General features: G+C 60.3%; 250 protein-coding genes, 3 tRNA genes and 2 pseudogenes (1 of these 255 running past the window's edge). 128 read left to right on the plus strand and 127 right to left on the minus strand.

Annotation, left to right across the window (positions count from 1 at the left end):
• Positions 1-16 precede the first annotated feature (16 nt).
• Positions 17-262 (plus strand): hypothetical protein, encoded by a 246-nt coding sequence (locus tag OF122_RS12230; RefSeq protein WP_264224517.1) that lies wholly within the window; start codon positions 17-19, stop codon positions 260-262.
• On the plus strand, positions 259-687 hold the full coding sequence (locus tag OF122_RS12235; RefSeq protein ID WP_264224518.1) for a hypothetical protein: 429 nt from the start codon (positions 259-261) through the stop codon (positions 685-687). Before OF122_RS12230 ends, OF122_RS12235 begins: the two co-directional genes overlap by 4 nt.
• An 82-nt stretch (positions 688-769) precedes the next feature.
• Here the strand turns inward: OF122_RS12235 and OF122_RS12240 are convergent, their stop codons facing one another.
• Positions 770-1,486, minus strand: a complete 717-nt coding sequence (locus OF122_RS12240; protein ID WP_264224519.1) for a hypothetical protein — start codon at positions 1,484-1,486, stop codon at positions 770-772.
• Between the two features lie 170 nt (positions 1,487-1,656).
• Between OF122_RS12240 and OF122_RS12245 the strand changes: the two genes are divergently transcribed.
• Together OF122_RS12245 and OF122_RS12250 are read left to right on the plus strand one after the other, a co-directional pair.
• Positions 1,657-1,851, plus strand: a complete 195-nt coding sequence (locus OF122_RS12245; protein ID WP_264224520.1) for a helix-turn-helix domain-containing protein — start codon at positions 1,657-1,659, stop codon at positions 1,849-1,851.
• Entirely contained in the window at positions 1,848-2,228 is a 381-nt protein-coding gene (locus OF122_RS12250; RefSeq protein ID WP_264224521.1) for a hypothetical protein, read from the plus strand. The genes OF122_RS12245 and OF122_RS12250 overlap by 4 nt, the downstream gene beginning before the upstream one ends.
• A 280-nt stretch (positions 2,229-2,508) precedes the next feature.
• On the opposite strand, the gene OF122_RS12255 is transcribed toward OF122_RS12250, so the two are convergent.
• From OF122_RS12255 to OF122_RS12270, 4 genes are all read right to left on the minus strand, one after another.
• Positions 2,509-3,000: a hypothetical protein gene (locus tag OF122_RS12255; RefSeq protein ID WP_264224522.1), complete on the minus strand. Its 492-nt coding sequence runs from the start codon at positions 2,998-3,000 to the stop codon at positions 2,509-2,511.
• An 86-nt stretch (positions 3,001-3,086) separates the two neighbouring features.
• On the minus strand, positions 3,087-3,212 hold the full coding sequence (locus OF122_RS12260; protein WP_264224523.1) for a hypothetical protein: 126 nt from the start codon (positions 3,210-3,212) through the stop codon (positions 3,087-3,089).
• A 100-nt stretch (positions 3,213-3,312) separates the two neighbouring features.
• Positions 3,313-3,987: a hypothetical protein gene (locus tag OF122_RS12265; RefSeq protein ID WP_264224524.1), complete on the minus strand. Its 675-nt coding sequence runs from the start codon at positions 3,985-3,987 to the stop codon at positions 3,313-3,315.
• A 468-nt stretch (positions 3,988-4,455) separates the two neighbouring features.
• A complete protein-coding gene (locus OF122_RS12270) occupies positions 4,456-4,758 on the minus strand; it encodes a hypothetical protein (protein WP_264224525.1) in 303 nt (100 codons plus the stop codon).
• A gap of 109 nt (positions 4,759-4,867) precedes the next feature.
• Between OF122_RS12270 and OF122_RS12275 the strand changes: the two genes are divergently transcribed.
• Entirely contained in the window at positions 4,868-5,704 is an 837-nt protein-coding gene (locus tag OF122_RS12275) for an IS5 family transposase (protein ID WP_264224526.1), read from the plus strand.
• Here OF122_RS12275 and OF122_RS12280 read toward each other — a convergent pair.
• The 3 genes from OF122_RS12280 to OF122_RS12290 form a co-directional block, all read right to left on the minus strand.
• On the minus strand, positions 5,699-7,339 hold the full coding sequence (locus OF122_RS12280) for an AAA family ATPase (RefSeq protein ID WP_264224527.1): 1,641 nt from the start codon (positions 7,337-7,339) through the stop codon (positions 5,699-5,701). The two genes, OF122_RS12275 and OF122_RS12280, sit on opposite strands and share 6 nt — an antisense overlap.
• 69 nt (positions 7,340-7,408) lie before the next feature.
• Positions 7,409-8,677 carry a hypothetical protein gene (locus OF122_RS12285; RefSeq protein WP_264224528.1) on the minus strand — a complete coding sequence of 423 codons (1,269 nt, stop codon included), beginning with the start codon at positions 8,675-8,677 and terminating at the stop codon, positions 7,409-7,411.
• 515 nt (positions 8,678-9,192) lie between these two features.
• A complete protein-coding gene (locus OF122_RS12290) occupies positions 9,193-9,951 on the minus strand; it encodes an NYN domain-containing protein (RefSeq protein WP_264224529.1) in 759 nt (252 codons plus the stop codon).
• 370 nt (positions 9,952-10,321) lie between these two features.
• On the opposite strand from OF122_RS12290, the gene OF122_RS12295 reads away from it, so the two are divergent.
• The 5 genes from OF122_RS12295 to OF122_RS12315 all read left to right on the plus strand — a co-directional run bounded on the left by OF122_RS12295 (position 10,322) and on the right by OF122_RS12315 (position 20,151).
• Positions 10,322-11,128, plus strand: coding sequence for a hypothetical protein (locus tag OF122_RS12295; protein ID WP_264224530.1), 807 nt, complete (start codon positions 10,322-10,324; stop codon positions 11,126-11,128).
• A gap of 14 nt (positions 11,129-11,142) precedes the next feature.
• The gene (locus OF122_RS12300) at positions 11,143-16,245 is read left to right on the plus strand and encodes a RecQ family ATP-dependent DNA helicase (protein WP_264224531.1); all 5,103 of its coding nucleotides are present in this window, start codon (positions 11,143-11,145) and stop codon (positions 16,243-16,245) included.
• 492 nt (positions 16,246-16,737) lie between these two features.
• A protein-coding gene (locus tag OF122_RS12305) for an IS3 family transposase (RefSeq protein ID WP_264224532.1) occupies positions 16,738-18,101 on the plus strand; the annotation gives its coding sequence in 2 pieces (ribosomal slippage) (positions 16,738-17,086 and positions 17,086-18,101; 1,365 coding nt in all).
• Between the two features lie 98 nt (positions 18,102-18,199).
• Positions 18,200-19,372 carry an HNH endonuclease family protein gene (locus OF122_RS12310; RefSeq protein WP_264224533.1) on the plus strand — a complete coding sequence of 391 codons (1,173 nt, stop codon included), beginning with the start codon at positions 18,200-18,202 and terminating at the stop codon, positions 19,370-19,372.
• Between the two features lie 344 nt (positions 19,373-19,716).
• A complete protein-coding gene (locus tag OF122_RS12315; protein WP_264224534.1) occupies positions 19,717-20,151 on the plus strand; it encodes a universal stress protein in 435 nt (144 codons plus the stop codon).
• A gap of 165 nt (positions 20,152-20,316) precedes the next feature.
• Here the strand turns inward: OF122_RS12315 and OF122_RS12320 are convergent, their stop codons facing one another.
• Positions 20,317-21,375, minus strand: coding sequence for a cytochrome c3 family protein (locus OF122_RS12320; RefSeq protein WP_264224535.1), 1,059 nt, complete (start codon positions 21,373-21,375; stop codon positions 20,317-20,319).
• Positions 21,376-21,492: 117 nt separating this feature from the next.
• Between OF122_RS12320 and OF122_RS12325 the strand changes: the two genes are divergently transcribed.
• From OF122_RS12325 to OF122_RS12370, 10 genes are all read left to right on the plus strand, one after another.
• Positions 21,493-22,740 (plus strand): hypothetical protein, encoded by a 1,248-nt coding sequence (locus OF122_RS12325; protein WP_264224536.1) that lies wholly within the window; start codon positions 21,493-21,495, stop codon positions 22,738-22,740.
• Entirely contained in the window at positions 22,737-23,522 is a 786-nt protein-coding gene (locus OF122_RS12330) for an RnfABCDGE type electron transport complex subunit D (RefSeq protein WP_264224537.1), read from the plus strand. Before OF122_RS12325 ends, OF122_RS12330 begins: the two co-directional genes overlap by 4 nt.
• Complete coding sequence (gene nqrC / locus OF122_RS12335) at positions 23,515-24,321, plus strand: NADH:ubiquinone reductase (Na(+)-transporting) subunit C (protein WP_264224538.1); 807 nt, start codon at positions 23,515-23,517, stop codon at positions 24,319-24,321. The genes OF122_RS12330 and nqrC overlap by 8 nt, the downstream gene beginning before the upstream one ends.
• 3 nt (positions 24,322-24,324) lie before the next feature.
• Positions 24,325-24,981, plus strand: a complete 657-nt coding sequence (locus tag OF122_RS12340; RefSeq protein ID WP_264224539.1) for an NADH:ubiquinone reductase (Na(+)-transporting) subunit D — start codon at positions 24,325-24,327, stop codon at positions 24,979-24,981.
• The gene (gene nqrE, locus OF122_RS12345) at positions 24,978-25,574 is read left to right on the plus strand and encodes an NADH:ubiquinone reductase (Na(+)-transporting) subunit E (protein WP_264224540.1); all 597 of its coding nucleotides are present in this window, start codon (positions 24,978-24,980) and stop codon (positions 25,572-25,574) included. Before OF122_RS12340 ends, nqrE begins: the two co-directional genes overlap by 4 nt.
• The gene (gene nqrF / locus OF122_RS12350) at positions 25,574-26,791 is read left to right on the plus strand and encodes an NADH:ubiquinone reductase (Na(+)-transporting) subunit F (protein ID WP_264224541.1); all 1,218 of its coding nucleotides are present in this window, start codon (positions 25,574-25,576) and stop codon (positions 26,789-26,791) included. Before nqrE ends, nqrF begins: the two co-directional genes overlap by 1 nt.
• Before the next feature lie 2 nt (positions 26,792-26,793).
• On the plus strand, positions 26,794-27,747 hold the full coding sequence (locus OF122_RS12355) for an FAD:protein FMN transferase (RefSeq protein ID WP_264224542.1): 954 nt from the start codon (positions 26,794-26,796) through the stop codon (positions 27,745-27,747).
• 9 nt (positions 27,748-27,756) lie between these two features.
• Positions 27,757-27,924: a hypothetical protein gene (locus OF122_RS12360; protein WP_264224543.1), complete on the plus strand. Its 168-nt coding sequence runs from the start codon at positions 27,757-27,759 to the stop codon at positions 27,922-27,924.
• Positions 27,921-28,310 (plus strand): CBS domain-containing protein, encoded by a 390-nt coding sequence (locus OF122_RS12365; protein WP_264224544.1) that lies wholly within the window; start codon positions 27,921-27,923, stop codon positions 28,308-28,310. Before OF122_RS12360 ends, OF122_RS12365 begins: the two co-directional genes overlap by 4 nt.
• A 365-nt stretch (positions 28,311-28,675) precedes the next feature.
• Positions 28,676-29,428: an SDR family NAD(P)-dependent oxidoreductase gene (locus OF122_RS12370; protein WP_264224545.1), complete on the plus strand. Its 753-nt coding sequence runs from the start codon at positions 28,676-28,678 to the stop codon at positions 29,426-29,428.
• A gap of 413 nt (positions 29,429-29,841) precedes the next feature.
• On the opposite strand, the gene OF122_RS12375 is transcribed toward OF122_RS12370, so the two are convergent.
• A complete protein-coding gene (locus OF122_RS12375; RefSeq protein WP_264224546.1) occupies positions 29,842-30,753 on the minus strand; it encodes an oxygenase MpaB family protein in 912 nt (303 codons plus the stop codon).
• Positions 30,754-31,222: 469 nt separating this feature from the next.
• Here OF122_RS12375 and OF122_RS12380 point away from each other — a divergent pair, with 469 nt between their 5' ends.
• From OF122_RS12380 to OF122_RS12405, 6 genes are all read left to right on the plus strand, one after another.
• Positions 31,223-31,483 (plus strand): helix-turn-helix domain-containing protein, encoded by a 261-nt coding sequence (locus tag OF122_RS12380; RefSeq protein ID WP_116653553.1) that lies wholly within the window; start codon positions 31,223-31,225, stop codon positions 31,481-31,483.
• Positions 31,484-31,558: 75 nt separating this feature from the next.
• Positions 31,559-33,310 (plus strand): SulP family inorganic anion transporter, encoded by a 1,752-nt coding sequence (locus OF122_RS12385; RefSeq protein ID WP_264224547.1) that lies wholly within the window; start codon positions 31,559-31,561, stop codon positions 33,308-33,310.
• A 283-nt stretch (positions 33,311-33,593) separates the two neighbouring features.
• A complete protein-coding gene (gene istA, locus OF122_RS12390; protein ID WP_264224548.1) occupies positions 33,594-35,120 on the plus strand; it encodes an IS21 family transposase in 1,527 nt (508 codons plus the stop codon).
• Complete coding sequence (istB, locus tag OF122_RS12395; protein WP_264224549.1) at positions 35,110-35,901, plus strand: IS21-like element helper ATPase IstB; 792 nt, start codon at positions 35,110-35,112, stop codon at positions 35,899-35,901. The genes istA (OF122_RS12390) and istB (OF122_RS12395) overlap by 11 nt, the downstream gene beginning before the upstream one ends.
• 145 nt (positions 35,902-36,046) lie before the next feature.
• Positions 36,047-36,265, plus strand: a complete 219-nt coding sequence (locus tag OF122_RS12400) for an AbrB/MazE/SpoVT family DNA-binding domain-containing protein (RefSeq protein ID WP_197644510.1) — start codon at positions 36,047-36,049, stop codon at positions 36,263-36,265.
• The gene (locus OF122_RS12405) at positions 36,265-36,645 is read left to right on the plus strand and encodes a type II toxin-antitoxin system VapC family toxin (RefSeq protein WP_197644513.1); all 381 of its coding nucleotides are present in this window, start codon (positions 36,265-36,267) and stop codon (positions 36,643-36,645) included. Before OF122_RS12400 ends, OF122_RS12405 begins: the two co-directional genes overlap by 1 nt.
• Here OF122_RS12405 and OF122_RS12410 read toward each other — a convergent pair.
• From OF122_RS12410 to OF122_RS12430, 5 genes are all read right to left on the minus strand, one after another.
• Positions 36,635-36,808 (minus strand): DUF7697 family protein, encoded by a 174-nt coding sequence (locus OF122_RS12410; RefSeq protein WP_264224550.1) that lies wholly within the window; start codon positions 36,806-36,808, stop codon positions 36,635-36,637. The genes OF122_RS12405 and OF122_RS12410 overlap by 11 nt on opposite strands.
• Positions 36,809-36,876: 68 nt before the next feature.
• Positions 36,877-37,314 carry a hypothetical protein gene (locus OF122_RS12415; RefSeq protein WP_197644516.1) on the minus strand — a complete coding sequence of 146 codons (438 nt, stop codon included), beginning with the start codon at positions 37,312-37,314 and terminating at the stop codon, positions 36,877-36,879.
• Positions 37,314-38,255 (minus strand): phage tail tube protein, encoded by a 942-nt coding sequence (locus OF122_RS12420; protein WP_197644520.1) that lies wholly within the window; start codon positions 38,253-38,255, stop codon positions 37,314-37,316. Before OF122_RS12420 ends, OF122_RS12415 begins: the two co-directional genes overlap by 1 nt.
• Positions 38,256-38,279: 24 nt before the next feature.
• A complete protein-coding gene (locus OF122_RS12425) occupies positions 38,280-38,696 on the minus strand; it encodes an acyl-CoA transferase (RefSeq protein WP_197644523.1) in 417 nt (138 codons plus the stop codon).
• Entirely contained in the window at positions 38,693-39,118 is a 426-nt protein-coding gene (locus OF122_RS12430; RefSeq protein ID WP_165054027.1) for a MerR family transcriptional regulator, read from the minus strand. Before OF122_RS12430 ends, OF122_RS12425 begins: the two co-directional genes overlap by 4 nt.
• A gap of 231 nt (positions 39,119-39,349) precedes the next feature.
• Between OF122_RS12430 and merA the strand changes: the two genes are divergently transcribed.
• Positions 39,350-40,771, plus strand: coding sequence for a mercury(II) reductase (gene merA, locus OF122_RS12435; RefSeq protein ID WP_165054030.1), 1,422 nt, complete (start codon positions 39,350-39,352; stop codon positions 40,769-40,771).
• A gap of 50 nt (positions 40,772-40,821) precedes the next feature.
• Here the strand turns inward: merA and OF122_RS12440 are convergent, their stop codons facing one another.
• Positions 40,822-41,460, minus strand: a complete 639-nt coding sequence (locus OF122_RS12440; RefSeq protein ID WP_264224551.1) for a DUF6441 family protein — start codon at positions 41,458-41,460, stop codon at positions 40,822-40,824.
• Between the two features lie 74 nt (positions 41,461-41,534).
• Here OF122_RS12440 and OF122_RS12445 point away from each other — a divergent pair, with 74 nt between their 5' ends.
• The 10 genes and pseudogenes from OF122_RS12445 to OF122_RS12495 form a co-directional block, all read left to right on the plus strand.
• Positions 41,535-41,855, plus strand: coding sequence for a DUF3489 domain-containing protein (locus OF122_RS12445; RefSeq protein ID WP_264227660.1), 321 nt, complete (start codon positions 41,535-41,537; stop codon positions 41,853-41,855).
• A gap of 206 nt (positions 41,856-42,061) precedes the next feature.
• A complete protein-coding gene (locus OF122_RS12450; protein ID WP_264224552.1) occupies positions 42,062-42,730 on the plus strand; it encodes a hypothetical protein in 669 nt (222 codons plus the stop codon).
• Positions 42,731-42,999: 269 nt separating this feature from the next.
• Entirely contained in the window at positions 43,000-43,221 is a 222-nt protein-coding gene (locus OF122_RS12460) for a hypothetical protein (protein WP_264224553.1), read from the plus strand.
• A gap of 91 nt (positions 43,222-43,312) precedes the next feature.
• On the plus strand, positions 43,313-43,510 hold the full coding sequence (locus tag OF122_RS12465; RefSeq protein ID WP_264224554.1) for a type II toxin-antitoxin system Phd/YefM family antitoxin: 198 nt from the start codon (positions 43,313-43,315) through the stop codon (positions 43,508-43,510).
• A 130-nt stretch (positions 43,511-43,640) separates the two neighbouring features.
• The gene (locus OF122_RS12470) at positions 43,641-46,670 is read left to right on the plus strand and encodes a type I restriction endonuclease subunit R (RefSeq protein WP_264224555.1); all 3,030 of its coding nucleotides are present in this window, start codon (positions 43,641-43,643) and stop codon (positions 46,668-46,670) included.
• Positions 46,671-46,816: 146 nt separating this feature from the next.
• Entirely contained in the window at positions 46,817-47,653 is an 837-nt protein-coding gene (locus OF122_RS12475) for an IS5 family transposase (protein WP_264224526.1), read from the plus strand.
• Positions 47,654-47,788: 135 nt separating this feature from the next.
• Entirely contained in the window at positions 47,789-48,883 is a 1,095-nt protein-coding gene (locus tag OF122_RS12480; RefSeq protein WP_264224556.1) for a restriction endonuclease subunit S, read from the plus strand.
• Positions 48,880-50,001, plus strand: coding sequence for an AAA family ATPase (locus OF122_RS12485; protein ID WP_264224557.1), 1,122 nt, complete (start codon positions 48,880-48,882; stop codon positions 49,999-50,001). Before OF122_RS12480 ends, OF122_RS12485 begins: the two co-directional genes overlap by 4 nt.
• A gap of 14 nt (positions 50,002-50,015) precedes the next feature.
• Positions 50,016-51,638, plus strand: coding sequence for a type I restriction-modification system subunit M (locus OF122_RS12490; protein WP_264224558.1), 1,623 nt, complete (start codon positions 50,016-50,018; stop codon positions 51,636-51,638).
• Between the two features lie 474 nt (positions 51,639-52,112).
• Positions 52,113-53,045 (plus strand): annotated as a pseudogene (locus OF122_RS12495) (VOC family protein); the annotation flags it as partial.
• Positions 53,046-53,396: 351 nt separating this feature from the next.
• On the opposite strand, the gene OF122_RS12500 reads toward OF122_RS12495, so the two are convergent.
• The 12 genes from OF122_RS12500 to OF122_RS12555 all read right to left on the minus strand — a co-directional run bounded on the left by OF122_RS12500 (position 53,397) and on the right by OF122_RS12555 (position 65,464).
• Positions 53,397-54,479 (minus strand): ABC transporter ATP-binding protein, encoded by a 1,083-nt coding sequence (locus OF122_RS12500; RefSeq protein WP_264224559.1) that lies wholly within the window; start codon positions 54,477-54,479, stop codon positions 53,397-53,399.
• Positions 54,480-54,486: 7 nt separating this feature from the next.
• Positions 54,487-55,332 (minus strand): carbohydrate ABC transporter permease, encoded by an 846-nt coding sequence (locus OF122_RS12505; RefSeq protein WP_264224560.1) that lies wholly within the window; start codon positions 55,330-55,332, stop codon positions 54,487-54,489.
• Positions 55,329-56,258 (minus strand): carbohydrate ABC transporter permease, encoded by a 930-nt coding sequence (locus OF122_RS12510; protein WP_264224561.1) that lies wholly within the window; start codon positions 56,256-56,258, stop codon positions 55,329-55,331. The genes OF122_RS12505 and OF122_RS12510 overlap by 4 nt, the downstream gene beginning before the upstream one ends.
• A 69-nt stretch (positions 56,259-56,327) precedes the next feature.
• The gene (locus OF122_RS12515) at positions 56,328-57,578 is read right to left on the minus strand and encodes an ABC transporter substrate-binding protein (protein WP_264224562.1); all 1,251 of its coding nucleotides are present in this window, start codon (positions 57,576-57,578) and stop codon (positions 56,328-56,330) included.
• A 213-nt stretch (positions 57,579-57,791) separates the two neighbouring features.
• Entirely contained in the window at positions 57,792-58,697 is a 906-nt protein-coding gene (locus OF122_RS12520) for a LysR substrate-binding domain-containing protein (protein ID WP_264224563.1), read from the minus strand.
• Between the two features lie 30 nt (positions 58,698-58,727).
• Positions 58,728-59,702, minus strand: a complete 975-nt coding sequence (locus OF122_RS12525; protein WP_264224564.1) for an ornithine cyclodeaminase — start codon at positions 59,700-59,702, stop codon at positions 58,728-58,730.
• 14 nt (positions 59,703-59,716) lie between these two features.
• Positions 59,717-60,190 (minus strand): RidA family protein, encoded by a 474-nt coding sequence (locus OF122_RS12530; RefSeq protein WP_264224565.1) that lies wholly within the window; start codon positions 60,188-60,190, stop codon positions 59,717-59,719.
• Positions 60,187-61,293 carry an ABC transporter ATP-binding protein gene (locus OF122_RS12535; RefSeq protein ID WP_264224566.1) on the minus strand — a complete coding sequence of 369 codons (1,107 nt, stop codon included), beginning with the start codon at positions 61,291-61,293 and terminating at the stop codon, positions 60,187-60,189. The genes OF122_RS12530 and OF122_RS12535 overlap by 4 nt, the downstream gene beginning before the upstream one ends.
• Positions 61,286-62,116, minus strand: coding sequence for an ABC transporter permease (locus OF122_RS12540; RefSeq protein ID WP_264224567.1), 831 nt, complete (start codon positions 62,114-62,116; stop codon positions 61,286-61,288). Before OF122_RS12540 ends, OF122_RS12535 begins: the two co-directional genes overlap by 8 nt.
• Positions 62,113-63,039, minus strand: a complete 927-nt coding sequence (locus OF122_RS12545) for an ABC transporter permease (RefSeq protein ID WP_264224568.1) — start codon at positions 63,037-63,039, stop codon at positions 62,113-62,115. Before OF122_RS12545 ends, OF122_RS12540 begins: the two co-directional genes overlap by 4 nt.
• A 65-nt stretch (positions 63,040-63,104) precedes the next feature.
• Entirely contained in the window at positions 63,105-64,205 is a 1,101-nt protein-coding gene (locus tag OF122_RS12550; protein WP_264224569.1) for an ABC transporter substrate-binding protein, read from the minus strand.
• Positions 64,202-65,464, minus strand: a complete 1,263-nt coding sequence (locus tag OF122_RS12555; protein WP_264224570.1) for an aminotransferase class V-fold PLP-dependent enzyme — start codon at positions 65,462-65,464, stop codon at positions 64,202-64,204. Before OF122_RS12555 ends, OF122_RS12550 begins: the two co-directional genes overlap by 4 nt.
• A gap of 165 nt (positions 65,465-65,629) precedes the next feature.
• Here OF122_RS12555 and OF122_RS12560 point away from each other — a divergent pair, with 165 nt between their 5' ends.
• Positions 65,630-66,550 carry a LysR family transcriptional regulator gene (locus OF122_RS12560; protein ID WP_264224571.1) on the plus strand — a complete coding sequence of 307 codons (921 nt, stop codon included), beginning with the start codon at positions 65,630-65,632 and terminating at the stop codon, positions 66,548-66,550.
• Positions 66,551-66,660: 110 nt separating this feature from the next.
• Positions 66,661-67,815 (plus strand): mandelate racemase/muconate lactonizing enzyme family protein, encoded by a 1,155-nt coding sequence (locus OF122_RS12565; protein ID WP_264224572.1) that lies wholly within the window; start codon positions 66,661-66,663, stop codon positions 67,813-67,815.
• Between the two features lie 114 nt (positions 67,816-67,929).
• On the opposite strand, the gene OF122_RS12570 is transcribed toward OF122_RS12565, so the two are convergent.
• Positions 67,930-68,805: an N-acetylneuraminate lyase gene (locus tag OF122_RS12570; protein ID WP_264227661.1), complete on the minus strand. Its 876-nt coding sequence runs from the start codon at positions 68,803-68,805 to the stop codon at positions 67,930-67,932.
• Between the two features lie 123 nt (positions 68,806-68,928).
• Here OF122_RS12570 and istA (OF122_RS12575) point away from each other — a divergent pair, with 123 nt between their 5' ends.
• The 3 genes from istA (OF122_RS12575) to OF122_RS12585 all read left to right on the plus strand — a co-directional run bounded on the left by istA (OF122_RS12575) (position 68,929) and on the right by OF122_RS12585 (position 72,333).
• Positions 68,929-70,422, plus strand: a complete 1,494-nt coding sequence (istA, locus tag OF122_RS12575; RefSeq protein WP_264224573.1) for an IS21 family transposase — start codon at positions 68,929-68,931, stop codon at positions 70,420-70,422.
• Positions 70,419-71,186, plus strand: a complete 768-nt coding sequence (istB, locus tag OF122_RS12580; protein ID WP_264224574.1) for an IS21-like element helper ATPase IstB — start codon at positions 70,419-70,421, stop codon at positions 71,184-71,186. Before istA (OF122_RS12575) ends, istB (OF122_RS12580) begins: the two co-directional genes overlap by 4 nt.
• Before the next feature lie 208 nt (positions 71,187-71,394).
• A complete protein-coding gene (locus OF122_RS12585) occupies positions 71,395-72,333 on the plus strand; it encodes an alpha-glutamyl/putrescinyl thymine pyrophosphorylase clade 3 protein (RefSeq protein WP_264224575.1) in 939 nt (312 codons plus the stop codon).
• On the opposite strand, the gene OF122_RS12590 is transcribed toward OF122_RS12585, so the two are convergent.
• Genes OF122_RS12590 through OF122_RS12600 form a run of 3 tightly spaced genes read right to left on the minus strand, consistent with a single transcriptional unit; the run spans position 72,330 to position 73,760 of the window.
• Positions 72,330-72,968 (minus strand): ImmA/IrrE family metallo-endopeptidase, encoded by a 639-nt coding sequence (locus tag OF122_RS12590; protein ID WP_264224576.1) that lies wholly within the window; start codon positions 72,966-72,968, stop codon positions 72,330-72,332. The genes OF122_RS12585 and OF122_RS12590 overlap by 4 nt on opposite strands.
• Positions 72,925-73,443 carry a helix-turn-helix transcriptional regulator gene (locus OF122_RS12595; RefSeq protein ID WP_264224577.1) on the minus strand — a complete coding sequence of 173 codons (519 nt, stop codon included), beginning with the start codon at positions 73,441-73,443 and terminating at the stop codon, positions 72,925-72,927. The genes OF122_RS12590 and OF122_RS12595 overlap by 44 nt, the downstream gene beginning before the upstream one ends.
• The gene (locus tag OF122_RS12600; RefSeq protein ID WP_264224578.1) at positions 73,440-73,760 is read right to left on the minus strand and encodes a hypothetical protein; all 321 of its coding nucleotides are present in this window, start codon (positions 73,758-73,760) and stop codon (positions 73,440-73,442) included. The genes OF122_RS12595 and OF122_RS12600 overlap by 4 nt, the downstream gene beginning before the upstream one ends.
• Before the next feature lie 564 nt (positions 73,761-74,324).
• Here OF122_RS12600 and OF122_RS12605 point away from each other — a divergent pair.
• The 5 genes from OF122_RS12605 (at position 74,325) to OF122_RS12625 (ending at position 79,355) form a co-directional block, all read left to right on the plus strand.
• Positions 74,325-75,560, plus strand: a complete 1,236-nt coding sequence (locus tag OF122_RS12605; protein WP_264224579.1) for a Zn-dependent hydrolase — start codon at positions 74,325-74,327, stop codon at positions 75,558-75,560.
• A 10-nt stretch (positions 75,561-75,570) separates the two neighbouring features.
• Entirely contained in the window at positions 75,571-76,482 is a 912-nt protein-coding gene (gene puuE / locus OF122_RS12610) for an allantoinase PuuE (RefSeq protein ID WP_264224580.1), read from the plus strand.
• A gap of 78 nt (positions 76,483-76,560) precedes the next feature.
• Entirely contained in the window at positions 76,561-77,544 is a 984-nt protein-coding gene (gene dctP / locus OF122_RS12615) for a TRAP transporter substrate-binding protein DctP (RefSeq protein WP_264224581.1), read from the plus strand.
• 66 nt (positions 77,545-77,610) lie between these two features.
• Positions 77,611-78,075: a TRAP transporter small permease gene (locus tag OF122_RS12620; RefSeq protein ID WP_264224582.1), complete on the plus strand. Its 465-nt coding sequence runs from the start codon at positions 77,611-77,613 to the stop codon at positions 78,073-78,075.
• Positions 78,076-78,083: 8 nt separating this feature from the next.
• Positions 78,084-79,355: a TRAP transporter large permease gene (locus OF122_RS12625; RefSeq protein WP_264224583.1), complete on the plus strand. Its 1,272-nt coding sequence runs from the start codon at positions 78,084-78,086 to the stop codon at positions 79,353-79,355.
• Positions 79,356-79,360: 5 nt separating this feature from the next.
• On the opposite strand, the gene OF122_RS12630 is transcribed toward OF122_RS12625, so the two are convergent.
• Positions 79,361-80,209, minus strand: coding sequence for an IclR family transcriptional regulator (locus OF122_RS12630; protein WP_264224584.1), 849 nt, complete (start codon positions 80,207-80,209; stop codon positions 79,361-79,363).
• Between the two features lie 264 nt (positions 80,210-80,473).
• Here OF122_RS12630 and OF122_RS12635 point away from each other — a divergent pair, with 264 nt between their 5' ends.
• Together OF122_RS12635 and OF122_RS12640 are read left to right on the plus strand one after the other, a co-directional pair.
• Positions 80,474-80,815, plus strand: coding sequence for a RidA family protein (locus tag OF122_RS12635; RefSeq protein WP_264224585.1), 342 nt, complete (start codon positions 80,474-80,476; stop codon positions 80,813-80,815).
• Positions 80,816-81,020: 205 nt separating this feature from the next.
• On the plus strand, positions 81,021-81,362 hold the full coding sequence (locus OF122_RS12640; protein ID WP_264224586.1) for a site-specific integrase: 342 nt from the start codon (positions 81,021-81,023) through the stop codon (positions 81,360-81,362).
• A gap of 216 nt (positions 81,363-81,578) precedes the next feature.
• On the opposite strand, the gene OF122_RS12645 is transcribed toward OF122_RS12640, so the two are convergent.
• From OF122_RS12645 to OF122_RS12665, 4 genes and pseudogenes are all read right to left on the minus strand, one after another.
• Positions 81,579-83,999 (minus strand): DUF4238 domain-containing protein, encoded by a 2,421-nt coding sequence (locus OF122_RS12645; protein ID WP_264224587.1) that lies wholly within the window; start codon positions 83,997-83,999, stop codon positions 81,579-81,581.
• Positions 84,000-84,199: 200 nt separating this feature from the next.
• Positions 84,200-84,981 (minus strand): annotated as a pseudogene (locus OF122_RS12650) (IS5 family transposase).
• 662 nt (positions 84,982-85,643) lie between these two features.
• Positions 85,644-85,985, minus strand: a complete 342-nt coding sequence (locus tag OF122_RS12660) for a YnfA family protein (protein WP_244304760.1) — start codon at positions 85,983-85,985, stop codon at positions 85,644-85,646.
• Positions 85,982-86,422, minus strand: coding sequence for a MerR family transcriptional regulator (locus OF122_RS12665; protein ID WP_045681275.1), 441 nt, complete (start codon positions 86,420-86,422; stop codon positions 85,982-85,984). Before OF122_RS12665 ends, OF122_RS12660 begins: the two co-directional genes overlap by 4 nt.
• 92 nt (positions 86,423-86,514) lie before the next feature.
• Between OF122_RS12665 and OF122_RS12670 the strand changes: the two genes are divergently transcribed.
• Both OF122_RS12670 and OF122_RS12675 read left to right on the plus strand, forming a co-directional pair.
• Positions 86,515-88,746 (plus strand): heavy metal translocating P-type ATPase, encoded by a 2,232-nt coding sequence (locus OF122_RS12670; RefSeq protein WP_062563568.1) that lies wholly within the window; start codon positions 86,515-86,517, stop codon positions 88,744-88,746.
• A gap of 140 nt (positions 88,747-88,886) precedes the next feature.
• On the plus strand, positions 88,887-89,243 hold the full coding sequence (locus OF122_RS12675; protein WP_208990406.1) for an ion channel: 357 nt from the start codon (positions 88,887-88,889) through the stop codon (positions 89,241-89,243).
• A 53-nt stretch (positions 89,244-89,296) separates the two neighbouring features.
• On the opposite strand, the gene OF122_RS12680 is transcribed toward OF122_RS12675, so the two are convergent.
• Positions 89,297-89,758 (minus strand): c-type cytochrome, encoded by a 462-nt coding sequence (locus OF122_RS12680; protein ID WP_082724933.1) that lies wholly within the window; start codon positions 89,756-89,758, stop codon positions 89,297-89,299.
• Positions 89,759-89,839: 81 nt separating this feature from the next.
• Here OF122_RS12680 and OF122_RS12685 point away from each other — a divergent pair, with 81 nt between their 5' ends.
• The 8 genes from OF122_RS12685 to OF122_RS12720 all read left to right on the plus strand — a co-directional run bounded on the left by OF122_RS12685 (position 89,840) and on the right by OF122_RS12720 (position 97,419).
• Positions 89,840-90,238 (plus strand): hypothetical protein, encoded by a 399-nt coding sequence (locus tag OF122_RS12685; RefSeq protein ID WP_045681279.1) that lies wholly within the window; start codon positions 89,840-89,842, stop codon positions 90,236-90,238.
• A 72-nt stretch (positions 90,239-90,310) separates the two neighbouring features.
• Positions 90,311-91,864 (plus strand): multicopper oxidase family protein, encoded by a 1,554-nt coding sequence (locus OF122_RS12690; protein ID WP_062563567.1) that lies wholly within the window; start codon positions 90,311-90,313, stop codon positions 91,862-91,864.
• 120 nt (positions 91,865-91,984) lie between these two features.
• Positions 91,985-92,113, plus strand: coding sequence for a hypothetical protein (locus OF122_RS12695; protein ID WP_264224588.1), 129 nt, complete (start codon positions 91,985-91,987; stop codon positions 92,111-92,113).
• 16 nt (positions 92,114-92,129) lie between these two features.
• Complete coding sequence (locus OF122_RS12700) at positions 92,130-92,516, plus strand: DUF302 domain-containing protein (RefSeq protein WP_045681285.1); 387 nt, start codon at positions 92,130-92,132, stop codon at positions 92,514-92,516.
• A 1-nt stretch (position 92,517) separates the two neighbouring features.
• Positions 92,518-93,192: a TVP38/TMEM64 family protein gene (locus tag OF122_RS12705; protein WP_062563566.1), complete on the plus strand. Its 675-nt coding sequence runs from the start codon at positions 92,518-92,520 to the stop codon at positions 93,190-93,192.
• The gene (locus OF122_RS12710) at positions 93,189-94,499 is read left to right on the plus strand and encodes an APC family permease (RefSeq protein ID WP_264224589.1); all 1,311 of its coding nucleotides are present in this window, start codon (positions 93,189-93,191) and stop codon (positions 94,497-94,499) included. The genes OF122_RS12705 and OF122_RS12710 overlap by 4 nt, the downstream gene beginning before the upstream one ends.
• A gap of 67 nt (positions 94,500-94,566) precedes the next feature.
• Complete coding sequence (locus OF122_RS12715; protein ID WP_264224590.1) at positions 94,567-96,900, plus strand: heavy metal translocating P-type ATPase; 2,334 nt, start codon at positions 94,567-94,569, stop codon at positions 96,898-96,900.
• A gap of 39 nt (positions 96,901-96,939) precedes the next feature.
• Positions 96,940-97,419: a DUF411 domain-containing protein gene (locus OF122_RS12720; RefSeq protein WP_045685040.1), complete on the plus strand. Its 480-nt coding sequence runs from the start codon at positions 96,940-96,942 to the stop codon at positions 97,417-97,419.
• Between the two features lie 192 nt (positions 97,420-97,611).
• Here the strand turns inward: OF122_RS12720 and OF122_RS12725 are convergent, their stop codons facing one another.
• Entirely contained in the window at positions 97,612-97,866 is a 255-nt protein-coding gene (locus OF122_RS12725; RefSeq protein ID WP_203561091.1) for a hypothetical protein, read from the minus strand.
• 582 nt (positions 97,867-98,448) lie between these two features.
• On the opposite strand from OF122_RS12725, the gene OF122_RS12730 reads away from it, so the two are divergent.
• From OF122_RS12730 to istB (OF122_RS12750), 5 genes are all read left to right on the plus strand, one after another.
• On the plus strand, positions 98,449-99,663 hold the full coding sequence (locus OF122_RS12730) for a hypothetical protein (protein ID WP_264224591.1): 1,215 nt from the start codon (positions 98,449-98,451) through the stop codon (positions 99,661-99,663).
• 171 nt (positions 99,664-99,834) lie between these two features.
• Entirely contained in the window at positions 99,835-100,671 is an 837-nt protein-coding gene (locus OF122_RS12735; protein ID WP_264224592.1) for a WYL domain-containing protein, read from the plus strand.
• An 89-nt stretch (positions 100,672-100,760) separates the two neighbouring features.
• On the plus strand, positions 100,761-101,609 hold the full coding sequence (locus tag OF122_RS12740; protein ID WP_264224593.1) for a UvrD-helicase domain-containing protein: 849 nt from the start codon (positions 100,761-100,763) through the stop codon (positions 101,607-101,609).
• A 97-nt stretch (positions 101,610-101,706) separates the two neighbouring features.
• Entirely contained in the window at positions 101,707-103,233 is a 1,527-nt protein-coding gene (gene istA, locus OF122_RS12745) for an IS21 family transposase (RefSeq protein WP_264224548.1), read from the plus strand.
• Complete coding sequence (gene istB, locus OF122_RS12750) at positions 103,223-104,014, plus strand: IS21-like element helper ATPase IstB (protein ID WP_264224549.1); 792 nt, start codon at positions 103,223-103,225, stop codon at positions 104,012-104,014. Before istA (OF122_RS12745) ends, istB (OF122_RS12750) begins: the two co-directional genes overlap by 11 nt.
• Positions 104,015-104,084: 70 nt before the next feature.
• Here istB (OF122_RS12750) and OF122_RS12755 read toward each other — a convergent pair whose 3' ends face one another.
• From OF122_RS12755 to OF122_RS12805, 11 genes are all read right to left on the minus strand, one after another.
• A complete protein-coding gene (locus OF122_RS12755; RefSeq protein WP_264224594.1) occupies positions 104,085-104,297 on the minus strand; it encodes a hypothetical protein in 213 nt (70 codons plus the stop codon).
• A complete protein-coding gene (locus OF122_RS12760) occupies positions 104,294-104,500 on the minus strand; it encodes a DUF6511 domain-containing protein (RefSeq protein ID WP_264224595.1) in 207 nt (68 codons plus the stop codon). The genes OF122_RS12755 and OF122_RS12760 overlap by 4 nt, the downstream gene beginning before the upstream one ends.
• Entirely contained in the window at positions 104,493-104,708 is a 216-nt protein-coding gene (locus OF122_RS12765; RefSeq protein WP_264224596.1) for a hypothetical protein, read from the minus strand. The genes OF122_RS12760 and OF122_RS12765 overlap by 8 nt, the downstream gene beginning before the upstream one ends.
• Positions 104,705-106,393: a DEAD/DEAH box helicase gene (locus OF122_RS12770; protein ID WP_264224597.1), complete on the minus strand. Its 1,689-nt coding sequence runs from the start codon at positions 106,391-106,393 to the stop codon at positions 104,705-104,707. The genes OF122_RS12765 and OF122_RS12770 overlap by 4 nt, the downstream gene beginning before the upstream one ends.
• A gap of 13 nt (positions 106,394-106,406) precedes the next feature.
• Complete coding sequence (locus tag OF122_RS12775) at positions 106,407-107,030, minus strand: hypothetical protein (protein ID WP_264224598.1); 624 nt, start codon at positions 107,028-107,030, stop codon at positions 106,407-106,409.
• 101 nt (positions 107,031-107,131) lie between these two features.
• Positions 107,132-108,010, minus strand: coding sequence for an ATP-binding protein (locus OF122_RS12780; protein WP_264224599.1), 879 nt, complete (start codon positions 108,008-108,010; stop codon positions 107,132-107,134).
• Complete coding sequence (locus tag OF122_RS12785) at positions 108,007-108,303, minus strand: hypothetical protein (RefSeq protein WP_264224600.1); 297 nt, start codon at positions 108,301-108,303, stop codon at positions 108,007-108,009. The genes OF122_RS12780 and OF122_RS12785 overlap by 4 nt, the downstream gene beginning before the upstream one ends.
• A gap of 38 nt (positions 108,304-108,341) precedes the next feature.
• Positions 108,342-108,536, minus strand: a complete 195-nt coding sequence (locus OF122_RS12790; RefSeq protein ID WP_018303655.1) for a hypothetical protein — start codon at positions 108,534-108,536, stop codon at positions 108,342-108,344.
• 84 nt (positions 108,537-108,620) lie between these two features.
• Entirely contained in the window at positions 108,621-109,343 is a 723-nt protein-coding gene (locus tag OF122_RS12795) for an RNA polymerase sigma factor (protein WP_264224602.1), read from the minus strand.
• Positions 109,344-109,442: 99 nt separating this feature from the next.
• Complete coding sequence (locus OF122_RS12800) at positions 109,443-109,688, minus strand: hypothetical protein (protein ID WP_264224603.1); 246 nt, start codon at positions 109,686-109,688, stop codon at positions 109,443-109,445.
• A gap of 78 nt (positions 109,689-109,766) precedes the next feature.
• Complete coding sequence (locus OF122_RS12805) at positions 109,767-112,010, minus strand: hypothetical protein (protein ID WP_264224604.1); 2,244 nt, start codon at positions 112,008-112,010, stop codon at positions 109,767-109,769.
• A 192-nt stretch (positions 112,011-112,202) separates the two neighbouring features.
• On the opposite strand from OF122_RS12805, the gene OF122_RS12810 reads away from it, so the two are divergent.
• From OF122_RS12810 to OF122_RS12840, 7 genes are all read left to right on the plus strand, one after another.
• The gene (locus OF122_RS12810; RefSeq protein WP_264224605.1) at positions 112,203-112,406 is read left to right on the plus strand and encodes a hypothetical protein; all 204 of its coding nucleotides are present in this window, start codon (positions 112,203-112,205) and stop codon (positions 112,404-112,406) included.
• A complete protein-coding gene (locus tag OF122_RS12815; RefSeq protein ID WP_264224606.1) occupies positions 112,403-112,858 on the plus strand; it encodes a DUF2924 domain-containing protein in 456 nt (151 codons plus the stop codon). Before OF122_RS12810 ends, OF122_RS12815 begins: the two co-directional genes overlap by 4 nt.
• Positions 112,855-114,162: a recombinase family protein gene (locus tag OF122_RS12820; RefSeq protein WP_264224607.1), complete on the plus strand. Its 1,308-nt coding sequence runs from the start codon at positions 112,855-112,857 to the stop codon at positions 114,160-114,162. The genes OF122_RS12815 and OF122_RS12820 overlap by 4 nt, the downstream gene beginning before the upstream one ends.
• Positions 114,159-114,542 (plus strand): hypothetical protein, encoded by a 384-nt coding sequence (locus OF122_RS12825; protein WP_264224608.1) that lies wholly within the window; start codon positions 114,159-114,161, stop codon positions 114,540-114,542. The genes OF122_RS12820 and OF122_RS12825 overlap by 4 nt, the downstream gene beginning before the upstream one ends.
• Before the next feature lie 216 nt (positions 114,543-114,758).
• Positions 114,759-116,732 carry a DnaJ domain-containing protein gene (locus tag OF122_RS12830; RefSeq protein ID WP_264224609.1) on the plus strand — a complete coding sequence of 658 codons (1,974 nt, stop codon included), beginning with the start codon at positions 114,759-114,761 and terminating at the stop codon, positions 116,730-116,732.
• Positions 116,732-117,139 carry a very short patch repair endonuclease gene (locus tag OF122_RS12835; protein ID WP_107890678.1) on the plus strand — a complete coding sequence of 136 codons (408 nt, stop codon included), beginning with the start codon at positions 116,732-116,734 and terminating at the stop codon, positions 117,137-117,139. Before OF122_RS12830 ends, OF122_RS12835 begins: the two co-directional genes overlap by 1 nt.
• 34 nt (positions 117,140-117,173) lie before the next feature.
• A complete protein-coding gene (locus OF122_RS12840; RefSeq protein ID WP_264224610.1) occupies positions 117,174-118,514 on the plus strand; it encodes a DNA cytosine methyltransferase in 1,341 nt (446 codons plus the stop codon).
• Here OF122_RS12840 and OF122_RS12845 read toward each other — a convergent pair.
• The 4 genes from OF122_RS12845 to OF122_RS12860 all read right to left on the minus strand — a co-directional run bounded on the left by OF122_RS12845 (position 118,464) and on the right by OF122_RS12860 (position 122,273).
• Positions 118,464-119,306 (minus strand): hypothetical protein, encoded by an 843-nt coding sequence (locus OF122_RS12845; RefSeq protein WP_264224611.1) that lies wholly within the window; start codon positions 119,304-119,306, stop codon positions 118,464-118,466. The two genes, OF122_RS12840 and OF122_RS12845, sit on opposite strands and share 51 nt — an antisense overlap.
• A 148-nt stretch (positions 119,307-119,454) precedes the next feature.
• Positions 119,455-120,423, minus strand: coding sequence for an O-methyltransferase (locus OF122_RS12850; RefSeq protein WP_264224612.1), 969 nt, complete (start codon positions 120,421-120,423; stop codon positions 119,455-119,457).
• The gene (locus OF122_RS12855) at positions 120,420-121,760 is read right to left on the minus strand and encodes an ATP-binding protein (RefSeq protein WP_264224613.1); all 1,341 of its coding nucleotides are present in this window, start codon (positions 121,758-121,760) and stop codon (positions 120,420-120,422) included. The genes OF122_RS12850 and OF122_RS12855 overlap by 4 nt, the downstream gene beginning before the upstream one ends.
• Positions 121,761-122,183: 423 nt before the next feature.
• A tRNA-Ser gene (locus tag OF122_RS12860) sits at positions 122,184-122,273 on the minus strand.
• 263 nt (positions 122,274-122,536) lie between these two features.
• Here OF122_RS12860 and OF122_RS12865 point away from each other — a divergent pair.
• Both OF122_RS12865 and OF122_RS12870 read left to right on the plus strand, forming a co-directional pair.
• A tRNA-Thr gene (locus OF122_RS12865) sits at positions 122,537-122,606 on the plus strand.
• Positions 122,607-122,634: 28 nt separating this feature from the next.
• Positions 122,635-122,862 (plus strand): hypothetical protein, encoded by a 228-nt coding sequence (locus OF122_RS12870; RefSeq protein ID WP_264224614.1) that lies wholly within the window; start codon positions 122,635-122,637, stop codon positions 122,860-122,862.
• 419 nt (positions 122,863-123,281) lie between these two features.
• Here the strand turns inward: OF122_RS12870 and OF122_RS12875 are convergent, their stop codons facing one another.
• The 6 genes from OF122_RS12875 to OF122_RS12900 form a co-directional block, all read right to left on the minus strand.
• A complete protein-coding gene (locus tag OF122_RS12875) occupies positions 123,282-123,572 on the minus strand; it encodes a hypothetical protein (protein ID WP_264224615.1) in 291 nt (96 codons plus the stop codon).
• Positions 123,569-124,066 carry a hypothetical protein gene (locus OF122_RS12880; RefSeq protein WP_264224616.1) on the minus strand — a complete coding sequence of 166 codons (498 nt, stop codon included), beginning with the start codon at positions 124,064-124,066 and terminating at the stop codon, positions 123,569-123,571. The genes OF122_RS12875 and OF122_RS12880 overlap by 4 nt, the downstream gene beginning before the upstream one ends.
• Positions 124,063-124,356 carry a hypothetical protein gene (locus tag OF122_RS12885; protein WP_264224617.1) on the minus strand — a complete coding sequence of 98 codons (294 nt, stop codon included), beginning with the start codon at positions 124,354-124,356 and terminating at the stop codon, positions 124,063-124,065. Before OF122_RS12885 ends, OF122_RS12880 begins: the two co-directional genes overlap by 4 nt.
• Before the next feature lie 142 nt (positions 124,357-124,498).
• A complete protein-coding gene (locus tag OF122_RS12890; protein WP_264224618.1) occupies positions 124,499-124,744 on the minus strand; it encodes a hypothetical protein in 246 nt (81 codons plus the stop codon).
• Positions 124,744-124,959: a hypothetical protein gene (locus OF122_RS12895; RefSeq protein ID WP_264224619.1), complete on the minus strand. Its 216-nt coding sequence runs from the start codon at positions 124,957-124,959 to the stop codon at positions 124,744-124,746. The genes OF122_RS12890 and OF122_RS12895 overlap by 1 nt, the downstream gene beginning before the upstream one ends.
• Before the next feature lies 1 nt (position 124,960).
• Complete coding sequence (locus tag OF122_RS12900) at positions 124,961-125,620, minus strand: glycoside hydrolase family 108 protein (RefSeq protein ID WP_264224620.1); 660 nt, start codon at positions 125,618-125,620, stop codon at positions 124,961-124,963.
• 110 nt (positions 125,621-125,730) lie between these two features.
• Here OF122_RS12900 and OF122_RS12905 point away from each other — a divergent pair, with 110 nt between their 5' ends.
• Positions 125,731-126,957 (plus strand): O-antigen polymerase, encoded by a 1,227-nt coding sequence (locus OF122_RS12905; protein ID WP_264224621.1) that lies wholly within the window; start codon positions 125,731-125,733, stop codon positions 126,955-126,957.
• 48 nt (positions 126,958-127,005) lie between these two features.
• Here OF122_RS12905 and OF122_RS12910 read toward each other — a convergent pair whose 3' ends face one another.
• Genes OF122_RS12910 through OF122_RS12920 form a run of 3 tightly spaced genes read right to left on the minus strand, consistent with a single transcriptional unit; the run spans position 127,006 to position 130,454 of the window.
• Entirely contained in the window at positions 127,006-127,356 is a 351-nt protein-coding gene (locus OF122_RS12910; RefSeq protein ID WP_264224622.1) for a tail fiber assembly protein, read from the minus strand.
• Between the two features lie 2 nt (positions 127,357-127,358).
• The gene (locus OF122_RS12915) at positions 127,359-128,714 is read right to left on the minus strand and encodes a hypothetical protein (protein WP_264224623.1); all 1,356 of its coding nucleotides are present in this window, start codon (positions 128,712-128,714) and stop codon (positions 127,359-127,361) included.
• Positions 128,715-128,720: 6 nt separating this feature from the next.
• Positions 128,721-130,454, minus strand: a complete 1,734-nt coding sequence (locus OF122_RS12920) for a cell wall hydrolase (protein WP_264224624.1) — start codon at positions 130,452-130,454, stop codon at positions 128,721-128,723.
• 85 nt (positions 130,455-130,539) lie between these two features.
• On the opposite strand from OF122_RS12920, the gene OF122_RS12925 reads away from it, so the two are divergent.
• On the plus strand, positions 130,540-130,866 hold the full coding sequence (locus OF122_RS12925) for a hypothetical protein (RefSeq protein WP_264224625.1): 327 nt from the start codon (positions 130,540-130,542) through the stop codon (positions 130,864-130,866).
• Complete coding sequence (locus OF122_RS12930) at positions 130,863-131,087, plus strand: hypothetical protein (protein WP_264224626.1); 225 nt, start codon at positions 130,863-130,865, stop codon at positions 131,085-131,087. The genes OF122_RS12925 and OF122_RS12930 overlap by 4 nt, the downstream gene beginning before the upstream one ends.
• Here OF122_RS12930 and OF122_RS12935 read toward each other — a convergent pair.
• The 36 genes from OF122_RS12935 to OF122_RS19760 all read right to left on the minus strand — a co-directional run bounded on the left by OF122_RS12935 (position 131,068) and on the right by OF122_RS19760 (position 153,127).
• Positions 131,068-132,696 carry a hypothetical protein gene (locus OF122_RS12935; RefSeq protein WP_264224627.1) on the minus strand — a complete coding sequence of 543 codons (1,629 nt, stop codon included), beginning with the start codon at positions 132,694-132,696 and terminating at the stop codon, positions 131,068-131,070. The two genes, OF122_RS12930 and OF122_RS12935, sit on opposite strands and share 20 nt — an antisense overlap.
• Entirely contained in the window at positions 132,696-133,751 is a 1,056-nt protein-coding gene (locus tag OF122_RS12940) for a hypothetical protein (RefSeq protein ID WP_264224628.1), read from the minus strand. Before OF122_RS12940 ends, OF122_RS12935 begins: the two co-directional genes overlap by 1 nt.
• Positions 133,752-133,915: 164 nt before the next feature.
• Positions 133,916-134,773 carry an FUSC family protein gene (locus tag OF122_RS12945; protein WP_264224629.1) on the minus strand — a complete coding sequence of 286 codons (858 nt, stop codon included), beginning with the start codon at positions 134,771-134,773 and terminating at the stop codon, positions 133,916-133,918.
• The gene (locus OF122_RS12950) at positions 134,773-135,195 is read right to left on the minus strand and encodes a hypothetical protein (RefSeq protein ID WP_264224630.1); all 423 of its coding nucleotides are present in this window, start codon (positions 135,193-135,195) and stop codon (positions 134,773-134,775) included. Before OF122_RS12950 ends, OF122_RS12945 begins: the two co-directional genes overlap by 1 nt.
• Positions 135,196-135,561: a hypothetical protein gene (locus OF122_RS12955; protein WP_264224631.1), complete on the minus strand. Its 366-nt coding sequence runs from the start codon at positions 135,559-135,561 to the stop codon at positions 135,196-135,198.
• On the minus strand, positions 135,558-137,021 hold the full coding sequence (locus OF122_RS12960; RefSeq protein WP_264224632.1) for a hypothetical protein: 1,464 nt from the start codon (positions 137,019-137,021) through the stop codon (positions 135,558-135,560). The genes OF122_RS12955 and OF122_RS12960 overlap by 4 nt, the downstream gene beginning before the upstream one ends.
• A gap of 8 nt (positions 137,022-137,029) precedes the next feature.
• Positions 137,030-137,644, minus strand: coding sequence for a phage adaptor protein (locus OF122_RS12965; RefSeq protein ID WP_264224633.1), 615 nt, complete (start codon positions 137,642-137,644; stop codon positions 137,030-137,032).
• Complete coding sequence (locus OF122_RS12970; protein WP_264224634.1) at positions 137,644-138,033, minus strand: hypothetical protein; 390 nt, start codon at positions 138,031-138,033, stop codon at positions 137,644-137,646. The genes OF122_RS12965 and OF122_RS12970 overlap by 1 nt, the downstream gene beginning before the upstream one ends.
• Positions 138,023-138,457, minus strand: coding sequence for a hypothetical protein (locus OF122_RS12975; RefSeq protein WP_264224635.1), 435 nt, complete (start codon positions 138,455-138,457; stop codon positions 138,023-138,025). Before OF122_RS12975 ends, OF122_RS12970 begins: the two co-directional genes overlap by 11 nt.
• A gap of 85 nt (positions 138,458-138,542) precedes the next feature.
• Positions 138,543-138,974, minus strand: coding sequence for a hypothetical protein (locus OF122_RS12980; RefSeq protein WP_264224636.1), 432 nt, complete (start codon positions 138,972-138,974; stop codon positions 138,543-138,545).
• Positions 138,975-138,987: 13 nt separating this feature from the next.
• Positions 138,988-139,998, minus strand: coding sequence for a DUF5309 domain-containing protein (locus OF122_RS12985; RefSeq protein WP_264224637.1), 1,011 nt, complete (start codon positions 139,996-139,998; stop codon positions 138,988-138,990).
• Positions 139,999-140,009: 11 nt separating this feature from the next.
• Positions 140,010-141,059, minus strand: a complete 1,050-nt coding sequence (locus OF122_RS12990) for a hypothetical protein (protein WP_264224638.1) — start codon at positions 141,057-141,059, stop codon at positions 140,010-140,012.
• Between the two features lie 60 nt (positions 141,060-141,119).
• Entirely contained in the window at positions 141,120-141,377 is a 258-nt protein-coding gene (locus tag OF122_RS12995) for a hypothetical protein (RefSeq protein WP_264224639.1), read from the minus strand.
• Positions 141,374-143,521 (minus strand): portal protein, encoded by a 2,148-nt coding sequence (locus OF122_RS13000; protein ID WP_264224640.1) that lies wholly within the window; start codon positions 143,519-143,521, stop codon positions 141,374-141,376. Before OF122_RS13000 ends, OF122_RS12995 begins: the two co-directional genes overlap by 4 nt.
• Positions 143,521-144,822, minus strand: coding sequence for a PBSX family phage terminase large subunit (locus OF122_RS13005; protein ID WP_264224641.1), 1,302 nt, complete (start codon positions 144,820-144,822; stop codon positions 143,521-143,523). Before OF122_RS13005 ends, OF122_RS13000 begins: the two co-directional genes overlap by 1 nt.
• Complete coding sequence (locus OF122_RS13010; protein WP_264224642.1) at positions 144,806-145,105, minus strand: hypothetical protein; 300 nt, start codon at positions 145,103-145,105, stop codon at positions 144,806-144,808. Before OF122_RS13010 ends, OF122_RS13005 begins: the two co-directional genes overlap by 17 nt.
• Positions 145,106-145,166: 61 nt before the next feature.
• Positions 145,167-145,361: a hypothetical protein gene (locus OF122_RS13015; RefSeq protein ID WP_264224643.1), complete on the minus strand. Its 195-nt coding sequence runs from the start codon at positions 145,359-145,361 to the stop codon at positions 145,167-145,169.
• 185 nt (positions 145,362-145,546) lie between these two features.
• Positions 145,547-146,119 (minus strand): transcription termination/antitermination NusG family protein, encoded by a 573-nt coding sequence (locus tag OF122_RS13020; RefSeq protein ID WP_264224644.1) that lies wholly within the window; start codon positions 146,117-146,119, stop codon positions 145,547-145,549.
• Positions 146,120-146,148: 29 nt separating this feature from the next.
• Positions 146,149-146,448, minus strand: a complete 300-nt coding sequence (locus tag OF122_RS13025; protein WP_264224645.1) for a hypothetical protein — start codon at positions 146,446-146,448, stop codon at positions 146,149-146,151.
• An 11-nt stretch (positions 146,449-146,459) separates the two neighbouring features.
• Entirely contained in the window at positions 146,460-146,693 is a 234-nt protein-coding gene (locus tag OF122_RS13030) for a hypothetical protein (RefSeq protein ID WP_264224646.1), read from the minus strand.
• Positions 146,694-146,891: 198 nt separating this feature from the next.
• Positions 146,892-147,116: a hypothetical protein gene (locus OF122_RS13035; protein WP_264224647.1), complete on the minus strand. Its 225-nt coding sequence runs from the start codon at positions 147,114-147,116 to the stop codon at positions 146,892-146,894.
• The gene (locus tag OF122_RS13040; protein WP_264224648.1) at positions 147,113-147,322 is read right to left on the minus strand and encodes a hypothetical protein; all 210 of its coding nucleotides are present in this window, start codon (positions 147,320-147,322) and stop codon (positions 147,113-147,115) included. Before OF122_RS13040 ends, OF122_RS13035 begins: the two co-directional genes overlap by 4 nt.
• Positions 147,319-147,789: a hypothetical protein gene (locus OF122_RS13045; RefSeq protein ID WP_264224649.1), complete on the minus strand. Its 471-nt coding sequence runs from the start codon at positions 147,787-147,789 to the stop codon at positions 147,319-147,321. Before OF122_RS13045 ends, OF122_RS13040 begins: the two co-directional genes overlap by 4 nt.
• A complete protein-coding gene (locus OF122_RS13050) occupies positions 147,746-148,429 on the minus strand; it encodes a hypothetical protein (RefSeq protein WP_264224650.1) in 684 nt (227 codons plus the stop codon). The genes OF122_RS13045 and OF122_RS13050 overlap by 44 nt, the downstream gene beginning before the upstream one ends.
• Entirely contained in the window at positions 148,426-149,130 is a 705-nt protein-coding gene (locus tag OF122_RS13055) for a Rha family transcriptional regulator (protein ID WP_264224651.1), read from the minus strand. The genes OF122_RS13050 and OF122_RS13055 overlap by 4 nt, the downstream gene beginning before the upstream one ends.
• Positions 149,131-149,150: 20 nt before the next feature.
• Positions 149,151-149,516, minus strand: coding sequence for a hypothetical protein (locus OF122_RS13060; protein ID WP_264224652.1), 366 nt, complete (start codon positions 149,514-149,516; stop codon positions 149,151-149,153).
• Positions 149,513-149,980 carry a hypothetical protein gene (locus OF122_RS13065; RefSeq protein WP_264224653.1) on the minus strand — a complete coding sequence of 156 codons (468 nt, stop codon included), beginning with the start codon at positions 149,978-149,980 and terminating at the stop codon, positions 149,513-149,515. Before OF122_RS13065 ends, OF122_RS13060 begins: the two co-directional genes overlap by 4 nt.
• A 100-nt stretch (positions 149,981-150,080) precedes the next feature.
• Complete coding sequence (locus OF122_RS13070; RefSeq protein ID WP_264224654.1) at positions 150,081-150,245, minus strand: hypothetical protein; 165 nt, start codon at positions 150,243-150,245, stop codon at positions 150,081-150,083.
• Positions 150,242-150,553, minus strand: a complete 312-nt coding sequence (locus OF122_RS13075; RefSeq protein WP_264224655.1) for a hypothetical protein — start codon at positions 150,551-150,553, stop codon at positions 150,242-150,244. Before OF122_RS13075 ends, OF122_RS13070 begins: the two co-directional genes overlap by 4 nt.
• 51 nt (positions 150,554-150,604) lie before the next feature.
• Positions 150,605-150,955 carry a hypothetical protein gene (locus tag OF122_RS13080; protein ID WP_264224656.1) on the minus strand — a complete coding sequence of 117 codons (351 nt, stop codon included), beginning with the start codon at positions 150,953-150,955 and terminating at the stop codon, positions 150,605-150,607.
• Positions 150,948-151,349, minus strand: coding sequence for a hypothetical protein (locus OF122_RS13085; RefSeq protein ID WP_264224657.1), 402 nt, complete (start codon positions 151,347-151,349; stop codon positions 150,948-150,950). Before OF122_RS13085 ends, OF122_RS13080 begins: the two co-directional genes overlap by 8 nt.
• Before the next feature lie 88 nt (positions 151,350-151,437).
• Entirely contained in the window at positions 151,438-151,659 is a 222-nt protein-coding gene (locus tag OF122_RS13090; RefSeq protein WP_264224658.1) for a hypothetical protein, read from the minus strand.
• A gap of 108 nt (positions 151,660-151,767) precedes the next feature.
• On the minus strand, positions 151,768-151,941 hold the full coding sequence (locus tag OF122_RS13095) for a hypothetical protein (RefSeq protein WP_264224659.1): 174 nt from the start codon (positions 151,939-151,941) through the stop codon (positions 151,768-151,770).
• The gene (locus OF122_RS13100) at positions 151,938-152,588 is read right to left on the minus strand and encodes a hypothetical protein (protein WP_264224660.1); all 651 of its coding nucleotides are present in this window, start codon (positions 152,586-152,588) and stop codon (positions 151,938-151,940) included. Before OF122_RS13100 ends, OF122_RS13095 begins: the two co-directional genes overlap by 4 nt.
• Complete coding sequence (locus OF122_RS13105) at positions 152,589-152,894, minus strand: hypothetical protein (protein WP_264224661.1); 306 nt, start codon at positions 152,892-152,894, stop codon at positions 152,589-152,591.
• Entirely contained in the window at positions 152,891-153,127 is a 237-nt protein-coding gene (locus OF122_RS19760) for a carph-isopro domain-containing protein (protein ID WP_408636239.1), read from the minus strand. The genes OF122_RS13105 and OF122_RS19760 overlap by 4 nt, the downstream gene beginning before the upstream one ends.
• 159 nt (positions 153,128-153,286) lie before the next feature.
• On the opposite strand from OF122_RS19760, the gene OF122_RS13110 reads away from it, so the two are divergent.
• From OF122_RS13110 to OF122_RS13220, 23 genes are all read left to right on the plus strand, one after another.
• Positions 153,287-153,847 carry a S24 family peptidase gene (locus OF122_RS13110; RefSeq protein ID WP_264224662.1) on the plus strand — a complete coding sequence of 187 codons (561 nt, stop codon included), beginning with the start codon at positions 153,287-153,289 and terminating at the stop codon, positions 153,845-153,847.
• Positions 153,848-153,867: 20 nt separating this feature from the next.
• Positions 153,868-154,257, plus strand: a complete 390-nt coding sequence (locus OF122_RS13115; protein ID WP_264224663.1) for a hypothetical protein — start codon at positions 153,868-153,870, stop codon at positions 154,255-154,257.
• Between the two features lie 355 nt (positions 154,258-154,612).
• Positions 154,613-155,056, plus strand: a complete 444-nt coding sequence (locus tag OF122_RS13120; RefSeq protein ID WP_264224664.1) for a hypothetical protein — start codon at positions 154,613-154,615, stop codon at positions 155,054-155,056.
• Positions 155,057-155,116: 60 nt separating this feature from the next.
• Entirely contained in the window at positions 155,117-155,266 is a 150-nt protein-coding gene (locus tag OF122_RS13125) for a hypothetical protein (protein ID WP_264224665.1), read from the plus strand.
• On the plus strand, positions 155,263-156,114 hold the full coding sequence (locus tag OF122_RS13130; protein WP_264224666.1) for a DNA cytosine methyltransferase: 852 nt from the start codon (positions 155,263-155,265) through the stop codon (positions 156,112-156,114). The genes OF122_RS13125 and OF122_RS13130 overlap by 4 nt, the downstream gene beginning before the upstream one ends.
• 33 nt (positions 156,115-156,147) lie before the next feature.
• On the plus strand, positions 156,148-156,420 hold the full coding sequence (locus OF122_RS13135; protein ID WP_264224667.1) for a hypothetical protein: 273 nt from the start codon (positions 156,148-156,150) through the stop codon (positions 156,418-156,420).
• The gene (locus OF122_RS13140) at positions 156,417-156,716 is read left to right on the plus strand and encodes a hypothetical protein (RefSeq protein WP_264224668.1); all 300 of its coding nucleotides are present in this window, start codon (positions 156,417-156,419) and stop codon (positions 156,714-156,716) included. The genes OF122_RS13135 and OF122_RS13140 overlap by 4 nt, the downstream gene beginning before the upstream one ends.
• The gene (locus OF122_RS13145) at positions 156,713-156,985 is read left to right on the plus strand and encodes a hypothetical protein (RefSeq protein ID WP_264224669.1); all 273 of its coding nucleotides are present in this window, start codon (positions 156,713-156,715) and stop codon (positions 156,983-156,985) included. Before OF122_RS13140 ends, OF122_RS13145 begins: the two co-directional genes overlap by 4 nt.
• A complete protein-coding gene (locus OF122_RS13150) occupies positions 156,982-157,287 on the plus strand; it encodes a hypothetical protein (protein WP_264224670.1) in 306 nt (101 codons plus the stop codon). Before OF122_RS13145 ends, OF122_RS13150 begins: the two co-directional genes overlap by 4 nt.
• A gap of 118 nt (positions 157,288-157,405) precedes the next feature.
• Complete coding sequence (locus OF122_RS13155; RefSeq protein ID WP_264224671.1) at positions 157,406-157,585, plus strand: hypothetical protein; 180 nt, start codon at positions 157,406-157,408, stop codon at positions 157,583-157,585.
• On the plus strand, positions 157,582-157,776 hold the full coding sequence (locus tag OF122_RS13160; RefSeq protein ID WP_264224672.1) for a hypothetical protein: 195 nt from the start codon (positions 157,582-157,584) through the stop codon (positions 157,774-157,776). Before OF122_RS13155 ends, OF122_RS13160 begins: the two co-directional genes overlap by 4 nt.
• A complete protein-coding gene (locus OF122_RS13165; RefSeq protein ID WP_264224673.1) occupies positions 157,773-158,288 on the plus strand; it encodes a siphovirus Gp157 family protein in 516 nt (171 codons plus the stop codon). Before OF122_RS13160 ends, OF122_RS13165 begins: the two co-directional genes overlap by 4 nt.
• A gap of 1 nt (position 158,289) precedes the next feature.
• Positions 158,290-159,198: a phage recombination protein Bet gene (gene bet / locus OF122_RS13170; RefSeq protein WP_264224674.1), complete on the plus strand. Its 909-nt coding sequence runs from the start codon at positions 158,290-158,292 to the stop codon at positions 159,196-159,198.
• Positions 159,199-159,267: 69 nt separating this feature from the next.
• Complete coding sequence (locus OF122_RS13175) at positions 159,268-159,465, plus strand: hypothetical protein (RefSeq protein ID WP_264224675.1); 198 nt, start codon at positions 159,268-159,270, stop codon at positions 159,463-159,465.
• Positions 159,462-159,677, plus strand: a complete 216-nt coding sequence (locus OF122_RS13180) for a hypothetical protein (RefSeq protein ID WP_264224676.1) — start codon at positions 159,462-159,464, stop codon at positions 159,675-159,677. Before OF122_RS13175 ends, OF122_RS13180 begins: the two co-directional genes overlap by 4 nt.
• Positions 159,677-160,135, plus strand: a complete 459-nt coding sequence (locus tag OF122_RS13185; RefSeq protein ID WP_264224677.1) for a hypothetical protein — start codon at positions 159,677-159,679, stop codon at positions 160,133-160,135. Before OF122_RS13180 ends, OF122_RS13185 begins: the two co-directional genes overlap by 1 nt.
• Complete coding sequence (locus tag OF122_RS13190; RefSeq protein WP_264224678.1) at positions 160,132-160,311, plus strand: hypothetical protein; 180 nt, start codon at positions 160,132-160,134, stop codon at positions 160,309-160,311. Before OF122_RS13185 ends, OF122_RS13190 begins: the two co-directional genes overlap by 4 nt.
• Positions 160,308-160,520: a hypothetical protein gene (locus tag OF122_RS13195; RefSeq protein WP_264224679.1), complete on the plus strand. Its 213-nt coding sequence runs from the start codon at positions 160,308-160,310 to the stop codon at positions 160,518-160,520. Before OF122_RS13190 ends, OF122_RS13195 begins: the two co-directional genes overlap by 4 nt.
• Positions 160,510-160,905 (plus strand): HNH endonuclease, encoded by a 396-nt coding sequence (locus tag OF122_RS13200; protein ID WP_264224680.1) that lies wholly within the window; start codon positions 160,510-160,512, stop codon positions 160,903-160,905. The genes OF122_RS13195 and OF122_RS13200 overlap by 11 nt, the downstream gene beginning before the upstream one ends.
• 1 nt (position 160,906) lies before the next feature.
• On the plus strand, positions 160,907-162,034 hold the full coding sequence (locus tag OF122_RS13205; protein WP_264224681.1) for a hypothetical protein: 1,128 nt from the start codon (positions 160,907-160,909) through the stop codon (positions 162,032-162,034).
• On the plus strand, positions 162,031-162,387 hold the full coding sequence (locus OF122_RS13210) for a hypothetical protein (protein WP_264224682.1): 357 nt from the start codon (positions 162,031-162,033) through the stop codon (positions 162,385-162,387). Before OF122_RS13205 ends, OF122_RS13210 begins: the two co-directional genes overlap by 4 nt.
• Positions 162,387-162,857 carry a GIY-YIG nuclease family protein gene (locus OF122_RS13215; protein WP_264224683.1) on the plus strand — a complete coding sequence of 157 codons (471 nt, stop codon included), beginning with the start codon at positions 162,387-162,389 and terminating at the stop codon, positions 162,855-162,857. Before OF122_RS13210 ends, OF122_RS13215 begins: the two co-directional genes overlap by 1 nt.
• Positions 162,858-163,044: 187 nt before the next feature.
• Positions 163,045-164,154, plus strand: a complete 1,110-nt coding sequence (locus tag OF122_RS13220; RefSeq protein ID WP_264224684.1) for a tyrosine-type recombinase/integrase — start codon at positions 163,045-163,047, stop codon at positions 164,152-164,154.
• On the opposite strand, the gene OF122_RS13225 is transcribed toward OF122_RS13220, so the two are convergent.
• Positions 164,135-164,210 (minus strand) — tRNA-OTHER (locus OF122_RS13225). The genes OF122_RS13220 and OF122_RS13225 overlap by 20 nt on opposite strands.
• Before the next feature lie 153 nt (positions 164,211-164,363).
• Here OF122_RS13225 and OF122_RS13230 point away from each other — a divergent pair.
• Positions 164,364-164,567, plus strand: a complete 204-nt coding sequence (locus OF122_RS13230; RefSeq protein ID WP_264227663.1) for a CsbD family protein — start codon at positions 164,364-164,366, stop codon at positions 164,565-164,567.
• Positions 164,568-164,726: 159 nt separating this feature from the next.
• Here the strand turns inward: OF122_RS13230 and OF122_RS13235 are convergent, their stop codons facing one another.
• Both OF122_RS13235 and OF122_RS13240 read right to left on the minus strand, forming a co-directional pair.
• Entirely contained in the window at positions 164,727-165,434 is a 708-nt protein-coding gene (locus OF122_RS13235) for a glutathione S-transferase N-terminal domain-containing protein (protein ID WP_264224685.1), read from the minus strand.
• A gap of 112 nt (positions 165,435-165,546) precedes the next feature.
• A complete protein-coding gene (locus OF122_RS13240; RefSeq protein ID WP_264224686.1) occupies positions 165,547-165,987 on the minus strand; it encodes a glyoxalase superfamily protein in 441 nt (146 codons plus the stop codon).
• A 300-nt stretch (positions 165,988-166,287) separates the two neighbouring features.
• On the opposite strand from OF122_RS13240, the gene OF122_RS13245 reads away from it, so the two are divergent.
• From OF122_RS13245 to OF122_RS13260, 4 genes are all read left to right on the plus strand, one after another.
• Entirely contained in the window at positions 166,288-167,043 is a 756-nt protein-coding gene (locus tag OF122_RS13245) for a sulfite exporter TauE/SafE family protein (protein WP_264227664.1), read from the plus strand.
• A 224-nt stretch (positions 167,044-167,267) separates the two neighbouring features.
• The gene (locus OF122_RS13250) at positions 167,268-167,915 is read left to right on the plus strand and encodes a hypothetical protein (protein WP_264224687.1); all 648 of its coding nucleotides are present in this window, start codon (positions 167,268-167,270) and stop codon (positions 167,913-167,915) included.
• 47 nt (positions 167,916-167,962) lie between these two features.
• Positions 167,963-168,717, plus strand: a protein-coding gene (locus OF122_RS13255; RefSeq protein ID WP_408636240.1) for an IS5 family transposase whose coding sequence is annotated in 2 segments (ribosomal slippage) — positions 167,963-168,304 and positions 168,307-168,717 — 753 coding nt in all. Because the reading frame shifts where the segments join, the coding sequence is not laid out codon by codon here.
• Positions 168,718-168,826: 109 nt separating this feature from the next.
• Positions 168,827-169,243: a hypothetical protein gene (locus tag OF122_RS13260; protein ID WP_264224689.1), complete on the plus strand. Its 417-nt coding sequence runs from the start codon at positions 168,827-168,829 to the stop codon at positions 169,241-169,243.
• Between the two features lie 372 nt (positions 169,244-169,615).
• Here OF122_RS13260 and OF122_RS13265 read toward each other — a convergent pair whose 3' ends face one another.
• Both OF122_RS13265 and OF122_RS13270 read right to left on the minus strand, forming a co-directional pair.
• Complete coding sequence (locus OF122_RS13265; RefSeq protein WP_264224690.1) at positions 169,616-170,608, minus strand: DUF1624 domain-containing protein; 993 nt, start codon at positions 170,606-170,608, stop codon at positions 169,616-169,618.
• Positions 170,605-172,704 (minus strand): molybdopterin-containing oxidoreductase family protein, encoded by a 2,100-nt coding sequence (locus OF122_RS13270; protein ID WP_264224691.1) that lies wholly within the window; start codon positions 172,702-172,704, stop codon positions 170,605-170,607. The genes OF122_RS13265 and OF122_RS13270 overlap by 4 nt, the downstream gene beginning before the upstream one ends.
• Positions 172,705-172,892: 188 nt before the next feature.
• Between OF122_RS13270 and OF122_RS13275 the strand changes: the two genes are divergently transcribed.
• Both OF122_RS13275 and OF122_RS13280 read left to right on the plus strand, forming a co-directional pair.
• A complete protein-coding gene (locus OF122_RS13275; RefSeq protein WP_264224692.1) occupies positions 172,893-173,645 on the plus strand; it encodes a transferrin-binding protein-like solute binding protein in 753 nt (250 codons plus the stop codon).
• 80 nt (positions 173,646-173,725) lie between these two features.
• Positions 173,726-175,033 carry a hypothetical protein gene (locus OF122_RS13280; protein WP_264224693.1) on the plus strand — a complete coding sequence of 436 codons (1,308 nt, stop codon included), beginning with the start codon at positions 173,726-173,728 and terminating at the stop codon, positions 175,031-175,033.
• Positions 175,034-175,211: 178 nt separating this feature from the next.
• Here OF122_RS13280 and OF122_RS13285 read toward each other — a convergent pair whose 3' ends face one another.
• Positions 175,212-176,750 carry an MDR family MFS transporter gene (locus OF122_RS13285; protein WP_264224694.1) on the minus strand — a complete coding sequence of 513 codons (1,539 nt, stop codon included), beginning with the start codon at positions 176,748-176,750 and terminating at the stop codon, positions 175,212-175,214.
• Positions 176,751-176,851: 101 nt separating this feature from the next.
• Here OF122_RS13285 and OF122_RS13290 point away from each other — a divergent pair, with 101 nt between their 5' ends.
• Complete coding sequence (locus OF122_RS13290) at positions 176,852-177,475, plus strand: MarR family winged helix-turn-helix transcriptional regulator (RefSeq protein ID WP_264224695.1); 624 nt, start codon at positions 176,852-176,854, stop codon at positions 177,473-177,475.
• On the opposite strand, the gene OF122_RS13295 is transcribed toward OF122_RS13290, so the two are convergent.
• Positions 177,455-178,321 carry a LysR substrate-binding domain-containing protein gene (locus OF122_RS13295; RefSeq protein ID WP_264224696.1) on the minus strand — a complete coding sequence of 289 codons (867 nt, stop codon included), beginning with the start codon at positions 178,319-178,321 and terminating at the stop codon, positions 177,455-177,457. The genes OF122_RS13290 and OF122_RS13295 overlap by 21 nt on opposite strands.
• A gap of 106 nt (positions 178,322-178,427) precedes the next feature.
• On the opposite strand from OF122_RS13295, the gene OF122_RS13300 reads away from it, so the two are divergent.
• Positions 178,428-178,721, plus strand: coding sequence for a DUF1127 domain-containing protein (locus OF122_RS13300; RefSeq protein WP_264224697.1), 294 nt, complete (start codon positions 178,428-178,430; stop codon positions 178,719-178,721).
• On the opposite strand, the gene OF122_RS13305 is transcribed toward OF122_RS13300, so the two are convergent.
• Together OF122_RS13305 and ndk are read right to left on the minus strand one after the other, a co-directional pair.
• Positions 178,715-179,617, minus strand: coding sequence for a hypothetical protein (locus tag OF122_RS13305; RefSeq protein WP_264224698.1), 903 nt, complete (start codon positions 179,615-179,617; stop codon positions 178,715-178,717). The two genes, OF122_RS13300 and OF122_RS13305, sit on opposite strands and share 7 nt — an antisense overlap.
• 281 nt (positions 179,618-179,898) lie before the next feature.
• Positions 179,899-180,321 (minus strand): nucleoside-diphosphate kinase, encoded by a 423-nt coding sequence (ndk, locus tag OF122_RS13310; protein ID WP_264224699.1) that lies wholly within the window; start codon positions 180,319-180,321, stop codon positions 179,899-179,901.
• 158 nt (positions 180,322-180,479) lie between these two features.
• On the opposite strand from ndk, the gene OF122_RS13315 reads away from it, so the two are divergent.
• Together OF122_RS13315 and OF122_RS13320 are read left to right on the plus strand one after the other, a co-directional pair.
• On the plus strand, positions 180,480-182,354 hold the full coding sequence (locus OF122_RS13315; RefSeq protein ID WP_264224700.1) for an ABC-F family ATP-binding cassette domain-containing protein: 1,875 nt from the start codon (positions 180,480-180,482) through the stop codon (positions 182,352-182,354).
• A 92-nt stretch (positions 182,355-182,446) separates the two neighbouring features.
• Positions 182,447-183,304 (plus strand): DUF4344 domain-containing metallopeptidase, encoded by an 858-nt coding sequence (locus OF122_RS13320; protein ID WP_264224701.1) that lies wholly within the window; start codon positions 182,447-182,449, stop codon positions 183,302-183,304.
• A gap of 137 nt (positions 183,305-183,441) precedes the next feature.
• Here the strand turns inward: OF122_RS13320 and OF122_RS13325 are convergent, their stop codons facing one another.
• Genes OF122_RS13325 through OF122_RS13335 form a run of 3 tightly spaced genes read right to left on the minus strand, consistent with a single transcriptional unit; the run spans position 183,442 to position 184,952 of the window.
• On the minus strand, positions 183,442-184,059 hold the full coding sequence (locus OF122_RS13325; protein WP_264224702.1) for a YitT family protein: 618 nt from the start codon (positions 184,057-184,059) through the stop codon (positions 183,442-183,444).
• Positions 184,059-184,508, minus strand: a complete 450-nt coding sequence (locus tag OF122_RS13330; protein ID WP_264224703.1) for a DNA polymerase III subunit chi — start codon at positions 184,506-184,508, stop codon at positions 184,059-184,061. The genes OF122_RS13325 and OF122_RS13330 overlap by 1 nt, the downstream gene beginning before the upstream one ends.
• Before the next feature lie 57 nt (positions 184,509-184,565).
• Positions 184,566-184,952 carry a winged helix-turn-helix transcriptional regulator gene (locus OF122_RS13335; protein WP_264224704.1) on the minus strand — a complete coding sequence of 129 codons (387 nt, stop codon included), beginning with the start codon at positions 184,950-184,952 and terminating at the stop codon, positions 184,566-184,568.
• A 38-nt stretch (positions 184,953-184,990) separates the two neighbouring features.
• On the opposite strand from OF122_RS13335, the gene OF122_RS13340 reads away from it, so the two are divergent.
• Positions 184,991-186,094, plus strand: coding sequence for an NAD(P)H-binding protein (locus OF122_RS13340; protein ID WP_264224705.1), 1,104 nt, complete (start codon positions 184,991-184,993; stop codon positions 186,092-186,094).
• Here the strand turns inward: OF122_RS13340 and OF122_RS13345 are convergent.
• Positions 186,066-187,562 (minus strand): leucyl aminopeptidase, encoded by a 1,497-nt coding sequence (locus OF122_RS13345; protein WP_264224706.1) that lies wholly within the window; start codon positions 187,560-187,562, stop codon positions 186,066-186,068. The genes OF122_RS13340 and OF122_RS13345 overlap by 29 nt on opposite strands.
• Before the next feature lie 202 nt (positions 187,563-187,764).
• Here OF122_RS13345 and OF122_RS13350 point away from each other — a divergent pair, with 202 nt between their 5' ends.
• The 6 genes from OF122_RS13350 (at position 187,765) to rsmA (ending at position 195,095) form a co-directional block, all read left to right on the plus strand.
• On the plus strand, positions 187,765-188,844 hold the full coding sequence (locus OF122_RS13350; protein ID WP_264224707.1) for an LptF/LptG family permease: 1,080 nt from the start codon (positions 187,765-187,767) through the stop codon (positions 188,842-188,844).
• Positions 188,841-189,920, plus strand: a complete 1,080-nt coding sequence (locus OF122_RS13355; RefSeq protein ID WP_264224708.1) for an LptF/LptG family permease — start codon at positions 188,841-188,843, stop codon at positions 189,918-189,920. The genes OF122_RS13350 and OF122_RS13355 overlap by 4 nt, the downstream gene beginning before the upstream one ends.
• Positions 189,920-192,199, plus strand: coding sequence for an LPS-assembly protein LptD (locus tag OF122_RS13360; RefSeq protein ID WP_264224709.1), 2,280 nt, complete (start codon positions 189,920-189,922; stop codon positions 192,197-192,199). The genes OF122_RS13355 and OF122_RS13360 overlap by 1 nt, the downstream gene beginning before the upstream one ends.
• 133 nt (positions 192,200-192,332) lie before the next feature.
• Positions 192,333-193,253: a peptidylprolyl isomerase gene (locus tag OF122_RS13365; protein WP_264224710.1), complete on the plus strand. Its 921-nt coding sequence runs from the start codon at positions 192,333-192,335 to the stop codon at positions 193,251-193,253.
• A 13-nt stretch (positions 193,254-193,266) separates the two neighbouring features.
• A complete protein-coding gene (gene pdxA, locus OF122_RS13370) occupies positions 193,267-194,253 on the plus strand; it encodes a 4-hydroxythreonine-4-phosphate dehydrogenase PdxA (protein WP_264224711.1) in 987 nt (328 codons plus the stop codon).
• Complete coding sequence (gene rsmA / locus OF122_RS13375) at positions 194,250-195,095, plus strand: 16S rRNA (adenine(1518)-N(6)/adenine(1519)-N(6))-dimethyltransferase RsmA (RefSeq protein WP_264224712.1); 846 nt, start codon at positions 194,250-194,252, stop codon at positions 195,093-195,095. The genes pdxA and rsmA overlap by 4 nt, the downstream gene beginning before the upstream one ends.
• A 100-nt stretch (positions 195,096-195,195) precedes the next feature.
• Here rsmA and gmk read toward each other — a convergent pair whose 3' ends face one another.
• The 8 genes from gmk to OF122_RS13415 all read right to left on the minus strand — a co-directional run bounded on the left by gmk (position 195,196) and on the right by OF122_RS13415 (position 201,948).
• Positions 195,196-195,840 (minus strand): guanylate kinase, encoded by a 645-nt coding sequence (gene gmk, locus OF122_RS13380; protein ID WP_264224713.1) that lies wholly within the window; start codon positions 195,838-195,840, stop codon positions 195,196-195,198.
• A 40-nt stretch (positions 195,841-195,880) separates the two neighbouring features.
• Entirely contained in the window at positions 195,881-196,774 is an 894-nt protein-coding gene (locus OF122_RS13385) for a YicC/YloC family endoribonuclease (protein WP_264224714.1), read from the minus strand.
• Between the two features lie 2 nt (positions 196,775-196,776).
• Positions 196,777-197,922 (minus strand): endolytic transglycosylase MltG, encoded by a 1,146-nt coding sequence (mltG, locus tag OF122_RS13390; RefSeq protein ID WP_264224715.1) that lies wholly within the window; start codon positions 197,920-197,922, stop codon positions 196,777-196,779.
• 242 nt (positions 197,923-198,164) lie between these two features.
• Positions 198,165-199,427: a beta-ketoacyl-ACP synthase II gene (gene fabF, locus OF122_RS13395; RefSeq protein ID WP_264227665.1), complete on the minus strand. Its 1,263-nt coding sequence runs from the start codon at positions 199,425-199,427 to the stop codon at positions 198,165-198,167.
• 33 nt (positions 199,428-199,460) lie between these two features.
• Complete coding sequence (locus tag OF122_RS13400) at positions 199,461-199,697, minus strand: acyl carrier protein (protein WP_090595791.1); 237 nt, start codon at positions 199,695-199,697, stop codon at positions 199,461-199,463.
• 206 nt (positions 199,698-199,903) lie between these two features.
• Positions 199,904-200,641: a 3-oxoacyl-[acyl-carrier-protein] reductase gene (gene fabG / locus OF122_RS13405; protein WP_264224716.1), complete on the minus strand. Its 738-nt coding sequence runs from the start codon at positions 200,639-200,641 to the stop codon at positions 199,904-199,906.
• A gap of 21 nt (positions 200,642-200,662) precedes the next feature.
• Entirely contained in the window at positions 200,663-201,613 is a 951-nt protein-coding gene (fabD, locus tag OF122_RS13410; protein ID WP_264224717.1) for an ACP S-malonyltransferase, read from the minus strand.
• A gap of 140 nt (positions 201,614-201,753) precedes the next feature.
• Entirely contained in the window at positions 201,754-201,948 is a 195-nt protein-coding gene (locus OF122_RS13415; RefSeq protein ID WP_264224718.1) for a helix-hairpin-helix domain-containing protein, read from the minus strand.
• A 289-nt stretch (positions 201,949-202,237) separates the two neighbouring features.
• Here OF122_RS13415 and rpsF point away from each other — a divergent pair, with 289 nt between their 5' ends.
• The 9 genes from rpsF (at position 202,238) to OF122_RS13460 (ending at position 211,038) form a co-directional block, all read left to right on the plus strand.
• A complete protein-coding gene (gene rpsF, locus OF122_RS13420) occupies positions 202,238-202,612 on the plus strand; it encodes a 30S ribosomal protein S6 (RefSeq protein ID WP_014130193.1) in 375 nt (124 codons plus the stop codon).
• 14 nt (positions 202,613-202,626) lie between these two features.
• Positions 202,627-202,881, plus strand: a complete 255-nt coding sequence (gene rpsR, locus OF122_RS13425; RefSeq protein WP_408636241.1) for a 30S ribosomal protein S18 — start codon at positions 202,627-202,629, stop codon at positions 202,879-202,881.
• Positions 202,882-202,968: 87 nt separating this feature from the next.
• Positions 202,969-203,580, plus strand: coding sequence for a 50S ribosomal protein L9 (rplI, locus tag OF122_RS13430; protein WP_264224719.1), 612 nt, complete (start codon positions 202,969-202,971; stop codon positions 203,578-203,580).
• Positions 203,581-203,766: 186 nt separating this feature from the next.
• Positions 203,767-205,257, plus strand: a complete 1,491-nt coding sequence (locus OF122_RS13435; protein WP_264224720.1) for a replicative DNA helicase — start codon at positions 203,767-203,769, stop codon at positions 205,255-205,257.
• Positions 205,258-205,326: 69 nt separating this feature from the next.
• Positions 205,327-206,460, plus strand: coding sequence for an alanine racemase (gene alr, locus OF122_RS13440; protein WP_264224721.1), 1,134 nt, complete (start codon positions 205,327-205,329; stop codon positions 206,458-206,460).
• 76 nt (positions 206,461-206,536) lie between these two features.
• Positions 206,537-207,931: a DNA repair protein RadA gene (radA, locus tag OF122_RS13445; RefSeq protein ID WP_264224722.1), complete on the plus strand. Its 1,395-nt coding sequence runs from the start codon at positions 206,537-206,539 to the stop codon at positions 207,929-207,931.
• Positions 207,932-208,042: 111 nt separating this feature from the next.
• Positions 208,043-208,651, plus strand: coding sequence for a CvpA family protein (locus OF122_RS13450; RefSeq protein ID WP_264224723.1), 609 nt, complete (start codon positions 208,043-208,045; stop codon positions 208,649-208,651).
• Positions 208,652-208,844: 193 nt separating this feature from the next.
• Positions 208,845-210,305: an amidophosphoribosyltransferase gene (purF, locus tag OF122_RS13455; protein WP_264227666.1), complete on the plus strand. Its 1,461-nt coding sequence runs from the start codon at positions 208,845-208,847 to the stop codon at positions 210,303-210,305.
• Position 210,306: 1 nt separating this feature from the next.
• On the plus strand, positions 210,307-211,038 hold the full coding sequence (locus tag OF122_RS13460) for an SDR family NAD(P)-dependent oxidoreductase (protein WP_264224724.1): 732 nt from the start codon (positions 210,307-210,309) through the stop codon (positions 211,036-211,038).
• A 53-nt stretch (positions 211,039-211,091) separates the two neighbouring features.
• On the opposite strand, the gene der is transcribed toward OF122_RS13460, so the two are convergent.
• Both der and OF122_RS13470 read right to left on the minus strand, forming a co-directional pair.
• The gene (gene der / locus OF122_RS13465) at positions 211,092-212,552 is read right to left on the minus strand and encodes a ribosome biogenesis GTPase Der (RefSeq protein WP_264224725.1); all 1,461 of its coding nucleotides are present in this window, start codon (positions 212,550-212,552) and stop codon (positions 211,092-211,094) included.
• Positions 212,549-213,331, minus strand: coding sequence for a tetratricopeptide repeat protein (locus OF122_RS13470; RefSeq protein ID WP_264224726.1), 783 nt, complete (start codon positions 213,329-213,331; stop codon positions 212,549-212,551). The genes der and OF122_RS13470 overlap by 4 nt, the downstream gene beginning before the upstream one ends.
• A 99-nt stretch (positions 213,332-213,430) precedes the next feature.
• On the opposite strand from OF122_RS13470, the gene OF122_RS13475 reads away from it, so the two are divergent.
• Positions 213,431-214,129 (plus strand): helix-turn-helix transcriptional regulator, encoded by a 699-nt coding sequence (locus tag OF122_RS13475; RefSeq protein WP_264224727.1) that lies wholly within the window; start codon positions 213,431-213,433, stop codon positions 214,127-214,129.
• Between the two features lie 8 nt (positions 214,130-214,137).
• Here the strand turns inward: OF122_RS13475 and OF122_RS13480 are convergent, their stop codons facing one another.
• The gene (locus tag OF122_RS13480; protein ID WP_264224728.1) at positions 214,138-214,704 is read right to left on the minus strand and encodes a 2'-5' RNA ligase family protein; all 567 of its coding nucleotides are present in this window, start codon (positions 214,702-214,704) and stop codon (positions 214,138-214,140) included.
• A 54-nt stretch (positions 214,705-214,758) separates the two neighbouring features.
• Entirely contained in the window at positions 214,759-215,661 is a 903-nt protein-coding gene (locus OF122_RS13485; RefSeq protein ID WP_264224729.1) for a LysR substrate-binding domain-containing protein, read from the minus strand.
• Positions 215,662-215,755: 94 nt separating this feature from the next.
• On the opposite strand from OF122_RS13485, the gene OF122_RS13490 reads away from it, so the two are divergent.
• The gene (locus tag OF122_RS13490; protein WP_264224730.1) at positions 215,756-215,983 is read left to right on the plus strand and encodes a hypothetical protein; all 228 of its coding nucleotides are present in this window, start codon (positions 215,756-215,758) and stop codon (positions 215,981-215,983) included.
• Here the strand turns inward: OF122_RS13490 and glpD are convergent.
• The 3 genes from glpD to OF122_RS13505 all read right to left on the minus strand — a co-directional run.
• Positions 215,980-217,500 carry a glycerol-3-phosphate dehydrogenase gene (gene glpD / locus OF122_RS13495; RefSeq protein ID WP_264224731.1) on the minus strand — a complete coding sequence of 507 codons (1,521 nt, stop codon included), beginning with the start codon at positions 217,498-217,500 and terminating at the stop codon, positions 215,980-215,982. The two genes, OF122_RS13490 and glpD, sit on opposite strands and share 4 nt — an antisense overlap.
• A gap of 184 nt (positions 217,501-217,684) precedes the next feature.
• A complete protein-coding gene (locus tag OF122_RS13500) occupies positions 217,685-219,700 on the minus strand; it encodes an aldo/keto reductase (protein ID WP_264224732.1) in 2,016 nt (671 codons plus the stop codon).
• Between the two features lie 37 nt (positions 219,701-219,737).
• A protein-coding gene (locus OF122_RS13505) for an ABC transporter ATP-binding protein (protein WP_264224733.1) crosses the window boundary here: on the minus strand, positions 219,738-219,758 show its 3' portion. It continues 1,065 nt past the right edge of the window; only the last 21 of its 1,086 coding nucleotides appear in the window; its start codon lies off the right edge, out of view; the stop codon is at positions 219,738-219,740.

Below are 219,758 nucleotides of genomic sequence, written 5' to 3' on the forward strand. Positions count from 1 at the left end.
GGAGTTGATTGGGAAGATGGAGGAAACAGATACCCATCTAGGGCCTGGGAAAAACGCACCCGATCATATCTGGGCAGAGCAGTTTGTCGTCGGCGATAGGTTGGATGCTGCAGCGCTCAGCATTTGCTCTTACCACCCAGCGAATGCAGCGGAACATGTCGCGAAAGCCGAGTGGCTGCTCAATAACTGGTGGCGCGACACACAGCCTGAATGGCATGAAGTGCAAGCGCTGTTGCACTCCATGATGGAGATGGCCGCATGAATCGCCGCGACCTTATCAAGGGCTTGCCCGCCGCTGCGCTCCTCCCCACTGCGCTTGTCGCCACCCCATCTGCTGCGCACGAGCTGTCAGCCAAGGAACGATACGATTATCACCTGGCCGAGTTCCAGCGGGCGGCCGAGGAGTTGGACCCGATGATCGGTCGCTGGAACCTCATGCAGCCCGACGGTCCCGGTGAGCCGGTCCGCCTTTATGCCCACCGTGTGACCGGCCGCTACGAGGGCGACGGCATCTATGAGAGTGGTCAGGAAACCGCCATGGGTGGCCGCATTCACTATCGCGTCGAGCTGACCAACGACATCATCGATGGCAAGCGCACATTCATGGTTTCATGCTCCGGCGAACACTCCCGGGTGCTCGAACATGTTCTTGAAACGCGAATAGGAAGGCGGCTCTCCGCACTGTGATGACCCATCGGCGAGGGCGGATACCCGCCCTCGCCTACCTGCATTCTGTGGTCAGATCGAAGTCGCCAAGCCGCTAACCGATTCAGAGGGTCGGGCCGGCAATCAAATTCCGCCTGACCGGTTCGGGGCAGTATCGGAGCGGCCTCCACATCCAACCGTACTTGCGTCCGACTCCCCATTGCACATGACGCAAGCCAAGAACGGATTGGTATCTGCGAAGCATTGCCCTTCTGCGCCGCGCGAATAGGAAGTTTGCGCGCTCGGGCTCGTCAGGCCCTTCATTCTCGAATTCCAACGGAAATGCACACAGCAACAAGACGGAGGCCCGCCGCATGAATTCGCGTTCTATCCCACGTGCGATGAGCTTGAGCGCCATCCGATCAGGATCAGCCTCTGAACGAACCACCAAGCGGTCGAAATGCACAGCATTGCCATAATCAAATGGCGGGTCATAGTCGGGCCAATTTTCTATAATGATGGTGGCGAACGTCTCGCTTTGGCTGCTGACGCCATCGGCCGCATGCCAGAAATCCTCAAGGTCGAGGCTCGATTCCACACGCCATTCATTGAATTGGGCGACTGCGCAAAGCCCATTGGCACTATAGCAGCGGATCCATACATCCCTGCTCGATATGTATTCGAGCTCCTCGAAATAGGCATATCTGACGCATTGCAACTCGTAACTTCCGTGCTGCTGCCTCCAAGTCGGACGCCTGCTCAATGTGTGTTCAGAGTTTGTGACGATTTGTTCCCACGCCTTGTGGCGCGCGACCCTGATGTTCCAAGCTTTCTGATTCATCCCGCTTCACCTTCCGCCCCGAGTTGTCGAAAAGTGCCCCAAGGAAACATGCATGAGATTCGCGATTTGGTCGAGAACTCGTGTGCCTTGCTACGATGTGTGAATAATGGGGAGCGCAGTCATTGATAGTGGGTGCGCGCACCGGCCGTTAAGCCGGCGGAGCACCGACCATGCGCCCCATGGCTTACTCCGTGTCCGATGTGATCGAGATGATCGGCATTGGTCGCACCAAGTTCTACCAACTCGTCAGCGCTGGCGAAATCAAGACTCGGAAGATTGGCAACCGCACTGTCGTCCTGGCGGCTGATTTAGATACGTGGCTCGCCTCCCTGCCCTCCTCGACCAATCAGGAGGTGAACCAGTGACCGAACACCATTCCTCCCGCCGCGCGAAGCGTCTCAAGCAGGACGCGAACCGGTCTCAGAAGCTTCGCGACAAGCTCAAGGGACAAGGCATCCCCACAACCCATCAGAATAACCGCGCGCTGGCTGAAGGCTTTTTCTACCAGGTGGCCGCCAAGCGCAACGCGGCAATCCCAATGAAGGAGATCCATATCCCCGCTCAATTGGTGCTGGCTTACGCCCTTCGCATTCTCACATCGAAGTCGAACGGTACGAGCCAGTTCGATCAGGACGCCACTTTCGAGGCCATCAAACAGCGCCTGTCACGGGAATGCAGCACCCCTTTCAGGATCGACTCTCTGAGGATGCTCCCACGTGATGACATCACTGATGAAAACTGAGTACACACCCGTTACCTCATCAGATGACATCACGGTCGACCAGCGTGTGAATATCGAGGACATCGGCGAGATCGACCTTTCATCCATCCGCCATCGATAATTGCGTATCTGTCCAGTTGAGCCATGGCCGGCTGAGTTGCGGCGGCTGTCATGAACGCGGGCAGTACACTGGCCCACAGCGTTGATTTGAACATCGCCTCCCCCCGTACGTGTAGGTAATAATATTCCCAGTTCCTACCCATGCCGAACTTTCATCCAGCCCACCTAAATTTGCAGGCGGCTAGAACCATCCTGAAATTCGCGCCAGCCCCCGCGCAAAAAACACATAGCTCCCAATAGCTGTGGCGATTGTCACTAACGAAAGGGTAAAATAGGCGCCGCCCCATATCTTTGATGCCCGTGTGGAGCGGATAAATGGCTCGACGAAATGCTTGCTCATCGAGGCGGCAGACTCGCCGGCGCAAAGGTTGGTCAAATATCCGAGTCCGGCAGTGACGGCAGCAGCCAGAGCGCCTTTGGAGAACTCCATCAGCGCGTTCATGAAAAGCGCAATCAGCTGCGCGGTTGCAGGTTCGCCGTCGATGGACGAGATAGTAGAAGCCAGAAAGCCAAGGAGCGCTATGCAAGCGGCTCCGTTTAGTAGAAGTGCTGCTTTGACGGCGTGGTGGCCGGATTCGATTGCCGCATTGATCTGGCTTTCGAAGCGAATGTCCTGCCGATCGAAGGCTCGCTTTTGCCAAAAATGAGGATCCTCGCGGAATTCATCGCCCATGCCCATCCTCCAAACCAACGTCACGAGAGCTACACCCGAGCGCTGCCCCAAGGCAAGACAGCGGACATGGCCTATTCACAGGCTCCTTATAACCACTCGAAGAATGACATAACGTCATCGAACTGCAACCGGGTGTGCCCTGTCGCGGCCCAATAGATGACCATCAGCACCACCACGCCGATTGCGAAGATTGAGGCTATGCGATGCTTCATCCGCGTCCCCTATGGTGCTGGTGCACCCGAACAGAAACCATGAACGCCCCTCGCGCCGAAGCAACAGTGGTCTATCAACAAATAGGGGCACAAGCTGAGTTCAGCCGTCCGCTGCAGGGAGTCCCCATTGGTGGATGTTCCCGTAGGGTGCGGGGAGCGCCTTATAGTCGCTGGTCTTTATCTGCTGACCGGTCAGTACAAATACTGACTGCGCTCGGTTAAGCTTTCCAAAAACGTCGATGGATGACGTTATGGCACTCACGTAAATGGCTGAATGCCCCGCCATAACGGCATTGTATTCGGCCAGTGAAATGGGTTTGAGCGCGGAAATAATATGCGTGGCGGCGGCCCCTGGCGATAAGCCTGTCGTTCTCTTCGCCTCCTGCGTGCGAACAAAAGGCTGGTTCGGCTGGGATGGGTAGTCGGCAACTATGATAGTTCCAAGAATATCGACGTCAGCGGCAGGCGTAATACCCTCGTTTCTGAAATGAACCCGAGCCTGGGGAATCTGCTCTGCTCCCGGGCGCTGGAGATCACACGACGTGACGATGACATACGCACGAGTTTGAGCCTCGCCGATCGTCCTGGTTTCATTGAGCGCAGCCTCGGCAACCTTAGTTGCCGCTTCGGCTTGAACAACAGCCTCTCTCGTGGCGCGAAGCGTTCTGAGCAAGATGAAGAGGGCAATCGCACTCAATAGTAGTGCCAGCGCGCTCGTCGCAGCCATCGCGGCGTCAGACCACCCCACTGCTTCGGTCCAATTAATTTTGAACATTTTTGCCCCCATTTCGCAGGCAACATGCCCCGCAAGCCTCCGTCGCGCAAGCACGCTGCCCAACGGAGCAGGCGAGAGCAGCGCCGTACCTACGACCGCAAGCGCGATCAACAGGAATGGCGCCGCTGGTACAAGACAGCGGTGGCGGCGAAAACGGCAAGCCCAGCATCAGGACGAGCCACTATGCGCCCTTTGCGTCAAGGCAGGCCGGACGACGGCCGTTACGGTCGCCGACCAAGTCGGAAGCATAATGCCGGCTATGACAGGTTCTGCACGGCAGGCTTTAGGGTGAACTTTAGGGTATCCGCACTCCCGGTAATTGAAATCAACGCAATTTCAAATACTTCGGGAGGGAAAGTGGCGGAGAGGAAGGGACTCTCTGCCGAAATACATTTTTCCTAGCGATTCCAAATTGTTCAGGCGATACTTCGACTTACAAGTGCAATCGTGGATACAATGCAGGATACATTAGCCGGGGCCGGTGCGTGCATCAAGACCTAACTTGTCCTCCCCCCTCGTCTGGACCGGCTCTGTGCGATGCTGGCCGATCGCCATAACCTCGTGACCGGTGACGACCTTTTTCGCGATCAGGAGATCAGCGAGCTCCAATATATCATCCCGGTGGTTCTCGACCAATGTTCGTGCCGTGCTCATGGCGCGGTCGAGCTCATTGGCAAGATGATCGGAGAAGCGCAGGCCGTTGAGTACGGGGTCGAGTGACTGCAGGCCATCCGTAGTCGTGAGCCAACCGAAAAGCCCATCCTGCATCATTGAAGCGCGAAGCAACTCATTGGCGTGGCTAAGAGCCCAACCCGAAAAGAGTTGAGCAGTTTCAGCAGGTTGTGATTCAGTTCGGTTGCGAGACTGAACGGAGAACACAATGGCCTGGACCGAAACTGCCCGACACGAGTATGCGCGACGTGGGCGTCGTTATTCAAGCGATCTGACCGACCAGGAATGGGCGATCATCGCGCCCCTCATGCCGCCTGCGCGATCTATCGGTCGACCGAGGACCACGAATTTGCGGTCCGTGATGGATGCTGTGCTCTACATGGCCTCGAGCGGTTGCCAATGGAGCCTGCTGCCAGGAGAGTTTCCGCCACCATCGACGGTGCAGCGCTATTTCTATGACTGGCGTGACAGCGGTTTGCTCGCCATCATCAACCATCACCTGGTGATGATAGCCCGCGAGTGCGAAGGGCGTGAGGCTTCACCCTCGGCGGGCGTGATCGACAGCCAAAGTGTCAAGACCACCGAAAGCGGCGGGGTCCGGGGCTATGATGCAGGAAAGAAGATCAAGGGTCGCAAGCGCCATATCGTCACCGACACGCTGGGCTTAATGGTAGGGCTGGTCGTCCACAGTGCCGATGTCCAGGATCGGGACGGTGCTGCCACCGTGCTCCAATCGATCCGTTCGAGCTTTCCCTGGCTGCGTCATGTCTTCGCCGATGGTGGCTATGCTGGCCCCAAATTACGCGGTTCATTGGCCAAGATAGGCCGCTGGGATCTGCAAATCGTCAAACGCTCCGACACTGCCAAGGGGTTCGAGCTCTTACCGCGCCGCTGGGTCGTCGAGCGCACCTTTGCCTGGTTGGGACGCTGTCGGCGCTTGGCCAAAGACTGGGAAAGATCGGTCGCCAGCGCCCAGGCGTGGATCTTCATCGCACACATCCGAATCCTAACACGGCGGATCGCAAGGCACTGCAATTGCTCATAGAGTTTCGAGTCGGGCACTAAGATCGGCCGACGCGCCCGAGTTGGGCCCCTTCCCCAAATGTTCGTCCGCCGCCCGTCCGGCCAGCAAGGCAATAACGAAGTTCCGGACCTCATTGAGGGTTCTGGTCTTTCCGGTCCGCTGGATGCTTGTCCAGCCGCCAGAGGTGCCTTCGGGCAGGATACTCACCTCTCCGACCTCGAGACCACAGGTCCACGCGACTATTGCATGACCGGCCTCGTGGATGGCCACAGTTCTTTCATGGTCTGGATCGGTAGCATGCTCAAGCAACGGCCCGAACAAGTCATCGACCTGAAGGGGACGGTTCTGGCGGGTGGCAGACGATATCGCCGATAGCGCAAGGGAACGCAGATCAGCGGCGGTCTTGCCTATCGTCAGCCGTCCCAGAGCGGAATAGGTATCTGATGCCAGTCGCTCACCAAGGTAGTGCCGGAGAATCCTTCCCCGGTCAGCTTCAGACGGCAGTCCAACATGAACATGCCGTTCAAGACGACCGGCCCGCACCAGGGCTTTTTCGACGTTGTTGAGATAGTTCGTTCCGGCAAGAAGAAGGATCGGTCGATCAAGACGCTTGAGCTGATCAATCTTGGTCATCACGCCCGTCACGACCGGTGTCCACCACTGCCTGTTCTCACCCGTCATTGTTCCACGGTCGCCAAGGGACTCGATCTCATCGATCATTCCCACGACTGGACGATCCGACTGTTCGAGCTTTTGAAAGAACTCGCCGATCTGCTGCATGACGCTGCCAAGATGGCCACCGCCGGCTTCGAACCACCACCCGACCGACGTGTAGTGATACGCCCAGCCGGCCGTTTTGGCGATGCTTTCGCAAACGGTCGTCTTTCCAGTTCCGGGTGGTCCATAGACGATTGAGTATGGCAGGTGGGCGGCAGACGTTTGACCGCTCGCGACCGAGTTCATGAGCTCTACCGCTTCTGTCGCCCACTCCTCCACGCCTCTGGGAAGTGGCAAATCCTTGAGGAGCGGCGCATCATTGAGTGAGTTACCAGATGGCATATGCCGGGCATTTGCCGCGCGGAGATTGGCGACGCACTGTTTCGGCGAATGATCGGGGCGGATGGCTGCAGCGATCTCATCAAGGTCGAGGTTTTCGTAGTCGGCAGCGTTGAGGCTCCGCACCGTGTGGCCGGTGACAACGCGAATTGCATCGCGCAGCGTTTTGAGTGTCGGCTTGCCAATAGAGTAGCGGTTATTGGCGGCGTAAAGCAGTTTTGGATGGACCATCCCTTCCGGATCCTGCGAATAAACAACCAGGCTCGCACCTGGAAAAATCGCTGCGAGCCGGTCGGCACCAGTCGGCTCGTATTTGCCGCTGCGGCGCAAAAGCTCGGTTATCGCGTCGCTGTCAGTTCCAACGTTGCGATATTCGACGTTGCGCTCAAACTGGATCGCCCATTCGGCGCTGGGGGTCTTCACGACTGAGATGTTTCCCGGCTGCTCGAGCGCCTTGCGTTGACGTGCGCTGAAGCTATTTTGAAAATGCAGACGAACCAAAATCTCGACCGTCGTTTGAGGACGACGACGCTGCGGCGGGAGATTGGACCCAGTCAGGTCATTCAAGTTGTCGGATTTGGAAACCTTGGAAAACGACATGGTATTCCTCGCACCGGGCAGCGTATTGACGCTGCTCCGGTCATTGAGTTGAGAATGAACGATGGACGATTAATGCAGGCGGACGGGCTGCAACTGCTCGGACAAAGGCGTCCAATTCACACGAGAGCGCCCCTTGGCACCGCACAAAAACTGCGACGCCCCACTGCACGTCGGGAAGACAACATCGCGGGTTAAAACCAGAACGCCATCAACGTCGTCGGCCGGCTCCAGGATACCCGAATGCAGCCATTGGGCCCGCAGGAATCCAACAGTGCTGTTGGCCGACGCCACAAAATCGGCACGAACTTCCGATCCTCGCATAACGAGCCATCTGCCATCGGCGCATTCAGCCGCCGCCGCGGTGAGCCCGCCGAACTCAAGTCCATAGATTTGGCCGTCTGGCCGTTCACGCGCCGGGCGATCAGGTCCAAGGCGCTCATGCTCGGTAGCAGGACCGGCAAAGACATAGCGCATGTCCTGCCAAAGAAAGGCGACGCCGTTGGCGCGCAAGGTGGCGCAGGCTTCGGATAAGAACAAGGCAAGCTGGTCATAGCGTCCCGGCTCAACCGCCCCGCCGTGCGGCACGGAATTGATCATGCTTTCAACGTCATAATCGCCATTGAGCCGGTCGAACAGCATACGCTCGAGAACCTTCGCATCGTCACGCGACAAGCCGTCGCCTTCATCAACGATTGCAACCATCTTTTCGGGGCGGCCCTCGGGGAGCTGACGGCCGGCACCAATGCGGCGCGCGACATTGTCGGCGCGGCCGACATAGCACTGGCCACGGTGGTAGAGAACGTAGACCCCGGGGCGCCTGAGTGCCGGTTGACTGGCGAAATCGGCGCGCCGCGCGCCTTCGCCGAAGAAGAGGGCCGGCTTGAGCGCGGTAAAGCTCAGGTGCCGGATGGCCGGATTCGCCGGGTCTGGCTCGTTGTCACCAGAGCCTTGCTTCTCCGCCTTGAGCCGACTCTGCTGAGGCCCAGAGGTGATATCGGCAAAGCCCTCGGTTTTCAGACCCTGCCCTCCCGAAGTCCGCTGAACAAGTGAATGAGCGTCCAAGAAGCCAGGCGCAGTAATCTCGATAGCGCCCGCCTGCTCCATTGCCAAAAGGGCCGAGACCGGATCGGGCTCGGCAGCCAGTAGATCAATAAGGTCCCCGACAGTCGATGAGCCCGTCTCGTCGAGTGCACGAAAGACAGAAACTTGAACCCGGGGCGGAACCTCCGGGCGGCCGATGAGACCACGATGATTGGGGAAAGGGTCTGCCTCCAAGTTCTGGATGGCAGAAAGGGGGTTGCGCGCGGACGCAGTGCCCGCGAAAAGAGTATCAGCCATGTCAATCTCGCTGTTCACGCAGTGAGGTCATGGTCAGGTCGGCGGGAGGTTTGCAGACCCCTCGTCGACCGCCTTTGCAGCGGCGGCTTCTGACCAGCAGGCGCGGAATTGCGCCGGTTCCCACAAGATGGGGCGAAGTTTCCAATTTGCAAACGAAAACCCGGCGCAATGCGCATTAAGCACCAACACGGTTAATTTTTGACCGCTTCCGGGAAGAAATTTAATTCAAATTCGTATTAAACGATCTAAAAACTTCTTGAGGAAGCCCTTTTATCTAGCGGAATTTCAGCGCGATTGGTCATTCTTGACATGCCGTGCCAGGCTGGGCCGATGTGCGGTTTAGACCGGCTCGTTTGCGACTGTGCCATCATCGCTCCAGGTTGGGTAAAGGTGCATCTTGTGCTGAACCGCAATCAAGGAGGGAATTTGCATATCTCGGATTTGAAACGGCGGTAAGGTTGGTGACCTTAACATCGAAACTGGCAATAGGCGCTCTTCCTCACCGAGGCAATTTGCTATCTTGTCGTTGACTTAATCTCGCTGGCCCGCACCTGCGCTTTCCGTCGGATGCGGACAGCGCCGCCGGTTGGATGATCGACTTCGAATTCGGGAATCTTACGAACCAGATCGCTGAGCTTTCGAAATCCGAAATTGCGGGGATCAAAATCCGATTCTAGGTTGGCCAACTGCTTACCCACAGTCGCCAGTGCCACCCAGCCGTCGTCGTTATCGATTTCGGCGATAACCTTTCGAATAACAGGACCCGCCTTACTGGTTGGCTGCAACGGCCTGCCGACCAGCACGTCGTCTTCACTGCTTGAGGATGCGGAGGCGATAAGATTTTCTGTATAGACGAACCGCCGGCACGCTTGGCGAAAGCTTTCTGGGGTCTTGTGTTCCCCAAAACCGTATACGTCTACACCCTGCTCCCGGATTCTCGCGGCAAGCCGAGTGAAATCACTGTCCGAAGAAACGAGACAGAAGCCGTCGAAACGCCCACTGTGCAAAAGATCCATGGCGTCGATGACCAGCGCGATGTCAGACGCGTTCTTGCCTGTCGTGTAAGCGAACTGCTGGTGCGGGATGATCGCGTGCTTTGATAACACTTCGGTCCAGGATCGAGATCTTGCGTGCGAGAAATCTCCGTAAATGCGTCGGACGCTGGCCTCACCCAACTTCGCGATCTCGGCAAACAGACCATCCGAAATTTTGGCCGATGCGTTATCCGCATCAATCAGCACTGCAAGACGCCTTGAACGCTCATCACTCGCCATCAGGAGCCCTCTAATGTTTCGTGCCAGCGCACCGATGCTCTACCAAATATCGCACCACAACAATAAAATTTGCAACGCGGTAATATTTGGCAGCAGATATCCACAAGAGTGAATCAAATATCCACAGTTTAGCAACGCATTTCCAGAATCAAATTCCTTCGAATTTCGAAGCATTCTAAATTTCGGATAAGTGTTGCGCTTTTGCGTATATTTGATTCAGAATGAGGAGGTAACGGGGGCGTTACGAGGGGAGTTTTTAGCAAACATTGTAGCGTTGTTTTTGCAACGGCGGTGACGCGTAGCAATAAGTTGTCGACACCGTCGCAACGCGGCTGGGGATAGGTCGCGACGGGTTTAAAGAGGACAATAAATGGGCAAGGCTGAAACGGTTCGCGTCAGCAAACTGGGCAAGAAAGAACTAAGACTTGTTAACATGAATGGCCGCTTTTTCGGATTGGCGGATGGGGTTCAATGTGCCGAGGGCGACAACGCGGACGATGTCTGGCGGCTGTTGCACGATGATGCGGGAAAGAGCGATCCGAAGTACTTCGGCTTCGGCGGCGCGCGCAGCCGTTTTCTGACGTTTTTTCCGAACGGCTTTCACTCCGGTGGATATACCTCACAGGAGCGCGACTACAAGCTCGCGGCGAAAGCGAAGCTCGACCAGACAGCACCTCTTGATCGGGCGATAGAGGGAGACGGTTTCGGCGAAGCGGTGCTCGCGGCATTCCGGGGCACCAATATGCTTTCACCGTTCGAAAAGACGCGCCTTCAGGACCTGTTGCGCGGCCATCGAGCCGACGACTTCATTCGGGCTGCGGCCCGTTTCACGATGGACGGACGTGATTCCGACCTTTTCGCCATGGAGCAGGCTTTACGACCGCACGACAGCGCAAAATGGACGGTCGCGACGTACCTGCCATTTCTCTGGCGGCCGGACAAGCATATGTTTTTAAAGCCGGAAGTCACGAAGGACTTCGCCAGTCGCGTGGGCCATCGCTTGGCCGCGGACTACGAAGCGCGGCTCCATCTTCCCGTCTATAAGAGTCTGCTTGATCTCGTTGACAAGACCGAGCGAGAACTGGCGGACATGCGACCACGCGACCGGATCGACATCCAGAGCTTCATCTGGGTAGTGGGCGACTACCGCGAAGGACGGGAGGCTGTCTATCAATAGGAGCGGAAAGCCGCATGATTGAACCGTTTCAAGCTTTTCTGCAGCGGTGCATTTCGGTTGATCTTGAGGTGAACCCGACCAGTGCCAAGGTTTTTGCTTTGGCAGCAGTGCATGCCGACGGCGAACCGGCAGTTGTTGCGCGTCAGCCACCAATTGAACCGACGCTCGACCGCCTGGAGCAGGAGCTGGCCGGTCTGGAGCATATTGTCGGCCACAACATCCTGCGCCATGACCTGCCGCATCTTACGGCGCTGCGACCGCGGCTCGTGAAAATGTGCAAAGCGCCGATCGACACGTTGTGGCTTAATCCGTTGGCGTTTCCACGCAATCCTTACCACCATTTGGTAAAGCACTATCATGACGGACGCCTACTGGCGGGCCACGTCAGCGATCCCGAGCGAGACGCTCTGCTGGTGTTCGACGTGCTGCACAACCAATTGAAAGCGCTGCGTCAGCAAAACATAGAACAACCCGACGCTGTGGCAACATTCCACTACCTGACCACGCGGATGGAGAACCCTGCTGGATTTGACGCAGTGTTTCGCGAGGTCCGCCAGTTGCCGCAGCCGTCCCATGCGGTGGCGCGCGAAGCGATTTCCCGTCTGCTTAAAGGCCGAGCTTGTATCATCGGTATCGACCGTGTCCACGAACACTTCGCAAGTCCGTCAATGGGCTGGCCTACGGCATACGCCCTGTCCTGGATACTCGTGGCGGGCGGAGACTCGGTGATGCCACCTTGGGTCAGGATGCAGTTTCCTGAGTCGGCGCGGATTGTGAAGCTGTTGCGGGACACTGCCTGTGACCAGCCCGATTGCACATGGTGTCGCGAACAGAATGACCCGATCAAAGCCCTGATGCGCTGGTTCGGGTTCGAAAATTTCCGGCCGCAACCCGTGGATGATATGGGTCGACCGCTGCAGGAACGGATCGTTGACGAGGCCATGCGCGGTAAAAGCATTCTTGGCATCCTTCCAACCGGCACCGGCAAATCGGTCTGCTATCAGATTCCGGCGCTATCGAAATTCGATCGCACGGGCGCGCTGACGGTGGTGATCTCACCACTCGTCGCGCTCATGGCAGATCAAGTTCAGGGTATGGCGCGGGCCGGCATCTCTTCGGCGGTCACCATCAATGGCATGCTTTCCATGCCTGAACGGCAGGACGCCCTCGACAAGGTGCGCTTGGGCGATGCGGCGATGTTGCTGATTTCGCCAGAGCAGTTGCGCAGCAATACCGTTCGCTCTGTGCTAAAGCAGCGCGAAGTCGGTCTATGGGTGCTGGACGAGGCCCACTGTGTTTCCAAATGGGGTCACGACTTCCGGCCGGACTATCGCTATATCGGTCGCTTCATGAAGGAAAGCGCGGGCGACGAGGCGCCCGCGCCGGTGCTGTGCCTCACGGCAACCGCCAAACCCGAGGTCGTGCGCGATATCTGTGAGCATTTTCAGGCGCGGCTTGGCGTAGAACTGCTCTTGCTCGATGGTGGGGCGGTGCGCACCAATCTCAGCTTCGAAGTGCGCCAAACCAATCGCGGCACCAAACTTACCGATATTCTCGACGTGATCGAAACGAGATTGCCGCCAGAGGGCGCGTCTGGCGCAATCGTCTATTGCGCCACCCGCAGCGCGACTGAGCGGGTCGCAACTTTTCTCAAGCAACAGGGCCTGTCCGCCGAACGTTTCCATGCCGGTCTGCCGCCCGATGAAAAGCGTAGCGTCCAAGAGCGGTTTCGCACTGGCGAACTGCGTATCATCGCGGCGACCAACGCCTTCGGCATGGGCATCGACAAGCCTGACATCCGCCTCGTAGTCCACGGGGACATACCAGGTTCGCTGGAAAACTATCTACAAGAAGCTGGTCGCGCCGGCCGCGACCGTAATCATGCCAACTGTGTTCTGTTGTTCTCATCCGAGGACGTGGAAAGGCAGTTCTCGCTATCTGCCCGGTCACGGCTGGCCCGACACGAGATCGGCGCTATCCTCAAAGCGCTGCGCCGGGTGGACGAACGCACAAAAAAGACTGGCACCGTGGTGGCAACATCGGGCGAAATCGTGAGGGCGGAACTCGATCGCGAGTTCGAGCGAGAAAGCGCCACCGACGACACCCGGGTGAAGACGGCTGTTTCCTGGCTCGAGGAAGCCGTGCTGCTGTCACGCGAGGAAAACCGGGTGGAGGTGTTCCCGTCATCCTTGCTGGTTCGCACTCTGGATGAAGCCGAGGCGATCATCGTCAATGCCCCTGGCATATCCGAGGAGCGGCGCAAACAGCTGCGTAGTATCGTGCGGCACCTCATGAATGCCCCACTCGATCAGGGCATCAGCACCGACGAGTTGACGGGGGCAAGCGGGCTCAATGCCTGGGCCGTAAACAAGGCGCTCGCCGACCTCGAGACGCTAAGGATCGCCCGCAATGACGTGGCGGCTACAGTGTTCGTGCACGTGGGCGTGGAAGACAGTTCGCGGCACCGGTTTGCGCTGGCCTCACGGCTTGAGGTCGACCTGATCGCGCTGATGCGTGAGGGGGCGCCCGAAGCGGAAATTGACACGGGGTTGCCGCTCAACCTGCAGGTCGCCTGCCAGACGCTGCGTGACCGGGGCCATGCGAGCGTTCGACCCGATATCGTCGAGCGGTTGGTGCGCGGTATGGCTCGCGACGGGCGCGACCAAGAGGGCGGCCGCGGCAATGTGCGGTTGCGGAAGGTCTCGAACAACACGCTTGCCGTGGTCTTGCAGCGAACGTGGCAGGTACTTGAGCAGACGGCAAACGTCCGCCGCCAGGCCGTGGAGCTGTTGCTGGCACATCTGGTGGGCAAAGTCAGCAAAGGAACGCGCGGCAAGGACATCCAGATAGAAACCACGCTTGGTGACCTACTTGCCATTTTGAATGGCGACTCCTTGCTGCGCGCCAACGGCATCCGCGATATGACCAAGCTGATGGAGCGGGCCTTGCTCTGGATGCACGAGCAGGAAGTAGCGAGCTTGGGCAAGGGGCTGACAATTTTTCGCCAAGCCATGACCGTTCACCTCAATCCGGCCGGCGGCCAATTTACCCAGAAAGATTTCATGCCCCTCGAAGAGCATTACGCTGAACAGACGGCACAGACCCACGTGATGGCCGCCTATGCTGAGCGCGGTCTGGGGGCGATGAACGAAGCGCAACGGCTCTCCGAGGACTATTTCGTCCTCGACCGTGATGCCTTCCTGCGCCGCTGGTTGCCCGGCAAGGGACGGGAATTGCGTCGCCAGACTACAGGAGCATCCTGGAAAGCGATCGTTGAGGCTCTAGACAACCCGGTCCAGCAGGAGATCGTCGCCGACGACCGCGAGCAGACCAATGTTCTGGTGCTGGCCGGCCCTGGCTCAGGCAAGACCCGCGTGCTGGTGCACCGAATTGCCTACCTGATCCGCGTCCGGCGCGAAGACCCGCGCGACATTCTCGTCCTCACCTATAACCGCCACGCCGCCGCAGAAATCCGTGCCCGTCTTCGACACCTCGTTGGCGACGATGCCGGTGCCGTCACGGTGTCGACATGCCATGCGCTGGCGATGAGGCTGGTTGGAGCGAGCTTTACCGGTTTGCACAACAACGAGCATGATTTTGACGGCGTGTTGATGGAGGCGGTGCGTCAACTTAATGGCGAGGGGCTGAGTAGGTCCGAAGCTGAGGCGCAACGCGAAACGCTGATCCAGGGTCATCGCTGGATCCTGGTCGATGAGTATCAGGACATTGGGCCGGAGGAATACGCATTGATCTCAGCGGTGGCCGGTCGCTCGCTGGAGGACCCTGATCTGCGCCTCAGTCTGTTTGCCGTTGGCGATGACGACCAGAACATCTACGGCTTTGCCGGTGCCTCGATCGACTTCATCCGCCGGTTCGAAGCCGACTACCGCGCCAAGCCCAAATATCTTTTGGAGAACTATCGCTCAAGTGGTCACATCATCGCCGCTGCCAATGCTGTGATTGGGCCGGCCGCATCGCGAATGAAGGCAGGCCACGACGTCACCATTGATCGCAAGCGGGCCAAGGAGAGGCAGGGCGGCGAAATGGCAACACTCGATCCTGTGGCACAGGGTCGGGTCCAGGTGCTCGATTGTGTCCGAGACGACAGCATCCAGGCAAAAGTGGCGCTGGACGAGCTGGTGCGGCTCTCGCGCCTTGACCCCGACTGGAGCTGGGCGCGGACGGCGATCATCGCCCGCGACTGGCGGCGGCTTTCCCTGGTGCGGGCGCAGGCCGAGGCGATGGGTATTGAGGTCGAGATGGCCAACGAAACCTTGCCCAGCATATGGCGCCTGCGCGAAATGGCGCAGTTCATTGCATTAGTGCGCAGCGAACCGACGCATCTCTTGAACATTCATGATCTGGTGGAGATGAAGAACACCATCGCCACCAATCGCTGGACCGATCTCATTGCCGAAGGCATTGCGGCACTGGCCCGTGAGCTCAATGCCAAGACCATGCCGGTGCCTGACCTGGTGGAATGGTTCGCAGAATGGGCCCGCGACGCCCGAACTGAGCAGCGATCACTGCTCTTGCTGACCGCCCATCGTGCCAAGGGTCTCGAGTTCGATGACGTCGTGATACTTGATGGCGGCTGGGACAGGCCATCAGAGGGAGAGGACGCAGATGCGCCCCGCCGCCTGTTCTACGTCGCCATGACCCGCGCCCGGCGCAGCCTCGCTATCTTGTCAAACGGCCAGCATCGCTTCTTGCCGCGGGGGAATCTGCACGTGCTGGGTCGACCGGCCCCGCCCATGGCAGAGGGGACGCGTCCCCCGATCGCCCGCTACCAGATGCCCGACCTCAAGGTCGTCGATCTTTCCTGGGCCGGCAGGCTGGGCGCCGGCAATCACGCACTTACCGCCATCGCCCGGGCGAAAGCTGGCGACTGCCTTAACCTTGTCCAGAAGGATGCGGACTGGATGCTGGAAACGCCGGACGGGCACCCCATCGGCCGCATGGCAAAAAGCTGGTCGCCACCACCCGGCCTCGCCTTTAAGCGGGGTGAAATCGGCGCGATCATCCGCTGGAGGCGATCAGATGGCAGCGAAGATTACTGGACTTATATGCGCAGGGACGAATGGGAGGTGGTCGTGCCAGAGCTGGTGTTCGGCTGACTTGGCACAACGCCATACGAAAACAAGCGACTGTTGCGTTCTTTGTGCTTTATCGAATCGGAATGAAGAAGCACCGGTAGGTAAAGAGGAGATGTAATCGATACTAAGTGACTACCTCTTGCGGTGTCTAGTTCCCTCTAATTCTGATCGACTGAAATTTCGCGAGCCAACCGGGAATCCATGTTGGATGATGGTCGGCAGGATACTCTCTTTATCAATTTTTTAGCTAGTAAGGCCAATGATGGTCGCCGAACCCCTGGAGATCTGAGGTGGGCCACACACAGCCTCCCTGCTTCAAGATGTTGGCACCAACTTGGCCTGAGCGGGATCGTATCTCCAGTCGGTGATCGTCCCGTCTGTGATGCGTTCGACGGCTTCTTCGATCACGAACAGAGGGACCAAGAACCTGTTCCCCGTCAGCGCCTATGGCACAGATTTGAGGTTGTGATTTAAGGAGGATTTGGGTCTCATCGTAGTGACGAAGGAACGAAGATGAGACCCAAATCCTCCAATGCAAAATCGCGGACCAAGGCCCCTGCGGAAGCCGTGGTAAAGGACATCCGCCGGGCCACCCGGCGGCATTTTTCGGCGGAAGACAAGATCAGGATCGTCCTGGAAGGCTTGCGCGGCGATGACAGCATCGCCGAGTTGTGCCGCAAGGAAGGCATCGCCCAGAGCCTGTATTACACCTGGTCGAAGGAATTCATGGAAGCGGGAAAGCGTCGGCTTTCTGGCGATACAGCCCGGGCCGCCACCAGCGACGAGGTCAAGGATCTGCGCCGTGAGGCCGGAGCGCTCAAGGAATGTGTTGCCGATCTGACGCTGGAAAACCGTCTGCTTAAAAAAAGCATGATCGCGGATGGGGACGACGACGCATGAGGTATCCATCATCCGAGAAGCTCGAGATCATCAGGCTGGTCGAGCAATCCCATCTGCCAGCAACACGAACGCTCGATAAACTGGGAATCCCACGCCGGACCTTCTACCGCTGGTATGACCGCTACCTCGAAGGCGGCCCAGAGGCGCTGAAAGATCGGCCATCGGCACCAAGCCGGGTGTGGAACCGTATCCCGCCTGACATCCGCGACCAGATCATCGAGCTGGCGCTGGAACAGTCCGAGCTGAGCCCGAGAGAACTGGCCGTGCGCTTCACCGATGAGAAGCGCTACTTCGTGTCGGAGGCCACGGTTTACCGCCTGCTGAAGGCCCAGGACCTGATCACCAGCCCGGCCTATGTGGTGATCAAGGCCGCCGATCGCTTCCATACCCAGACCACGCGGCCCAACGAGATGTGGCAGACCGATTTTACCTACTTCAAGATCATCGGCTGGGGTTGGATGTATCTGTCGACTGTGCTCGACGATTACTCGCGCTACATCATCAGCTGGAAGCTGTGCAGCACGATGCGCGCCGAGGACGTCACCGACACGCTGGATCTGGCGCTCGCGGCCTCGGACTGCGATCAGGCCCATGTGTGCCACAAACCCCGGCTGCTCAGCGACAACGGCCCCAGCTACATCGCCGGCGACCTGGCCGAATATATTGAGGCCCAAGCCATGAGCCATGTGCGCGGCGCTCCAATGCATCCCCAGACCCAGGGCAAGATCGAGCGTTGGCATCAGACGCTGAAGAACCGCATCCTGCTGGAAAACTACTTCCTGCCGGGCGATCTCGAGGCCCAGATCGAGGCGTTCGTCGAGCACTATAACCACCGGCGCTATCACGAGAGCCTGCGCAATGTGACCCCCGCCGACGCCTACTTCGGCAGAGCCGCCGCCATCATCGAACAGCGAGAAAGGATCAAACGCAAGACAATCGAACATCGGCGCTTGCAGCACCGCAAGCTCGCCGCTTAATATTAACCCCCAGATGAGGCCAATGCTCCGCTAATCTACACCGCGAGTTGCGCCAAATGTTCTGACGACGGACAATGCATGTGGGTGCTTTAGTCTCAGTGGAGTCGCTGTTCGAGAGTTATCGGCGCTGGATCCTCAACACCCGCCCCTATGGAGGCGACGTGACGAAAGAGCTCGAATCGATCTCAGCGACTGCAGCGATCGAGCGGCGTCTCTTCGACCAGACGGCCGGCGACGTAATCGGCAATTTCGGCCGATTCGCGGATGCCTTCGACGTGTCCACCGCCATGCCGCTCGTGCTCTATCTCGCGACCGAGCCGGAGGTCGGCTCCGACCTCGATCGCGCGCTTTCCGTGCTGGAAAGCTATATTCTTCGACGCGACATCTGTGGCCTGACCACTAAGAACTACAACCGCCTCTTTGTGGGCATCATCGATCGCCTGCGCTCTGCGGAGGGCAACAAGGTCGACGCCCTCTTGCAGTACCTCTCGAGCCGCCAATCCGACATAGATCGCTGGCCGGACGACATCGAATGGCAGCGAGCCTGGATCGGTCGAGACCAGTACAAGGGATCCCGACAAGCGAGGCTGAGATATATTTTCGAGGCCATCGAACTTGCCAAGAGAACCGCTCTCAACGAGGACATCGAGATCAAGTCCGCTTTGACCGTCGAGCACATCATGCCGCAAAAGTGGCGGACGAATTGGCCGATTCCCGGGTTCGACCATCTCGACGATGATGATGTCGACCCGGACCATGTTGCGGCGAAGATGGAGCGTGACAGCGTGATCGACAATATGGGCAACCTGACCCTGTTGACGCATTCGTTGAATGCAAGCGTGTCCAATGGCCCCTATTCGGTCAAAATGCCCGCAGTCCGATCTCATTCAAGCCTCGCGCTCAATCGAGAGCTCAATGCTTATAATGAATGGAACGAGACCAGCATCGCTTCCCGCGGACTGGCACTGTTCGGGACGGCCAAGGGCATTTGGACGGCCCCATGCCGGCCTCCTGCCCCAGAGGCTCCGGAAAATCAGAGCAACCGTCTGCCGGAAGAAGGCACAATGTGCAGATTCAGCTACGCGGGCGCCGAATATACCGGCACGGTGATCAACGAACGCCTTGTTGTGAACGGCATCGACACGCCATTCGCGACCTTCTCAGCCGCCTCAAAGGCGATCACACAGACAAGCCGGAATGGTTGGAACGACTGGTATGTTCGGGATGCCGTTGGGGGATGGACGTTGGCCGACGACTGGCGAAAGGGTTAGCTGGGGCGATATAGCGTCGGCCTTGCGCCCTCATTTCAGCCATTCAGACCGCTTTTCCGATTTCCTGAAAGTTGACGTTCCGCGAACAAGCCATACGACGAGGATCAGCGCCCGACTTTTCGGTCGCTACGCTACCTTCTGAAGCCAGCCATTCGCTGAGAGCTACCTCGTCGGACACAACATTCGCGTACTTCGCAGACGTCTTGCTTGGTCCATTGTCAAGGGGCAGGATAGCCGAACGCGCCAGCTGAAAAGTGACCAGGTTCCTGTCCCAAGCCCGGGCCGACAGGAGAAGTTGCGCAAGCTCAGATGGCCGTGATCCAATTTCAAAGAAGGAGAGAATATTGTACAAACACATTTTCATTGCGACGGACGGTTCAGAGATGGCAAGTCGCGGCCTCAACCATGGCCTGAAACTTGCGGCATCCATTGGTGCTAAAGTCACGATTGTCTCGGTCACCGACATCTGGGCTTCCGGGGCCCTTGCCGAGGCGGATGCGAACGCGATCGCGAGCTATGAGGAGGCTATGGGTCAAGCCATCAAGGAAATCCTGAGCGAGGCGGGCCGGAGAGCGGAGGCGGAAGGCGTGCAGTACGAAACCCTGCATATCCCAAACCGATATGCCGCGGATGCGATCGTTGAAACCGCCCAGAATCTGGGAGCCGATCTCATCGTTATGGCGTCCCACGGGCGCCGCGGCTTTCGCAAGATGCTTTTGGGCAGCCAAACCAATGAGGTCCTGACCACAAGCACAATCCCGGTTCTCGTCGTGCGGTGATCGCGCTAGATCCGGTCGGAGCCGGCTTGTAACCGGACGCGAAATCGCCAATCACGCCTTGGTGATGGCAAGGCCCAGAGCGGCGCTACTGCACCCGCTCTGGGTTGACTGCAAAAATGCCTGCCGGCAGTGGGCGCATGCGCCAGCAATTCCACGAGCCCGTCCCTAGCGGGGCCTTTCTCCTATTTCCACCTGCTTTCCTGATGCTGCAGACAGATCCACGATGCTGTCATAGAGCAGTTGCAGGGCGTAGTGGGGATTGTGCGCATAGGCGCCTGGGTCGCCGGTGACGAATGCAAAATTGTAGCTGGCGCGCAAAAGGCGCGGCGTCCAGGCCGTATAAGGTGATCCGGCGCCTTCCTCTCCTTCGGCCAACATGAAATAGGGATAGCGCTCCACATAGGCGATTTGCTCTCCCGAGACCTCGATCGAATAGTGCTCAATGGCGTCGAGAAGCATGGTTTTCAATCCGTCGATTTCCGTGTGGATGCCGGTGGCGGTGTCGCCGTCGCCATCGAAATCGGGTTCGGATGTGCGAATAGCCCTCGGAGACTCGGTGCCGTGACAGCGCGCACAGGTTTCGGTCTGGACTTCGAGCGTGTGCGGATCATGGCAGTCGGTACAGGTGGAAAACCGGGCGACATGCTGGAACCGGGTCATATAGCTCTTGCCCGGATACTGATAGCCGCCGCCAACCTGACTGCCGAAGAGAGTGGCGGCGGCGACCGCGTAGTGGGGATTGATAAAGCCCAAGCCGGGATCAACAGTATCGTCCTCGATGCCGCCTGTGGCCGCTGCGACCGCGCCACCAGATTGCCGCCCCTGATGACAGCTCAGGCATGTAGCCGAGGAGCCGGGATGATCGATATTCATCCCTGATGGAAATTCCACCCTCTCGATTGCTGCTGCGCCGTCGTTGTGACAGGTGGCGCAATCAACCACACCTCCTGGGGCAATCAAACCTTCAATGCTTCCAGCGACACTCCCGTCGAACCCGTGGTAGTCCCGGAACCCTTCGCCGGAGTGACACATGGCGCAAGTTCCCGGAATCGCCTGCTCCCCCTCCCAGTGACGGAACGAGGGGGACTGTGCATCGGCGTGTCCTGAGCTGAGCCATTGCTGGACAATACTCACAGTCGGTTCGCTTTGCTGAGCCCACGCCGCGTTGGGAAATGCTCCGAGAATGGCAAGCACCGTTCCCGTCCTGAGAATAAGAGCAAACATTGCTATCCCTTTCGGTTTGCGCCAAACATGCCCAAATGCTAGGCCTTTGGGATTGATCGAGGTCAAGGTCGCCTGTCCCTGAACGTGCATGGTGGCGTTTGCAACCGGTGAGGTCAAATGAGAATTGCTTTGCGGCGGGGCCTGACCGTGCCCCTCAAGGGTACGCCCGAACCTAAGGTCGACCGGGCCGTGGAGGTTACGCGCGTTGGGCTCCTCGGCCATGATCTCGGCGGGATCAGGGCCGAAATGCTCGTCGAGCCCTCAGAGCGGGTCAGTATCGGTACGCCGCTCTTCAGGGCCCGCAACAACCCCCGTCTCGTTTTCTGTTCTCCGGTTTCAGGCGAGATCGAGCGCGTCGAGTTCGGTGCGCGTCGCAGGCTCAGTGAGGTCAGCATCCTCAATGACGGCGAAGACCGGCGCATGGAGTTCGATGCGGCAATTGCATCCACCCAAAAAGGTTTGCGCGAGTTGTTGTTAGCGTGCGGCCAATGGCCGGCGCTGCGAGCACGGCCCTTTGATCGGATCGCCGATCCTGACGGCGAGGCCCAGGCCATCTTCGTGACCGCAATCGATACGGCACCCCATGCGCCCGATCCCCGCGCCATCATCGATGAACGGCGCGAAGACTTCTCGCGGGGTCTTGCAGCTCTCGCGCTTTTGACGGCGGGGCCGATCTTTCTCTGCCAGGCTGATGGCCTTGCGCTGGGTGAAGACAGCAAGCAATTGCAGATTGCCCGGTTTTCCGGTCCCCATCCGGCTGGTCTGGTGGGGACCCACATTGCTCAACTTTTCCGGCCGCGAGAGGGGCAGAAGGTTTGGCATATCGGATATCAAGACGTCATTGCCATTGGTCACCTTCTTGCGACCGGCAGAATTGATCCCTTTCGGGTCATTGCCCTGTCCGGCCCGGGACTGCGCAATCCGCGGCTCGCACAGGTCCCGCTGGGCGCTGACCTGCATGCCCTGACGCGGGCAGATCTGACCCCGGGGTCGAAAACGATCCTTTCCGGCTCGCTGATTGCGGGTCGCGAGAGCGCCTTTCTTGGACGTTACGATCGACAGGTAACCATCATCGAGCGCCGTCAGCCGGCGCGATCTCACTGGCTGGTCGAAGCGCTGCGCAAGGCGCAAAAGCCGGCGCCCTTCATCCCCACACAAGCACTTGAGCAAAGCCTTGGATCCAATGTTCCGGTGGTGCCTTTGCTGCGGGCCCTTTCAATCACCGATGTGGAAGCGGCGGAAAGGCTTGGCTGCGCCTGGCTTGCCGAAGAGGATATGGCACTGGCGACCTATCTGACGGGCGGGCAGACCGACTTTGGCCAAAGGCTGAGGATGGTGCTGGACAGTCTGGAGGCGGGGGCATGAGAGCCGGCGTATGGCACCGGGACACGATTTCCTGGATGATCGCGGCGGCGGCGCTTCCTGCTGCTGCGGCAGCGATCGGTGCATTCGGCCCGGTTGCTCTCTGGCACATGGTCCTGACACTGATCGTCGTGATTGCCTGGCAACTGGTCTTTCTGTGGGCTCGCGCACAACCGGTCTCTCCGATCGCACTTGTCACTGCAATTGCCGTGGGCATCCTGGCTCCGGGCGATTTCGCCCCCTGGCAGATTGTGCTCGCGGCGAGTTTCGGCACGGTCATCGGCGAACAGGTGTTTGGTGGATGGGGGCGAAACATCGTCAATTCCGCCGTGGCAACGCTTGCCTTTCTTTTTTTCGCTTTCCCGCAAACAGATATCGACGCCGGAGGGCTGCTCCTCGCTTTTGCCGTCCTTCCGGGGGCACTCTTGCTGATGGCGACTGGCATCCTCTCCTGGCAAATCGTCATATCGTCGATCATCGGGTCGGTTCTTGTTTCGGTCGTCCTCGGACACGATCCGTTGCTCATCTTCACCCAGGGCAGCCTGATGTTCGGCCTGGTGTTTCTGGTCGGAGATCCTGTGGCGTCTTCGGCAACCCGGATCGGTCGCTGGGCCTATGGATTTGGCGCCGGTGCTCTTCTGGCGCTTTTTGGCTGGCGGGACACGGGCTTTGATGGTCCGCAAGCCATAATCTTTGCGACGCTTGTCGTTTCCCTGTTTGCTCCCCTTATCGATGCTGCAGTCATCGCGGCAATAAAACGGTCATGGAGGCCCCGCAATGGCTGACCTCAACCCGGTGGCGCGCTGGCGCAATCTGCTTGCCCTGCCCAATGAGAGCCGCACCAAAACCCTTGCTGTCGCTTTTGCCGTTTCTACGGTTTGCGCGGTTGTCGTCTCGGGCGCGGCGGTGATCCTTGGACCAATCCAGCAGGCCAACCTTGCCGCCGAACAGGCTGCGCGGATGGAGGAAATGCTGGCCTCGATGCCCGAAATGGCGGCGCTGATCGAAGAGGCGGGCGGTGACAGTCTCGAGAAGATCGTGGTCGACCTGCGCACCGGCCAAATTGCAGAAGATGTTGACCCCGAGACTTCTGATGCCGCGGCAGCGCGCGACGATCCGGAAACCTCAACGGTTCTTTCCGCTGAGGAGGACATCGCCGGAATCGGTCGCCGCCCCGATCTGGTGCCCATTCACGTCCTGCGTGAGGCAGGGCAATTGCGTCTGGTTATCTTGCCCATCTCCGGCGCCGGCTATCAGTCGGTCATAAGGGCCAATCTTGCTCTTGAGGGCGATCTCAACACCGTCGCCGCTTTCTCGGTGACCGAGCAGGGGGAGACGCCCGGGCTCGGGGCACGGATCGAGGAGCCCGCCTGGCAGTCGCTCTGGCCAGGCAAGCATCTTGTCGGGCCGGAGGGTGACATTCGGCTCGATGTCGTGCGCGGTCGGGCGACGACCGAATTCGAGATCGACGGGATAACCGGGGCGACGCGAACCGGAAACGGTATCACCAATGCCGTGCACTTCTGGCTGGGGCCGAACGGGTTCGGTCCGGTGCTCGACAACCTTGCGCGCGGAGAGCTTTGAGCGATGAACGCGCTGCGTACCCTTTACGGTCCCATCATCGACAACAATCCTGTCACGCTGCAGATCCTTGGAATCTGTTCGGCCCTCGCAGTGACAACGTCGATGTCGACAGCGGCGATCATGTGCCTTGCGCTGACCGCCGTTCTGATCACAGGTAGCGCGATTATTTCGCTGATCAGGCGGCACATTCCCACCTCGATCCGGCTGATCGTCCAGATTACCATCATCGCCTCACTGGTGATCGTAGCCGATCAGATCATTGAAGCCTTCGCCTTCGAAATGAGCCAGCGCCTTTCGATCTTTGTGGGACTGATCGTCACCAACTGCCTGGTGCTTGGCCGGGCCGAGGCGTTTGCCATGCACAATCCGCCCGCGCCCTCGATGCTCGACGCACTGGGAAATGGGCTGGGCTATTCGCTGGTGCTGCTGATCGTGGGATTTTTTCGCGAACTGTTTGGCGCCGGCACGCTATTCGGCCAGACGGTTTTTCTTACCATCTATGACGGGGGTTGGTTTGTTCCGCTCAATCTGATGCTGCTTGCGCCCAGCGCATTTTTCGTCCTCGGCCTGCTGATTTGGGCCATTCGCTCGGTCCGCACTGCCCAAGTGGAGCCGGTTGACTTCGATCTTGAACCGGGAACCAAGGAGAGAGCGAAGTGATCGACCTCTTCCTGCGATCGGTCTTTGCGGAAAACCTCGCGCTGAGCTTCTTTCTGGGCATCTGCACGTTTCTTGCCGTCTCCAAACGCCTCGAAACGGCTGTCGGTTTGGGAATTGCCCTGACTGTGGTCCAGACGATCACCGTGCCCCTCAACTTCCTTATCTTTTCCTATCTGCTTCAACCCGACACCTGGGTGGCTCTGGGCCTGGGCAGCTTTGATCTCACATTCCTCAACCTGATTGCCTTCATTGGCGTCATTGCCGCGATGGTGCAAATCCTCGAGCTGGTTCTCGACCGGTTCGTCCCAGCGCTCTATCGCGCCCTCGGGATTTACCTGCCGCTGATTACAGTCAACTGCGCCATCCTCGGGGGATCGCTGTTCATGGTGGAACGGGGATATGATTTCGGCGAAAGTGTCGTGTTCGGCTTTGGCAGTGGGGTCGGTTGGGCGCTGGCCATCATGGCTCTTGCCGCGCTGCGAGAGCGGCTCAATTATGCCGACATCCCCGATGGTCTGCGCGGTCTCGGTATGGCTTTCATTGTTACGGGCCTGCTCTCGATGGGGTTTACGGCGTTCGCGGGGATAGGCTGATGACCCAAATCCTGCTGGCAACCGGCCTGATCGTTTCGCTGATTCTCGCGCTTTCCATTGTCGTAATGACAGCTCGCTCCATTCTCTCCCCGGCCAGACCGGTGGCGATCACCGTCAACCGAAACCGGGAGATCGTCGGCACAACCGGCACCAAACTGTTGACCGCCCTCAACGACGCGGGAATTGCTGTTCCGTCCGCATGTGCGGGAGGAGGTACGTGCGGTCAGTGCCGGGTCGGTTTGCGCGAGGGAGGCGGTGAGCCCTTGCCCACCGAGACGGCGCTGCTGGGCCGCTCGGGGATCCGTGAGGGCCAACGGCTCTCCTGTCAGGTGGTCGTGCGTGGCCCTCTGGACGTTGAAGTTGCTGAAGATATCCTTTCGGCAGAACGGTGGACCTCGCAGGTGCTTTCGACCCGGCACCTCGCCCCCCTTATACGTGAACTTGTTCTGTCTATTCCTGGAGACACCGCGTTCGACTTCGCAGCCGGCGCCTATGTCCAGGTCGACGCGCCCGCCTATGACCTCGGCCTGTCTGCGCTAAAGGCAGAGGCGCGGTTTGAACCCACGTGGAGCGAGCTGGGCGTGCGCGACCTGCGCGTGCACAATGCCGAGCCCACCCATCGGGCCTATTCGGTCGCAAGCCGCCCCGAAGACAAGAGCAAGATTGTGCTCAATATTCGCCTCGCCTTGCCGCCCGCCGGTGCGCGCGATATTCTTCCGGGTATTGTCTCGTCCTATCTGTTCAGTCTCGAACCTGGCGACAGTGTCGAAGTTTCCGGCCCGTTTGGCGATTTCCGGGTCCAGGACACAGACAAGGAAATGATCTTTATCGGCGGCGGCGTCGGCATGGCGCCCCTTCGCGCCATGATCCACGAACAACTCGCCAAGGGGACCAGGCGCAAAATCAGCTTCTGGTATGGCGCACGGAGCGGTGCGGACATCTTCTATCGCGATGAGTTCGATGCGCTCGCAAGAGAACACGAAAATTTCTCCTGGACCCTGGCGTTGTCCGAGCCGCAACCGGAGGATGGCTGGGAGGGGCCAGTCGGCTTCATTCATGAGGTGGTGCATGATCGCTACCTCAAGGACCATCCGGCGCCCCATGATTGCGAGTTTTATTTGTGTGGGCCGCCCCTGATGATCTCAGCGGTATTTGCCATGCTCGACGAAAACGGGGTCGAGCCAGCTTCCATCTTCAACGACGATTTCGGGATATGACCATGCTGACGCGCCGTAGTTTTCTCGCCCTTACCGGTGCCGCCTCGCTGGCCCCAACCGCAGGCTGGGCCGCTGCTGGTGTCGATGTGATCGGAGGGGCTGCATTTGGCAGCTATTGGCGGCTGACGGTTCCAAGCGGCATTGAACCGGCGCGCGCGGCACTTGAGACAATCGTCGACGATGTCGATCTTGAATTTTCTCCCTATCGGCCAAATAGCGCCCTGTCCGTGTTCAATGGCGCCATGACAACGGACTGGCTGCCCGCTTCCGATCAGTTCCGGACGGTTCTGAGCAAGGGGCTCGATATCGCTCACCAGAGCCGGGGGGCCTTCGATCCAACCGTCGGCCCTGTTGTCGCGCGCTACGGTTTTGGCCCCATCCATGCTGAGGCCTGGGGACAGTATGAGGGGCTTGGGATCAACGAGGTGGCGGTTCGCAAGTCAGATGCGGGGTTGAGCGCGGACCTTTGCGGCATCGCCAAGGGGCATGCGCTCGACCGGATGGCCGCGGCGCTGGAGGCGCAAGGTGTTGGAGACTTTTTGCTCGATCTGGGGGGCGAGCTGTGCGCGCGGGGAAGACATCCCGATGGCCGGGATTGGCAAGTGGCTATTGAAGGAGCATCTGGCACTCTGGGGATGGGGCTGAAGCTGCGCGACAGCGCCATCGCTACGTCGGGGATTTCGGCTCAGGTCTATGGCGTCGATGGCCATCAGGTCAGTCATATCATCGATCCTCGGACCGGGAGCCCGGTTTCGGGCCGGACGGTATCGGTTTCCGTAGTGGCCAAGAGCGCTGCAACCGCAGATGGCTGGGCGACGGCCCTGATGGCAATGGAGCACGATCAGGCCGAGGCCCTGGCCACCGAGCTGGGCCTGGATGCGGTTTTGCTGGTGCGCGACGGTGGGGCAATTCGGACCATTATGGTCGGGGCCATTGGCGATCATGTGCTGGGTTGAGGAGGCTTCATGCTGATCCTGTTTACTCTTGTGGTCTTTTTGTTGGCGTTTGGCGGCCTGGCATTGGGCGTCGTGGCAGGGCGCCCGCCGATCAAGGGATCGTGCGGCGGCCTCGACTGCATCGAGGGCATCGAATGCGGTGTGTGCCGACGAAAAAGCGGAAGGAAGGCGCCTTGAAGGGACAGATTTCGATCGCGCAGTTCATGGTTACCGATGTCAGGACGCTCTCGCCGGAAAACGAGATCGGGTTTGCTGCAGGATTTCTTATGGATGAAGCCATTGCGGGAGCACCGGTGGTCGATGGCTCGGGTGAGCTTGTGGGGATACTCACCAAGAAGGACTGCTTTAAAGCCGCGCTGACCGCCGCCTATTACGGGCAGTGGGGCGGGACCGTCGAGCGCTACATGACGCGCAATCCCGAGACCCTGGACGCGGCCACAGATATCGTTTCGGCTGCAGAGCGGTTCATCGCCCGGCCTTACCGCATGTTCCCGGTCCTCGATGAGGAGATGATGGTGGGAATACTGACCCGGTCTGATTTGTTGCGCAGTTTTCTTGTTTGATCTCGTCCGCAACGCAACTAGGGATGCTGTGAACGACTACTGGACAGCAATGGGGACGATGTCGCCAAACGACATCAATACCACTTTGAGTCGTCTGGACCCTGGCCACCATCCTGATGGATGCGACCTGACGTGCGGTCGCCATTGCAGCAAAGGCGACGCCACCACCGGCTTGGGCCAGCTTTTTATCCAATGAGATCGCCCCTGACCATTTTGAGATGTATCGTGAGCGGCACGTGGAGGCCATGCTGATAGCCCTGCATTCGACTGAAGTCGTGTGGTAGGCTTAACATCAGCAGATCACCCGCACAGCGATGCCGGGGTTGCTAGCTCGGGCGAGCACACCCGACAAGAAAGGACAGACTATGACTTTCCAAAACAAGGTTGCCTTGGTTACCGGCGCAGGCTCCGGGATAGGCGAAGCGATTGCCAAGGAACTGGCGAGCCTCGGCGCCAGTATTGTCGTGGCTGATATCAGCGAAGCAGGAGCCCAAAGAGTAGCTGACGAAATTGCAGCTGCTGGCGGAACGGCGAGCCCGTTCGTCGCGGACAGTGCCTCGCCGGACGGCAACGAACGGGCTGTTGCGTTCGCACTCAGCACTTATGGCAAACTGAACTACGCGGTGAACAATGCCGGAATTGGTGGAAACGCTGCTCCTACCGGTGAAGTCGATCTTACAGATTGGAATCGCGTGATCGACATCAACCTCAATGGTGTTCTCTACGCCATGCGCTACCAGATCCCTGCCATGCTCGAAGCAGGCGCCGCAGAAAGTGCCATTGTCAACATGGCCTCTATCCATGGCATGGTCGCGGCAATCGGCAACAGCGCCTATACGGCGGCAAAGCATGGTGTCGTCGGGCTGACGAAAAACGCTGCGGCAGAGTATGGGCCGCAGGGCCTGCGCATCAATTGTGTCGGCCCGGCCTATATTGACACCCCACTTCTAGCAAACCTGCCTCAGGATGTCCGAGAGCAACTGGTGGCACGCCATCCGCTCGGCCGCCTTGGAAGGGCAGATGAGGTGGCGAAGGTTGTGCGGTTCTTGTTGTCCGACGATGCATCGTTTGTCAGTGGCAGCTATTACCTCGTCGACGGAGGATACACGGCAATCTGACGCGATTGTAAGCGAACTCGGAGACAAGGACCAGTTCGCCCTCTGCCACGCTCAGCCCGGGGCGATCCCTTTTTCCTGACCCTTATGGTGTGCAAGGAGGCACTTGCTGTATTCTTGGCTGGCGGATGGGACACGGCGAAGGATTTGAAGTCTGCGTGGATTTTACGTAGAAGGTCAGCGAGTTCCATGCCTCGACAAAGGCGCGTGCGACGCTTTCGGTTCGTTGAGTGGACTGTAGTTCATCGGATTTCCTGTTCGGAGGGTGGAGATACAGCGTACCCCACCAGAAACCTGACGCAAATCAACCTGTGCTATCACCAGCCGCCCAGAGCCATCATTGAGAACCTTTAAATGATCGCTTTTGGATTCTGCAGAACCATCCTTGCAACGGCTGACCTGCGTTCGTCATACCGTCACGAATGCCCGGCCGCCCCGGCGTTGAACTCTCCGGTGGCTTGCATCCGTTTTGTGGCTTGGAGGGGCGGAAGCGCCGACATAGGAAAAAGCGATGCCATCCTACCAGATGCACGCACCAGCATCGTCTCTCCTCGCCGCAGTCCGCGATCGCGCAGTCGCCCAAGCGAGCGCACTGGCTCGGGGGTCATGCTCACTGCGGCACGTACGAGCAGGCGCTGCGCACCGCGCAATGGTTTTGGCAACAAGGGCGTGGTTTCCATGAGGTCAAGAAACTCGCTCATGATCGGATGGTCCTCCAGAGTCGGAGCCGTTTTCGCGAGGAGCGCTTCCCAACCCAGCCAGTCGTTCGGTGCACCGCTTGCTCCGTATAGGCCCGCAGCCGTTTCACCCTCTTTGAATGCTGAGGACCTTTGCGCGGCAGTGAGCTGGTGAACGTACAGGTGATAGGCCTCGGTGAACCCCCATGTCGCGGTAGCATGAACCCAGTCGAGCAGTCGCGGGTCGTTGGCATAATAATCTTGTCCATCCGGCGTCTTGCCACGGACGCGGTCATGCGCCCGCACCACGCGCCCAATCATGCGCTCGGCTTCGTGACGAGGCGCGTAGACGGTGACCATCGCAGCGTAACCCGTCCGATGCAGCCGTGAGAGAGGGTCTTGACGGAAGCTGCTATGCTCCCAGACACCGGTCCGCACTGACGGCTCTGCCAATTCGAGAAGTACGGCCGCGACCCCGCCGATAAACAGCGACACCGGGTTGGCAAAGATTTGCCAGGACACGCCATCCGCTGGCACCAGTGCCGGGGCACCCTGAGGCTTGCGGAAGTCGATCTCCATGCCTTTCGGCGTAGCCATCATCTTCTTGATAGCGTCCAAATAAACCACCCATTGTTCTGCAATGACAACCACTTCCCACAACATCGGTATGGGGGAGAGGAGTTCAAGAGCGAAGCGCGATGCGCAATGCCAAAATTCGCCGTTGGGCTCTGACTCCGCCGCAGTGGGGCATGGCAACCTGGCCCTCTACCCGTCGCTGCAGTTGAGCCGGTGAACAATAGAATTGGTTCGTAAGCCAAATGTCGGCTTTCTCCGATTCCTCGCCAAAACCTGCCAGTCTGGTAGCGGCCCCGATTGCACCGTTTCGTTGGCAATGGAAATTTCCCACGGGATGACCGGCATGGGGTGGAAAACGGACTGTCGGGTTTTGGCGTGGCGCCGCCGAAAGCGGCCTCGGCTTGTTTGCCCCGTGCTTGCAGGGTGCCACATAGGCTTCTTTGTCGACAAAGTTTTGGCGGCATATCCAGAACCCTCATATCGATATTTGACATATCAACGTCGACGATCTAGGCATCAATCATTGTGTGTTTAGAGGACTCCTATGATCACTGGGCCACAGATGCGCGCCGCGCGCGCCATGCTCGGTATCGACCAGAAGACACTGGCGGAACTAGCCGGGCTTTCCGTTCCGACAATACAGCGCATGGAAGCCAGCAATGGAAATGTGCGTGGTGTCGTAGATAGCCTGACCAAGGTGGTCGCGGCACTCGAACTTGCTGGCGTCGAACTCATCGGAGAAGGATCCGCCAGCACGGCAAGCGGACGAGGCGTGCGCCTGAAGGCGCCCCCACCCAGACACTGATCCCTCAACCCCGCGACGGCGACCGCCGACGACATGCCGACGATCCCGCCGCAATCCTCAAAGGTGCGGCCGAAGATGGAAGACCAGACCACCAGACAGAGCGACGCTCCGAGCTTCGCCGAGCTCTTCACCCCGAAACTCGTCACTGTCCTGCGCGAAGGCTACGGGCTGCCACAATTGCGCGCCGACGCCATCGCCGGACTGACCGTCGCCATCGTGGCGCTGCCGCTGTCCATGGCCATCGCTATTGCATCGGGCGCAACTCCGGCGCAGGGCCTCTACACCGCCATCGTGGGCGGGTTCCTCGTCTCGCTCCTCGGCGGCTCGCGCTTCCAGGTCGGTGGCCCAGCCGGCGCCTTCATCGTTCTGGTGGCCAGCACCGTCGCGCTCCACGGAATGGATGGGCTGATCCTCGCGACGTTCCTGTCGGGACTGATGCTGGCCGCTGTCGGGTTCCTGCGGCTCGGCACCTTCATCAAGTTCATTCCCTTCCCGGTGACCGTCGGGTTCACGGCGGGCATTGCGGTGATCATCTTCGCCAGTCAGATCAGGGAGCTGTTCGGGCTGGCGCTGGAGCATGAGCCTGGCGAGCTTCTGGAGAAGCTTCCCGCCTTGTGGGCGGTCCGGGACAGCGTAACGCCTGCTGCGGTCCTCCTGTCCGTCGCGACAGTTGCGGTCATCCTCGGCTTGCGCCGCTGGCGTCCACACTGGCCGGGCATGCTCATCGCGGTCGGGCTGGCTGCGGCGGGGGCCGCCCTCCTGGGGCTGCCCGTAGAGACCATCGGCACGAAGTTCGGCGGCATCCCGTCGTCACTGCCGGCCCCGAGCCTGCCGGATCTGTCGATGGAGAAGATCATGGCGGTTCTTCCGGCTGCGATCTCCTTCACCCTTCTTGGCGCCATCGAGTCGCTTCTGTCGGCAGTCGTCGCCGACGGCATGACCGGCCGCAGGCACCGCTCGAACTGCGAGCTAGTCGCTCAGGGGGCGGCAAACATCGGCTCGGCGCTCTTTAGCGGCTTCTGCGTGACGGGAACCATCGCACGCACAGCGACCAACGTGCGTGCCGGCGCGCATGGGCCGGTCGCGGGGATGCTGCACGCGGTGTTCATTCTTCTCTTCATGCTCGTGGCGGCGCCACTCGCCGCCTACATCCCGCTTGCGGCACTGGCGGGATTGCTGGCCGTGGTGGCGTGGAACATGATCGAGAAGCCCGCCATCGCGATCCTGCTGCGCTCGGGCTGGGGTGAGGCGACAGTGCTTGGCGCCACCTTCTTCCTGACCATCTTCCGCGACCTGACCGAGGCCATCGTCGTCGGCTTCGCGCTCGGGTCGGTCCTGTTCATCCACCGCATGAGCCGGACGACCGAGGTTGCCACCAATACCGCCTTCGTCGGCCGCGATGAGGCGGACACCGTGCGCCCGCGCGAGGCCTATGACGAGGAACAGGCGGCGGACCCAGATGTCGTCATCTACCGCATCAGCGGGGCGCTGTTCTTCGGCGCGACGGCTTCGATCGGTTCGGTTCTCGACCGTATCCAGGACACCCACAAGGCGCTGATCGTTGACTTCTCCGAGGTGCCGTTCCTCGACTCGACCGGCGCCAACATGATCGAAGGTCTGGCGCACAAGGCGCATCGACGCGACGTCACGCTCTGGCTGACAGGTGCAAGCCGGGACATCCGGCGCGCGTTCATCACCCATGGTCTCAGGAAACCGCTGGTGCGCTATGCGGCGAACGTCGAGGATGCAATCACCAACATTGAAGCTGCGCAAGCTACTAAGGAAAGTGAAAGACAGGACAGTGCCGCCGTCCTTGCCTCTCAGTAGTTTGTAGGCGCTGAACAATGGCTGCTTTCGATCAGAGACAAAAGCTGCGGGAAGGGTAAAGGTGGCGTCGGCGGCTGCCATCACGACGGCAAGGGCAAGAGCGGGGTGGCAATCTGCCCGACCGCTTCTGGGCGCCCAAGCCGGGAAAGCGGCCGTTCAGCAGGCTACTGTGTTGATTTCCGCTGAGAAGTGACCCGGTTCAGGGAGATTTTTCCACTGAGAAGTGACCCATGTTTGAACGCTATCCTGCTCGTTTTGGGCGGGAGATTTAGGAGTGTTGGACATGGCGTTTTTGAGCGTTATCCGGCGCTGGCATTTCCGGGACGGTTTATCGATCCGGGAGATTGCGCGGCGCACGGGCCTGTCCCGGAATACCATTCGCAAATACCTTCGGACCGATACGGTTGAGCCGAAGTTCCAGGTTCCAGATCGGCCAAGCAAGATCGATGCTTTTGCCGAGAAGCTGTCAGGCTGGCTGAAGGCCGAGAGCCGCAAGCCGCGCAAGCAGCGGCGCACCATCAAGCAGATCCATGCTGATCTGGTGAGCCTCGGTTTCGAAGGCTCTTATGGTCGTGTGGCGGCCTTTGCCCGTCGATGGAAAGAGGAACGCCAGCGCGAGCAGAATGTGAGCGGCAGGGGCGTTTTCGTTCCTCTTGTTTTTGAGCCTGGCGAAGCTTTCCAGTTTGACTGGAGCGAGGATTGGGCACTGATCGGGGGCGAGCGGATCAAGCTCCAGGTCGCCCATACCAAGCTCTGCTACAGCCGGGCCTTTATTGTGCGGGCCTATCTGCTCCAGACCCACGAGATGCTGTTTGATGCCCACAACCATGCCTTCCGAGTTCTGGGCGGCGTCCCGCGCCGGGGCATTTATGACAACATGAGGACGGCCGTGGACAAGGTTGGCCGTGGCAAGGCACGTCAGGTCAATGCCCGGTTCTCGGCCATGGCCAGCCACTTCCTGTTCGAGCCCGAGTTCTGCAATCCCGCTGCCGGTTGGGAAAAGGGTATGGTGGAAAAGAACGTGCTCGATATGCGGCACCGGCTTTTCCAGCCCTTGCCACGTGCAAACTCGCTCGATGAGTTGAACGTCTGGCTCGAGCAGCGCTGTGTGGCTCTATGGGAAGAGATTGCTCATGGCGCGGAACCGGGTTCGGTTGCCAATTCCTGGTGCATCGAGACGCCGTATCTGATGACCGTGCCGCGGGCCTTTGACGGGTTCATCGAACATACCAAACGGGTCTCGCCCACCTGCCTGGTTCACCTCGAGCGCGTTCGCTATAGCGTTCCGGCCTCGTTCGCCAACAGACCGGTCAGCGTCAGGGTCTATCCGGACCGCATTGTCGTTGTCGCTGAAGGCCAGGCGATCTGCGAGCACAAGAGGATTATCGAGCGGCATCATGGGCAGGGTCACACCGTTTATGACTGGCGCCATTATCTGGCGGTGATCCAGCGCAAGCCCGGTGCCCTGCGCAATGGTGCACCCTTTGCCGACATGCCCGATGGATTCCGGCAACTTCAGCGCCACCTTCTGGGCAAACCCGGTGGCGATCGTGAGATGGTCGAGATCCTGGCTCTGGTTCTCCATCACGACGAACAGGCGGTGCTGGCCGCGGTCGAGATGGCGCTGGAGGCCGGGGTGCCCACCAAGACCCATATCCTCAACCTGTTGCACAGGCTGATCGATGGCAAGCCGGGAACGGTGCCGCCAGTCAGGGCACCGCAGGCCCTTGTGCTGGGCAAGGAACCGCAGGCCAATGTCGAGCGCTACGATACCCTGCGCGCGGACAAGGAGGTGCGCCATGCGTCATGATCCGGCAAGCGCGGCCCTGATCATCATGCTCAAGAGCCTCAAGATGGCAGGCATGGCCCAGGCAATCAGCGAACTCACCGAACAGGGATCTCCGGCCTTTGAATCGGCCGTTCCGATCCTCTCACAATTGCTCAAGGCCGAGATGGCTGAAAGAGAGACGCGATCCATTGCCTATCAGCTCAAGGTGGCGCGCTTTCCAACCTACAAGGACTTGGCTGGCTTTGATTTTGCCAGTAGCGAGATCAATGAGGCCCTGGTGCGCCAGCTTCATGCCGGCGCCTTTATCGACAAGGCCGACAACGTGGTGTTGGTGGGCGGGCCGGGAACCGGCAAGACCCACATCGCCACGGCACTGGGCATTCAGGCCATCGAGCATCACCGCAAGCGGGTTCGCTTCTTTTCGACCGTCGAACTGGTCAATGCGCTGGAGCAGGAAAAGGCCCAGGGCAAGGCCGGGCAGATCGCCAACCGGCTCATCCATTCCGATCTGGTGATCCTTGATGAGCTCGGATATTTGCCCTTCAGCGCTTCAGGAGGAGCATTGCTCTTCCATCTGCTGAGCAAGCTCTATGAGCGCACCAGCGTCATCATCACCACCAATCTCAGCTTTGCCGAATGGGCCAGCGTATTCGGCGACGCCAAGATGACGACCGCGCTGCTCGACCGGCTGACCCATCACTGCCATATCCTCGAGACCGGAAACGACAGCTTCCGGTTCAAAAACAGCTCGGCCCAAACCGTCAAAACCAAAAAGGAGAAAACACCCGGCTTGACCACCTGACCAATCCCAAATCATATCCATGAGGCGGGTCAATTCTCGGTGAAAATACCGGGTCACTTCTCAGCAGAAATCAACAGCCATTGGTCAGAGTCCTTGCTTTCGCCGCACCGGCGTCTTACGTTTTAGGCATCGATTACATGAGGGTATGACCATGGCCGAGACCGCGACCCTGTCCTCGAAGTTCCAGATCTCGATCCCCAAGGCGATCCGCGCGGCGCAGCACTGGGAGGCCGGGCTGACCTTTGCCTTCATCCCGAAAGGCACGGGCGTCCTGCTGGTGCCTGTGCCCAAGCGGGAGGCGCTGAAGGGGCTCGCGCGCGGCGCGTCCGCCACCGATTATCGCGACCGGACGGATCGGCTCTGATGATCCTCGTCGACACGTCGGCGTGGATCGAATGGCTGATCGGCTCACCAACGGGTGAGAAGATGTCCGGGCAATTGCCCGAACAGGCCGAGTGGCTTGTCCCGACCATGGTCCAGCTCGAGCTGGCGAAATGGCTGACCCGCGAGGTCGGCGAGGACAAGGCGGATCAGGTCATCGCGTTCACGCAGGTCTGCACTGTCGTTCCGCTCGATACCGAGATCGCGCTCGCGGCGGCGGAGGCGTGCCGGGAGCATAAGCTGGCAACCGCCGACGCCATCATCTTCGCAACTGCACGGGCCCAAGGCGCGACGCTTCTGACCTGCGACGCGCATTTCGAGGGGCTGCCCGGCGTCTCGCTGATCGAGAAGATCAAGACCTGACACCGCTGCCGCCATTCGCGGCCAGTTCCTCGTTCAGCTTGGCGACCATCACCGCTTCGAGGACGGGCAGCAGTTCGGCCATGGCGAGCGGCGGCACGCCGAGCGCGTCACCGAGCGCCAGCGCCGCCGACATGTCCCAGCCGATCACAGCGCCGGGCAGCACACGCAGCTGGCCGCCGAGACGGCCGACCAGGTCCCAGACCTGCCAACCCTCCGGCGTTTCCGGACGGTTCAGCCGCGTCGGGCAGTCCGGGCAGGTTTGCGCGCAGGCTTCGCAGTAGCGCTCGCCCCCGCCGAAGGACCATTCGGCGAGGGCGCGGAGGCGTTTTTTTCCTGCTCCAGAAGCAGGCCCTTCGAGACGTAGGTCAGCTGGAACGCCTCGAAGATCGGCCAGATGTCGAGCAGCGCGTCGATGGCCTCCGGGCTCGGGTCGATAGGCTTGCTGTCGGCGTTGCCGATGCCCTCCCAGGCGAGCACCGCCCGCCGCGCCAGCGCCTTGGCGAAGGCGACGGCGCGTTCCTCGTCGGAGGCATTGTCCGGCATGGCCTCGACGGCCGGATCGCTCCGGGTCGCGACCATCAGGGCGGTGGTCAGCGGGCGCAGCTGCACCCGCACGCCCGGGGCAAGGTCGTGCCAGCGGGGCGCGTTGGTCAGGTCGAGCGTGAGCATCAGTACACCTCAATGTCATTGATCAGGGTTGCGGTGCACATCCGGCCAACGACGCTGTCGCGCGCCGCCTGCCAGTCGAAGGTGGCCTGAACGCCCTGCGGCCCCGAGATCTCGATGCGCGGGCGCGGCAGGTAGACGGCGTGCACGGTGAAGGTGAAACTCTCTCCGGAGGGTAGCGAATAACCGAACTCGAGTTCGCAGGCCTCGCCGTTGATGGCCTGCGTCACCAGCGTGCTGTCGGCGAAGCGCACCTCAATGGAGCCGGTCAGTGCCGCGATGGACGGGTCCGCGCCGTCGATGCGACCGTCGTTCCGGATGGTCTCGATCCGGTCGAGGTTGTTCGCGTAGGTGATGTCGGCCGAGACCACATTGCCAAGCGGGGAGCCATTCCGGGTCATCGCGCCGTTGAAATGCCCAAAGCGTTTCAGTTCGAGCGCGGCAGGAGTTCCCGCGCTGGTGGTCGTGCCCACCGTCTCGCCCTGCGCGACCAGCCGCGCCGTCGCGGTCAGCAACCCCGAGCGCTGCATCTGCCAGGTGATCTGGTCGAGGACGCAGCCCGAATACATCGCGTAGCGCGGCACCTCGGGCATGCCCGTCTCGATCGACATCGAGGGCAGCGTCCAGGACCCCGACTGGAACTCGTGGCTGTATGGGGCTTCCGCGCCGGTGGTCGTCGGCGTGCCGAAGGCCGCCTTCAGCCAGAAGCCGAAGGCCTCTGCGTCGAGCGGCAACACGACATCGCCGTCGGCCGTCACCGCGTCCTTGATCGGCGCCAGCGGATCGCGTCCGTAGCCGAGCAGTTCCGAGTTCAGCAGCGGCTGCTCCGCGCCGAGCGAGGTGCTGGCGAAGGGCATGCGGGTGAAGCCGCTGGCGGGCGGCGTTCCATAGGTGGTCTCGAACGCAAGCGCCATCAGCGCCCGCGCCCCCTGGGCTCGTGCCATGTTCGTCTCCTATGATCGGTTGGGTCAGGCCAGCTGGTCGGCCGTGGAATAATGCAGCACCACCGGGATGACGGCAGCCTTCAGGCTGGCCGCGCCCTCGACCGGCAGATCGACCGGGCGCGGCGCTTCCGCCTCGACCCAGTCGCAGAGGCCGCCGAGTGTGCGGTCGATCGAGAGCGCAGCCCCGATGCTGGCGATCAGCGTGTCGAAGTCAGCGTCACGGTCGGTGCCCTGCACGACCGCCTCGATCTCGGCGCGGTGCTGATAGTGGTAGGCGAGCGGCGACAGCGTCACTTCGGGCTCTCCCGGCTCGCCATCGCGCAGGATCAGCAAGCCATTGGTCGGTACGCGCTCGGGCAGGACGTCGCCGCGCAGGGCGGTGGCAGGCAGCGCCGAGAGCCGCGTGTGCAGCGCGGCGAGGATGGTTTCGCGAGGGGTCATGGATTGGCGGACCTGGAAATTGCGTCGAGCACCGGACAGTCCGGAACCTCGGCGCCCGAACACTTGGATGCGGTCTCGGTGAGGACGATTTCGATGCGCCTGAGATCCGCGATCCTCGCGCGGACATCGGCAAGGTGGCGCTCGGTCCGCTCCTTGACCTCTGCGCAAGTTGGCGCGGCACCGTCTTCGAGCCCCATGAATCCGCGGATGTCCTCCATCGAGAACCCGAGTTCGCGCGCGCGCAGGATGAAGCGCAGGCGCGTGGCATGCACAGAGGAGTAGATGCGGTAGCCTGCGCCCGTCCTGGGCGGGTCGGGCAGCAGGCCAGTCTTCTCGTAATAGCGAATCGTCTCGATGTTGCAGTCGGTCGTCCGAGCTAGGTCTCCGCGTGTAAGGCCGCTCTCGCTCTCGTGATCGGTCATCGGCCAGTTTCCCCTTGAGCCTGTAGTTGCTACAGACCTTACACCTCTCATCAATAGCAGACGAGAGGTACGCGACGGGGAGCTTGCAGACGACCGAACGGACAGCCCGACCGCGGATCGCCCGGCCCGAAAGGGATGGCTCGCAGCGGGTGCCTGTTGGGCGCCTTTTACAGGTCTAGGCTGTCTGACGGCGGCAGCGGCGACTGAACACTCGAACGGACGGATGACCCCATGAAAGACGACTGCGCCCCGAAAGACGATTTCGACCTTGCCGTGATCGGTGCCGGCTCGGCCGGGTTCTCGGCCGCGATCACCGCCGCCGAAGGAGGCAAGCGGATTGCCCTGATCGGTCATGGCACCATCGGCGGGACCTGCGTGAACGTGGGCTGCGTGCCGTCCAAGACGATGATCCGTGCCGCCGAGGCTGTCCACGGCGCGCAGTCGGCGCATCGGTTCCCGGGCCTCAGGGGCGAGGCGCAGGTCGCCGACTGGGCGGCGCTGGTCGCGGCCAAGGACGATCTCGTCTCGACGCTGCGCCAGAAGAAATATGCCGACCTGCTGCCGGGCTACGATGGCGTGACTTATCTCGACGAGGGTCCGGCACGTCTGGTCGAAGGCGGCGTCGAAATCGGCGGGCGCAAGATCACAGCCCCCAAGGTCATCGTCGCCACCGGCGGGCGGCCCGCCGTGCCCGACATCCCCGGTATCCTGGACGTCCCGACGCTCGACAGCACGTCGCTCCTGGAGCTGGAGCGGCTGCCCGAGAGCCTGATTCTCCTCGGCGGCGGCTATATCGGCGTGGAACTCGCGCAAATGATGGCGCGGATGAGCACACGCGTCACCATCGTCTGCCGCTCGCGCCTGCTGCCGCGGGCAGAGCCGGAGGTCTCTAGGGCACTCGCCGAGGTCTTGCGTGCCGAAGGTCTCACGATCCTCGACGGCGTGACCTATGACGCCGCGCGGCGCGACGGCGACCGCGCCGTTCTGACGGTAACGGTTGACGGCAACGTACGCGATCTGACCGCGGATCACCTTGTCCTGACCACCGGGCGCGCGCCCAACACCGAAGGGCTGGGTCTGGCCGAAATGGGCATCGAGACCGATCGACGCGGCGCGATCAAGGTTGGCGACGACATGGCCACGACACGCCCCGGCATCTATGCGGCGGGCGATGTGACGGACCGGGACCAGTTCGTCTACATGGCCGCCTATGGCGCCAAGCTCGCGTCCCGCAACGCCGTGCTGGGCGGGGCCGAGCGCTACGACAACGCCGCGATGCCCTGGGTGGTGTTCACCGATCCGCAGGTCGCCGGCGTCGGCCTGACCGAGGCGCAGGCGCGCGCGGCGGGTCATGACGTCAAGACCAGCGTGCTGACCCTCGACAACGTACCCCGCGCGCTCGCCGCCCGCGACACGCGCGGCCTGATCAAGCTGGTCGCGGACCGGGCGACCGACCGCCTGCTGGGCGGCGTGATCATGGCGCCGGAGGGCGCCGACAGTGTCCAGACGCTTGTCCTGGCGTTGAAGTTCGGCATGACGACAAAGGCGCTCGGCGAGACGATCTTCCCCTATCTCACCACGGTCGAGGGCCTGAAGCTCGCCGCGCAGACCTTCGACAAGGATGTCGCGAAGCTGTCGTGCTGCGCGGGGTGACCCGAGCCGTCGGTTTCGTGGCTGCCGAGCAAGATTGCGCATCGATGCGATCACAACCTACCCTCCACCCAGTTCGCCACGATCAGCCCCGGCACGCCGTCCAATGCCCGGTCCGCATCCCGCGCCAGGTCCAGCCGCTTCGGCAGCTTCACCTGCGGCACCAGCAGGAAGATCGGCGCGGTGACCTTGCCGCGTCCGGTCTTCGAGCGCGACACTACCGCTTGGCCCTTCGTGTTCAGCCGGCTCTCAGCCACCAGCAGACTCGGGCCCGTCCGGCGATAGACGAACCGTAGCCGCAATCCCCGGCGTCGTTCCCATTCGCCGGGGGTGATCCGGCCGCCGCGCAGGGATTTGCCCGCGGCGGGCAGCGGGATCGCCAGCCAGAACCCGTTCTTCGAGCGGATCAGCGGGCCGGTGTCATGCGCACCGACGATGACCGGCGCCTTCGACCAGACCAGCGCCGCGGCGTCGAGGCTTTCGCCCGACCTCGGGAAGTTCTGGCTGCGGATCGAGTTGGCGAGCCGTGTGCCGAGCCCCGCGCCGGTGATCTGCAGCCGCCACGCCGACTTCAGCCCGGTCCCGGCCTCGCGCATGGCAGCCGTCACCGCGCGTTCGCCCGCCGCGACCTCGGCCGCCATCATCGCGACGATGTCGGGATCGATGTCGAGCTTCAGCTTCATGGCCGTCATGCGGGCCTCAGATCGACGGTCCAGACCAGCCGCTCGCGGTCGCGGACACCGACGCAGGGTTCGCCGCCATCGGCATCGAGACCGAGGACGCGAACACCGCGCCTGCGGGCGCGACGGATGCGCCGACCGAGGAGCCCGCGCCGGACACCCCCACTGAACCGAAGGCTGCGCCCAAGACGCGCACACCGCGCGAGGGAACGAAGCAGGCCACCCTGATCGCCATGCTGCGCGCGCCAGAGGGCGCGACAATCGAGGAGATCATGGGCGCGACGGGCTGGCAGTCGCACACGGTGCGCGGCGCGATGGCCGGGGCGCTGAAGAAGAAGCTCGGGCTCGAAGTGACCTCGGAGAAGGTCGAGGGGCGCGGGCGGGTCTACAGCTTGCCGGGCAACTGACGCAGCGCCGAACGCCGGTCTCTATGCCGCCGTCCCGCGTGGGGCGGCGGCTTCTTTGTGTAGCGTCGCCTCCGGCCAACGTGAAACGACGGGCTTCACGCACGATAGTCATATCTCTCGCGTGATAATTATACTTCACGCACGATATTGCATTTTCATGCGCAGCCCCTATCTTTCGTGTGAAGCGGGATGAAAGGCAGACACCTATGGCATTTCGAGCAGACGAGGCGGCACAGGACGGCTACGAGCGGGCGCGACGGATCTTGGTCCTGACGCCCGGGGTCGAAGCCGACCAGCGAGAGAAGGCGGACGGCGCGCTGCAGGACCTGATCGACGCGCATGGTCCGGTTGTGCGCGGGTATCCAACGTGGCATCCCTTGGTGCCGCAGGAAAATCCCCAGATGCCGGTGACGGACCCCAGCGACCGTTGCGGTTATCAAGGTCTGGACCACACGATCTATTTCGCACACGCGTTCGTTTCGTGCCCCTACGGAGATGGCTCAAAGATCATCGAGTCTGTCGAAGCGATGGAGCCCCATCCCTGCGCCACGATTACCGCCGAGCGGCTGGACGTTCCCTTTTACAATTCGGGTACTACGCCGATCCTCGTTCGCTGCGACTGGCACGAAGCTTTTCCCGAGCGCCACATGGTGCCCAAGAAGCTCGCCGTGCCGCTGATGATTCAGCAAGAGATGCGCATGTGGCACCGCGCTGAAGTCGGCGAGCGGTGGGATACGATGCGTCCCTACCTGCTCGGTGATCCCCATGGGTCGCGCTCATCGCTGTTCGTCAATCAGGAGACGGCGATGGCGATGAAGCGCGTCTACATGGCTATGGTGGAGTCCGGCATGTTCGGGCCGCTGCGAATGGACTGACGCGTCGTTCATCATCGCAGTCCGCGCGGTCGATGTTCGGGGCTATCCAGGCGAACACGACGCGGTCATCGACCGCGAGACGTGGGATCGCGTCCACGCTATTCTGGAAGAAAGTCGTCGCAAGCGCGCCGCTTACACCCGTGCCGAGACGCCCGCGCTGCTGAAAGGACTGCTGTTCGGGCCGGATGGCGCGGCCTTCTCGCCTACAACCGCGCAGGTCCGACAGCACTCTGGTCAAGGCACTCGCCCGCGCGTTCCGGTGGAAGCGGATGCTGGAGTCGGGCGAGTACGCCACCATCGCGGAACTGGCCGAGCGCGAGGTGATTGCGCCCTCCTACATGACCCGCGTCCTGCGGCTCACGCTGCTCGCACCGGAAATCGTCGAGGCGATCCTGGACGGAAAGCAGGGGCCGGAGGTGACGCTGGTGCGGGTGCTCGAGCCGTTCCCACTGAGCTGGAGCGATCAAAAAGACACCTTCTCCGGTCGTTGAACATCGCGCTTCTGACATCCTGCGCAAACGCTACTATTGCTTCGTTGGGCCAAATTGGCCAAAAGTGGCGAAGGAATAGGCGGGGAGTCGCATGCAGACCCTGAGCGCGAAAGACGCGAAGTATGGCTTCGGACGGTTGATCGACCTCGCCCGCGCCGAGCCGGTGGCGGTGGCGAAACATGGGCGAACTGTCGTGGTGGTGATGGCAGTCGAAGAGTACGAGCGGTTGAAGGACATTGAACTGGGTCGCGAAGATAGCCGCCCAAGCACCAAAGGGACGGCAGAATGATGGATCAAGCTACTTCCAGCCAGATCGCCTCCGACGCCCGCCTTACCAAGTACTCCCTCGGCTCGCGATTGCATTTCACGCCGGGGACTTGGACCCACCCAGCAAAGAAAAAGAACCGATGAGCCCCGCGATGGCGACTACTAAACCCGAGCGCGATCTTGAAGATGCCCTCGTCACCAAGCTTCGGGACCTCAAGTACGAATACCGCCCCGATATCCGCGATCGCGCCACACTGGAGCGAAACTTCCGTGAGAAGTTCGAGACCCTGAATCGGGTAACGCTGACCGATGGGGAATTTCAGCGGCTACTCGACGAGATCATCACGCCCGATGTCTTTACCGCCGCCCGCACCTTGCGCGAGCGCAATAGCTTCACCCGTGATGATGGGACGCCGCTCAACTACACGCTCGTCAACATCAAGGACTGGTGCAAGAACTCTTTCGAGGTGGTGAACCAGCTTCGCATCAACACGGACAACAGCCATCATCGATACGATGTCATTCTGCTGATCAACGGCATCCCGGTCGTTCAGATCGAACTGAAGACCCTCGGCATAAGCCCGCGACGCGCCATGGAGCAGATCGTCGAGTACAAAAACGACCCTGGAAACGGTTATACAAAGACGATCTTGTGCTTTCTTCAGTTGTTTATCGTTAGCAACCGGGACAGGACATTCTACTTCGCGAACAACAATGCTCGCCACTTCGCCTTCAATGCCGAAGAGCGCTTTTTGCCGGTCTATGAGTTCGCCGATATCGACAACAAGAAGATTGTCCATCTCGATAGCTTCGCCGAGTCCTTCCTCGTCAAGTGCACACTCGGCCAGACGATCAGCCGCTACATGGTTCTGATCGCAAGCGAGCAGAAGCTCCTGATAATGCGGCCGTATCAGGTCTACGCGGTGAAGGCGATTGTTGACTCGATCGCGCAAGACTGCGGCAATGGTTACATCTGGCACACCACCGGCAGCGGCAAGACGCTGACTTCCTTCAACGCGTCAACGCTGCTGAAGGACAATCCGGACATCGAGAAGTGTCTCTTCGTCGTGGACCGGAAGGATCTCGATCGACAGACGCGCGAGGAGTTCAACAAGTTCCAGGAAGGCTGCGTCGAGGAGAACACTAACACCTCCTCCCTTGTCCACCGTCTGCTTTCCGACGACTACGCCGACAAGGTCATCGTATGCACGATCCAGAAGCTCGGCCTCGCGCTGGACGAAAATAGCAAGCGTAACAAGCAGCAGAAGAAGGATGGCAAGAAGAGCTTCAAGGAACAGCTGGAGCCCCTCCGTGAAAAGCGCATCGCCTTTATCTTCGACGAATGCCACCGGTCGCAGTTCGGCGAGAACCACAAGGCTATTAAGGAGTTCTTCCCGCGCGCCCAGCTCTTTGGTTTCACCGGAACTCCGATCTTCGATCAGAACGCCGCGCAGCAGAAGATCGAGGACACGCAGGCCAGCATGAAGACGACGGAAGACCTCTTCCAGCAGCGTCTTCACACCTACACAATCACGCATGCGATCGAGGACGGCAACGTCCTTCGCTTCCACGTTGACTATTACAAGCCGCAGGGCAAGACAGTGCCCAAGCCGGGCGAACCGCTGGCCAAGCGGGCGGTAATCGAGGCAATTCTCGCCAAGCACGACGCTGCTACCGGGCAGCGCCGGTTCAACGCCCTGCTTGCCACGTCGTCGATTAATGATGCCATCGAGTATCACACCCTCTTCAAGACCATGCAGGCCGAGAAGTTGGCCGCTGATCCCGGCTTCCAACCGCTGAACATCGCCTGCGTCTTCTCACCGCCCGCCGAGGGCAACGCGGACGTGAAGCAGATCCAGGAGGACCTGCCGCAGGAGAAAGAAGACAACGCTGTCGAGCCCGAAAAGAAAAAGGAAGCCCTGAAGGCAATCCTCGCCGACTATAACGCCAACTACGGCACCAACCATAAGATCGGTGAGTTCGACCTGTATTATCAGGACGTGCAGAAGCGCATCAAAGACCAGCAATGGCCGGATGCCGACTTACGCAAGGCTTACCCCAACCGGCCGCACCACAAAATCGACATCACGATCGTCGTTGACATGCTGCTCACTGGCTTTGATTCGAAGTTCCTGAACACCCTCTACGTCGACAAAAACCTGAAGCATCACGGGCTGATCCAGGCTTTCTCGCGCACGAACCGGGTACTGAACGCGACCAAGCCGTATGGAAATATCCTCGACTTCCGCCAGCAGCAGGCGGCCGTCGATACCGCCATCGCCCTCTTCTCGGGCGAGGCTGCCGCCGAAAAGGCCCGTGAACTCTGGCTGGTGGATAAGGCGCCTGTGGTCATCCAGAAACTGGAAACCGCGGTGCAAAAGCTCGACACCTTCATGAAGTCGCAGGGCCTCGAATGCGCCCCCGACGCGGTGCCCAACCTCAAGGGCGACGCGGCCCGCGCGGCGTTCGTCGAGCATTTCAAGGAGGTCCAGCGGCTCAAGACCCAGCTTGACCAGTACACAGACTTGACCCCGGAAAACGCCGCAGCGATCGAGCAGGTTCTTCCGCGCGACAACCTGGTTGGCTTCCGCGGCGCGTATCTGGAGACCGCCCAGCGGCTTCGGGCACAGCAGGGTAAGGTTGCCGACAAGCCGACGCAGGAAGCGGACCAACTCGATTTCGAGTTCGTCCTCTTTGCCTCGGCCGTGATCGACTATGACTACATCATGGGCCTGATCGCCCGCTATTCCGAGGCAACCCCCGGCAAGCAAAAGATGAGCCGCGAGGAGCTGATCGGCCTGATCCAGTCCGACGCCAAGTTCATGGACGAGCGTGAGGACATCGCCGCGTACATCGCCACACTGAAGGCGGGTGAGGGTCTGAGCGAGAAGGCCATCCGCGACGGCTACAGCCGTTTCAAGGCCGAAAAGAACGCGGCGGAGCTGGCGGGCATCGCGGGCAAGCACGGGCTTGCGACCGAGGCGCTGCAAGGCTTTGTCGATACCATCCTGCAACGCATGATCTTCGACGGCGAGGCGCTGACCGATTTGATGGAACCCCTTGGCCTGAACTGGAAGGCGCGACGGGTGAAAGAGCTGGACCTCATGGCCGACCTGCTGCCGCTTCTGCTGAAGCGCGCTGGCGGCCGTGAAATCTCGGGGTTGAGCGCCTATGAGCAGTAAGGGGAAATCATCTGCCGACACGGCCGATGGGGCTATGCTGGTGCCGAGGCTGCGGTTTCCGGAGTTTCAGAGCCCAACCCGAAAAGAGTTGAGCAGTTTCAGCAGGTTGTGATTCAGTTCGGTTGCGAGACTGAACGGAGAACACAATGGCCTGGACCGAAACTGCCCGACACGAGTATGCGCGACGTGGGCGTCGTTATTCAAGCGATCTGACCGACCAGGAATGGGCGATCATCGCGCCCCTCATGCCGCCTGCGCGATCTATCGGTCGACCGAGGACCACGAATTTGCGGTCCGTGATGGATGCTGTGCTCTACATGGCCTCGAGCGGTTGCCAATGGAGCCTGCTGCCAGGAGAGTTTCCGCCACCATCGACGGTGCAGCGCTATTTCTATGACTGGCGTGACAGCGGTTTGCTCGCCATCATCAACCATCACCTGGTGATGATAGCCCGCGAGTGCGAAGGGCGTGAGGCTTCACCCTCGGCGGGCGTGATCGACAGCCAAAGTGTCAAGACCACCGAAAGCGGCGGGGTCCGGGGCTATGATGCAGGAAAGAAGATCAAGGGTCGCAAGCGCCATATCGTCACCGACACGCTGGGCTTAATGGTAGGGCTGGTCGTCCACAGTGCCGATGTCCAGGATCGGGACGGTGCTGCCACCGTGCTCCAATCGATCCGTTCGAGCTTTCCCTGGCTGCGTCATGTCTTCGCCGATGGTGGCTATGCTGGCCCCAAATTACGCGGTTCATTGGCCAAGATAGGCCGCTGGGATCTGCAAATCGTCAAACGCTCCGACACTGCCAAGGGGTTCGAGCTCTTACCGCGCCGCTGGGTCGTCGAGCGCACCTTTGCCTGGTTGGGACGCTGTCGGCGCTTGGCCAAAGACTGGGAAAGATCGGTCGCCAGCGCCCAGGCGTGGATCTTCATCGCACACATCCGAATCCTAACACGGCGGATCGCAAGGCACTGCAATTGCTCATAGAGTTTCGAGTCGGGCACTCAGACTGCAAATGGTTGGAAGGAGGTTTCGCTCCAGAAACTTGCTCGACCTGTTACTGATCGGGCCACAACCGGAGATGCCGACAACGTTCTAAGTCTTTCGGGGGAGCACGGCCTTGTGCTGCAAAGCGATTATTTCGGAAAGAAGATCGCTGGTGACAGCACTGATCGCTATCTAAAGATTCGCAAAGACGACTTTGTCTACAATGACCGGACGACCAAAGCGTCAAGCTTCGGAACGATCAAGCGGCTTTCCAACTATCCGAACGGAATCGTCTCACCCATTTATAAGTGCTTCCGGTTCGAACCTAACGAGAACCCGGATTTCTGGGAATGGTACTTCGAGTCGGGGAGCCATAATCCAGCCTTGGGTGGGCTGGTCAACGAGGGTGCCCGAGCAGGCCGGTTCAACATCTCCGTCACTCAGTTCTTGTCGACAAACGCTTGGCGGCCAGACGAGGCCGAACAAAAAAAAATCGCCGACTGTCTGGACTCGGCAGACGCGCTGATCGAGGCGCAGGGGCGAAAGGTGGAGGCGCTGAAGGCCCACAAGAAGGGCCTGATGCAGCAACTTTTCCCCCAGGAAGGCGAAACCCAACCCCGCCTCCGCTTCCCAGAGTTCGAGGGGTCGGGGGAGTGGGATGAGAAGTCGATCGGCGACTTTGGTCAGGTGGTTACCGGAAGCACACCCAGCACAGCCGATCCCACCCTATACGGAGGCGGCATTCCGTTCGTGTCGCCAGCCGATATCTCCGAGCTACGATATGTCGATGAAACCAAAACCACTCTGACCGCAGCCGGATTCGAGAAAACTCGCCCAATCAAGGCACGCAGCGTTCTTTTCGTAAGCATCGGTTCCACGATTGGGAAGATCGCGCAGAACGTTCGGCATTGCGCGACGAACCAGCAAATCAATGCGGTCATTCCTAACGCAAAGCACTCGGATGGCTTTGTCTATTTCGCCTTGTCAAATGCTTCTGAGCGCATCGCGTTGCTTGCCGGACGGCAGGCCGTTCCAATCATCAATAAATCACTCTTCTCTTCGGTTCGGTTACTAGTCCCAAGTCTTCCTGAACAAAAACGCATCGCCGACTGCCTCACCTCCCTCGATGATCTCATCGCCGCAGAGAGCCAAAAGCTCGGCACCCTCAAGACCCACAAGAAGGGGCTGATGCAACAGCTTTTCCCCTCGGTCGTAGAGGATGACGCATGAATCATTCTGAAATCGCCACCACCCTCCGCGATGCCAAAGAAAAGATCGTCCTGCTCTATGCATTCAACGCTACTGGCAAGACCCGACTGTCGGTTTCATACAAAGACGCGACCAAAAACAAAAAGGGTGCTCACACAGGTGTTTACTATAACGCCTATAGCGAGGACCTGTTCGTCTGGCAGAACGACCCCGAGAACGACGGAACGCCTATTCAGCTAGATATCCGCAAGTGCAGTCTGAACAAGTTCCACAGCGCACTGACCGAAGACAACGTCCGCGACAAACTGAACCGCTTCAAGCCAGGCTATCGTTTTGAGTTCATTTACTACGATGACCCACAGGATGGCATCCAAGCAGTGTCGTTCTTCCAGGAAGTGCCAGATCCCAATGACGCCAACAATGTCGCAAAAGTCACCTACAAGATTTCGCGTGGCGAAGAGCGAATTTTTATCTGGTGCTTCTTTCTCGCACTGTTCGAAGTTGATGGATGGGCAGACCAGCAAGCAGCCCACTTCTTCATCGATGATCCTGTCTCAAGTCTGGATGATCATAACATTTTCATTACTGCGTCGACGCTATTCGATCTAATCGAGGATCACTTCGAGAAGCGCAAGATCATCATCACCACGCATCACCTCGGATTTTTCGCGATCCTTGCCGACTGGCTCAAGAAGGGTGAGAAGGCCGACAAGTTCAAGAAGCATTCGAAGGTCGGCATTCTCAGTGCCAAGAATGGTGAGCTGGCGTTGGAGAGTCCGAACAACGACGTTCTCCTTTATCACTTGCGCCTCTTGCAACTACTTGAACAGGCGTGGGCAGCGAACGAGGTGCGGGCGTTCCACTTTGCGCTGCTGCGTCAAGTTCTGGAGAATGTGGCGTCCTTCCTTGGGGTGGGCCAGTTTGGATATGTACTGATGCAAATCGGGATCGATGATCCCGACGATACCGCACGCGTGATCAATACGCTCTCCCACAAAAAGGTATATTACTTCGAAAGTGAAATATTAGAGAAGGACTCTCGGGATCTTTTTGACAAGATTTTTCTTGGCCTAAAGAGCAAGTACAATTTTGTTCTTCATGCTTCAGAACCGGCCCCAGCTCCCGCGCCCGCCCCTTAGAAAGCACCCGTACAATGAACGACCACAACCAAAAGCAGCTGGGCAAAACGCTCTGGAATATCGCCGACCAGCTGCGCGGCGCGATGAATGCGGACGACTTCCGCGATTACATGCTCTCTTTCCTCTTCCTGCGCTACCTTTCTGACAATTACGAGATGGCTGCGAAGAAGGAGCTCGGGCGCGACTACCCCGATCCCAACGCGATCGGCAATGGCGGGCGCTCGCCCCTCTCTGTTTGGTATGCGGAGAACCCCGATGATGTGGTTGCTTTTGAAAAGCAGATGCGTCTCAAGGCGCACTACGTCATCAAGCCGGAACACCTCTGGACCAGCATCGCCCATATGGCGCGCACCCAGGACGACGAACTGTTGAACACCCTGCAGACGGGCTTCAAATATATCGAAAACGAGTCGTTCCAGAGCACTTTCGGTGGGCTGTTCTCGGAGATCAATCTCGGCTCTGACAAGCTGGGCCGGACATACGCTGATCGCAACGCCAAACTCTGCGCCATCATCACCGAAATCGCCAAAGGGCTTGCCGACTTCTCCTCGGATGTGGATGCGCTTGGCGACGCCTACGAATATCTGATCGGCCAATTCGCCGCCGGTTCGGGCAAGAAGGCGGGAGAGTTCTATACCCCGCAGCAGGTGTCAGACATCCTATCCGCGATCGTTACGCTAGACAGCCAGGAGCCCGCAACCGGGAAGAAGGAGCGGCTCGCCAGTGTGCTCGACTTCGCATGCGGTTCAGGCTCGCTGCTTCTGAACGTGCGCAAGCGCATGGGTCCGCACGGTATCGGCAGAATCTACGGGCAAGAAAAGAACATCACCACTTACAACCTCGCCCGCATGAACATGCTGTTGCACGGCGTGAAGGACACGGAGTTCGAAATCTACCACGGCGACACGCTGAACAATGACTGGGACATTCTGCGCGAGTTGAATCCGGCCAAGAAGCCCTCCTTCGATGCCATCGTGGCCAACCCGCCCTTCAGCTTGCGCTGGGAGCCGACCGAGGCGATGGGCGATGATGTGCGGTTCAAGAACTATGGGCTAGCGCCCAAGTCTGCCGCCGACTTCGCATTCCTGCTGCACGGGTTCCATTACCTGAAGGATGAAGGCGTGATGGCCATCATCCTGCCCCACGGGGTGCTGTTCAGAGGTGGGGCGGAAGAGCGCATCCGAACCAAGCTGCTGAAGGATGGTCATATCGATACAGTGATCGGCCTGCCTGCGAACCTTTTCTATTCGACGGGCATTCCGGTCTGCATCCTTGTTTTGAAGAAGTGCAAGAAGCCCGACGACGTGCTCTTCATCAACGCCGCCGAGCACTTCGCGAAGGGCAAGCGCCAGAACCAGCTCACCGATGATCACATCGGCAAGATCATCGAAACCTACCAGTTCCGCAAGGAGGAGGACCGCTATTCCAAGCGCGTGAGCATGGAGCGCATTGCTGAGGAGGGCTATAATCTCAACATCTCGCGTTACATCAGCACGGCGTTGGCTGAGGAGCAGCTAGACCTAGTCGCTACGCAAAAGTTGTTGAGTGAAATCGAAGGACAGATCCGGGGATCAACTGAGAGGCACAACGCGTACTTAAGGGAACTCGGGCTTTCCCCTCTACCGGGGCAGGAGTAACCCGAGCTCGGCAAAAGTTCGATTTCTGTTCCATGCGGTAAAATGCCCCTCACGTCGAAGTGCCGGGACATGCCACCATAATTTTTTAAAAATATCAGATGACTACGAGAAATTCACCAAATCGACGCAGGCAACAGGTCCGGAGAATATTTGCCCCGAGAGACCGCTTCCGGGCCACCTGGCACCGGGGCCAGTGTTCAGCCCCTTCCGCATAACCCTCGAATACAACGAGAAAATCCGGCCGCAGCCGGATCGGGAGAACGCTTTCGCAGGGCAAGTGGCGGAGGGAATGGACCTGTCGTCGAACCTTCTCTTCCTTTTCTCAACCGCAGACTGCTTGGAGTGATGCACGTGACAAGGGAGTTATCCAACTCCCGAGGAATGTGGAGGGACAACGGAGCCTTAAACGCATCCGAGCGATCCAAAACCCGTGGGGCACCGCTCCGTCGTAGATGCGCCGAATGCGACTGGGGTACCCCTGGCGTGCGCGCTCTGATCGACCAACACGAGGCCGAAGGAGGGTTGAGCGAACCGGATGCCGAAGCGTTCATCGCCGAAGCGCTCGAAACTTTCCGCTGGCATTCGGACGCTACCGTATCGGAGGCGACTTATCAGAAGCTGCACGATGCACATCGCCTTATCGCAGATGTGGTATGTTTTAAGGGCCCCCACATCAACCATCTGACCCCTCGCACGCTCGATATAGACGCGGTGCAGAACATGATGCCCGAACGCGGGATTACACCCAAGGCAGTAATAGAGGGTCCTCCCCCGCGCACCTGCCCCGTACTTTTACGTCAGACGAGCTTTAAAGCGCTCGAAGAACAGATAGCTTTTCGCGGGAAAGACGGCGATAGGGTGACCGGCCGGCACACGGCGCGGTTTGGCGAGATTGAACAACGCGGCGTGGCGCTGACCCCCAAGGGACGCAAGCTTTACGACGAATTGCTGGATAGAGCACGTGGACTTGCCCAGCCCAAGGCGGACGGTTCTAACACGGCAGCTTATATGGCAGCCCTGTCGGAAGTTTTCATCCCCCTGCCTGACGACTACGCTGCATTGCGCATGGAGGGGTTTGCCTACTTCCATTACTTCCTTACCGAAAAGGGCAATGTGGCAGCGGACGAACTTCCAGGTGATATCGAAACGCTCGTGGCGAGCGGACATGTGGGCTTCGACCCACTGGTCTATGAGGACTTTCTGCCGGTTTCGGCGGCAGGCATCTTCCAGTCCAATCTTGGAGACAACCTCACAAGCAACTCGATAGCCAGTTCGAACAGGGCCGCCTTTGAGGATGCGCTGGGCATGGCCGTGCCCGACGAGTTCTCGATCTACCAGTCCCTGCAGGACGCTTCGATCGACGCGGTTTTGGCGCGGGTCAGGTCGGCACATGCGCGAGCGAGCTAGGACTGACTTGGCACCTCATTTGTCGCCAACGCAGACCAGCCTCACCCGCTTTATCCGAACGCTAGAAGATTCGGGGTTCACAGGCGCCATCGAGACAGGGTTTGCGGCCCGCGAAGTGCTCGCTACCGATAATTCGGTCTATCGGGTCCGACCAATGGCTGTGCTAACCCGCGCCAATGATCGCGACGTCAGCATCGCAAGATTCGCTCAGCGGAGTTGTTGTTGGCGGCGTTGGCGCACTGGCCTGCCAGAGATTGCTGTGATCGGTATCCTGCAGCATTTTAGCACCCTATCAAGACACCCAAATTGAATGATCGTCGCGTCTCGCTCAAACGCCGAAAGAGTATGACGTTATGCAGGTTGGTGCGACGCTGAGGGTGCCGACGGCTCACTTGGGAAAATATGCAACTTTTCGGGTGGCATGGTGAGGTGCACGGTCGCTCCGGGCAGTAAAGCTATCTGGTGCTGAGTTTCGATTTGGACTGAGGTTCCACCTACCTGTATTGTCAGTAGCCGAGCATTGCCCATTTCCTCAACTAGCTGAAGTTCGCCCGCAAGCGTTCCCCTGCCCGGGTCACCAAGCGCTACATCGTGGGGACGAATTCCGACGAGCAATGGTGCGCCCGAAGACATTCCCGAGGGTTGAGTGCCCAACGCAATGCGAGTCTCAGCGATCCTGACAAAACACTCGTCGTCCATTGTCCCCTCGAAGATGTTCATGGCCGGTGAGCCGATGAACTGGGCAACAAAGGGACTGGCCGGAGAGTTGTAGAGCTCGAGCGGCGTGCCAATTTGCTCGACCTTGCCGCCGCGCAAAACCACGATCCGGTCTGCCAACGTCATCGCCTCAATTTGATCGTGTGTGACGTAGATCATCGTCGTTCCGAGCCGTTGGTGCAGTCGCTTAATCTCACCTCGCATGCGGACGCGCAGTGAAGCATCAAGGTTCGACAGCGGCTCATCAAAAAGAAAAACTGAGGGCTCGCGCACCACGGCGCGCCCCATGGCTACACGTTGGCGCTGGCCGCCCGAAAGCTCGCGCGGCAGCCGGGCGAGGTACGGGGTAAGCCCCAGCATCTCTGCAGCCTCCGACACGCGGCGCTCAATTTCCGGTTTCGGGGTCCCAACCATGCGAAGCGGGAAACCGATATTGTGGCCGACGCTCATATGAGGATAGAGCGCGTAGTTCTGGAAGACCATGGCGATGTCGCGGTCGCGTGGAGGAAGAGCGTTGACCACTTCTGAGCCGATTGAGATTGAGCCAGCGGTGATGGGTTCAAGACCCGCTAGCATGCGCAGAAGCGTTGACTTGCCGCACCCCGAAGGCCCGACAAAGACCACGAACTCTCCGTCAGAAATAGAGATATCCACGTCGTTGAGAACGTCGATTGCATCATAACGCTTCGTGATGGATTTGAACTCTACACTTGCCATAATCAGCCTATCGGATTGAGCCAGACAAAGCACCGGACACGATCCAGCGTTGCATGACGAAAAAGACAACCACAACCGGTATCGCAAAGACGAGCGAGGCCGCCATTTGCAATTCCTGCAGCGTAAAATACTCACCCCGGAAAGAAGCGATGCCGTTGGCGGCAGTCCAGAGCTCCTGAGATGTCACTAGGGTTCGAGAGAACAGGAAATCGTGCCAACTGGTCACGAAGCCGTAGATGAAAATCGCTGCCAAGCCAGGAACTGCGAGCGGCAATGCAACATGGAAAAAGGCGCCCGCATGGGTACAGCCATCTATGCGCGCCGCACTCTCAAGATCGGTGGGAATGGAATCAAAGAAGCCCTTACTCATCCAGATTGCGAGCGGAACGACGAGAGAAATATGGCCAACGACCATCCCTTGCATGGTATCGAGCAGCCCCCATGCGCGAAACAGCATGTAAAGGGGTACAATAATGCTGGTCGCTGGCATCATTTGGGTGGTCAGGACGGCAATCAGCAATAGGTTTGCTCCACGGAACCGCAGACGGCTGAGCGCATAGCCGCACGTGGTGCCGAAGGCGAGAGAGATCGCCGAAGCGAGCGTCGCCACAAGAATCGAGTTCCAAATCCAACGGGCCATCGGACGATCGGCAAAGAGGGTAACGAAGTTCTCAAGCGTGGGCGTGGTTGGAAAAAAGGTCATCACTTGTCGACCGAGCCCTGTGGGTGTCAGTGCTATCACCAACATCCAATAGAGTGGGAACAGCGCAACCATGGCGAGTGCAACGATAGCGATCGTGCGCAAAGTGACAATCAGCAGGGGAGTAAACGGTGCAGCGCGACCCAGGATCACATCACGTCTCCATGGCCGGTGCGCGGCAAAAGCCGCAGGTAACCCAGCACAAGCATTGCCGAGGCGAGGACGGCTAAAATGCCCAACGTCGCGGCATAGCTAAAATCAAGGCTACGGAAAGCGGTATTGTAGGTCAGGACTGTGAGGGTTTCGGTCGCCCCTGCTGGCCCACCACCGGTCAGGATGAATATGATGGGAAAAGACTTAAACCCCATGATCATGAGGAGAATGACAATGACCGCGATAATGAAGCGGAGATGGGGCAAAGTGATATGCCGAAACTGCTGGAATGCGTTGGCCCGATCGATCCGTGCGGCTTCATATAGTTCATCAGGTATGGCTTTGAGGCCGGCGAGAAAAAAGATATAGGCGACCGGAAACTCGTTCCATACTTGGGCTACGATGAGCGCGGGGAGCGCGGTCTGGCGTTCGATTAGCCAATTCTGACCGTCAATGAACGGCACGAAGTCGAGGAGCCTGTTGATTACCCCAAAATTGCCATCGTACATGACGCCCCAGATCAGAGCAGTGACCACGGCAGGCACCGTCCAGGGCAAAAGGAACGCGACCCGTGCCAGGCCAGAGAACCATACGACACGTCGGGTAAGCAGCGCTGCGGTCAGCGCCATTCCCACAGAGCCGATCACGGTTCCGACCATATAGAGAGCCGAGAACCCCAGCGCCGCGTAAGCTTTGGGGTCTGCAACGAGGCGCAGATAGTTGTGAACGCCGTACGTTCCAGCGGCGGCGGGTCGGCGCAAAGCGATGCTATCAAAGCTCAGTCTAACGGCCTCCAGCATGGGCAGCCCTATGACAAAACCCAGCATCAAAAGCGCAGGTAGGATCATAATAAACGGGAACGCCGGACCGTCGAACAGTACGCTTATCGCAGACGATCGCCTAAAAGCATGTTTGACTGATGTCATGGGGGAGCTCGCTTAAGAAAGGCAGGGCGGAGGGCAGTTGCCCGACGCCCTGCCAGGGGAAGATGCCGCCTACGAACAGCAGTCCTCGAGCTGTTGCTGAGCTATAGCGAGCGCTTCTTCGGGCGGGACATTGTCGCGCAGAGTAAGCAGGACCGCATCGACGACAATGGGCCAGATCTCGTTGAACTGGTCGGCATGGCCAGGAATGGCAATGGGATGGGCCGACCCGCTGCTTTCAACGTAGGGAATAAGGTAGGGCCGCGCTGCGAGTTGTTCATCGCTGAGCGCATTGACCCCGTAGGGAATGTAAGGGCTGTAGTCACTGAACTGAGACTGAAGGTCGTCGCTTGCCGCCATGGAAATGAACTCCCATGCTGCCTCTGGATTGTCGCTGTCGGCGCTTATTGCCAGTGCCATGTTGACCCCGCCGGTAGCCGGGCCGTCCCAAGGATGGCCAGCGGTCTGGTAGCAGTCAAAATTTTCCGGGTTATTTTGTTCGATGAAAGGGAACTGCCACTGGCCATCGATCGTCATGGACGAACCGCCTGTGGCAAAGAGAGCCCGCAGGTCCGTCTCGCTCATACCTTGAGGCACGACGCCGGAATCGTAGATCGCCTTAAAATACGTCAGTGCGTCAATCGCAGGCTGACTGTCGAGAGTAAAATTTCCGTCTTCATCGGAAAAGGACCCACCATGAGCCAGTGTCAGCATAAGCAGGGTTTCGTAGGTAGGGTCTTCGTTGGCGTTGACCAGGTTCATCCCGTAACGGGTAACGCGGCCGGATTCGTCAGTTTGGGTCAGTGCCTCGGCATATTCCATTATCTCATCAAGACTCGTCGGAGGGCCGTCGAGCCCGGCCTCTTCAAAGTGGCATGAATTGTAGATTAGCTGGAGGGTGCGGCCGGTGATCGGCAGAGCATAGGTTGTGCCATCAACCGTAAGGCTATCCCAGCCGCCAGGAACGATCGCATCACGCAAGTCAGACTGCTCTATGAACGAGTCCAGCGGCAACACGTATCCTGCGGCGAGAAGTTCGCCCAGATTATTGGGATTGACGGTGAGCACGTCAGGACCTGCTCCGCTTGCGGCCTGGATTAGAAGCTGCTCATAATAATGACCCGCTGACACGCTGCGCGGAACCACCGTGCCTTCTGCCTCGGTATTATATTTTTCGACTAACAGTTTCCACCAATCCCCCATGCCTGGCGCGTCGTAATCGACAACCATAAAGTCGATTTCCTGAGCGTTGGATACGAGCGAAAGCGGCGCGATTGCCAGCGCCGCCAGAATGGCTAGTGGAGCTTTGATGCGAAATTTCATTGACGTTCCCCTTCGTTTCCGGGCGGGATGGGCCGCGGCTTGCGTCCTGTTTCCCGAACCTTGAGACCGAGTATCCGATCTAGGCTTGACCTTGCTCAAACTCCTTTTTGGAATGACTAGCCCACCCTTGGAGCGGTTAAAAATGCGCGCAACGCAAAGTTACCTGACGAGAGCTCGTCCGGCCAAAACGACAAAGCTGCCAATCCGCTGTGTTCACGCCGCCCGGATCTGCCGGACGGGGGTCCTCGTTTCGGATGTCAACCACTGAGCAAAACCGGTAATTGCCGGGTCGCCCACCAGTCGCGCCGGCACAGCGAGTTGATATCCGCGTTCGTTTAGGTCAGTGCCCTGGAACAGGGCGACCAAATCATGAGCCTTTAGTTCGCGCGCAATAAGAGCTCGCGGCAGGATCGCCACTCCATGTCCGGCAATGGCCGCTGCGATGGCCAACTCAAATCCCTCAAACGTGATGGTTGCGGTTTGCACGGGCTCAGAGCCTGTCATGGCAAACCATGCTGCCCACAGGCCCGTCATGTCCGACTGTGAAAGACGTCGGGCACGCGAAAGGTCAGATGGTGCTTGAATTGCGAGGTGGTCTCGCAGGGCCGGCGAGGCAACCGGGGTCCAGTCGAGATCGAAAAGCGGGTAAACAACAACGTCCTGTTCGTGGGGACGTCCTAGATGGATGTGGCAGTCGGCGATCCCCTCGGCCTCCGAACCGGTTGCTATTTCGAGCGTGATGTCGGGATGGGCGTCGCGATATCGTTGTAGGCGTGGGACGAGCCAACGCGAGGCAAATGAAAGCGGAGAGGCCAGGACAATGCGATCACGACCGCGGGCGCGGGTCCGCAGCGCCTCGGTGTTAACCTCAAGGTCTTCTAGCAATTGGCGAATCTGGGCGAGATAGGCCCGGCCCATATCGGTGAGGCAGACCTGATGGCGGGTGCGGGCGAGCAAGGGAACGCCCACAACCTGCTCGAGCTGGCGCACTCTTTTGCTGACCGCGCCCTGGGAAAGGCAAAGGTCTTCGGCTGCGCGCGAGAAGCTAAGATGGCGGGCCGTTGCCTCAAAGGCCACGAGTCCAGCGACTGAAGGTATCGAACGACGGGGAAAATCCATGTGTCACCTCCGGGCCGACGGCCGGCCTCCTCAGGTACTCGATGTGGTTGAAAAGGGGCGGCCGTAATGCCTATCCATGAGATATTTGGCCACGTAATAGTCGATGTGGCTCCCGCCCCCGTTTTTCATCATGGTGATATCGCTTTCTGACGTTCTGCCTTCCGCCTTGTTCTGGCAAAGCTCAAAAAGATCGCCGCGCACATCGTCAATGGTGATCACACCGCGCTCAAAAGGCCCTAAAAACTCGCCTGATCGTGTCGTCGTCTGCCGGTGATCTACGAAAACCTTGGCCCGCGTCAGCACGTCGTCATCAGCTTCGCGCATCTGAGGGGTAAATGAGCCGACAAGATCAAGGTGAGCGCCAGGCTTTAAGAGTTTGCCCTTGATGTGAGGCTCCGAAGCCATTGTCGCCGACGAGATTATGTCCGCCTCCAATATAGCATCATCAAGATCGTCAACGATTTCGGCCTGGATGCCTTTGGCCGCCAACTTGTCGACGAGCGCCTCCGCATTCGCCGTGGTTCGATTCCATATTCGGACAGTCTCGATTCCTGGCCGAGCACTTAGGTGAGCTTCTATAAGATAAGGCGCCAACCCACCTGCCCCGACCATCAGGAAGGACTTGGCATCGGGTCGCGACAGCATCTTAGATCCTAGAGCCGAGTCCGAGGACGTCTTGCGAAAGATCACCGCTTCTCCGTCTATGAGCGACTCGATGACCCCCGTCTCGCCATTGATAAAGGCATAGATGGAATTGACCGTGGGCAAACCATGGCGTTCCTTATTGTTTGGAAAGGAAGTGACCATCTTGGCAAGGATGCCCTCGCCAGGCTCCCATGCGGGTAGAATGATGAAGATGTCGGGTTGGCCAGTTGGGTTCGGCTCTTGGTAAATGAGCCGATCGGACTGTTTAGGCATTCCGCCCATATGTGCCTTCTCAAGAGCATCAATCAGCCCAGGGAAATCGAGGAGTTCATGGACGCGTTCAGCATCGACCATCAGCATAAAATAAGGTCCTTTCAGTTTTTTAGTTCGACGACCGCGTCAATTTCGACGCAGACGCCCAAGGGAAGGCTCGAAACGCCGACAGCGGCGCGAGTATGGCGCCCGGCTTCGCCGAAGAGCTCGATCAGGAGGTCGGACGCACCGTTGACTACCTGTGGGTGAGCGGTGAAATCTGGCGTCGCACAAACGAAGCCGCCGAGCCGGACAATCTGGGCCACACGGCCGAAATCGCCATCGATTGCCGCGCCGAGCTGGGCGAGGATCATGAGCGCACAATGGCGTGCAGCGTCCCGAGCGGTTTCCACCGAGACGTTTGCTCCAACAATGCCGCAATAGGGGCCGGGAGACTCATAAGCCCCTATGGTCGGCGGCAATTGCCCAGAGATAAAGCAATGACCGCGCGAGACCAAGAATGGTACGTAGCTGCCTTTGGGGGCGACGATTGCGGGAAGTTGCAGGCCGAGGGCCTCCAGGCGATCGTGAATCATTTTACTGTCTCTTTTTGATCGACAAGAATGGCAACGGCTTCCTGCGCGACGTAGACATCAAGTATGCCGTCGCCCTCCAGTGCGCTACCGGGCCTAACTTCCAAGGTGAGCGATGTCCCGTTCGCGGTCTGGCAACGCAGGTGAATTCGACCTCCGAGAAAGGTTTGCTCGCGGGCTCGGGCAGACAACGCGAGTTCCCCCAAGCCTGGACCAGAGCCCACAATTACGTCCTCTGGGCGGATGACCAACGTCACGAGGTCACCCGTTGCAGCGGACTTCCCACCGGTAATGCAGTCGGTCGGGACCACCCAATTTTGGCCTTCGACCTCAAGATTAAGCCGCGCGCCGTCAATGCCACAGACTCGGGCCGGCAGCATGTTGGCCGCGCCTACGAAGCCGGCCACGAACGCAGTTGCTGGGCGCGCATAGATGGCACGGGGCGTGCCGAGCTGCTCAATTCTTCCATCCTTCATCACCGCCACGAGATCGGACATCGACATGGCCTCATCCTGATCGTGCGTGACAAAGACGAATGTCTTGCCGGTGGTTCTCTGGATGGACTTGAGTTCATGTTGAAGCTCAAGCCGAAGCTTGAGGTCGAGCGCGCCCAGTGGCTCATCCAGCAGAAGTGAAACCGGATCAGGCGCCAACGCACGAGCCAGCGCAACACGTTGACGCTGTCCGCCTGAAAGCTCGCCAGGTTCGCGATTGCCGACATCGGGAAGCCGGATGAGTTCAAGCATGGCATCAACGCGCGCCTCAATCTCGGAACGAGTCATACCTTTCATCTCGCAGCCGAATCCGACATTGCGTCGGACGCTCATGTGGGGAAAAAGGGCATAGTCCTGGAACACCATATTAACGGGTCGGATATGGGGGGGAAGCGCCGTGACGTCGCGGCCTCCAACCAAAATAGAACCGGAGTCGGGGGCAAGAAACCCGGCGATGGACCGCAGCAGAGTGGACTTTCCGCAGCCTGACGGCCCGAGAAGTGTAATGAAAATGCCGCTCTCGACGGTGAGCGAGACGTTGTCGATCGCGCGGAATTCCGCGAACGATTTAACGACGTTGCGCACTTCGATGGCTGGTACAGATTTAGACATTCTTGTCGTCTCCTGGCGCCGCAAGACGGCCTTGTTTTGCAGGGGCGGCACGCTTGCGGCTGAATCGTTCGGCATAGAGTCCCAGCGCGATGGTCGCGACGAGGACCAGCGTCGAGATCGCCGCAAGGCCAGGATCGAAACCGAAGCGCAGCCGGGCAAAGAGCAAAACCGGAAAGGTCGGATCGAAACTGCCCAGGAAAAAGGACCGAGTAAAATCCTCGAACGAAAGCAGCATGCAAAACATGAAGGCGCCAAATAATGCCGGGGCTAGATAAGGAAGCACCACCCGGAAAAACACAATGAACTCATCTGCTCCCAGATCTCGAGCAGCGTCGGCAAGATTGGGGCTCATGGAATTAAGGCGCGTGAGCAGCATGACAACAACGAAAGGCACCGATGACACCGCATGGCCAAAGGCGATCGCGACCAAACCAGTCTGGATACCGAAATTGCCGATAAACATGCGTAGCGCGATGGCGCTAACTACGATGGGAATAAAGGCGGGCATGACGATGATGGTGATCAGCATCGCGCGCCAGACACCGTGGAAACGCGCGACCATAAAGGCCATCGGTGTTCCGATCCCCAGACCGAGGACGGTCGATAAGACGGCGACCTGGAGAGAGACCCAGAGGGAAGCGAGTATTTCCCGGTCATCGATAACCGATCGATACCAATCCGCGGTCCATGACTGAATGGGAAAGGCGACGAAGTTAGAATCCCTAAAGCCCATTGCAGCCATCACGAACAGGGGCACAAAAAGCCAAGTGACGAAGAGCCAAAAGTAAACTGGCAGGGCTATCTTGCCCAAGTGGTGCATCATGACCGCCTCCCTGGCCTTTTCTGCAGCACGGCCATGAACACACCGACATACGCAAGCGCGGCAAAGATCAGGATCATCGAGAACGCGCTCCCCAATGGCCAAGAATCTCCCGCTCGTCCAAAGATCTGACCGATAGTGGAGGCAAAGAGTGTGTTGGATGGGCCGCCAAGCAACACCGGCATCGCATAGAGTCCAACGACCAGCAGGAAAACGAGCGTGCAACCGGTGACAATTCCATCTCGTGCCAGCGGTAAAATGATACGCGAAAACCGTCGAACGCCAGTCGCTCCAAGGTCGGCGGCCGCTTCAAGTAGCCGATCGTCGATCTTTTCCAGTGCGGAATATAAAGGGAGGAGCATGTAAAGTGAGGTCAGGTAGAGCACGCCGATTGTCAGCGAAATGTTGTTGTAGAGCAGCTCAAATGGCGGGCCCGAATAGCCTATAAGTGACAGGAAGGAATTGACCGCTCCGCGATTGGAAAGCATCAGCATCCAAGCGAACGAACGAATGATTTCGCTTATCCAGAACGGGGCGATCACCAGTAGCAATAGCCTCACCCGCCGCATGCGGGGCGCTACCTTGGCGATGTAATAGGCGACTGGAAACATCACCAAAAGGGTGAGTGCGGTCACGAGAGTGGCGAAGACAAAGGATCGGGCAAAAGCCGACAGATAGAGGGGGCGCTCAAAGAAAGCCAAATAGTGCCGGACTGTGAATTCCGGGGCTGTCCCGGCGTCCACCGGATATGATTGGTAAAAGCTGATTACAAACATCTGTACCAGCGGTGCGATGTTAGCAAGCACGATCCAGGCTAGAGGTATCGCTGAGATCATCGCTAGCCGCGCAAGCGGGGAGCGCGCTAGCAATTCGGTCAGCGACCGATAAGCGGCAAAGCGTCGAGCCCAGATAAAAAATGCGGTCATGGACGACCCGGTCTTTCAAGAAATGCATGTCCCGGACGCTTACCGCCCGGGACGCGACGATACGATTAGGAGGCGCGGATTTCTTCGGCCGCGGTGTCGATCAGATCGAAGATGAATGGAGCGGTCTCGACGTCGACCCAAGAAAGCCGTGAACGCTCCTCGGCTCCGAGGGCCAGCACGGCCCGCTCCTCGGGGGTGAGGTGCTCGCCGGTGCCCGCGATCACCGATTCATATCCGGTGGACCGAACGATCTCGGCCCCGTTCTCGGGCGAGGAGAGAAGCGCATTAAGGAAGGTGTAGGCGTTGTCCATGTTGGTCGCATTGCGGGTGATGTTGAACCCGTAGGCGTAGGCAAGGCCCCCTTCCTCGGGAATGGTGTAGCCAGCGGGGAAACCTTCGATAATCAACTGGGCGGACGGGCCCGAACCGGCCTGAGCCAGCGAAACGTCGCCATTCACAAACATCTGCTGGATCTCGGTCGCCGCGTCATAATAGCGGCGCACCTGCCCCTTGTGCTCAATGAGGAAATCCCGGGTCGCGTTGACCGCTTGCTGAGCCTGCTCGGGATCATCCATGTACGATGCTGCCGAACCATCATAGCCAAGATAGTTCATCGCGATCTGGAAGAAATCCTGGATCTGGTAAGTGGTGCGCCCAGCATTGGCGGGATCAAACATCACATCCCAGCTCGTTGGTTTATCGAACTGCTGGGAATCATAAAGAAGGCCGGTTGTGACAACAACGAGGGGAACGCCCCAGCGTTCACCGTTCCGAGACACCCAGGTTGCCTCGGCATACTCTGGCTCAATTCTGTCCCAAGCGGTCATTTTGTCCATGTCGATGGGTTCGAGAAATCCGGCATCGACGAACTGATAAAACCGGTGGCCGGCGCAGCACACAATGTCAGCACTGTAGTTGCCGTCTTCAGCCGCCATCAGATTAAACTGCTCACCTTGGTCGGATACCAGCCGGATGTTAAGCCGAATGCCGCTTTCTTCCTCAAAACGTTGACGGAAGTCATCGGTGATAAATCCCGAATAGGACCAGACGTTGAGTTCCCCCGTCTGAGCAAAGGCGGGACGTATGATCGCAGGAGCTGCAAGGGCCGCGAGCCCCGTGGCGCCAGCACCGCGCAGTAGTGTGCGCCGGGTCAGATTGCTTTTCATTGTTCCACTCCGAGTGAAGGTTGCAGGGGGCTTTTGTTATCGTTCTTATTGGCGTGGGACAGGCTCGCACCCTTGTTGCCGGTCATCGCATCGAGCGCCTCAATCAGCGCATCGAGTTCTTCGACTGTGTTGTAAGCGTGGATCGACGCCCGAACCATGTGGGTCGTGCCCCCGGAAATGAGCGCGAAGCGTGTGAGTTGGCAGGCCGATACGGACGTGTTGATCGAATGGACCGAGCGCAGGCGAGCCACAATCTCGGGCGAACTCAGCATCGCGTGCGAGAAAGTGACAATGCCACTTTTTTCGGTGCCGCGGTCATGGACGGTGATGCCACTCAAGTCCGAGAGCGAAGAACGTAGATGTTCCGAAAGCATGCGGATGCGGTTCCACATCGGTTCAATGCCGACGTCGAGCGCATACCGAGCGGCGCAGCCGAGACCGATCTGACCAGCAATACTCGCCTCCCACAGCTCGAACCGGCGCGCATCGGCTGCGATCTCGTACTCGTTTACTCCAGACCAACTGGCCGAGCGAATATCAAGAGCGTGAGGCACCAGGCGATCGAGCCAGTCACGGCGCACCCACAAAAAACCCGTGCCGCGCGGGCCACGCATATACTTTCGGCCCGTCGCAGACAGCATCGTGCAGCCTAGGGTCGATACATCCAGCGGCATCTGGCCTGCCGACTGGCAAGCGTCAAGCAGAAAGGGAATGCCATGCGCGGCGGCGATTTGGCCAACCATTGCCGCGGGATTGATCAAACCGTCATTGGTCGGCATATGCGAGAGGCAGATGAGCCGAGTGCGCGGGCCAATCATCGCCGCGAGCGCAACCAGGTCGATGGTTCCATCTTCAGCGTCTGGTACCAGCTGGAGCTCAATGCCCTGGCGTCGTTGGGCATGCAAAAAACTGACCATGTTAGCATTGTATTCTGACCGTGCCGTCAGGACGACGTCGCCGGGCTTCCAGTCCATTGCATGGAAAACCGCGAGCCAAGCGCGAGTTGCGCTGTCTAGAAAGGCGACCTCATCTGGGTGCCCACCGATCATCGCTGCTACGTGGAGATAGAAGCCCTCGATCGCGTCTGCTGCCTCGACTGCTGCCTCATAGCCGCCAATGCGACTCTCAAGATCTAAGTGTTCCTTTATAGCCTCAAGCACCGGGGACGGCATCAGCGAAGCACCGGCATTGTTGAGATGCATAACATCACCCGCGCAACCCGGAGTGGTGGTCCGCATGGCCTGAATATCAAGTTCCATAAGCCTGCTTGTTGATTCTGTTACGCTTTCCGTGAGCAGCGTAAAGTTTTTTTCTGGTGAAGAGAGCGCTGTACGCCCTGCATCACCGCATGACATGGGTAGACTGGCACCAAATTTTGCGCCACGAAAGAGTGATAAAATTCATTGTGAGTATGAATTTGGCTCATGTCACTACGTCGTCACATTCCCTCTGCTAGCGCGCTTTTGGCCTTTGAGGCCGCCGCGCGACTAGGATCTTTTTCGCGCGCGGCAGAGGAACTCAATATCACTCAGCCAGCGGTCAGCCATGCCATTGCCGCCATGGAGAGACATCTGGGCCAGAAGCTGTTCATACGTTCCGGCCCGCGCCTCATATTGACGGAAAACGGAGAAAAGCTTGGACGTGTGACGACCCGATCATTCGGCGCGATTCAGGAGGTGTTCGAGGACATTGAAGGCCGCGATCCTACGCGAGAAACTGTGATGCTCTCGATCTCCTCGGGCATGGCGACCCATTGGCTCATGCCCCGCTACGATCGCTTCCGGGACCATTTCCCCCAAGTGGACTTGCAGTTCCAGCTTATCCCCGGCAGCGTCGGCGGTCCGCTTTACAATTGCGATCTGGGTTTGCGGGTAGCTTCGGGGGAGGATTCGGCAGAGCTTGACGGTATGTTCACTCCAGAACGCATCCTCGCGGTCTGTTCACCAGCCTACCTATCCGATTTCGGAAAGTTCGAATCCCCGCGGCGTCCTCAGACATTGATCGCCCTGCCCGACCACTGGTTCGGTTGGCCCGAGTTTGCCCATGAAGCACGATACCGGCTGACATCTGATGGCGATCGGTTGTCGTTTTCCGACTATTCGGTCTGTGTCCAGGCGGCGCTGAGTGGGCAAGGTGTGGCATTGGGGTGGACTTCGGTTACTTCTCGGCTCCTAGCTGACGGCCTCCTGGTACCGGCAAGCGATACCGTGGTTGTCACCGGGCGCAGCTATCACTTTGTGACCTCGAGCCAGAGGGCGACACGGCCGATCGTTCAGGCGGTCCGCGAATGGCTGATCAAGGAGATGCACAAGGACGAGGCGGAACTGGAAGAGCTACTCGCATGATGCCGCGCTAGCTATTCCCCGAAGTCCTACGGGTCGGAAGAGAATTCGGTTGGCCGAAGAGAGCGCCGGTCCGACAATGGCCGGATAACCAACCTTCCGGAAGGTCTCCTATGAAAGTCAAATCTGCCCGCGTCCACGTGGTTCCCTGCGGCAATCGCCGTGCCGTCATTATCGAACTGGAGACCGATACAGGGCTCACTGGCCTCGGAGAGGCCGGGATGGCATATGGTGCTGGCACGACCGCAGCGGCCGAGCTTGCTGCAGAAATGATCGAGCGGTTCGTCATTGGGGAGGACGCAAGTCGGATCGAACGCATCTGGAACACGATTTACGACACCGCCTTCTGGACGAAGGGCGGCGGCGCGATAACCTTCTCCGCTTTGAGTGCTATCGAGCACGCGCTTTGGGACATAAAGGGCAAGGATCTGGGCGCGCCGGTTCATTCGCTGATGGGCGGACCTGTCGACGATCATGTGGCGGTTTATGCCAATGGCTGGTGGATTGGGTGCGACGATGCCAAAAGCTACGCGCGTGCGGCAGCGCAAACTGCAGCCCGTGGCTTTAATGCGCTTAAGCTGTATCCACTTGGGATGGCGGATCCGATCACAGTGGTCAAGCATCCGGTGCGCCGTGCTCTCGACGCTTCAGCCCAACGGTTAGTCGTAGAAAGATGTAAAGCCATTCGCGAGGCGGTGGGTTCGGACGTCGCGATCCTGCTCGATTTCGGAGGCGGGCTGAGCCATCACCAGCTCATGACAATTCTTGAAGCGATCGAGCCTCTAGATATCGGATTTGTCGAGGAGCCGGTGGACCCTGCCCTGCCCGAAGCCATGGCGCGCGTGGCAGCACGCACCTCGATCCCCATCGCAGCTGGTGAGCGCACCTATACCCGATACGGCTTTCATGCGCTTTTCTCCGCCGGGGCGATTAGTATAGCTCAACCGGATGTGTGCAATACGGGTGGACTGATGGAAACAAAAAAGATCGCGGCTATGGCTGAGGCATATAATTTGCGCGTCGCCCCCCATAATTATGGCAGTCCACTCGCCACAGCGATATCCCTCCATGCCTGCGCCGCGATCTCGAACCCACTAATACTTGAAATCTTCCCTGACTTCGAAAAAGAACCCGGCTATCGGCCCGTGATCGAAGAACCGTTCGAGGCCAAAACTGTCGACGGAAAACTCGCGTACCCCACCGGACCAGGTTTAGGGGTAAAAGCGGACCGAAAATCGCTCGAGGACACGCTCTGGCGTGCGATCTGAACGGAACGGGCCGATGCTTGACTTGGCGAACTTACCAAGAGACCGCTATCCGCAGATGAGGATATGACGTATCCAGCTTCGTAAAAACACAGCCGCGAGTAGCGGTCGATTTGCCTATTTCCGGCTTTCTCGCCAAGCCATCAGGTTGTCAATGGCCGCATCCAGTCCTGGAACCGCACTCCAATCTCGCGGCTGAAAGGGTGGTCGTGCCCCTCCGGTCTGGTGCCCCATCCGCGCCAATACGTACTTTGTGCCATCGATGATCGATGGGTAGACCCGCTCGATCATGTCATTGGCTACGCCCTGCAGACGCAATGCCTCGGATTGATTGCCTGCCTCCCATTCGGCACGAATGGCTACAAAGACGTCTCCCATAAAATTATAAGTCGTACCGATGCCCCCGTCGGCGCCCATGGTCAGCCCGGCGAGCAGAATCTCATCGAAGCCGTTAAAGAAGATCTTGTTGGGATAGGCGCGTTTCAGCTGATCGAGCATGTAGAGATCGGCCGACGTGTATTTTACGCCTGAGATCTTCGGATTTGCGAGAAGGCGATCACAGAGCTCCCGCGAAAGTCCTAGTCCCTTCTGGGGAAAGGAGTACACGATGAGCGGGAGCGCTGATGCTTCCGAGATCGCAGTATAATGGGCGAACAACTCATCTTCCGAAAATCCGTAGTAAAACGGGGAGATTGCGGAAACAGCTGAGTATCCTGCCCTGTCGGCCACTTCTGCCAATGATTGAGCGTCCCGAGTAGCGACAGTACCGACGTGAGCAATCAGCTTTAGCCCAGGGTTGTGCTCAGCAACTGCTTTTAGAACCGCTTGCCGTTCCGAAACCGATTGAAGCACTGCCTCTCCGCTACTGCCGCCGACGTAGACCCCGTCTAGTCCCTGTTCTTTTTGGAATTTTAGGAGTCCCTCAAGAAGGGTGGGATCGAACTCGCCGCCCGCGTTATAGGGCGTGACCAAAGCCGAATATAGTTCTCGCATCTGAGAACGGCGGTGCAAAATTAGTCCACGGTAGCGGCTGGATTGTCCTGCTGCGGGCGGCTTAAAAGTCGTCCACCTATTTTCCTTCTGCAATTTGTGCGGGAGGGACGAGGGATCTACACCGTGGACTTATATTTGAAGGTTCGTCTGGCTTGCGATGGCGGCATGAGCCAGCGCGAAGCAGCCAGGCATTTCGGCATCTCGCGCGATACGGTTCGCAAGATGATGGCGTATTCTGTTCCGCCGGGCTATCGGCGGCAGGCGCCGGTGCGACGCCCGAAGCTGGACGCGTTCATCGCGATCATTGATCGGTGGCTTGACGAGGACCGGGCGGTCCCGCGCAAGCAGCGTCATACGGCCAAACGCGTTTTTGATCGCCTTCGTGACGAACATGGGTTTGCCGGCGGCTACACGATCATCAAGGACTACATGCGCGAGCGGGACCGGCGCGGTCAGGAAGTATTTGTGCCGCTGGCCCATCCTGCCGGACATGGACAGGCCGATTTCGGGGAGGCTGTGGTTATCATCGGCGGGGTGGAACAGAAGGCGCACTTTTTCGTGCTCGATCTGCCCCACAGCGACGCCTGCTATGTCCGGGCTTATCCGGCAGCTGTGGCTGAAGCATGGGTGGACGGCCATATCCACGCGTTCGCCTTTCTGGGCGCAGTGCCGCAATCGATCGTCTACGACAACGACCGCTGCCTGGTGGCAAAAATTCTTCCTGACGGCACGCGCAAGCGGGCAACGCTGTTCAGCGGGTTTTTGTCCCACTACCTGATCCGGGACCGTTATGGCCGCCCCGGCAAGGGCAATGACAAGGGCAGTGTTGAAGGACTTGTGGGCTATGCCCGCCGCAACTTCATGGTGCCGATCCCCCGATTTGCAACCTGGGACGCGTTCAACCTGTGGCTCGAGGAGCAGTGCCGCAGGCGCCAGGGCGATCGGCTACGCGGGGAGAGCGAGACGATCGGCGAACGGCTGCAACGCGATCTGGCGGCGATGCGGCCGCTGCCGGCATCGCCCTTCGAGGCCTGCGACCAGGCCAGCGGCCGGGTCTCCTCCCAGGCGCTGGTGCGCTACAGAACCAACGACTATTCCGTCCCTGTTGCCTATGGCCATCAGGACGCCTGGATCCGTGGCTATGTCGATGAGGTGGTGATCGGCTGCGGCGGGGAGACCATCGCCCGTCATCCGCGCAGTTATGGGCGCGAAGACATCGTCTTTGACCCACTGCATTACCTGCCGCTGATCGAGCACAAGATCAATGCGCTCGACCAGGCGGCCCCGCTCCAGGGCTGGGAACTTCCCGAGGCGTTCGCCACACTGCGTCGCCTGATGGAAGCGCGGATGGGCAAGCAGGGCCGGCGCGCCTATGTGCAAGTGTTGCGTCTTCTGGAAAGCTTCGATCTGGCCGACCTGCATGCGGCCATAAAGCAGGCGCTGCACCTGGGCGCCATAAGCTTCGATGCCATCAAGCATCTCGTCCTGTGCCGGGCCGAACGCCGGCCACCCAGGCTCGACCTTGCCATCTACCCCTATCTGCCCAGAGCCAGTGTCGAGACGACCTCGGCCAAGGCCTATATGGGTCTGCTGGACCGCGAGGAGGAACTGGCATGAGCAGCGATGCTCCCGAACTCCTGCTTGCCAGCCACCTCAAAGCGCTCAAGCTGCCGACCTTCCTGCGCGAGCACCACAAGCTTGCCCGCCAATGCGCGCTCGAGGACGTGGATCATGTCCGCTATCTTGCCCGACTTGTCGAACTCGAACTGATCGACCGGGAACGGCGCATGGTCGAGCGTCGCATCAAGGCCGCCCGGTTCCCGGCCGCCAAAAGCCTCGACAGCTTCGAGTTTGCCGCCATCCCCAAGCTCAACAAGATGCTGGTGCTGGAACTGGCGCGCTGCGAATGGATCGAAAGGCGCGAGAATGTTATCGCGCTCGGACCCAGTGGCACGGGCAAGACCCATGTTGCGATCGGTCTTGGCCTGGCAGCCTGCCAGAGGGGATTGTCCGTCGGCTTTACCACCGCAGCCGCCCTGGTCAGCGAGATGATGGAGGCGCGCGACGAACGTCGCCTTCTGCGCTTCCAGAAGCAGATGGCTGGCTACAAGCTGCTCATCATCGACGAACTGGGCTTCGTGCCGCTGTCCAAGACCGGGGCCGAGTTGCTGTTCGAGTTGATCTCGCAGCGTTACGAGCGCGGCTCCACCCTGATCACCAGCAATCTGCCTTTCGACGAATGGACCGAGACCTTCGGGTCCGAGCGCCTCACCGGCGCGCTCCTCGACCGCCTGACCCATCACGTCAGCATCCTCGAGATGAATGGTGACAGCTATCGCCTCGCCCAAAGCCGGGCACGCAAAGCCAGCCGCACGTCCTGAAAAACGCAATGTTGGGGGTATCGAACACCGCTCGGGCTACGCCCTCCCGGCGCTCGATACCCCCAACATCAAGTGGCCTGGTTTTGCGCCGCCCAATGGCCGACTTTTACCCCGCCGTTGACAGACTTTTCGTGCTCGACAAAATCGCTCGGAAGCGCCCACGTACTCCGCCGACAGTTGGCGACATTTTCAAATCGGATAAAGAAAGATGACCAAGGGAAGCCATAGAAGCCGCTGCAACGACCTGCTGGCCGGACTATCCGCATATGAGGCCGATCATGGCCCTCTTCCCGGCATCAATGATCCCGCGGCGAGGGTTACATTGGTCGCTCAGATGATATCGAGCCTGAGGCGCATTGAGTACGTGCGCATCTTTCGCCAGCGCCCTGCGATGTCGCCGCTACGCATTGAGCCGCAGTCCGATCTGTTCGACCCGTTGAAGGGTGCCTTCTTCCTAGATAGTAAGGGCTCGCGCGACGAGGCCGTTTGGCTAGCCTTCATCGGCACTCATTTCGGGAAGCACCAGACCGACGCGTGGAAACTAGCGGCTAATGTGATGGGATCGTTCGGCGCCGGTCCTACCTGGACCTTGTCTAACTATGCCGGCGATCCGGCCGGTTTTGATGCCATGCTCCTCGCCCATCAGGCTGAGCTTGAGGACAAGCTGCTCTCGGGGCGGTTTTCCAATCATCGTCAATATCAGAGCAAGCAGGCGGAAGTGATCTCAAGAGTGTTTGCCACGTTTTCCGATTGGCTACTCTCCCCTGGCGGTATCAATGCCAGAGTCCGGGCAATTCATGAGAAGGTTGGTCAAGAGCCCTCGGTGGTTTTCTCGCAGCTCTATAAGTCGATGAAGGAGGTTTACGGATTTGGCAGACTGGGGAAATTCGATTTCTTGACCATGATCGGGAAACTCGATTTGGCGCCGATCGAACCGGACAGCGTTCACTTTGTTGGGGCAACCGGCCCATTGTCGGGTGGGAAGCTGTTGCTGCTCGGGTCGACTGAGGCCAAGGCTATGCCAAAAAGCATTGAAGCCAGGATAGACACCCTCGATGACTATCTCAATGTCGGCAAGCAGGTGCTCGAAGATAGCCTGTGCAACTGGCAGAAAAATCCAACGACGTTCGTTTATTTCCGAGGTTAACCAGCGAGCTCGGGGATGTGCGGGTTATCACCCCACTTGTAGCGATGGCGGAGGTGGTTCAAGGCCCCTTGACGCACCACACCCGCCTTTTCTAGTTGGCCCACGATGATGCCTGGGGTGACATTGGCCGCGCGCGCGATGTCCCGCACTGCTTGCGTCCGATATCCATGTGAAATCAGCATTTCGCGCAGTTCTTCCGGGAAAAGAAGGTCCTGGGCAAACTTGTTTGCTTCGTATTCCTGCTTTTCGGTATCCGATCCCATCACGGGACGACCGTCACCGTCGATATGCGGCTCCCCATGCAGCACGACGTGGCCTGCTTCATGGAAGAAGGTGAACCAGAAATGATCTTCGGCCATATAGCGGAAGCTCAGCAAAATGACTGGATTGCCGTTTGAATTGAACCATGAGGCGCCGCTAGCCCGACAGCCCTCAGGTGTACGCGTTGTCGCGACGGCCACGCCAACGGAGCGACAGGCCTCTACGAGGCGAGGCAAGAAGGAAGCTGGCCGCTTGAACGCGGAAAGCTTTTTCAATCCAGGCAAGATTGCCTGAAAAGCATCGCGATCAAATTTCGGCAGATCAAGGCTCTCAATCGCCAGCTCTCCGGCACGCAGCCAGACGAGCGTCGCCATGCCGTCGGATTCGAGAGTAACAGACGTGCGAAAGGCCACTGCTCCGAATCCCAGAGGAATATCGCTGTCCCCATTCCTGGAGCGTGGAACAGCCGAAGAATTTTAAAATCTCGTCCTTCAGCTTGTCCTTGGCTCGAATTCCTTTGGACACCCAGCCATACTTCCGCATTGACGACGTGGGCATTGAATCCAGCCAGGAAACTTCAGCATTTGGGGAGTTTTGGCCGTCGAGACGGGCCATATCGAGCACGTATGCTGCGTCTCGCGAAAGCCAGAAGCGTGCAGTCGACCCAAGGTTCTCGGCAAGAGCCTTCGCGTTTTCTTCGGTCAGACGGCGCTCGCCGGCGACAAGGTTGTTGAATTCGTGGTCGCTTAGACCCAGGGCGTCCGCGAGTTCGCTCGCGTCCATTTCCTTATTGTCCATCAAACGCAGGATGGTATCACCCGGTGGTGACGACCAATTTGGCTCGCTCATACCAGCACCTCTCCATTACTGAGGATGCGCAGGAGCTTGACGCGATGGACGTTTTGCCACGAAGACCCGTCGATCGCACCGACACCCACCGGCTCAATCTGTAATACCGCCGAATCTCCCAACGGATAGTTTAGGCCAAACTCGGTCCCATCCATAATGGTCGGCTCGTCCGGCATTTCGCCAAGGTACATGGCATTCCTCATATCGGCGATCAGACCGTGAAAGGACCGAGCAAGGTCATTCCCAAGCATCTGCTGCGCCGTCTCGCCGTCGTTGGTCGCCGACTTAATGGCCGGCGTCAGATAAGTCAGCTCCAAGGCAAATCGTCCGCCGGTAGACCCGGGATTAACGCTCTTCACGACTTCGCCGTTGCTAGTAGTGAGGACCAAGCCGGGGAAGGGAACAAGTCGAATCGTTCGTCAGGCAACCAAATATCGATTATCGAGTGCTACTCTGGAGTGCAACCCTTGGAGAGGGTCTGGCCTGCCACGGGAGAACTCTTCAACCACGGCGATAGCCCTATGGAACTCGTCGTCGGTACCGCGCCAGACGTGCGCCCAGGGTCTCGACGCATCTGTGTAACCACCAGACATAGTCGCACGTTTAGCGAGCCATCACCTCTTCAGGGCTCAATCCTGGCCGTTGCCACCGGTGCAGAGCAGGCGAGGCTCTAGGCAAGGGCTTTAGCAAAGCTATTTCATATCATGTGTCGCCTGTCAGTCTGGAGATTAGACGATCCTGAAGCAGGCGACTTGGCATCATGGGATGGGGTGGTCGGCGGTGCTGATGGCGAAAAACCCAAAGTCCCCGGATAAAGCCGTTGACAGCAGATGTTCTTTTTGCAGAACTTGAGTTCTGTAAAAAGAATGACGGAGGTTTCGGTGGGCAGTTTCGCAATAGATCCTGATTACGTGGAGAAGCTGATCCTGGAGATGGCCCAGTACGGCTCGGATGGCGGGACCGGGGTGTCGCGTACAGTCTATTCGCCCGAATGGGTGGGGGCGACGCGACAGTATGCTAAATGGTGCCGTGAGGCCGGGCTTGAGGCGCGTGAGGACGCGGTCGGCAATGTGTGGGGACGCCTACCGGGCTCCCAGGGGGGCAAGGCGATTGTAACTGGCTCGCACATTGACACTCAGACCCCTGGCGGACGCTATGATGGCACTCTCGGGGCGCTGGCTGGTATCGTGGCGCTCAAGGTGCTGCGCGAAACCTATGGCCAGCCCAGGCGCACTTTGGAATGCGTCGCCCTGTGTGAGGAGGAGAACAGCCGCTTTCCGACTGCCCAATGGTGGGGGTCGCGCGCCGTCACCGGCCGGACCAGACCGGAAGATGCTGACACGGTACAGGCCTTTACCGGAGAAAGCATAGCCGAGGCGATGAGGGAGGTCGGGCTTGATCCCAAAAGGGTCGAAGAAGCCAAGCGTGACGACATCGAGTATTTTATCGAACTTCACATCGAGCAGGGGCCGATCCTAGAGCAGGCCGGGTTGCCAGTGGCGGTGGTTACCGGCGTCACTGGCATCCGCCATTATCTCGTTACGCTCAAGGGGGAGCAGAATCACGCCGGCGCGTTCCCGATGGATCTGCGCCGTGATCCGATGGCAGGATTTGCCGAAATCGCGTCGGGCGTCATCGACACTGCCCATCGCTGGGGGCGTCCTGCGGTGACTACCGTGGGACGTGTCATATCCGATCCCAATGGTATTGCGGTCGTTCCCGGTTCGGTGGAGTTCTCCATCGACGTGCGTCACCCCGATCCCGCGCGGGTGGATGCGCTCTATGCTTCCCATGAGCGGCAGATGCAGGAAGTGGCAGCGCGCCGCGGGTTGGACCTGTCTTGGGAAATTCTCAATGACCAGCCGCCCTGTCCCTCCGATCCCGATATTCTCGCACAACTCAAGGCAGCGGCTGACACGTACGGCGTTCCTTATATGTCCATGGCGAGTGGCGCCGGACACGACACTCAGCAGATGGCGCGGATAGCCAAGGTTGCCATGATATTCGTGCGGTCCAAGGACGGCCGCAGCCATACCCCCGACGAATTCTCCAGCATCGAGGACATCGTGGCGGGGATAAAGGTACTTACTGAAACGCTATATCGCCTCGCCTACTAAGGAGTTCCACATGGCCGATGTTTCTGAATATCCGCGCGACCTCATCGGGTATGCGGACCGACCGGTCGATCCCAGATGGCCGGGCGAAGCCAAACTGGCAATCCAGATCGTCATTAATTACGAGGAGGGCGGGGAGAACTCCGTTCTGCACGGGGACACGGCGTCTGAGGCGATGTTGGCTGAGGACCCGTCCGTTCCCTTTTTGGGCGCGCGCAATATCAGCGTGGAGTCTCAGTACGAATATGGCAGCCGTGCTGGCTTCTGGCGCCTCCACCGCATGCTGACCGAGCGCAATCTGCCGGTCACGGTGTTCGGCATCACGACGGCCCTGGCTAAGAACCCCGTCGCTGTCGCTGCCATGAAATCGGCCGGTTGGGAAATCGCCTCTCACGGACTCAAATGGATCAACTACGCTCACATGCCTGAGGCCGAGGAGCGCGCGCAGATTGCCGAGTCCATCCGCTTGCACGAGGAGGTAGTCGGTGAGCCGCCACGAGGCTGGTACACCGGTCGTATGAGCGAGAACACCCGTAGGCTCCTGCTGGAATTAGGTGACTTCGCCTACGATTCCGACTCATTTGCGGATGACCTGCCTTACTGGACAACGGAGAATGGGGAGCCCCAGCTCGTCGTCCCTTACGCGCTGGACAGCAATGACGTCCGTTATCTGAACGGCTTTGGGCTGCAGGCACCCGACCTGTCGACCTACCTGATCCGGGCGTGCGATCTGTTACGCCGCGAAGGTAGCGTAGCGCCCAAGATGATGAGCGTTGGCCTGCACTGCCGCATCGCCGGTCGCCCTGGCCGGGCGGCCGATCTGGAGCGCTTCCTCGACCATATCACCACTCTCGACGACGTGTGGGTAACGCGCCGGATCGACATTGCGGAGCACTGGCGGGCGCATCATCCGCCGATCGTCTGACCCCGCCGATTGACGCCCGCCTCGTAACATGTTCCAAATACAGTACGTAGTTTTATATGCAGCACGGAGAGCTCTATAATGTCGAAACTTGCCCGCACTACAGCTGTCTCAGCCCTTGCGCTGGTGGTTGCGTTTTCCGGCGCCAGCGCCCAAGGAGCAACATTCAGGTTAGGTCACGTCTTCGATGCGACCCATCCCTTTCATGTTGCCGCGCTAGAGGCCACGGAGCAATTTGAAGCGTGCACTGACGGCGAGCATCGCTTCGAGGTCTATCCGGCCTCGCAACTGGGCAGCGATGCCCAGATGCAGGAGCAACTTCTCATAGGCGGGCTGGATGCCCAGCTCGCAGGCTTCATCTTTGCCGCGAATTCTTATCCCCCGCTGGCTGTTTCTGCGGCCCCCTTCGTCTTCCGCGACCGCGACCACGCCATGCGGTACATGGACAGCGAACTGTTCCGCGAGGCTTGGACCGGCTGGGAGGAAGCAACCGGCCAGCACATCCTGTCCTCCGCATTTTTCGGTTTCTTCCATGTGACCTCTAACCGGCCGCTTGAAACGCCCGAGGACATGGCTGGACTGCGGGTGCGGGTGCCCAATATGCCCATCTACATGGCCTTCCCTGAGGCGGTGGGCGCAGCTCCGACACCTATAGCCCTGCATGAGGTCTATCTGGCCCTGCAGCAGGGGGTTGCCGAAGGCTCGGTCAACGGTCTCAGCATGACCTACGCCAACCGCTTCTACGAAGTGCAGGAATATGTGAACCTGACGGGTCACATGGTGGACTACACCCTGTTCATCGTCTCGGACATGGCTCTGCAGCAGCTAGACGAAGCTGGACAACAATGTCTGGACGAAGCTGCCGCTCTTTGGGGACAACGCGGAAGCCAGCTACTGTACGGACTTGAAGAGGGGCTGCGGGAGGAGCTTGAAGGAAGCGGTGAGCTCACCTTTGTGGAGGTGGACCGAGAAGCCTTTGCCGAGATCGCGGTGGAGGCCCAGGCCGCTTTCGCCGAAATGCAGGGCGCCTCGCCCGAAGCACTGCAGGCAATCCTTGATCTTTGACTATCGCGAAACACCCGGGGGCCGGCAGCCCGGCCCCCTTCGTTGCAGGCTGTAAGAGGTGCCAAGATGCGCCGTTTCCTATCCTCCATCGCTGATATCCAGATCGAACGGCTCATCGGCGTGGTCGCGTTGCTGGCGATATTCGTGGTCATGCTGACAGGCGTCGTGCTTCGCTACGGATTCTCGTTCAGCCTCACCTGGTATGAAGAGTTCGGGCGTTACGGCCTCATCCTCATAACTGGCCTTGGCATCGGAGCAGGCATCAAGAACCGCTCACACATTGTCATCGACAACGGCTATCTGCCCGTATCGCTTCGGGAGGCCGCGACGCTTCTTTCGTCTCTGGTCACCCTAGCCTTCCTGTGCGCACTTGCTTGGTACGCCTATGCGCTGGCAGGCGCTCTGAGGGCGTCGCGCAGTCCAGCGCTGCAGCTGCCAACAGGGTGGTTCTACACGGCCATCGCCATCCTCGCGCTGCTGGGTGTAGCGCGCGTCATAGAGCGTGCCCTGCGGGCGAAATCCGGTTCTTGAGGTCGTCCATGTTCCTGCTGTTCGCCAGCCTTATTTTTCTGATGCTCATCGGGACGCCAGTGTTCGCCGCGATTGGCGCAGCCTCCTTGCTTTACATGTTTGCCAATGGGCTTAATCCGCTGGTCGGGGTGCAGCGGATGGTGGCGGGAGTGGACAGCTTCACGCTGTTGGCCGTGCCATTTTTCATCTTTGCCGGGCTGTTGATGAATGCCTCGCAGGTCACAACGCGGCTCTTCAACTTCGCCAACTCAATGGTGGCGCACTGGCGGGGCGGGCTGGGCCACGTCAACGTCTATGGAAGCCTGATCTTCTCGATGATGAGCGGTTCTGCCATGGCCGATGCCGCTGGACTAGGGTCGATTCAGCTCAAGGCGATGAAGGAACGTGGCTACGATACTGGCTTCGCTGTGGGCACCACAGCCGCGACCACCATCCTTGCTGGCGTCATTCCACCGAGCCTGGCCCTCGTGGTCTATGGCTTTGTGGCGAACGTTTCTGTGGGGCAGTTGTTTCTCGCGGGCATTCTGCCAGGCTTGCTCTGCGCGCTGTTTTTGCATATTGCAATCTTCGTCTACGCTACCACACGTGGCATGCCGGCCGAGCCGCGCCATTCTTGGCTGCAGCGGGGCCAGGCGTTGATCCAGGGCGTCCCGGCGCTGCTGCTGCCTGTAATCATCATAGGTTCGATCGCCGCAGGAATCGCTACGCCTACGGAGGCGGCGGCGATAGCCAGCGCTTATGCACTGATCCTCGGGGTCGTGTTCTACAGAACCCTCGATCTGCGCGGCATTGGCAAGGTTCTGGTGGAAACCTTCGAGTTGACGGCGACCATCCTGATCATGGTTGCGGCCTCCATGCTGTTCGGGTGGATTCTTGTTTACGAGAACGTGGCGCGCGATCTTACGCAACTCCTCGTGGGTTTCGCGGACGAAACATGGCAGCTCACGATCATCCTGGTGCTGCTTCTGCTAGTCTGCGGAATGTTTCTAGATAACCTCGTCGTCATCCTGATAACGACGCCCATCCTTATGCCGGTCGTACTGCAATATGGAATCGACCCCACGCAGTTCGGCATTATCATGGTGATGACAGTTATGATCGGCCTCATGACCCCGCCCATCGGGATGGCGCTGTTCGTGGTGACGCGCATTGCCGGCATGCCATACATGAAAGGATTCATGGCCACACTGCCGTTTCTCGTGCCGGTGCTTCTGGTAATCCTGCTGGTGATCACGGTCCCGCAGATTTCGCTTGCTCTGCCGCAGTGGTTGATGCGTTGAGTGGGTCACCCGACGGCGGGAAACCCCGCCGGCGGCAGACCGCCGATCGCGCGATGGATTTCCCCCACGGCTTCGATGAGAGCCTCTGCCACCGTGTCCTGACGCTGAGTGATGTCCGGCGTGAGCCCTACGCAGTCGAGGATGTAGACGACTTGCCCACTGAAATCGAAAATGGGAAGCGCGATGGCGGAGATGCCAACGGTGAACTCGTCGATACTGAGCGCGTAGCCGCGCTCACGCGTCAGTTCAAGCTGGCGCCACACCTCTTGCATGCTGGTGGCGGATTGGGACGTATAGGAAACGGGCGTCCAGTCCGCCAGCCAGGCCTCCACTTCGCTGACTTCCACCCACGACAGCAGCGCCTTCATGTGGGCGCTCGTATCACGGGGATAGTGGTGTCCTACAGGATAGGAGATTTCCAGTTTGCCCGGGGCGTTGGCTTTTCCGACTACTACGAAGCCGCCGTCTGGGTGTGGCTCGGAGAGAATGCAAGACGTGTCCGTCTTGAGCGGCAAATCCTGAACGATGCTGTTGGCCACGAAGAACGGGGACGCTTCCAGGGTGATGGAGGAGACATCGCGCAGGATGCCCGTGCCCAGTTCGTAGGTCTTGAGGTCGGGGTTGAAGTGCAGCCAGCCGTGATGGACCAGCGTGCGCAGGATCGAGAAGCAATGGCTCTTGGTGATTCCGGTATTCTCGATTATCGCCGAGAGAGTGACGGCGCGTGGCTGCTGGTTGATAAAGGACAGTATCTGGATGGCTTTATGGACCGCGGGCACCAGGCTTCGCGCCGTCGGTTCGGTGTCGTCCAGCGTCCAGCGCTGGCCGTGATTTCTCAGTTCTTCATACCGCATAGGGGACAACGGCGTCTTCCTGGGCGGGCGATCGTCTGGCCCGGCCTCTATCAGTGGGCGAGATAAGCTGTGCAGCAGATGCCGAGCGGTTTGGCCCATTTTCAACCGCCGGGCAAGCCTATTGTCAGATTCGTTAAAGAAAACCCATCCCGCCTGAACTGCCACAAGCGAGGCGTTTTGTGCGGTCTGCTGCCGGCATGACCGGCGCTAACCAAGGCGGGCTTCTGCGTAGCCCGCATTTCCCAACTGAGAGGATAAATAACGATGAAGCACCTCAATCCTGGCAAGCGCATGAGCGGCGCGGTGATCGCCAACGGTACCCTGTATATCTCCGGTCAGGTTGCCGATGATGTCAACGCGTCGCTTGAGGAGCAGACACGGCAGGTCCTGGCCAAGATCGACCACTATCTGGAGGGGGGCGGCACTAGCCGGTCCAAATTGGCCATGGTCAATATCTTCCTGCCCAACATCATGGATTTCGAAGCAATGAATGCGGTTTACGACGCATGGGTCGATCAGCAGGCCGCACCCGCCCGCGCTACCATTGAAGCCCGACTGGCCAATCCCTCTCTGCGTGTGGAAATCAGCGCAATCGCAGTCGTCTGACGTAAGCGCTCCCGGCAGTGCTGGTAGCGCGGTAGTTTGGGGAGCTATTGCCGTGCTTCAGGCTGCCGGGCGTACATGTGAACGTTCGGTCGCGGACCGGCGATATCGTGCCATTGCCCCGCGGGCTGCGCCGCATTGGCGTGACGCGTTTAGGAGGGTATAGAGCGTGGTGACGGCTGGACATAACCCGGTCGCGAATAGGCTGTTGCGCAAGCACGCGAGACATCTTGGTACGGGCGGGATAACGCCTGAGGTTAGCTTTAACGTCCGCGACCTCGTCAAGATCAGGATCCGCGATCTGGCTGCCGGACCGGAAATTCGGACCCGTGCGATCGCCGTGCAGCAGAAGACAGCTCGTCCAGTCCATTTCGAGATCACCACCGAAGTGAGAGCCAGCCTTCTGGCTTGGCTCGAGTGGCGCGGAGGCACCGTCGACGACTTTGCACGGCTTATCTACATCGTGGCCAGGACCAGACAGGCAGCAAGCGCGGCCCCCAAAATGCCTCTTGGTGAAACGGAACAAGAGGCAGGTACGGGCAATCGCTAAAGTGCTCCTGAACGGTTGAGATGGGGGCGTTTGCCGACCGGCGGCTGCGGGGTGGAAAGGAGACATGCAGCTTTCATTCGTCCAGACGGATTTTAAGACATAGGGACAGGGTGTGTCAGTCCGCCCTGAAACTACCTCGGGCGAAAACGCTGGCAGTCCTAGGCAACAGCGGCCACGCCTGTCATAATTATTGAAGGTCGTACCATCATCCGTCCCTCACTTTGAGTGGGACCAGCGCTCAACGAACGTCGCCATGGGCACGCCGTCAAGGTGATTCTCCGAACTCGACATCAGCAGCAATCGATTGATGTGATTGTCCTGAAGTCCCCCCAGCCGGAACATGCTCGTGACCTTGCCCACGGTATGAGGTACTCGGTTCTTGTCGAAAAGCGCGTCCGCCACCGATTTGTTTCGATTGAAACGGGCCGCCAGTTGCGCCTCATAGTTCGACCTTGTCGTGTCGGGTGTGGTTGTGCGCAGGTATCGATACGCGCCGTTGAACACTGCGGTGATGCCTGTGAAGGCGCCCTCATCCTTGACAGTTATGAGTGGCTCGAAACCAATGGGAAAACGGAGTGGAGACGCATGGACCGCTGCGCGCAATTCCTTAAGCGCGGGGGCAGTGCCCAGGTACCTTCGGTTGAGCGCCAACTGCAATTCCCGCCATCGGAATGGGCTATCGGTCAGAATTTGCGCACCGGTAGCCTGCGCTAGGTACATTGTCATCTCGAAGTTAGGCGCCATTTGCATGGCGTTCAATTGGCCTCCAGCGCCAAGGGTGCGTTCCTGGAGAACGGCCAGCGGATCATCGAGCCTCTCCTGTTCCAAATAGCGCAGCAGCGCAGCTGTGTCGGTCGGAAGATCGGCCTCCGGCAGTTCTGCTAACCGCGACAGGTGTGCCTCATCTGGCAATCCCAGCATCATTCGACGCATGTCTTCATTGACGATCTCTTCCAATCGAACATCGTCCTTGAGTTCCATACTCATCCAAGGCCGTCTCGCCTCAGCCATCCTCATTGTCTGGTCCCGCAGATGAAAGTCGAAGTCCCACGGATCAGGAATGAGATGAACCAAGCCCGCCTGCACCAAGGGAACGATGTTCAAGAACGTCATGAGCGACTTGAGCACCTCCCCTCGATATGCGTGCGGGTCTTCGGTGGGGCGCATCTCCTTTTTCAAGGACATCGGATTGACGAAGGGATGTTGAATGAGGATTTCTCCGAAATACAAAGGCGCGCCCAAGGCGAACTCAGGGATGAGCTTGGGATGCAGTGACCCGGTAAATACCGACCGGAACGTACCGTCTGGTTTCGGTAACAACGCCAGCAGATCAGTCTCTCGGGGCCAGAGCGACGAGTACATGTCGTACAACGTCGCGATCTTCTCGTCGGTCATGCTGCGGCGGATTTCTTCCCAGTCCTTGCCGTCGAGCTCAAGGAGGTTCTCGATGCCCATCAGGAACATCAGGTTCCGTTCGCGAATGCTCTTTTCTGTCCAGCTGGTCCGTAAGTGCTGCGGTCTGGTCTTGCAGCATGCAGAAAATGACAATCCGGATCCGCATGGGCAAAGCTCCCGGTTGCCGATCGGTTGAGCGGGTGCAGGCTTAACTAGCCAAGGCCGCGGGCCTTCGCGCCGACCAAACTCATCTTGGTAGTCCACCCGACCGTCTTCATATCCGACATACATCTCCCCTCCGAAATGGAAGAGCCCATCTTCCGGAGGAAGGAGGGTGGACCGTAGGTCCCGCCACGACTTGGTTACCGTTTCCTCCGGATACAACCACTCCTTTCGTCCAGCTGCGATGTACCTGTGCGCTCTGGCCTTTGCGATGAAGTTGATTTCGGTCACCTGCTCGTCGGTGAGGTGCCGCGTGCGGATAAAGTTGATCGTGTTCACGAGGGCGTTGTGGAAGCGGCGCGCAAACGTGCGTTTCTCAAGTGGATTGGCCGCGTGATTTTTTGCGTACTCGAGGTTGGTGAGGATCAAGCAGTGGTCTTGGCCGAGGGGGAAGATGGTTTGCGAACATTTCAACGCGATCGAGGGGTCGCACGGATATTTATTGAGGCGGTCCCGAGGCGGAACAGCATAATTGTAAACCGTCACGGGATGATCGGTCACGATGAACTTTGTGTTCGCTTGTTCGGCAGAGACGATCTCCCGGACACCTGTAGTCCAGGTGGTGACATTGAGCATCCTGAGGCTCTGCATTTCCATCATCAGCTGATTTTGAGAGAGCTCAGGATATTGCGTCCTCAGCCAGGCAAGTCCTTTGGGCGTGCGCAGCTTCTGGACGTCGAGGTATTCGAAGAGGGTTTCGAAATTGGCATGCCATGCCGCTTGATCGGACCCCTCAAAGGCCCGGATCGCATCTGCACCTCTGGTGTCGATATCACCGAACAGCCGACGTTCGATCTCATCGCTTACCGCAGTGCCGAAGAAGGTGGAGTAGAGATCCTTCTTTACGAAGGCTCGCACAGTAGGTGTCCGATGCAACGATTGGCCAGGAACATGGGTTCCATCACCCCTCCGATGCATCTCAGGCGTTAGGTCGAGGTACGCGAGCTCGTTTTGCCCATCCAACAGAAACCGCCGTTGGTGCCATTGGGGCACGTAGTGGTTGTTCCTGGTGATCGACATCGAGATAGTGACCCCGCCCTCGTCGCGCTTTTCTGCGCTCAGCCTAGCCCATAGTTCTCAGACTCGGGCGTCATCTCTAGATTTTGGATGGGAGGTTAAGGCTTCTGAGACGCTGAAGACAAACTCAATATGAAGGAACCACCGCGGCAGATATTTTTTGAAGTAGCCGCAGCAAATGCCGCGGGATACCCCACGCTAGCCTAGGTCCTGTTGACAAAGTCTTTTAGCCACCTGCGGATGGCTGCAAGGTTGAGGAAGCTTGCGAATGACAGAGCCGTTTTCTCATACCGGGTGCCGATGCGACGCATGTGCTTGAGATACCCGAACATGCGCTCGATGCGGTTGCGGTCTCTGTAACGGGAGAAGTCGCAGGGAATATGAACCTTGCGATTGGCCTTTGGCGGGATGACTGGCAAGATGCCCTGTAGCAGCAGGGCTTCTCGAACAGCATCGCCGTCGTAGCCCTTATCGGCCAGAAGTGCCTTTGGCTTGTTGACCGGCAGGGCCATGAGTTCGCCGACCGCGCCATAGTCCGAGGCTTGCCCGCCTGTCAGGACAAAGCCAAGAGGGCGTCCCTGATTGTCACAGCGGGCGTGGATTTTGCACGTAAAGCCGCCGCGTGATCGACCAAAAGCCTCCTTGTGAGTCCCCCTTTTGCGCCGGCTGCCGATACATGGCCCCGAACTGTGGTGCTGTCGATCATATGCTGCCAGTCATCGGTCAGCCCCATCTGGACCAGCGTTTCAAGGATGGCATCCCAGACGCCCTGTTCGGCCCAGCGCCGGAACCGGACATAGACAGAGTTCCACTTGCCGTAGCGCTCATGCATGTCGCGCCAGGGGCAGCCAACCCGCAGCACATGCAGCATGCCGTTGAGAAAACGCCGATTATCATGAGCAGGGCGGGATTTCCGTCCGCGCTCTGTGGGCAAGAACCCTTCGATTACTGCCCACTCTTCATCGGTCAGATCGCCGCGTGCCATCATCGCTCCCCATAAAGAGGAGTGTTGAATCAGACTTCACCTGATTTGGGAATCCACTTTGTCAACACGACCTAGGTCTTCTCTGTGGGGAGCGAAGACTTTTGCTGGCGGCTTTCACGATCGTCTCATCTCTGGCCAATGGCCGAAATGGGGTCGGTAGCTGAACGGCGACTTTCTTCGTTTATTTGCCAGAACCGGTCAGTCTGGAATCGGCCCCGGAATTGCCGGGCAGCAATGCGCCACATTCGGTCATTCAGCACGCTGAAAACTGGCCGGACTGCTAAGCGCATAACCGGGTCAACGCTCCAACCAATAAACCATAAACTACCCATCACCTCATTGAGGAAGGCAAGAGGTTTGGAGAATTGCGCCGGTGAGAGAGCTACTGATGAGCTCTCCGGTCAAAGGTAGGTGAACAGCGAGCGGTGCAATACCGTGGCCATCATCGCCATCGGACATGAAATAAGAAGAATTTTATAGCGAAAATGGCGGAGGGGATGGGTCTGACGTCCAACCTTCTCCAGTATAAGTCATTGATTTTATTTGATGCGCACAGCTGCTACGCTGGAAGAGCGGGAGTCCGTCCGCAAAGGTTGGCTCTATCGTGATGTCGGCAACGATGAGCGGCAGTCGGCTGCCTTGATCTTGGAGAGCACCCCCGATCATCCACCAGCCGCCCTCGGCGCCAACAGGATGACGGCCGCACCGGCGAGGCAGATTGCGGCACCTGTCAGGTCCCAAGTGTCCGGGCGCTGCTTCTCGATGAGCCACAGCCAGAGGAGCGAGGCTGCGATATAGACCCCGCCATAAGCTGCGTAGGCCCGCCCCGCAAAATCGGAGGGGGCAAGGGTCAGGAGCCAAGCGAAGACGGCCAGGCTCAGGAGGCCGGGGACCAGCCAGAGCGCGCTCGCGCCTTGCCGCATCCATGCCCAGACCGCAAAGCAGCCCGCAATCTCGGCCAGAGCGGCACCGATGTAGATGGCGAGGGTGCCGGGTGCTTTCACGATGCCGCCTCGCTCTCCGGATGCTGGTGATCGGTTGCGCATAGCGAATGGTCGCCCAGAACTTCAATGACCCGGCAATCGGCAATCCGACCGCCTGCACATTGCACGACCATGCGCTCAAGTTCGCCTTTCAGCGCAGTCAGGCGCGCAAGGCGGCTTTCAACCTCGGCCAGCTGCGCCCTGGCGATGACATCGGCGGCTGCGCAGGATTGATCGGGTCTGTCAGAGAGACTCAGAAGGTCTCGGATAGCGTCCAGCGGAAAACCGAGCTCCCGCGCATGGCGGATGAAGGCTAGCCGATCCAGTGCCGACTGCCCATAGAGCCGCTGGTTCCCGGCACTGCGATCTGGCTCCGGCAGGAGCCCGATCTGCTCGTAGTAGCGGATCGTCGGAACCTTCACGCCGGCCGCTTCGCCCAATTTTCCGATGGTGAGCATCAGATTTCCTCTTGAAGCTATAGCTACTAGAGACCTTAGGTTCCCGACTCAGCAAATACAATGTTGCCCGCTGGGCGGGTTGGAAGGGCGTGATGACGGCGAACGACAGTGCAACCTACGAATGGACGGTTTCCGGGATGGACTGTGCGTCGTGCGCCGGCAAGGTCCGGGGTGCGGTCGAACGCCTGCCTGGCGTGAGCGACGTCGATGTGGCGCTAATGACCGAGCGGCTTCGGCTGACTCTGGATGAAGGGCAGACCCCTCGCAACCAGATCGAAGCAATCGTCAAGCGGCTCGGCTACGGGATCGCGGCGAAAGGATCGAGCCCCGATCGGAAAGGCTTCGTGCTGCCGGACGATGAGCAAGCGTCCCGTGCGGACGGCTCGCGAGATGCCGCAGGACTCGAGCCCAACGCTGGATCGACAGGGCCCGAGAGCGGTCCCGGGCCCGGTTCGCGTTGGTATCAGACCGCGAAGGGCAGACTGGTGATCGGCACCGGTCTCCTCCTCGCGGCGGCATGGGCCGTGAAACTGCTCGCCTCCCAGGATGTGGCAACGTGGGCATTCATCCTCGCGACGCTCATTGGTGTCGCCCCTATCGCACGCCGCGCCGTCGCGTCCGCCAGAGCGGGGATGCCGTTCACGATCGAGATGCTGATGACAATCGCCGCCAGCGGCGCGCTCGTCATCGACGCCGCCGAGGAAGCGGCGCTCGTCGTCTTCCTCTTCGCCGTCGGGGAGGTTCTCGAAGGTGTTGCGGCGAACAAGGCCCGCGACGGGATCCGGGCGCTCGCTCGTCTGGTACCGAAGACCGCGATCCTGGAGATCGGCGGCCGGACTCGGGTGATACCAGCCGACCAGCTGCAGGTGGACCAGATCGTTCTGGTGCGCCCGGGAGACCGGGTCCCGGCAGATGGCGAAGTTATCGAGGGCACCTCGGGCGTCGATGAGAGCGCCGTCACGGGCGAGAGTGTGCCGAAGCTGAAGGAACCCGGTGCCTCCGTCTTTGCCGGCTCCATCAATTCCGAGGCGGCGCTGCGTGTTCGGGTCACCAAGTCGGCCGAGGACAACACCATTGCCCGTATCATCCGGCTGGTCGAGGAAGCGGAAAGCGCCCGGGCCCCGACCGAGCGCTTCATCGACCGTTTCAGCCGCATCTACATGCCGGCCGTCGTCGGAGTTGCGGTGCTGGTGGCCATCGTCCCGCCCCTAGCGTTCGGGCAAGGCTGGGATACGTGGATCTACCGGGCGCTCGCGCTTCTCCTGATCGGATGCCCCTGCGCGCTGGTGATCTCGGTACCGGCTTCCATCGCCTCTGCGCTTTCTTCAGGCGCGCGTCGCGGGCTGCTGATGAAAGGAGGCGCCGTGATCGAGGCCGCGGCGGCCACCACGCATGTCGCATTCGACAAGACCGGAACCCTGACCCACGGACGGCCGCGCGTCACGGACGTGGTGCCGATCTCGGGATCGGAGACAGAGGTGCTGGCGCTGGCTGCCGCCGTCGAAGCGGGGTCGAGCCATCCTCTGGCGGAGGCGATCCTGTCCCGCGCGGAAGCTGCGGGAGCGCCGTTCCTGGCCGCGACCGCCGCCAAAGCGCTTCCGGGCAAAGGGGCCGAAGCAGTCGTTGAGGGTGAAACCGCCTGGGTGGGCTCTCCACGGTTCGCCGGGGAGCGCGGTGTGTTGGACGACCACGCGCTCCGGGCGGTGGTCGGCATGGAAGATGAAGGCAAGACAGTCGTCGCGGTCTTCCGCCGGAGCCAGTTGGTCGGACTCGTAGCGCTCCGGGACGAACCCCGAGAGGATGCCGCCCGCGCGGTGCAGCAACTCAAGGCGCTTGGCATCGCGTCTGTGATGCTGACCGGCGACAACCGGCGCACGGCAGCAGCCATTTCCGCTGGGCTGGGCATTGAGCATCGCGCCGAACTGATGCCTGAAGACAAGGTCGCGGCGGTCCGCGAGATGATGGCCACGGGCCATGTCATGATGGTGGGCGACGGCATCAATGATGCCCCTGCACTCGCCACCGCCCACATCGGCGTGGCCATGGGCTCGGGAACGGATGTCGCGCTCGAAACCGCGGACGCCGCGATCCTGCGCAATCGCGTGACCGATGTGGCCGGCAAGATTCGCCTTGCTCGCGCAGCCATGGCGAACATCAGGCAAAATGTGGCGATCGCGCTCGGCCTTAAGGCGGTGTTTCTGGTGACGACGATCCTCGGCATTACCGGGCTGTGGATCGCGATCCTTGCAGATACCGGCGCGACGGTGCTCGTCACACTGAACGCGCTGCGGCTTCTTGCGTTTGATCCGGAACGTGAGGCCTGAGATCAGATCATCGGCAGGGCGATGGTTCCGCTGCCATGCCGCAGGGCCGAGCGCTGAGAACATAAACCTCGGGGTACTGTTCCGCCGCGAGTGCTCAACATGCTGCAACTGGAATCGGGCTTCTGCTCGGTTTCGCGCTGGTGGCCGCCATCTGGTCGCGCACCACTACGGGGCTATTGGCCGTCCGGGGCGTGAAGCCGAACTCGAAAGAGAGACCGCAGGCGGCGATCATGGTGGCGTTCGTCGGGCTGCTCGCGCTCCACACGATTGAAATCCTGGCTTTCGCCGCAGTCTACAGGGCGCTGCAGGGCTGGGGCGTGGGAGGCTTCGACGGCAGCTACGACCCATGCTGGAGCGGCCTGATCTACTTCTCCGGCGTCAACTTCGCCACGCTCGGGTACACGCAGATCGAGGCAACCGGGCCGATACGGATGGTCAACATGATGCAGTCGCTCGGCGGCTTCATGGTGCTGACCTGGTCGGCGACGTTCCTCTAACTCGGTCTGCGAACTGGCCTGGCGCGAGTAGCAGCCGACGACCATGGGGAATGTCAGTTTGCCTCCGACACCCTCTCTTGGTATCGGCGCTCGCGCTCTGGCCATGTGCTCTTGATGTAGTCGAGAACGGCGCGGATGTCCGCGTCGCTCAGCACGTCTGCGAAGCCGGGCATGTCGCTCTCGTATCCGCCGCCGACCACGGCGGCGGTGCCTTCCCTAACGATGCGGAACAGGACATCGTCAGGATGGTGCCAGGTGTGGCCGCTGGCGTCGTGGGGTGGCGCCGGCAACCGGCCGGACGGAAGCGGCGAGCGCCAGCCCGGCTGGCCCTCCAGTTCCGCGCCGTGGCAGGCGGCGCACTGATCCGCATAGATCTGGCGTCCTTGCGCGATGATGTCCGCCGACGCCACGGCGGTGGATGCGGTACCGGCATAACGCCAGCCAGCAAAGACCGCGAGGATCACACCTCCGACGACCAGACCGATCACGACAGTATTTCGGAGAGCTTTTTTCAAGACGTCTATCGCCGATCACTGCGGAATAACATTCGCGTTTGGTCGAGACCACGTTGTGCCAGCGGCGAGGCGCCTGCGACAATGGACATTCTCGTGAGCAATGCCTATCTTTGCAGCATGCTCGAACGTGTCGTCACCATGCTTGCCATACTCGCGATCACCGTGGTGACGACGGTGACCTCCGCGCATGCGACACGCATGAGCATGAATTCCGGTGTGGATCACGCGATGCATGTCGCCGACATGATGCACTCTCCGGTCATTTCGGGCTTCGACTGTGACGCTGGAGAGCACTGTGGATCGGCCGATGCCGAGATGTGCGAGTTCGTATGCGCAGGCCTCTCTGCCTTCCTGACGTCGGCAGGCGAGGAAGCCGGGCACGCCTACGGCGCCGCCAGTCATGACGTCCCGTCCGCGGCAATCCACGTCAGCCGTGCGCCGGGACTGAACGAACGACCTCCCAAGCTCCGTCTCCTCTGAGCGCGCCCGGGCAGACGCCCGAGGCGCCCCATCGGTATTGATGAACGGGACGGAAGTCCCGAGGAGACGACCATGAACATGCTTTCTCGACGCGGCTTTCTTGCCGCAAGTGCGGCCGCCATTGGCGCTGCACACTTGCCCCGCATCGCCTTCGCGCAAGGGGTGGCGCCGATCAGCCTCTCCGCTGCGACGCGCACGCTCGACATCGACGGTCGCGCTGCCACGGTCTTCGGGCTTGCCGGCCCCGGCGGTCAGGGACTGATCCTCGACCCCGGCCAGAGGTTCCGGGTCGATCTGACCAACGACCTGGACGTCGGTACCATCATCCACTGGCACGGACAGATCCCGCCCAACGCGCAGGACGGTGTGCCGGACATGCCGATGCCCCTCCTCGCACCGGGTGAAACCCGATCCTACGACTTCGAGGCACGGCCCGGCACGCACTGGATGCACAGCCATGTGCCCACCCAGGAGATGCAGCTGCTCGCCGCGCCGCTGATCGTGCGCTCGGCCGAGGACGTTGCTGCCGACCGGCAAGACGTCGTGATGTTCCTTCATGACTTCTCCTTCAAGGCCCCCGAGGAGGTTCTGGCCGAGATCGGCGCAGGTCATGGCGGCGGGCACGGCGCGGGCCATGGTGCCGGTGCATTGCCCGATCAGGGCGCTCCCATGGGAGGCATGGGGGCGATGCAGGGCATGGATCACGGGGCCATGGGCCATGGCGCCACGGGCGGCATGCCGATGGGCAACATGCCCCGAATGGGCGGGATGATGGGTATGGGCGGCCAGATGGGCGGCATGGCCATGGACCTGAACGACTATGACTGGGACGCCTATCTCGCCAATGACCGGACCCTGTCGGACCCGGAGGTGGTCCAGGTCGAGCGCGGTGGCCGTATCCGGCTTCGGGTCATCAACGCCGCTGCGGCGACGGTATTCTGGATCGAGACCGGCGGTGCCGAGGCGCGGCTGGTCGCGGTAGATGGGCACGCGGTCGAACCTCTCGCCGGCACGCGGTTCGGTCTGGCAATGGGCCAGCGTCTGGACATCGAGATCGACCTGCCGCACGAAGGCGGCGCCTGGCCGATCCTCGCCCTGCGCGAAGGCGCGCGCGAGCGCACCGGCCTGATCCTCGCCACGCAGGGTGCCGAAGTGCGGCGTCTCGATGCAATGGCGGATGCCGAAGCGCCCGCGTTCGACACCGATCTGGCGCAGGAGGCGCGCCTCATCGCGCTGGACGCTCTGCCGGATCGACCCGTGGACCGCAGCCAGATGCTGATGCTGGGCGGTTCGATGCAGCCGTACGTCTGGACGATAAACGGGGCAGTCTGGGGCCAGCACCAGCCGATCACCGCACGCAGCGGTGAGCGGGTCGTGCTGTCGTTCCACAACATGTCGATGATGGCGCACCCGATGCATCTGCACGGCCATGTGTTCCAGGTCGTCGGGCTGAACGGGCGTCGGGTCGCCGGTGCACTACGCGACACGGTTCACGTGCCACCGATGTCGATGGTCGATGTCGCCCTCGATGTCGGTGAGGCCGCCCGATGGATGCTGCATTGTCACCACATGCCGCACCTTACGACGGGGATGATGACCGAATTCGCGGTCACGGCGTCCGTCTGATCCCAGCGGGTCGTCCGGACATGGCGCCCCGCCCGGCACCGATCCTGGTCTGTCCTGCCCCATGTTGTCGTGAGGGCCGGCCAAAAGACGCACCCTGCGGGTAAAAATCAGGAGGATGAGATGATGAACTGGAACGACATGGGCCCCGGAATGGGTTTCGGAATGGGGTTTGGCTGGCTCTTCGGCCTGCTGATCCTCGTGCTGCTGGTTTTGGCCATAGCAGCGCTGATCAAGTATCTTCGGAAATAGAAAAAAGGAGTTGGCAATGACCTACACGATCAATCGAATGTTCCCCGACGCCGGTATCGACGACGTCGACGCTCGCGCGCGGAAGGCCCTCACCGACCACGGCTTCGGCATCCTGACCGAGATCGACGTCAAGGCGACGATGAAGAAGAAGCTAGATGTCGAGATGCCCGCCTACCGCATCCTCGGCGCCTGCAACCCCAAGATGGCGCATCAGGCCATCGGGATCGAACCGCGCGTCGGTGCGATGCTGCCATGCAACGTCATCCTGCGCGAGGTCGACGGTGGCGTGGAAGTCAGTGCCATCGATCCTGTGGCGTCGATGCAGGCGATTGAGAACGCCGAACTGACGGCCGTGGCGGGCGAGGTGCGCGACCTCCTGGCGAAGGCCGTCGCGGCGGTCTGAGATGAGCCTGCGCGTCACCATTCTCGCGGGCCTTGCGATCCTCGGCATCGGACTGCTCGCTGTCTGGCAGTTCGCGCCTTCGGTGTTCGCCGAGGCGCGCAGCCTCCTGGAGCCCGAGCGTCTGGAAACGCTGGTGGCGCGTGCGGGTCTCTGGGGGCCGGTCCTGATCGTCACGCTTATGACCATCGCGGTCGTGGCCAGCCCAATCCCGAGTGCACCCATCGCACTGGCGGCCGGAGCGGCCTGCGGACATCTCTGGGGGACCGTGCAGGTCGTCATCGGCGCCGAGCTCGGGGCGCTGATCGCCTTCGGTCTCGCACGGGTTCTGGGGCATGACGTCCTGCGGCGGGTGTTCGGGGACCGCGTCGATGCCGGGCTGCTCGGCTCGCAGAACGCGTTGACGGCGACGGTTCTTGCCAGCCGCCTGATGCCCTTCGTGTCCTTCGACATGATCAGCTACGCGGCCGGACTGAGCCGATTGCACGCCTGGCGTTTCGCCTTGGCAACACTGGCGGGGATCATTCCGGCAAGCTTCCTGCTGGCCCATTTCGGCGGCGAGGCGGTGAGCGGAGATCTGGGCCGGGCGACATGGGCAGTACTTGGCCTCGGCCTCTTGACGGGCCTGCCACTGCTTTGGGTAGCCATGCGGCAAAAGCCTGAAAAGGGAAATCCATGACCGGAAGCGAGTACCAGAAGAACAGCATCACCCTTTCCGGTGCGGTAGCCATGGGCACCGGCGTGATGATCGGCGCGGGCATCTTCGCGCTGACCGGCCAGATCGCCGAACTCGCCGGGCCTCTCTTCCCGCTCTCGTTCGTGGTCGGCGCCATCGTGACCGCCTTCAGCGCCTACACCTATATCAAGATGTCGAACGCATACCCGTCTGCGGGCGGCATCGGGATGATCCTGAAGAAAGCCTACGGACCGACGACGGTCGCGGCGGGCGCAGCTCTCCTGATGGCGCTGTCGATGGTCATCAACGAAAGCCTCGTCGCTCGCACCTTCGGAACCTACACCCTGCGAGCCTTCGGCGGCGATCCGGACAGCATTCTCGTGCCGGTCCTCGGCGTGGGGCTGATCGTCTTCGCCTATCTCGTGAACGTCTCTGGCAACCGGTCGGTCGGGCTGCTGTCCATTATCATGGCCATTCTCAAGGTGGGCGGCATTGCGCTGTTCGGGGCGGCCGGTCTGTGGGCCAGCGGCATTTCGTTCGAAGCGTCGGGCGGAGATTTTCGTGCGGGTGGGTTCGTGGCGTCGGTCGCGCTGTCCATTCTCGCCTTCAAGGGGTTCACGACCATCACCAACAGCGGCGCCGAGGTGACCAATCCGCATCGGAACGTGGGCCGGGCCATAGTCCTGTCCATCGCCATCTGCGTCGTCGTCTACCTGCTGGTCGCATTCGCGGTCGGCTCCAGCCTGCCGCTCGATCGCATCGTGGCGGCGAAGGACTACGCGCTGGCTGAAGCGGCCCAACCAGCCCTCGGGCAAACCGGCTTCTACCTGACGGTGGCGCTTGCGCTGGTGGCAACTGCCTCGGGCCTGATCGCCAGCGTGTTTGCCGTCTCGCGGATGCTGGCGATGCTGACGGACATGAAGATGATCCCGCACAGCCATTTCGGGATGCCAGGCACGATCAAGGACCACACACTCGTCTACACCGTCGTGATCGCAGGCTTCCTGACGGTCTTCTTCGACCTCAGCCGCATCGCCTCGCTCGGGGCCTTCTTCTATCTGGTGATGGACATGATCATCCACTTCGGCGTGTTCCGGCATCTGCGCGAAGAAATCGGCGCTCGGGGCTGGGTGTTGCTGACGGCCATCGCCCTCGACGCCGTGGTGCTGACCGCCTTCGCCGCGATGAAATCGCAGTCCGACCCCCTCATCGTCGTCCTTGGCGCGTTCGGCATGGCGCTGGTGTTCCTGTTCATACGGGTTTTCCTCACACGCAATCCCGCCCCGGAAGACGCTCACGACCATCACTAAAAAGAGCTTGAGCTTCCAACGGCTGGAGGCCGCAAGCTGAAACAAGAGATCGAAAGGCTGGCAGACCATGGAGCATGATCATCATCACGCGGCGCCCGACATTCCGGCGGGGGCGAATACCGCAAAGGACCCGGTCTGCGGGATGACGGTCGCGGTCAAGCCGGACGGGCGTCACGCCGAGTTCCAGGGCGAGACCTTTCATTTCTGCTCAGAGAAGTGCCAGACGAAGTTCAAGGCGGATCCGTGGTTCTACGCTTCGGGCCGGGCCGCCCGGCAGAAGAAGGCTGCTCCGGCCAACGTCCAGTACACCTGCCCGATGCATCCGGAGATCGTTCGCGATGCGCCAGGGTCCTGCCCGATCTGCGGCATGGCGCTGGAGCCGATGGTCCCATCGGACGAACCCAGCGAGGAGTTGACCGACTTCACGCGTCGGATGTGGATTTCGGCGGCGGCGGCGGTGCCGCTCATCATCCTGACGATGGGTGAACTGGTCGCGCTGCCAGTGCGCGACTGGATCGGGCATCAGACCGCAAGTTATCTCGAGTTCGTGCTGGCAACGCCGATCATCCTCTGGGCCGCCTTGCCTTTCTTCCGGCGCGGCTGGGACTCCATTGTGAACCGCAGCCCAAACATGTGGACGCTGATCAGCATCGGCGTGGCGGCGGCCTACCTTTACTCGCTCGTCGCGACGTTCCTGCCGGGGGTGTTTCCGGAACAGTACCGGATGGGCCACGGCGTCGGCACCTATTTCGAGGCGGCGGTGGTGATCGTCGCGTTGGTCTTCGTGGGCCAGGTGCTGGAACTCCGAGCGCGAGAACGCACCGGGGATGCGATCCGCGCGCTTCTGGATCTGGCGCCGAAGACCGCGCGGCGCATCCTGCCGGACGGCACTGAATACGATGCGCCGCTGGAGAACATCATGGAGGGCGACCGGCTGCGCGTCCGTCCCGGCGACGCGGTTCCGGTCGATGGCACGGTGATCGAGGGCCGCTCGTCGCTGGACGAAAGCATGCTGACCGGCGAGTCAATGCCGGTGGAAAAGGGACCGGGGGATGAGGTGACCGGCGCCACGATCAACAAGAACGGCTCTCTGGTCATGGAGGCAGGCAAGGTCGGGTCCGATACCGTGCTGGCGCAGATCGTGGCGATGGTGTCGAACGCGCGGCGGTCCCGCGCGCCGATCCAGGGGCTGGCCGACCGGGTGTCGGCGATATTCGTGCCGACGGTGGTGGTCATCGCCATCGTCGCCTTCGTGGTCTGGCTGATCTTCGGCCCGGAGCCCGCGCTGGTCTTCGCAATCGCCTCGGCCGTGTCGGTCCTCATCATCGCCTGCCCCTGCGCGCTGGGGCTGGCGACACCGATCTCCATCACCACGGCGGCGGGGCGCGGCGCACAGGCGGGCGTGCTGATCAAGGACGCCGAGGCGCTGGAGCGAATGGCAGGAGTCGATACGCTCATCGTCGACAAGACCGGCACGCTGACCATGGGCAAGCCGAAGCTGACCGATACGGTTGCGCTCGGGGACGTCACCGAGACCGACCTGTTGTCGCTGGCCGCAGCGCTGGAGCGTGGCTCGGAACACCCGCTGGCTGAGGCGATTGTCGAGGGAGCCGAGGCGCAGGGTGCGCCGCGTCAGGAGGCCACGGACTTCGACGCCGTCACTGGCAAGGGCGTACAGGGCCGGGTCGGTGGGCGCGCGGTGGCGCTAGGCAACGCGGCGATGATGCGGGAGATGGGGCTCGACACCGCGCAGGCCGAGTCAAAGGCCGACACCCTGCGCGCCGAGGGCAAGACGGCGATGTTCGTCGCGCTTGACGGCGCGCTCGTCGGCATCGTGGCGGTCGCCGACCCGATCAAGGAGAGTACCGCGCAGGCCATTCGGGAACTTCATGCCCAAGGGCTAAGGGTGATCATGGCGACGGGCGACAACGAACGCACGGCGCAGGCGGTGGCGGGCAAGCTCGGCATCGACGAGGTGCGCGCAGGCATCCTGCCCGAGGCCAAGAAGGACCTGATCGACCAGTTGCGCCGCGACGGCCACAAGATCGCCATGGCGGGCGACGGGGTGAACGACGCCCCCGCGCTCGCCGCCGCCGATGTCGGCATCGCCATGGGCACCGGGGCCGATGTTGCGATGGAAAGCGCAGGCATCACCCTGCTGGGCGGCGACCTGATGGGCATCGTGCGGGCGCGCAAGCTCGCCCGCGCCACCCTGCGGAACATCAAGCAGAACCTGTTCTTCGCCTTCGCCTACAACGCGCTTGGCGTCCCCATCGCCGCCGGGCTGCTTTACCCTGTCACCGGACTTCTGCTCTCGCCGATGATCGCGGCGGCGGCGATGAGCCTGTCGTCGGTCTCGGTGATCACCAACGCCCTGCGGCTCAGGCGGGTCGACCTCTGATCTGCCAGCCCACACATCCAACCTCGAAAGGAACATCAGATGACCCAAGACATGTTTTCCCGCCGCAAGCTCCTGATCGGTACAGCTGCGCTGGCGGCTGCGTCGCCCTTGAGGGCTCTGGCGCAAGGCGCCGGTCCGGCGATCCACGTGATGAAGGACCCCAACTGCGGCTGCTGCTCGGCCTGGATCGAGATCCTCGAGAACGACGGCTTCGCCGTCACGACCGAGGCGAGCGCCGGGACGCTTCTGATGCGCTACAAGCTGGACAACGGCATCCCGCAGGAGATGGTCTCCTGCCATACGGGTCGTGTGGATGGTTACATTATCGAGGGTCACGTCCCTGTTGCCGACATTCGCCGTCTCCTGCTGGAACGCCCCGACGCGGTCGGCCTCGCAGTGCCAGGCATGCCCTACGGCTCGCCCGGGATGGGACCGGAAAGCCAGCGCGAGGCCTACGACGTGTTTCTGATCCGGCGCGACGGATCGAACGAGGTCTTTACCAGCTACGCTGCTGCCTGACCTTGAGGCTCCAATTCGGCTCTTGATCAGGGGCGAGAACACATACGGACCTGATCCCGGATCACGGCGTAGTCGCTCAGCATCTCGGCGATGGCCGACCCGTGCGGCAGCCGCGCGAGCTCCTCGGCTGCGCGCGCCTGGAACTCGCGGCTGTACTCTACCACGGGCGGGCAGACGGTCGCGATGCCGGGCTCAGAACCGACCGTTGCGCAGCCGCTCAGCAAGCTCGTCGCGAGACCTAGGACGACGAGCCGTCGCCTCGAGCATCTGGCGTTGGACATCATTGGCTTTCTCCGTGGTCTGAAGGCGTTCAGCGAGGCGTCCCGCTCGCTCGCCGGACCGCCGAAGCGAAAGCAGGAACAGGAGCAGGGCGAGGATGATGGCGCCGTAGCGCAAAGCGGCCCGCATCCATGGGCTGGCGGCGAACCCGATCAGGAGCGGGGCCATCACCGCTGCCCTCGGCGCCAGTCATCGAGACGCGCGTAGATCGTGACCGCGATGCCGCCAAGCGCCACGGCGATGAATACCCAACGCAACGTGTCGAGATACGGCACAAGCGGCAAGATCGCGGTCTGGGTCTGTCTTTGGATCCCGGTCCCGACCGCCCGAACGCGACCCGCCTCGAAGGCAACAGCCCAGCGCAGCGCAGAAATCTTTCATTTCAAGGGCTTGGCCGGCTATTCACCAAATCGGCGCAGTCATCAGGTCCGGAGAATGTTGGCCCTGAGAGACCACTTCCAAGCCACCTGGCGCCATGGCCAGTGCTCAGCCCCTCCCGCATAACCCTCGAATACAACGAGAAAATCCGGCCGCGGCCGGATCGGGAGAACGCTTTCGCGGGGGCAAGTGGCGGAGGGGATGGGCTTGATATCCAACCTTCTCCAGGTTTCACCCGGGTGGCGATGACAGCTAAAACGGCGCTGCGGGATATTGCTTCCGCGCGAAGCTGTATTGCGGAGAGTTCAAGAATTGTCGCTTTCACAGATACTTAGCCGTCGGGACCTCTACGACCTTGTCTGGAGCAAACCGATGACGGCGCTTGCACAGGAGTTCGGGATATCGGATCGGGGGCTCGCGAAGGTCTGCAGTCGTCATCGTATTCCCGTACCGCCCCGGGGGTACTGGGCCAAGGTTGCTGCCGGAGAACAACCGAAAGTGCCGCCGTTCCTCGACCTCAGGGATCGAAGCCTCGATCGGGTAAGCATCCGCGGGGCCACCTCAGCCCTTCCTGACAGTGTCGCCGAACTCGCCCGAAAGCGAAAGACTGAGCGGCAAGCCCGGGCTGCTACCATCAAGGCGACGCCAGAATCCCCAATGCCTCTGATGGAAAACCCACACGCCTCGGTGGCGAAAACCGTGAAGTTCCTTCGGACCAGGAAGCCGGACAAGGAGGGCGTCCTCAGCGCCACGGCGCCAGGCCTGTGTGGCGTGGTCGTCGGCGCTGCGTCCGCCGAACGTGCTTGCTTCTTTCTCGACGCGTTGGCGCGGACGCTCGACGAGGTCGGGCTGAGCCTGACAGCGGACGGAGAGAAGATGTCCGTTCAGAACGGCGCGGACAAGATCAGCTTCACCCTGCTCGAACGAACGAGAAGGCTGAAATACGTACCGACCCCAGAAGAAATCGCTCGGGAGGATAAGAGGAAAGAGAAACGGGCACGGTCCCTTCGGCGCAACGATTGGGCCAGCATTTCGTTCGGCAGCAGTCCACCCTGGCCGGAATATGTGACTGCGTGGACCGGCGAACTCGTGTTCTCGATCGATGCGTGGGCGGATGGCCTGCGAAAGACGTGGGGTGACGGCAAAACGCAACGCGTGGAACGGATGGTCCCCGAAATAGTCGCCGGCATAGAGCTCATTCTAGAGACCATTCGCGTGCGCCGCGAGGAGCGTGAGGAGCGCGAGAGGCAGTGGAAAATCCTGCAGCACCGGCGACAGCTCGCACAGGCCCGCCTCAAACGCGAGGAGACGCGACTCTCTCATCTCCGGCAGATCATTGATCTGCGTCGGGAGGCCCGCGAAATCCGCGAATGGATCTCCGGCCTGCCGCAGGAAGCCAGCCTGTCCGTCGACTCGGATCTGGGCCGGATGCTGCAGTGGGTAGAGGCACGGTTGGCCGAGCTTGATCGTCAAACCGGACTGGATGCTGCGAAATCCTTTGCGGGCGAAGGCGATCTGTTCCCGGCAGTCGACGAGCTTGAAGATCCGCTTGGCGATCCCCCCGTCAGCTCTGGCTGGGGCTACTGAGTGCTTCTCCGCTGCCCAAGCCTTTTATGACCGCTGTTCGCTTGGATCGAGATTGATGCTGCAAGAAGAAGCGTTTCCATTGCCAGATCATCATCCCCTGGCTAGCCTCACGACGACCCAGAAAATGGGCGCGCATAGTTACCATGCGCATCAGGGGGCTGGGAGGCTACGGTGGACAACGAGAGGTCCGAACTTCGCTGGGGGGTCGAGCAGCGTCTCGAGTTCATAGAGTTCCGCCTGTTCTGGGAGGGACATGTGAACCGCAGCGACCTGATGGACCAGTTCGGGGTCTCGGTGAACCAGGCGTCCAACGACCTGAACCGCTACATCGGCTTCGCACCCGACAACATGGTCTACGACAAGAGCGCGCGGACCTACGTCCGTGGCCCCGAGTTCAAACCCCGATTCCTCGAACCCGACGCAAGCCGCTACCTCGCCCAGCTTCGGTCGGTGGCGGACGGGATCCTCGACCGCGAGGACTCCTGGATCGCCGATCTCCCACCCTACGCCTCAGCCCCGACCCCGGTGCGCGGCGTCAATCCGGTGACGCTCCGCTCCGTGGTCGGCGCCATACGCCGGTCCGAGGCGATCGAGGTGAAGTACCAGTCCCTGTCCAGTCCAGAGCCACGTTGGCGTTGGATCGCTCCGCACGCCATCGGGTTCGACGGCTTCCGCTGGCACACACGGGCGTTCTGCCTGACCGACGAAGCGTTCAAGGACTTCCTGCTTTCGCGAATACTGGAGATTCGCGGGTCGCGGGAAAGCGAAGTGCCTTCAGCGCACGACGGCGACTGGAATACCGAGGTTACCCTGGAGATCGGGCCCCACCCCGCCCTGTCGGAAACTCAGGCAAAGGTCATCGCGCTCGACTACGGGATGCGCGGCGGCAAGGCGAAGATCAAGGTCCGACGTGCGCTGTTGTACTACGCGCTCAGGCGTCTCGGGCTCGATACTGATCCCGACGCGAGAAAGCCGCATGATCAGCAGATCGTGCTCTTGAACCGTTAGATACTTGGGGATTCAGCGCGATCAGCATCAAACGCAGATCTGAATACGGCAACAACACAAGAAATTATTCGGTAGGGAATTCTGTAGACATGAATATTGCCGGGAAAGCTCCGCAGGATACAGGCTGGGATGCAGATCAGCGCGCGGTGATCGAGGCGGACACGGATGCCCGGCTAGTCGTTGAGGCGGGGCCCGGAACCGGAAAGACAGCCGTCGCCTGCGCGCGCCTCGCGCACCTGATCAACGAAGAGGATATTGAGGCCAGCAATACCTGGATGATCAGCTTCACGCGGACAGCGGTGGCGGAAATCCGTGCACGGCTGCATTCCTACGTTGGCGATGCATCCTTTGCCATCCGGATAGCGACCATCGACTCGCATGCATGGTCCATCCACTCCGGTCACGACCCGAATGCCAGGCTGACCGGTTCCTACGAAGAGAACATTACTCGCGTCATCGAGCTTTTGAAGTCTGATGAGGACGTGGCAGACGAACTGGCGCAGATCGAGCACGTCGTCATCGACGAGGCGCAGGACCTCGTTGGGCAGCGAGCGGATTTGATCGAGGCTCTGGTGAATCGGCTGCCTTCGGACTGCGGAGTCACGGTGTTCGCCGACGAGGCCCAGGCGATCTACGGCTTCTCCGATGACAGCATCGGACGTCGCAAGGGGGGAGCCTCAAAGCCCGGCATGCCGCTCCTCGACCGCTTGCGAGGCGTGAAGTCACTGGGCTTCACCACTTTTGTCCTTAAGGAGATTTATCGCACGTCTTCCCCTGGGCTTCGCAAGATCTTCTCCGAGTTACGGAGTGACGTGCTCGACAAGCAGAAACACCGCGACGGTTTGCACGGCCAGACAGCGGAGAGAATCCGGGCGCTGGCGGACCAGCAAGGGCTGAAATGGACGCAAATGAAAGTTGCGGATGTTGATTTCCGCTGAGAAGTGACCCGGTTCAGGGAGATTTTTCCACTGAGAAGTGACCCATGTTTGAACGCTATCCTGCTCGTTTTGGGCGGGAGATTTAGGAGTGTTGGACATGGCGTTTTTGAGCGTTATCCGGCGCTGGCATTTCCGGGACGGTTTATCGATCCGGGAGATTGCGCGGCGCACGGGCCTGTCCCGGAATACCATTCGCAAATACCTTCGGACCGATACGGTTGAGCCGAAGTTCCAGGTTCCAGATCGGCCAAGCAAGATCGATGCTTTTGCCGAGAAGCTGTCAGGCTGGCTGAAGGCCGAGAGCCGCAAGCCGCGCAAGCAGCGGCGCACCATCAAGCAGATCCATGCTGATCTGGTGAGCCTCGGTTTCGAAGGCTCTTATGGTCGTGTGGCGGCCTTTGCCCGTCGATGGAAAGAGGAACGCCAGCGCGAGCAGAATGTGAGCGGCAGGGGCGTTTTCGTTCCTCTTGTTTTTGAGCCTGGCGAAGCTTTCCAGTTTGACTGGAGCGAGGATTGGGCACTGATCGGGGGCGAGCGGATCAAGCTCCAGGTCGCCCATACCAAGCTCTGCTACAGCCGGGCCTTTATTGTGCGGGCCTATCTGCTCCAGACCCACGAGATGCTGTTTGATGCCCACAACCATGCCTTCCGAGTTCTGGGCGGCGTCCCGCGCCGGGGCATTTATGACAACATGAGGACGGCCGTGGACAAGGTTGGCCGTGGCAAGGCACGTCAGGTCAATGCCCGGTTCTCGGCCATGGCCAGCCACTTCCTGTTCGAGCCCGAGTTCTGCAATCCCGCTGCCGGTTGGGAAAAGGGTATGGTGGAAAAGAACGTGCTCGATATGCGGCACCGGCTTTTCCAGCCCTTGCCACGTGCAAACTCGCTCGATGAGTTGAACGTCTGGCTCGAGCAGCGCTGTGTGGCTCTATGGGAAGAGATTGCTCATGGCGCGGAACCGGGTTCGGTTGCCAATTCCTGGTGCATCGAGACGCCGTATCTGATGACCGTGCCGCGGGCCTTTGACGGGTTCATCGAACATACCAAACGGGTCTCGCCCACCTGCCTGGTTCACCTCGAGCGCGTTCGCTATAGCGTTCCGGCCTCGTTCGCCAACAGACCGGTCAGCGTCAGGGTCTATCCGGACCGCATTGTCGTTGTCGCTGAAGGCCAGGCGATCTGCGAGCACAAGAGGATTATCGAGCGGCATCATGGGCAGGGTCACACCGTTTATGACTGGCGCCATTATCTGGCGGTGATCCAGCGCAAGCCCGGTGCCCTGCGCAATGGTGCACCCTTTGCCGACATGCCCGATGGATTCCGGCAACTTCAGCGCCACCTTCTGGGCAAACCCGGTGGCGATCGTGAGATGGTCGAGATCCTGGCTCTGGTTCTCCATCACGACGAACAGGCGGTGCTGGCCGCGGTCGAGATGGCGCTGGAGGCCGGGGTGCCCACCAAGACCCATATCCTCAACCTGTTGCACAGGCTGATCGATGGCAAGCCGGGAACGGTGCCGCCAGTCAGGGCACCGCAGGCCCTTGTGCTGGGCAAGGAACCGCAGGCCAATGTCGAGCGCTACGATACCCTGCGCGCGGACAAGGAGGTGCGCCATGCGTCATGATCCGGCAAGCGCGGCCCTGATCATCATGCTCAAGAGCCTCAAGATGGCAGGCATGGCCCAGGCAATCAGCGAACTCACCGAACAGGGATCTCCGGCCTTTGAATCGGCCGTTCCGATCCTCTCACAATTGCTCAAGGCCGAGATGGCTGAAAGAGAGACGCGATCCATTGCCTATCAGCTCAAGGTGGCGCGCTTTCCAACCTACAAGGACTTGGCTGGCTTTGATTTTGCCAGTAGCGAGATCAATGAGGCCCTGGTGCGCCAGCTTCATGCCGGCGCCTTTATCGACAAGGCCGACAACGTGGTGTTGGTGGGCGGGCCGGGAACCGGCAAGACCCACATCGCCACGGCACTGGGCATTCAGGCCATCGAGCATCACCGCAAGCGGGTTCGCTTCTTTTCGACCGTCGAACTGGTCAATGCGCTGGAGCAGGAAAAGGCCCAGGGCAAGGCCGGGCAGATCGCCAACCGGCTCATCCATTCCGATCTGGTGATCCTTGATGAGCTCGGATATTTGCCCTTCAGCGCTTCAGGAGGAGCATTGCTCTTCCATCTGCTGAGCAAGCTCTATGAGCGCACCAGCGTCATCATCACCACCAATCTCAGCTTTGCCGAATGGGCCAGCGTATTCGGCGACGCCAAGATGACGACCGCGCTGCTCGACCGGCTGACCCATCACTGCCATATCCTCGAGACCGGAAACGACAGCTTCCGGTTCAAAAACAGCTCGGCCCAAACCGTCAAAACCAAAAAGGAGAAAACACCCGGCTTGACCACCTGACCAATCCCAAATCATATCCATGAGGCGGGTCAATTCTCGGTGAAAATACCGGGTCACTTCTCAGCAGAAATCAACACAGCGACTGGCCGCTGAAGTCCTGGCCCTCGTCCTTCGGCGTCGCCGTGAACTCGAACTGCAGCGCCCGCTCGCAGGCATGGCCGAGGCGCGAGCCGCCGAGATAGTCGCGGGGCGGCCGCATGGCCTGATCGGCGGTAAGCGCCCGATCGACGGCGGCGTTGACCCGGTCGGCGAAGCTGGGGCGATGATTGTAATCGAGGGTCAAAACGGCACCTCCGGCGTCTGCGTCCGGGCGATGTCGGACATGGCCTCGCGGAAGCCCTCGACGGCTTCCTCGATCAGCGCGCGCACCTGCGCCTCGGTCAGTTCGCCGAGCGGGGTAGCCCAGCCGATCTCGTCCATCAGCAGCGCCACGCGCGTCATGGTGGCGGTGATCGCGGCGCGCTCTTCCTCGGTCAGGTCAACCATGGCGAAACGCTCCCGCGCCAAGCGCGTCCAGAAGGACTGGCAGGGCATCGAGCAGAACCAGACCGATGGCCGGGGTCGCTTCGACTGGTGCGGATCGAACCAGCCAAAACCACGAGTGGGTTGCCGGCAGACCGCACAGAGCGTCCCACGCGGATGCCAGAGCCGCCGCCGGTCGCTGGCCGTGATGGGGCTGGAGGCCATGGGTCATGCCGCCCTCCGTTCGGGCCGGGCGGCCGTGTCGATCAGCTGCCGGATGGCGCGCTTGTTGAAGCCGAAGGTCATCAGCGCGGAGGCTCGGTAGCGTGTCAGGCCGAAGTCATGGCGGCACTCGGGCGGCAGGTACTGGAGCTGCTTCTCGGTCGGCGGCTGGCGCAGCCAGGAGCGGGTCTTGAAGGCGCTCTCGTCGGTCTCGTGCGTGTTCAGCCAGTCGTCGGCCTGCGCGAGGCAGACCGTGCGCTCACCGACACCGAGCAGATGCGGGCGTTCGCCCTTCGCGCCGCCGATGGCGTACCAGACTCCGTCCAGCCAGAAGATGCCGCCCCAGGCTGCGAAGCCCGTGGCCATCAGCGCATCGTCGGTGCCGTAGAGGTCGACCCAGGCGAAGCTGGACCGCTTCAGCAGGTCGATCTCGGTCATCATAAAGTCCGAGAGCGGCGCGGCACCGTCGCATTCTCCCGCAACTAGATCCTCACGCGGGAACGCCTCACCGCAGAGCGGACATTCGGTGGCGGCCAGCGGGATCTCCGCCTCGCAAGCCGGACAGGTCTTGGTCGGCGCCTCGCCGGTTTCGGTCTTGCCGTCGAGATCGACATCCTGTTCCAGCGTGCCGTGGATCAGGCTCGACGTCCCGAAATCCAGCACGACGCAATCGGTCTTGACGACGCCAGGATGTTCCTCGGGGTCGACGGTGCGCAGGCCGCGCCCGACCATCTGGATCATGGTGGACTTGTAGGAGCTGGGCCGCAGCAGCACGACGCAGGAGGTGGGTGGATGGTCCCAGCCCTCGGTCAGCACCGACACGTTGACGACGACGCGGATGCTGCCCGCCGCATAGTCGGCGAGGATCGCCCTGCGCGTCTCGGCCGCCAGGTCGCCGTGGATCAGTGCGGCGGAAGCGCCAGCTGCCCTGAACGCGTCGGTGACGTGTTCGGCATGCGCGACGGTGGAGCAGAACACCACGGTCTGCCGATCGCCCGCCTTCTCCTTCCAGTGGCGGATGACCTCGTCGGTGACGGGGGCGCGGTCCATGATGCCGGCCACCTCCGCCATGTCGAAATCCGACATGGCCTTGCGGACCGAGCGCAGCTCGTCCTGCACGCCCACGTCGATGACGAAGGTGCGGGGCGGCACGAGGTGACCCGAGGCGATCAACTCGCCCAGCCGCACCTGATCGGCGACGTTGTCGAAGACCTCGCGCAGGCCCTTCCTGTCGCCCCGGTTCGGTGTCGCCGTGACCCCGAAGATGCGGGCGTCGGGATTGGCCTTGCGCACACGGTCGATGATGCGGCGGTAGCTCTCGGCCACCGCGTGGTGCGCCTCATCCACGACCAGCAGGTCGAGGCGGGGCATGTCGGCCAGGTTCGAGGCCCGCGCCAGCGTCGGCACCATGGCGAAGGCGACCTGGCCGTTCCACGACTTCTCCGTGGCGTCGATCACCGAGGTGGCGACGCCCGGTACCACGCGCTGGAACTTGGCGCGGTTCTGCGCTGTCAGCTCGTCGCGATGGGCTAGAACGCAGGCCTTGGCGCCGTCGCCGATCATCTCGCCGGTGACCGCCGAGAGCATGATGGTCTTGCCCGCACCGGTGGGCGCCACACCGAGCGTATTGCCGCGGGAGGCGAGCGCAGCCACGCTGCGCTCGACGAATGTCTTCTGGCGGGGGCGCAGGCGCATGGCAGGTCTCCCCCTACTGCGCCCAGCTCGGCCGACCGGCGTTGCCGGGTGCGGACGCGGGCTGGCTGGGCTGGGTGGCAGCGGTGGGCTGCTGCGGGGCGTGGCCCTGCGCCGGGGCGGCGGAGACCTGCGGCGCGACCGTGCCCATCAGCGCGGCGTAGTCGCGATGGTCGGGGGTGACGGCAGCGCGGATCTCGTTCTTGTCCTCGCCGTTGGTGTCGGTGCCGATGTCGATGCGGGCGACGAACTCGACCCCGTCGAGATCGCCGAAGCCGTTGATGCGGCGGCGCGCCTGCGCCTCGGGCGAGTTGTCCTTGTCCGAAACCCCGCGCGCCGAGTTGAGGATGCCGCGGATCAGGCCGCGCCCCATGTTGGCCCAGTCCGGGCCCTTCGGGCTGTAGAGGCCGATCAGCGACCAGACCTTGCGCCGGGCATAGGGCCCCTCAAGCACCGTGTATTCGGCGTCGAGATAGACGGCGCCGGTGGCGGCGCGACGCGCCCAGCCACCGGTCCAGCCCTGCGAGGCGTCGTCGAAGCCGCCGGGGCGGAGCGTCAGCCGAACCTTGGCGAGCTTGCCCTTCGGGATGACGTTGGTGTTGGATTGCGCGGAGTTGAAGTCGTTCCAGGGTCCGGACATTGCGCGGCTCCTTTCAGTTGGAGGATGGGACGCGCAGCGGCGTCGAAGGGGAAAAGCCACCCCGGCGACCGGATCGGGACACCGGGAATGGCGAGAGGCGCTCAGCCATGGCCGGGCTCCTCAGCGGGCGCGGGATCGGCCGGGGTCACCGGCGGCCAGGTCAGGCGTTCGGAGGCAGGCGCTGCGGGACGCTGGATCTTCTCCATCAGCCGTCCGAGATGCGGGGCCTCGACCCTGTCGAGGCGGCCCGAGCGGTCCTTTGCCGGATAGCCCCAGGGGTTCAGCGTCTGGCAGACGAAGGCACGCTGCGGCTGGCCGCCGGGGTCCGGGATATCGGCCATGGTGATGACCTGATCGACGATGCCCGGCAGTTCGAGCCCGGTCTTCGAGCCGTCGATCTGCGGCTGGAAGACCTTGCGGTTGAAGTCATCGAGCCGCTCGTCGAGGATGCCAACGAACCATACATGCTTGCCGCGCGTGTGCTGCAGATGGGTCAGCCAGCCGATCATCTCGCGGCCATGCAGCCCGTAGGCGCCGCGGATGTCGGGCTTGCCGGTCTTCTCGGAGAACGCCTCGGGCTGGCCGCGACACCACTGGAAGCAGAGACGCCCGGCTACGGTGATCGAGTCGATGAAGACCGTCTCGTATTTCCCGATCACCGCGGGATCGCCGTAGCGCCCGCAGACCTCGTCGAAATGCGCCTGGCTGTAGGGCTGGTCCTCGCGCAGCGCCGGGTTCGGCCCGCCGATGAACACCGCGAAATCGCGGCATTCCTTCCATGTGCGCGGCCGGAGCGTGTCGATCTCCAGCCCCTCGACCGCCAGATCCCCGGCCTCAAGGTCGAGGAAGAGCGTGGTGGAGGCGTTCAGCGTCCAGAGCAGGCTGGTCTTGCCGATGCCGGACCGGCCGAAGATGACGCCCTTGATGCCCTTGCGTTGCGCGAGCCGTTCGTCGGCGCCGATGATGGGAAGGACCATCATTGGCCCTCCTTCTTCATCACCGCCGTGGCGGCGCGATCTGCGCCGATGCACCCCGCCTCGCGGGCGAGCTTGTAGAGGCGCTTCAGCGCGTCGGCACGGCGGTAGGCGGCCGTGCTCTCGCGCTCCGCCTCCACGATGGCGAAGGCGATCTCGTCCACGGTCGCCTCGACGACCGACAGCGGCTCGCGCGGCTCGTCGCCGTGGCGCTGCGGGAGGGCGATGGTTTCGGGGAGGTCTTCGAGCGCGTAGCTCGCCTTGCGAAGACGGGTGATGTCGTCCGGCAGGTTTGGCATGGCTTTTCTCCGTGAGATGAGGTGATCGAGGAGGCCCATCACGCGGCCTCGCGGACGTCGGGCGCGGGCTCGGCGACGTAGATCGCCAGCAGCGGCGTCCCGTCGGCATGAGCGCCGGCGTCCTCAATCTGATAGTTGCGGTTGGGCTCGCAGACCTCGGTCAGCTCCCAGCGGCGATAGAGCCCCGGGAGACGCCTGAAATCCTCGAGCGACAGATCGGCAGTGCGGTTCATGCGTGTCTGCTTTCGGTTGGAGGGAAGGCGCTCGGGGCGCTCGAATGGGAAAAGCCACCGGCGGGACCGGATCGGGACATCGGTTCAGGGGATTTCCTGAAGGGCGTCGTACAGCCGGCGCATCGCGCGCTGGTACCTCTTGCGAGCGGCGGCCTCGGTGAGCCCCAGTTCCACGGCGACTTCCGCCTGCGAGAAGCCCTCGATCGCCACGCGGATCACCAGCAGAGCGTCATCGCCGAGCAGTTTCCGCACAGTGCCGTTCAGCCGCGAGTACCCGTCCGCGCCGATGCCGCTTTCGCCGCTGTCCGCCACCTCGTCGGGATCGGCGCCGCTGGCGAGTTGTTCGCGCGCCTGGTCGCGCTGGCGCACGCGGATCATGTCGCGCTCGACGTTGCGCAGCACCGTGGCCGCGATCCAGTTGACGCGCCCGAGGTCGAGGCTGCGGACCGCCTCGGTGGTGCGCGCCAGAACATCGGACGCGACTTCGTCGGCGCTACCGAGCCTGCGCCAGATCGACCGGCGGCGGATGGCGTCGAGGCCAGGCCACAGCGCCAGCAACAGCAGCGCAAGGGCGCAGTCGGACGCGGGCCCGCTGCCCTGCGCCGCCCTGATCAGTGCGCCGAGGATCAGGTTCTTCTGGCCCTGATCGCCGCTCGGACGGTGCAGCCCGTCCAGCAGGGCCGCAGGATCGCGGAACGGCGCGAGGGCAGCCTGTCCTCGCCGGACGGCATCGAAGCTGCGCTGGAAGTAAAGGTTCGTGGATGAATGCATGAGGTGATCACGGATCTCGTGCCACGCGAAGGACATCGGACGCCTGCCTTGCGGCCAGGCGTCCGGCGCCTTCTCGTGGCCAGGTCAGGACGTCGCGCGTCTCTGCGATTTCAGGGGGGTGGGTGAAAGCGCGCGTCAGCGCGCGGGCGCGGTCGCGTTGTTCAGCGTGCCGCAGCCCCGACAGGTGGCCTGAACCGGGAAGCCCACGAGATACTCGTGCCCCCGCGCGAAGCGCAGGTGCATGCGGCCGTCCCGGCACACGCCGAGCAGCTTGTCACAGCGCGTGCAGCGCCATTCCGAGTTGTGGGTGGTGGGCTTGGTCGTCGCGGCGCCGGACCAGCTCGTCTGGGCTGCCTGGCGCGAGGGGAAGGGAGTCGGCATGAAAAAGCTCCTCTATGTGGAGCCCTCCCAATAATCAGCGGTTTGTTAGACCGTCCCCCGTCGCATGTTAGACCGTTGTTAGACGGGTTCCTCGACCGGGGCTTCGGCTACGTCTTCGGCTGGCTGTGCTTCAACGAGAAGGCGCCAGTATCCCCGTTTCGCGCCCGCGCCGATGTAGACGTCGCGGATGCTGTCCCAGGTTTCTTTCCGGAAGGCCTGCTGCGGGCTGCGCGACCCAAGCCCGTCCATCAGCTGCTTGACCTGGACATCGGGGCTGCCAGCCTTCTCGGCGGCGACCAGACGTTCGAAGATCGTGATCTGATCCGCACCCGTCAGCGCAAGCGATGTCTTGCCGGGAATGTGCAACGTTGCCGATTGGGTGCCCGATCGCAGGACCTGCGGTGTCGCACCGCCCCGCGCCAGCGAACGATTGGTTCGGTAGGCGAGCTCAAGCGCATCTCGGGAGAGAAGAAGATCATCGGTTCTCGCTGCCAAGCAGCCGGAAACCGGGACGACGAGGTTCGGCCCCAGGTATCCGGGACCTTCAGTGCTGGCCGACAGCACGATTCCGATGCCGGCCGCGTTGCGCGCGCGCATCAGCTGATCTAGGCGCGAAATCGTCTTGAGGTCGTGGAGGCGGCGGGCAAAGTAGATCGGAACATCGGCACCGTCGATCCGCATGGACCCGAGCATCGACAAGTCCGGTTCGAGCACCTGCGCCGCAAGTTTGTTCAGCATCGGCTTCAAAAGCCCGACCACGGTTTCGTGCAGCCACTCGCGGTTGATCTCGTACATCTCGAGATCTGATGTCGGGCTCAGGCCCCCATCTTTTCCGAAAGCCCCGACAACGCGCGACATGCCTTCGATGCCGGACGGCTTGACCTCGGCTTCCCCGCCCAAGTCGTCATCGTCGATGAGCACGATGTCCTGACGCCCCCGGCGGTCGAGAAGGCCGCCCTGAATCATGCGGTCCGGATCGAGACCGAGCTCGCGCAGATACTCGCCGCTGACATCGTCCTCGGTCCGGTCGTGAAGCATGACAAGTTGCGGGAATATCCCGCGCAGGTCAGTGGGCTCGATCTGCTTGAAGGCGCTGAGAATGCCCCAGGCGTCGAGAAGCGCGAACCCAAGATTGCGTTCATCGGGATCCTTGTTGCTCTGAAGGTTGCAGCTCTTTGAGCCGGAAATGGTGATGTTGAGCGTGCGTACCTTTTCGTCACCTATGCGGTTGTAGGTGACGGCAATCCCCACGCGGCTGAAGCCATCGGCGCGGCGGAAGATGTTGTTGGGCTTCAGATAGCGGTCGGCGACCTCCTCGATGTCGTCGTCGGCCGCCACCTTCAGAAGAAGCTTCCGGCTCCATGAGCCAAGGCGGATTTCGGCCTCAAGGACGCGCGCATCCGTGATCTCGTAGCCAGAAACACGCGGCAGATCGAGCCGCAGTGAACTGCGGAAACGCGAAAGGTTGTAGCGCTTCCAGGTCAGCGGTTTCTGCGAAACGTCGTGCCCCAGCGCCTCCTCAGCGAATGACCCGGCAACGCCCTGTCGCACCACCGGACTGTCAGCGCAGACCTCGATCTGTCGGATGGCGGGCGTGTAGATGAGAGTGGCCTCGTTCGGCGGGCGATAATAGATCGTGCCCCGGCGCCCATCGTCACGATGGTCATGGACGCTCGACAGTGGCCCGCCATGGCGAACGATCAGCATGATCGAGGCTGGGTGCGCGGCAGTGGCGGGAAGATCCAGGGCCTTCACCGTGCAGGCGGTCTTGAGTTGCAGAACCGACGTGATCTTCGCGGCCAGAGCCTTCTCGTCGATCGACCCCGAATTGAGGTTGACCGCCTTTTCGAGTTCCACCTCGAAGGCATCGTAAAGCTTGCCATAGTCCCTGAATTTGCGGGCGAAGTGGAAACTCTCGGCGTCCTCGAATGTCTGGCGAGCATTCAGAAATGCCCAGTTGCTCTTGCAGAGCGGATCGGGTTGCCGATCAAACTCGAGCGTATGCTCATCGTCGAGTTGTTGTTCGGTGATTGCCGCGAGCGAATCGATACCCTTGCCTTCGGCCAGTGCCAGGACACGGCGTGATCTCTGCTCGGCGGGCCGCAACTCGTCTGCATCGAATTTCGACAGGATCTGCAACAGGCTCTGCCGAAACCCGTGAGCCAATTCCTCGTCCGAGGGATCTGGAACTTCTGTGGGCAGGCCGAAATCAGGCTCATTGTCGCCCTCTCGGACCGCGAGGACAGCCCGGACGAGGTCAATGCGGGCATCCTCGATCAGGCTATGGATGTGCGGGCCAACCGGGGATGCCTTTCGCGCCATGAAACCACCTCAACGAATACATTCTCTTGATTGATTCAACTTCCGATAATCGTGGACAAAACTGCGACCTGCAATACCCGATGTTCTTAACCTGTTCGCATCCAGGAATGTCTTGACGGCGTGATGTCCCGTCTCGATCAGCCGGATGGCTTTTGATCGGTAGCAACTCTACCGAACACGGCCGATCCCCGCATGAAACGCCCCAATCCACTGCCACCCGATCAGATGACGCCCGCCGAACGCCGCGCCGAGTTGTGCGGGCTGCTCGCCCTCGGTCTGGTCCGCCTGATGCAGCGCGATCGGGACGAACCTTCTGACGATACTGGAGAAATTCTCCTACACTATCCGGCCGACCGATGCCGTCATGCAACCCCGAACTCAACGGAGAAAACATGACGACTCACGACCCCATCCCCGCGCGCCTTGCCGCGTTGAAGACCACCCCGACGCCTGACCTGAAGAAGCAGTGGCGCGAGTTGTTCGACAGCGAGCCGCCGCCGTTCAACCGACGCTACCTCGAATCCCGCCTGGCCTACCGCATCCAGGAACTCGCCTATGGCGGGCTGAAGCCGGAGACCATCCGGCGTTTGGAGCGGCTGGGCGAGGAACTTGACGGTGGCGACAAGAAGAAGCGCGGACTGCGCCTCGACCGCGACCGCCCCATCACCGGCACGCGCCTCCTGCGTGAATGGCAGGGCGTCGAGTATGTCGTCACGGTCACCGCCGGTGGCTTCGAATGGCAGGGTCGGCCCTACAAGTCGCTGTCGGCCATCGCGCGCGCCATCACCGGCACCCGATGGAATGGCTGGGTCTTTTTCGGCATCAAGAACCACAGGGGGCGGACATGACGAAGCCCGTGGTCCGAAAGCTGCGCTGCGCGGTCTACACCCGAAAGTCCTCCGAGGAAGGGCTGGAGCAGGAATTCAACTCGCTCCACGCTCAGCGGGAGGCTTGCGAGGCGTACATCGCCAGCCAGCGGTCCGAGGGCTGGGTGCTGGTTCGCGATCAGTACGACGACGGCGGAATCTCCGGTGGCACGCTGGAACGGCCCGGCCTGAAGCGGCTGATGGCCGACATCGAGGATGGGCTCGTCGACGTGGTCGTGGTCTACAAGATCGACCGCCTCAGCCGGTCACTCGCCGATTTCGCCAAGCTGGTCGAGGTGTTCGACCGGAACGGCGTGACCTTCGTCTCGGTCACGCAGAGCTTCAATACGACCACGTCGATGGGGCGGCTGACGCTGAATATCCTCCTGTCCTTCGCCCAGTTCGAACGCGAGGTCACAGCTGAGCGCATCCGCGACAAGGTCGCCGCCAGCCGCAAGAAGGGCATGTGGATGGGCGGTGTGGCGCCCTTCGGCTACCGGGTCGAAAACCGTAAGTTGCTGGTCGACGAGGACACCGCCGCGCATGTGCGCTGGATCTTCGCCAGATTCATCGAGATCGGATCCTGCACGGAACTGGCGCGGGAGATCGGCACATGCGGCATCCGCACGCCACGCGGCAACCGGATCGACAAGAAGTATCTCTACCGGATGCTCTCAAACCGTACGTACATCGGCGAGGCGGTCCACAGGGGCGACAGCTACCCCGGCGAGCACGATGCGATCATCGACGGTGAGACATGGGAACGGGTCCATTTAATCTTGCAAGAGAGTCCGCGCAAACGGGCGGCTCGGACCCGTGCCGAGACGCCCGCGCTGCTGAAGGGGCTGCTGTTCGGTCCCGATGGAGCCGCGTTCTCGCCGACACACACCCGCAAGGGCGGCAAACTCTACCGCTACTACGTCAGCCAGACGGTACTCAAGCACGGCGCGGGGGCGTGTCCCATCGGTCGCGTACCCGCAGGCGATATCGAGGCCGCAGCCATCGGCCAACTCCGCGCCGTGTTCCGCCAACCCGAGATCGTGGCTGGGACGTGGAAGGCGGCGCGAGCACACGACGAAGACATCACCGAATCTGACGCCCGCGCGGCCCTGCAGCAGCTCGACCCACTTTGGGATGAACTATTCCCCGCCGAACAGGCGCGCATCGTGGCGCTGCTGGTTGAACGGGTGGAGATAGGCACGGACGGGCTGAGCGTCCGGCTCCGCGTCGATGGGCTCGGCAGCCTGGCCCGCGAGATGCTGGCCGCCGGCATCGAGGCCGCATGACCCGCAGCACGCCGATCCCGGAGACTGTGACGCTCCATGTCCCGTTCCGCATCGTGAAACGCGGCGGGAAGAAAGAGATGCAGATGCCCGAATGCGCCACGCACTCGCAGCGGACTGACAACACGCTGGTCAAGGCGCTGGCCCGTGCGTTCCGATGGAAGCGGATGCTCGAGTCGGGCGAATACGCCACCATCGCGGAATTGGCCGAGCGCGAGGCGATTGCCTTCACCTACATGGCCCGTGTCTTGCGCCTTACGCTGCTTGCGCCCGACATCGTCGAAGCTATCCTCGAAGGGAAACAGAGCTCGGACGTCACGTTGAAGTGGTTCATGGAGCCATTTCCGTTGGAGTGGCGATCACAGATGGCGCTGCTTTCCTGAGTGCCCGCCAAATGAAATTCCCCTCGATACGGGGATTGCGGCAGCTTGGGTTTCAGATGACCCTGAGACAAATTGGGGATATTGGGGCGTATCATGTCGGGCATTTTCAGATGGTTATTTGGCGGATCTTCTGCCCGCGAGTCCAAGGCACTGGATTCTGCGCGAGATGAGCCTTGCAGTAGGGCCGCTGCCGAGCCGCAGCCTGAGATCCTCCGGATGGCGGACCCTTCTCTGCCCGGGCAGCTCTATTTCGCGCAACTCGAACGTTTCACCTCCTCGGTTTCCGCAAAGGACTATGTGACCGCGGCCGCAGCCGCGCGTGCAAGTCTACCGCTGCTGCGCGACTGGCTGAAAGATCCTCAAGGCGACGGGAAGCGGCTCGACATTCGGATTCCGGCCCTGTCGCAAGGCGGAACGACGATGGCCATCGTCGGAGATCGGGACGGACTCTGCGAGTTGCGGGACCTGGTGCAGAGTTTCGACCATCTGCAAGCTTACCGAACCGAGGCGGAGGAACACTTCGTCGACCTCGACCTTTTCGACCGGCTCCGGGAAGCGATCCGCGCAAGTCCGGGCATCCTGCAAAGCCGGATCAAAACCGTGCTGGGCGTCGATGACGGGCGCCGCGCCAGTCGGCTCATCTCCTACCTCGAGAAGTCGGGAGAAGTCCGTCGCGCGAAGAGCGGAAAGACCTATGAGCTCTACCTCGCCGATGCCGAGATGCCCAAGGCCTCTGCCGCGACGATCTACAATGAACCAGCAAGGCCGGGATCGCACCGACGCGACCGAAGCGCCGGGCGTCCGCACGAACTCGACCCAAAGCGTGTGAACATCGTGCCGCTTCCGCCTTCGCCGAATGCGTGGGAGCGACCCGTCGAGCTGCCTGCCACCGAGGAAGCTTTTGCAGACCCTCAGGGGGGCTGGAGCGAAATTGTCGTCAAGACAATTGAAAAATCGGATCGACCGGATCCGGCCTTTCGCAAGCACTACAGCACGCGTGGCGGCGCACTGTCGTTCGACGATCTTGCGAAGTCAGAAGCCAGCCTGGGCGCTCCTGGAGCGGTGATGTTCAGCGACGCGAGCGGACGACCTGGGACACCGGTGCCCCTACACCGCGATGCCTACCACATTTCCGTTCATCCAGAGGGCGAGGGCTTCGCGCTGCGCTCGAAGAGCGGTGTGATGACCGTCTATCGTGGCGACCTCGCCATCGATTTCGAGACAGATCTAGAGGCCGCCCCAGAAGTCGCCGCCAACCGCGAACGCCTCGGCTTAGCAGAAAGCGAGGCACATCGCGCCCTGCGCTGTATAGCACTGACACCGGATCGAAACCGCTACCTCTTCACTCACGTCGACGAAGCGTGGTGCTTTAACCGGGAAGGAGAGCGCCTATGGGGGCTCAGGATGCCGGCGAAAGAGCCGACCCGCATCAGGGTGGGCGGCTCCAGCTTCGGGACCGCGGCGGAAATCGATCAAGCCCTACAGGTCATGGGTCTTCAGATGCCGGTCACGCCCGACGAGATCCGGAAGCGGTACCGGCAGCTCGTGCGTGAACTGCACCCTGACGTGAGTCCCGGAAACGAAGAGAGGATGAAGGCCGTGAATGTCGCATCTGAGCGGCTAACCGGCCTCGATCCTGAGCAGCTGGACGGAAGTGGAGGAGGTGAAGCCGGTTTTGAAATCGTGATCAGCTTTGGCCCCGCGGCCGAGGCTGACTGGATCTATGCCGCAGCCTTCTCCGGGACGGGAGAAACCGCTCTGCTCGGCACCTATGCCGGGCGGGTGGTGCGGGTGGACCGCAGCGGCTCGCCGACCACGATCTACGACGTGGGCTCCGTGCCTGTCCGCATCGTTGAGACCGAATCCTTCCTCTATGTGATGACCACGACGCGTCTCTATGTGCTCGACGGCGACCGCCTGATCGCGTTGCATGATTGTTCGCCAAAATGCGATCTGCTCGTCAGCGGAGGCATGGTCCTCCTGGTCGAAGGCAAGGGCGTTCGCGTCTTCACGGAAGATGGCCGGCCGCTGGGGATCGCCCTGACCAAGGCGCCCATCCGGCGGGCGTATGTCGACAATGGCGACGTCGTCGTGGAAACGCGGACGCAACGGGGGAGCTTCCGTGGGATCCGCGCGGTTCCGAAGAGACCCGGCGATCCGTTCCAGGCAATTCCCATGCGTCCATCGTGATGGCTGACCACGTAACTGCGGACCGCCGCTCGTACATAATGTCGATGGTCCGCCAGAAGGACACAAAGCCTGAACTCGCCCTGCGCCGCGCCCTTCACCGGCTCGGGTATCGCTTCAGGCTCCATCGTCGCGATCTTCCGGGCAGCCCCGACATCGTGTTCCCGTCGCGGAAGAAGGTCGTGTTCGTGCATGGCTGCTTCTGGCATGGCCATGGCTGCAAGTGGGGCCAACTGCCGAAGTCTAGGCCGGAGTACTGGAAGCCGAAGATTGAAACAAACAGAGAACGTGATAAGAGAGCCTTAACTGAGTTGCGGGAAGCTGGATGGGAGCCGCTCGTTGTCTGGCAGTGCGAACTGAGGGACCTCGAAGGAGCCGTCGGCCGTGTGGAAGCCTTCCTGAGAAGCTAGGTTTCGCTGGTCAAGCGAGCGGCACACCGATATGTTGGGCGAAAACGTTGGAGGCGGCGGCATGGCAAGACCTATTGGAATCGATTTGTTCGCAGGCGCGGGCGGTATGAGCCTTGGCTTCGAGCAGGCCGGTTTCGATGTCGTTGCAGCTGTCGAGATCGATCCCGTTCATGCTGCGGTCCACAAGTTCAATTTCCCGGACTGCGCGGTCATCCCTCGATCGGTGACGGACGTGTCCGGCGAGGATATCCGCGCCGAGGCCGGGATTGGCGATCGGACGGTCGATGTCGTGTTCGGCGGAGCTCCATGTCAGGGGTTCTCATTGATCGGGCAGCGCGCTCTCGACGACCCGCGAAACGCGCTGGTGAAGGATTTCGTACGTTTGGTTCGCGAACTGGATTCGAACTACTTCGTTTTCGAGAACGTGAAGGGGCTAACTGTAGGCAAGCACCGTAAGTTTCTTTTCGAACTGATCGAGGAATTCGAAGAAATCGGCTACTCTGTTCAACGCGACTGGCGGGTTCTGAACGCGGCTGACTATGGCGTGCCGCAGGATCGTCAGCGCTTGATCTTGATGGGAGCAAAGAAGGGCCGCTCTCTTCCGGACTACCCCAAGGCAATCGCAGAACGCCCGACCTGTCAGGACGCTCTTGCCGATCTTCCAAACGCAGAGGAGTTCGAGCGCCTTCGAAATTCCGACTCCATCAAGACAGCGGCCTTCGGAAAGCCCAGCACCTACGCCGAGCCGCTGCGGGGCCTTGGCAACGACGCATGGGCGTATGGTCACCCTCGGAATTGGGATCCGAAGAAACTGACCTCCAGCGCTCGTACTGAACACACCGAGATTTCCCGTCGGCGCTTTCGCGAAACGGAACAGGGTCGCGTGGAACCGATCTCGCGTTTGTTCAAGCTGCCGGCCGACGGCGTTTCGAATACGCTGAGAGCGGGGACGGATTCTGCTCGTGGCGCGTTCACTAGCCCGAGACCGATTCACTACGCGTTCGACCGGTGCGTAACTGTGCGCGAAATGGCGCGCCTCCACGGCTTTCCAGACTGGTTTCGCTTCAACGTTACCAAATGGCATGGTGCTCGCCAGATCGGAAACTCAGTGCCGCCCCCGCTGGCGCGTGCGGTAGCCAGCGTCGTTATCGCTGCGCTGGGGGGCCGCCCCACGCGACCGACCGAGGCTGTGGATCTCGGCGACGAAAAGCTCCTGAGTATGGGGAACACCGAGGCCGCTGCGTATTTCGATATCCAGAACCCTATCGGACGCCGCGACAAGAAGAGCGGTGCGCGAAAGCGGAAACAGGAAGAGATCGAGGCTTCATATGCCCTTCACAGGGGGGCGCAACTCGTAGATGGCGTCGCTGGCTAGGGTCAATTCCTCCAGCGCCGACACTTCCGACCGCTTCACGGCAGTGAACTCGGTCAGGTAGAACCCGACGCCTTTGATCGTCCGCAAACCGATGGGAACGACCGTGTCCACCTCCGCTTCCGCGAAGGCGGCACGGACTTGGTTGATAATCTGACTCTGAATAAGCGGGTCCTTGGCCTGCTTCGCTTCGCAGGTGACCAGAACGGATTCCGGGCGTTGCGGATCGCCGGTCTTGCCAAGAAAGAGGGCGTCGATTTCAGTCGAGCGCAGCTTGATCCCCATTTGAAGATGGGCAAGTTCGAGCAATGGAAACGCGGCTGCCACCGCGAAATGGGTCTCCACAACACGCAGATTGATCGCAGTTTGAACCAACCAGGTTTCGTCGGAACGCCCCAGCGACTTGGTAACGAGCGGAATACTAATCGACTGGACTGGATACCGCGGCGCATCTTCGCGAACTCCGAACGCATCGGGGAACGGCTCGGTCTGTCCTGGTCGGTAGGGTATGAACTCGAAGCACTCTCCGTCGCCGGTCCGCTGGACCGCGGCGAAGCGTTTGGCCGCGACCGAGGTCGGCCAGTTGCTGGAGGCATTTGCGCCGCGCAGCAGATCTTTCATGAAATTCGCAGGATTTCGGTCGCTGAGCGTCGAGCCGTAAAGATCGTTGCACTCGCGAATGGCCTGCGCGACGTCGTCCAAGCTCATAAGGCTCTTGTCCAGAGCGCCCGTCGAAGCGTTCCAGTACTTGTCAAACAGGTGCTCCACGACCTTTGTTTTCTGCGAGCGTGCCAATCGACCTCTTCCCACTTGGAACTCAAGCACTTATCGCCCAAGCGTAAGCATCCAATCAATCCCAATCCGTCGAAGAAAACTGCGAAGCACTTCGATTCCCTGCTAGATCTTCCACTGAAGTCTTCGATCCGAGCTGCTTGTCCAACCGCTACTGCTCGAACGAGGCAAAATTCGGCAGGTATCGGTAGAGCTTCGCGTAGTGTTTTCCGTCCGCCTCTGGGATTGGGCCCAAGTCCAGTTGCCCAGAATCGTTACAGGGAAGGCTGCGGTCCAGGTGGCGCATTTCTCGGGGCGTGAGCATCGGAACCTTAACCCGCAAGGCTTCGTCACCATCGCGAAAGAAAGGTAGGGTACGAAAGCCAGCAGCCTCGAAATGACCGTTTTGGCCATGGTCGACAAACACCCCGACAATAGTCGTCATCTTTGCGCCATCGGCGTATTCGAAAGCGCTGATCTGATTAAAGCGCAGGACTTGCCCGGGATTGCGCCCTGCGTTAACGGAATGAAGCCCTGCGTCGATCTCGTCGCGAATTATCCGTCGAGATGTTTTGGAAAGCGACCATCCGCGCAGACCCGCTGGTTCAAGGTCTTGTGGTGTGCGAGCATCGCCGAAACAATCGCGAAATCCCTGAGCGGATGTAATCTCCAGCGGTTCCTCCAAATGAGGTCGCTTGTCCACAAGGCCTTCAGCCTGCACAGAGACGGCCAGAACCGTCCCGCTGGTTGCACGCGTCGCAACTGTTCTGACGTCGTCCAGAATCCCTGGGTTGAGCGGGTCATCGTAGTCGAGCCACACTATGGAACGATGCGCCCAATCCAGTCCTGGCAAGACATCTGCCGCAGACCCCATCATGAGTCGAATGCCTTTATACGGCTTGTTGAATTCAAATCGGGCCTTATGTGCCTGCTCTTTTTCGATGGAAATGACATCTTCGACGCCAAGGGCTTTGTGGAATAGAATGCAATCCGAAAACCAAATTGAGCCAAAACCGATGTAGCGATAGCTTTCAAGTGAAGCGAAGACTTTTAATCTTGAGAATATTTCGCTGAGCATTTTTCTCTCGGCGAATTTCGCTGGCCGTAGCGAATAGTCAATAATCCGATAGCTGGCAGTCATTGATCTTCACCACCCTGCTCTTCGAAAATGATATCGAAAGTCTTTTCTCCAACCGCTTTCGCCGAAGTGACGCCCAACGCGGTCATAAGGCTCTGAATCTTTGTCTCCTCTCTCGAGTACTGTATTTTGATCGTCTTGGGCCCAGGCACTTGGGGAGTTCGGTTCCAAGAGAACGACGCCGGGCCCCGAAACTTCTCGACTTCCTTCGCTAACGTCTCCTTGTTGAGCGCGACCAACAAGGGCGACGCTTTCGCGCCATATTCCTCAATGCTGTTGTCAAGAGCGTTCAAGAAATTGATGACCGTTCGAGTGTGATCCAGCATCTTGGGGAAGGTCAGTTGCCAAACCGTAGTGGACGCATCGAGACCGGTTTTGGTCGTGTTCCATGGGAGCTTTTTTGAATCGCGGCAACTGAAGAATACAGCACCACGAAATCGGGCGTATTGGTTGTGGTATTTGGGTATTCCGTCCTTCTGTTCGGCAACGGAGTTCCATCCGGTTGACTCGGATCTATCCGCTGAAAGGATCACCCGGCCATTGCAGATTACATACCAGCCAGCGGCTGTAGGAGAGGACTCCGAGATACCTGCGACGATACGGACGTTCACGGGTGCATCGGTGTCATCATCGACGGCAAACTCCTCGATTGCTGGATTAAACTGACCGCCTGACCGAATGCGAAGGTCCGTGTTAGTCAAGTGCAAACCGCCGAAATCTATTGCCAGGCCAAAAGCCAGAAACTGTCGCTGGTGTGAGCGGATCATCTCGGAGAGCTGGCGCTTGAAGTGCTCAGATGCAAACTGACGCGAGACCTCCGGCCGCAGGCGCTTAACTATGATTCTTGTCCCTACTTCGGCGTCTGCAAATTGACCCTCCTCAACATTCGCGAAGTCAAAATACCAGTTTCCCTCGTCCCGTTCCCAGGTGTCTACATCGACATGCATCGACCATCTTTGTTTGGTGGTGGTGGAATGCACTTCGAAATAGCGTCCGAATTTGAACAGGGCGCGCTTCATTCCAACGCCGAATTGGCCTATCGAATAGTCGGTGGACGCTGCTTTTTCGGGCCTGCCGAACCGGAAGGCATAATTCCGAGCGGTTTCCACATCGAAGCCGCCACAATTGTCTGCAATCTCAAACCCGTCCCCGTCCAAGTGGACCGAAACGTTAAGCCCGTGAAAATCGGGCTCTTCTCCGGGGCGCATGCGTTTCGCGCCATCAATACAATTGTCGACCAAGTCAAGTACGGCACGCTCCAAGGGGATATCCCGAACCAGCATGTCGACAAAGAATGCCTTTGTCGGCATCGCATCAATGTGCAGTTCTTCGTTCGGCATAGGAATACGGCTCATGTTCTGGTTGATCGCTTCACTTCGGTTTTCACCGTGATGCTGTTCTATTCCTGCGTCAAGGAGCGTGGGCCCCGCTTGCTTCCTGAGGCCTTAGCAATATCCATTGAGCGAGGAGACCCTTGCGATCCGCAAGTCCCGACCAGTAGTTCGCCCCCGGTTCCTTCCCGTCGAACGCCTCTGGAATCGAAGTGTTCAGGTGTTGGGAGGAACTGTCCCTATGCTTTCAACTGGTTACGGGCTCTACACCGAATGCGCGCAGTCGAGAGGTCCGGAGAATATCGGGCTCAAGAGAATGTGTCCGGCTGCTGTGCTGAGGACGCCAGTGCTCAGCCTCACCCGCATAACCCTAGAAAACAACGGAAAAACCCGGCCGCAGCCGGATCGAGAGAAAGCTTTCGCGAGGGCAAGTGGCGGAGAGGAAGGGATTCGAACCCTCGAGACAGTTACCCGCCTACGCCCTTAGCAGGGGCGCGCCTTCGACCACTCGGCCACCTCTCCGAGGCGGGTGGTAGCCCGGAACAACCCCATAGGGCAAGGGCTTTTCTGGCATGTATGGCGAAAAATGCGAAATGACTATCGTGCAGATGCTTGCAGAACGATGCAGAAACAGAATCGGAACGTGTACTAGGGTTCGTACAAATCCCGTACAGAATGTTGTCCATTCGTTCTCAAACCCGATTCCCCTCCCGCCTGTATGGTGGTATGGTGGGGGTAGAGGCGGCAGTATTCCTAGGGTGCTGGCCCGGTCTGCCTCGGAGATTGGGGTGGTAGCTCAAACGGATAGAGTTGCACTCGTGGTGTAGGTTGCCGGTTCGAGCCCGGCCCGCCCCAATGTTCTCACCAACCAAGGCGGTTCAGTATGAACGACGACGATTTCGCTCAAGAAGTCCAAGATGCCAAGGAAGCACTGGCCGAAACAATCGGGATGCCTTTCGATGAGTTTATGGCGCTCGATCCTTCCGAGCAAACGGAACTATGCCTGCGTCAGGGCCTCGCGTTCGCCTGTAGCCCAAACGTTGCCCCGCTTGGGAAAGACGGCAAGCCAGTGACAAATTTTGAGGGCGGTGAAAAAAGCCCGCTGAACTAGCCCCCTCTATAAGCGAGGGGAAAGAACGAGGTGAGGATATGGGACATTCCGCCGAACGACGCGCGCATCTGGAGCGCATGAAAAAGAAGGCCCGGAAGATTTACCCGCACGACAAGCGGGCGTCATGGGCGAACCACTTGCAGGGCTGCTCGTGCTTCATGTGCTGCAACCCGCGCCACTCGTGGGCGAATTCTGGCAAATCGAAGCTGACGATGCAAGAGCGCCGCGCCCTCGACGCCCAACCCCTCTCTCTATGAGGTAGAAGATGGAAAGCCTAGTCTATGCCGCGATTGGAGTTCTGACAGGCGAAGCGTTTGCCCGAAGCCATGAGCCGGAATCGATGGAGCGCATCAACAGGGCGCGGTTTGACGAGTTTAACCGGCGCGTTCTGCACTCTCAAGGGTTGCAGCCGATTCCCCCTACCCCTTCGGCCCCTTCCAAACCTCAAGAACACGGACGATAGCGCCGAATATCCACCACGATATGGCAGAGGTCAGGACGATGGCGGCGAAATCGTTGTCCCAGTTGCGAGGCCATTGCAGCCATTCGGCAAGCTGCGGGTGAAAGATCATTCCCGAGGGGATCGATAGTCCAAGCCGCCGCAGCGCCCCGCTAATAGTCTTTGGAGGCTGGAAGGTTAGCGCCAATGCGGCACCAAGTACAGCCCCGCCGAATTTAACGGCGATCGTTGCGACGGCTTCTGGAATCATTCCGCTGGCGCCCAGAACGGAGGATGCGTTCTTTTCTGACGTACAAGACGCACAAGAGGGCGAAGAGGGCGCCAAGCACTATCACGAAGACCATCATGTCCGAGCCGCTGCATAAGTCCCGCCCCGCCGATTGTCAGGGCCACGAGGATGTTCAGGAGTTCGAGGGAGACGCCGTAAATGAGCGGGTCAACCACGGGGGCGAGTTGATGAACGCTGGCAAGGAAAATCAGGTGGATCAGCACAAAGGTCTGGTAGAAACGCCACACCAGCATTTCCCACATGTGCCGACCGAAAGCATAAATCAAAAGGCAGACCCCGCCATCAACGAGGGCAGAGACAAAGGCGGCATTGCCGAAGCCATGCCGAACATAGAGCGCTGTTGAAAGCGCCACAACGGCGGAAACGGCAAGCCAGGATAGAGCCCGCGTATCCCTGCCGACTGCGATAGCGGCAAGGCCGTAGGCGCCGAGAATAAGCATGTCGATATGGCTCATCGTCCGCTCCCGCTTCTCGGCTGCGGCAAGTCAATTCCTTCCTCTTGCGCCCGCATGGTCAAATGGCGATGGAACGAGAACACAGCGGCCTCGACACTGGCAACGTCGCCGGCCAGTTCTTTGGCCTGTGCGCCGAGGTGAGCCGATTCCAGATAGCCGATCTTCTGGCCCTCATGGACGGCTTGAAATACCTTGGGGAGGCGGGAGAGATTGGACTGGATTTTGCGCAGATCGCTCTCGACCTCTCCGAGGATCGTTGCGCCTTCATTGACTGCTTTTTCAACTGACATGGTTTGCGTCCCTGTTTGAGATTATGGTGCCCAGTCGCACAGACGTTCGCCTGTGAGATTGTGGGCAACGATTTGGCGTTTGGTGAAATCGTCAACCTGATCGGTGACGGCTGGGCGGATCGGGGATGCGACCTGACAGAAGTTACCGCTTGCCGTTGCGCACCCAGCGATTGAACTGGCTATCAAGATCATCATTGCCCATTTTGACAACATCATCGTCCACGTCCTTTCTGACCTTTGCGGCCTTGGCGTTCTGTTCTGCGGTCTTGGTGCGTTCGAGCTTCTTGCCGTCGCCCTGCCCCTTGAAATAGGCCACGACGATGCCGACGAGGATGCCGCCAGCGCCCAAGAGCCAGGGGCCGAACTGGCTGATGATGAACGACCACATTATTCCAGATCCGATGCGCGACGGCGGCGCAGGTATTCCGTGGCGATCCCGTTGATGACGAGAAAGGCCGGGAACCACTCGGCCGGCAGGATGGGGGCGATCACGGACGGGTCAACGTAAGTGACAAGCCCGGCGATAGCGCCAGCGGCCATTTGCAGACGAGCCCAGAACAGGGTTTCGCTGTGCTTGAAAAACTTCTTCAGACGTTCCCACATCTTACCAAATCCCTATGAATTTCGTGATTGCAGCCCCTATGGCCGCGATGATGAGCGCCACAACGCCAGCGATGCCCTTGGGCGGCTTTTCTTCGCTTATGGGGGGCGTTGGCGTAGGTTTTGGGTTAGCGGGCTGTGCGGGACGCGCTGTGGCCATGGCGAGGGATTTAGCGCGTACGTCATCAACCCGACGCGTCCAGCCTTTGCCAAATGTCGGCCAGTGCTTGAGGCGCTTGAGGAACGCCATGCGGTCATCACACAGACGATCGACCACGTTGGCCGCATTCGCAGCGCGAGCAGCGGCAAGCGTGACCGGCCCGATAGTGCCATCCTGTTTGACGCCAAGAACGGCTTGCAGGTATTTCACCGCACGGTCAGGACCAGAGTTGACGCCGAAATCAAAGACGGCATAATCAATCCCGGAAGGGAGATCATCGCCCTTCACGCGGTCCCAATAGTGCTTGCGGTAAACCTGCGCGACCTGCGCGTCAGTGATAGACTTGAGATCGGCAACCGTGCCACCTCGTTTCACGTACCGGCGAAAGTTGGCAAGAGTAATGCCCTTGTTCGTCGCCCCGCCAGGATCGGCAGGATGATTGACGAAGCCGCCCTCATGGACAAGCACACCCGCCAACGCGGACGCGAAGTTGGTTTTGGCCATTACCGGCCTCCTATGATGATATGGTTGTCAGGTAGCCGCCCGTACCGTTGGGGTGGGCTAGATTGGCTGGTAGGTTGCAAAGGCGCGCAATTCGCCGCTATATCTGAGGCATGGCAGCAAATGAAAAAGCGCGGGCCGGGAACTGGCTGCTCGGTATGCCCTCATTTTGGGGATTAATGGCGTGGACAGTAGCTTGCAGCGCGTACATCTTCACCGATATTGGCTGGAACCGACCGTCCGCGCATGGCCTCAGCGCCATGGTATGGATGACGTTTTGCTACCTCATCTCGCTAGCGGTATTTTCCCCTAGGTTCCGCGACCACTTCAATCAGCAGTATGAGCCTGCGGAAATAAAAGTTTCGACGCGTTGGGCGATTGCGCTTCATCTGCTCGGTATCGGCTTTTGCCTGCTTTACGTCCACGACATTGAACAGTCGGGTTATCTAGAGGGATCATTTTGGGCAGCGCTGGTAAACAGCCCAATGGATATCCGACAAACCCCCATGGCCGGGATGACGCGCGGCGTCCAATTGTCCTATATCGGTTGGCTTGCGGTCTTTCTAAGCGGACTCAGCTTGGCAGTCAGTCGCAAGAACGCAAAAACGCATATCCTGCTAACGCTCCTGCAACTCGCGGCGAACCTTATCTTCATGAGCAAGATGAGGCCCTTTGCAGTGATACTGCTGTTTGTTCTGCCCTATCTGATTTTTAATCGACATCGTTTCAGCCTGACCAAACTTATGGCCTTGGCAGCGGCATTAATGGCTGGGCTTGTAGGGTTCTTCATTTTCTGGAGCGAGGCAACCGGAAAGACCGCCGGAATAAATCAAGGCTACCCACCAGCCGTCGAAACATTCTTGCGTTATCTGACATCCGGCCCGGCTTACCTATCGCACATTCTGATAGTTGAGACGCCCGACTATTCTCTGGCAAGGACGTTGAGGCCAATTTACACGTTCATGGCCGTGATTTTCGGAACGGAAGCGCCGCCGAGCCGTATCCTTGAATTTTACAGCATCCGATTGACGACAAACGTAGGAACCGCCTTGGAGCCTTGGTATCGCGACATGGGGCTTATCGGCGTTCTTGTGGGGGCGCTTGTCCTTAGCTTTGGGCTTGATGCCATGGCGTATTGGGGTGTCAAATTCGGCAGGCTCTCGGGGCACCTTCTGGCGGTTATGATGTGCTACTGCTCAATCTTTGCCTTCTTTGTGCCCCGACTTACAACCGGCGCAGTAGTTGCGGTGCTAGGCATATTCCTTATTCACTGGGTAATAGGCGCAGCCTCCACTTCGGCCCAATTTCGAGCGGCGCTGCAACGGGGACGAAACTCTTAAATCACGCACCATCATAGGCTGTGATTGGGAGAGCCTAGAGGCCGGCAGTTACAGCGTAGGCAATTCTGGCCAATCAGGGTCGGCCGGGTTGTCCGTGGTTTCCGGCAAGTCGCGCAGTGCCTGCCGATAATCAAGCCATGTTTGCGGCACGGGCTCTAATGTTTCCAAGTTGCGCAGAATAACCCAATCACTGCCCCTCAACCGCTGATCGCGCTCCTCCCGAAGCCGAGCGAGATGATCAATATTGGGCGCCTCATAATGCGGAATAGTGTTACCCATCGCCTCCCAATCCGCAATCAATTGACGATGACGGTTGCCTGGGTCGTCCGGAACTATTGACCGCCTCCCTTCTATAGACACATCAAACGATCCATCTTCTAATCTACTGTGGATTTCCATTTTCATATCTCCGCGTCGGCAGATAAACTGTTTATCGTTCCTGATGTCGTACCGGTGACGAATGCCGAGTAGCTAGTTCTGGTAATTCGCTCTTGATTGACGGTTCCGTTGGAGAAAACCTTAGTTATCGTTGGGGTAACACGTAACGTCACAGGGAAATCGATGGCATAGGTAAATGCTGTATTGTAATTCGATCCGAACTTGGTCCCATCGAGCGTGAAATAGTAACGCTGGCAAAGAGCCAGTTCTTGCTGAATGTGCCTTTCTGCGAACGGGTCATCCTCGCCTGTTGCATCGCCTTCAACCAGAGACGCACGAGAAAAATCAATCGTCCATGTGGTGTTCAGGGGAAGATCGATGCCATATTCAAGGAACCCGTCAGACCCCAATGTTTTTCCTGTAGCGCTCGGAATGTTGACGGTGTAGGTGAATTTCTGCCATGACGTTGTCAGAGACAGGCTGCTGGCCACCACTTGATTGACACCAAGGCCGTTCCCCGCGCCAAAATTCTGGATTACATGCAATCCTGGCAAGGTGAGCGCAGAACCTGACTTAAGGTAGATTGTGAAAGTTGCCGTCTTGCCCGCGAGTGTGCCAGGGTATTCAATCCTTTGAATCAGCTTGTTCGTGGTTTGACCGGATGGCGCAGAACCTTGGGACATCCGAAGGAAATAGAACGGATTTCCGGGAACGTCTGTTTGTCCTGATGTATGCAACTGCCGCGAGACAGTCGGGGCAGTCCCAGTCCCGTTCCAATCGTGGTACCAGCGATCGGTCACGTATCTCTGGAGCGACGTGCTATCGTTGTTTTCGTCCACGACGAAATCGCCGTTAATGATCTTGTTGCGGAACCCGGAAAGAATTCCAGCGCCTACGTTGGACAGGAACGTCCCGCGCTCGGTTACTGAGTCTATGTTGGCGCCATCCTTTGCCAGTCGGCTGGAGTCCACAATCTGGCGCCAGTTCCCGCCGCCTTCGGAAATGAAGGTCAAAATATCGCCAGCCGCCGTAACGAAGTTTTCACCCGATGCCAGAATAAGGCTTGTGGCGTTATGGGTGATCGTCAGAGCGCTGGCGAAGAGCAATGTTCGCTTTGTTCCTGCCCGCACCGTGCCGAAACTGGTAATAGTCGTCGTGCCGGTGACATTGAGAAATTCTTCAGCCTCTGCCCCTATATCGCACGTAGCCGCGCTGGCGATCGTGCCCTCGCTGGTCCATTGTGCGATCTGGGCCATCTCCTCACGGAACGCGTTGTTGACCGCAGGCGGCTTCATCACGTTTTCCGCAAGGGAAATGTCATTGAGGTCAAGATTGTTGGCCGCCGTGGTGTCCCACTGCGCAATATTGGCTTTGGTCATGGTCTGTCACGCCTTATAAAGAGTGCCGCCGGAGCGCTGGTAATTCTCGATCTTTTCGCGCATGGTGCGGCCCTCGACGCCGCGCAGGGCGTCCATGTTGGCGTCTCGAACCGATGCGTTGTAATTGCCCGACCCCATGCGGGGCTTTTGCGATTCCGTGAGGTAGCCTTGGGTTGAGCCAGAAGGCCCGACGCGCGTGGCGCTCACCGATCGGCCTTCGGGCCGGGACGTTGAGAAGGTCGGCGCAGGGCCGGCACGGCGGGAGAAGAAGCCGCCGAGGAAATCTCCGTTCAACTCTGCCGTTCGATCCGCAACGCCCTGCTTGAACTGCGGGATAACCCCTTCATCGCCGGGGAACAGTCCGCGCCCCAGCATTGCATTGAGCCCCATTCCGAGCAGTCCGCCATTGTTCTGGAAGTCGCCAAGGAACTGGCCGGCCGTTTCAACCGGGTTGCCGCCTGTCGTCTGGCCCGCATAGGTCGCCATGGGCGGGCGTTGAGGTGGCACCGGTGCCTGCGGAAGGTCTGCGACCTGAACGGGCGCTGTGGGCGGCGTGGACAGCCCTGCGGGGCGCATGGGAGGCACAGGAGCGCTCGCCACCTGAGTACCGCCCGGAAGGGGTGGAAGGTCCGCTATCGTTACCGTAGAGGACGGAACGGGGGTAATGGATGGCACGCCGGCAACAGAAGGTGTTGGCAGGTCATCGGGCCACGGGAACGGCACCGGCGGGTAGCCCTGCAAGCGCCTGGGATCAGAACGCGGCATGGGCGGGGCAACGCTGGCCGTTTCCTGCGGCTGGTATTGGTCAAAGATGGCATTGAACGGCGTCATGTCGGACGCCGGGTCCATCACGCCAGAGGTCAGCCTGTTGTTGAGGCTGCCAAGAACCTCATCGGAATAGGGCATTTGCGGCGTCGGGCGCACCGAACCACGCTGAGCCGGTGTGCCGGGGATATTGGGCAAATCGGGCACGTTGCGCCCACCACGGGCCGAAGGCGTCGACGGGCTGCTTTGCTCCATCCAGTTCTTCCATTCGTTCCAGAATGGCTGGGTGGGACTTGTGGCCTGTGGGTCGGGGCCGAACGTGTCGATTGCACGCTGGTTTATGTCCGCGTCGTTCAGCCGGGGCAGCATCGATGGCGGGATATAATCGACCATCGAATTGACGCCGGACGTGCGCGGGTCTTGCATTGGCAGCGGCGGCATGACCGGAGGCGCGGGCGTTGACGTTGGGGCATAGGCCGAGGCGGTCGGACGCTCCGGCGGCACAGGAGGAGCACCGGCAAGCGCGTTGGCAGCGGCCAGAGCCGATTGCGGTGCCTGCTGGGGCAGAAACACGTGATTGCCGATCTGGAGCCTGCCAGCCGGTCCCTGCTCGCTCCCGGCCCAATACGGATCACGACCGCCGGGCATGCCGCGCGGTGACCAGTAATGGGTTGCGCCACCTGTCGGGTCAGGAACGCCCTGCTCGAATACAGCCTCAACGGCTTGCATGGCTTGCTCGTAGCCTGCCGCGCCCGGCCCGAACCGTCCAGGATTATTCCCGCCTTCTCCGTTGTTCCACGCCGAATATTGCTGGGGCTGCAAGGCGACGGACACGGGGTCGCTGGGATAGCGGCCAGACCGTGCCCGGTTGTTGATCGAGTGCGCAACGGCAATCATGCCTTCGAGGCCTTCGCCTCCGGCTTCGCCTAGCAAAGTCTGGGCTAGGATGCGCTTTTGCTCATTGGTGAGGGCCATGGGTTCCCCAATAGAAAAGCCCCACCTTGCGGGCGGGGCGGAAAATGACTAATCTGCGCGGATGCTATGGAACCGGATGGCCGCAATGGCCGCTATTATTGCTTTGTGCGGGTGCTCATCATTGACACCCGAGCAGCGCATTGCGCAGGCCACGCAAAGCTGTGAATCCTACGGGTTTCAGGAGGGAACCACGGCGTTTTCTCAATGCATGATGCAGATGGACACGCTCGCTCAACAAAGAGCCGACTATGAGCGCGCCCAACTTAAGGCCAATCTGAACAATCTCGGCTCAGCAATGCAGAGAATGTCGCCTCCCACCCCTGTAACGTGTTCCACCAACACCACTTATAGCGGCGGCTACACGCCATATGATCGAAACATCTACAGCAGGGCGAACACGACCTGCCAATGAAACAGATCGACCTTGAGCCACACGAGCATTCCAGCAGCTATGAAATGAAACCGGAGAGCCGGTGGTTGTTCATATATTCTGTTGCGTTTGCGTTGGTAATGGCAGCTATCGCCGGTTTCTTCGCCCCCGCCACATGGGCGATGTTCGTGAGCGGGGCTATGGTCGCCGGTTCAGCCGTGGCGTGCTTCCCGAAATTCTTGCTTACCAAGATCCGCCGCTGACAGCTTCGCCAACGCGCCCGCCGAGAAGCGGCGCCATGGGCAGCGTGCCGCGCTGCAAGAGGCCCGGAGGCGGAAGCGGCAAAGGCGGCGCCCCAGCTGTTCCTGTCCGTACGGCCTGCTGCAATGCCTGAGCCCCGCCAATCGTGGGCCTGTCTGCCAGTTTCCGGGCAACCATGCCAGCACCCACCGGGATAGCCATCAATGGATTCGCGGCTGTAGCGCCCACGCCAAGAGCGGCCATGAGCCCGTTCCCGCTGGGCGACAATTTGCCAACCAGCCGAAGAAACCCCTGCATCGAGCCATTGCCCTCTACAATCTTGCGCATGGCGGCGCGTTCGGCTTCCGTGAAAGCCCTGATCTGGGATTTGTTGAGAAGAATGCGCTTGATCGACTGGCGAATGGCATTGTCGATATTGCCGCCCGATCCAGAAGACGCCGCATTGAGGTTGGCGCGGTCGAGGGCGTCGGCCAGCAATTCCGATTTGCGCAGTATCTGGTGCGCCTGCCGGGCCTGTCCCATAACCCCGCTCCCGCCGGATGAATCAATCAAATCATCAATGGCATCGATCATCATGCGCCCGAAATACCCGTCGGCCTTGGTGCCGGAGTCGATGACATCGCGGCGGATGACTTGGCGCAGCTGGTCAAGCTGGGTAAGCGTCATTGGCCCCTGGCGGGTATTCAGGCGCTCCAGCATGCGAACCGCTGCCTTGTGTGCGCCATCCGGGGCGGCGTCTATGCCTTCCTGACCGACGCGACGGTAAATGTCGTTGAAAAGGTCATCGACCTGCTGCGGCGTGAAGCGAAAGCCTGATTGGTCAACGCGATTGTATGCAGCGTCACGAGCGCGGTAAAGATCATCAATCTCGGGCATGACTGCACCGGTGCGCTGAAACAGCCCACGGAAGCCTTGCGCAATGGCTGGGATGGCCGCGCCGACTGCCCCGCCCGTGGCACCCCCGAAAAGAGCGCCGGAACCACGACTATCCTCATCGGCAGCACCAGCGCCATAGACCGCGCCCTGCCCCGATCCCACTGCCGCCCCCCAGCCCATCCGGGGCAGCAAAGACGCACCGCGCCCGGCCAACTGTCCTCCGGCCGCTATGCCGGTCGGAATGGCCCCGGCCACCTCACTGGCAAACGCCCCAACTGGGTTCTGCCTGCGCTCCTGATCGACCAGCGCCCGGCTTTCATCAACCGTGCGGCGGTATGTGTCGCCAAAGTCCGCACCCTGTAGGGCAGCTATGCCGCCCTGCACAAGACCACGCGCCTCGTCGCCCCAGCCAAACGTTGCGCCTTGCACGAACGTATCGAGGGGGCTGCTATCGGTGCCGACCGTGTGCGTGCCGGAATCGACAATCTGGTTCTTGATTGCATCGCGCTCAGCAACTGACATCGAAAAATATTCCGACACAGGAATTTGGCGACCACCAACATTGATTGTTGGTGCGCTGGGCGTGCCGACTTGCGACGTGGGCGCCGATGGCTGAGCAGGAGCCTGTTGCTGCTGCGCGCCCCACTCCTGCGCACCCCGCAAGGCCTCTGCCTCGTTTGGCGCCTCAATGCGCAGTGTGCGCCCGTCAGGCGTGCCGATCTTATAAATGGGCATTATTCAACCCCAAGGATTGTGTAGCCGCCGGATGCGGAGGAAGACGTGCCGCCGCCTTGACCGCCCATGATCTCGCGGGCCAATGGGTCATCCGGGCTAACGCCGAAATGAACGATCTGCATATAGACTTCACGCAGGCGCTCAAGATTACGCTGGAGTTGGGGCAAATCCTGTGACAGTTCGAGGTTGCCGAGTGTGGCTTGCAACAACCTGTTTTCAAACTCGGACACCGCGCCAAGCGCGCCGCCGGTCGGGCTTGCCTCGCGCATCTGCTGCAACCGATCAAACCCGACATTGGCGCGGATCGTATCGGTCAATTGCTTTGTATTGAACGCCGGGAACCCTGGGATACCCTGAGTAAGCGCCGCGCCGGGTCCGGTGTTCATCATCGGGTTGCTGGTAATATTCCCCAGAACGCGGTCGATGTCCTCGATCACGATGTCGGAATAGGTCTGGCTGAGGAAGTCCTTCATGCGCGCCTGTTCGGCGGCCTGCTGCTGCTCAAGCTCTTGCGGGCTGCCAGCCGCCGGAGTCATTTCACGTGCGCCGCCCGGAGCAAGTCGAACGTCCATGTTTGTCGAGGGAGCGCCAGAAATCGGAACCTGCGGGCCAGAGAACTGCCCGGCATTTGGGTCAAACGTGCCGTAACCGCCGCCGAGATTTACACTGGAGAAATTGTCAGGCCGCGCAACGACCTTCCATCCTTCGGGGACGCCGGGCAGCAACTCGCCATTAACGAGAATTCCGCCGCCGCTCGACATTTGGGCCGCGTGCTGATTGCCGTCTGGGTCGGTCATGAAAACCGGCGTTTGGCTAAACGATGAAGAACCGCCGCCACTTGCCCGGCCCATTTCTGCCGTGGCAAGCTGAAAGCCTTGCGCGGGAGGCAGATTGGCGTATTGCGGGTAATTTGCCTTGAGCCATTCCATCGTCTGGTTGCGCTCGGCAGTCTGCTGCTGCAACTGCTGCTGCGCCTGCGCCCGTTCTTCCATCAGGAGGGCTTGTGCCGTGTCCTGCTGGCGTCCGGTTTGCAAGCCCTGCGCCGCGCCCGCCATGCGTTCCTTGGCAGTGCCGTGGCCGATCATGCCAGTGCCGAAATTGATAATCGCATTGCGGCGCGGATTGAGCCATCCGGCGAAACCGGAATCGCCCTGCCCCATCATGTCGAGAAGGCCGTTGCGAGGCTGCAAGGGAGTGGGAGTAACCATTTATCCGCTCCTTACAAGAACGTTCCGGCACCGGCGATACCGAGGCCGAGCCAATCGAACAGTCCGGGCTGCTGTTCAGGCTGTGGTCCGGAGGCTTGTGCGCCCAACAGCCCCTGATATTTCGCAAGGTGCTGATAGGCGGGATCGCTGGTGCGCTGGAATAGTTCGTAATCGGCAAGGCGTTTGGCTTGCGCATCGGCGTCCTGCGCCTGACCAACGCCAAGGATGGTCTGCGCTGGAGCGAGTGACGCCTGATACATGCCGGGCAGCGCCGCTGCCGCTCCCATCGAATTTACCACGCCCTGTTGCCTCTGGCCTTCAATGGCCCCAAGAGCACGCTCCTGCCGAGCGATATCGTTTTGATAGTTCTGGTAATCCAGCGCCCCAAGAGAGTCCGTCAGGCGATCTGTGGCAGTGTTGATGTGCGAGCCGCCACCGAAACGCCCAGAGGATGTAAACTGCGACCCAACACCGGATAACACGTCATCCTGTAGCCTGCTTCGCATAGCGGCGAACCCTGGCGCAGCCTCGCCCATCCGATTGCCTTGCGCGACATCCATGAGCGTGTTTTCGGTGAGCGACGGCCCAGCACCGATCAGGCCCTGAGCATAGTCTATCCCGCCGTCCATGAAGCCTTGGTTCTGGCGAGCCGCATCGAGCAACCCACCCATGCCCTGATTGGTGGTAGAGCCCATGCCGGTATAGAGGCTTTTGCCATAGGTCGCCGTTGGCCCCTGCTTGTAGGCGCGGGCCATGTCTGATCCAAGCATGTTGTTGAAGCCTTCGGCGTCGAACTTGCTTGCCGAGCCGCCGTCCCAGCTATAGCCGCCTCGCGACCCGCTGGTCGAGCCTTTGTTGCCACCACCCATTATGTCAAAACCTTCCTTAATGAATAGCCGCCGCCTTCACGGTCGCTAACGTCCCATCCGAGCGCTTTCCACGCCCTGCCGCCGCCCTGCACTTCCGTGCAGCCCAGCCGCCTTGCTTCTGCCTCTATGGCCTCTGCAAACTGTCTGATTGCCCGGTATCGGGCCTTTGGGCCGCCCTCGATCGAGCCAGCCACGTAATTGACGTACAAAGCCGTTCCGGTTTCACCATCGCAGCGAGACAGGCAGACGATCCCGTCCGCCCCGTCGCTAACCTTGAGGCAAAGCAATTCGCCATCCAGAATGGCCTTGAGAACCCCGGCAATCGTTGCGCCGGGGTGTTGCCGGATGGCAGGAGCGAGCAGGACCCCGATCCGGCCCCAATCGGCCCGAACCGCTTCCGGCTCCATGATTTCGACTTGCATCTACCTTACCAGGCTACCCGCGCCGCGCCCGGCAATGCCAAGGGCTGCATAGGTCACGAAGATATCGATATCGCCCGACGCGTCAGAACTGGTTGCGCGCAGTGTCTCGCCATTGTCAAGAATGAACACGTCATCGTACGTCACGCTGCCTTTGGCCGTCATGGCAGCGGCATTGCGCTTGAACCAGGTCGTGGTGCCGTCCGTGACATCAATGGTCAGGTTGGGCGTGCCGCCTTGTGTTTCTGTGGCATCGATACTCAGAATGGTAACGCGACCGGTGTCGGCATCAACCAATGTGGTTGCTGTATTGCCGGTTAGTTTGACCTTGGCCGTGATGACCGAGCCAACGGGGAACGTAAAGCTCATCGCACACCCCCTGCGCTTGCACCGATATGGTCAATGCCTTTGACGTATTCCCATTCTTCGTCTTGAGCGTTGGCCCAGCGGAACGCGACGTTTTTGCCACGCCCCCTAAGCGGGACACGCCCCGATGGCTTGACTGAAGATGCCGCTTTCCATGTCAGCGCGTCAGACAGTTTATCGGACACCCCGAGCGCCACCGTGCAATTGGCGGCGTCTGTCAGCGGCGTGCAGGAAGTGAGAAGCCCGGAAACAGGACTGTTCGCCGTCCTGCTCTGAATGAGCGGCGCCAGCGCCCCGGCCGAGAACGTCGCGAATTTCAGGTCTGCATTGATCGCGGCAAAGAGCGGCGCGCCACCAGCCCAGAACCGGCTATCGAGCGGAATGTCGATGCTATCGAGCGCGCCGAAGCCGTCCATGGAATCGAGCGTGTAGCCCGGCGTTGCGATGCGGCTTAGGTAGCTCGTGTTGACCTTGGCCGTAACCCAGCGGTCGAACTCCCACGAATATCCAATCATGTCCTCGAAGATGACCGATTCACCAATGGTTGTTGACGGGAACCGCCACCAAACCATCTTGCGGCTTGGATCAACCGACCCCTGCACCTCGCTCAATCGCGAGATTTCCACGTTATCGAAGAACCACTGGTCAACCTTGCCAGAGCCGATAGGTGCCAGCCCGTTCATGGAGAACTTCCAGAACCCATTGGAGGCCAGGAAGTAGCAAACGCCATCGAACGATACGACAGATCGTTCACCGACCGCTCCGCGACCGTCCGCGATGCTTTGCAGTGAAAATGTTGCACCGCCCCCGGCGTTGCCGAACTGCATTAACCGCATGGCGTCGGCCTGGAACACGACTGCGGCGTTGTTCTTGAGGCTCACGCCGCAAATCAACTCTTGGCCATCATCAAGCGGCTGATAATCAGCGCCCTTTGTCTTCCAGTTAGTGTGGTCGCCAAAGGCGGATGTCCGGATCAGCCGGTTATTGCGCGTGCCGGAGTTGTCCAGCGTATCCAGCCCAACAACAACGTTGGCACACGAAAACACTGAACGCGGCGCGCCAGCATCAGCGATTGCAGAAACCGACCCACCAAGCTCCACGTTGTAAGCTTTCAGTCCGTCAGTTGTGTTGGTCGCCAGAAGCTGATCGCCGAAATGAACGGCGGACCAGTCATCGCCAGCCGTGCAACTCAACCCCGATGCAGTTTCAACCCAAGTGTAATCGGCCTGCATCTCCTGGATGGTTGTTTCGGTGAAGCCAAACACCTGATAGGCGCCATTGCGCTGCACAAGCGAGATTAAACCTCGCGGGTTTGCTGGCAGTGCGGCAGCGCTCGCGGCGGCAACGAGCCTTTGCATTGGCCCATAGCCCTCGATCAGAGGCAAGACGTTCTGCGCCGTCATCACAACGCCGGGCGCTGTTTCCTTGGCGTCAGGAGCAAGGGGGCCGAAGGGGAACTGCATCTATCTGCTCACGGCGTCGGCATATCGAGGACAACGGAAGCCGTCGCAAACTGCGCCACGTCGCTCTGTATTCCCACGAGGTCGAGGTATTGCAGGGCTTGCGCCTTCCATGTCGCGGCTTCCGAGAAATTCTTCTGGAACGCTTCCGCCGCGCTTAGGCACATGGCCAGATAAGCCATCGGGGCCAACGTAATCAGCCAATTGGTGGCGTTGGAACTGGTCAGCCCTGAGAGGGCCACTTCCATCTCTGCGATGAAGTCGTCTTCTGCCACCGGGGAAACCTTCAAGGTCGTTCCCTTGATGGCGTAGTATTCTGGCAAGCCGGAGAGCGCGTAAGGGTTGAGCGCTTCCAGCGTTCGCCAGTCGGTAGGGATCAATGGCGCCGAACCGGAATAGTCACGCTTGATCGACACCATGGACCGGAAGCCAGCGGGCAAGGTCGCTTCGCCGCTGCTATTTGTTGTGAGCGTGTTCTGCTCGATCCTGCGATATGAGCGCAGGATGAGGTTGAACTCCGATTCCGCCAGCCCGATAAACTGGTCCTTTTGCGCATCGGTATAGTCGCGCTCCGACCAATCATCGATGGCCGCGATCAGCGTTGTGTAGTTGGTAATCGCGGTCATCAGAGTTTCCCGTTTCGGGTGCGGAAGGGCTGATTTTCTTCCCGCTCAAGCCACCATTTGGCGTGTTCGGTGTCGCCCTGCTGCAATTGCGGAACGATGTCGGCAAAGAACTTGTTGAGCGGCACGCGGCCCACATGAACCATGGGCAGATTGCCGCCCTTGTCGCTGCCCATGCCAGACGTGAAGCGCCGCCCGTCACGCTCGTTGCGCTCCTCAGCGTTGAGTGCCAGCAAAGCCTCCTCGGCCAGAAACTCCCGCTTTTGCACGGTGATCTCCTGGCCGGTCGCGGGGTGCGTGCCATGGCCCACATAGGTCCGATAGGTGTCGGTCTGCTCGACCAGCGTCCACCGGACGTTCTTGCAGTCCTCGGCTGTGAGCTTAATCGTCAAAGCCGCGCTCTGCGATTCCGAGGTCACGGGCGCGGCGGGCTTCCTCAACGGGAAGCTTAATGGTGGTGCCTGCCCAGACTTTGCGTTCAAACCCGACGCCGGGCATCGGCGGCGGCGCCATCTCGCCTGTCACGAATTCAGCCGGCGACTTGACAATGATCTGACCTGATGCGTTCTTCTCGGTCACTTCCTTGCGGTGATGGCCGACAATTTCGAACTTCCCCATCGGGACATAATTCCGCTTGAGGATCATCGACACCAGACCTGAATCTTTTGGGGCGCCCGCCTTGCCATCGTTGTCGTTGCGGGCCATCGTGATCTTGCGCTTGAGAACGGGCACGTCCCACTCGTCGTTGACATCGATGCCAAGCGACCGGGCTTCGGCCTGTAGCTGTTCTTTCTCGTTGGGGGCGTCGTTTGACACAGGTCCAACTCCTTATGGTTGCGGATACAGAAAAGCCCCGCCCGTGGGCGAGGCTCGTGGTTACACTCATCGGTTAATGAGAGGGTTAGGAAACAGCCGCCGAGAACGGGGTTGCCTCAACGCCGGTCGAAACCAGACCGCCACGAACAGCCCATACACCGGACGAGACATCGATCAGCTCAACATACGAGCCCTTGACGCCGCCGGTTGTGGAGCCGTTCATGGTGATGGTGTCGGAATCGGCCGCCGTGGGGGCGACAGTGCCGCCAATGTCGGTCGAGACCGCCAACGTGCCCTGCATGATGTCAGTGGCGTTGGCCGTCTGGATGATCAGGCTGTTTGACGTGATGGTCGTGCCGCAAAAGACACGGAACAAGGTGCCCTTGCCATCTGACGCCGGGAGCGTAATGGTGCACCCGGCGGCACGATTGATAGTCACGAGACCTTCGCCATGCGTTTCCTTGTCAAGGGTCAGCGTGGAAGCCGTGACGTTGATGGGCTGGAGAGCGTAAGCCATTGTCTGGTACTCCTTAGCTCGAAGCCGTCATGCCAAAGAGGTCCGCAGCAACGCCGTGGGCCGCCTCGTTATTGACGAGCAGGGTGTATTCGGTCACCAGCACGCGCTTTTCCGCATCCCCGGTCTTGGCGGGCTTTTCGATCGAGATATCATCGAAAACGCCGAGGCCGACCATCTTGGGGTCAAGGAGGAAGCCGTTGCGGGCAATGGTTGCTCCGGCACGCGCCATCTGACGGTTCGGAACGATCGAAATCATGCCGAAGTCGGACAGGTACATGTCGGCGGCGGCCACAATGGTCGCCTGATTGTTGCCCTGGAGAGGCTTGCGCAGCGGGACAACGTTGGAATCCGACATGAAGGTCGAGTAAACCGTCTTCACATACGGGGAGCACATGAACACGGTCGGGTTACCGCCCGCGTTGTAAGTGCTCAGGATAGTGCTGTCCAAGATGGCCTTGGTGAAGGCCCGCTGGGTGCCGTTGGTCGCTGCATCAACAACGCCGGTGCTCGAATTGAAGCCGCCCGAAGAGCCGCCCGAACCCATGGTGTCATTGGTCGAGAGCCAAGCGCGAAGGGCGCCGGCTTTGCGGTTGGTTGCACCATTGCCTGTGCCGGCCGTGGAGGCCTGATTGGACAGGAGAATGACTTCCATGTCCGTGCGCAGTTCGACACCCTTCTTGGCGACTTCGCGGGCCAGTTCGGACTTGCGCCCGGCCTTGGAAGTCTTGTCCTGGGTGCGCGAGATGATGATGCGCTTGTCCGAAATCTGGGTATAGTTCCCGACTCGGGTGGTCGGCGTAATGGCCTGGAAGCTCCAGTCATTGCCTTCCGGCTGGTTGTTGTCGGTATCGGGCGAAGCGAGCGTGTCAGTCTGCCACTCAGGGTGGGTCGAAGACACGGACTTGCGTCCGATCAGCGAAACAAAGGGGGTTTCTTCCGGGGTGATCTGGTAAATCTTGTCTGCCAGCTCTTCCCGGTTGCCTACGGCGTCGTAGGTCTCAAAGGTATTGGCTACCTGTGCCATTGGGTGAACTCCTAGAGATCAAAGGACATGAGCGCTTCAACGCCAGCGTTGAAATCGCCCGATTTGCGAAGCCGCTCTGCCTTTTGCTGCTGTTCACGGGATTGTCTGGCCTTGGGATTGGTGCGCTGCTGGGCCTTGGGAAGCTTGGGCTTCTGTTCGACCTGCTTTTTGGCCTCGGGGGCCTTGGCCTTGAGCCTGCGATACGCCAGGGCGTCATTCAGGATCTTGATCTGCCGATGGTCCGCAATGGAGCGAATGTCGTCCATGGCGAGGCCATAGAACTGCTCGGCATCCCCTGCCAGTTTCTGCCAGAACTCCGGCTTCTTGCTGTCGGGCACGACCTTCTGCAACTCTTCGACTTCGGCCTTGAGACGGGCTTCATACTGAGCCTTGGTCTCGGTTTCGCGCTTCTGCTGTTCCGCCTTCTTTTCCTGCTCAAACCGTTGATAGGCCTGAGCATGCTCATTGTAGGCGTTCAGCTTGTGGAGATAGTCCATATAGCCGACAGGATCGGTGTTTGGGTCTCCAGAGAACTCGGGCTTTTTCGGCCCATAGGTCTCACCATACCAAGCCAGCCAGTCGCGAGCTTCCGCAAGCTGCTGGGCAAAGCCATCCCATTCGGACTTCTGAGCATGAAACTCTTCAGTTTCCTTGGCCAACTCAGTCGTCTTCTTGGTGTAATCGCGCTGAAACAGGTTGTTGCGCTTGAGTTCGGCAACGGTGATCGTCGTTCCGTCATCGAGCTTGACCTTGGCGTTGTCCGCCGCAAATCGTCCGCCCGCATATTCGGTTTCGTCCGAGCCGTCTTCGTCCTCGGCATCTTCCTCGTCTTCAACGTCTTCCGAGTCTTCATCCTCGGCGTCGTCGTCATCGGTTTCGGGATCTTCGCCGTCATCCTCTACGTCTTCGCCTTGGTCTTCGGCTTCTGTGTCCTGATCATCATCGGAGAGGTCCACATCGGGGTCTTCAATGAGGTCAGCGATTTCACCCACGCTGTCGTCAAACGAGCGCGGGGCGTCAGAGACAGGCCCCGTGGCTTCGGGGAGATTGTCTTCATCCATGATAAAGGTCCATCTAAGGGCTGTGCCGCCTCGCGGCGGGGTTTAACGGGGCCGGGATCGCTAGGCGGTCGGCCCGTTCGGATCAACGCCGCCGTCCATCTCGCCAGTGGCAAGTATGGCGGCTTCGAGAAGATCACGAACCTCTTGGAGGCATGCAGCAATAGACTGCAGCCTCATAATTTCCTTGGTGTCGGACGGGTCAACCGTTCCGAGCCCGACAAGCGCATCAAGCCTTACCTGCTGAAAGGCAGCGGCAAGAACGTCGTCATTGAGCAAACGGTGCGCCTCTTTGGCGTAGTGTTCCCTTTGGTCGGTCATCCCGGCTCACCTCCCATGCGTACCGATGACGTGCCGCCGGAGTCTGACGCCGCCGCGCTCATCTGGCCCAGCTCACGCTTGAGGGCGAGTTCTGCCATGGCCACTTCACGCTTGAGCGCCAATTCAGCCGACAACTGTTCGCGCTTGAGCTGCATTTCCGCCTCAAGCTGCGCATATTTGTACTGGAACTCGCGCTCGGCCTGCTGTTGGTCGAACACCATTTCCTGCTGCTTGATCTGGGCGTCGGCCTGCGCCTCTGCCATCTTGCGTTCGGTTTCAGGGTCTGGCTTCTGCGCCGCTTCGGCTGCCATGCGTTTAAGCTCGGCAACCTTTTCCTCTGCATATTCGGGATAGTAGGCTTCGGGGTTCTTGAGCCCCGCGCTTTCCGCGATCTTGACCATCGTGTTCAGTATCTTGGGCAGCATGTCGATGGCGTCTTCCATCGCGCCCGATGCCTGAAAGCGATCGGCAAGCATCAACTGGCTTTGCAGCACGCCTTGGAGCATCGCCATATCGCGGTCGCGCGAGCCGGTGCCCAAACCAACATTGACCGTCACGTCCATGTCGGCGTTCCAGACGCGAGGGTCTATCTCCACGAACTTGTCGCGCAGGCGGATGACGCGGGCCCGGTCTTGGTTCTTAACCACGATCTTGAGCATCTGCCGAAACACGCGCGTCCACCCGAGTTCCGCCATGTTACGCGCGATCAACTCGATCTGTGAATATCCAGCGTCCTTCTGGTTCTGATTGGCCGTCGCTGTCTGGTTCTGCAGTGTTTCCGGGTCCAGAGCCATGGTGGTGCGAGAAACGCCCGTGCGCTTGGCCGTCACCTCGTCCATGTATTCGAGCGCAGTAAACGCCTTGTCTGCCACGAAAGGCACCGCATGCGATACGATCGGCGCGGCGCCCTTCTTCTTCCAGATCGTGCCGCCAAACTTGGGGTTGACCAGAATGTCGGGGTTTTCGACACTCCCTGCCTCGACTTCCCGCATGGGCAGGTTGGAAGCATAGAGGTTATCAATGCCCTGGCGCAGCAGCACGGTCTTGACGCGCTGAATGTCCATGGTCCGGTCGGACAGGCCATCGGCTTCCTGACGGTGCGGAACCGGATAGCAGGGGATCAGCGAATAGGGGATTTCATCATCCCACACTTCGGCTGAAAGCACTTCACCCGCGCCTGACGCGCCAGCGTACCAGACCTGCAACAGCTCTGCCACGCCATCGCCGTCAACGTCAGCCTTCATGTAGCATTCGTAGAGGTCGATAAGCTGCTGAGATTTCAGGTTGTCGGTACGAACGCGGAACTCGTCATTGCGCGCAAGCTCTTCTTCGCTTGACATCATCATCGAGTCCGCCGGCAGGCCCTCAACCACTTCACGGTCGAAGCCCATTTCGATCAGATCGGAACGGGTTCTGTCGTCGTGCAGGTAGGCCACGAACCGCGCATCTTCGATCTCGGTTGCCTCGGGGTCGAGAAACAGGTTCTCGGGCTTGCCGGACTCAACGCAAAGCTTGCCCTTGCGCTTGATGCGCTCGATCTTGATGTCATAGGTCTCGATCGGCACCGCAACTTCCTGCCCCGTCGCCGGATCGGTCATGATCGTGGTGTCGAGATATTCGTTCTTGCGCTGGGCAAGGATATTGACGCCCTCTTCCTCCATGAGCATGGCGATTTGCTCTTCGGATATCCCCGAGTGCATCGACGTTGTGGTGATCGGCGTGGGATCCCAATAATGCCGCACAACGCCATCGCCATTGACCAGACTGTCATGGGTCGTGTTGTAAAGGGTGCGATAACCCTTGTTGTCCTTGAAGAAGATGTAATTGATGTAGTCTGTCGCCTGACGCGCACCCTCTTCGTCGCCGGGGTTTTCCGCCTCGAACATTGCCATGTGATCGCTGGCGGTAAACACGCGGATGACGCCGGGCAAAATCCAGCCCACGGCGTCGGACAGATCGCGCGACACCATCTGCGACCCATTGGGCCGAGGTGGAACGTCATTCATCTCGCCGCGCATGTACTCCATGGCCTTGGCGCGCTTGTCCGACAGTTCCGTGTCGGCATAGCGCTTGGCAGACCGCAACTCACTATCGACCGCTGCCGAAAGGTTGCTGCCCTCGATGTCGTCAATGTCGATGGCCATTAAACAACCCAATTCGTTTCGATCTGCGGCATGTCTGTGCTGGTCGGTTCCGTGTAGTGGATGCACATAAGACCGAAGGCATCGGCGGCGTGGCTGGACCAGTCATGGTCCGGGCCAAGCCCAATGTCTCGATCGTCCTTAGACCGCTTTTCGTGATACCAACCGAGCGCCAGCCTGCCCGGTTCTGTCGTCTTCTCGTTGAACGTCACGCGAGGAAACATGCGCCTTGCCGTCTCGATACGCATAGACGCTGCGCCAGGGCCTTGATTGCCGACGACTTCGCACTCAAACCCCGCGTCCTCGATCGCGCTTTGATACGTCGCGTCTCGGATCTTCTCATGGCTTGCGCCATCATGAGGCAGGACACAGTAAGCGTCGTCATAGCCCCGGCGCCTTAGCCAAGCCAAATGCGTCGAGAGCGGTTGGCCCTGCGCCTCGTAATAGTCAACGACCCTGATTTCCTTGCCGATGAATTGGCAGACCCAGATAGCGGTGTGGTCGGCTTTTGCCCCGGTGCCGCCGATGTCCCAATAGGCCCTGACGCCCATGATAGGATCGAGCGGGTAACCGCCGATCCGTCCGTGCTCTTTGGCAGCAAGCAAAGAGGATGCGTAATAAGCCCCCTCCATAACGGTGACAAAGCCGCCTTCCCAGATATGGTCGTACTGCTCTGGGCGCTCGATCAGATCACGCTGCCGTTGGCGCTCAAGAATGGCTGGGAACTTAGGGTTGTCCCGAAAGTTGATCTCAACGATCTTGTAGCGCGGGTCTGCGCTGTTCCTGAACCGCTTGTGGGTTGCGCTCTTCTTGCTCTCCGGGTTCCACGACACCCAAAGTTCCGAGTCCACTTCGCGAAGCGTCGGAATGAGCTTGGTCCACGCTTCGTCCGTGACCGGCTCAGCCTCATCAACCCATGCCAGCAATATGCGCGCCTGAGACTTCACGCTGTCGATGTTGCGATCAAGGCCCATGAACGTGTAATAAACGTCGCCCGGCAGGCCAATCGTTCTGATGTAGGTCTCGCCAATCTCGAAGTGCGAGGCCAGCCAAGGCTCCTCTTTGATCGCCTGCTTGATTTCCTCAAGTGAGGAATCGGCCAGCGTCTTCATGAACTGTCTGGCGCATAGGATCTGGCCAGACCTCCCAGCCGATGCCCACATGTAAGCGCGAACAGCGCTCATCTTGGCAAACGATCTCGTCTTGCCAGAACCGCGCCCGCCGTATGCGCCCCTTACGTCAGCCTCGCCATCAAAGACAGGAATCAGCTTGGGTGGGAGCGCAATCCTAGCTGTCGCCGTCATCTGTCAGCGCTACGAGCTCAACACGAGCGATCTTGACCGGGCCACCACCCTCCCCCGTCACCTGCAACGGAAGGAGCTTTGGATAGACTTGAGCCCAGAAAGCCTTTTCGTTCTGCGCGTCGGCCCTAGCCCATGCGACAAGACGCTCGACACCGCCAAGACGCTCTGCTGCTTCGGCAATAACCGCCTTGGCTTCTGATGTAACCTTGTTGCGGCTACCTTTGGGGCGACCGGGACCAGCTTTGCCGCTACCCGGTTTTTTGCCCGTTATTTTATTGGTCATGATTGGCAGGCCCTTGTGGGGAGATTGCCTCGACTTAGAGGAAAGTTTCCTGTTGGCGCGGTCAGTTCAATGTGGGGGCGTGAATATCGCCGGATTCGATCAACTGGCCCTCTATATGGCCGAAGGCTTGAAGGGCGCTGAGCTGGGCGAGTGCGTCTTCAAGGTCCGTGGCCACGATGTAGGCCGTGCGTGTTCCACCCTCATAGGGGTAGTCGATCATGAAGGTGGAGGGCTCGGGGTCTAGGTCGTGGCGCATTGTGGGGCTCCACATAGAAAAGCCCGCTGGCGTGATACCGGCGGGCGGGAATTGGGTGGCTTTGGACACAAAGCAGGCGGGCGCGATTTCCAGTATCGCTGGGGGCCCCGGGTCTCGGCTCGATGGCTGACCTCGGATCGGGCGCTCGTCCGTTAACCGCAAACTAGGTGATTTGCGGCCTCGGTTCAAGCCGCTTCTTGCTTTTCCTCACCTTTGCCCGATGCGAGGATTGCGCCGATCTGACGGGCGCGTTCGCCAGCCACGGTTATGACCCTAGGGCGATCCTTCGAGGCCTTGGCCTTGAGAGACAGCGGGGAGCGGATAACGCCCCTGCCCTGCACATTGACAAGCGCAGCGGTGCGCGGGACTTCCTGCCCCTTGTGCATTACCATCTGCTTTTCAAGAACGAGCTGCCCGTCCAACTGGTGAGAGCGATAGTCCAGCCATTCCTTGGTCGCAGTCTCAATCCTGCGCGGCCTGTTGTCCGTCGAAAGAACGCCGTTGACCAGATGCAGGGACATGACATGGTACCAGTCTGGGGCGCTCGGGAATCCGACGAAAACGACGCCCGGGAGTGACGGCCGCGCCACCTCGATCTTGCTCTTGGCGTATTTGTTTTTCTTCTGGAATGCCAGGTTCACAGGGATGAAGGTCTGCCACCCGCGCTTTCCAAAGATGTAGCCCGCGACAAGCTCTTTCTGGCGCACCACGTCGAGCGCGTACCAGTGAAGCTCATCGTCGTCAAAATGCCTTGCCATGATTACCTGCCCCTTCGGAATAGATGGTGTTATGCTGGCTCGTAAGTCGCCGCAAAAATGTCCGGTTTGCATGGGTAAAATTCACCTTGCACGCCCTTGATGACCCAGTCACCCGGCCTGGCTAAATGGTCGCCTTCCAATGTTGGGATTACGAGACCGCTTTCTTTGCCGCCGCGCCACTTCCAGCCCTGTGTCGGAGCGCCGATCCGACTTAAACCCTCCTCCGTCGCCAGCATAGATTCCGCGCTGATAACCGGGTTTCCGGAAAAGCAGCCCGGATGAACTTGGACCGCATCGATCACAACTGGCCTTTTCCTGAATTTCGCCATCTCTCTCGCTCCTATTGCTTGAGGGCGCGGGCGGCACGAGCAGCCTTTAGCGCCACGACTTGGTCTGACGGTGATTTGGCGTCCAGAATGGCATCGAGAAGGGCCACTGCTTCGGCCTGACGCTCTATGAGGTCGGCGGCTTCCGAGCAGTCCACGCCTATCGTTCGGATAGTGACGCCAATTCTGTCCCGCGCGTACGACGCATCGGTGCGCAGCCGCTCCACCAGTTCCCTGCTCTCGCTCATGTGTCTGCCTCGTGGTGCGCGGCGTTGTATGCAATCTGGCAGGCCTGAGCGATCCGGAGGGCTGTGATTTCGCTCCAGACCGCACGAGTGTAGCCGTACCAAGCCGAAGCTCCGTTTGGCTCAACGTAGGCGTCTGACCATTTCCACATAACGACCCATTTCCAGCCATGTGGCTTGACGAAATAAATTCTTCGGCGCTCAGCCATTTGGCATCTCTCCGTTCATTCTCGCCACCATGAAGGCTTTGAAATCGTCTGCGTGATTGATGAGGAACGACAGAACATCTATCGTTGCCTCAAGGCTGCGAAGCTCGATCTTGGCGAACTCTGCCTCTCGGCTGTTGCCCTTGGCTCTCACCTGCGTTTGAGCGGCAATGCCTTTGATGGTCCCGATCTGGGTGCCGAGTGATACAGGCTCCGTCATGCGAGGCTCCACAGCTTGATCCCGTTGCGCATGCACAGGTACAAAACCTCGATACGAGCAGCGCCCATCTGCTCAGCGATTTCCGAGGCCGAAGCCCGCTTCATGGCCCTGCGCTCAACTTCCCAGACATCGGCAAGTGTCCAGCGGCGGTTGAGATGCCAGTCGGCAGGCTTTAAGGCGTTGATGGGAATGCCTGGGAGATTCATGCTATGTCTCTATCCCCGTCGAAATCGCCCGCTGCGAGCCGTTTCAAGTCCTTTCCGATCCGCTGGCGCTTTTCGTCGCTCACCGGCGGCGGCAGTTCGAGCTTGCGGGCCTCATTCAATTCCAGCTTGGGAATGAACCAGCCCAAGATTCCGTCGCGGGTTTTGACCGGCGGCGTTCCGCCGCGCTTCATGGCGACTTTCTGCCAGTCGTCCGAATTGACCGCGACAAACTCATGGCTATCGAGATGGTCCTGCCAGCGAAGCCGATCCTGTTGGCGCTGGCACTCGGCAGCCAACTCCGGCGCGGACGGCGCAAACCCGTTGTTACGGCCCTTCACGTCGCCCTTGATGAACGCCTTGCAAGCCGACTGGACGGCGTTGAGGTCAAAGTCCTCGATGCTCATCATGTAGGCCGGCACGGCGTCAGCGCTGATGCTCGATTGTGAGGACGGGAAGGCCTGGAGCATCAAACCAATCGCCCTGCTCGCCTGTGCTATTTCCTGCTTGTCCATCGATTACATCTCCGAATGCTGTGAAGTGCTGCCCGCCCTTGAGTTGCGGGGGTTGAGGGGAGCCGCGAGGCTGGAACGCCCGATTTTCGACCCACTCCGGCTCGATGCTCTGCCAACCCTTTTCGATCATCAGGTCGGCGGCGGCGTTCGGGTCCGGGCATCGTGCCAGCTTGGCCGCCAGTTGCCGCGCCGCCTTGGGCGTCATCGGTTTTTTGATCCGGTTGCGATGGTCGATCACGTCCTGAGCGTGTTCGGCGTCGAGGACTGCCAGAAGTTCGCTTCGAGGGGTCGCCTTCGCGGGCGTGGTACGAACCCCCGAAGGGGGTGAGTTTTTAGGGTTATTTTCTTTAGGGGGTGTGGGGGAGGTTTCTTTATCAGGGGTATTTTGTTCCGCGTCCGTCACGCCTTGTCCATAAATGTCCGCGTGACCTAGCGTGACATTCTCGCGCTGACGGCGCTTGCGGGCCGCGTCCATCTCGCGTTTGCGAGTTATGCGAGCATCTTCGCTTTGCGCGTCCGCCTTCACGGCCGCAACAATTTGCTCTGCCGTGCAGCCAGCCGCAACCATAGCGTCGAGCACTTCCGGCTTGATCATGCGGCTCCCCTCCTGCGAAGGCGTCGCGTGAGCTTTCGCATTTCAGCCCTAGACATGCGGGGAAGGCAAGCAACCTCAACAGGTGCAGACGAAATCCGTGCCTCAACGTCGCCCACGATGGAGATCAACGCGTCCATTTCAGATCGGATGGCCGTCAGATCGACATCAGGGCTGCGCAAGCGCTCAATCTCTTGCGCCATGCAGTTGAAGGCATCGATGTATTTAACCTTCCACTCGGTCGCCCTGGCGCCCGTGAAGCCCATCACGACAAGCGAGAACCCGTCTCGTGTTAGTCGGTATGCTCGGTATTTCCGGCCTTTCGGGTCTTGATAATCAATCGGCGTAAAATTGCGCCGATCAAATTCAGGGCCGCATTCGTCGCGAACCCGATCAATGACGCGAAGCACGTCCTTATGAGCCTTGGCGAAATTCTCGGCTATATCGTATGAAAAGCAGGATGGCTCACCATCCGTCAAATGCACCGGAACAATCTCTCGCTCGGGCTCTAAGGTCTCGATTAGACCATTTGCGGCAATCTCGCGCCTGATCAGGGCTCGCTCATTGAGGGGGGCGCGCCAATCGCTCGGTGTGGCCGCAACGACATGCAGGTGTTCATAGTCGCGACCATAGCGGATATGGACATGCTTGCCGCCGGTTTCGACGTTGTAGGGTATGCCGTGGCTATCCAATTCGGTGCGCACGGCGTCAAGGCAAGGATTGCTCATTGGCCGATAGCCTCCCGCGCCTTCCGTGCGCCCTCCTGAGCGCGCTTCCATGCCATGAACTGGGCAGACTTTGCTTGCACGGCGCCCACCGGCAGGGCATCATTGGAGACACGCTCAATGCGGCGCGTATCGACCTTGGCAAGCGGCTTCTTGTCCTTGGCGGGCTTATAGACCCAGTTGGCCCAATGGATCAGATCTTCGGCCCTACAGCCGATCTCTACGGCGATCTGCTCCCATGACCATCTCTGAGCCACGCGCTTCTGAACCAGGCGCCAAAATTCATGATCGTCGGCGCGCAATTCCACATCGCCAGTCCATCTGTTCCGGCTCTGCTCGTATGATCCTCTTGCTGGGTGGTTCATGCTGCCGGCCTTTCGAGAATGAGAAGTTTCCTCACCTTCGTCACGCCACACCGACGCCAGCCCGCTTTGATGAAGCAATAACCGGGGTTGTGGCTGCGAACAGCGCGAGGGTTGACGTATGTGAAATGACGCTCGCCCGGCCAACGCTTATCGGCCAGCGCATCAGCTGCGCGTATCAGGTCCGAACTATCGGTTCGGGAGAGCGGGCGCTCATTGCGAAAAATGGCGCAGTTGACGCCAGATTGCCCATCTGCGCTAATGAATTTGCGCCACGTGAACATCGCCCGAGCGTCCGGTGTGAGCAGCACCATCTTTTCGCCGGGACCGACAAAAAGCAGCGGCTTGCGTCCGTCTTTGTAAACGTAGCGCGAATAGTGGCGATCAAAAATTGTCCTAGCGGTATCGTTGCCATCGCGCACTTCGACCCACGTATCGCCAAAAAGAAAAGGCTGGACCGCGCCCATCACCCCCTCCCCCGTTTACCCTGAGAGGAGGCGAGGCGTTTTAGGAGCGTCTTGCGGCTTGGCTTGTGCGTCTTGGCGCGCTGGGAGGCTGTGGGGCGGGTCATGCGGCCTCTCCCGGCCCACCATTGGCAGGACGGCCAAGGAACAGGCTGCACCCGATCATCACATAGGCAGCGCGACGGCCTTCCGTGTTGAACACATCAAGATCGATCGATACCCTTGGCTGAGGACGGCGAAACGCTTTGAGAATTGAGCGGATCATCATTTTTTCTCCACTAACAGCCGATCAAGCCCATATTGCTTAGACGCCAGCAGGGCATCGACCTTGAGCAGTTCGGCTTCCTCTGCATCAATGGCGGCGATGGCGTCACGGCGGCGCTCTAGTTCGCGCTCCAGTTCCTTGATTGCATCCTCGTCGTGCAGACGGAGGGCGCGGACATGCTCAAGGCGGGCGGTGACGTGGTCGCGGTCGGCATCAACGTCTGACTTCATACATGCCAGGAGGATGGGCGCCGGGGTCTTGCGACGGGCCGGGCCTTGGTCATCAATCGAGTGAATTTTTGCCGTGGTCATTGGTCGTCTTCCTCCAGTTCTGGGGCCAGCCAAATGGCGAACCCGTTTGCTTTATCGATCGTCCATTTCCCCACTCGCACGCGCAGCAGAACGGGCAAGAAACGACGCCAGCCGCGCGGAACGGTCTTGGGATTTTCGGAGTGCATCGCGGGCCTCTTGGATTGCCATTTGCTCAAGGTCGCGCATCTCATATGCGTCGATCCTTCCCGCCTCCTCGTCCACGATTGAGCGCACGCGGCGCTCCGTCCATTGACGCTTGCGAAGGCGGATTTCGTCTTTCGGGAGGCCGCGCTCGACACGCTTCACGGCTTCAAATGCTGCCCCGATCACGCGCTTGCGCGGCGTGGCGTCGAGGGGCCAGATTTCGTCAATGATGTTCCGAGCAGCCGTTACATCAGACATGGCTTCGCTCCTGGGACGATTGTCCAGATTCGTGGGATGCTTTTTCGCCATCGTGGAATGCCTTCCGTGCTTTTCTTTCAGCACTGGACGAAGCGGAACACGAAAGGCTTTTCAGATGGACACGAACGCGAAACAGATCGGTCGATGCTTGCCGGCAGACGTTCTGGATCGCATTGAGGTGATAAAGGCCCAGGCACGCGCTATTGAAGCGCAGCGCCTGGGAAGTGGCGCGGGACAGAGGGAGACTACCCGCGCTGTTCCGGAACGGCGGGAGGAGGAAAACCGCCCCGGAAAGGTCGTTCAGATGCCCAAGCGCAATGGCAGGGCGAAGCCCCGTAGCGGTGCCCCTTCCGCTATTGTCCTGCCATTGCGCTTGGGCATTGATTGCGCCCATGGCTAGAACCACCCCCACGCTTTAGCCATCAGAAGGGCAATTGCAGGGAGGCAAGACCACATGGTGAGGGTGTAGAGGGTGGGGCTAGTCATAGTGGGCCGTACCCCGCACGAATTTGGGCCGCGATGAAAATGCACGGCGCAGCGTCCATTCCATCCTGGTCGCGCATATCGTCGGCAATGACGGCGCATCGTTCGCGCTCATCTGCCAACGCTTTTGCAATGGCGAGAATGTCGTCGTTGGAGCCGCGCCCAAGCTTGTTGTAAACGCGCTCAGCGGCTTCGGTTATGTCCTTCGGGGGCCTATTCATCTCCACCCCCATCAGCACGAGCGCCAACGATGAGGCAGGCGAAGCAGATGATCGAAGCCGGGATCGCCAGACAAATCCAGATCAGACCTATGGTGTGGAGAAGGGGCATTATGCTTCTCCTGCGGCAAAGGCGATCAGGCCAAGCAGAACCATGCCGACAACAAAGACAATCGCTGCCGTGAGCCAGTGGCCGTTCGATAGAGAATTGCCAGCCAGAACAGCGACAACCATGGTGCCGGGAGAAATGGAGGGCTTAACAATGAAACTGGATAGGGCTTTCATGCGGACTCCCCGGTCATGCTTGTGACAGCCTTGCGGCAACCAAAACAATGGTTCTTACCGACACCGGCACAGGCACTTGGATTGAGGCAATGAGGCCGAAGGCGCAGGCAGCGTTCTTCGGTTGTTTCGTCGCGGTTGAATTGAACGACTGTGGAAGGTGTTATTTCCGACTGATCCTGAAGGGGGTGCACAGTGTGCACCCCCCTGCCCTCAACGCGTGTGTCCGTCGAGGGAGTCTCGTTCGCCGTTTCCGGCGAATTGTTGACGGGGCTTTCGTCGCCACCCTGCCCCGTCGAGGGTGTAACAACCGGATCATCTTGAACCGGGAGCGACTGCGCAGGCTGGGGGGCAACCTGCGGTTCGGAAGAAAAATTTTGTTCGTTCATATTCGACCAGCCGAGCATGTCGGCGTATCCAGACGAAAATTCTGCCTTGTCCAAAATCTTCTGGACGTGACTGCCTTTGCCGGTCTCGTCGCGCTCATCTTTGATTTGAGCTTTGATGAGAGCCTTGAGCGCGGACCAGTCCCCACCCTCGGCGGCGACAACATCGCGGAAGCCGGAAATCATATCGGCATCGTCCATCTGCCGCTCAATATACGGGCGAGCTTCGGAAACGATTTCTTTGAGGCGTGCGGACGAAAACAATTAAACGCCCCCTCTTGGCTTGCCTGTCACCACGTCGAGATACTGTTTGACGGTATCGGACAGGTCGGACATTCCATCCGCTTTGCTCTGCGGCAGATAACGACAAATGCGGACGACCGATTTCAGAGCCCCGATATCGACACCGGCAATACGAGCCTCGGCGAAGACCAAAGCCTTCATCTTGTTCTCGGCATCGATCCGGTCCTCGACGGCGATGAGACGGCGAACGAGGCTGGCAACATCACCGTCCGCGTTCGGCTTGTGGTTCGTCTCGAACGGAACGACAGAAATCTTTGTTTCGCTCATGCTGCCGATTCCTCTTTGGGAGCGGGCAGGAAGTCGTCGGCAGAAAGGGGGATGCCCCGTTCACGGGCCGCGTCGAGCAGCTTTGGCACGTGGTTGAAGGGAATTGTACCTCCCGTCCCACCCACGGCCTTCGACCGTTTCCAGTTGGACACACGAGTGCGATGAACGCCGGTAATTTCAGCTACCGCGTTCGGCCCACCCAGTTTTGTGATGATCGTGCTTGCAGGTTCCATAGGTCGATTGTTGTAGCGGTTATCGCTTCATCAATCAAGCCTGTTGTAGCGACTTTCTGCACAGACGTTGTAGCGACATTGGGCTACTGATCCGGCATGCCAAGAAAACTCACAGCGCTGCCCGGTATTCCTGCCATCAACCGATGGGTTGTCGATGCCATGGACAACGCAGACATGTCGGGATCGGATCTTGCCCGCCGACTACACGAGCGCCGGGTAATCAGCACCCCAGACCGATCTATCCCAAGCAAGATTGCTCGCGGTGAACGCGAAGTCAGCGCCAGTGAGGTTTTCGCAATTGCGGAGATCACGGGGTACCCGGCCCCGAATGAATCGACGGGCGGCGCGATAGAGGTGCCCCTGCTCGCCATGATAAGCGCCGGCGCATTGCTAGCCGATGATGTTCGTGACGAGGCGCGGGATATATTGCACGTTGCCGACCTGCCGCCGGGGGATTGGGTGGCACTAGAAGTCGATGGCACGTCTATGGACCGAGTTTCACCACCAGGAAGCCGGATATTGGTGAATCGTAAGGACAAGCGTCTGGTGCCCAACGCCTGTTATGTGATCGATGATGGCGAAGGAAAAGCGACCTATAAGAGATATCGCCCCGGCCCCGATCGGTTTGAGCCGGTATCGACGTTTGAACACGAAACGATATTTCCAGAGAACGAGCCGCGCATCATCGGACGCGTCCGGTTCTCGATCTTACCGATGTAGCCGTAAGGCAAGGAGGGGGAATGGAAGTGAAAACCGCGCCGCCATTGGTGGCCGTCAATGGCAGCAAGATCGACAGGGAAGCCAAGACCGTCGATCTGTTATTTCTGGCTGAGAACGGCGAACCTTACGCGCTCAAGTTCCATGTTCATGCTATTCCTGCTGCCATAATTGCATTGACAGGGCATCGAGCGGAACTACAGTCCAGCCTTCCTGATGGCGAGGTTCTGTCAAATCAGGCGTTGAAGCCTGTTGGGTTCCACATTGCGATGAACCCGGAGGGGCAGATTGCGTGGAAGATGATGCTTCAGAGCGGCCTTGAACTCGTAATTCAAATAGAGCCAGATCGGTTCGACCGACTCGACGCCATGTTTGATGAAGTAAGGTCGCTTTTGAAGCGGTCTGTTCAGTAGCTATCGTTTGCATCGCGAATCGTCCTTGATCTGCCGCGATAAACACACCTCTGCCCGAATTTCTATTTTCCCATGATCCGATACACGAAGCTCATGAATACGAAGTTCGGGAGGAGCCTCCCATAACACTTCCGCACCCGAGCGCAACGAACCAACCTCAATCATCACCTTAACCTCCTAGCCCGCCCGGACCATCCGAGGCGGGTTTTCTGTGCGTGCGATTCTAGCGCGTTTTTCTCCGCTTGCAATCTTTGTGCATTTTTCCGCTACAACACTATTGCATGTAGTAGCGTTCTGCGCTACAACGACATTTATCAACACACCACCCCCAACGCTAGATGGAGCGAGGACGGAAATGGAAAAGCTGAAAGCGAACGCAACGCCGAAAGAGGTTGGCGCCTTCCTTATCGAACTGGGCAGCGATGCTGGACCTAAATCCGACACCTACGCCAGCATTCGGGCCAACGGCGATTGTTCCCTATCGCTTTATCCTACCGGCATTACCCGCGAGGGGCATGTTTCCGGCAGCGGGAAGGATTGGGCCGTAGCGTCCGGCCAGATCATCAAGAACTGGCACGCCCAGCGCTCCAATCACCGCACCGTGACGATCCGCAAGATGGCTCTGGAAATCATCCAGATCACTGCCGATCAGGGCGAGTGCGCCGACCGCGCTTTGCGCCTGACCTTTGCCCAGACCGAAATCGATGAACTTGGCGCGGAAGCCGCCGAGATGGCGAACGAGATGGCCAGCAACGGCCCCTTCTCGATCAAGGCCACTGCACAGGCAAATGCCGCTTAAACCCCAACCCCCGAGAAGACCCCTACCGGGCCGATCTTCTCAGAACAGATGGAGACGATGATGGAACTGGTAGCGAAATACGGAAGCATCGAAATCTGGCGCGTCACGGAAAGCCATGGCGACGACTTCTACGTCTATGCGTCCAACAAGCTGGTTCGCGTCTGCCCGTCCATCGGCATGGCCCGTGAGATTGCGGCAGGTGCGGCATGACACGGGCTTACTACAACGAATTTGACCCGTACGCCGCCCAATGGCTGCGGAACCTCATCGAACAAGACCTGATCGCCGCTGGCGATGTTGACGAACGGAGCATCATCGATGTCCAGCCGAGCGACCTTGAAGGCTACACCCAATGCCATTTCTTCGCAGGCATCGGCGGATGGAGCCTTGCAGCTCGACTTGCTGGATGGCCTGACGACCGCGCCATCTGGACAGGCTCTTGCCCTTGCCAGCCGTTCTCCAACGCCGGAAGCCGCAAAGGTTTCGATGATGAACGTCATCTCTGGCCGGAGTTCAAGCGCCTCATTTCGGAGTGCAGACCTACAGTCGTCTTTGGCGAACAGGTTGCGAGCGCGGCTGCTTGGCTCGCCAACGTGCGAAGTGATCTGGAAGCCTTGGAATACGCCGTGGGGGCAATCCCTGTGGAGGCCGCGAGCGCGGGCGCTGACCATCTCCGCGACCGCTTTTGGTTTGTGGCCGACCATGACTTCGAACGCTCCGGCGAAGCCTGGGTACAACGAGGCGGGGAATTCGGCGGGCCAGGTAGCGATACGAAAGTTGATGTTCGGGCTCTATCCGACATGCCGAGCCAACGAGGGCACGGGGGCGAAGGTGCCGCCGAACAGACAGGGCGGTTTGGCGCTGAAATCCTTCATATCGGTGGCCGCGAATACCTTCAATTTCCCGACCGAAAATGGCGGCACATCCCTTCACCCGGAGTTCGCTGGCTGGGAACTGGGGTTCCCGCCCGTGTGGCTAAGCTGCGCGCCTTCGGCAACGCCATCGACCCGAGACCAGCGGCGCAAGTGATCGGGGCCTACCTCGATATTGCCGCCTAAGCCACCCCCTCAACCTCACCGGAGGCAAAGACCATGATCCCCTACACGACAGACATCACCGACGAAATCACCGGCGTCCTGATCTCCGAGGACCTGCCCTGCATGATCGAGGTCGAGGTTATAGGCGAGGACGTTCGCGTCGAGGACGTTCGTGTGGATGGCATCAGCCTCTACAAGGGCACTCCGCTTTCCATCGCTATTGCCTCGCAGGTCGCAGAGAAGGCGCTGGCCGATGATGATTTCATCGCCAAGGCCAAGCTGACCGTATTCGACCCCGACGCTGTTTGTGCCCGGAGGGTCGCGTGATGGGCGTGTGGCGCTACAGCATCAACTACGGTCCCGAAGGTGAGGCAAACTACGCCAACGTCTATGACGATCAGGGCGCGCTCGTAAGCAACCTCAAGACCCAACACGCGGTCGCCGTGGTTGCCGCCATGAACGCCGCTCTGGCCCAGCGCACCGCCCTTGAGCAGTGCCAGAAAGCCCTTGCCATGATGATCGCGCCAGACGCGATCCGTCAGACCACCACCATCAACGCATTCGAGCAGTGCACCGCAGCCGAACTGGCAGCGCGCAAGGCTCTTGGAAAGGACGCAGCATGAGCGAGAGCAACTTTTACTACGTTTACGAACTCCCGACACGTGACCGCATGGCGAACGGATTCTGTCACAGTGGCGGCAATCCGATCCCATTCCTCAACGTCGATTGGTTCGAGGATGCCGGTCCAGTTTGGGGCAAAGAGCACCAAAGCGCCGAGCAGATCGAAGCGTTCGTGAAGTCCAAGAAGTACGTGCGCGATGGGCTTCGGTATTTGGTCATCGGTTCGCCCGGCCATTCATTCGTGTTCGAAACAGCGGGGGCGAAGCAATGAGCGGGGCAGTGAAGCATGCGCGCTGGTTCGCGCTACACTCGACCACTGGCGTCAATATCGGCCTGTGGCAAGAGGGGGCGATAGCCGTGAAGGTTCAGGCTGAATACCCCGGCAGCACCATCACCGAAATGGTCGAAGTGACACCGGCAGTCGATGCCGTCGACGAAATGCTGGAAGCGCTGAAAGCAGCGATAGCCAATTCTGACGCAAACATAGGTCCGTATGGGCGAACACCAGAAGCGCAGGCTGTCTACGATCAAGTCTCGGACGCCATAGCCAAAGCCACGGGGTCAAAGCCATGACCCTCCGCAACACCCTCATATCCGCCTTTGCATGTGGTGGTGGGCTGGCTCTGGTGATGTGGTTCGCCTTCCAATGGCGTCACGGGGAGACTGTGTTCCAGTCTCTTGGGTGGGCGTGATGTTCGCTTGGTACACCCGCAACGATCACGGCTTCTGGTGCAATTTCTGCGGGAATTGCCTCAAGCCTGAATTCCACTTCGACAGCGATGAAGAATGGGACGAGTTCGAGGAAGGACTTGAGGATAGCGGCTGCGACCAGTGCGGCGCCCCCGATGACTTCGACCCGGAGGCAGTATGACCGACCCCTTTCTCTGCTTTTTCGATCAGAAGGCCCGCGCCCTATCCGATGCCGGTGATCTGGAAGCGCTAACCGCCCTCATTCAAGAGGCACTGGACGGCAGGGTCAACGGATACGGCCCGCCTACCTCAGACATAAACACAGCAATCGAGCTTGAACAGAAACTGATACGCGAAAGGAAAGTCGCATGACCGAGGCAACCGAATATCAGCTAAGGCGCCAGACAGAAGCGGCCAAGACGCTGGTTGTCTCTCTTGCTGACCATGACGACGCTGAGCTTATCGCTGATGCCATCGAGGGCGAAACCGGGCTTCTGGAAGCCATCGAAGCGGCGCTGTCCGAAATGGACGAATGCGACGTACTGAGCGAAGGGCTCAAGGCCAAGATTGAAACGTTCACGGCCAGAAAGCGCAGTGTGGACGAACGCAAGAAGCGGGTCAAGGCGCTGATCGAGCAAGCCATGCTCACGACTGAGCAGACTTCCCTTCGGCTCCCCTCGGCCACGCTGACGATCCGCAAGAACGCGCCGGGACTGGTCATCAAGGATGAAAGCCAGATTCCGAGCAAGTTCTTCATCGAGCAGGAGCGCCCCGCGCCGAAGCTCGACAAAGCCGCCTTGGCCGAAGCGCTAAAGGCTGACGAAAAAATCCCAGGCGTCACGCTCGACAACGGCAGCGTGAGCCTATCGGTAAGGAGCAAATAGCATGTCGCAGATCACGACCTATGACCTGACCAGTTCGCAGTTGGCCGTCATCAAAAACACGGTGGCCAAGGACTGCAATCGCGATGAATTCGACCTGTTCATGGAAACGTCCCGGTCATTCGGGCTGGACCCGTTCCGCAAGCAGATCATCCCGCTAATTTTCAGCAAGGACAAGCCCGACAAGCGGCGCATGTCCATTGTCGTTTCGCGCGACGGCCTGAGGGTCATCGCCCAGCGATGCCAGAACTATCGCCCGGCGTCCGAAAAGGCCGAATGGGAGTTTGACGAAAGCCTGATCGGCCCACTCAATCCCAAGGGCATCGTCAGTTGCACGGTTTATCTCTGGCAGCAGGACAACCGTGGCGAGTGGTTTCGGGTCAAGGGCGAGGCTGAATGGGACGAATTCGCCCCGATTGCTGACGAATGGGGTGAAAACGAGAATGGCAAGTGGCGCCCCACCGGCAGAAAGACCCTCGATGCATCCGGCAACTGGGTGAAAATGCCCAAGGTAATGCTGGAGAAGTGCGCCGAGGCGCAGGCATTGCGCGCAGGCTGGCCCGACCAATTCAGCGGCGTCTATGTCCAAGAGGAAATGGACCGAACCGCTGCGATCGACGCTTCCGCCACCGAAATCGTGGAGCGCGAACACGAAGAACGCCGGATGCGTGCCATCGGTGCCGCCAGTGCGATTACCGTCACATGGGGCGATGGCTGGGCTCTGGACAACGTGCCAGTTGGCGAGTTTGCCGACCGCGCCATTGAGTTCATCCGTGAGAACGACGCCGCGACCGTCGATAAGTGGCAGCAAGCGAACCGCGTTGGCCTCCAGCAGTTCTGGGCAAAATCTCCGGGCGATGCGCTGGAGGTCAAGAAGGAAATCGAGGCGAAGCTGGCCAAGGCCGCCGCATAGATCAACCGCCAAGGGCGGGCGGCGTGGCCAATAACCCGCCGCCCGGATTGGCAAGCAGGGGTAGAGAGAATGATTGTGAAATACCGAATTGTCCCGAAAGGCACTGCAAACGCCGTGACCCCTGCGCCAGATCATTATGTGGTGCAGCGCAGGATCGCGCGCCCCAAGCTGTTTGGCATCTTCCCGCGCCGTACTTGGGTGGCCGCAGATATTTTCAGCACATACCAGGAAGCGCTCGATTACCTTCGTTCGAGGATCGCATCATGACCCGCGCCCAGCTCGACGCTCAAAGCGAATACCTCACGACCACGTTGCAGCGCGTCCGCTCCATCGGCCTCGATAGCGGCAAGTATTCCACCATCATGCACGAGGTTCTGGACGGGGCCGGATTCAAGGCAGCGCCCCAGCATGTGAAGGACGAAATTCTTGCTGCCCTTGAAGCGCGGCGGTTCAGCATTGCGAAGCTGGGGAGCATCTGATGCCGACCCGCACCGTAAAGAACGCTGACGAACTGGAATTGCTCAAGGTCTATCTCGACGGGCGCAAACTGCCCTTCACTGTCCAGATAGAGGACGGGCGGAACCGTTCCAATGAGCAGAACCGCCTTTCGCATAAATGGTACGCCGAGATCGCAGACCAGACCGGCGAACACGTCGAGGACGTTCGTGCGCGGTGCAAGCTGGAAATTGGCGTGCCGATCCTGCGCCAGTCCAATGAGAAGTTCCGCGCAACCTACGACAAGAGCATACGCCCGTTGCCCTACGAGGCCAAGCTAGAGGCTATCCGTGACATGGATATACCCGTGACGCGGCTCATGAAGGTGCCGGAGATGACCAAATACATGGAACTGGTTTTCCAGCGCCATGCTGAATTTGGCATCGAACTGACCATTCCGCCTGATCGCTACGCCTTTGACCCCGAAAGGAAAGCCGCATGAGCACTCACACCAGAATTGGCAAGGTTCGTCCCTTCCGCCTCAAAGGCGAGCGCGCACGGGATTACATCGTTCGCACCAAATACCTCCAGGTTCACGCCGACCTGACCGCGTGGAAGGCGAGCCAAGTTCTCGATGGCGGGCATACCGAGGCGAAACTTCGTGGAGAAACACGGTGAGACGCCTGACTGACGACGAACACCGCACCCTCACCGTCCTCGTATCTCGCGGCTCTATCTGCCTTGGGGATGCAGCAGCAAGTGAACTGGGCATTGAGGTGGAGAAGGACCTGCGGAGCCTGGTGCGCAAGAAGTATGCGTTTGCGGACGTTCTGGACGATGGTCCGGTGTTTCGTGCAACCCAACAGGGGCGCAATCATGTCTCGTGAAGTGCCCGAATGGATCGGCAAGCACGATGACCAGAAGGTGCCAGACCGGGTGCGCCTTCGGATTTTCGACCGAGAGGGCGGCATGTGCCACCTGTCCGGGCGCAAAATCATGCCGGGTGATCTATGGGACTTGGATCATAAGGTGGCGTTGATAAACGGCGGGGAGCATCGGGAAAGCAACCTGTTCCCTGCCTTGCGAGACAAGCACCGGGGAAAGACCGCTCTGGACGTGCGAGAGAAGGCCGTGAGCGCCCGGAAGCGCAAAAAGCATCTCGGTATCCGCAAGCCGTCCAAACTCCAGTCCAGGGGCTTCGAGCACGCTCCTAAACAGCGCAGCGCGACAAAGCCGCTCACGAAGCGCGTCAACTCATTTCAGGAGCAATAGCATGACCACCAACATGGACGATAAGGAATTGATTGCGGACCTTGACGACGCCGCCAAGTGGCTCGCCGCGTCCAGGCTGCCGGGCAATGAAGTGAAGGCTATCGAAGTGTGCAGCGTGATTTGCGCTGCGAAGGAACGCCTCGAAGCCCTCCAATCCCCCGCTGATGCAGGGGTGGTGGTGAAGCCGTTGGAGTGGGTCGGGAATGAAGGTCGTAGGGCCGGCCTCAAATACATAATCGCAGAGCCAGACCGAACGCGGGGCTGGCGAGCTTGGGCCAACTTAACTGATATAAACTCAAATGGCATGGCTACGTCTATCGGCGGTCACATCGTAACGATGAAGGCTGAAAGTCGAGATGCTGCAATCGCCGCCGCTCAAGCGGATTATGAGAGCCGCATCATTTCCGCCCTCACCACCCCCAAGCCAGAAGCTGTTGGCGACCAGTGCGACAAATGCCATCGTCGCTACACCGCCGTCTACAACGTGCCGAACGACTTATGGACCAAGATCGCTCCTAAGCCTGAGACACTGGGCGATTATCCAGAACATCAATATGGTGGGCTGCTATGCCCGGATTGCGCGACTGATGCGGCAAAGGCGCTGGGCGTGGAGCTGGTTCTGGTCACCCAACCCCCAACCCCTGCCAGCGGGGAGCCAAGACATATCGAAACGCGCAACGACGAAGCGGGATTTACCGAGTTCGTCAATCAGGACGGCCCAACCGTAGTGCGAGAGATTGATGGGCGGGTGGCGATCCTGCTCGATATGGATACACGCGACGTTGTTGGGTATCGCGTCTATGATGCACCGGTTGCCGGCGGGGAGCAGATGGAGGTGGTGGCGTACAAGGGCCAGTCCGGAGCGCTATACCTTCCGCATCACGGAGACCCCAAGGAAGATGCTGCCCTCGTCACCCTCGACGCTGCCCAGAGGGAGATTGCCGAGGCCGATGCAAATGCCGAAGCATGGGGCAAGGCTCTGAAAGCCGCCGAAGCCCTCAACACAACACTATCGGAGGCGCTGGAACGCATCGCACAGCGTAAAGGGAAGATATCCTCACACCAGTGCCAGATCGTTGCCCGAGCCGCCCTCGCCGCTCTACCAGCCAAACAGGGAGGGCAGTCATGACCGACTGGCGAAACCCCGCGACCAACGAAGCATTCCTCGAATGGCGCAACACTTTCCCCGAACAGCACTGGTCGAAGAATGACCTTTCTGCTTGTCGCCTCGGCTTCGACGCCGGATATGCCGCTGGTGACAATCAAGGATCGGCGTGGCCAGCCGAAGCCGAATATTCATATGGCCAGCCCGTTGAGAAGTTCACCGGCGAGGCTCAATGGGATGGCGTGATCGTCTCTGCCTACCACACGACAGCGGGCAAGCTCCGCTATGTGGTTGAGGTCAAGCCGCAGGGCTTTCAAATGATCGCCGTGCCTTCGCAGCTTCGGACCGCCCTCCGCAAGTCACAAGGGGAGCGGTGATGAGCCTCTTGACACCAGCACAGGTTCGCGCCGGCAAGAAACGTGACTATCGCATCGACCGCGCCAAGCTGATGACGCTGTATTTCGTCGGCTGCGCTGATGACCCGTTTCACATGAAGATCGGCGTCACCACCGACTTAGACGTTCGCATGAATCGATTGCAAAGCGCAAACCCGCTTCTGCTCAAAGCCCATTGGGCATTTACAGCGCACATCGATGTAGAGCGGGCAATCCATGAGAAGTTAGCCAAGTACCATGTTCGCGGCGAGTGGTTTCTCAATGAGGACGGCGCGATCTGGTCGTTTGGGGAGAAATTGTTCAACCGCGTGACAGCTCGGCTATACCGGGCGGCAGGGCTTCCACCTGAGACGCTGCCAAGCGACGACCTCGATTTCTTCTGGTCTAAGTACTATTCGCATCGACTGACATTGAAAGACGTTGCGGCATGTGAGCCGGAGGCATTGGAATGACAGCCCCTCGCATCTTGTCCGAAGGCAAAAGCCCGACCGAATGGGTTGCCGAACTATCCACAGCCGGGATCACCATTTCCGAGCGCAAGCTACGGGAGCGCGCAAGGGCTCTTGGCGCATGCCGAGTTTTGGGCAAAGCTATGGTGCTTCTGCCCGAACACATCGATCGCATCTTTGAGGAACCGGAATGCCACTCGAACTATACCCAAGAGATGGGATATGGTGGGTCCGTGGACGACCTGCTGACAGCGGCGATTACATCAGAAGAAGCCTCAGAACATCTGATGAGGCAATCGCGCAAGCCAAGGTCCGTGCCATCGAAGCGCAGGCACGGAAACGTGCTATCCTTGGACCGGACGCGCCAAAGCCAGAGGACGAGATAACCTTCGCTGCATGTGTCGTCCTCTACGACGCCCAGCCCGACGAAGTATCGTATCTCATTCCCATCAATCGCAAGATTGGGAAAATGCGGGTCAAGGATATTACCCCGCAATTTATCCGCAAGCTGGCCAAAGACTTCTATCCTATGGCCTCAACTGACACATGGCAGAGGCAAGTGGTTACGCCCGTACGCGCCGTTATCAACAACGCTCACGATCTGGGGAAATGCCCGCCGATCAGAGTGCGCGCCTTTACCAAAGAGGACCGGCAGCGCCAGGATCTGTTCAGGGGCAAGGAAAGCCGTAAACCACGAACGCCCGGCAGCTGGGAATGGCTCAATGCCTTCAAGGAACACGCCGGCCCTCGTGAGTCCGCATTGGCACATTTCATGTTTCGGCACGGTGCCCGCATATCGCAGTCACTGGCGATGACGAGATCCAAGGACATGGATTTGAGCGCGGGGCTTGTGCGCCTGCCAATGACGAAAGGGCACCCAGCGCAATGGGTTGAATTGGACCCTGACGAAGTGGCGATGATTGCCAACCTGCCGCCACCATATCGAGGCGCCGCGCGGGACCGGGTGTTTTATATATCTGGGGGGAGAAGCGGGGCGCTCTATCGTCGCTGGAAAGAAGCGTGCGACAAGGCGGGGATTGAGTATCTGCCGCCGCATTCGGCAGGTCGGCATGGCTATGGCACGGAAATGATCGTGCGGCAGGGCGTTGACCCTATATCAGCCGCCAAAGAAGGGCGATGGGCAGACCCCTCGGTGATGCTCAAAACCTATGCCCACTCAGAGGATGCGAGAACAAAGGTTCGCGAAGCGTTCCAGGTCGGGCGGGAGGCCGTTCGTACGCCGGCCGTACAGCCTGAAATCGAAAACGATGCCACCGAATTGAAAAGAAAGAGGAAATAATCTCTTCTCACTCTGCCTTAGCAGGGGCGCGCCTTCGACCACTCGGCCACCTCTCCGAGGCGGGTGGTAGCCCGGAATGTCGCGGAAGTGCAAGGGGTTTTTGTCGCCGGAGGTGAAAATGGGTGGACGAGGCACAATTTGCGCCGGTGGAACCGGCGAGGCGGGCAAACCGTTTTCAACGACAGCGAACAAAAAAGGAGAATGCCAAGATGAACCGCGATCAGATGGAAGGCAACTGGAAGCAGTTTACCGGCAAGGCCAAGGAACAATGGGGCAAGCTGACCGATGACGACCTCGATACCGTAGCCGGCAAGCGCGAGCAGCTCGAAGGAAAGATTCAGGAGCGCTATGGCAAGACAAAAGACGAGGCCAAACAAGAGGTTGATAACTGGTTCGATCGCAACGGCTGGTGAGCGCCTAGAGCATTTCAGCGCTTCTATGAACCGCTTCAATTGCTCCAAGTCTTTAATTTGTCGCGTGTCCGAACCCATAAAGTGGCATCCACTTTAACCGGACACGCTCTAACGGCGCCAAATAAAAAGGCGGCACCCGCGGGTGCCGCCTTTTTTCTGCTAGTTGGCGCGTTGATTAAACAGGACTTTTTGCGCCTCTTTGTCGTCAGCGAGGTTCATCTGCTGGTCCTCGGGCAGCTTGACGGCGAGGCCGCGTTCTACGGCCGGGCGGGCCTTGAGGCGCTCTTGCCAGGCGGCAACGTTGGGGAATTCGCTGAGGTCCATGCCCTGCTTTTCCCAACCGAGCGACCAGCTCAATGACGCCATGTCGGCGATGGAATAGTCACCGGCAATGTAGTCCTGGCCCTCGAGCTGCTTGTTGAGCACGCCATAGAGCCGGTGGGTTTCGTTGACGTAGCGATCGATCGCATACCGAATCTTTTCAGGCGCATATTGCTTGAAATGATGGTTCTGGCCGAGCATCGGGCCGAAACCGCCCATCTGCCAGAACAGCCATTCGTCCACTTCCACCCTGCTGCGCGGATCACTGGGATAGAACCGACCGAATTTTTCGGCGAGGTATTTGAGGATCGCCCCGGATTCAAAGACCGAAATGGGCGCGCCGCCAGGGCCCTGTGGATCGACGATGGCGGGGATCTTGTTGTTGGGCGAAATGGCCAGAAACTCGGGCTTAAACTGATCGCCCTTGCCGATGTGGATGGCGTGGACCGTGTAGGGGACGCCCAATTCCTCGAGCATTATCGAGACCTTATGCCCATTGGGCGTGGGGAAATAGTAGAGCTCGATGGGTTGTGTCTGCTCGGGCATGGGGACTCCAATCTTGTGGCTTTGCAAAGTGGACGGCAGTTCATCGTAGTTTACCGATGAATGCAAGACCTGCCCGAGAAAAACCGGGGCGCTGGGAGCGCCCCGGTCTGGTTCAGGCCCGGGCCAGGACCATGTGCGGCTGGCCGTCGCTGGTGCGGGAGGGCGAGATACCGTCGCGATTGACGGTGGCGTCGACCCGCTGGCGGAAGGCGGAAAAGCTATCGAACGCAACGACATCGACAGGTTCGTCGAACTGGATGGTCAGGCGGAACATCTCCCCTGCCCCCAGCGCCTTGACGCCGATGATGGTGCCGGTGAAGGGCTGCTTGAGATAGGTTCCCGAGACCTGCTGGCTGACGGCATAGGCCGGGCCGCGGGTAACGGGAAGCACGCCGGAGGCAGTGTTCCAGTCCCTAAATCCGTGAAATCTCGCAACCATTTCAAGGGCTTGCGATTGGCTTATGGTTCGGCCGGCGTCGAGCTGGGCGGCACGATACTGGCGCGCCTCGGTCTTGAGGTCGGTCGTGGTCAGATGGGATGCAGGTTTGCGCATCGTCAAAGTCTCCACGGCGGAATTTTCGTCTTGGGAGCCCGCATTGCCAAGCACCGCCAATGATTTGGGACGATGTTTGCTGGTTCGCGCGGCCCGGAAAAACCGGGTTGGCGTGGAAGACTTCACCGTAGAACATGTGCCCTTGCGGACGGCAGGCGCTTCAGCCGAGTGCTCAGATAGGTACGCTGCGACGCTTTGTCAATATCGGCAACACTGGCGCCAAAAACTATGGACTTGAGCGTCCGGTGACCGCAAGTTGGCAAACATTGTGGGTCTGTGGGAATCCCGAAATTGACGTATGTGTTGCTGTTCGCCGCCGGATTGCTCGGCGGGATGATAAATTCGCTCGCCGGTGGCGGCTCTTTCGTGATTTTTCCGGCGCTGTTGTTCGCCGGGGTGCCGCCGGTACTCGCCAATGCGTCCAACACCTATGCGTGCCTACCCGGATATGTGACCGGGGCAATCGGCTACTGGAAGCATATCGCGCCGCACAAGGGGCGGCTGGCGCTCTACAGCACGCTGGGGCTGGTGGGAGGGTTTCTGGGCGCCGAGGCGCTGATGCGGATTTCGGACGCGCAGTTCTCGGTCATCATTCCCTGGCTGATGGCGTTTGCCGTGACGATCTATATTTTCGGGCAGCGGATCAACCGGTTCTTTGCGTCGCGCTCGAACGGCTCCCGGCATGTTGTGCGGGCCGGCGCCATCGGGCTTTCGGCGCTGCTGCTGGCCATCAGCTTTTATGGCGGGTTTTTCAACGCGGGGCTGGGCATCGTGCTTCTGGCCTGGCTGGCGCTGGCCGGGTTCGAGGACGTTCATGCGATGAACGGGCTCAAGCTCTTGATCTCGGCCGTGGTGTCGGTGGTGGCCGTGCTGCGGTTCGCAGCGACTGGGTCGATTGCGTGGGTTGAGGGCAGCGTAGCGCTGGCCGGAGCGATGGTCGGCGGGTTCGCGGCGGCGTATTTCTCGCATCTCGTGCCGGCGAAGGTGATCCGGGGGTTTGTGATTGTTTATGGGGTGGGGCTGACTGTGTATTTTTTCTGGGGGGTTTATGGGTAGGGGGTGGTGAGGATAGCCGACACCGCGATTCCCCAAGAGAGTTGTTTGACATTACCGGAAGCAGCCGCGAACTTGGGATGGAGGGATCAAATGTCTGAACTATTTGAACAATGAGTATTCCCCCACTCGCAACTTGTGCTGCCTGCAAGAAGCGCAGCAGAGCATTGGTCCAGCTGAAAGCTGGGTTGGCAAGCTACAAGTGTGTGTCATGCGGCGACATCACCATGGACGAAATGCCAGCGCTGGACAAAATGATCATCTATCTTGACCAGCTTGCCATCAGCCAAATTTTCAAAATAAAGACCGGCACATACCCCTCAGAGGCCCCGCACCATGCCTTTTGGACAGAAGTTACAAACCTTTTGCAGCAAGGCGTTTTACTACAGCAAGTACTGTGTCCAGCATCCGATATCCACCGAGATGAGTCGATGGTGTTCACAAGAGGTGACGAGCTGACACTAACCCACGAGATGCTCGGTGGTGACACGAGCTTTCGATCCTCTTCGGAAATAGAAGGAGACCAAGTCTGGGCCTATTTGCGCGGGTTTGTTTCCGGAAAAGAACCGATACTAGATCTCTCGGTGGACAGTATTTTGGATGGACACCGAAATGAATGGCTTTCACGCCTCCACATATCGGCTGCGATGGACTGGACCGGCATCGCCAAAGATGTGCGTGACCGGCGAGAAATGTCGGCAGACAACATGGTGCCCCTTTACGAAAGATGGCGCGCTGATCCTAAGACATCATTCAAGAGTGTTCTGAAGACGGAACTGGAATCCTTTGGGAGTTCGCGGGTCACCGCATATTTGCATTTTGCAGAGATGGCTCGACGCGGCCTAGGGTCCATACCCAATCAGTTTGTTGAATAGACGCTGCAAATCAGATTCTCTGGCTTTAGATGAGTTCGGAGGTATCGATGAGCAGACTATTTTGGTTGAGTGATGCAGCTTGGGCGGCCATTGAGCCACATCTCCCCAAGAACCAGCCTGGAGCACGTCGAGTGGATGACCGGCGGGTAATTTCGGGGATCGTTCATATGCTCAAGTGCGGCGGACGCTGGGCTGATTGCCCTGCCGAGTATGGCCCCTCGACAACAGTCTACAATCGCTGGAACCGCTGGAGTCGCCGCGGCGTATGGGCACGCATTCTCGCGGCTCTGACCGAACAAGGCTGGATTGCGGAAACCGCCCAGATCGACAGCAGCTATATCAAAGCCCATCGCTGTGCAGGCGGGGGAAAAGGGGGGCGCGAACCAATGCCATTGGCATCTCGCGTGGTGGCCGGACCACCAAGATCCATGCGCTCGTCGACGTTATCGGCAGACCGATCCGCCTCATCCTGACGCCCGGCAATGCCTCGGACATGAAGGGGGCCGATCTGCTCATCGCCCACACGATGGGCATGAAGAGAGTTATTGCTGACCGCGGCTATGATGCCAACCGCCTTCGTTCCACTCTGCGCAACCAGAAGACAATCCCGGTCATCCCTGGCCGCAAGAACCGGAAGCGCAAAATCAAATACGACGAGAAACGCTACAAAGACCGCTGGCGTGTCGAGGCCATGTTCTGCCGGCTCAAGGATTTCCGCCGCGTTGCCACCCGATACGACAAGCTTGCCCGAAACTATCTATCTGCCGTCATGCTCGCAGCGGCAGTCGCATACTGGCTATGAACGAGTCTCGACCCTAGAAAATGGCGATACAAACGCCTTTATGAATGGCGCTCTCTCGGGGGCGATACAGGAATTCCGCGGACTTCGGGAATACTTCACGCGTTCTGGAATGTCCGTCGATGATGCCGAGCGCCAAGTTGTGGCCTTCTGGCAATGGAACGGCAATTGGACCGTGCCACACCACCGAATTCAGGCGTACCTTTTCGCAGCAATGGCGCGTAAAATTGCCGCTGGCCAGAAGAAAAACCCTTCACGAGGGGCCACCAACGACATTAGGGCAATAGCGACCTATGCCCCGTATGTGGACGCAATGTTTGTGGACAGCGAGTTCGCAACTTTGCTTCAGGAGACACCGCTACAGAATGATCTAAGCTACCGAGCAGAGATATTCTCTATCCGTTCACGGGATGCTTTCCTGAATTACTTGCACAACCTAATCAGAAACGCGACCGCAGAATGTGAAATGATCGCGGTGGCACTCTATGGTGACAGCGCCCGCCGAAAACCAGGAATTCGACCTACCTAGAAGTGAGTTCCTCTATTTAGAAGTGCTCCCCGACCGATGGCCATCGCGGTTTCACGTTAGGACTGCGAACACTTGGAATGGGGCCGGAAACGAAGCGATAGTCACTCCATTCCGGCTCTCGATCGCAATGCCGGGCTCGGTTTCGCAGCTGATGGGTCCCGGCTCAAGGCCGGGACAGCGATGGGGTGGATTGAGGTTGTGCCCGGTTTTGGGCGCGGGTTGAGACATTTGGATCGGCTGCGGCAAAAGCCGCAACGCTGGGGGTACTGGGTCCCGGGTCAAGCCCGGGATGACAGATGAGGGTGGGGGAGCGTTGTGCTTCCCCTTTTTTGTGTGAATGGGGTCTGGACCCGTCGGGGAGGTGTCGCCCCCCTACTCCGCCTCAGGCGCCAGCAGCATTTCGTCCAACACTTCGGCGGCGCATTGGTTGGTGAGGTCGCTCAGGGCGATGTCCTGTTCGGGGGTGCGCTGGGGGGCTTCGAGCATGGGCCAGAGGGTGTCGGCTTCGATGCGGTCGAGGGTGCAGGCGCAGTAGGCGGTGCAGTAGGCGGCGTCGGGGGCGGATTGGAGGCAGCTGGACTGGCAGCTTGAGAGGAAGTTTTCGGCGCGGCGGGTTTCGCTGATGCCGGTGAGGGAGGCAAGGCCCATGAGGATGCCGATGAGGATGGGCTGGTGCAGGACGTAGATGACGAGGCTCCAGCGGCCGAGTTTGGCCAGGGCGCGAGAGGGCGCTGAGGTACCCTTGAATTGGGCGAGGCGGTCCGTGACGCCGCTGCTGATAGCCCAGCGGGTGGCGGCGATGCCGAGGAGGGCGACGCCGAACCAAGGGAAGATGGGGACCAGATCTTCGCTGGGGGGCGGCGCATCCCAGAGGCCGATCCAGGACCAGAGCTTTTCGCCGAACAGCGGGCTCTGGATGAACAGTTGCAGGCCGATGAGGATGACGGCCAGCTCGATGACGAGCGCGAGCGGGGTCGTGAGGAAGGCGAGGCCCATGAGGGAAAACAGCGCTATGGCGTGCAGGACGCCGAAATAAACGAAGGTGCCGGGATTGAAGGCGTACGTGCCCGCAGAGATGAGGAGCGCGGCGCCGAGGATGATGGCGAAGCGGCGCCAGAAGGGGCGCCAGCGGATGGTTTCGCCGTGGCCGAGGACGAGGGACACGCCGGTCAAAAAAATGAAGGTGCCGACGATCAGTTTCTGGAAGATCACCCAAGGGAGCGACTGGGTGGGGTCGAAATTGACGAAGCCCAGAAACGCCAGATCCCATGAGAAATGGTAGATGATCATCGCGACGATGGCGACGCCGCGCGCGACGTCGATGGCGGCGATGCGCGGGCGGGAGGCGGGGGAAATCGATGTCATGCGGCGGACGCCCGGACCCAGACGGCGGCATCGTGGAAGGCGGCACCGCCGAAGGGCTTAACGGGATCGGAGCCGATCAGGGTGTTGATGCCCCTGCCCTTGCGGTGTGCCTTGTGAGGGTGGAGGCCCTCGGCGACGACAACGCCGGTGCGCAACCCGTCGAACAGGCGCAGGGTCAGCTCCACTGAACCGCGATGGTTGCCGATGGTGACGGGTGCGCCGTCTTCAAGCGCCAACCGGGCGGCATCGTCGGCGTGCATGAGCAAGGAGGGGGTTCCTTCGCGCTTCTGGCTGCCGGGTGTTTCGCCAAAGGTGGAATTGAGGAACGTGCGGGCCGGAGAGGTGGTCAGGCGGAACGGGACCGCTTCGGTGGTCGGCTCGTTCCAATCGAGAAAATCGACCATGGCGGGCATTTCTGCGGGATCGCAGACCCAGTTGACGCCACGCTTGATGCGGGTGGCTTCCCAATCGGGCTTGAAGCGGAATTTGCCGTCGGGCCAGGCAAAGCCATCGGCGTAGCGCGATTTTTCATCGGGCAGCGCGCGGTCGACAAAGCCTGACGCGGCTTCGATTGCGTCGAGATCGCCATAGCCGGAGCGCGAGAAGGTTTCGGCAACCATCTCGCGGTCGGTCTTCTCAGTGACGGCGGCGGGTGCCCCTACCCGCTTGGCGATTTCGTTGATGACGAAATGGTTGGGCATAGCCTCGCCGGGGGCGTTGACGATCTTGGGGCCGTAGAGGACGCGGGTGTGGCCGCCGCGGGTGTAATAATCGTTGTGTTCGACAAACATGGTGGCGGGCAGAACGATATCGGCCATCTGAGCGGTTTCGGTCATGAACTGCTCATGGACGACGGTGAAGAGGTCCTCGCGCTCGAAGCCCTGCCGGGTGAGGGCGTGATCGGGGGTGACAACCATGGGATTGGTGTTCTGGATCAAGAGCGCCTTGACCGGGCCGCCGCCCTCGAGCGCTTCAGGGTCGCCGGTGAGGATGGGGCCGATGCGGCACATGTCGAGTTCGCGCACACGGGACTTTTTGAGGGCGGCGCCGGTGATCTGGGATTTGTCGAGCCCCCAAGCGCCCGAATTGGAATGGAAGGCGCCGCCGCCGCGATATTTCCAGGCGCCAATCATTGCAGGGATCGAGAGCGCGGCGTGCATGTTGAGCGCGCCATTGCGCTGGCGGGAAAAGCCATAGCCGAGCCGGAAATAGGCGCGCGGGTTTTCACCCACCAGCTGTGCGAAGGCTTCGATTTCTTCGACCGAAAGGCCGGTGATTTCGGCGGCCCATTGCGGGGACTTGGCCGCAAGATGTGATTCAAGAGACGAATCGAAGTCCGTATGGCTGCTTAGGAATTCGCGATCGGCGAGGTTGTCGCGCAGCAGGATGTGCATGACAGCCAGCGCCAAAGCGCCATCGGTGCCGGGGCGGATGAGCAGCGCCATATCGGCCTGTTCCATGGTGGCGGTGCGGTAGATATCGACAACGACGAGCCTGGCGCCGCGCTCGCGCCGGGCGCGGATGGCGTGGGTCATGACGTTGATCTGGGTGTTGACCGGATTGGTGCCCCAGATGATTACGCAATCGCTCTCGGCCATCTGCTCGGGATTGGGGCCGGTCAAAAGCCCGGTTCCGGCGATGTAGCCGGTCCACGAGATCATGGTGCAGATGGTGTCGTATTGCTCGGAGTAGCCCTTGGCGTTGCGCAGGCGGTTTATGCCGTCGCGGTGCACGTGGCCCATGGTGCCGGCGTAGTAGTAGGGCCAGATCGACTCGGCGCCGTGTTCGGCTTCGATTTGCAGGAAGCGGGAGCCGATTTCGTCGAGGGCATCGTCCCAGGAGATTCGCTGGAACTGGCCCGAGCCTTTGGGGCCGGTGCGGCGGAGCGGATGGAGCACGCGGTCGGGGTGATTGGCGCGCTCGGCGTAGCGGGCGACCTTCTCGCAGATCACGCCTGCCGTATAGGGATCGTCCTTGGCGCCGCGCACCCGGCCGATTGTGCCCGTCTCGAGCACTTCGACATCGAGCGCGCAGGTCGAAGGACAATCGTGGGGACAAACGGTGCGGGCGGTGCGGAGGACGAGTGGCTTGGTCATTCAGGTCAGGTTCATGGTGGAGATGGCTATAGTAGGGCGGGTCGGGGCCCGTGTCAGCCGCCTGCGGCGATGTTGCAACATCTTGTTTTGCAACGGCGCTTGTCCCGGAACGATCACATTCGGGCTGCATTGTCGAGCCGAGAGCGGGGGCTCATTCGACTATAGACCCAATAAGGAGGGTAACCCCCGTGACTACCAAGCTCTTCGCTCTTTCCGCCGTCGCAGCGGCGCTACTCGTTTCCGGCTGCACAAGCTCCAGCTCGCTCCCGCCCTCACCGCTCAGCTATTCGGCCGTTGGGCTGAACGCCGGCGGCACGGGGACCGGTAATGGTTCGTTTGCCGCCAATCCCAGTACGATCTCTGTGGCCGTGGATGGCCGGAACTATACCGTTGGCAATGGCGCCGCCACACCGGGCCTGCCGGGTGGGCTGACGGGCTATACTTACACTGACGCAAATGGCGAAGCCGCCTATATCGGGGGCAGCCATGCGGCGACGGCACTGACCAGCCCGGCGGGAACCAATACGGTCTATGCCATCGTCGACGGGCGCGAGACCACGAGCAGCCAGATGCAGAGCCTGCCCATGCAGGCAGCCAATTATGATGGCGTGTGGGGCATTTCGAGCTCTTCGGGTCAGCAGGCGGGCGGCACCTTCCAGGCGGGAGCCAATTTCGATTCCCGTTCGGTGGGGTTCGAGCTGTACGACCAGTCCGGACTTGTGGGCGGCGGCAATGGGCGGATCATCGGGACCGGGTTCACCAGCACGCTCGATACGCGCAACGCGGTCGACCAGGGCCCGAACAATGTCCGGCTCAATTCCAACAACACGATCGATGGGCAGTTCTACGGCCCGAACGCCGATGAAATGGCCGGGCTGGTGCAGGGCAAAACCACCGACGGCAACGGTGCGACCGCCGGCTACCTGATCGGCACGCAGTAGATGCTTCGGGGCGGTGCTTTTGTGCCGCCTTCATGCCTTTGTAATGCGTACGCCCCAAGGGCGAAAAGCGGGGGGCCTTCATGAAATTTTCCAAAATCCTTGCCGCCACTCTTCTGGTTGGGGCCGCGCTGGTCGGGCCGGTGACAGGCGCTTATGCCCAGACCGCCTCGTTGGCCTCGCTCGACGAGGCGATCGGGGCGCGCGACTGGGCGCGCGCCGATGCGATTGCTGCGCAGCTCGACGCCGAGGCGGGGCAAGGCGATGTGATGGCGGCTTATGCGGCATCGGTGCGGCATGCGCTCAATGGCGAATGCGCGGAGGCCGTGGCGCTGGCCGATCTGGTGATCGGGGCGGTGCCGTTTTTCGTGCCGCCCTACCTCGTGGCGCATCGGTGCTATTCCGATCTGGGCCAGAGGGATATGGCGGCGGCGCGGCTGGGTTCGTTGCAGGCGATTTTGCCCGAGGGGCCGGAGCGCGATGTCGTTTCGCAGATGCTCCAGAATGCGCAATCGCAGGGGAGACCGGTGTTCAGCGGCTATTTCACGATGGCGCCATCGACCAATGTGAACCGGCAGACGGGGGAGGACATCATAGATGGCGGGGTGTGGGGACCGGGGCAGATTCCTGACGAGGCACGCGGCAAGCGGGGTGTATTGTTCAGCCTTGGAGGATCGATGGCGGTGGAACTGGCGCGCAACGAGGTGATGAGCGTTTCGGGTGTGTTGCGGACCGACATCCGGTTTTCGACAGCCGATGAGGTGTTCGAGCCCAGCTTTACGGCAGAACTGCCGGTGACGTTCGGGATCGGGGAGACGGCGCGGGCCGTGGTTGCGCCCTATGTGACGGCAGGGTTCGAGGACGACGTGCTGGAGCGGACCGAAGCAGGTGTACGCTCGAGCCTGTCTTTGCCGCTCGATGCGTCGCAGCGGCTGGCGTTCGATCTGAAGATGGCGGCGGTGGACAGGCCGCTCGATCCGGGGCGGTCAGGGCTGTTGGCCGATGGGGCGGTATCGTATTCGACATCGCTTTCGCCCAGCATGAACCTCACCGCCACGGCCCGGGCTGTTTACAACCATACCGACGATGAGACGTTGCGCACGCTGGTCGGGACCTTGCGGGCGCGGGTGGATACGCTGTTCGACAACGGGCTGCTGCTGGGGGTCGAGGGGACCGTCGGGCAGCGCTGGCACTGGCGCCCTGCCCCGTTCCAGCTCGAGGATCAGGTGGACCGGTTTGCGACAGGACGGATCGAGGCGAGCCATCGCGACATCACCATCGGGCCGCTGATGCCCTCGATCTATTATGAGTACACCAACAGCTGGTCGGACAATGTGTTTTACACCTATGACAGCCACGATATCGGGCTGACGCTGCGGGCACGTTTTTGAGGCGTTTTGCTGCGGGGCCGGACTGGGATTCGACGTTTGGCGCCGGGGGTACTGGATCCCGGATCAGGTCCGGGATGACGGTGGTGGTTAAGGCAGGGCTGGTGCGGAAGCTCAGGCCCCGATTCAATGCGTTATGAGATTGAATCGGGGATCTGTCGTAAGTGGCTGATGCAGAGTCTTATTCGGCCGCCTGGGGTTCGGCTTCGGTCTCGATCTTAGGGCCCGGCTTGCGGTCCGAGAGCGGGATTTCGACGAGGAACCAGCCGATCAGGCTCGCGACTGCGGCTGCTGCTGCGGCAACCCAGTAGATGGGGTGCAGGGCGGAAGTGTAGGCCTGTAGCATGTCCAGTTGCTCGGGCGCGGGCATGGCGGCAAGGGTCGCTGCGTTGAACCCTGCGGTGCCTTCGGCGTGTCCAATGGCGGCGGTTTCAAAGGCCAGCCGGTTGGCAAAGATGGCGCCGAGCGCCGCGACACCGAGCGAGCCGCCGATCTGGCGGAACATCTGGGCGCTTGCCGTTGCGACACCGAGGACTGTGTGGGGCACGGCGTTCTGGATGGCGGTGACGCCGACGCTCATGACCGGGCCGATGCCGAGGCCGACAAGCAGCATGTAGAACATGACGAGCTGGAACGGCGTATCGACGCCGAGCGTGCCGAGCAGCAGGGCACCAACGGCAAGAATGGCCGTCGAGATGATGGGCAGAATCTTGTAGCGCCCGGTGCGCGAAATGATGACCCCCGACAGGGTCGAGGAGCCGATCAGGCCTATCATCATGGGCAGAAGCGCCAACCCGGCCTGGGTGGGAGCGAACCCCTGAACGAGCAGCAGGTAGGAGGGCATGTAGGTGATGGTACCGAACATGGCCGTTCCGACGATGAAACCCACCGCATTGGAAACCAGGAACGCATTGTTGCGGAACAGATAGAGCGGCAGGATCGGTTCGGCAGCGCGCCGTTCGACCATGATAAAGGCGATGAGCGCGATCACGCCGATGGCGGGAAGAACCAGCGCTTCAGGGGCAAACCATGGCAGGATGGTACCGCCGATGCTGGTGTAGATAACCAGGGCCGAGAGCGCTGTGGTGAGCAATGCGGCGCCGGCATAGTCGATCTTGCGCTTTTCGCCCTTGGTGCGGCTTTCAAAAGCGAAGGCAATGACAGCGAAGGCTACAATACCGACCGGGATGTTGACGAAGAACAGCCAGCGCCAGGACAAGGTCTCGACGATCACACCGCCGAGCAGCGGACCAACGACGGTGGACAGGCCGAAGGCGGCACCAAGGAAGCCCTGCGCCTTGCCACGCTCACGCGGCGGAAGCACATCGCCGATGGCGGCCATGGCGGTGACGATGAGCCCGCCCCCGCCGATGCCCTGCACGAAGCGGCAGAAGACCAGCATGTTGAGATCAACAGAGAGTGCAGCCAGGACCGAGCCGGCGAGGAAGATACCGATGCCCGATTGCAGCATGAGCTTGCGCCCATACATATCGCCCAGCTTGCCGAACACCGGCGCGGCAACGGTTGCCGCAAGCAGATAGCCGGTGATGGCCCAGGAAATGTGTTCGATGCCGCCGAGATCGGCAACGATGATGGGAAGTGCCGTGGTGATGATGGTCTGGCCCAGCGAGGCCAGCAACAGGGTCGCGACCACCGCGCCGATCACCAATCTGACATTGGGGTCCGATACCTGCGGCTCGGCTTTTGCGGGTTGCGACATTTCTAGCTCCGGATAAATTGTCGACTTGATATATCTGCTCGACGCAATTACATGTCAATAGCATGCAATTGCTTTTGGCATGCTTTTAAGGATCGTGATTTATGCCGACACGACAGGACACATTGCGGGATCTGCTGACCAAGAGCGGCAAGGATGCCGGATTGGCCGATGCCCTGATCCGCATAGACAATGTGGTTCAGAACTGGCGTCGTCAGATGCACAAGCGCGAATTGGGCCACCGGGCCACGCGCGCGCTGGGGCTCGACATGGACATGGCCCAGATCGATGTGTTGTTTGCCATCGCCCACCCTATGTTCGCACCTGACACCAACGCCGATGACGAGACGATGGTTTCAACAGTTGCCGAGCGTCTGCATATCGATCCATCGCGGGCCAGCCGGCTGGTGGCCGAAATGGTCAACTCCGGCTATGCGCGGCGCGCCGTATCCCAGCGGGATGCCCGACGGACGATCCTGGAGCTGACCCCTGCCGGCGAAGCGGTGATCGATGCGGTCCGGGGGTACAAATGGCTGTTGCTGGGTGAATTTTTCAGCGGCTGGTCTCCTGAGGACGTCGCCACTTTCGTGCCACTGCTCGAGCGCTATTCAAGCTGGATGAACAGCAGCGAGGTGGCCGAGGAGAAATTTGCCGACGAGATCGACGAGTTGGCAAAATCGATCGACCGGGCCCGGCAAGAGGTCTCCTCAGGCAGCAAGAGCGGGTGAATTCAACTCCGACTTCACATGGGCAAGAAAAGCGTCGAGCACCGGACTTGCCGCAGCCGATCCGCGCTTGATGCCGATTTCGGCGACGCCCAGCGGATAGCGGGCATCCATTTCCTCGAGCACACGCAACCCCGGGCTGACAAACCAGGACGGAGCAACGGCCACACCCAGACCCTCCCTTACCGTCAGAGAGATCAAGGCCGCATTTGAGGTGGTGACCGCCAGACGCCATTTGCGCCCATCGCGCACCAGTGCAGCCGATGCCATTTCACGCCACGCACAGCCCTGCGACCATGCGCAGAACGGAAGCGGATCGTCAAAATGGGGTGAGACATTCTCGCCGCCGATCCAATGGAGCCTGTCGGACCGCAACGTTTCGGTATCGGCATCGCCGGTCCGGCAGGAGATGATCGCCGCGTCCAACTCGCCCTCAGCAAGAAGACCGCGCAATTGAAGGCTCGTGCCGGTCACCACTTCGACCTGGACGCCGGGATGGGCCGCACCGAACGTGCGAAGAGTGCCAGGAAGAAAGGCCTGCGCATATTCGTCGATGGCGCCGAGCCGCAGGCGCCCGCTTATGGCCAGCGGCTGGAATGCGCGCAGCGCTTCGTCATTGAGGCGGACCATCGAAGCGGCGTATTCGAGAAGCTTCAGGCCATCAGGCGTCAGCACGTTGCGCCGCCCTTCCCTTTCGAACAGCGGCACGCCGATAATTTCTTCAAGGCGTTTCATCTGGGCCGAGACTGTCGACTGTGTCTTGTTCACCCTCTCGCCAGCGGCACCGAAACTGCCGGTTTCGGAGATGGCCAGAAAGGTGCGCAGGAAATCGGGATCGAGTGAAAACATGGCGGCCTCGTTTCATCGGCAATTTCGATGCTTTTAACAAAAAACATTCGTTAGATCAATTTATCTCCTCGATCCATATTGGCGTCATCGAACAAGGAGACGAGAGATGACGCAACTTGAACGGAACGATTTGTTTGAACGGGACGAGTTTGTTGAACGGCTGCGGTATCGCGCCACGATCTGGCGCTATCTCGGAGCAGTGATCTCGGGCTGGTGGGCGGATCGGCAGGCATATGCCATGCGGCGGCGGGCAATGGTCCGGCTATCGGAGATGGAGGATTGGCAACTGCGCGATATCGGGATCGAGCGCAGCGAGGTCGAAAAAATGCTCCACCGCTATGGGGTGGCACGCCCTCAGGGGCAGGCCGCGCAGTCAATCAAGGTCGGTCATACTCAATAGACATAGACGTTGAGCACGGAGCCGTCGGCAGCCACCGCAAACACATCTTCCGGGCCACGCGCCGCCCGCTGAAGGGCAAGAGAGACCAGTTGATCGCCGGCCGCCGCGCTCCGCAGCGCGCGGAGCCGGCCATCGGCCTGCATCTGCCCCTCAAGAACCTGCCGCGTGTCGGCGCAAAACCCCATCGGGACGACACGCACATTGGGGACCCTGCCCCAGCCTCCAAGCGTAGTCGAATCGAACAGAAACATCGCCCAGTTCGGACTTGCCGTATCGCAATTTTCATCAGGCGCGCTGGCGATTTCGGGTTCAGGCGGCGACAGCGCAGCGGTCGTTGACGCCGGCTGATCGGGAACTTCATCAGGCGCATCGGCCAGGGCGACCTCAAGGGCCTCGGTCTGCAGCCCTTCAAGCGTTGGAGTCATATCGGGCAGATCGAGCCAGATCGGCAGCCCGGACGCGGCAACCGATGACTCAGGCTCGGCTTCGGTCTCTGGTTCCGGTTCCGGTTCCGGCTCGATGGCAACGCTGACGAAGGATTGTTGGAACAATTCTTCCGTCATGGACGATTGGGTGGTCTGGGCGGCCGGCTCGGCAGGTTGGGGCGCAGCTGCAATATCGGCGACGATTGGTTCGGGCTCTGGCTCTGGCGCAGGCTCTGGCTTGGGTTCGGATCCGGTTTCGGGTTCCGGCTCTGGTTCGGATATAGCGGGTTCCTCGGCAATCAGATTGACCGACTGCTCGGCAGCGGCAATCTCGGTCACAAGCGGCTCTGCCCCACTCTGGCCGAGGTACTGCAACCGAACGATCGCCAAGGCTGCAATGGCGCCAAAGGCGAGAGCGGCCACAAGAACGAGGGCGGCTAGCCGAAATGCATAGCTGTGCATGGTCCCCATTTACCGTGTCTTCCCCGCAAAAAGACCGGGCGCGCCCACCCCTCGGATGAACACGCAGCCGCCGTTTTTGGTCCGTGCTTCCCGTCAGGCTGTTCAGCCATGGCTTGGGCGGCAGATATTTGGCCTCTTTGCCACCCAGCCTGGGACGCCCGGACTCGTGTACAGCTTATTGGTTACAAGCACATTGATGCAATCTTCAAAAAAAACGCCACGTTCAAAAGAACGTGGCGTCTTGATTCCGGTGCTGACACCCACCTTGTGGGGTCTTTGCCGCAGGATCGTTACCCGACGATTTCATCGTCGTTGAAGAAGAACTTGATTTCTTCGGCAGCGGTTTCGGGTGCATCCGAGCCGTGGACCGAGTTTTCGCCGACCGAGAGGGCAAATTCCTTGCGGATGGTGCCGGGTTCGGCGTTTTCGGGGTTGGTGGCGCCCATGACTTCACGGTTCTTTGCGATGGCGTCTTCGCCTTCGAGGACCTGAACGACGACGGGGCCCGAGATCATGAAATCGACCAGTTCGCCAAAGAACGGGCGTTCCTTGTGGACCGCATAGAAGCCTTCGGCCTGTTCGCGGGTCATCTGGATGCGCTTGGAAGCGACGATGCGCAGGCCGGCATCCTCGAATTTAGAGATGATCTTGCCGGTCAGATTGCGCTTTGTGGCGTCCGGCTTGATGATCGAAAAGGTGCGCTGAATGGCCATTGTGTCTGGTCCTTATTGGAAGGGATGAGAGAAAGTGGGGCCTTTTAGCGTTAGTCCATGGCAGAGGCAAGACGGCTTGGTGGCACGCATGGCGCGGACCTGCCCTGCATCCGCACCACTTGCGCGGGCGGGCAGTCAAGGTTACTCACCGCGCCATCATGCTTACGATCACAAACCTTCATTACAAGATTGCCGGGCGTCCCCTGTTCGAGGGGGCGTCGGTTACGTTGCCGACTGGAGCCAAGACCGGGTTCGTGGGCAAGAACGGATCGGGCAAGACCACGCTATTTCAATTGATCCAGGGGTTCTTGTCGCCCGAGCAGGGATCGATCGAATTGAGCAAGCGGGCGCGGATCGGGGCGGTGGCGCAGGAAGCGCCGGTCAGCGAGATGAGCGTGCTCGACATGGTGCTGTCCGCCGACAAAGAGCGTACGGCGCTGCTCGAGGAGGCGGAAACCGCGCACGATCCGCACCGGATCGCCGACATTCATACGCGGCTGGCCGATATCGACGCGCACACAGCCGAGGCGCGGGCCAGCGCAATCCTCAAAGGACTGGGGTTTTCGCTTGAGCGCCAGCATGGGCCGTGCCGGGAGCTTTCGGGTGGCTGGCGGATGCGCGTGGCACTGGCCGGGGTGCTTTTTTCCCAGCCTGATCTTTTGCTCCTCGACGAGCCGACCAACTATCTCGATCTCGAAGGGACGCTGTGGCTGGAGAAATATCTGGCGACCTATCCTTATACGGTCTTCATGATTTCTCACGATCGCGACCTGCTCAACAAGGCGGTCAATTCGATCATCCATCTCGAGCGCGGCAAGCTGACCTTTTACAAGGGCGCTTACGACACATTCGAGGAAACGCGCCGCATGCAAATGGAGCTGCAGAACAAGGCGCGGGAAAAAACGCTCGCCCAGATCGAGCACATGCAGAAGTTCGTCGATCGGTTCAAGGCCAAGGCGACCAAGGCCAAGCAGGCGCAGAGCCGGGTCAAGGCAATCGCCAAACTGCGGCCGCCCGAGGCATTGTTCGATGAATTTGCGGCACCTTTCAGCTTTCAGCAGCCCAAGAAATCGCCGGCCACGCCGATGATAACCTTCGACAATGTGTCGGTGGGGTATGGCGAGACGGTTATTCTAAACAAGATCACCAACCGGATCGATCCGGACGACCGGATTGCGCTGATCGGGCCGAACGGGAACGGCAAATCGACTTTTGCCAAGCTGCTCTCAGGCGAACTGAAGCCGATGGGCGGGCAGATGCTGCGGGCGAAAACGCTCGATGTCGCCTATTTCGCACAGCACCAGCTCGATCATCTCAAGCCCGAGCAGACTCCATATGAGCATGTGATCGATCTGATGCCGCTCGAAAGCGAAGCGAAGCGCCGGGCGCGGGTGGCGCAAATGGGGCTTTCGACGACGCGGATGGACACGAAAGCGAAAAACCTTTCGGGTGGCGAGCGGGCGCGGCTTTTGATGGGGATCATCACGTTTGGCGGGCCGGGCATGCTGGTTTTGGACGAACCAACCAACCATCTCGACATCGACAGTCGCGATGCGCTGGTCCATGCGCTCAATGACTATAAGGGCGCGGTGCTGATAATCTCGCACGACCGGCATCTGATCGAAGCGACCTGCGATACACTGTGGATCGCCGAGAACGGCACGGTGGCCGAGTTCGAGGACGATCTGGACGGGTATCAGCGCAGCCTGACCTCGAACGGAGCGAGCGGCAATGGCGGGGGCGGTTCGGCATCGGACCGCAAGCGCGAGCGGCAGGAAGCGGCGGCGAAGCGGGCCGAGTTGGCGCCGTTGCGCAAGGAAATCAAATCCATCGAGCAAAAGCTGGAGTGGAAGCGCAAGGATCTGGCCAAAATCGACAAGCAACTCGATGATCCGGCGCTTTATACAGGCGATGCGGACAAGGCGATTGCGCTGGGGATCGAGAAGGCGAAATTCGAGGGCGAGATTGCCGCGCTCGAGGATCAATGGCTGGAAAAAAGCGCCGAACTCGAGGACGCTCAGGCCGAGGCCTGAGAGGTTTCTTTACCGAAGCGCGCCAAGCCGTCTGGAACAGGTCTATGCCCCGCGCTAAGGTGGCTCAAGACGATGCGGGACGAGGATCGAGCATGGCGAAACGGGTAATTGCAGCGCTTTTGGCGATGCTGGCGGGGGTTGCGCCGGCGGCGGGCCAGCAATTGACCAACGCGCAGCGCGATGCGGCCATTCAGTTTGCGCTCAACAACACACGTCACACCATGCTCCATGAAATCGGGCATCTGCTGGTCGACCAACTGGAACTGCCGGTGCTGGGGCGAGAAGAAGACGCCGTGGACATGATGGCCACGCTGCTCATGCTCGACACGGGAACCGAAGAGGATGTGATCGGGCTGCAGGATACCATCGAGGGTTGGCTCTATTCGGAGAGCTTCCGGCCATCGCGCGGATACGTCAATTCGGCGTTTTACGGCGCGCACAGTCTCGATATCCAGCGCTCTTACGCCATGGCGTGCCTGATGGTGGGGAGCGATTACGAGCGGCATACCCAATATGCGACGCGAATTTCGCTGCCCATCGATCGGCAGAAAAGCTGCGCCGAGGATTATCGGATCGCCGAGCGGGGGTGGTCGACGGTGCTGGAGCCTCATCTTCGCGAAGGCGCCCCGGCCTCCGATGTTACGGTGCAGTACCGCGATACACGGGGGCAGTATCCGGAGGCACAGGCGCTTCTGGAACAGGCGCAGGTGCTCGAGCAGTATGCGGACTGGGTTGCCAAAAACTACGTTTTGCCCAACCCGGTGCAGATCACCGCGGAGAACTGCGGCGAGGTCAATGCGTTCTATGACCTCGAAACCCGCGAAGTGATCCTGTGCTATGAATGGGTCGATTTCTTCTATGAGCTTTATGTGTCCGACATCATGCCGGTGCGCGAGCATTTCGAGCTGATGCGCAAGCTCAAGCTCGAGAAGCTGGGCCGGGTCGAGTAGCGCGTATCGAGGCTGGCGCGGGAGGGGGTCGGCCCTTTATGGGGCCCATCAGATCGGCCGAGTCGAGCACTCTTTGCCAGCGCTGCCGGGTACTGGATCCCGGGTCTTCGCCCCGGATGGCCAGGAGGGCTGTGGGCTCAGCTTACCCCCATGTACCGCCCCGGCTTGTGGTTGAGAATGATGACCAGGCTCATGAAGGCAGCGCCGACGAGCGAGAGCAGAACCCTGTCGAAGGGCAGGATGAAGACCGCCGCGATGAGGATGAAAAAATCGATGCCGAACTGGACATAGCCGGCCGGGATCTTGTGATTGTCCTGCAGGTAGAGCGCCAGAATGTTGACGCCGCCCAGGCTGGCGCGGTGGCGGAACAGGGCGAGGATGCCCATTCCCATCATGGCGCCGCCGGCAATGGCGGCAAAGAACGGGTTTATGCCTGAAATGTTGAGCCAGTTGGGCATCAGCGCCGGATAGACCGAAACGAGGCCAACGGCGACGAAGGTTTTGAGCGTGAACTGCCAGCCCATGCGCAGGAAGGCCAGAATATAAAACGGCAGATTGACGACGAAGAACACGGCGCCGAACGGCAGGCCGGTGGCGTATTGGACGAGCAGGGCCAGACCGGCGGTGCTGCCGGTGGTGATCTGGGCTTCGGAATAGAAGGTGACGCCAAGCCCGACAAACAGGGTGCCGAGCAGGATGGCAAGAAAATCCTCAAGCGGGGTGTGCCTGACCCTGGGTTCGAAAGACGAGTCCATCAAGCCTTCTTGCTCCAGCGGCCCTCGCCGTCCTGCTGCCAATAGGTGAGATCATAAACCGGTTTGAGGGTGCGCCACACCTGGCGCGCTTCGGTGACGGCATCGGGATCGTGGCCGTTGAAGATATAGACCAGTCGCTCATAGCCTTCGAGCTGGCGCGGGGTGGCACGGTCGACGAAAAAGCGGATGGCGGCGCCGTTGGGGTTTTCATCGCCGCCGGTCAGCAGCACGGGCTGGAGCGCATCGGCTTCTTCCCCCCGCGCGACGGCGTGGGGCAGAAAACTGTCGTCGGAATAGGTCCAGAGCGCAGAATCGATGGTTTCGAGGCGCTCGGCGCTGCCCACCTCCACCACCGCCCGCCAACCGCGCTCCATGGTCTTTTCGAGCAGCATGGGCAACACGGATTCGAGCGGGCGGGTTTCGAGGTGGTAGAAGAGGAGATCGGTCATGGGCGTGTTATCGCATTGGATGGGTGGGGGGTGCGAAGCGGTCAATTCTGTCCGTGCTCAGATCCGGGCTGCATTTTCTTCCGCCCAGTCATAGAGCCGCAGGACAATCGGCCCCAGGGTCGATCCCTGTGGCGTCAGTTGATAGCTCGTTTCCCGAGGGAAACCATTGCTGACCGTGCGCAGTATCAAAAGACGTCCGGTCAATCCGGCCAGCCGCTCACTCAGCACCTTGGGGGTGATGCCAGGCAACGCGTCCCTCAACTCACCATATCGCATAGGACCATTGGCAAGGTGCCAGAGGATCAGCGCATTCCAACGGTGCCCGAGGAAGGCCAACCAGTCTTCCGCAAGGCATTCGGTCGGGTGGCGTGCCGTGCGGGGCGTGTCGTTCGCCTGGCTTCCCATTTGGATAGTCACGATTCGCTGTGTTTCGTGGTCATTCATTGCGCCAGTATCGGCGCCAAGCCAGCGGGGCACAAGAGATGGCAGGAATTCTCATCATTGGTGGCTATGGTCACGTTGGACGACAGATCGCGCAGCATCTGGCGCAGGACGGGCGAGCCGGTGTGCGGATCGGTGGACGCGACGCGGGCCGGTCGGCGGCAGTGGCTGGTCAACTCGGTTGCGAGTGGGTGACCATTGATCTCAACGATTCCCAAAGCTGGGATCATGCCCTAGCGGGGATTGAGACGGTCATCGTCTGCCTCGATGTCGCAACGGATGAATTTCCCGCGCATGTTCTCAAAAAAGGTCTGGCCTATATCGACATCTCGGCTACCGATGATGTCCTTCGGAGGATCGAGGCGCTTGACGCTCTCGCTCGCGCCCATGATGGCCGCGCCGTGCTCTCGGTCGGTCTGGCGCCGGGGTTAAGCAATCTCATGGCGCGCACCGCCGCCGCCGAGTTGGAGCATATCGAAGCATTGACCATCGGTGTGCTGTTGGGACTTGGGAGCACGCATGGCCCGGCTGCGCTGAACTGGACACTCGACAATTTGGAACCTCTGACGCGGGGCGCTGTGCAAATGCTGCGTTTTGGCCCGGAGGCAAAGCCGGTTGCCACGATGCCATTCGACTTTGCTGATCAGCATGTGCTGGCGCGCCGCCAAGGATTGTCACCCGTTGTCACCCGGCTTGGGCTGGACTCTCCCTTGATTACAAAGGGTTCGCTGCAGCTATTGTCGCGGCTGGCCTCGAAGGCATGGTTTCGCCGCTTGCTGCACTGGAGCATGACCCGGTTTCAGCTGGGATCGGATCGCGCGTCGCTGGTCGTGGCAGCCAAGGGGCAGAACGCTGGGGATTCCATTCATCGCCGCCTGACCCTTGATGGGCGTGACGAAGCCGCAATAACTGCCTTGATCGCAGCAAATGTTGCGCTGATGCTGCCCGGCAGCGTGGGCCCCGGCGTCTGGCATATCGACGAGGTATGGCAGCTCTCAGATTTTGCACCCACATTGATGCGCGCCGGCGTTGCGTTGAGTGTACCCGGCCCCGGCGGCTGCGATGGCCGCAGCGGCCCGCCACAGAAGCACAGGCCCCTCGGCGCCCGGTGGGCGCCTAAGTCCCATCCTCATACCCATCCCTGATCAACCGATCGAACAGCGCCACCCCGAAACCCGTCGCCCATGAGGTGTTGGTTTCCGTCGAGGCCTTGCCGAAGGCGGTGGAGGCGATGTCGATGTGGGCCCAGGGGGTATCGCCCACGAAGTGGGAGAGGAACTGGCCGGCGATGGAGGCGCCGCCCAGGCGCCCGCCCTGGTTTTTGATGTCGGCGAAGCGGCTTTCGATGAGTTTGTCGTAGGCGGGGCCGATGGGGAGGTGCCAGACCTTTTCGCCGGAAGCGCGGCCGGCCTGCTGGAGTTTGGCGGCCAGCGCATCGGTGTTGGTGAAAACGCCGGCATAATCCTCGCCCAGCGCGATGCGGATGGCGCCGGTGAGGGTTGCGATGTCGAACATGGCTTTGGGCTTGAACCGATCCTGACAATACCACAGGGCATCGGCCAGAACGAGGCGACCTTCAGCGTCGGTCGAGATGATCTCGATGGTTTCGCCCGACATGGCAGTGATAACGTCGCCGGGGCGGTAGGCGTTGGCGTCGGGCATGTTTTCGGCCAGGGCCAGGATGCCGACGGCATTGAGTTTGGCCTTGCGGGTGGCGAGGGACTGCATCAATCCCAGAACGGCGGCGGCACCGCCCATATCGCCTTTCATGTTTTCCATCGAGGCGGCGGGCTTGATGGAAATGCCGCCGGTATCGAAAACGATGCCCTTGCCGACAAAGGCCAAAGGCGGCTGGCCCTTTTTGCCACCGTTCCATTGCATGACGACGAGACGTGGGGGGCGAACGGACCCCTGCCCTACGGCAAGGATGGCGCCCATGCCGAGGGCCTTCATCTGGGTCTCGTCGAGCACTTCGACCGACAGGCCGCGATCGGCCAGGGTGTTGGCGACATCGGCCATGTCGGACGGGCCGAGCAGATTGGCGGGTTCGTTGACCAGGTCGCGGGCCAGAATGGTGCCGTCGGCGACAGCGAGAGCGTCACCGAGCGCGGACTGCATGCCCGAAGCCTTGGCGACGACCAAGGTGAGCGTGGCGGGATGGGTCGCGCCGTTCTTGCGGCGGGTGCGGTATTTTTCAAAGCGGTAGGAGCGCAGACGGGCGCCGGCGCCCAGCGCGCCGACCAGGTGCGGGGTCAGTCCCGGTTCGTCGAGCACCACTGCCGCATCAGACACACCGGCGGCGTCGAGCTTGGCGTAGAGCGAGCCGCCCCTGTCAGCCCACGCGGCGTCATTGTCCCCTTCTCCATCGGCGCCACGGCCGAGCACCAGAAGGCGATCGCAGTCAAGGCCGGTGGGGGCGGCGATATCGATCATGTGGCCGGGGCGGCCGGAGAAGCCTGTGGCCTTGGCGATACGGGAAAAGTCGAGGCCGGTACGCTTCCAGAGGCCGGCGGCTACCGGGCCCATTTCGCCGTTTCCGTTTGCATAGAGCACGAGGGCGGCGGGGGAATCGGGCAGGTTTTCGGCTAGCGAGATCGAGAGCGTTTGCGGCATGGGCGCGGCAACCTTGACTGGCGAGGGCATAAAACCGGCGAGGATTCGCCGGGCTGGAAGAGTTGAGCATTGTCCGCGGGGGGCGGTGCGTCAATGCGCAGCCATCATTTGGCGCAATCTGTTGCCACGCTGCGCTTTTGGCCGCCACGCGAACAGGGTAAAAGCACATCTGACTCGCCGGCACAGGACTTAGACCCGCCCCTTGGACAGACTTTCGCGATATCTGCAGAGCCAGTTCTTTGCGCAGGCGCTTACCATTTTCGCGGCGGGCGGCGCGCTGATCTGGCTGATGCAGCTTTTGCGGCTGTTCGATCTCGTTTCGGCCAAGGGGCAGAATTTTCTAACCCTTATGGGCCAGAGCGGCCTGACCACGCCGACTTTTGCACGCTCGATTCTCTATGTGTGTTTCGCAATCGGGCTGGTGCGGGGGTTGCGGGCGCTGCAATCGTCACGCGAATTGCACACCATCCATGCCGGGCAGCGCACCGACGCGCTGTGGCGCGGGATCATCTCGTTCACGCTGGCCGGGGCGGCGATCGTGACGCTGGTGAGCAATTATATCGAACCCCACTCGCGGCGGATTTCGGCGGACTGGTCGGCGGAAATCGCCGCCGATGTGGTCGGGCGGGCGCTGGTGCCGGGGCGGTTCACGGAAATCGAGGACGGATTGGTGTTTTCGATCTCGGCGCGGAGGCGGGACGGAACGCTTGTCGATTTCTTTTTCGACGACACGACCAACGAAACGCGGCGAACCTATTTTGCCGAAACCGCTTCGGTGTTTCAGGACGAGACGGGCTACCAGCTGATCCTCAACAATGGCGCCATCCAGTATGAAAGCGCCGAGCGCGGCGGACTGAGCCAGATAAGGTTCGCCCAGTACCATATCAGTCTTGCGAGCTTGATCGATGCGGCATCGCGCACGACGAGCGCCGCCCAGACCGACAGTTTCGGGCTGGCCGCCAAGGCGCTGGCGGGCAGCGCGACGCGTGAAGAAATCAAGATGCTCAACGAGCGGTTCGCCGATACGCTGCGGGCGCTGGCCATCTGCGCGCTGGCGGCGGCGTTTTGCGCCTACCCCGATGGCGGGCGCGGGCGTCGGCGGATACCGATGGAACTGGTAATTCTTCTGGTGGCGTTTGCCGAACAGGCGGTGAGCGCTTTTTCGGGCGGCGGCGCGCGGCATTTCATTGCGCCATCGGTGATCCTCGCGTTCTCGCTTGGCCTGTTATGGCTTCGCACACGGCGCGCCTTCATCTTTCCGCGCTGGAGGCTGGCGCGATGAACAGGGTCGGACGGCTCGTCTGCATACGCCTTGCCGCCCGTATCGGGCTGGTGGTGGGCATCTTTTTCGGGATCATCCTGCTTGTCGAATTTCTCGATACCGGACGGTTCAACCAGACGGCGGCCTTGGCCGGGCCGTGGACATCGACCGGTCTGGCGTTTCTGAGCGCGTTGCGCTGGAGCCTTCTGGGTCTGCCGGTGACCGTTTTGATCGGAGCCATCGTGGGGCTGATCGACCTGCACTCGCACCGCGAAATGGTGATCATCAGCGCCTCGGGGCGGTCGATCTGGTCGACGATGCGCTGGCCGATCCTGATGATTCTCCTCTCAGGCGTGATTGTCACCACCGTAGTCGACAGCTTTGCCATTCGCGTCTATCAGCAGCTCGATGCGGCGCAGATCGGATGGGGCCGCGCCTATGGCGTGCAGAACCGGGAGACGTGGTTCAATCAGACCGGTGCCGATGGCGATTACATGCTCTATGCGCGCTCGGTCACCCAGGGCGGAAGCCGATTGCGCGACGTTTCGATATTGCGGCTGCAGCCGCAAGGGGAGACGGGCACGCGCATTCATGCGCGGTTGGCCCAACTCGAGCCTGGTCAGTGGCGGATCACCGACGGAACGATCCTCGATATCGACCGGGCGCCGCGCACCTTTTCGGAGATGACCATTGCGACGACCGCTACGGAATCGGAATTGAGCCTGCAATTGGGTACCGCCGAGGACATGTCGTGGTTCGACCTGCGACGCGCGTTGAGCAATGGAATCGCGGACCCGTTCGCGCGGGCAGCGGCCGAGACGCGTTTTCAAAAACTCAATGCCGTTCCGTTCGTTCTTGTGGGTGCTTTGCTGATTGCGTTTGCCTTTACCGCCGGTTATCGAAGAACAGGGCATTATGGGTGGACCATCGTCTATGGAATCGTCCTGGGCCTGGTCGTGTTTGTAATCACGGAGATGGCTGACCGGGCCGGCTCGGCAGGCGTTCTCGACCCGATTGCGGCGGCGTGGGGCCCTGCCCTTGTCGCCATCGTGATCGGTTTGACCGTGATCCTGCGTAGAGAAGACGGGCGCGTTTGATGAACAAACCACCCCTGGGGGCAACATTGGTGCGGCGTGGCGCACTTTTCGCCAGCGTGATGGCCATAGCGCTCGCGTTTGCACCCGTGGCAAGCGCCCAGCAGCTCGTCCCGGCGGATTTCTTCTCCCGCATCCCCTCGGGCAGCGGCGGCGATATGGCGGTTTCCGCCGATACGATGGTTTTCAATTCACGCGACGATACGGTCGTGGCGCAGGGCCGCGTGGGGATCAGCTTTCAGGGCTTTCGCGCATCGGCGGACCGGGCGATCTATTACCAACGTTCGGGCCGGGTCGAACTGGTGGGCAATGTGGCAGTGATCGATCCCGAGGGCATCGAATATGTTGCCGAGCGGGTCGAACTCGAAGACGGGTTCCGCGAAGGGTTCTTGCGCGCGCTGACCGTGGCGTTTCCCGATGGCAGTCGTTTTACGGCAGCCGAGACCAATTTCGACGAAGGGGTCGAGCGGGTTTACGTCGATGGCAGCTACGCGCCGTGTGGCACCTGTATCGATGCGAACGGCAACCGGATCGGGTGGTCGATCAAGGCGGCACGCATCGTCACCGATGAAGCCGAGCAGGTGATCTATTTCGAGCAACCCTCGCTGCAATTGCTGGGGGTTTCGGTGATCTCGCTGCCTTGGCTGACGCTGCCGCAGGACGAAGGGGTCGAGTTCCCTGTCCTGAGCTACAACGACAAATACGGCGTCGCGTTGTCCCTGCCCTTTTTCCGCTATCGGGTGGCCAATGGCACGCTGGCTGTTACGCCCACGGCCTATTTCAACCAGGGGCCGGGCGTGGCGGTGGACTGGCGCCAGACTGTGGGCGATCTGAGCTACACCATCAGTGCCTCGGGCGTTTATCAGTTCAATCCCGGAGCCTTCAGCGGGCTGGCCAACCGCAATCTGCGCGGCGCGGTTCAGACCACCGGCACGTTCACGCCGACCGACGAATGGACGCTGGGATGGTCCTATACCGCGTTCACCGACCCGGGCTATCTGCCCGACTACGACATCGACAGCGGCACGACGCGCAACGAAGTCTATGCGCAATATCTCGATTCCGACACCTATGCCGATATCCGGGTGCAGCAATTTGTGCCGCTCGGAAACCGGTCGAGCCAGGCTGTGTTCGATGCTCGCCAGAACCAGCAGGCACTGACCCATCCCAATGCGGTGATCGATCATGTCGTCGATCTGGAAAACGGAGCTGGCCGCGTTGAATTGAGCGGGCGGCTTTTGGGGCTCACGCGGGCGCTGGACGATACCGGATCCGGCTTTGTGCACGGCTATGAGGGACAATCGGTTCACGCCATGATGCAGGCGAGCTGGTCCAACCAGTACGTCGTTCCGGGCGGTTTGCTGGTTTCACCCTATCTCGGGCTGCGCGGTGACGCGGCGACCTACGACGGGGCCAGCGCCGATGCGAGCGCACCGGCGGGGCAAAGCCTGTTTTCGGCAACGCCGATCGCGGCGCTCGATATCCGCTATCCCTTGCTGGCCCGGACGGCTGGCGCTGCGCATGTGATCGAGCCCATCGCGCAACTTGTCTATCGCGACGGCGAAGCGGTTCCGGGCATCATAAACAATGATTCCCAGGGGTTCGTTTTCGACGACACCAATCTTTTCAGCTTCAACCGTTTCTCTGGCGCCGACCGTCAGGAGACGGGATTGCGGGCCAATGTGGGCGGGCAGTTCCAGACCAGTTTCGACAATGGCGGATGGCTGAGCGCGCTGATGGGGCAGTCCTTCCATCTGGCAGGGACCAATGGCTTTAACGCCAATGATGGCAGCACCGCGGGTGTCGCGTCGGGAATGAACGCTGATGCGTCCTATCTCGTTGCCGGCCTTCAGGGCGGTTATGGCGGTCTGGCTGGTGGGGCCAAGGTGCAACTGGACCCGGCAACCGGGGACATTCCGCGTTTGCAGCTCTCGGCCTCGGGCGAAGTTGATGGATACAGGGTGACCGGCGATTACGTCTTCATCGCGAGCCAGGCGGCGCTGAGCCAGCCACAGGACCGGCACGAAGTTGCGGTGGGCGCAGAGGTGCCGGTGGCAGATTACTGGACAGCCAATGCGGGTGTGGCCTGGGATCTGACGGCCAACCAATGGCTGCAGGCGACGGCGGGGCTGACCTATGATGACAAGTTTCTGGCCTATGGCGTCCAGACACGGTGGACGGGGCCAACGCACCGAACGGCGAACGACTTCCGGGTCGGCGTCACTTTCAGCCTGAGCGGGCCGGAGAATTCGGAGGTCGTAGACCTCAGCGGCGGGTTCTGACTTCGGCTCGCAAAAGCCATTTCCCTTCCGAGCGGTAAGGCTTTAAACAAATCCCAATCGCAACTGCCGAATTTGGCCGCATTTGTGCTAGAGGACGGCTTTGGCTAAAAGACGCTTTTAGGGAGCGGAACACATGAAACAATGGCTCGCATTGAGAACCGCTGGCATCTGTCTGGCTCTGGGACTGGCCCTGATGGCGGCTGCGGTACAGGCGCAGGGCGCACGGGTGACGGTGAATGGCCAGCCCATAACCGACCAGCAGATCAACGATCGCGCAAATCTGTTGCGCCTCGAAGGACAAGGATCGAGCAATTCCGCCCGGGTGCAACTGGCCACCGACTCCCTGATCGACGATACGATCAAGCTGGCCGAAGCGTCCCGCCTCGGCATTTCCGTCTCGGACGGGCAGGTCGATTCCGCGTTTGCCAATATAGCGACCAATATGCGTTCGAGCGTTTCCAACCTTACCAACATCCTGACCCAGAACGGGGTAAACCCCCAAAGCCTGCGCGACCGGCTTGAGGCCGCAATCGCATGGCAGCAGGTGGTGTCTCAGGTGCTGCGTTCACGGGTACAGCTTTCCGAGCTCGATCTGGAAATGCAGGCCGCTGAACAGGTGACGCCGGCGCTTGGCTTTGACTATATCCTCAAGGAAGTACTGTTTGTCATTCCGCAGGGTTCGGGCATTTCCGCCTCACGGCGCACGGCAGAAGCCAACCAGTTCCGCAGCCGCTATAATGGCTGCGATACTGCCGTCGATCTGGCGATCCAGTTCACCGATGCCGCTGTCCGCGATCTGGGCCGGCGCCACGCGACCCAACTGCCCGAAGCCATTGCCAACGAGCTGGCCGGGTTGACCGTGGGGCAGATTTCCAGCCCGCGCGTCGTTGAAAACGGCGTTTCCATGCTGGCGATCTGCGAAAAGGCCGAAGCCGAGGATTTGACGTTCCTGACCGAAGAACTTCGCCAGGAAGCAGGCACGGACGCATTGCAGGCCGAAGCCGAAGCCTATCTGGCACGGCTGCGCTCCAGCGCCACGATCATTCGCCGCTAGGAGGCGAGGGACCGTGGCCCCGCTTGCGCTCACCATGGGCGAACCGGCCGGCATCGGTCCTGACCTGATCCTGCAACTTTACGCTGACCGGCAGTCCCTGGGACTGCCGGTTTTCGCCGTTTACGGGCACGCCAGCTTTCTGGCTGCACGGGCGGAAAGGCTGGGGCTCAATATCGACATCGAGGCGATCGCGCCCGAGGATACGACCGAAACGTTCCAGCGCGCGCTGCCGGTGATCGATATTGTCGGCGATGTCGATGACACACCTGGCGATCCGGACCCCAACACAGCGCCTGTGGTGGTTGGAGCCATTGCCCAGGCGGTCGATGCGGTGCAAACCGGGCTGTTCCGTGGAGTGGTTACAGCGCCAATCCACAAGGCGGCGCTCTATGGGGCGGGGTTCGAATATCCCGGGCATACCGAGTTTCTGGCAGCGCTTTGTGCAGACGACGATGCGATCCCCCTGCCCGTCATGATGCTGGTCCATGATGATCTGCGCACCGTGCCGCTGACCATTCATATTCCACTGGCCGAGGTTCCGGGCCAGATCACGCACGAATTGATCCTCGAAACGATCCGGGTGATCGCGCGCGATCTTTCCGCCCGGTTCGGCATCGCCAAGCCCAGGATCGGGGTGGCGGGGCTCAACCCGCATGCGGGAGAAGACGGGATGATCGGGACCGAGGAGGTCGACACGATCGTTCCGGCGCTGGCGGCGTTGCGCATGGAGGGGATCGACGTTTTCGGGCCTCTGTCCGCCGATACGCTTTTTTATCCGCCGCATTGGCGCAATTATGATTGTGTGGTGGCGATGTATCACGATCAGGCGCTGATCCCGATCAAGACCGTGGCGTTCGATGCCGGGGTCAACGTCACGCTCGGCCTGCCGATCGTGCGCACCTCTCCCGACCACGGCACCGCATTCTCGCTGGCTGGAACGGGCAAGGCTTCCCTTAACTCCATGCTGGCGGCGATCCGTCTGGCGGACGCGATTTCATGAGTCAGATCGATGGTTTACCGCCGCTTCGTGAAGTGATCGCGGAGCACGGACTGCGTGCGAAAAAGGAGCTGGGGCAGAATTTCCTGCTCGATCTGAACCTGACGGCGCGCATTGCGCGCAGTGCAGGCGATCTGACCGATGTCACGGTGATCGAGGTGGGTCCGGGTCCGGGCGGGCTGACGCGGGCCCTGCTGGCTGCGGGCGCGAAAAAGGTCATCGCCATCGAGCGCGATGAGCGTACTCTCCCTGCCCTCGCGCAGATTTCGGACGCCTATCCGGGCAAGCTCGAGGTCATTTCGGCCGATGCGCTCGAAGTTGACTATCGGAAGCTCGCCGAGGGGCGGACCAAGATCGTCGCCAATCTGCCCTATAACATTGCCACGCCGCTTTTGACCGGCTGGTTGTCGCAGGAGCCATGGCCGGCGTGGTTCGAGAGCATGACGCTAATGTTTCAGCGCGAGGTGGCCGAGCGGATCGTGGCGACGCCAGAGGACAAGGCTTACGGACGGCTGGGGGTTCTGTCGGGTTGGCGTGCCGACGCACGCATCGCCATGAATCTGGACCGCAACGCCTTTACGCCGCCGCCAAAGGTCACCTCGTCAGTTGTACACATTGTACCCAAACCCGTTGAAGCCGACGTTCCGGTGCGGGCACTGGAAGAGGTGACGCGGCATGCGTTCGGTCAGCGGCGCAAGATGATACGACAGAGTTTGAAAGGGCTGGGTGTGCCGCTGGAAGCGCTGTTTGCCGCCGTCGATCTCAAGGGCGACGAACGGGCCGAGACGCTGCCGGTTTCGACCTATATCGCGATGGCGCGGGAAGTGGCGCGGTTGCGGGGTTAGAGCATTTCAGCGCTTCTTTGAACCGCTTCAATTGCTCCAGGTCTTTGCTTTGTCGCGCTTCCGAACCGAACAAGTGGTATCCACTTATTCTGGAAGCGCTCTAACCCAAAGCGTCAATCTGGGCTTTCAGTTCATCGACAAAACCTTCGAGCTTTGTCTGGCGGCCGCGCTGGAGGCGGGCGCTGGCGAGGATGGAGCGGACCATCTGCACCGATTGTTCGAGGTCTTCATTGACCAGCACGTAATCGTATTCCGAATAGTGCTCCATCTCGGTGCGGGCGTTGCGCAAGCGCTTTTCGATGGTGCCGACACTGTCCTGGGCGCGGCGTTCGAGGCGGGCGCGCAACTCGGCAATCGAGGGGGGCAGGATGAAGACGGTGACCATGTCCTCTCGGCAGTTTTCGTAGAGCTGCAGCGTGCCCTGATAGTCGATATCGAAAAGAATGTCCTTACCGGTCGACAGGCGCTCCTCGACCTTTTCGCGGGGGGTGGCGTAGTAATTGCCGTGGACTTCGGCCCATTCGAGCAGTTCGCCGCGATCGCGCATTTTTTCGAAGGTGGGAACGTCGATAAAATGATAATGGGTGCCGTCGATTTCGTCGGTGCGGCGGGTGCGGGTGGTGATCGAGACGGACAGACGAATGTTTGGGTCCTGAGCGAACAATTGCCGCGAGATCGAGGATTTTCCAGCCCCCGACGGCGAAGCGATCACCAGCATGACGCCACGGCGTGCAAAATCCATCATTATCGTTTTCCCTGCCCTGCCCCGTCCGGCATATTCCGTATTACTCCAGATTCTGGACCTGCTCCCGTAACTGATCGATAGCCGCCTTGAGGTCAAGCCCGATGGCGGTCAGGCTCACATCATTGCTTTTCGAGCAGAGCGTATTGGCCTCGCGGTTGAATTCCTGGCTGAGGAAATCGAGCTTGCGGCCGACAGGGCCACCCTTGCCCAGCAGATCACGGGCGGCGGTGATGTGGGCGCTGAAGCGATCGAGTTCTTCCGCTATGTCGGCTTTGGTGGCCAGAACCGCAGCTTCCTGGTGCAGGCGGTCCTCGGACAGGCCCTTTTCGGCGTCGAGCAGAGTGGCAACCTGATCGCGCAGGCGCGTGAGAATCGCCTCGCGTGAGCGCGAAGGATGGGCGTGTGCGGTATCGGCGAGGAAAGCGATTTCCTCGATGCGCTGGGCGATGATGGCGCCGATGCGTTCGCCCTCGCCGCGACGGGATTCGACAAGCGCGTTGAGTGCCAAGCCGAGACAATCGAGGACGGAGGCGTGCAGGCGTTCCTCAACGTCGGGGGTCAGTTGCGGCTCTTCGGCCTCCATGACTCCTTTGAGGGCCAGGATGGCTTCGATGGAGGGCTTGCGGGCGTCGATACGTTTGCCGAGATTTTCGATCAGGTTGAGAACGCGGTCGAGCGCCCGTTCGTTGACCACCAGTTCCGCATCGGCGGCATGACGCTGGAGATTGATGAAGATCGAAACTGAACCGCGCGCCAGCTTCTCGCCCACCATCTTGCGAATTTCGCCATCGAGAACGTCTAGGCCAGGCGAAAGGCGCGAGCGGACATCGAGCCCTCGGCCGTTGACCGACTTGATTTCAACGAGAATGGAATAGCCATCGGTCTGGGCGCTGGCGCGCCCAAAGCCGGTCATGGAAGAGAGTGGCTGTCCCATTTCTAGAGGCTTTCGGCGGCGGGTGCTTCCGTGGCTGCCGCATCGCCTGCCTCGGCGGCTTCCTCGGCCTCTATGGCGTCCATTTCGGCCTGCGCGTCGGAATCGGCGGCATCCTCGGCCGCCTGGCGTTCGATCTCGCGATAGGCAGCGACGTTCTGTTGATGCTCGGCATAGGTTTCGGCAAAGACGTGACCGTCGGAAGGCACGGCGCCCTTGGCGACGAAATAGAGGTAATCATGCTCATCGGGATGGGCGACGGCGCGCAGGGAATCGATGCCCGGATTGGCAATGGGCCCGGCGGGCAGACCGTCGATCTGGTAGGTGTTGTAGGGCGTCACCTGATCGATCTCCGAGCGGCGCAGACCGCGGCCGAGCGAACCCTGCCCCAGCGTGATGCCGTAGATGATAGTGGGATCGGACTGAAGGCGCATGCCGACACGCAGCCGGTTGACGAACACAGCGGCAACCTGGGGCCGTTCGCTCGCCAGCCCGGTTTCGCGCTCCACGATGGAGGCAAGAATGACCAGATCGGCGGGGCTGTCGATGGGTAGATCCTCGTCGCGGCCTTCCCAGATTTCAGCCAGCGCCTCGTCCATGGCGGCGGTCATCGCGTCGATCACGGATTGGCGGGTGTCGCCCCGCCGATAGGAATAGGCGCCCGGCAAGAGGCTGCCTTCGGGCGGCAGGACCTCGATATTACCGGTGAGATCGGGATCGGCATTGACGCGCTCGACCACCTGCCAGGAGGTGAAGCCTTCAGGGACCACGACCTGATGCTGGATCGGGGTGCCTTCGGTCAATTCCTGGATGATGTCCAGCATCGAGGAATGGGCGGCAATGTTGAATTCGCCGGCGCGAAGATCGTCGCCGCGACGCAACAGGCGCGAGCCGTAATTGAAGATATCGGCGTTGGAAATGAACCCCTGTTCCTCAAGGCGCGAGGCGACGGTGCCAAGAACGTTGCCGGATTCGACCACAAAGCTGCGATCCTCTTCGAACGGACCTTCGGCGTTAAAGACCGTGACGCCGTAGATGAACACGCCGGCAACACCCAGAAGGGCGAGCAGAATGAGGGTCAGCAGCCCGTTGAGGGCTTCGAAAAAGCCATTGGACGAGCGGCGGCGGTTCTTCTTCTTGCGGTCGGCCATGCGGTCGAGTTCCGTCCCTTCGGTCTGGCGCGGGCCCGGCGCCCGTCATATCAAGGATAGTCTATGCGTGCGAATCCGCATGGGCCGCACGGTCATATGGGCCAAAAAATTGGGCGAAAACAAGAGTCAAATGGGGGATTGGAGCCGAGCGGCGGCGGTTTGCAAGCGCAGTACCGTTGGGGGTACTGGACCCCGGATCAAGTCCGGGGTGACCGGGAGAGGGTAAAGAACCGCAAGGGGTGCTAGCCGACTTTAGAGAAAATCAAGGACGCGTTGGTGCCGCCAAATCCGAACGAATTGGACAGCGCCACGTTGATTTCCTTTTTGACCGGGGTGTGCGGGGCCAGGTTGATGACGGTCTCCACAGAGGGATTGTCGAGATTGATGGTCGGCGGCGCGATATTGTCACGCATGGCAAGCAGCGAGAAGATCGCTTCGACAGCACCGGCGGCGCCGAGCAGATGGCCGACAGCGGACTTGGTGGAACTCATAACGACATTGGGCGCCGAGTCTCCCAGAAGGCGGGTGACGGCGCCCAGTTCGATCTCGTCACCGAGCGGGGTCGAGGTGCCGTGGGCGTTGATATAGTCGATATCGGCGGCGGAAATGCCGGCGCGCTTGAGGGCGGCGGACATGGATCGGTAGCCGCCATTGCCATCTTCAGCGGGCGCGGTGATGTGGTGGGCATCACCCGAAAGGCCGTAGCCGATCACTTCGCCGTAGATATGGGCGCCGCGGGCCTTGGCGTGTTCGTATTCTTCGAGAACGACAATCCCAGCGCCCTCGCCCATAACGAACCCGTCGCGGTCCTTGTCATAGGGGCGTGACCCTTTTTCGGGCGCGTCGTTAAAGCCGATGGAAAGCGCGCGACAGGCGGCAAAGCCAGCCAGCGACAGGCGGTTTATCGGAGACTCGGCACCGCCGGCCACCATGACATCGGCGTCATCGAGCGCGATCAGCCGGGCCGCATCGCCAATGGCGTGGGCGCCGGTCGAACAGGCGGTGACGACCGAATGATTGGGGCCCTTGAGGCCATGCTCTATGGAAACGTAGCCCGACGCCAGATTGATGAGGCGGCCGGGAATAAAGAACGGGCTGATGCGGCGCGGGCCTCTTTCAGCCAGAGTGATCGACGCATCATAGATGCCGCCAACTCCGCCAATCCCCGAACCGATAAGAACGCCGCTGCGCTCCTGTTGCTCGAGGGTTTTTGCTTCATAACCGGAGTCATGAAGGGCCTGGGTGGACGCTGCCATGGCAAAGACGATGAACGGATCGACTTTGCGCTGCTCCTTGGCCTCCATCCAGTCGTCTGGATTGAACTTGCCTTCGGAGGTATCGCCCATGGGAATGCGGCAGGCGATCTGGCATGCCAGATCGCCGACCTCAAAGTCGGTAACACGCTGCGCGCCAGATTTGGACGCAAGAATATTGGACCAGACGGTCTCGTGACCAACACCCAGAGGGCTGACGATACCGAGACCGGTGACGACGACGCGGCGCATTTTCATGGGCGTAAAGCTAACCGGCGTCGCCGATTATGCAGTTGCCTTGGTGAGGAAGGCGACGGCGTCACCGAAAGTCTGGATGGACTCAGCAGCGTCATCGGGGATTTCCACGCCGAATTCTTCTTCAAAGGCCATCACGAGTTCGACCTGATCGAGCGAATCCGCTCCCAGATCATCCATGAAGCTGGCCTTTTCAGTGACCTTGTCGGCCTCGACGTTGAGATGCTCCACGACGATCTTACGGACGCGATCTTCGATGTCGCTCATAGTGTCTTCCTTTTTTGCAGACTAAGAGTTCGTTGTTTAACGCTCTGCCTCTGGGCAGGGAGAGCTCCCTTATTGCGCAGCGGCGGATTTTATGGGCTTTTCGCCTTGATTTTTGATCTGCCGGCTACGGTGTGCCGGCGCAACTATCACACTTTGTTGTGCATGACCATATCGTCAAAGCAAGACGACGCAAGCCCCTTTGCAGATTAGATCATCACCATTCCACCATTGACGTTGAGCGTATGGCCCGTGATGTAGGCCGCGCCCTCGCTGGAAAGGAACACGGCGGCAGCAGCCACCTCCTCGGCGGTGCCGAGCCGGCCGGCCGGCACCTTTTGAAGAATTGTCTCCTGCTGCTTTTCGTTCAATTCGTCGGTCATGGCCGAGGCAATAAAGCCTGGCGCAATGGTGTTGACGGTGATGCCGCGGCTGGCCACTTCATAGGCCAGAGACTTGCTCATCCCGGCGAGACCGGCCTTCGAAGCCGCGTAATTGCCCTGGCCAGGATTGCCGACCACGCCCACGACCGAGGTGATCGAGACGATGCGGCCGAAACGGCGCTTCATCATGCCCTTGATGGCGGACCGGGTGAGGTGAAACGGGGCCGTCAGGTTGATTTTGAGGACGTCGTCCCACTCTTCATCCTTCATGCGCATGAACAGATTGTCGCGGGTCATGCCCGCGTTGTTGATGAGAATATCGACGCCGCCCATGGCCTCTTCGGCCTGGGGGACCAGACGTTCGACCGAATCGAGGTCGGAAAGATTGCAGGGCAGAATGTGTTTTTTGCCTGAAATGCCCTTCGCAACCTCTTCGAGCGCGCCGACGCGGGTGCCCGAGAGGGCCACTTCGGCGCCCTGAGCGGCAAGCGCCCTGGCGATGGCCGAACCGATGCCACCGCTTGCGCCGGTGACGAGTGCGCGTTTTCCGGAGAGATCGAACATGATGGCGTTCCTCTTTTTAGATTACTGGTTGCGCGCGGCGATGAAGGCTTCGATATCGGCCTGGGTGCCGATGGCCTGAGCGGCGACATCCTTGTTGATGCGCTTGGCAAGGCCGGTGAGAACCTTGCCGGTTCCCAATTCATAAAGCTCGGTCACGCCGCCCGCCCCTGTGAGCCAGGACACCGATTCGGTCCAGCGCACCATGCCAGTCACCTGTTCGACAAGGCGGCGGCGGATCTCGGCAGGATCGGTGACGGGGGCGGCCAGAACATTGGCGACGAGCGGGACGGACGGGGCTTTCATATCGACCATGGCAAGGGCTGCCTCCATGGCTTCGGCAGCAGGCTCCATGAGAGCGCAATGGAACGGCGCGCTGACCGGAAGCGGCAGGGCGCGTTTGGCGCCGCGCGCCTTGGCCAGCTCCATGGCGCGCTCGATGGCGCTCGCATCGCCGGAAATCACCACCTGGCCGGGCGAATTGTCGTTGGCGACATCGCAGACCGAGCCTTCGGCGGCCGAAGCGGCGATTTCGCGCACCGCATCCATGTCCAGACCAAGGATCGCCGCCATGGCGCCCTGCCCGACCGGCACGGCCTGCTGCATGGCGCGGCCACGGGTCTGCAGAAGACGGGCCGTATCGGAAAGCGAGAAAGTGCCTGCCGCGCAAAGGGCCGAATATTCGCCAAGCGAGTGCCCCGCGACGTAGCTGGCAGCATCGGCGACGGTCACGCCGTTCGCTTCGAGCACACGGATGACGGCGATGGACGCCGCCATCAGCGCGGGCTGGGCGTTTTCGGTGAGGCGCAGGGTATCCTCGGGGCCTTCGAACATGATTTTCGAGAACGCGACGCCGAGCGCATCATCGACTTCCTCAAAGACAGCACGGGCCTCGGGATAGGTCTGGGCAAGATCGTGCCCCATGCCGACAGCCTGGCTGCCCTGTCCGGGAAAGGTGAAGGCCGGTTTGGTCATGAGGTCCTCTCGCGCGTTTTTTGTTCTGGCGGCAATTTAGGGGGCGCCGGTGTTCAATGACAAGCGCCCTGCCCGCAAGCTGGCGGGCGAAGTGCCCGCAAAACCGGGCCAAGTCAAGGCAAAGCGGGTGGACTGACGCGCTATTTCTGTGCGAAGTCGACGCCTGCCGCCTTCATGGCCGCTTCGATTGGCGGGAGCGATGCGGGGCCGACGCCGTGCAGGGCGAGGAATTCCGTTCGGGAGAGCCTGGCGAGGTCTTCGACCGACTTGATGCCGGCGTTGCCGAGCGCGCGCGTGGCGGGGCGGCTGAGTTTGGGGAGGTCGGTCATCGTCATTGTTCTCCAAGCACTAAATCTGATTGCATGCGCCGGCAGCGTAAGAGTCCAAGGAAAGCCTTGCAATCTGCACCCATCCGCTATAGATGACGCCAGCATTCGTTTGGCCGGGGGCTGAACGGAGGGTTGTTCGTTGTGTCACAAACGCAAGGAACAATGGACCGATAGTTTGCTGGTCCGGCCTCCCGTGTTCCCGCTCTTTAGTAGAACCTTTGTCGCCTTTCCATGGCTACAAGGAGGCTCCGCGCCGGCGATGTGAGTTGAACCAAGTTCTCAGGAAAGGCTGTTTATGCCCCTTTACGAACACATCTTTCTGTCGCGGCAGGACGTCTCCGCGCAGCAGGTCGAAGACCTGACCAAGACCTATACCGACCTGCTGGCCGAAAACGGCGGCAAGGTTGCAAAGTCGGAATACTGGGGGGTCAAGTCGCTCTCCTACCGCATCAACAAGAACCGCAAGGCGCATTACACGCTGCTCAATATCGAAGCCCCGGCGACCGCCGTTGCCGAGATGGAGCGCCAGATGCGCATCAACGAAGACGTGCTGCGCTTCATGACCATCCGCGTGGATGAGCACGAAGAAGGCCCTTCGGTGATGATGCAGAAGCGTGACCGTGACGACCGCCCCGGTGGCGACCGTCCCCGCGGCCCGCGCCGGTTTTAAGGAGTAGATGAGCTATGGCTATTCGTGATCTTACCCAGTCGCAGACCCGTCGCCCCTTCCAGCGCCGCCGCAAGACCTGCCCGTTCTCGGGCGCCAATGCACCGACCATCGACTACAAGGATGTTCGCCTGCTGCAGCGCTATGTTTCCGAGCGCGGCAAGATTGTTCCCTCGCGCATCACGGCCGTTTCGGCCAAGAAGCAGCGCGAGCTGGCCCGTGCCATCAAGCGTTCGCGCTTTCTGGGCCTTCTGCCCTACGCAGTGAAATAAGCAGCTCTTGCTGCATTCGTTGGGGGCTGGAAATCGGTCCGGCCCTCTAACCGCCTCCTGCAGGCGGGACAGCATTGGAGAAAACAAATGAAAGTTATCCTTCTCGAACGCGTGGGCCGCATGGGCACCATCGGCGACGAAGTGACCGTCAAAGACGGTTTTGCCCGCAACTTCCTTTTGCCGCAGGGCAAGGCGCTTCGCGCTTCTGAAGCCAACCGCGCCAAGTTCGAGGCCGAACGCCAGACCATCGAAGCGCGCAATGCCGAACGTCGCTCGGAAGCTGAAAAGAACGCCGCGTCGCTCGACGGCAAGACCATTGTCATGGTGCGTCAGGCCGGCGAAACCGGCCAGCTCTACGGTTCGGTTTCGGCCCGCGATATTGCCGACGCCCTTCTGGCCGATGGCGAAAAGGTCGAACGCAACCAGGTCGACCTCGAAGGCCCGATCAAGACCGTCGGCCTGCACGAGGTTGCTCTGAACCTGCACGCCGAAGTTGCGGTCAAGATCACCGTTAACGTCGCCCGCTCGTCGGACGAGGCCGAGCGTCAGGCCGCTGGTGAAAACCTGGCCCGCAAGGACTATAATGACGAAGAAGAGGAGTTCGTCTCCCTCGCCGATATGGAAGACGAAGATGACGATGCCACGCAGAACGAAGCCGCCACAGCGGCCGAGGAAATCGAGCGTCAGCAGGACGCGTAAGCGTTCCGCATCATCGAATCAAAAGGCCGGGCCCTGCGCCCGGCCTTTTTGTTTGTCGAGGCAGGGGGAAAGTTATCCCCGTCCTTAACAGGGAAGCGAATCAGGTAGACTGACATTGGCATCTTCTCCTTGCCTGCCGACGCGGCGCGGTTAAGAGAGTGTGAACACCAATTCCAAGAGACCGTAATGGAAGCTGTGAGACGGCTCGCGCCCGTCACGACCGAATCCGAGCCAAAATACAAGACTGCCCCGCATAACATAGAGGCGGAGCAGGCCTTGCTGGGCGCGATTCTGGTCAACAACGAAGCGTTCTATCGCGTCTCAGACTTTCTCGAGCCCGATCATTTCTATGAGCAGATTCACCGGGCGATCTTCGAGGTGTGCGGCAAGATCATCCGGGCGGGCAAGACAGCGACCCCGGTGACGGCAAAGACCTATTTGCCCGACGATCTGCTCGAAGGCGTCACCATGGCGCAGTATCTGGCGCGGCTGGCTGCGGAAGCGACCACGGTTCTCAATGCCGCCGACTATGGGCAGGCGATCTACGATCTGGCGATCCGGCGCAATCTGATCCTGATCGGCGAGGAGGTGATGGACACCGCCTATAACGCCGATGTGGAAAGCTCGGCCCAGATCCAGATCGAGGAGGCCGAAAAGCGACTGTTCGATCTGGCCGAAAAGGGCCGTTACGATGGTGGTTTCCAGGGCTTCAACCAGGCGCTGATCGAAGCGATCAACATGGCGGGCGAAGCCTATTCCCGCGACGGATCGCTTTCGGGAACTGCGACGGGGCTGACAGATCTCGACAGGCTGATGGGCGGGCTGCAGCGCTCGGATCTGATTATCCTTGCGGCGCGTCCTGCCATGGGCAAGACCTCGCTGGCCACCAATATCGCGTTTTCGGTGGCCAAGGCCTACAAGGCAGAGCCAACGCCTGACGGGCACATGAAAACCGTCAATGGCGGGGTCGTAGGGTTCTTTTCGCTCGAAATGAGCGCTGAACAGCTCGCGACGCGCGTCCTGGCCGAGCAGTCGGAGATTTCATCGTCCGATATCCGGCGCGGCAATATTCACGAGAGCCAGTACACAAAGCTGGTGGACACCTCGAACCTGATGGCCCAGGTGCCGCTCTATATCGACGATACGGGCGGCATCTCGATCGCGCAGCTTTCAGCGCGCGCGCGGCGATTGAAGCGGCAGAAGGGGCTAGACCTGCTGATCGTCGACTATCTGCAGCTTCTATCGGGCTCGAAAAAGGCCGGTGAGAACCGCGTGCAGGAGCTGACGGAAATCACCACGGGCCTCAAGGCGCTGGCCAAGGAACTCGAGGTTCCCATCATCGCCCTCTCCCAGCTGTCGCGCCAGGTGGAAAACCGCGAGGACAAGCATCCTCAGCTCGCCGATCTTCGCGAATCGGGATCGATCGAGCAGGATGCCGACGTGGTGCTGTTCGTCTATCGCGAGGAGTATTATCTGGGCAACAAGGAGCCCAAGGAAGGCACACAGGAACATCTCGAATGGCAGGCCGAGATGGAAAAGGTGCATGGGCGGGCCGAAGTGATCATCGCCAAGCAGCGTCACGGCCCCACGGGCACCGTGCAGTTGCACTTCCAGGCCAACCTCACACGGTTCTCGAACCTGGCGCGCGAGGATTATCTGCCGACGCGCGGCGAGTAAGTCCTTGCCCGGCTTGCCGCGCCCGTCGGTTTCGCGCTACGCCAGACCGGAAGGGATTCGGCGGACGTCATGACCAGTTCAAAGAGCATTCTCGGTGGCGGCATCACCATCGACCTGGACGCTATCGTGCGCAACTGGAAGGCGCTCGATACGGTATCGGGCAAATCGCTGACTGGGGCCGTGCTCAAGGCCGACGGCTATGGCACGGGCGCGAAAGCGGTCGGTCGAGCCCTTTACAAAGCCGGAGCGCGATTCTTTTTCGTTGCGACGCCCGATGAAGGCGTGGCGCTGCGTGAGGCAATCCCCGACGCGTTCATTTTCGTCCTCGATGGGCTGATTCCGCGCACCGCGGCAGACTATGCGGCGCATGGACTGATGCCGGTGCTAGCCTCGATGAGTCAGTTGACCGAGTGGCTCGATTTCTGCCTCAACCGGGGCAAGGCGGCGCCGGCGGCGCTGCATTTCGACACCGGGTTCAACCGCGTCGGCTTCCGGATGAAGGAGGCCGAACTGGTGCGGCGCGAGCTTGACCAGTCGGGTTTCGAGCCGCAGATGATCATGAGCCACTTTGCCTGCGCCGATCAGCCAAGCCACGAAATGACGCGCAAGCAGAACGGGCTGTTCCAGGGTTTGCTCAACCATTTCCCCGACATCCCAGCCTCGATCGCCAATTCGGCGGCGGTGATGAGTTCGAAGGACTATCACTATCATCTCGTGCGGCCTGGCATTGCGATATATGGCGGGAGGGCCATCAACGGGCGGCCTAATCCGATGGCGCCGGTGATTTCGATGGACGTCCCGATCCTGCAGATCAAGGATGCGCGGATCGGGGAAACCGTGGGCTATGGCGCGGCCTATCGCCTGCGTCGTGACACGCGCATCGCCATCATGGCGCTGGGCTACGCGGACGGGTATTTCCGCGGGCTTTCGGGCATTGGCGGGCAGATGGGCGGACGGGTTGCCGTCAACGGCACAATCGTCCCGGTGCTGGGGCGGGTCTCGATGGACATGACAGCCATCGACATCACCGATGTGCCGGGGCTTATCCAGCCGGGAGATCCTGTGGAAATTCTCGGGCCCAACATCTCGATCGACGACGTGGCCGATGCGGCGCGGACCATCGGGTACGAAGTGCTGACGACGCTCAACGGTCGTTTCCCGCGCACTTACGCAAACGTGCCGGACGGCGTGTCGCTCGATTGAGATTTGTTCTCAATTTGTTCTTGATCGAAACCCACCCGGATAATAGGGTCGTTTCGACTTAGATTCGGGACGATCCTTGGCCAAGCTCAAATCCAGTTATGTCTGCCAATCCTGTGGCGCAGTCACCCCGCGCTGGGCGGGGCGGTGCGAGGCGTGCGGAGAGTGGAACTCGATTGTCGAGGAAGTCGCGACGTCGGGGGTCGGTGCCGGGCCCAAGGCAGCGGTCGCTTCGGGACGTCCGGTGGAACTGGTGCCGCTTTCGGGCGACAGCGAAGACGCCATCCGCATCGAGAGCAAGAATGGCGAGCTCGATCGCGTGCTTGGCGGCGGGTTCGTCATGGGATCGGCCATCCTCGTAGGGGGCGACCCGGGAATCGGTAAATCGACGCTGCTTTTGCAGGCGGCGGCTTCGCTGGCGCGGCAGGGCAAGCGGGTCATCTATATTTCAGGGGAAGAGGCGATTGCCCAGGTCCGGCTGCGCGCCGCACGGCTGGGCGTGGCCGACGCGCCAGTGGAACTGGCCAGCGAAACCCATGTCGAGACTATCCTCGCCACCATCGAGAAGGGCAAGGCGCCAGATCTGGTGATCATCGATTCTATCCAGACCTGCTGGACCGAGCGGGTGGAAAGCGCGCCCGGAACTGTAACACAGGTGCGCACCAGTGCGCAGGCGCTGACCCGGTTCGCCAAGAAGTCGGGCTCGGCGGTGGTGCTGGTGGGGCATGTCACCAAGGACGGACAGATCGCCGGACCGCGGGTGGTCGAGCATATGGTCGATGCCGTGCTCTATTTCGAAGGCGACACCTCGCTGACCTACCGTATCCTGCGCGGGGTCAAGAACCGCTATGGCGCGACCGACGAGATCGGGGTGTTCGAGATGGTGGGCTCGGGGTTGCGCGAAGTGCCCAACCCTTCGGCGCTGTTTCTCGATCAACGCGATTCCGGGGCGGCAGGCTCGGCAGTGTTCGCCGGGGTCGAGGGCACGCGGCCCGTGCTGGTGGAAATCCAGGCGCTGGTTGCCCCTTCCCCGCTCGGCACGCCCCGCCGGGCCGTTGTGGGCTGGGATTCCGCGCGTCTCTCGATGGTTCTGGCGGTTCTCGAAACGCGGTGCGGGGTGCGGATCGGGGCCAACGACATCTATCTCAATGTGGCGGGCGGGCTCAAAGTCAACGAACCGGCGGCCGATCTTGCCGTGGCGGCGGCGCTGATCTCATCGCTCACCAATTCCCCCCTGCCCGCCGATGCCGTCTATTTCGGCGAAGTCAGCCTTTCTGGTGGCATCCGGCCTGTGGTGCACGCCAATCTGCGGGTGCGCGAAGCGGCAAAACTGGGATTCGGGTCTGTGCATACGGCCAGGCTCAACGCCAAGGAGCGAACTGACGGGGTGGCGCTCAACGAGTTTTCGGCGCTGGCCGAGTTGGTTGGCCGGATCGCGGCGGCTGGCGAGCGGAACGTGGCCGAGGCCGACTGATTTTGGGACGTGGTGTCGGTAAGCCTTGGAAATCCCATGCAATCGCTTGGCTTTGCCACATTTAACCGCTAAACGGACAGTCAAACAGGGCTTGCTGGAGAACCGTCCCCCATGCTGACCGCTTTCGACATCGCCGTCGGAATTCTCGTTCTGATTTCCGCACTGCTGGCGACGGCGCGCGGGCTGACCCGTGAAGTGCTATCGCTCGTCACCTGGGCCGGTGCGGCCGCTTTTGCCGCCTACATGTTCTTTTACCAGCCCCAGATCGCTCAGGAGTTCGTGGCCGATCCGCTGTGGGCCAATATCGCCACGGTGGTGGTGAGCTTTATTCTGGCGCTGATCATCCTGCACCTTTTGACCATGAAGATCGGAGATTTCATCACCGATTCCAAACTCGGGCCGCTCGATCGCACGCTCGGCTTCGTGTTCGGTGCGTTGCGCGGCATTCTGATTGCGGTGGTCGTTGTGATCTTTGCCGATTGGCTGATCGGTGAAAATCCGCCTAACCTGCCTTGGTATGGCGAGGCGCAATCGTTGCCGACCCTGCGCTCGCTGGGTGACGGGCTTATCTCGCTGCTGCCGGAAAATCTCGAGGAACAGGTCAACGATCTGCTTCAGGGTGGCGGGCCGATCGAAGACCCGATCATCAACGATGAAAGCGCCAATGATCCGCAGCCGGATACCACACCGGAGCCGCCGGCGGCGATCAACGGAGTGTGATATCGCCGCAGGCGGTATCGAGCCGTGTTGACTTGAATGGGTCGGGAGCGTAAGCCCCCGATTGACGGAGCGATTTTTGCGAAGCGCGCAAGGCTTTCCGAACCGCTCCTTTTATGTCCTCGCATCAATGGTGGATAATTTGAGCACGCTCCACGCGACGACAGGCGATCACCTTAAAGGTCTTGCCCTTGAGATGGACGGCGACACGCTGCGCGAAGAGTGCGGCGTGTTCGGCATTTTGGGGCACGATGACGCGGCGGCGCTGACCGCGCTGGGGCTGCATGCCCTTCAGCATCGCGGACAGGAAGCCGCCGGCATCGTCTCTTTCGACGGCAAGCGCTTCAGTTCCGAGCGACATCTGGGCCTGGTCGGCGATCACTTTACCGACGCCGCCACTCTCGGACGACTACCCGGCAACATCGCCATGGGCCATGTTCGCTATTCGACGACGGGGGAAACCGTGCTGCGCAATGTGCAGCCGCTGTTTGCAGAACTGGAAGTCGGCGGCATCGCCATTGCGCATAATGGCAATTTGACCAATGGGCTTTCGCTGCGCAAGCGGCTGATCGCGCAGGGCGCCATATGCCAATCGACTTCGGACACCGAAGTCGTGCTGCATCTGATCGCGCGTTCACAGCGCACCCGCTCGGCCGACCGGTTCATCGATGCGCTGGGCGCTATCGAAGGCGCCTACGCCATGGTCGCCATGACGCGCACCAAGCTGATCGGGGCGCGCGATCCCAACGGCATCCGCCCGCTTGTTCTGGGCGATCTCGACGGCAAGCCGATCTTTGCCTCGGAAAGCTGCGCCCTCGACATCATCGGCGCGAAATTCGTACGCGACGTCGAAAATGGCGAAGTGATCGTGTGCGAAATTCAAAAGGACGGCTCGATTTCCATCGACAGTTTCAAGCCGTTCAAAGCGCGCCCCGAGCGCGTATGCCTTTTCGAATATGTCTATTTCGCACGGCCGGATTCGGTGGTTTCGGGGCGTTCGGTCTATGCGGCACGCAAATCCATGGGCATCAATCTGGCCAAGGAAAGCCCGATCGAGGCCGATGTCGTGGTTCCGGTTCCCGATGGCGGCACGCCGGCGGCGCTGGGCTATGCGCAGCAATCGGGCATACCGTTCGAATACGGGATCATCCGCAATCATTATGTGGGCCGTACCTTTATCGAGCCGACGCAATCGATCCGGGCGCTTGGCGTCAAGCTCAAGCATTCGGCCAATCGGGCGGTGATTGAGGGCAAGCGTGTGGTGCTGGTTGACGATTCCATCGTGCGCGGCACGACCTCGCTGAAAATCGTGCAGATGATCCGCGATGCGGGCGCCAAGGAAGTCCACATTCGTGTGGCCAGCCCGATGATCTATCATTCCGATTATTACGGCATCGACACACCCGATCCCGACAAGCTGCTGGCAAACCAGTACGCGACGCTCGAGGACATGTGCCGCTATATCGGCGCGGATTCGCTGGAATTCCTTTCGATTGACGGGCTCTATCTCGCCGTGGGCGGGGAAAAGCGCAATCCAAAGGCGCCCCAATTCACCGACCATTATTTCACCGGCGATTACCCCACGCCGCTCACCGATCTGGAGGGTCGCGACAAGAACGATCCTAAGCAGATTTCGATGCTGAGAGAAGCCGTATAGCATGACTGATAACAAAGACCTTGCCGGCCGCGTGGTGTTGGTGACCGGCGCCTCGCGCGGGCTGGGCTATGCCGCCGCCAAGAACGCCGCCTCGCGCGGAGCCCATGTGATCGCTGTTGCGCGAACCGTCGGCGGGCTGGAAGATCTCGACGATGATATCCAGGCTCTGGGTTCATCGACGACGCTGGTGCCGATGGATCTGACCGATGGGGAAGCCATCGATCGGCTGGGTGCTGCGATATTCGAGCGCTGGGGCCAACTCGATGGGCTGATCGGCAATGCCGGTGCGCTGGGCGTATTGAGCCCCCTACCCCATATCGCGCCCAAGGATTTCGCCAACGTCTTTGCGGTCAACGTAGAAGCCAATTACCGGCTGATCCGTTCGCTGGATCTGTTGCTGCGCCAGTCCGATGCGGGGCGCGCGGTGTTTATCTCCTCGGGCGCCGCGCTTTCGGCCAAGCCCTATTGGGGGCTTTATGCGGCATCGAAGGCGGCACTGGACGCAATGGTCAAATCCTATGCCGGGGAAATGGCCATCACTGAGGTGAAGGCCAATATCTTTTATCCCGGCCAGGTCCGCACCGCGATGCGCGCCAAGGCGATGCCGGGTGAAGACCCCAAGACGCTCCCCTCTCCCGATGAGGTTGCACCCAGGATCGTTGATCTGGTTTCGCCCGCTTACACGAAGACGGGCATGCGGGTGGACATCCTGCAGGGCGAAGAGCCGCTCTAAAGCGCACTGTTTGAAAGGAAAAGGCCGGATGAAAATCCGGCCTTTTTCAATTTCTATTTCCCGTCGTCATCGACGTAGGGGTTCTTGCCGCCGCGGACCCAGAGGCGGATGGGCGTTCCGGGCAAGTTGAAGTCCTCACGCAGACCGTTGACGATGTAGCGTTGATACGCCTTGGGCAGGGCGTCGGGGCGTGAAGCAAAGACGATAAAGCTGGGCGGGCGCGTCTTGGCCTGGGTCATGTAGCGCAGTTTCAGCCGCCGGCCTGACACTGCCGGGGGCGGATGGTGTTCGGTCATGGCGGCGAGCCAGCGATTGAGCTTGGCGGTGCGGATCTTGACGTTCCAGGTCCGCTCGATCTCGAAAATCGCCTTCATCAGCTTGTCGATATTGCGGCCCTGCAGGCCCGACATGGTGACCAGCGGAATGCCCCGCAGCTGGGGCAGCAGGCGTTCGCATTCGGCGCGCAGTTCGAGGATCTTGGCGTTCTTGTCTTCGATCAGATCCCATTTGTTGACAGCAATGACCATGGCGCGACCTTCGCGCTCGACAAGATCGGCCAGAGCCAGATCCTGCTTTTCAAACGGGATGGTGGCATCGAGCAGCAGGACGACGACTTCGGCGTATTGGATCGAACGCAAGCTGTCGGAAACCGACAGTTTTTCGAGCTTTTTCTGTACGCGGGATTTGCGGCGGATGCCTGCGGTATCGACCAGGTTAATGACCCGGCCCTCCCATTCCCACGGGACCATGATCGAATCGCGGGTAATACCCGCTTCGGGGCCGGTCAGAAGGCGCTCTTCACCCACCATCCGATTGATGAGGGTCGACTTGCCGGCGTTTGGGCGCCCCACGATAGCGACGTTGAGATAGCGGTTGGGATTCCAGCGCATGGGCGCTGTGTCGCCCGCCAAATCCTCGCCCTCGTCTTCGTTGACATCCACATCGACGGCGGGCTTTTGCACCATGTCGTAGTCGAATTCGGCCTCGGCGGCAGCGGCCTTGGCTTCGTCGGCCTTGTCGACGGCCTGGGATATGATGGAATAGAGATCGGCCAGGCCCAGCCCGTGCTCGGCGGAAAGCGGTATGGCTTCGCCGAAACCCAGCGCGTAGGCCTCGACCAGTCCGGCCTCTGCCGCGCGGCCCTCGGCCTTGTTGCCGATGACGTGGATTTCCTTGTCGGCCTTGCGCAGCAGGCGGGAGAAGTGCTCGTCTGTGGGGGTCAGGCCGGCGCGGGCGTCGATCATGAACAAGATGACGTCGGCCTCGGCAATGGCCATTTCGGTCTGGCGGCGCATGCGCGCTTCGAGGCTGTCGTCATTGGCGTCTTCATAGCCGGCGGTGTCGACCAGCGTGAAGGTCAGATCGCCAATACGGCCCAGACCTTCGCGGCGGTCGCGGGTCACACCCGGCGTGTCGTCGACGATCGCGATTTTCCGGCCCACCAGCCGATTGAACAGGGTGGATTTGCCCACATTGGGGCGGCCGACGATGGCGACGGTTACATTCGCGCTCATTGCTCGGATTCAGCTTCCAGCGGCTGGCCGAGCGTTTCAAGGCTCGGGGACTCGGCGGGAATGGCGATCTGCTCTGGCGCGGGCTCCATGGGCCCAGTGGCTCCAAGCAGGTCTTCGCTTACGTCCACGCCGGTCGAGGCAAGCTGTTCAAGATAGATAAAGGCGCGCAGCTGGATATCCTGGCCTGCGTTGGGGTCGGCGGCCATGGCTTCGAAATTGGCGCGTGCCTCTTCGATATTACCGGCCTTGTAATGAGCCAGCCCCAGCGCTTCACGGGCGCTATTGCGCATGGCGTTGTCTTCGCCGGTCAGGCCACCGACGCGCTGTTCGACGGCGCCAACATCGAGATAGTCCACGGCGAGGTAGCCACCCAGGACATAGGCCAGTTCGCGCAGCCGGCGCTGATCGAGGCTGGCGGCAAGCGCGTCATAGGCTGCAATCGCCGCGTCGGGCTCGCCCTGTTCGGCCAGAAGCGCTGCTTCCTGGAAGCGCGCCAGAATCGCATAGCCTTCAGGGCCGCTCGCTTCGAGCTCGGCAAAGGCGGTCCGGGCACCGGCAATATCGCCGCTCTCGGCCATCTCCACCGCTGCATAATACTGGTCGGAAGCGTTGGCGGCGGTGCTCGATCGATACCACTTCCAGACTTCGTTGGCCGCCACCAGCAAAACGATCAACACGGCGCCGCCGATGATGAACGGCGCAAAACGGCGCCAGAAGGCTTTCAGCTTGTCGCTGCGCAGTTCTTCTTCGACTTCGCGCAGGAAGGAATCGTCGCTCATCAGGGGGTATCCGGGCTGTCCAAAATTTGGGCGGACAATAGTGGTCCCGTCCTTATAATGCAACGCCGCAAAGGACCGGATTCGCAGGCAGTTTCGCGCATGGACAAGACAGAACGCCTATTTGCCATCATGGATGCCCTGCGACGGCACCGGCTGCCGGTGACGGCCGCGCAACTGGCCGAAGATCAAAGCGTGTCGGTGCGCACGCTCTATCGCGATATCCAGACCCTGATCGGGCTTGGGGCACCCATCGAAGGGGAAGCCGGGATCGGCTATATGCTGCGCCCTGGGTTTTTTCTGCCACCGCTGATGTTTTCGGCCGATGAGCTCGAGGCGCTCGTCCTTGGGGCGCGCTGGGTAGAGGCGCAGCCCGATACAGAGCTTTCGGCCGCCGCGCGCAACGCATTGGGAAAAATCGCCAATGCCAGCCCCGAAGACCTGCGCGACCGGATTTCCGACACCGGTCTGTGGCCGGTTCAGGTCCGGGAGGCCCGCGACCCACTGCCGCTTCTGGCGCTGGTGCGCAAAGCAATGCGCGCCGAACGCGCACTGCGCATCGATTATGAGGATGAAAAGGGCAATGCGTCGGCGCGTGAAATCTGGCCGGTGCAGATCGCTTTTTACGAGAACAAGCAGATCATCGCGGCCTGGTGTACGCTACGCGAGGCCTTTCGGCACTTTCGCACCGAACGGATCGTGGGAGCACAACTGACCGAAGTGCGCTATGGCCGCCGCCGGGTTGCTCTGGCCGATGACTGGCATGCCCAATGGCAGGAGGCGCAGAGGCACGGCGGGTAGCACGGTCGTCAGGCACCAAGCCTCCAAGAGGCCAGATCGTTACTGGCCGAGCCGCCCAGCCGGGCGAGAACGAAATCGCCTGCCTCCCATTCAACAGGTGTCTCCAGGACGCTTTCGGGCGTTTGCGCGGTCTGGCGGATTATCGTCAGATGCGGAGCGCCTTCGCCGCCGGGAACGGTCAATCCGGCTGCGGTCAGACGGCGACGCAGCGCTGTGGCAAGGCGGTCGAGACCGGTGCATACCAAGTCGGAACGCAAGATCAGGCAGTGGCCACCCCTGCCCCGCACCGATGCTGTCTTGTCGAAGCGGACAGTAAAGCGCTCGGCAGCAATTTCAGCGGCGACCTCGATTGCCGCTCTGACCTCGCCCCGTTTGAGCCCATGCAAGCCGATGGGGCACAAGGACAGATGCAGGCGATCGGCAGGATAGACACGGCCGCCGATTTCGTCGCGCTTCTGGAAATTGCGCGCCAGCGTGCGGATTCTGGCGGCCGTTTCAACATCCGGGCGCAGGGCAAAATAGAACGGCGGGCGTGCCGCCAGAGGGAGTTGAGGGAACAAAAGAGGCGCGTCCATGCTTGCCGCCCTGGTTAATTGTTCCTGTTATGTTCTCATTAAGATATGCTGATGTCAAACCGTTTGATTCTGCAAAATTTCGGCTTCGGCCAACAACCAGTCGCGAAAGGCCCGGATCTTGGGTAGCGTTCGGCGGGCGTGGGGATAAACGAGCCAATAGCTCAAGGCGTCGACACCGACAATGTCGAACGGTTGGATGAGGCGCCCGTCCCTCAACTCCTCACGATAAAAGGCAGGGGTCAGCATGGCGATGCCGCCACCCGAAATGGCCGCTGCCGCGTCAAGATACTGGCTGCCAAGACCTAGATTGGGGCCCCTGAGCACCTCAGTCGGGGGTAGTCCGGCGAGCTCGAGCCATTGGGCGTTCCAGGTGTCACCGTCGTTGACAAAAGGCAGCTTGAGCAGGTCGGCAGGTGTTTTGACGCCACCAATGCTCGCCGCAAGCGCCGGACTGAGCATGGGGGTGTATTCGGCACGCAACAACAGATGGGAGACAAGCCCGGGATAATCGCCCATCCCGCCACGTATCCCCACATCGATATTATCATTGTCGAAATCGACAAGCGTGGTCGAGGTGTCCAGACGCACCGCGAATTCAGGATGGAGGACCTGAAATGCCCCCAGGCGGCGGGCCAACCACTGGGCCGACAGGGTGGGCAGGGCCGAAATGAGCAGAGTGCTGCCGACGTTCGATTTCGCGGCATCAAATGCGTTGGCAATCGAGCGAAAGGCACCACTCAAAGCCGGGGCCAGCGTACTGCCGACATCGGTCAGATCGATCTTGCGGCCGTGACGCACGAACAGCGTCGCGCCGATCCGTTCTTCGAGCAGTTTGATATGATAGCTGACCGCCGCCTGGGTCATGCCCAGTTCCTCACCCGCCCGCGTGAAATTGAGATGGCGTGCCGCGGCTTCGAACACGCGCAGGGTCGGCAATGGAGGCAGGTTCTCGCTCATCATAAGCCCTCTTTATCCATCGTCATGACGTTCGATTGGTCTTTCGAACCATTTCCAGCCATGCTGTCTGCTCGATACTGGAAGGATAAATCCCATGACGCGGTTTTCCAATCTCATAAAAGCAGTGTTCGAACGCCGGCACAACCAACCGGAATACCTGGATGTATCTGCGATCAACGAGCGGACGCGAGTCGATCTGGGGCTGTTGCCCATGAGGGATGTGGAACGACGGGAGGCTGGACGAAACGCAGTCGCCTTCCCGCGTGAGCGGGTTGGACGTGACTGGCTTTCGATAAGCTCAGCCCGGCGTGGACTGATCTAGGCGTTGGCGTGACCAGCGGCCGCAACGGCCTGCCGGACGAATGCATCCAGTGCCGGCCGGTCGATTTTTTCGGCATGCAGACCCAGTTTGGAGCGGCGCCAGAGGATGTCATCGGCACTGCGCGCCCATTCCCGCTCGATGAGATAACGCACTTCGGCGCCCGAAAGGCCACAACCGAAATCGGGGCCGATCTGGTCCGCGCTCCGCGCATCGCCCAGAATGGTGCGCGCCAGCGTGCCATAGGCCCGCACAAGCCTGCGCGCGTCACCCGGGGACAAAAAGGGGTAGCGCTTGTGCAGACTATCGACCTCGGCCTCGAAACCATCGACTGGAAAATCTCCGCCGGGCAGAGTTGAATGGGCCGTCCATCGAGATTTGCGACGACCAAGGGCAGTTTCGATATGCTCGAGCGCGGATTCGGCGAGGCGGCGGTAGGTGGTCAACTTGCCGCCGAACACGTTGAGAAGGGCTGGCGTGTCCTTGCCGCCGGCATACTTGAGGACATAATCGCGCGTTGCCTCCTGCGCCTTGGACGCGCCGTCATTATAGAGCGGGCGCACGCCGGAATAGGTCCAGACGATATCGTCCCTGCCGATGGCGTTGCGGAAATAGCCGTTTGCCGCTTCCAGCAAATAATCGATTTCGGCCGGAGAAATCGAAACGGAGGCCGGGTCGGCATCAAAATCCTGGTCGGTGGTGCCGATCAGGGTGAAGTCCTGCTGATAGGGAATGGAAAAGAAGATGCGGCCGTCGGCGTTCTGAAAGAAAAAGCAGCGCGGATCGTCATAGAGCTTGCGCACCACGATATGGCTGCCCTTGACCAGCCGCACATCATGGCTCTCATTGCCGCCGATCAGTCCTGAAAGCACCTCGGACACCCATGGTCCGGCCGCGTTGACCAGCATGCGGGCGCGCACGGTTCGGGTGTGGCCCGCTTCGTTTTCGGTAGCAATCTCCCAATGGTCGCCAGCCCGGTGGGCGGATGTCAGCCGCGTGCGTGTATGGATCTCGGCGCCGCGGTCGGCTGCGTCGCGGGCGGTCAGAACGACGAGACGCGCGTCATCGACCCAGCAGTCGGAGTATTCGAACGCCTTGCCGTGACCGGGCTTGAGCGCTTCCCCGAGGGGGTCTTTTCGCAGGTCGCGAACGGCGGTGGCTGGCAGGCGCTTGCGGCCGCCGATGTGATCATAAAGAAACAGGCCAAGCCGCAGGAGCCATGCGGGGCGCAGCCCCTTGTGGTGGGGCAGAACGAAGCGGAGCGGCCAGATGATGTGCGGTGCCATGGCCCAGAGCACTTCGCGCTCCTGGAGGGATTCGCGCACCAGCCGGAATTCGTAGTGCTCGAGATAACGCAGACCACCATGAATGAGTTTGGTAGAGGCAGAAGAAGTCCCCGAGGCCAGATCATTCATCTCGGCAAGGCAGACCGAATAGCCCCGTCCCGCCGCGTCACGCGCTATACCGCAGCCATTGATGCCGCCGCCGACGATGAAAATATCGAATATCTGGTCGCTCACCCGCGCCCCCGAGATTTCAAATCAATACCAAAGGCTCTCATACACCGGTAAATGCGCCGTTGGTTTAACAAAGATATCGAACCCCGATAATGGACTTCGGGCGACGCTCATTGTACGGCCGCCCTGCAGGGCTCCAGCATGGCGGCGCGATAGAACCAGCCGCCATGCCCGGGTTCGCCGCAAATCAACGGCGTCCGTCGCGCAGCCAGACGATATCGTCCGGCGTCAAGGTGATGTCCAGTGCCTCGAGGCTATCGTCGAGTTCGGCCAGGGTGCGCGGGCCGATGAGCGGGATCAGCGGGAATGGTTGATAGAGGCAATAGGCGAGGGCAACATGGATGGGCTTCTTGCCCAGCTTGTGCGCCAGTTCTACGGCGCGATCGCGACGGGCGAAATTGGCCTCGGTGTACCAGGTTTCGACAAGCTCGGCATTTTCGGTCTTATCGCGCCCGGCCCGGTCGGTGAAAAAGCCCCTTCCCTGGCTCGACCAGGCAAAGTTCGTGACCTGACGGTCTGAAAGCCATGTGCGCCAGTCATCATCCGACGAAGCGACGCAGCCGGGCCAAAGGGGCTTTTGCATTTCCGCCAGTGAGAAATTGTTCGATAGCGCGCTCGGCGCTGTCTTGCCGGTACGATTGGCGTAGGCGACGGCCTCGTCGAAGCGCTCACGGGTCCAGTTGGAACCGCCGAACGGGCCCCGAATGCGGCCCCGCCGAACCTCGGCGTCCATGGCATCGACGAATTCATCGACAGGCACGTCGGTATTGTCGCGGTGCATGAAATAGACGTCAACGTGGTCGGTTTTGAGCTTATTGAGGCTGACGTCGAGTTGCTTGGCGATCACGTCGGGATAGGTCAAAGGCGAGTGGGCGCCCTTGCCGATCACCACCACATCGTCACGCACTCCGCGCGATGCTTGCCAGTCGCCGAATAGGGTTTCGGTGATGCCGTTGCCGTAGATGAACGCCGTGTCAAAGGCGTTACCGCCCTTTTCGTAAAAGGCATCGAGCAGGATCGCAACGCTTGAAAATGACCGGAAATCCTCGAATCCAAGGGCAAGTTGGGAGACGGGCTTGTCGAGACCAGGAATGGAGACGCGGCCGATGCGGTCGCTGCGCTTTTCAAGGATTTCTCCCTTGAGCGTTCTGGTGCGCAGTGTCGGTTTTTCGATCTCGAATTCCAACCCTGCGGTCTGGCGCCATTTGTCGAGTGCGCGCAGATTGCCCAGGGTGTCGTCCCAACTCATGCCGGGAGCATCGAACTGGGTCTTTCCGGCAAGGATGGCCAGGCTGGCCGCTTCGGCTTCGAAAGAATAGAGCCAACCGGCCTCGGCGATTTCGACGGGCTCGTGCTTGCCGTCGGGGCGAATGATGTCGATGATCGCGGTTCCACCTTTATGGCCGGTGGCGAACCAGAAATCGCGTACCTCGATGCGGCCCTCGGTACCCAGGATGCGCAAGACATTGTCCTGCGCGAGCGAGACCGAACAGGAAACTTCGGCGAGAATGCCACCAGGGAATTTAAGCACCGCGGCGGCCCATTCATCGACGCCGGATTGGCCCAGATGGGCGACACCGGAGACGGTTTCGGGTTCGAGAAACGGTTTTCCGTTTGCCGCGCCGGCGATCAGGCGGGCCATGGAAACCGGATAACAGCCGACATCGAGGATGCCGCCGCCGGCGAGCTTATTGGCGTAGAGGCGATGTTCGGGATCAAAGCGCGGCATGGCAAAGCCGAAGCTCGACTTGATGGCGCGGACCTCGCCGATCTCGCCGGCTGCGATGAGATCAATCAGTTTTTGCGTCATGGGGTGTACGCGGTACATGAAGGCCTCGCCCATGAAGGTCTTTGCCTTGCGCGCCGCGTGGAACATGGCATCGGCTTCGAACGCGGTCAGCCCCATGGGCTTTTCGCACAGCACGTGCTTGCCCGCTTCGGCGGCCTTGATGGCCCATTGGGCGTGCTGGGGATGCGGGGTGGCGATATAGACGGCATCGACATCAGGGTCGGCGAGCAGGGCGTCGTAGCCATTCAACACGCGCGCGCCCGGGAAGTGCTCGGCGTAGCCGGGCTTATCGGGATTGCGCGCGCCGAGGGCCACCAGTTCACCGGACTGGGCGTGGGCGAGGCCAGCGGCAAAGGCACGGGCGATCGACCCCGGTCCGAGGATGCCCCAGCGGACTTTTTGCTGTTGCGACATAGGAAGTGTCTCTTTCTAAGATGAGAGGTATTGGTTGTTAGCGGATGCGATCGCCCCG

Source organism: Pelagibacterium flavum (assembly GCF_025854335.1).
GTDB lineage: Bacteria > Pseudomonadota > Alphaproteobacteria > Rhizobiales > Devosiaceae > Pelagibacterium > Pelagibacterium flavum.

Coding starts and splice junctions, on each gene's coding strand:
- OF122_RS12625 (WP_264224583.1), top strand. CDS start 78,084: ATGTTCCTGCTGTTCGCCAGCCTTATTTTTCTGATGCTCATCGGGACG.
- OF122_RS13190 (WP_264224678.1), top strand. CDS start 160,132: ATGAGCACTCACACCAGAATTGGCAAGGTTCGTCCCTTCCGCCTCAAA.
- OF122_RS12470 (WP_264224555.1), top strand. CDS start 43,641: ATGGCGACTACTAAACCCGAGCGCGATCTTGAAGATGCCCTCGTCACC.
- OF122_RS13345 (WP_264224706.1), bottom strand. CDS start 187,562: ATGCCGCAAACGCTCTCGATCTCGCTAGCCGAAAACCTGCCCGATTCC.
- OF122_RS13235 (WP_264224685.1), bottom strand. CDS start 165,434: ATGCCCGAGCAGACACAACCCATCGAGCTCTACTATTTCCCCACGCCC.
- OF122_RS12790 (WP_018303655.1), bottom strand. CDS start 108,536: ATGAACCGCACTGCCGATCTGTCGCTCGAGGATTTCAGGCGTCTCCCG.
- OF122_RS13335 (WP_264224704.1), bottom strand. CDS start 184,952: ATGAATGACCACGAAACACAGCGAATCGTGACTATCCAAATGGGAAGC.
- OF122_RS12300 (WP_264224531.1), top strand. CDS start 11,143: ATGATTGAACCGTTTCAAGCTTTTCTGCAGCGGTGCATTTCGGTTGAT.
- OF122_RS12740 (WP_264224593.1), top strand. CDS start 100,761: ATGAATATTGCCGGGAAAGCTCCGCAGGATACAGGCTGGGATGCAGAT.
- OF122_RS13240 (WP_264224686.1), bottom strand. CDS start 165,987: ATGCGCAAACCTGCATCCCATCTGACCACGACCGACCTCAAGACCGAG.
- OF122_RS12785 (WP_264224600.1), bottom strand. CDS start 108,303: ATGCCAAACCTGCCGGACGACATCACCCGTCTTCGCAAGGCGAGCTAC.
- OF122_RS13020 (WP_264224644.1), bottom strand. CDS start 146,119: ATGGCAAGGCATTTTGACGACGATGAGCTTCACTGGTACGCGCTCGAC.
- OF122_RS12810 (WP_264224605.1), top strand. CDS start 112,203: ATGAAACGCCCCAATCCACTGCCACCCGATCAGATGACGCCCGCCGAA.
- OF122_RS13485 (WP_264224729.1), bottom strand. CDS start 215,661: ATGAGCGAGAACCTGCCTCCATTGCCGACCCTGCGCGTGTTCGAAGCC.
- OF122_RS12550 (WP_264224569.1), bottom strand. CDS start 64,205: ATGAAAAGCAATCTGACCCGGCGCACACTACTGCGCGGTGCTGGCGCC.
- OF122_RS12795 (WP_264224602.1), bottom strand. CDS start 109,343: ATGTCCTTCGCGTGGCACGAGATCCGTGATCACCTCATGCATTCATCC.
- OF122_RS13050 (WP_264224650.1), bottom strand. CDS start 148,429: ATGATCAAGCCGGAAGTGCTCGACGCTATGGTTGCGGCTGGCTGCACG.
- OF122_RS12695 (WP_264224588.1), top strand. CDS start 91,985: ATGATGAACTGGAACGACATGGGCCCCGGAATGGGTTTCGGAATGGGG.
- OF122_RS12890 (WP_264224618.1), bottom strand. CDS start 124,744: ATGTGGTCGTTCATCATCAGCCAGTTCGGCCCCTGGCTCTTGGGCGCT.
- OF122_RS12285 (WP_264224528.1), bottom strand. CDS start 8,677: ATGGCTGATACTCTTTTCGCGGGCACTGCGTCCGCGCGCAACCCCCTT.
- OF122_RS12535 (WP_264224566.1), bottom strand. CDS start 61,293: ATGTCTAAATCTGTACCAGCCATCGAAGTGCGCAACGTCGTTAAATCG.
- OF122_RS12330 (WP_264224537.1), top strand. CDS start 22,737: ATGAGAGCCGGCGTATGGCACCGGGACACGATTTCCTGGATGATCGCG.
- OF122_RS13030 (WP_264224646.1), bottom strand. CDS start 146,693: ATGAGCGAGAGCAGGGAACTGGTGGAGCGGCTGCGCACCGATGCGTCG.
- OF122_RS12950 (WP_264224630.1), bottom strand. CDS start 135,195: ATGCAAGTCGAAATCATGGAGCCGGAAGCGGTTCGGGCCGATTGGGGC.
- istB (WP_264224549.1), top strand. CDS start 103,223: ATGCGTCATGATCCGGCAAGCGCGGCCCTGATCATCATGCTCAAGAGC.
- OF122_RS13480 (WP_264224728.1), bottom strand. CDS start 214,704: ATGGACGCGCCTCTTTTGTTCCCTCAACTCCCTCTGGCGGCACGCCCG.
- OF122_RS13320 (WP_264224701.1), top strand. CDS start 182,447: ATGGCGAAACGGGTAATTGCAGCGCTTTTGGCGATGCTGGCGGGGGTT.
- OF122_RS12270 (WP_264224525.1), bottom strand. CDS start 4,758: ATGATGCAGGATGGGCTTTTCGGTTGGCTCACGACTACGGATGGCCTG.
- OF122_RS12910 (WP_264224622.1), bottom strand. CDS start 127,356: ATGGAAATCCACAGTAGATTAGAAGATGGATCGTTTGATGTGTCTATA.
- OF122_RS13295 (WP_264224696.1), bottom strand. CDS start 178,321: ATGTTTTCACTCGATCCCGATTTCCTGCGCACCTTTCTGGCCATCTCC.
- OF122_RS13450 (WP_264224723.1), top strand. CDS start 208,043: ATGCTGACCGCTTTCGACATCGCCGTCGGAATTCTCGTTCTGATTTCC.
- OF122_RS12820 (WP_264224607.1), top strand. CDS start 112,855: ATGACGAAGCCCGTGGTCCGAAAGCTGCGCTGCGCGGTCTACACCCGA.
- dctP (WP_264224581.1), top strand. CDS start 76,561: ATGTCGAAACTTGCCCGCACTACAGCTGTCTCAGCCCTTGCGCTGGTG.
- OF122_RS12850 (WP_264224612.1), bottom strand. CDS start 120,423: ATGACTGCCAGCTATCGGATTATTGACTATTCGCTACGGCCAGCGAAA.
- OF122_RS12905 (WP_264224621.1), top strand. CDS start 125,731: ATGGCAGCAAATGAAAAAGCGCGGGCCGGGAACTGGCTGCTCGGTATG.
- OF122_RS13330 (WP_264224703.1), bottom strand. CDS start 184,508: ATGACCGATCTCCTCTTCTACCACCTCGAAACCCGCCCGCTCGAATCC.
- OF122_RS12355 (WP_264224542.1), top strand. CDS start 26,794: ATGCTGACGCGCCGTAGTTTTCTCGCCCTTACCGGTGCCGCCTCGCTG.
- OF122_RS12765 (WP_264224596.1), bottom strand. CDS start 104,708: ATGACCCATGGCCTCCAGCCCCATCACGGCCAGCGACCGGCGGCGGCT.
- OF122_RS12770 (WP_264224597.1), bottom strand. CDS start 106,393: ATGCGCCTGCGCCCCCGCCAGAAGACATTCGTCGAGCGCAGCGTGGCT.
- OF122_RS13305 (WP_264224698.1), bottom strand. CDS start 179,617: ATGGGGACCATGCACAGCTATGCATTTCGGCTAGCCGCCCTCGTTCTT.
- OF122_RS13315 (WP_264224700.1), top strand. CDS start 180,480: ATGCTTACGATCACAAACCTTCATTACAAGATTGCCGGGCGTCCCCTG.
- OF122_RS12430 (WP_165054027.1), bottom strand. CDS start 39,118: ATGACCGATCACGAGAGCGAGAGCGGCCTTACACGCGGAGACCTAGCT.
- OF122_RS12830 (WP_264224609.1), top strand. CDS start 114,759: ATGGCGGACCCTTCTCTGCCCGGGCAGCTCTATTTCGCGCAACTCGAA.
- OF122_RS12595 (WP_264224577.1), bottom strand. CDS start 73,443: ATGAGCGAGCCAAATTGGTCGTCACCACCGGGTGATACCATCCTGCGT.
- OF122_RS13145 (WP_264224669.1), top strand. CDS start 156,713: ATGAGCGAGAGCAACTTTTACTACGTTTACGAACTCCCGACACGTGAC.
- OF122_RS19760 (WP_408636239.1), bottom strand. CDS start 153,127: ATGGAACCTGCAAGCACGATCATCACAAAACTGGGTGGGCCGAACGCG.
- OF122_RS12980 (WP_264224636.1), bottom strand. CDS start 138,974: ATGGCTTACGCTCTCCAGCCCATCAACGTCACGGCTTCCACGCTGACC.
- OF122_RS12870 (WP_264224614.1), top strand. CDS start 122,635: ATGAACGACGACGATTTCGCTCAAGAAGTCCAAGATGCCAAGGAAGCA.
- OF122_RS12370 (WP_264224545.1), top strand. CDS start 28,676: ATGACTTTCCAAAACAAGGTTGCCTTGGTTACCGGCGCAGGCTCCGGG.
- OF122_RS13025 (WP_264224645.1), bottom strand. CDS start 146,448: ATGGCGAAATTCAGGAAAAGGCCAGTTGTGATCGATGCGGTCCAAGTT.
- OF122_RS13205 (WP_264224681.1), top strand. CDS start 160,907: ATGACCACCAACATGGACGATAAGGAATTGATTGCGGACCTTGACGAC.
- purF (WP_264227666.1), top strand. CDS start 208,845: ATGGACGGCGACACGCTGCGCGAAGAGTGCGGCGTGTTCGGCATTTTG.
- OF122_RS13035 (WP_264224647.1), bottom strand. CDS start 147,116: ATGACGGAGCCTGTATCACTCGGCACCCAGATCGGGACCATCAAAGGC.
- OF122_RS12835 (WP_107890678.1), top strand. CDS start 116,732: ATGGCTGACCACGTAACTGCGGACCGCCGCTCGTACATAATGTCGATG.
- rsmA (WP_264224712.1), top strand. CDS start 194,250: ATGAGTCAGATCGATGGTTTACCGCCGCTTCGTGAAGTGATCGCGGAG.
- OF122_RS13415 (WP_264224718.1), bottom strand. CDS start 201,948: ATGACGATGACCGACCTCCCCAAACTCAGCCGCCCCGCCACGCGCGCG.
- OF122_RS12940 (WP_264224628.1), bottom strand. CDS start 133,751: ATGGCGGGCGCGGCGCAGGGCTTGCAAACCGGACGCCAGCAGGACACG.
- istA (WP_264224548.1), top strand. CDS start 101,707: ATGGCGTTTTTGAGCGTTATCCGGCGCTGGCATTTCCGGGACGGTTTA.
- OF122_RS12230 (WP_264224517.1), top strand. CDS start 17: ATGGAGGAAACAGATACCCATCTAGGGCCTGGGAAAAACGCACCCGAT.
- OF122_RS13250 (WP_264224687.1), top strand. CDS start 167,268: ATGGACGAAATGCCAGCGCTGGACAAAATGATCATCTATCTTGACCAG.
- OF122_RS13115 (WP_264224663.1), top strand. CDS start 153,868: ATGGAAGTGAAAACCGCGCCGCCATTGGTGGCCGTCAATGGCAGCAAG.
- OF122_RS12405 (WP_197644513.1), top strand. CDS start 36,265: ATGATCCTCGTCGACACGTCGGCGTGGATCGAATGGCTGATCGGCTCA.
- OF122_RS13135 (WP_264224667.1), top strand. CDS start 156,148: ATGATCCCCTACACGACAGACATCACCGACGAAATCACCGGCGTCCTG.
- OF122_RS12525 (WP_264224564.1), bottom strand. CDS start 59,702: ATGCTGATGGTCGATGCTGAACGCGTCCATGAACTCCTCGATTTCCCT.
- OF122_RS12295 (WP_264224530.1), top strand. CDS start 10,322: ATGGGCAAGGCTGAAACGGTTCGCGTCAGCAAACTGGGCAAGAAAGAA.
- OF122_RS13085 (WP_264224657.1), bottom strand. CDS start 151,349: ATGGGCGCAATCAATGCCCAAGCGCAATGGCAGGACAATAGCGGAAGG.
- OF122_RS12485 (WP_264224557.1), top strand. CDS start 48,880: ATGAATCATTCTGAAATCGCCACCACCCTCCGCGATGCCAAAGAAAAG.
- OF122_RS12960 (WP_264224632.1), bottom strand. CDS start 137,021: ATGCAGTTCCCCTTCGGCCCCCTTGCTCCTGACGCCAAGGAAACAGCG.
- OF122_RS13130 (WP_264224666.1), top strand. CDS start 155,263: ATGACACGGGCTTACTACAACGAATTTGACCCGTACGCCGCCCAATGG.
- OF122_RS12570 (WP_264227661.1), bottom strand. CDS start 68,805: ATGCGAGAACTATATTCGGCTTTGGTCACGCCCTATAACGCGGGCGGC.
- istB (WP_264224549.1), top strand. CDS start 35,110: ATGCGTCATGATCCGGCAAGCGCGGCCCTGATCATCATGCTCAAGAGC.
- OF122_RS12915 (WP_264224623.1), bottom strand. CDS start 128,714: ATGACCAAAGCCAATATTGCGCAGTGGGACACCACGGCGGCCAACAAT.
- OF122_RS12440 (WP_264224551.1), bottom strand. CDS start 41,460: ATGACGGCCATGAAGCTGAAGCTCGACATCGATCCCGACATCGTCGCG.
- OF122_RS12710 (WP_264224589.1), top strand. CDS start 93,189: ATGACCGGAAGCGAGTACCAGAAGAACAGCATCACCCTTTCCGGTGCG.
- OF122_RS13470 (WP_264224726.1), bottom strand. CDS start 213,331: ATGAGCGACGATTCCTTCCTGCGCGAAGTCGAAGAAGAACTGCGCAGC.
- OF122_RS13215 (WP_264224683.1), top strand. CDS start 162,387: ATGAGCCTCTTGACACCAGCACAGGTTCGCGCCGGCAAGAAACGTGAC.
- OF122_RS12760 (WP_264224595.1), bottom strand. CDS start 104,500: ATGGTTGACCTGACCGAGGAAGAGCGCGCCGCGATCACCGCCACCATG.
- OF122_RS13355 (WP_264224708.1), top strand. CDS start 188,841: ATGAACAGGGTCGGACGGCTCGTCTGCATACGCCTTGCCGCCCGTATC.
- OF122_RS12530 (WP_264224565.1), bottom strand. CDS start 60,190: ATGATTCACGATCGCCTGGAGGCCCTCGGCCTGCAACTTCCCGCAATC.
- OF122_RS12280 (WP_264224527.1), bottom strand. CDS start 7,339: ATGTCGTTTTCCAAGGTTTCCAAATCCGACAACTTGAATGACCTGACT.
- OF122_RS12920 (WP_264224624.1), bottom strand. CDS start 130,454: ATGGCCCTCACCAATGAGCAAAAGCGCATCCTAGCCCAGACTTTGCTA.
- OF122_RS13010 (WP_264224642.1), bottom strand. CDS start 145,105: ATGACCAATAAAATAACGGGCAAAAAACCGGGTAGCGGCAAAGCTGGT.
- OF122_RS13360 (WP_264224709.1), top strand. CDS start 189,920: ATGAACAAACCACCCCTGGGGGCAACATTGGTGCGGCGTGGCGCACTT.
- OF122_RS12425 (WP_197644523.1), bottom strand. CDS start 38,696: ATGACCCCTCGCGAAACCATCCTCGCCGCGCTGCACACGCGGCTCTCG.
- OF122_RS12670 (WP_062563568.1), top strand. CDS start 86,515: ATGACGGCGAACGACAGTGCAACCTACGAATGGACGGTTTCCGGGATG.
- OF122_RS13090 (WP_264224658.1), bottom strand. CDS start 151,659: ATGAATAGGCCCCCGAAGGACATAACCGAAGCCGCTGAGCGCGTTTAC.
- OF122_RS12240 (WP_264224519.1), bottom strand. CDS start 1,486: ATGAATCAGAAAGCTTGGAACATCAGGGTCGCGCGCCACAAGGCGTGG.
- OF122_RS13200 (WP_264224680.1), top strand. CDS start 160,510: ATGTCTCGTGAAGTGCCCGAATGGATCGGCAAGCACGATGACCAGAAG.
- nqrF (WP_264224541.1), top strand. CDS start 25,574: ATGACCCAAATCCTGCTGGCAACCGGCCTGATCGTTTCGCTGATTCTC.
- OF122_RS13125 (WP_264224665.1), top strand. CDS start 155,117: ATGGAACTGGTAGCGAAATACGGAAGCATCGAAATCTGGCGCGTCACG.
- OF122_RS13165 (WP_264224673.1), top strand. CDS start 157,773: ATGACCGAGGCAACCGAATATCAGCTAAGGCGCCAGACAGAAGCGGCC.
- OF122_RS12985 (WP_264224637.1), bottom strand. CDS start 139,998: ATGGCACAGGTAGCCAATACCTTTGAGACCTACGACGCCGTAGGCAAC.
- OF122_RS12955 (WP_264224631.1), bottom strand. CDS start 135,561: ATGAGCTTTACGTTCCCCGTTGGCTCGGTCATCACGGCCAAGGTCAAA.
- OF122_RS12275 (WP_264224526.1), top strand. CDS start 4,868: ATGGCCTGGACCGAAACTGCCCGACACGAGTATGCGCGACGTGGGCGT.
- OF122_RS12340 (WP_264224539.1), top strand. CDS start 24,325: ATGAACGCGCTGCGTACCCTTTACGGTCCCATCATCGACAACAATCCT.
- OF122_RS13210 (WP_264224682.1), top strand. CDS start 162,031: ATGACCGACTGGCGAAACCCCGCGACCAACGAAGCATTCCTCGAATGG.
- rpsR (WP_408636241.1), top strand. CDS start 202,627: ATGGCTATTCGTGATCTTACCCAGTCGCAGACCCGTCGCCCCTTCCAG.
- OF122_RS13460 (WP_264224724.1), top strand. CDS start 210,307: ATGACTGATAACAAAGACCTTGCCGGCCGCGTGGTGTTGGTGACCGGC.
- OF122_RS12925 (WP_264224625.1), top strand. CDS start 130,540: ATGGCCGCTATTATTGCTTTGTGCGGGTGCTCATCATTGACACCCGAG.
- OF122_RS12965 (WP_264224633.1), bottom strand. CDS start 137,644: ATGACCGCGATTACCAACTACACAACGCTGATCGCGGCCATCGATGAT.
- OF122_RS13185 (WP_264224677.1), top strand. CDS start 159,677: ATGCCGACCCGCACCGTAAAGAACGCTGACGAACTGGAATTGCTCAAG.
- OF122_RS13340 (WP_264224705.1), top strand. CDS start 184,991: ATGGCAGGAATTCTCATCATTGGTGGCTATGGTCACGTTGGACGACAG.
- OF122_RS12385 (WP_264224547.1), top strand. CDS start 31,559: ATGGAAGACCAGACCACCAGACAGAGCGACGCTCCGAGCTTCGCCGAG.
- OF122_RS12855 (WP_264224613.1), bottom strand. CDS start 121,760: ATGCCGAACGAAGAACTGCACATTGATGCGATGCCGACAAAGGCATTC.
- OF122_RS13385 (WP_264224714.1), bottom strand. CDS start 196,774: ATGGGACAGCCACTCTCTTCCATGACCGGCTTTGGGCGCGCCAGCGCC.
- OF122_RS13475 (WP_264224727.1), top strand. CDS start 213,431: ATGGACAAGACAGAACGCCTATTTGCCATCATGGATGCCCTGCGACGG.
- OF122_RS12775 (WP_264224598.1), bottom strand. CDS start 107,030: ATGTCCGGACCCTGGAACGACTTCAACTCCGCGCAATCCAACACCAAC.
- OF122_RS13365 (WP_264224710.1), top strand. CDS start 192,333: ATGAAACAATGGCTCGCATTGAGAACCGCTGGCATCTGTCTGGCTCTG.
- OF122_RS13040 (WP_264224648.1), bottom strand. CDS start 147,322: ATGAATCTCCCAGGCATTCCCATCAACGCCTTAAAGCCTGCCGACTGG.
- OF122_RS12815 (WP_264224606.1), top strand. CDS start 112,403: ATGACGACTCACGACCCCATCCCCGCGCGCCTTGCCGCGTTGAAGACC.
- OF122_RS12560 (WP_264224571.1), top strand. CDS start 65,630: ATGTCACTACGTCGTCACATTCCCTCTGCTAGCGCGCTTTTGGCCTTT.
- mltG (WP_264224715.1), bottom strand. CDS start 197,922: ATGGCCGACCGCAAGAAGAAGAACCGCCGCCGCTCGTCCAATGGCTTT.
- OF122_RS12290 (WP_264224529.1), bottom strand. CDS start 9,951: ATGGCGAGTGATGAGCGTTCAAGGCGTCTTGCAGTGCTGATTGATGCG.
- OF122_RS13175 (WP_264224675.1), top strand. CDS start 159,268: ATGATTGTGAAATACCGAATTGTCCCGAAAGGCACTGCAAACGCCGTG.
- OF122_RS13060 (WP_264224652.1), bottom strand. CDS start 149,516: ATGAACCACCCAGCAAGAGGATCATACGAGCAGAGCCGGAACAGATGG.
- OF122_RS12725 (WP_203561091.1), bottom strand. CDS start 97,866: ATGGCCCCGCTCCTGATCGGGTTCGCCGCCAGCCCATGGATGCGGGCC.
- OF122_RS12260 (WP_264224523.1), bottom strand. CDS start 3,212: ATGAAGCATCGCATAGCCTCAATCTTCGCAATCGGCGTGGTGGTGCTG.
- OF122_RS13105 (WP_264224661.1), bottom strand. CDS start 152,894: ATGAGCGAAACAAAGATTTCTGTCGTTCCGTTCGAGACGAACCACAAG.
- OF122_RS13070 (WP_264224654.1), bottom strand. CDS start 150,245: ATGATGATCCGCTCAATTCTCAAAGCGTTTCGCCGTCCTCAGCCAAGG.
- OF122_RS12265 (WP_264224524.1), bottom strand. CDS start 3,987: ATGTTCAAAATTAATTGGACCGAAGCAGTGGGGTGGTCTGACGCCGCG.
- OF122_RS13095 (WP_264224659.1), bottom strand. CDS start 151,941: ATGAAAGCCCTATCCAGTTTCATTGTTAAGCCCTCCATTTCTCCCGGC.
- OF122_RS13265 (WP_264224690.1), bottom strand. CDS start 170,608: ATGACATCGATTTCCCCCGCCTCCCGCCCGCGCATCGCCGCCATCGAC.
- OF122_RS12555 (WP_264224570.1), bottom strand. CDS start 65,464: ATGGAACTTGATATTCAGGCCATGCGGACCACCACTCCGGGTTGCGCG.
- OF122_RS13110 (WP_264224662.1), top strand. CDS start 153,287: ATGGACAACGCAGACATGTCGGGATCGGATCTTGCCCGCCGACTACAC.
- OF122_RS12690 (WP_062563567.1), top strand. CDS start 90,311: ATGAACATGCTTTCTCGACGCGGCTTTCTTGCCGCAAGTGCGGCCGCC.
- OF122_RS12360 (WP_264224543.1), top strand. CDS start 27,757: ATGCTGATCCTGTTTACTCTTGTGGTCTTTTTGTTGGCGTTTGGCGGC.
- OF122_RS12620 (WP_264224582.1), top strand. CDS start 77,611: ATGCGCCGTTTCCTATCCTCCATCGCTGATATCCAGATCGAACGGCTC.
- OF122_RS12895 (WP_264224619.1), bottom strand. CDS start 124,959: ATGTGGGAACGTCTGAAGAAGTTTTTCAAGCACAGCGAAACCCTGTTC.
- OF122_RS12460 (WP_264224553.1), top strand. CDS start 43,000: ATGCTGGAGTCGGGCGAGTACGCCACCATCGCGGAACTGGCCGAGCGC.
- OF122_RS13005 (WP_264224641.1), bottom strand. CDS start 144,822: ATGACGGCGACAGCTAGGATTGCGCTCCCACCCAAGCTGATTCCTGTC.
- OF122_RS13290 (WP_264224695.1), top strand. CDS start 176,852: ATGCCGACACGACAGGACACATTGCGGGATCTGCTGACCAAGAGCGGC.
- OF122_RS13280 (WP_264224693.1), top strand. CDS start 173,726: ATGAAATTTTCCAAAATCCTTGCCGCCACTCTTCTGGTTGGGGCCGCG.
- fabD (WP_264224717.1), bottom strand. CDS start 201,613: ATGACCAAACCGGCCTTCACCTTTCCCGGACAGGGCAGCCAGGCTGTC.
- OF122_RS12730 (WP_264224591.1), top strand. CDS start 98,449: ATGACGGCGCTTGCACAGGAGTTCGGGATATCGGATCGGGGGCTCGCG.
- OF122_RS12990 (WP_264224638.1), bottom strand. CDS start 141,059: ATGGATGAAGACAATCTCCCCGAAGCCACGGGGCCTGTCTCTGACGCC.
- OF122_RS12635 (WP_264224585.1), top strand. CDS start 80,474: ATGAAGCACCTCAATCCTGGCAAGCGCATGAGCGGCGCGGTGATCGCC.
- OF122_RS12450 (WP_264224552.1), top strand. CDS start 42,062: ATGGCATTTCGAGCAGACGAGGCGGCACAGGACGGCTACGAGCGGGCG.
- puuE (WP_264224580.1), top strand. CDS start 75,571: ATGGCCGATGTTTCTGAATATCCGCGCGACCTCATCGGGTATGCGGAC.
- OF122_RS13065 (WP_264224653.1), bottom strand. CDS start 149,980: ATGGGCGCGGTCCAGCCTTTTCTTTTTGGCGATACGTGGGTCGAAGTG.
- OF122_RS12500 (WP_264224559.1), bottom strand. CDS start 54,479: ATGGCAAGTGTAGAGTTCAAATCCATCACGAAGCGTTATGATGCAATC.
- OF122_RS12930 (WP_264224626.1), top strand. CDS start 130,863: ATGAAACAGATCGACCTTGAGCCACACGAGCATTCCAGCAGCTATGAA.
- OF122_RS12245 (WP_264224520.1), top strand. CDS start 1,657: ATGCGCCCCATGGCTTACTCCGTGTCCGATGTGATCGAGATGATCGGC.
- OF122_RS12700 (WP_045681285.1), top strand. CDS start 92,130: ATGACCTACACGATCAATCGAATGTTCCCCGACGCCGGTATCGACGAC.
- OF122_RS13075 (WP_264224655.1), bottom strand. CDS start 150,553: ATGACCACGGCAAAAATTCACTCGATTGATGACCAAGGCCCGGCCCGT.
- OF122_RS13180 (WP_264224676.1), top strand. CDS start 159,462: ATGACCCGCGCCCAGCTCGACGCTCAAAGCGAATACCTCACGACCACG.
- OF122_RS12630 (WP_264224584.1), bottom strand. CDS start 80,209: ATGCGGTATGAAGAACTGAGAAATCACGGCCAGCGCTGGACGCTGGAC.
- OF122_RS12900 (WP_264224620.1), bottom strand. CDS start 125,620: ATGGCCAAAACCAACTTCGCGTCCGCGTTGGCGGGTGTGCTTGTCCAT.
- OF122_RS12780 (WP_264224599.1), bottom strand. CDS start 108,010: ATGATGGTCCTTCCCATCATCGGCGCCGACGAACGGCTCGCGCAACGC.
- ndk (WP_264224699.1), bottom strand. CDS start 180,321: ATGGCCATTCAGCGCACCTTTTCGATCATCAAGCCGGACGCCACAAAG.
- OF122_RS12875 (WP_264224615.1), bottom strand. CDS start 123,572: ATGATTCCAGAAGCCGTCGCAACGATCGCCGTTAAATTCGGCGGGGCT.
- OF122_RS12995 (WP_264224639.1), bottom strand. CDS start 141,377: ATGACCGACCAAAGGGAACACTACGCCAAAGAGGCGCACCGTTTGCTC.
- OF122_RS13230 (WP_264227663.1), top strand. CDS start 164,364: ATGAACCGCGATCAGATGGAAGGCAACTGGAAGCAGTTTACCGGCAAG.
- OF122_RS13150 (WP_264224670.1), top strand. CDS start 156,982: ATGAGCGGGGCAGTGAAGCATGCGCGCTGGTTCGCGCTACACTCGACC.
- der (WP_264224725.1), bottom strand. CDS start 212,552: ATGAGCGCGAATGTAACCGTCGCCATCGTCGGCCGCCCCAATGTGGGC.
- fabG (WP_264224716.1), bottom strand. CDS start 200,641: ATGTTCGATCTCTCCGGAAAACGCGCACTCGTCACCGGCGCAAGCGGT.
- OF122_RS13160 (WP_264224672.1), top strand. CDS start 157,582: ATGACCGACCCCTTTCTCTGCTTTTTCGATCAGAAGGCCCGCGCCCTA.
- OF122_RS12800 (WP_264224603.1), bottom strand. CDS start 109,688: ATGCCGACTCCCTTCCCCTCGCGCCAGGCAGCCCAGACGAGCTGGTCC.
- OF122_RS12825 (WP_264224608.1), top strand. CDS start 114,159: ATGACCCGCAGCACGCCGATCCCGGAGACTGTGACGCTCCATGTCCCG.
- rpsF (WP_014130193.1), top strand. CDS start 202,238: ATGCCCCTTTACGAACACATCTTTCTGTCGCGGCAGGACGTCTCCGCG.
- OF122_RS12515 (WP_264224562.1), bottom strand. CDS start 57,578: ATGAAATTTCGCATCAAAGCTCCACTAGCCATTCTGGCGGCGCTGGCA.
- OF122_RS12520 (WP_264224563.1), bottom strand. CDS start 58,697: ATGGATTTTCCCCGTCGTTCGATACCTTCAGTCGCTGGACTCGTGGCC.
- OF122_RS12885 (WP_264224617.1), bottom strand. CDS start 124,356: ATGTCAGTTGAAAAAGCAGTCAATGAAGGCGCAACGATCCTCGGAGAG.
- istB (WP_264224574.1), top strand. CDS start 70,419: ATGAGCAGCGATGCTCCCGAACTCCTGCTTGCCAGCCACCTCAAAGCG.
- OF122_RS13285 (WP_264224694.1), bottom strand. CDS start 176,750: ATGTCGCAACCCGCAAAAGCCGAGCCGCAGGTATCGGACCCCAATGTC.
- istA (WP_264224548.1), top strand. CDS start 33,594: ATGGCGTTTTTGAGCGTTATCCGGCGCTGGCATTTCCGGGACGGTTTA.
- OF122_RS12665 (WP_045681275.1), bottom strand. CDS start 86,422: ATGCTCACCATCGGAAAATTGGGCGAAGCGGCCGGCGTGAAGGTTCCG.
- OF122_RS13400 (WP_090595791.1), bottom strand. CDS start 199,697: ATGAGCGACATCGAAGATCGCGTCCGTAAGATCGTCGTGGAGCATCTC.
- OF122_RS12325 (WP_264224536.1), top strand. CDS start 21,493: ATGAGAATTGCTTTGCGGCGGGGCCTGACCGTGCCCCTCAAGGGTACG.
- OF122_RS13300 (WP_264224697.1), top strand. CDS start 178,428: ATGACGCAACTTGAACGGAACGATTTGTTTGAACGGGACGAGTTTGTT.
- nqrC (WP_264224538.1), top strand. CDS start 23,515: ATGGCTGACCTCAACCCGGTGGCGCGCTGGCGCAATCTGCTTGCCCTG.
- OF122_RS12320 (WP_264224535.1), bottom strand. CDS start 21,375: ATGTTTGCTCTTATTCTCAGGACGGGAACGGTGCTTGCCATTCTCGGA.
- OF122_RS13435 (WP_264224720.1), top strand. CDS start 203,767: ATGGAAGCTGTGAGACGGCTCGCGCCCGTCACGACCGAATCCGAGCCA.
- OF122_RS12565 (WP_264224572.1), top strand. CDS start 66,661: ATGAAAGTCAAATCTGCCCGCGTCCACGTGGTTCCCTGCGGCAATCGC.
- OF122_RS13490 (WP_264224730.1), top strand. CDS start 215,756: ATGACGCGGTTTTCCAATCTCATAAAAGCAGTGTTCGAACGCCGGCAC.
- OF122_RS12935 (WP_264224627.1), bottom strand. CDS start 132,696: ATGCCCATTTATAAGATCGGCACGCCTGACGGGCGCACACTGCGCATT.
- OF122_RS12720 (WP_045685040.1), top strand. CDS start 96,940: ATGACCCAAGACATGTTTTCCCGCCGCAAGCTCCTGATCGGTACAGCT.
- OF122_RS12380 (WP_116653553.1), top strand. CDS start 31,223: ATGATCACTGGGCCACAGATGCGCGCCGCGCGCGCCATGCTCGGTATC.
- gmk (WP_264224713.1), bottom strand. CDS start 195,840: ATGATGGATTTTGCACGCCGTGGCGTCATGCTGGTGATCGCTTCGCCG.
- OF122_RS12490 (WP_264224558.1), top strand. CDS start 50,016: ATGAACGACCACAACCAAAAGCAGCTGGGCAAAACGCTCTGGAATATC.
- OF122_RS12705 (WP_062563566.1), top strand. CDS start 92,518: ATGAGCCTGCGCGTCACCATTCTCGCGGGCCTTGCGATCCTCGGCATC.
- OF122_RS13015 (WP_264224643.1), bottom strand. CDS start 145,361: ATGCGCCACGACCTAGACCCCGAGCCCTCCACCTTCATGATCGACTAC.
- bet (WP_264224674.1), top strand. CDS start 158,290: ATGTCGCAGATCACGACCTATGACCTGACCAGTTCGCAGTTGGCCGTC.
- OF122_RS12255 (WP_264224522.1), bottom strand. CDS start 3,000: ATGGGCGATGAATTCCGCGAGGATCCTCATTTTTGGCAAAAGCGAGCC.
- OF122_RS12465 (WP_264224554.1), top strand. CDS start 43,313: ATGCAGACCCTGAGCGCGAAAGACGCGAAGTATGGCTTCGGACGGTTG.
- OF122_RS12805 (WP_264224604.1), bottom strand. CDS start 112,010: ATGGCGCGAAAGGCATCCCCGGTTGGCCCGCACATCCATAGCCTGATC.
- OF122_RS12715 (WP_264224590.1), top strand. CDS start 94,567: ATGGAGCATGATCATCATCACGCGGCGCCCGACATTCCGGCGGGGGCG.
- OF122_RS13220 (WP_264224684.1), top strand. CDS start 163,045: ATGCCACTCGAACTATACCCAAGAGATGGGATATGGTGGGTCCGTGGA.
- OF122_RS12880 (WP_264224616.1), bottom strand. CDS start 124,066: ATGAGCCATATCGACATGCTTATTCTCGGCGCCTACGGCCTTGCCGCT.
- OF122_RS13260 (WP_264224689.1), top strand. CDS start 168,827: ATGTCCGTCGATGATGCCGAGCGCCAAGTTGTGGCCTTCTGGCAATGG.
- OF122_RS12510 (WP_264224561.1), bottom strand. CDS start 56,258: ATGACATCAGTCAAACATGCTTTTAGGCGATCGTCTGCGATAAGCGTA.
- rplI (WP_264224719.1), top strand. CDS start 202,969: ATGAAAGTTATCCTTCTCGAACGCGTGGGCCGCATGGGCACCATCGGC.
- OF122_RS12945 (WP_264224629.1), bottom strand. CDS start 134,773: ATGGGTGGTGGCAACAAAGGCTCGACCAGCGGGTCGCGAGGCGGCTAT.
- OF122_RS13155 (WP_264224671.1), top strand. CDS start 157,406: ATGTTCGCTTGGTACACCCGCAACGATCACGGCTTCTGGTGCAATTTC.
- merA (WP_165054030.1), top strand. CDS start 39,350: ATGAAAGACGACTGCGCCCCGAAAGACGATTTCGACCTTGCCGTGATC.
- OF122_RS12585 (WP_264224575.1), top strand. CDS start 71,395: ATGACCAAGGGAAGCCATAGAAGCCGCTGCAACGACCTGCTGGCCGGA.
- OF122_RS13045 (WP_264224649.1), bottom strand. CDS start 147,789: ATGCTCCAGGCCTTCCCGTCCTCACAATCGAGCATCAGCGCTGACGCC.
- OF122_RS12235 (WP_264224518.1), top strand. CDS start 259: ATGAATCGCCGCGACCTTATCAAGGGCTTGCCCGCCGCTGCGCTCCTC.
- OF122_RS12590 (WP_264224576.1), bottom strand. CDS start 72,968: ATGGCGACGCTCGTCTGGCTGCGTGCCGGAGAGCTGGCGATTGAGAGC.
- OF122_RS12400 (WP_197644510.1), top strand. CDS start 36,047: ATGACCATGGCCGAGACCGCGACCCTGTCCTCGAAGTTCCAGATCTCG.
- OF122_RS13120 (WP_264224664.1), top strand. CDS start 154,613: ATGGAAAAGCTGAAAGCGAACGCAACGCCGAAAGAGGTTGGCGCCTTC.
- OF122_RS12415 (WP_197644516.1), bottom strand. CDS start 37,314: ATGCTCACGCTCGACCTGACCAACGCGCCCCGCTGGCACGACCTTGCC.
- OF122_RS12545 (WP_264224568.1), bottom strand. CDS start 63,039: ATGACCGCATTTTTTATCTGGGCTCGACGCTTTGCCGCTTATCGGTCG.
- fabF (WP_264227665.1), bottom strand. CDS start 199,427: ATGCGCCGCGTCGTCGTCACCGGTCTCGGTATCGTCAGCCCTCTGGGT.
- OF122_RS13500 (WP_264224732.1), bottom strand. CDS start 219,700: ATGTCGCAACAGCAAAAAGTCCGCTGGGGCATCCTCGGACCGGGGTCG.
- OF122_RS12645 (WP_264224587.1), bottom strand. CDS start 83,999: ATGTCGATCACCAGGAACAACCACTACGTGCCCCAATGGCACCAACGG.
- OF122_RS12685 (WP_045681279.1), top strand. CDS start 89,840: ATGGACATTCTCGTGAGCAATGCCTATCTTTGCAGCATGCTCGAACGT.
- OF122_RS12420 (WP_197644520.1), bottom strand. CDS start 38,255: ATGGCACGAGCCCAGGGGGCGCGGGCGCTGATGGCGCTTGCGTTCGAG.
- OF122_RS13325 (WP_264224702.1), bottom strand. CDS start 184,059: ATGGACTCGTCTTTCGAACCCAGGGTCAGGCACACCCCGCTTGAGGAT.
- OF122_RS12540 (WP_264224567.1), bottom strand. CDS start 62,116: ATGATGCACCACTTGGGCAAGATAGCCCTGCCAGTTTACTTTTGGCTC.
- alr (WP_264224721.1), top strand. CDS start 205,327: ATGACCAGTTCAAAGAGCATTCTCGGTGGCGGCATCACCATCGACCTG.
- OF122_RS13000 (WP_264224640.1), bottom strand. CDS start 143,521: ATGGCCATCGACATTGACGACATCGAGGGCAGCAACCTTTCGGCAGCG.
- OF122_RS13270 (WP_264224691.1), bottom strand. CDS start 172,704: ATGACCAAGCCACTCGTCCTCCGCACCGCCCGCACCGTTTGTCCCCAC.
- OF122_RS13080 (WP_264224656.1), bottom strand. CDS start 150,955: ATGTCTGATGTAACGGCTGCTCGGAACATCATTGACGAAATCTGGCCC.
- OF122_RS12475 (WP_264224526.1), top strand. CDS start 46,817: ATGGCCTGGACCGAAACTGCCCGACACGAGTATGCGCGACGTGGGCGT.